Annotated in this window: 211 protein-coding genes, 4 tRNA genes, 2 pseudogenes and 1 riboswitch (1 of these 218 running past the window's edge); of the genes and pseudogenes, 93 read left to right on the top strand and 124 right to left on the bottom strand. The window is 66.6% G+C overall.

Annotation, left to right across the window (positions count from 1 at the left end):
• A complete protein-coding gene (dnaA, locus tag HBB12_RS00005) occupies positions 1-1503 on the top strand; it encodes a chromosomal replication initiator protein DnaA (RefSeq protein ID WP_236987460.1) in 1503 nt (500 codons plus the stop codon).
• Between the two features lie 177 nt (positions 1504-1680).
• Positions 1681-2802, top strand: a complete 1122-nt coding sequence (gene dnaN, locus HBB12_RS00010; RefSeq protein WP_236987461.1) for a DNA polymerase III subunit beta — start codon at positions 1681-1683, stop codon at positions 2800-2802.
• A gap of 282 nt (positions 2803-3084) precedes the next feature.
• On the opposite strand, the gene HBB12_RS00015 is transcribed toward dnaN, so the two are convergent.
• Positions 3085-3282, bottom strand: a complete 198-nt coding sequence (locus tag HBB12_RS00015; protein WP_236987462.1) for a hypothetical protein — start codon at positions 3280-3282, stop codon at positions 3085-3087.
• Positions 3283-3319: 37 nt separating this feature from the next.
• On the opposite strand from HBB12_RS00015, the gene recF reads away from it, so the two are divergent.
• The gene (recF, locus tag HBB12_RS00020; RefSeq protein WP_236987463.1) at positions 3320-4465 is read left to right on the top strand and encodes a DNA replication/repair protein RecF; all 1146 of its coding nucleotides are present in this window, start codon (positions 3320-3322) and stop codon (positions 4463-4465) included.
• Between the two features lie 30 nt (positions 4466-4495).
• On the opposite strand, the gene HBB12_RS00025 is transcribed toward recF, so the two are convergent.
• On the bottom strand, positions 4496-4753 hold the full coding sequence (locus HBB12_RS00025) for a transcription factor (protein WP_236987464.1): 258 nt from the start codon (positions 4751-4753) through the stop codon (positions 4496-4498).
• Positions 4754-4852: 99 nt separating this feature from the next.
• Between HBB12_RS00025 and recQ the strand changes: the two genes are divergently transcribed.
• Positions 4853-6700 (top strand): DNA helicase RecQ, encoded by a 1848-nt coding sequence (gene recQ, locus HBB12_RS00030; RefSeq protein ID WP_236987465.1) that lies wholly within the window; start codon positions 4853-4855, stop codon positions 6698-6700.
• 194 nt (positions 6701-6894) lie between these two features.
• Here recQ and HBB12_RS00035 read toward each other — a convergent pair whose 3' ends face one another.
• The 8 genes from HBB12_RS00035 to HBB12_RS00070 form a co-directional block, all read right to left on the bottom strand.
• A complete protein-coding gene (locus tag HBB12_RS00035) occupies positions 6895-7380 on the bottom strand; it encodes a VOC family protein (RefSeq protein ID WP_236987466.1) in 486 nt (161 codons plus the stop codon).
• Positions 7381-7641: 261 nt separating this feature from the next.
• Positions 7642-7944 carry a hypothetical protein gene (locus HBB12_RS00040; protein ID WP_236987467.1) on the bottom strand — a complete coding sequence of 101 codons (303 nt, stop codon included), beginning with the start codon at positions 7942-7944 and terminating at the stop codon, positions 7642-7644.
• Complete coding sequence (locus tag HBB12_RS00045) at positions 7941-8711, bottom strand: RlmE family RNA methyltransferase (protein WP_236987468.1); 771 nt, start codon at positions 8709-8711, stop codon at positions 7941-7943. Before HBB12_RS00045 ends, HBB12_RS00040 begins: the two co-directional genes overlap by 4 nt.
• A 127-nt stretch (positions 8712-8838) precedes the next feature.
• A complete protein-coding gene (locus tag HBB12_RS00050; protein WP_236987469.1) occupies positions 8839-9948 on the bottom strand; it encodes a Ppx/GppA phosphatase family protein in 1110 nt (369 codons plus the stop codon).
• A 151-nt stretch (positions 9949-10099) separates the two neighbouring features.
• On the bottom strand, positions 10100-10948 hold the full coding sequence (locus HBB12_RS00055; protein WP_236987470.1) for an ABC transporter ATP-binding protein: 849 nt from the start codon (positions 10946-10948) through the stop codon (positions 10100-10102).
• A gap of 4 nt (positions 10949-10952) precedes the next feature.
• A complete protein-coding gene (locus HBB12_RS00060; protein ID WP_442919333.1) occupies positions 10953-11735 on the bottom strand; it encodes an ABC transporter permease in 783 nt (260 codons plus the stop codon).
• Between the two features lie 49 nt (positions 11736-11784).
• The gene (locus tag HBB12_RS00065) at positions 11785-12765 is read right to left on the bottom strand and encodes an ABC transporter substrate-binding protein (RefSeq protein WP_236987472.1); all 981 of its coding nucleotides are present in this window, start codon (positions 12763-12765) and stop codon (positions 11785-11787) included.
• 146 nt (positions 12766-12911) lie between these two features.
• Positions 12912-13391 carry a response regulator gene (locus tag HBB12_RS00070; RefSeq protein ID WP_203157164.1) on the bottom strand — a complete coding sequence of 160 codons (480 nt, stop codon included), beginning with the start codon at positions 13389-13391 and terminating at the stop codon, positions 12912-12914.
• Positions 13392-13533: 142 nt separating this feature from the next.
• Here HBB12_RS00070 and HBB12_RS00075 point away from each other — a divergent pair, with 142 nt between their 5' ends.
• The gene (locus HBB12_RS00075; protein WP_236987473.1) at positions 13534-14244 is read left to right on the top strand and encodes an alanyl-tRNA editing protein; all 711 of its coding nucleotides are present in this window, start codon (positions 13534-13536) and stop codon (positions 14242-14244) included.
• 104 nt (positions 14245-14348) lie between these two features.
• Here the strand turns inward: HBB12_RS00075 and HBB12_RS00080 are convergent, their stop codons facing one another.
• The 5 genes from HBB12_RS00080 to HBB12_RS00100 form a co-directional block, all read right to left on the bottom strand.
• Positions 14349-15074: a transporter substrate-binding domain-containing protein gene (locus tag HBB12_RS00080; protein WP_236987474.1), complete on the bottom strand. Its 726-nt coding sequence runs from the start codon at positions 15072-15074 to the stop codon at positions 14349-14351.
• 301 nt (positions 15075-15375) lie between these two features.
• Complete coding sequence (locus HBB12_RS00085) at positions 15376-16875, bottom strand: CoA-acylating methylmalonate-semialdehyde dehydrogenase (protein WP_236987475.1); 1500 nt, start codon at positions 16873-16875, stop codon at positions 15376-15378.
• Positions 16876-16946: 71 nt separating this feature from the next.
• Positions 16947-17708: a 4-hydroxy-2-oxoheptanedioate aldolase gene (gene hpaI, locus HBB12_RS00090; RefSeq protein WP_236987476.1), complete on the bottom strand. Its 762-nt coding sequence runs from the start codon at positions 17706-17708 to the stop codon at positions 16947-16949.
• A gap of 9 nt (positions 17709-17717) precedes the next feature.
• Positions 17718-18500 carry a 2-oxo-hept-4-ene-1,7-dioate hydratase gene (gene hpaH / locus HBB12_RS00095; protein ID WP_236987477.1) on the bottom strand — a complete coding sequence of 261 codons (783 nt, stop codon included), beginning with the start codon at positions 18498-18500 and terminating at the stop codon, positions 17718-17720.
• Positions 18501-18520: 20 nt separating this feature from the next.
• Positions 18521-19414 (bottom strand): dioxygenase family protein, encoded by an 894-nt coding sequence (locus tag HBB12_RS00100; RefSeq protein WP_236987478.1) that lies wholly within the window; start codon positions 19412-19414, stop codon positions 18521-18523.
• Positions 19415-19863: 449 nt separating this feature from the next.
• Here HBB12_RS00100 and HBB12_RS00105 point away from each other — a divergent pair, with 449 nt between their 5' ends.
• From HBB12_RS00105 to aroQ, 5 genes are all read left to right on the top strand, one after another.
• Positions 19864-20556, top strand: a complete 693-nt coding sequence (locus tag HBB12_RS00105) for a GntR family transcriptional regulator (protein WP_236992611.1) — start codon at positions 19864-19866, stop codon at positions 20554-20556.
• Positions 20557-20591: 35 nt separating this feature from the next.
• A complete protein-coding gene (locus HBB12_RS00110) occupies positions 20592-21401 on the top strand; it encodes a sugar phosphate isomerase/epimerase family protein (RefSeq protein ID WP_236987479.1) in 810 nt (269 codons plus the stop codon).
• A gap of 144 nt (positions 21402-21545) precedes the next feature.
• On the top strand, positions 21546-22907 hold the full coding sequence (locus HBB12_RS00115) for an MFS transporter (protein WP_236987480.1): 1362 nt from the start codon (positions 21546-21548) through the stop codon (positions 22905-22907).
• Between the two features lie 155 nt (positions 22908-23062).
• The gene (locus HBB12_RS00120) at positions 23063-23896 is read left to right on the top strand and encodes a shikimate dehydrogenase family protein (RefSeq protein WP_236987481.1); all 834 of its coding nucleotides are present in this window, start codon (positions 23063-23065) and stop codon (positions 23894-23896) included.
• A gap of 21 nt (positions 23897-23917) precedes the next feature.
• Positions 23918-24364, top strand: a complete 447-nt coding sequence (gene aroQ, locus HBB12_RS00125) for a type II 3-dehydroquinate dehydratase (protein ID WP_236987482.1) — start codon at positions 23918-23920, stop codon at positions 24362-24364.
• A gap of 189 nt (positions 24365-24553) precedes the next feature.
• Here the strand turns inward: aroQ and HBB12_RS00130 are convergent, their stop codons facing one another.
• The 6 genes from HBB12_RS00130 to HBB12_RS00155 form a co-directional block, all read right to left on the bottom strand.
• Positions 24554-25423 (bottom strand): alpha/beta fold hydrolase, encoded by an 870-nt coding sequence (locus HBB12_RS00130; protein ID WP_236987483.1) that lies wholly within the window; start codon positions 25421-25423, stop codon positions 24554-24556.
• Between the two features lie 99 nt (positions 25424-25522).
• The gene (locus tag HBB12_RS00135; RefSeq protein ID WP_236987484.1) at positions 25523-26134 is read right to left on the bottom strand and encodes an ATP-dependent Clp protease proteolytic subunit; all 612 of its coding nucleotides are present in this window, start codon (positions 26132-26134) and stop codon (positions 25523-25525) included.
• Positions 26135-26194: 60 nt separating this feature from the next.
• Positions 26195-26551: an SRPBCC family protein gene (locus tag HBB12_RS00140; RefSeq protein WP_236987485.1), complete on the bottom strand. Its 357-nt coding sequence runs from the start codon at positions 26549-26551 to the stop codon at positions 26195-26197.
• On the bottom strand, positions 26548-26862 hold the full coding sequence (locus tag HBB12_RS00145; RefSeq protein ID WP_442919213.1) for an ArsR/SmtB family transcription factor: 315 nt from the start codon (positions 26860-26862) through the stop codon (positions 26548-26550). Before HBB12_RS00145 ends, HBB12_RS00140 begins: the two co-directional genes overlap by 4 nt.
• A gap of 638 nt (positions 26863-27500) precedes the next feature.
• Positions 27501-27575 (bottom strand) — tRNA-Gly (locus HBB12_RS00150).
• A 97-nt stretch (positions 27576-27672) separates the two neighbouring features.
• Positions 27673-31050: a YhdP family protein gene (locus tag HBB12_RS00155; protein ID WP_442919334.1), complete on the bottom strand. Its 3378-nt coding sequence runs from the start codon at positions 31048-31050 to the stop codon at positions 27673-27675.
• A 331-nt stretch (positions 31051-31381) separates the two neighbouring features.
• On the opposite strand from HBB12_RS00155, the gene bcp reads away from it, so the two are divergent.
• Together bcp and HBB12_RS34220 are read left to right on the top strand one after the other, a co-directional pair.
• On the top strand, positions 31382-31846 hold the full coding sequence (gene bcp / locus HBB12_RS00160; protein WP_236987486.1) for a thioredoxin-dependent thiol peroxidase: 465 nt from the start codon (positions 31382-31384) through the stop codon (positions 31844-31846).
• 378 nt (positions 31847-32224) lie between these two features.
• On the top strand, positions 32225-33517 hold the full coding sequence (locus HBB12_RS34220; protein ID WP_272913233.1) for a M23 family metallopeptidase: 1293 nt from the start codon (positions 32225-32227) through the stop codon (positions 33515-33517).
• Between the two features lie 254 nt (positions 33518-33771).
• On the opposite strand, the gene HBB12_RS00170 is transcribed toward HBB12_RS34220, so the two are convergent.
• From HBB12_RS00170 to HBB12_RS00185, 4 genes are all read right to left on the bottom strand, one after another.
• A complete protein-coding gene (locus tag HBB12_RS00170) occupies positions 33772-33981 on the bottom strand; it encodes a DUF2934 domain-containing protein (protein WP_236987487.1) in 210 nt (69 codons plus the stop codon).
• Positions 33982-34146: 165 nt separating this feature from the next.
• A complete protein-coding gene (gene pyrG / locus HBB12_RS00175) occupies positions 34147-35775 on the bottom strand; it encodes a CTP synthase (RefSeq protein ID WP_236987488.1) in 1629 nt (542 codons plus the stop codon).
• A 148-nt stretch (positions 35776-35923) separates the two neighbouring features.
• Positions 35924-36343 carry a preprotein translocase subunit SecG gene (gene secG / locus HBB12_RS00180; protein ID WP_236987489.1) on the bottom strand — a complete coding sequence of 140 codons (420 nt, stop codon included), beginning with the start codon at positions 36341-36343 and terminating at the stop codon, positions 35924-35926.
• 332 nt (positions 36344-36675) lie between these two features.
• A complete protein-coding gene (locus HBB12_RS00185) occupies positions 36676-38016 on the bottom strand; it encodes a dihydroorotase (RefSeq protein WP_236987490.1) in 1341 nt (446 codons plus the stop codon).
• A gap of 95 nt (positions 38017-38111) precedes the next feature.
• Here HBB12_RS00185 and ygfZ point away from each other — a divergent pair, with 95 nt between their 5' ends.
• Positions 38112-38945 (top strand): CAF17-like 4Fe-4S cluster assembly/insertion protein YgfZ, encoded by an 834-nt coding sequence (ygfZ, locus tag HBB12_RS00190; protein ID WP_236987491.1) that lies wholly within the window; start codon positions 38112-38114, stop codon positions 38943-38945.
• A 465-nt stretch (positions 38946-39410) separates the two neighbouring features.
• Positions 39411-40205 carry a hypothetical protein gene (locus HBB12_RS00195; protein ID WP_236987492.1) on the top strand — a complete coding sequence of 265 codons (795 nt, stop codon included), beginning with the start codon at positions 39411-39413 and terminating at the stop codon, positions 40203-40205.
• Between the two features lie 112 nt (positions 40206-40317).
• Here the strand turns inward: HBB12_RS00195 and HBB12_RS00200 are convergent, their stop codons facing one another.
• The 3 genes from HBB12_RS00200 to fumC form a co-directional block, all read right to left on the bottom strand.
• Positions 40318-40605, bottom strand: a complete 288-nt coding sequence (locus HBB12_RS00200) for a ribbon-helix-helix domain-containing protein (protein WP_236987493.1) — start codon at positions 40603-40605, stop codon at positions 40318-40320.
• Entirely contained in the window at positions 40602-40793 is a 192-nt protein-coding gene (locus HBB12_RS00205) for a DUF4169 family protein (RefSeq protein ID WP_203155617.1), read from the bottom strand. Before HBB12_RS00205 ends, HBB12_RS00200 begins: the two co-directional genes overlap by 4 nt.
• 183 nt (positions 40794-40976) lie before the next feature.
• On the bottom strand, positions 40977-42386 hold the full coding sequence (fumC, locus tag HBB12_RS00210) for a class II fumarate hydratase (RefSeq protein ID WP_236987494.1): 1410 nt from the start codon (positions 42384-42386) through the stop codon (positions 40977-40979).
• A gap of 103 nt (positions 42387-42489) precedes the next feature.
• Here fumC and HBB12_RS00215 point away from each other — a divergent pair, with 103 nt between their 5' ends.
• The 10 genes from HBB12_RS00215 (at position 42490) to HBB12_RS00265 (ending at position 51409) form a co-directional block, all read left to right on the top strand.
• Positions 42490-43881 (top strand): cytochrome P450, encoded by a 1392-nt coding sequence (locus tag HBB12_RS00215; RefSeq protein WP_236987495.1) that lies wholly within the window; start codon positions 42490-42492, stop codon positions 43879-43881.
• A 1525-nt stretch (positions 43882-45406) separates the two neighbouring features.
• Complete coding sequence (locus HBB12_RS00220; protein WP_236987496.1) at positions 45407-45646, top strand: hypothetical protein; 240 nt, start codon at positions 45407-45409, stop codon at positions 45644-45646.
• 5 nt (positions 45647-45651) lie between these two features.
• Complete coding sequence (locus HBB12_RS00225) at positions 45652-46020, top strand: MmcQ/YjbR family DNA-binding protein (protein ID WP_236992614.1); 369 nt, start codon at positions 45652-45654, stop codon at positions 46018-46020.
• A 760-nt stretch (positions 46021-46780) separates the two neighbouring features.
• A complete protein-coding gene (locus tag HBB12_RS00230; protein ID WP_236992615.1) occupies positions 46781-46990 on the top strand; it encodes a cold-shock protein in 210 nt (69 codons plus the stop codon).
• A 309-nt stretch (positions 46991-47299) separates the two neighbouring features.
• Complete coding sequence (locus HBB12_RS00235; RefSeq protein ID WP_236987497.1) at positions 47300-48013, top strand: AzlC family ABC transporter permease; 714 nt, start codon at positions 47300-47302, stop codon at positions 48011-48013.
• The gene (locus HBB12_RS00240; RefSeq protein ID WP_236987498.1) at positions 48010-48315 is read left to right on the top strand and encodes a branched-chain amino acid transport AzlD family protein; all 306 of its coding nucleotides are present in this window, start codon (positions 48010-48012) and stop codon (positions 48313-48315) included. The genes HBB12_RS00235 and HBB12_RS00240 overlap by 4 nt, the downstream gene beginning before the upstream one ends.
• Before the next feature lie 439 nt (positions 48316-48754).
• Complete coding sequence (locus HBB12_RS00245) at positions 48755-49714, top strand: hypothetical protein (protein ID WP_236987499.1); 960 nt, start codon at positions 48755-48757, stop codon at positions 49712-49714.
• A 199-nt stretch (positions 49715-49913) separates the two neighbouring features.
• Complete coding sequence (locus tag HBB12_RS00255) at positions 49914-50603, top strand: hypothetical protein (protein ID WP_236987500.1); 690 nt, start codon at positions 49914-49916, stop codon at positions 50601-50603.
• Positions 50604-50948: 345 nt separating this feature from the next.
• Positions 50949-51167: a hypothetical protein gene (locus HBB12_RS00260; RefSeq protein ID WP_236987501.1), complete on the top strand. Its 219-nt coding sequence runs from the start codon at positions 50949-50951 to the stop codon at positions 51165-51167.
• The gene (locus HBB12_RS00265) at positions 51164-51409 is read left to right on the top strand and encodes a hypothetical protein (protein WP_236987502.1); all 246 of its coding nucleotides are present in this window, start codon (positions 51164-51166) and stop codon (positions 51407-51409) included. Before HBB12_RS00260 ends, HBB12_RS00265 begins: the two co-directional genes overlap by 4 nt.
• 71 nt (positions 51410-51480) lie before the next feature.
• On the opposite strand, the gene HBB12_RS00270 is transcribed toward HBB12_RS00265, so the two are convergent.
• Positions 51481-52932, bottom strand: a complete 1452-nt coding sequence (locus HBB12_RS00270; protein ID WP_236987503.1) for an ATP-binding protein — start codon at positions 52930-52932, stop codon at positions 51481-51483.
• Positions 52933-53077: 145 nt separating this feature from the next.
• A pseudogene (locus HBB12_RS00275) lies at positions 53078-53581 on the bottom strand (DUF4113 domain-containing protein); the annotation flags it as partial.
• Between the two features lie 644 nt (positions 53582-54225).
• Between HBB12_RS00275 and HBB12_RS00280 the strand changes: the two are divergent.
• From HBB12_RS00280 to HBB12_RS00300, 5 genes are all read left to right on the top strand, one after another.
• On the top strand, positions 54226-54744 hold the full coding sequence (locus tag HBB12_RS00280; protein ID WP_236987504.1) for a hypothetical protein: 519 nt from the start codon (positions 54226-54228) through the stop codon (positions 54742-54744).
• Positions 54745-54921: 177 nt separating this feature from the next.
• Positions 54922-56061: a hypothetical protein gene (locus HBB12_RS00285; protein WP_236987505.1), complete on the top strand. Its 1140-nt coding sequence runs from the start codon at positions 54922-54924 to the stop codon at positions 56059-56061.
• A 1590-nt stretch (positions 56062-57651) separates the two neighbouring features.
• The gene (locus HBB12_RS00290) at positions 57652-57927 is read left to right on the top strand and encodes a hypothetical protein (RefSeq protein ID WP_236987506.1); all 276 of its coding nucleotides are present in this window, start codon (positions 57652-57654) and stop codon (positions 57925-57927) included.
• Positions 57924-58406: a hypothetical protein gene (locus HBB12_RS00295; protein WP_236987507.1), complete on the top strand. Its 483-nt coding sequence runs from the start codon at positions 57924-57926 to the stop codon at positions 58404-58406. Before HBB12_RS00290 ends, HBB12_RS00295 begins: the two co-directional genes overlap by 4 nt.
• Before the next feature lie 376 nt (positions 58407-58782).
• Positions 58783-59202, top strand: a complete 420-nt coding sequence (locus tag HBB12_RS00300; RefSeq protein WP_236987508.1) for a DUF5681 domain-containing protein — start codon at positions 58783-58785, stop codon at positions 59200-59202.
• A gap of 11 nt (positions 59203-59213) precedes the next feature.
• Here the strand turns inward: HBB12_RS00300 and HBB12_RS00305 are convergent, their stop codons facing one another.
• Positions 59214-59438 carry a hypothetical protein gene (locus tag HBB12_RS00305; RefSeq protein ID WP_236987509.1) on the bottom strand — a complete coding sequence of 75 codons (225 nt, stop codon included), beginning with the start codon at positions 59436-59438 and terminating at the stop codon, positions 59214-59216.
• On the opposite strand from HBB12_RS00305, the gene HBB12_RS00310 reads away from it, so the two are divergent.
• Together HBB12_RS00310 and HBB12_RS00315 are read left to right on the top strand one after the other, a co-directional pair.
• Positions 59425-59628 (top strand): hypothetical protein, encoded by a 204-nt coding sequence (locus HBB12_RS00310; RefSeq protein ID WP_236987510.1) that lies wholly within the window; start codon positions 59425-59427, stop codon positions 59626-59628. The two genes, HBB12_RS00305 and HBB12_RS00310, sit on opposite strands and share 14 nt — an antisense overlap.
• Positions 59625-59867: a hypothetical protein gene (locus HBB12_RS00315; RefSeq protein ID WP_236987511.1), complete on the top strand. Its 243-nt coding sequence runs from the start codon at positions 59625-59627 to the stop codon at positions 59865-59867. The genes HBB12_RS00310 and HBB12_RS00315 overlap by 4 nt, the downstream gene beginning before the upstream one ends.
• Here the strand turns inward: HBB12_RS00315 and HBB12_RS34225 are convergent.
• The 3 genes from HBB12_RS34225 to HBB12_RS00325 form a co-directional block, all read right to left on the bottom strand.
• Positions 59864-60046 carry a hypothetical protein gene (locus HBB12_RS34225; protein WP_272913234.1) on the bottom strand — a complete coding sequence of 61 codons (183 nt, stop codon included), beginning with the start codon at positions 60044-60046 and terminating at the stop codon, positions 59864-59866. The two genes, HBB12_RS00315 and HBB12_RS34225, sit on opposite strands and share 4 nt — an antisense overlap.
• A complete protein-coding gene (locus HBB12_RS00320) occupies positions 59982-60707 on the bottom strand; it encodes a hypothetical protein (RefSeq protein WP_236987512.1) in 726 nt (241 codons plus the stop codon). Before HBB12_RS00320 ends, HBB12_RS34225 begins: the two co-directional genes overlap by 65 nt.
• 584 nt (positions 60708-61291) lie before the next feature.
• Complete coding sequence (locus HBB12_RS00325) at positions 61292-62272, bottom strand: hypothetical protein (protein ID WP_236987513.1); 981 nt, start codon at positions 62270-62272, stop codon at positions 61292-61294.
• 557 nt (positions 62273-62829) lie between these two features.
• Here HBB12_RS00325 and HBB12_RS34230 point away from each other — a divergent pair.
• Positions 62830-62964: a hypothetical protein gene (locus HBB12_RS34230; RefSeq protein ID WP_272913235.1), complete on the top strand. Its 135-nt coding sequence runs from the start codon at positions 62830-62832 to the stop codon at positions 62962-62964.
• 331 nt (positions 62965-63295) lie between these two features.
• Positions 63296-63514 carry a hypothetical protein gene (locus HBB12_RS00330; protein ID WP_236987514.1) on the top strand — a complete coding sequence of 73 codons (219 nt, stop codon included), beginning with the start codon at positions 63296-63298 and terminating at the stop codon, positions 63512-63514.
• Between the two features lie 92 nt (positions 63515-63606).
• Here the strand turns inward: HBB12_RS00330 and HBB12_RS00335 are convergent, their stop codons facing one another.
• Both HBB12_RS00335 and HBB12_RS00340 read right to left on the bottom strand, forming a co-directional pair.
• Entirely contained in the window at positions 63607-64224 is a 618-nt protein-coding gene (locus HBB12_RS00335) for a tyrosine-type recombinase/integrase (RefSeq protein WP_336886920.1), read from the bottom strand.
• Between the two features lie 150 nt (positions 64225-64374).
• On the bottom strand, positions 64375-64905 hold the full coding sequence (locus HBB12_RS00340; protein ID WP_236987516.1) for a hypothetical protein: 531 nt from the start codon (positions 64903-64905) through the stop codon (positions 64375-64377).
• Between the two features lie 212 nt (positions 64906-65117).
• On the opposite strand from HBB12_RS00340, the gene HBB12_RS00345 reads away from it, so the two are divergent.
• A complete protein-coding gene (locus HBB12_RS00345) occupies positions 65118-65504 on the top strand; it encodes a hypothetical protein (RefSeq protein WP_236987517.1) in 387 nt (128 codons plus the stop codon).
• A gap of 81 nt (positions 65505-65585) precedes the next feature.
• Here HBB12_RS00345 and HBB12_RS00350 read toward each other — a convergent pair whose 3' ends face one another.
• The 4 genes from HBB12_RS00350 to HBB12_RS00365 form a co-directional block, all read right to left on the bottom strand.
• Entirely contained in the window at positions 65586-65939 is a 354-nt protein-coding gene (locus tag HBB12_RS00350) for a HigA family addiction module antitoxin (RefSeq protein WP_207184179.1), read from the bottom strand.
• An 11-nt stretch (positions 65940-65950) separates the two neighbouring features.
• Positions 65951-66232: a type II toxin-antitoxin system RelE/ParE family toxin gene (locus tag HBB12_RS00355; RefSeq protein WP_236992616.1), complete on the bottom strand. Its 282-nt coding sequence runs from the start codon at positions 66230-66232 to the stop codon at positions 65951-65953.
• Positions 66233-66540: 308 nt separating this feature from the next.
• On the bottom strand, positions 66541-66804 hold the full coding sequence (locus tag HBB12_RS00360) for a YARHG domain-containing protein (RefSeq protein WP_236992617.1): 264 nt from the start codon (positions 66802-66804) through the stop codon (positions 66541-66543).
• A gap of 50 nt (positions 66805-66854) precedes the next feature.
• On the bottom strand, positions 66855-67073 hold the full coding sequence (locus HBB12_RS00365) for a helix-turn-helix domain-containing protein (protein WP_236987518.1): 219 nt from the start codon (positions 67071-67073) through the stop codon (positions 66855-66857).
• Positions 67074-67200: 127 nt separating this feature from the next.
• On the opposite strand from HBB12_RS00365, the gene HBB12_RS00370 reads away from it, so the two are divergent.
• From HBB12_RS00370 to HBB12_RS00410, 9 genes are all read left to right on the top strand, one after another.
• On the top strand, positions 67201-67497 hold the full coding sequence (locus tag HBB12_RS00370; protein ID WP_236987519.1) for a hypothetical protein: 297 nt from the start codon (positions 67201-67203) through the stop codon (positions 67495-67497).
• Positions 67498-67567: 70 nt separating this feature from the next.
• Complete coding sequence (locus HBB12_RS00375; protein ID WP_236987520.1) at positions 67568-68368, top strand: hypothetical protein; 801 nt, start codon at positions 67568-67570, stop codon at positions 68366-68368.
• A gap of 11 nt (positions 68369-68379) precedes the next feature.
• Positions 68380-68661, top strand: a complete 282-nt coding sequence (locus HBB12_RS00380; protein WP_236987521.1) for a hypothetical protein — start codon at positions 68380-68382, stop codon at positions 68659-68661.
• A gap of 63 nt (positions 68662-68724) precedes the next feature.
• On the top strand, positions 68725-69951 hold the full coding sequence (locus HBB12_RS00385; RefSeq protein WP_236987522.1) for a hypothetical protein: 1227 nt from the start codon (positions 68725-68727) through the stop codon (positions 69949-69951).
• Between the two features lie 74 nt (positions 69952-70025).
• Positions 70026-70994 (top strand): hypothetical protein, encoded by a 969-nt coding sequence (locus tag HBB12_RS00390; protein WP_236987523.1) that lies wholly within the window; start codon positions 70026-70028, stop codon positions 70992-70994.
• A 3-nt stretch (positions 70995-70997) separates the two neighbouring features.
• The gene (locus tag HBB12_RS00395) at positions 70998-71279 is read left to right on the top strand and encodes a hypothetical protein (protein WP_236987524.1); all 282 of its coding nucleotides are present in this window, start codon (positions 70998-71000) and stop codon (positions 71277-71279) included.
• Positions 71276-71458 (top strand): hypothetical protein, encoded by a 183-nt coding sequence (locus tag HBB12_RS00400; RefSeq protein WP_236987525.1) that lies wholly within the window; start codon positions 71276-71278, stop codon positions 71456-71458. The genes HBB12_RS00395 and HBB12_RS00400 overlap by 4 nt, the downstream gene beginning before the upstream one ends.
• A 2-nt stretch (positions 71459-71460) precedes the next feature.
• Positions 71461-71763 carry a hypothetical protein gene (locus tag HBB12_RS00405; protein WP_236987526.1) on the top strand — a complete coding sequence of 101 codons (303 nt, stop codon included), beginning with the start codon at positions 71461-71463 and terminating at the stop codon, positions 71761-71763.
• Between the two features lie 2 nt (positions 71764-71765).
• Positions 71766-72020 (top strand): helix-turn-helix domain-containing protein, encoded by a 255-nt coding sequence (locus HBB12_RS00410; RefSeq protein WP_236987527.1) that lies wholly within the window; start codon positions 71766-71768, stop codon positions 72018-72020.
• Positions 72021-72115: 95 nt separating this feature from the next.
• Here HBB12_RS00410 and HBB12_RS00415 read toward each other — a convergent pair whose 3' ends face one another.
• From HBB12_RS00415 to HBB12_RS00425, 3 genes are all read right to left on the bottom strand, one after another.
• Positions 72116-72499, bottom strand: coding sequence for a hypothetical protein (locus tag HBB12_RS00415; RefSeq protein ID WP_236987528.1), 384 nt, complete (start codon positions 72497-72499; stop codon positions 72116-72118).
• Between the two features lie 104 nt (positions 72500-72603).
• On the bottom strand, positions 72604-76206 hold the full coding sequence (locus tag HBB12_RS00420; RefSeq protein WP_236987529.1) for a hypothetical protein: 3603 nt from the start codon (positions 76204-76206) through the stop codon (positions 72604-72606).
• A 35-nt stretch (positions 76207-76241) separates the two neighbouring features.
• Positions 76242-78419 carry a hypothetical protein gene (locus HBB12_RS00425; RefSeq protein WP_236987530.1) on the bottom strand — a complete coding sequence of 726 codons (2178 nt, stop codon included), beginning with the start codon at positions 78417-78419 and terminating at the stop codon, positions 76242-76244.
• Positions 78420-78523: 104 nt separating this feature from the next.
• Between HBB12_RS00425 and HBB12_RS00430 the strand changes: the two genes are divergently transcribed.
• Positions 78524-79315: a hypothetical protein gene (locus HBB12_RS00430; RefSeq protein ID WP_236987531.1), complete on the top strand. Its 792-nt coding sequence runs from the start codon at positions 78524-78526 to the stop codon at positions 79313-79315.
• Here HBB12_RS00430 and HBB12_RS00435 read toward each other — a convergent pair.
• The 6 genes from HBB12_RS00435 to HBB12_RS00460 all read right to left on the bottom strand — a co-directional run bounded on the left by HBB12_RS00435 (position 79312) and on the right by HBB12_RS00460 (position 82919).
• Positions 79312-79899, bottom strand: a complete 588-nt coding sequence (locus tag HBB12_RS00435; protein ID WP_236987532.1) for a GNAT family N-acetyltransferase — start codon at positions 79897-79899, stop codon at positions 79312-79314. The two genes, HBB12_RS00430 and HBB12_RS00435, sit on opposite strands and share 4 nt — an antisense overlap.
• Positions 79899-80069, bottom strand: coding sequence for a hypothetical protein (locus HBB12_RS00440; RefSeq protein WP_236987533.1), 171 nt, complete (start codon positions 80067-80069; stop codon positions 79899-79901). The genes HBB12_RS00435 and HBB12_RS00440 overlap by 1 nt, the downstream gene beginning before the upstream one ends.
• 96 nt (positions 80070-80165) lie before the next feature.
• The gene (locus tag HBB12_RS00445) at positions 80166-80435 is read right to left on the bottom strand and encodes a hypothetical protein (RefSeq protein ID WP_236987534.1); all 270 of its coding nucleotides are present in this window, start codon (positions 80433-80435) and stop codon (positions 80166-80168) included.
• Between the two features lie 9 nt (positions 80436-80444).
• The gene (locus HBB12_RS00450) at positions 80445-80693 is read right to left on the bottom strand and encodes a hypothetical protein (RefSeq protein WP_236987535.1); all 249 of its coding nucleotides are present in this window, start codon (positions 80691-80693) and stop codon (positions 80445-80447) included.
• Positions 80693-82192, bottom strand: a complete 1500-nt coding sequence (locus HBB12_RS00455; RefSeq protein ID WP_236987536.1) for a hypothetical protein — start codon at positions 82190-82192, stop codon at positions 80693-80695. The genes HBB12_RS00450 and HBB12_RS00455 overlap by 1 nt, the downstream gene beginning before the upstream one ends.
• 178 nt (positions 82193-82370) lie before the next feature.
• Complete coding sequence (locus HBB12_RS00460; RefSeq protein WP_236987537.1) at positions 82371-82919, bottom strand: hypothetical protein; 549 nt, start codon at positions 82917-82919, stop codon at positions 82371-82373.
• Positions 82920-83089: 170 nt separating this feature from the next.
• Here HBB12_RS00460 and HBB12_RS00465 point away from each other — a divergent pair, with 170 nt between their 5' ends.
• On the top strand, positions 83090-83311 hold the full coding sequence (locus HBB12_RS00465; RefSeq protein WP_236987538.1) for a hypothetical protein: 222 nt from the start codon (positions 83090-83092) through the stop codon (positions 83309-83311).
• 466 nt (positions 83312-83777) lie between these two features.
• On the opposite strand, the gene HBB12_RS00470 is transcribed toward HBB12_RS00465, so the two are convergent.
• The gene (locus HBB12_RS00470) at positions 83778-84242 is read right to left on the bottom strand and encodes a hypothetical protein (RefSeq protein ID WP_236987539.1); all 465 of its coding nucleotides are present in this window, start codon (positions 84240-84242) and stop codon (positions 83778-83780) included.
• Here HBB12_RS00470 and HBB12_RS00475 point away from each other — a divergent pair.
• The 4 genes from HBB12_RS00475 (at position 84129) to HBB12_RS34360 (ending at position 89848) form a co-directional block, all read left to right on the top strand.
• Complete coding sequence (locus tag HBB12_RS00475) at positions 84129-84731, top strand: DUF7146 domain-containing protein (protein WP_442919335.1); 603 nt, start codon at positions 84129-84131, stop codon at positions 84729-84731. The two genes, HBB12_RS00470 and HBB12_RS00475, sit on opposite strands and share 114 nt — an antisense overlap.
• Positions 84728-86287 carry a YfjI family protein gene (locus tag HBB12_RS00480; RefSeq protein ID WP_236987541.1) on the top strand — a complete coding sequence of 520 codons (1560 nt, stop codon included), beginning with the start codon at positions 84728-84730 and terminating at the stop codon, positions 86285-86287. Before HBB12_RS00475 ends, HBB12_RS00480 begins: the two co-directional genes overlap by 4 nt.
• Before the next feature lie 591 nt (positions 86288-86878).
• Positions 86879-88507: a recombinase family protein gene (locus HBB12_RS00485; RefSeq protein ID WP_236987542.1), complete on the top strand. Its 1629-nt coding sequence runs from the start codon at positions 86879-86881 to the stop codon at positions 88505-88507.
• 1071 nt (positions 88508-89578) lie between these two features.
• Positions 89579-89848 carry a phospholipase A2 family protein gene (locus HBB12_RS34360; RefSeq protein WP_336886962.1) on the top strand — a complete coding sequence of 90 codons (270 nt, stop codon included), beginning with the start codon at positions 89579-89581 and terminating at the stop codon, positions 89846-89848.
• A 184-nt stretch (positions 89849-90032) separates the two neighbouring features.
• Here HBB12_RS34360 and HBB12_RS00490 read toward each other — a convergent pair whose 3' ends face one another.
• Positions 90033-90683 carry a TetR/AcrR family transcriptional regulator gene (locus HBB12_RS00490; protein ID WP_272913237.1) on the bottom strand — a complete coding sequence of 217 codons (651 nt, stop codon included), beginning with the start codon at positions 90681-90683 and terminating at the stop codon, positions 90033-90035.
• Between the two features lie 186 nt (positions 90684-90869).
• On the opposite strand from HBB12_RS00490, the gene HBB12_RS00495 reads away from it, so the two are divergent.
• Genes HBB12_RS00495 through HBB12_RS00505 form a run of 3 tightly spaced genes read left to right on the top strand, consistent with a single transcriptional unit; the run spans position 90870 to position 95216 of the window.
• Positions 90870-92180 (top strand): HlyD family secretion protein, encoded by a 1311-nt coding sequence (locus HBB12_RS00495; protein ID WP_236987544.1) that lies wholly within the window; start codon positions 90870-90872, stop codon positions 92178-92180.
• Positions 92177-93724, top strand: coding sequence for a DHA2 family efflux MFS transporter permease subunit (locus HBB12_RS00500; protein WP_236987545.1), 1548 nt, complete (start codon positions 92177-92179; stop codon positions 93722-93724). The genes HBB12_RS00495 and HBB12_RS00500 overlap by 4 nt, the downstream gene beginning before the upstream one ends.
• 34 nt (positions 93725-93758) lie before the next feature.
• The gene (locus HBB12_RS00505; RefSeq protein WP_236992618.1) at positions 93759-95216 is read left to right on the top strand and encodes an efflux transporter outer membrane subunit; all 1458 of its coding nucleotides are present in this window, start codon (positions 93759-93761) and stop codon (positions 95214-95216) included.
• Between the two features lie 1200 nt (positions 95217-96416).
• Here HBB12_RS00505 and HBB12_RS34365 read toward each other — a convergent pair.
• Positions 96417-96692, bottom strand: coding sequence for a hypothetical protein (locus HBB12_RS34365; protein ID WP_336886921.1), 276 nt, complete (start codon positions 96690-96692; stop codon positions 96417-96419).
• A 1121-nt stretch (positions 96693-97813) separates the two neighbouring features.
• On the opposite strand from HBB12_RS34365, the gene HBB12_RS00515 reads away from it, so the two are divergent.
• Positions 97814-98548 carry a hypothetical protein gene (locus HBB12_RS00515; RefSeq protein ID WP_236987546.1) on the top strand — a complete coding sequence of 245 codons (735 nt, stop codon included), beginning with the start codon at positions 97814-97816 and terminating at the stop codon, positions 98546-98548.
• 410 nt (positions 98549-98958) lie between these two features.
• Here the strand turns inward: HBB12_RS00515 and HBB12_RS00520 are convergent, their stop codons facing one another.
• The 4 genes from HBB12_RS00520 to HBB12_RS00535 all read right to left on the bottom strand — a co-directional run bounded on the left by HBB12_RS00520 (position 98959) and on the right by HBB12_RS00535 (position 103928).
• Complete coding sequence (locus HBB12_RS00520; protein WP_236987547.1) at positions 98959-100248, bottom strand: flagellin N-terminal helical domain-containing protein; 1290 nt, start codon at positions 100246-100248, stop codon at positions 98959-98961.
• A 363-nt stretch (positions 100249-100611) separates the two neighbouring features.
• The gene (locus HBB12_RS00525) at positions 100612-101817 is read right to left on the bottom strand and encodes an HNH endonuclease (RefSeq protein WP_236987548.1); all 1206 of its coding nucleotides are present in this window, start codon (positions 101815-101817) and stop codon (positions 100612-100614) included.
• A 99-nt stretch (positions 101818-101916) separates the two neighbouring features.
• Entirely contained in the window at positions 101917-102909 is a 993-nt protein-coding gene (locus tag HBB12_RS00530) for a helix-turn-helix domain-containing protein (RefSeq protein WP_236987549.1), read from the bottom strand.
• 554 nt (positions 102910-103463) lie between these two features.
• On the bottom strand, positions 103464-103928 hold the full coding sequence (locus HBB12_RS00535) for a hypothetical protein (RefSeq protein ID WP_109971016.1): 465 nt from the start codon (positions 103926-103928) through the stop codon (positions 103464-103466).
• Positions 103929-104585: 657 nt separating this feature from the next.
• Between HBB12_RS00535 and HBB12_RS00540 the strand changes: the two genes are divergently transcribed.
• Positions 104586-105131, top strand: a complete 546-nt coding sequence (locus tag HBB12_RS00540; RefSeq protein WP_236987550.1) for an NUMOD3 domain-containing DNA-binding protein — start codon at positions 104586-104588, stop codon at positions 105129-105131.
• Between the two features lie 558 nt (positions 105132-105689).
• On the opposite strand, the gene HBB12_RS00545 is transcribed toward HBB12_RS00540, so the two are convergent.
• The 4 genes from HBB12_RS00545 to HBB12_RS00560 all read right to left on the bottom strand — a co-directional run bounded on the left by HBB12_RS00545 (position 105690) and on the right by HBB12_RS00560 (position 109397).
• Complete coding sequence (locus HBB12_RS00545) at positions 105690-106757, bottom strand: glycosyltransferase family protein (protein ID WP_236987551.1); 1068 nt, start codon at positions 106755-106757, stop codon at positions 105690-105692.
• A complete protein-coding gene (locus tag HBB12_RS00550; RefSeq protein WP_236987552.1) occupies positions 106754-107143 on the bottom strand; it encodes a hypothetical protein in 390 nt (129 codons plus the stop codon). Before HBB12_RS00550 ends, HBB12_RS00545 begins: the two co-directional genes overlap by 4 nt.
• A 2-nt stretch (positions 107144-107145) precedes the next feature.
• Positions 107146-107787, bottom strand: coding sequence for a hypothetical protein (locus HBB12_RS00555; protein WP_236987553.1), 642 nt, complete (start codon positions 107785-107787; stop codon positions 107146-107148).
• 74 nt (positions 107788-107861) lie between these two features.
• On the bottom strand, positions 107862-109397 hold the full coding sequence (locus tag HBB12_RS00560) for a hypothetical protein (RefSeq protein WP_236987554.1): 1536 nt from the start codon (positions 109395-109397) through the stop codon (positions 107862-107864).
• Between the two features lie 136 nt (positions 109398-109533).
• Between HBB12_RS00560 and HBB12_RS00565 the strand changes: the two genes are divergently transcribed.
• Entirely contained in the window at positions 109534-112104 is a 2571-nt protein-coding gene (locus tag HBB12_RS00565) for a hypothetical protein (RefSeq protein ID WP_236987555.1), read from the top strand.
• 56 nt (positions 112105-112160) lie between these two features.
• On the opposite strand, the gene HBB12_RS00570 is transcribed toward HBB12_RS00565, so the two are convergent.
• From HBB12_RS00570 to HBB12_RS00585, 4 genes are all read right to left on the bottom strand, one after another.
• Complete coding sequence (locus tag HBB12_RS00570) at positions 112161-113459, bottom strand: Y-family DNA polymerase (protein WP_236987556.1); 1299 nt, start codon at positions 113457-113459, stop codon at positions 112161-112163.
• Positions 113456-113920 (bottom strand): LexA family protein, encoded by a 465-nt coding sequence (locus HBB12_RS00575; protein WP_236987557.1) that lies wholly within the window; start codon positions 113918-113920, stop codon positions 113456-113458. Before HBB12_RS00575 ends, HBB12_RS00570 begins: the two co-directional genes overlap by 4 nt.
• Before the next feature lie 429 nt (positions 113921-114349).
• Positions 114350-115486, bottom strand: coding sequence for an SIR2 family protein (locus HBB12_RS00580; protein WP_236987558.1), 1137 nt, complete (start codon positions 115484-115486; stop codon positions 114350-114352).
• Positions 115487-116094: 608 nt separating this feature from the next.
• A complete protein-coding gene (locus tag HBB12_RS00585; RefSeq protein ID WP_236987559.1) occupies positions 116095-117543 on the bottom strand; it encodes an MFS transporter in 1449 nt (482 codons plus the stop codon).
• Between the two features lie 390 nt (positions 117544-117933).
• On the opposite strand from HBB12_RS00585, the gene HBB12_RS00590 reads away from it, so the two are divergent.
• The gene (locus HBB12_RS00590) at positions 117934-118824 is read left to right on the top strand and encodes a DMT family transporter (RefSeq protein ID WP_236987560.1); all 891 of its coding nucleotides are present in this window, start codon (positions 117934-117936) and stop codon (positions 118822-118824) included.
• A 223-nt stretch (positions 118825-119047) separates the two neighbouring features.
• Here the strand turns inward: HBB12_RS00590 and HBB12_RS00595 are convergent, their stop codons facing one another.
• The gene (locus tag HBB12_RS00595) at positions 119048-119428 is read right to left on the bottom strand and encodes a hypothetical protein (protein ID WP_236987561.1); all 381 of its coding nucleotides are present in this window, start codon (positions 119426-119428) and stop codon (positions 119048-119050) included.
• Between the two features lie 195 nt (positions 119429-119623).
• Positions 119624-119974: a DUF2958 domain-containing protein gene (locus HBB12_RS00600; protein ID WP_236987562.1), complete on the bottom strand. Its 351-nt coding sequence runs from the start codon at positions 119972-119974 to the stop codon at positions 119624-119626.
• 237 nt (positions 119975-120211) lie between these two features.
• Here HBB12_RS00600 and HBB12_RS00605 point away from each other — a divergent pair, with 237 nt between their 5' ends.
• From HBB12_RS00605 to HBB12_RS00620, 4 genes are all read left to right on the top strand, one after another.
• Entirely contained in the window at positions 120212-120769 is a 558-nt protein-coding gene (locus HBB12_RS00605; RefSeq protein WP_272913311.1) for a tyrosine-type recombinase/integrase, read from the top strand.
• Between the two features lie 262 nt (positions 120770-121031).
• Entirely contained in the window at positions 121032-122870 is a 1839-nt protein-coding gene (locus HBB12_RS00610) for an esterase/lipase family protein (RefSeq protein ID WP_236987563.1), read from the top strand.
• A gap of 35 nt (positions 122871-122905) precedes the next feature.
• Positions 122906-124027, top strand: a complete 1122-nt coding sequence (locus tag HBB12_RS00615) for a Fe(II)-2OG oxygenase family protein (RefSeq protein WP_236987564.1) — start codon at positions 122906-122908, stop codon at positions 124025-124027.
• Entirely contained in the window at positions 123990-124982 is a 993-nt protein-coding gene (locus tag HBB12_RS00620; protein WP_236987565.1) for a hypothetical protein, read from the top strand. Before HBB12_RS00615 ends, HBB12_RS00620 begins: the two co-directional genes overlap by 38 nt.
• On the opposite strand, the gene HBB12_RS00625 is transcribed toward HBB12_RS00620, so the two are convergent.
• The 10 genes from HBB12_RS00625 to rpsA all read right to left on the bottom strand — a co-directional run bounded on the left by HBB12_RS00625 (position 124979) and on the right by rpsA (position 135030).
• Positions 124979-126373, bottom strand: coding sequence for a hypothetical protein (locus HBB12_RS00625; protein ID WP_236987566.1), 1395 nt, complete (start codon positions 126371-126373; stop codon positions 124979-124981). The two genes, HBB12_RS00620 and HBB12_RS00625, sit on opposite strands and share 4 nt — an antisense overlap.
• A gap of 153 nt (positions 126374-126526) precedes the next feature.
• Positions 126527-127849 (bottom strand): tyrosine-type recombinase/integrase, encoded by a 1323-nt coding sequence (locus HBB12_RS00630; protein ID WP_236987567.1) that lies wholly within the window; start codon positions 127847-127849, stop codon positions 126527-126529.
• A gap of 202 nt (positions 127850-128051) precedes the next feature.
• A tRNA-Met gene (locus HBB12_RS00635) sits at positions 128052-128128 on the bottom strand.
• Positions 128129-128252: 124 nt separating this feature from the next.
• Positions 128253-129473 (bottom strand): tryptophan synthase subunit beta, encoded by a 1221-nt coding sequence (gene trpB / locus HBB12_RS00640; protein ID WP_236987568.1) that lies wholly within the window; start codon positions 129471-129473, stop codon positions 128253-128255.
• Positions 129474-129525: 52 nt separating this feature from the next.
• Entirely contained in the window at positions 129526-130254 is a 729-nt protein-coding gene (locus HBB12_RS00645) for a phosphoribosylanthranilate isomerase (protein WP_236987569.1), read from the bottom strand.
• 48 nt (positions 130255-130302) lie between these two features.
• Positions 130303-131241, bottom strand: coding sequence for a bifunctional Delta(1)-pyrroline-2-carboxylate/Delta(1)-piperideine-2-carboxylate reductase (gene lhpI / locus HBB12_RS00650; protein WP_236987570.1), 939 nt, complete (start codon positions 131239-131241; stop codon positions 130303-130305).
• A gap of 1 nt (position 131242) precedes the next feature.
• A complete protein-coding gene (locus tag HBB12_RS00655; RefSeq protein ID WP_236987571.1) occupies positions 131243-131596 on the bottom strand; it encodes a LapA family protein in 354 nt (117 codons plus the stop codon).
• Between the two features lie 128 nt (positions 131597-131724).
• Positions 131725-132051, bottom strand: coding sequence for an integration host factor subunit beta (gene ihfB, locus HBB12_RS00660; RefSeq protein ID WP_048433052.1), 327 nt, complete (start codon positions 132049-132051; stop codon positions 131725-131727).
• A gap of 59 nt (positions 132052-132110) precedes the next feature.
• Positions 132111-133067 carry a signal peptide peptidase SppA gene (gene sppA / locus HBB12_RS00665; protein WP_236987572.1) on the bottom strand — a complete coding sequence of 319 codons (957 nt, stop codon included), beginning with the start codon at positions 133065-133067 and terminating at the stop codon, positions 132111-132113.
• A gap of 250 nt (positions 133068-133317) precedes the next feature.
• Positions 133318-135030 (bottom strand): 30S ribosomal protein S1, encoded by a 1713-nt coding sequence (gene rpsA / locus HBB12_RS00670; protein ID WP_236987573.1) that lies wholly within the window; start codon positions 135028-135030, stop codon positions 133318-133320.
• 607 nt (positions 135031-135637) lie between these two features.
• Between rpsA and HBB12_RS00675 the strand changes: the two genes are divergently transcribed.
• From HBB12_RS00675 to HBB12_RS00695, 5 genes are all read left to right on the top strand, one after another.
• A complete protein-coding gene (locus HBB12_RS00675; protein ID WP_236987574.1) occupies positions 135638-136117 on the top strand; it encodes a (2Fe-2S)-binding protein in 480 nt (159 codons plus the stop codon).
• Entirely contained in the window at positions 136114-138459 is a 2346-nt protein-coding gene (locus HBB12_RS00680) for a xanthine dehydrogenase family protein molybdopterin-binding subunit (protein ID WP_236987575.1), read from the top strand. The genes HBB12_RS00675 and HBB12_RS00680 overlap by 4 nt, the downstream gene beginning before the upstream one ends.
• A gap of 579 nt (positions 138460-139038) precedes the next feature.
• A complete protein-coding gene (locus HBB12_RS00685; protein WP_236987576.1) occupies positions 139039-139443 on the top strand; it encodes a hypothetical protein in 405 nt (134 codons plus the stop codon).
• Between the two features lie 154 nt (positions 139444-139597).
• Complete coding sequence (locus HBB12_RS00690) at positions 139598-140686, top strand: alkene reductase (protein WP_236987577.1); 1089 nt, start codon at positions 139598-139600, stop codon at positions 140684-140686.
• Positions 140687-141030: 344 nt separating this feature from the next.
• Positions 141031-142383: a M6 family metalloprotease domain-containing protein gene (locus tag HBB12_RS00695; protein WP_236987578.1), complete on the top strand. Its 1353-nt coding sequence runs from the start codon at positions 141031-141033 to the stop codon at positions 142381-142383.
• A gap of 19 nt (positions 142384-142402) precedes the next feature.
• Here HBB12_RS00695 and HBB12_RS00700 read toward each other — a convergent pair whose 3' ends face one another.
• Positions 142403-142705, bottom strand: coding sequence for a hypothetical protein (locus HBB12_RS00700; RefSeq protein ID WP_236987579.1), 303 nt, complete (start codon positions 142703-142705; stop codon positions 142403-142405).
• A 267-nt stretch (positions 142706-142972) separates the two neighbouring features.
• Between HBB12_RS00700 and HBB12_RS00705 the strand changes: the two genes are divergently transcribed.
• Positions 142973-143221, top strand: coding sequence for a DUF4170 domain-containing protein (locus HBB12_RS00705; protein ID WP_236987580.1), 249 nt, complete (start codon positions 142973-142975; stop codon positions 143219-143221).
• Between the two features lie 263 nt (positions 143222-143484).
• Positions 143485-144429 carry a ribose-phosphate pyrophosphokinase gene (locus HBB12_RS00710; RefSeq protein WP_093568282.1) on the top strand — a complete coding sequence of 315 codons (945 nt, stop codon included), beginning with the start codon at positions 143485-143487 and terminating at the stop codon, positions 144427-144429.
• Here the strand turns inward: HBB12_RS00710 and HBB12_RS00715 are convergent.
• Complete coding sequence (locus tag HBB12_RS00715; RefSeq protein ID WP_236987581.1) at positions 144426-145667, bottom strand: IS110 family RNA-guided transposase; 1242 nt, start codon at positions 145665-145667, stop codon at positions 144426-144428. The two genes, HBB12_RS00710 and HBB12_RS00715, sit on opposite strands and share 4 nt — an antisense overlap.
• A 681-nt stretch (positions 145668-146348) precedes the next feature.
• On the opposite strand from HBB12_RS00715, the gene HBB12_RS00720 reads away from it, so the two are divergent.
• Positions 146349-147068, top strand: coding sequence for a DUF1013 domain-containing protein (locus HBB12_RS00720; protein ID WP_236987582.1), 720 nt, complete (start codon positions 146349-146351; stop codon positions 147066-147068).
• Between the two features lie 920 nt (positions 147069-147988).
• Here the strand turns inward: HBB12_RS00720 and cysG are convergent.
• The 9 genes from cysG to HBB12_RS00765 form a co-directional block, all read right to left on the bottom strand.
• Entirely contained in the window at positions 147989-149467 is a 1479-nt protein-coding gene (gene cysG / locus HBB12_RS00725) for a siroheme synthase CysG (protein ID WP_236987583.1), read from the bottom strand.
• A 54-nt stretch (positions 149468-149521) separates the two neighbouring features.
• Positions 149522-152203: a nitrate reductase gene (locus tag HBB12_RS00730; protein WP_236987584.1), complete on the bottom strand. Its 2682-nt coding sequence runs from the start codon at positions 152201-152203 to the stop codon at positions 149522-149524.
• Between the two features lie 285 nt (positions 152204-152488).
• Complete coding sequence (locus tag HBB12_RS00735; RefSeq protein WP_236987585.1) at positions 152489-154102, bottom strand: sulfite reductase subunit alpha; 1614 nt, start codon at positions 154100-154102, stop codon at positions 152489-152491.
• A 262-nt stretch (positions 154103-154364) separates the two neighbouring features.
• A complete protein-coding gene (locus tag HBB12_RS00740) occupies positions 154365-156152 on the bottom strand; it encodes a NirA family protein (RefSeq protein WP_236987586.1) in 1788 nt (595 codons plus the stop codon).
• An 11-nt stretch (positions 156153-156163) separates the two neighbouring features.
• A complete protein-coding gene (locus tag HBB12_RS00745; RefSeq protein WP_236987587.1) occupies positions 156164-157381 on the bottom strand; it encodes an NAD(P)/FAD-dependent oxidoreductase in 1218 nt (405 codons plus the stop codon).
• 4 nt (positions 157382-157385) lie between these two features.
• Positions 157386-158195 carry an ABC transporter ATP-binding protein gene (locus HBB12_RS00750; protein WP_236987588.1) on the bottom strand — a complete coding sequence of 270 codons (810 nt, stop codon included), beginning with the start codon at positions 158193-158195 and terminating at the stop codon, positions 157386-157388.
• 12 nt (positions 158196-158207) lie between these two features.
• Positions 158208-159068 carry a nitrate ABC transporter permease gene (gene ntrB, locus HBB12_RS00755; RefSeq protein ID WP_236987589.1) on the bottom strand — a complete coding sequence of 287 codons (861 nt, stop codon included), beginning with the start codon at positions 159066-159068 and terminating at the stop codon, positions 158208-158210.
• 1 nt (position 159069) lies between these two features.
• Complete coding sequence (locus tag HBB12_RS00760) at positions 159070-160356, bottom strand: CmpA/NrtA family ABC transporter substrate-binding protein (protein ID WP_236987590.1); 1287 nt, start codon at positions 160354-160356, stop codon at positions 159070-159072.
• A gap of 421 nt (positions 160357-160777) precedes the next feature.
• Positions 160778-161779, bottom strand: a complete 1002-nt coding sequence (locus tag HBB12_RS00765; protein WP_236987591.1) for a DMT family transporter — start codon at positions 161777-161779, stop codon at positions 160778-160780.
• 90 nt (positions 161780-161869) lie between these two features.
• Here HBB12_RS00765 and HBB12_RS00770 point away from each other — a divergent pair, with 90 nt between their 5' ends.
• Positions 161870-162484 carry a TetR family transcriptional regulator C-terminal domain-containing protein gene (locus HBB12_RS00770; protein ID WP_236987592.1) on the top strand — a complete coding sequence of 205 codons (615 nt, stop codon included), beginning with the start codon at positions 161870-161872 and terminating at the stop codon, positions 162482-162484.
• Between the two features lie 280 nt (positions 162485-162764).
• On the opposite strand, the gene HBB12_RS00775 is transcribed toward HBB12_RS00770, so the two are convergent.
• Entirely contained in the window at positions 162765-163766 is a 1002-nt protein-coding gene (locus HBB12_RS00775; RefSeq protein ID WP_236987593.1) for a CmpA/NrtA family ABC transporter substrate-binding protein, read from the bottom strand.
• A complete protein-coding gene (locus HBB12_RS00780) occupies positions 163763-164392 on the bottom strand; it encodes an ANTAR domain-containing response regulator (RefSeq protein ID WP_236987594.1) in 630 nt (209 codons plus the stop codon). Before HBB12_RS00780 ends, HBB12_RS00775 begins: the two co-directional genes overlap by 4 nt.
• 227 nt (positions 164393-164619) lie before the next feature.
• Here HBB12_RS00780 and HBB12_RS00785 point away from each other — a divergent pair, with 227 nt between their 5' ends.
• The 3 genes from HBB12_RS00785 (at position 164620) to tkt (ending at position 169404) form a co-directional block, all read left to right on the top strand.
• Positions 164620-165270: a hypothetical protein gene (locus HBB12_RS00785; protein ID WP_236987595.1), complete on the top strand. Its 651-nt coding sequence runs from the start codon at positions 164620-164622 to the stop codon at positions 165268-165270.
• A 97-nt stretch (positions 165271-165367) separates the two neighbouring features.
• Positions 165368-167281 carry a glycoside hydrolase family 15 protein gene (locus tag HBB12_RS00790; protein ID WP_236987596.1) on the top strand — a complete coding sequence of 638 codons (1914 nt, stop codon included), beginning with the start codon at positions 165368-165370 and terminating at the stop codon, positions 167279-167281.
• A 47-nt stretch (positions 167282-167328) separates the two neighbouring features.
• Complete coding sequence (gene tkt, locus HBB12_RS00795) at positions 167329-169404, top strand: transketolase (protein ID WP_236987597.1); 2076 nt, start codon at positions 167329-167331, stop codon at positions 169402-169404.
• 286 nt (positions 169405-169690) lie between these two features.
• On the opposite strand, the gene HBB12_RS00800 is transcribed toward tkt, so the two are convergent.
• Both HBB12_RS00800 and HBB12_RS00805 read right to left on the bottom strand, forming a co-directional pair.
• On the bottom strand, positions 169691-170113 hold the full coding sequence (locus HBB12_RS00800; protein ID WP_236987598.1) for a VOC family protein: 423 nt from the start codon (positions 170111-170113) through the stop codon (positions 169691-169693).
• A gap of 349 nt (positions 170114-170462) precedes the next feature.
• Positions 170463-172043: a methyl-accepting chemotaxis protein gene (locus HBB12_RS00805; RefSeq protein WP_236987599.1), complete on the bottom strand. Its 1581-nt coding sequence runs from the start codon at positions 172041-172043 to the stop codon at positions 170463-170465.
• A gap of 544 nt (positions 172044-172587) precedes the next feature.
• Between HBB12_RS00805 and HBB12_RS00810 the strand changes: the two genes are divergently transcribed.
• The gene (locus tag HBB12_RS00810; RefSeq protein ID WP_197093294.1) at positions 172588-172758 is read left to right on the top strand and encodes a hypothetical protein; all 171 of its coding nucleotides are present in this window, start codon (positions 172588-172590) and stop codon (positions 172756-172758) included.
• A gap of 10 nt (positions 172759-172768) precedes the next feature.
• Here the strand turns inward: HBB12_RS00810 and der are convergent, their stop codons facing one another.
• The 3 genes from der to HBB12_RS00825 form a co-directional block, all read right to left on the bottom strand.
• Positions 172769-174115, bottom strand: coding sequence for a ribosome biogenesis GTPase Der (gene der / locus HBB12_RS00815; protein WP_236987600.1), 1347 nt, complete (start codon positions 174113-174115; stop codon positions 172769-172771).
• Between the two features lie 101 nt (positions 174116-174216).
• Positions 174217-175008, bottom strand: coding sequence for a tetratricopeptide repeat protein (locus HBB12_RS00820; protein WP_236992621.1), 792 nt, complete (start codon positions 175006-175008; stop codon positions 174217-174219).
• 113 nt (positions 175009-175121) lie between these two features.
• Complete coding sequence (locus tag HBB12_RS00825; RefSeq protein ID WP_236987601.1) at positions 175122-175715, bottom strand: NnrU family protein; 594 nt, start codon at positions 175713-175715, stop codon at positions 175122-175124.
• A 100-nt stretch (positions 175716-175815) separates the two neighbouring features.
• On the opposite strand from HBB12_RS00825, the gene HBB12_RS00830 reads away from it, so the two are divergent.
• Together HBB12_RS00830 and HBB12_RS00835 are read left to right on the top strand one after the other, a co-directional pair.
• Positions 175816-176970, top strand: coding sequence for a hypothetical protein (locus tag HBB12_RS00830; protein WP_236987602.1), 1155 nt, complete (start codon positions 175816-175818; stop codon positions 176968-176970).
• 159 nt (positions 176971-177129) lie between these two features.
• Entirely contained in the window at positions 177130-177723 is a 594-nt protein-coding gene (locus HBB12_RS00835) for a COG3904 family protein (protein ID WP_236987603.1), read from the top strand.
• Between the two features lie 66 nt (positions 177724-177789).
• On the opposite strand, the gene HBB12_RS00840 is transcribed toward HBB12_RS00835, so the two are convergent.
• Positions 177790-178212: an EamA family transporter gene (locus tag HBB12_RS00840; RefSeq protein ID WP_236987604.1), complete on the bottom strand. Its 423-nt coding sequence runs from the start codon at positions 178210-178212 to the stop codon at positions 177790-177792.
• A gap of 170 nt (positions 178213-178382) precedes the next feature.
• On the opposite strand from HBB12_RS00840, the gene HBB12_RS00845 reads away from it, so the two are divergent.
• The 3 genes from HBB12_RS00845 to HBB12_RS34235 all read left to right on the top strand — a co-directional run bounded on the left by HBB12_RS00845 (position 178383) and on the right by HBB12_RS34235 (position 182308).
• Positions 178383-179564: a cupin domain-containing protein gene (locus HBB12_RS00845; protein ID WP_236987605.1), complete on the top strand. Its 1182-nt coding sequence runs from the start codon at positions 178383-178385 to the stop codon at positions 179562-179564.
• 390 nt (positions 179565-179954) lie between these two features.
• Positions 179955-180890 (top strand): LysR family transcriptional regulator, encoded by a 936-nt coding sequence (locus HBB12_RS00850; protein ID WP_236987606.1) that lies wholly within the window; start codon positions 179955-179957, stop codon positions 180888-180890.
• Positions 180891-180970: 80 nt separating this feature from the next.
• Positions 180971-182308, top strand: a complete 1338-nt coding sequence (locus tag HBB12_RS34235) for a globin-coupled sensor protein (protein WP_272913238.1) — start codon at positions 180971-180973, stop codon at positions 182306-182308.
• Between the two features lie 138 nt (positions 182309-182446).
• Here HBB12_RS34235 and HBB12_RS00865 read toward each other — a convergent pair whose 3' ends face one another.
• From HBB12_RS00865 to HBB12_RS00900, 8 genes are all read right to left on the bottom strand, one after another.
• Positions 182447-184450, bottom strand: coding sequence for a methyl-accepting chemotaxis protein (locus HBB12_RS00865; RefSeq protein ID WP_236987607.1), 2004 nt, complete (start codon positions 184448-184450; stop codon positions 182447-182449).
• A gap of 180 nt (positions 184451-184630) precedes the next feature.
• Positions 184631-185080 (bottom strand): Zn-ribbon domain-containing OB-fold protein, encoded by a 450-nt coding sequence (locus HBB12_RS00870; protein ID WP_236987608.1) that lies wholly within the window; start codon positions 185078-185080, stop codon positions 184631-184633.
• A 5-nt stretch (positions 185081-185085) separates the two neighbouring features.
• The gene (locus tag HBB12_RS00875; RefSeq protein WP_236987609.1) at positions 185086-186252 is read right to left on the bottom strand and encodes a thiolase family protein; all 1167 of its coding nucleotides are present in this window, start codon (positions 186250-186252) and stop codon (positions 185086-185088) included.
• Between the two features lie 2 nt (positions 186253-186254).
• A complete protein-coding gene (locus HBB12_RS00880; RefSeq protein WP_236987610.1) occupies positions 186255-187169 on the bottom strand; it encodes an SDR family oxidoreductase in 915 nt (304 codons plus the stop codon).
• Positions 187170-187687: 518 nt separating this feature from the next.
• The gene (locus HBB12_RS00885; protein ID WP_236987611.1) at positions 187688-188461 is read right to left on the bottom strand and encodes an enoyl-CoA hydratase-related protein; all 774 of its coding nucleotides are present in this window, start codon (positions 188459-188461) and stop codon (positions 187688-187690) included.
• Positions 188461-189984 carry an acetyl-CoA acetyltransferase gene (locus tag HBB12_RS00890; protein ID WP_236987612.1) on the bottom strand — a complete coding sequence of 508 codons (1524 nt, stop codon included), beginning with the start codon at positions 189982-189984 and terminating at the stop codon, positions 188461-188463. Before HBB12_RS00890 ends, HBB12_RS00885 begins: the two co-directional genes overlap by 1 nt.
• Before the next feature lie 325 nt (positions 189985-190309).
• A complete protein-coding gene (locus tag HBB12_RS00895; RefSeq protein WP_236987613.1) occupies positions 190310-192412 on the bottom strand; it encodes an acetate--CoA ligase family protein in 2103 nt (700 codons plus the stop codon).
• A complete protein-coding gene (locus HBB12_RS00900) occupies positions 192399-193637 on the bottom strand; it encodes an ABC transporter substrate-binding protein (protein ID WP_236987614.1) in 1239 nt (412 codons plus the stop codon). Before HBB12_RS00900 ends, HBB12_RS00895 begins: the two co-directional genes overlap by 14 nt.
• Before the next feature lie 120 nt (positions 193638-193757).
• Between HBB12_RS00900 and HBB12_RS00905 the strand changes: the two genes are divergently transcribed.
• Entirely contained in the window at positions 193758-194585 is an 828-nt protein-coding gene (locus tag HBB12_RS00905; RefSeq protein WP_236987615.1) for an IclR family transcriptional regulator, read from the top strand.
• A gap of 126 nt (positions 194586-194711) precedes the next feature.
• Here the strand turns inward: HBB12_RS00905 and HBB12_RS00910 are convergent, their stop codons facing one another.
• From HBB12_RS00910 to HBB12_RS00945, 8 genes are all read right to left on the bottom strand, one after another.
• The gene (locus HBB12_RS00910) at positions 194712-195596 is read right to left on the bottom strand and encodes a Kiwa anti-phage protein KwaB-like domain-containing protein (protein WP_236987616.1); all 885 of its coding nucleotides are present in this window, start codon (positions 195594-195596) and stop codon (positions 194712-194714) included.
• Positions 195593-196105, bottom strand: coding sequence for a KwaA family protein (locus HBB12_RS00915; RefSeq protein ID WP_236987617.1), 513 nt, complete (start codon positions 196103-196105; stop codon positions 195593-195595). The genes HBB12_RS00910 and HBB12_RS00915 overlap by 4 nt, the downstream gene beginning before the upstream one ends.
• A 140-nt stretch (positions 196106-196245) precedes the next feature.
• Positions 196246-196575, bottom strand: coding sequence for an L-rhamnose mutarotase (locus tag HBB12_RS00920; RefSeq protein ID WP_236987618.1), 330 nt, complete (start codon positions 196573-196575; stop codon positions 196246-196248).
• A 12-nt stretch (positions 196576-196587) separates the two neighbouring features.
• On the bottom strand, positions 196588-197409 hold the full coding sequence (locus HBB12_RS00925) for an amidohydrolase family protein (RefSeq protein WP_236987619.1): 822 nt from the start codon (positions 197407-197409) through the stop codon (positions 196588-196590).
• A 7-nt stretch (positions 197410-197416) separates the two neighbouring features.
• Positions 197417-198415 carry an aldo/keto reductase gene (locus HBB12_RS00930; RefSeq protein ID WP_236987620.1) on the bottom strand — a complete coding sequence of 333 codons (999 nt, stop codon included), beginning with the start codon at positions 198413-198415 and terminating at the stop codon, positions 197417-197419.
• A 260-nt stretch (positions 198416-198675) separates the two neighbouring features.
• Complete coding sequence (locus tag HBB12_RS00935; RefSeq protein ID WP_236987621.1) at positions 198676-199611, bottom strand: ABC transporter substrate-binding protein; 936 nt, start codon at positions 199609-199611, stop codon at positions 198676-198678.
• Positions 199612-199656: 45 nt separating this feature from the next.
• Positions 199657-200688 (bottom strand): ABC transporter permease, encoded by a 1032-nt coding sequence (locus HBB12_RS00940; RefSeq protein WP_236987622.1) that lies wholly within the window; start codon positions 200686-200688, stop codon positions 199657-199659.
• 3 nt (positions 200689-200691) lie between these two features.
• Positions 200692-202212, bottom strand: coding sequence for a sugar ABC transporter ATP-binding protein (locus HBB12_RS00945; protein ID WP_236992623.1), 1521 nt, complete (start codon positions 202210-202212; stop codon positions 200692-200694).
• 215 nt (positions 202213-202427) lie between these two features.
• On the opposite strand from HBB12_RS00945, the gene HBB12_RS00950 reads away from it, so the two are divergent.
• Positions 202428-203141, top strand: a complete 714-nt coding sequence (locus HBB12_RS00950) for a FadR/GntR family transcriptional regulator (RefSeq protein ID WP_236987623.1) — start codon at positions 202428-202430, stop codon at positions 203139-203141.
• Positions 203142-203365: 224 nt separating this feature from the next.
• Here HBB12_RS00950 and HBB12_RS00955 read toward each other — a convergent pair whose 3' ends face one another.
• Positions 203366-203599 carry a hypothetical protein gene (locus HBB12_RS00955; RefSeq protein ID WP_236987624.1) on the bottom strand — a complete coding sequence of 78 codons (234 nt, stop codon included), beginning with the start codon at positions 203597-203599 and terminating at the stop codon, positions 203366-203368.
• A gap of 214 nt (positions 203600-203813) precedes the next feature.
• Between HBB12_RS00955 and HBB12_RS00960 the strand changes: the two genes are divergently transcribed.
• Positions 203814-204749, top strand: coding sequence for an oxidoreductase (locus tag HBB12_RS00960; RefSeq protein WP_236987625.1), 936 nt, complete (start codon positions 203814-203816; stop codon positions 204747-204749).
• Positions 204750-204771: 22 nt separating this feature from the next.
• Here HBB12_RS00960 and HBB12_RS00965 read toward each other — a convergent pair whose 3' ends face one another.
• Positions 204772-205221, bottom strand: coding sequence for a phospholipase A2 family protein (locus tag HBB12_RS00965; RefSeq protein ID WP_236987626.1), 450 nt, complete (start codon positions 205219-205221; stop codon positions 204772-204774).
• A 195-nt stretch (positions 205222-205416) separates the two neighbouring features.
• On the opposite strand from HBB12_RS00965, the gene HBB12_RS00970 reads away from it, so the two are divergent.
• Entirely contained in the window at positions 205417-205620 is a 204-nt protein-coding gene (locus HBB12_RS00970; protein WP_236987627.1) for a hypothetical protein, read from the top strand.
• A 221-nt stretch (positions 205621-205841) separates the two neighbouring features.
• Positions 205842-207080, top strand: coding sequence for a DUF2254 domain-containing protein (locus HBB12_RS00975; protein ID WP_236987628.1), 1239 nt, complete (start codon positions 205842-205844; stop codon positions 207078-207080).
• Here HBB12_RS00975 and HBB12_RS00980 read toward each other — a convergent pair.
• Both HBB12_RS00980 and HBB12_RS00985 read right to left on the bottom strand, forming a co-directional pair.
• Complete coding sequence (locus tag HBB12_RS00980) at positions 207071-208924, bottom strand: ABC transporter ATP-binding protein (protein ID WP_236987629.1); 1854 nt, start codon at positions 208922-208924, stop codon at positions 207071-207073. The genes HBB12_RS00975 and HBB12_RS00980 overlap by 10 nt on opposite strands.
• Before the next feature lie 328 nt (positions 208925-209252).
• Positions 209253-211403 carry a TonB-dependent receptor family protein gene (locus tag HBB12_RS00985; protein ID WP_236987630.1) on the bottom strand — a complete coding sequence of 717 codons (2151 nt, stop codon included), beginning with the start codon at positions 211401-211403 and terminating at the stop codon, positions 209253-209255.
• 88 nt (positions 211404-211491) lie between these two features.
• Between HBB12_RS00985 and HBB12_RS00990 the strand changes: the two genes are divergently transcribed.
• Positions 211492-212573 (top strand): IS630 family transposase gene (locus tag HBB12_RS00990; protein WP_236987631.1). Its coding sequence is split into 2 segments (ribosomal slippage): positions 211492-211978 and positions 211978-212573, totalling 1083 coding nucleotides; the frame shifts between segments, so codons are not numbered across the junction.
• Between the two features lie 762 nt (positions 212574-213335).
• On the opposite strand, the gene HBB12_RS00995 is transcribed toward HBB12_RS00990, so the two are convergent.
• Positions 213336-213410 (bottom strand) — tRNA-Thr (locus tag HBB12_RS00995).
• Positions 213411-213497: 87 nt separating this feature from the next.
• A tRNA-Thr gene (locus tag HBB12_RS01000) sits at positions 213498-213572 on the bottom strand.
• Between the two features lie 220 nt (positions 213573-213792).
• Between HBB12_RS01000 and HBB12_RS01005 the strand changes: the two genes are divergently transcribed.
• From HBB12_RS01005 to HBB12_RS01020, 4 genes are read left to right on the top strand one after another with little or no spacing between them, the layout of a single operon-like run.
• A complete protein-coding gene (locus tag HBB12_RS01005; RefSeq protein ID WP_236987632.1) occupies positions 213793-214782 on the top strand; it encodes an ABC transporter ATP-binding protein in 990 nt (329 codons plus the stop codon).
• Positions 214783-214811: 29 nt separating this feature from the next.
• Positions 214812-216095 (top strand): ABC transporter substrate-binding protein, encoded by a 1284-nt coding sequence (locus tag HBB12_RS01010; RefSeq protein ID WP_236987633.1) that lies wholly within the window; start codon positions 214812-214814, stop codon positions 216093-216095.
• The gene (locus tag HBB12_RS01015; RefSeq protein ID WP_236987634.1) at positions 216092-217045 is read left to right on the top strand and encodes an ABC transporter permease; all 954 of its coding nucleotides are present in this window, start codon (positions 216092-216094) and stop codon (positions 217043-217045) included. The genes HBB12_RS01010 and HBB12_RS01015 overlap by 4 nt, the downstream gene beginning before the upstream one ends.
• Before the next feature lie 5 nt (positions 217046-217050).
• Complete coding sequence (locus tag HBB12_RS01020) at positions 217051-217947, top strand: ABC transporter permease (RefSeq protein ID WP_236987635.1); 897 nt, start codon at positions 217051-217053, stop codon at positions 217945-217947.
• Between the two features lie 5 nt (positions 217948-217952).
• Here the strand turns inward: HBB12_RS01020 and HBB12_RS01025 are convergent, their stop codons facing one another.
• The 4 genes and pseudogenes from HBB12_RS01025 to HBB12_RS01040 form a co-directional block, all read right to left on the bottom strand.
• Complete coding sequence (locus tag HBB12_RS01025; RefSeq protein ID WP_236987636.1) at positions 217953-218669, bottom strand: MgtC/SapB family protein; 717 nt, start codon at positions 218667-218669, stop codon at positions 217953-217955.
• 262 nt (positions 218670-218931) lie between these two features.
• Positions 218932-219411: pseudogene (locus HBB12_RS01030) on the bottom strand (NUDIX hydrolase); the annotation flags it as partial.
• Between the two features lie 344 nt (positions 219412-219755).
• Positions 219756-220217: a MarR family winged helix-turn-helix transcriptional regulator gene (locus HBB12_RS01035; protein WP_236987637.1), complete on the bottom strand. Its 462-nt coding sequence runs from the start codon at positions 220215-220217 to the stop codon at positions 219756-219758.
• Between the two features lie 203 nt (positions 220218-220420).
• The gene (locus HBB12_RS01040) at positions 220421-220786 is read right to left on the bottom strand and encodes a hypothetical protein (RefSeq protein ID WP_236992624.1); all 366 of its coding nucleotides are present in this window, start codon (positions 220784-220786) and stop codon (positions 220421-220423) included.
• Between the two features lie 222 nt (positions 220787-221008).
• Between HBB12_RS01040 and HBB12_RS01045 the strand changes: the two genes are divergently transcribed.
• The 3 genes from HBB12_RS01045 (at position 221009) to HBB12_RS01055 (ending at position 224221) form a co-directional block, all read left to right on the top strand.
• Complete coding sequence (locus HBB12_RS01045; protein ID WP_236987638.1) at positions 221009-221899, top strand: C40 family peptidase; 891 nt, start codon at positions 221009-221011, stop codon at positions 221897-221899.
• A 239-nt stretch (positions 221900-222138) separates the two neighbouring features.
• A complete protein-coding gene (locus HBB12_RS01050; protein ID WP_236987639.1) occupies positions 222139-222744 on the top strand; it encodes a ComEA family DNA-binding protein in 606 nt (201 codons plus the stop codon).
• A 220-nt stretch (positions 222745-222964) separates the two neighbouring features.
• Entirely contained in the window at positions 222965-224221 is a 1257-nt protein-coding gene (locus tag HBB12_RS01055; RefSeq protein WP_236987640.1) for a hypothetical protein, read from the top strand.
• A 52-nt stretch (positions 224222-224273) separates the two neighbouring features.
• On the opposite strand, the gene HBB12_RS01060 is transcribed toward HBB12_RS01055, so the two are convergent.
• From HBB12_RS01060 to HBB12_RS01070, 3 genes are all read right to left on the bottom strand, one after another.
• The gene (locus tag HBB12_RS01060) at positions 224274-225551 is read right to left on the bottom strand and encodes a D-amino acid dehydrogenase (RefSeq protein ID WP_236987641.1); all 1278 of its coding nucleotides are present in this window, start codon (positions 225549-225551) and stop codon (positions 224274-224276) included.
• Positions 225552-225684: 133 nt separating this feature from the next.
• A riboswitch (glycine riboswitch) is annotated at positions 225685-225789 on the bottom strand.
• Positions 225790-225896: 107 nt separating this feature from the next.
• Complete coding sequence (locus HBB12_RS01065; RefSeq protein ID WP_236987642.1) at positions 225897-226859, bottom strand: CobW family GTP-binding protein; 963 nt, start codon at positions 226857-226859, stop codon at positions 225897-225899.
• Between the two features lie 64 nt (positions 226860-226923).
• Complete coding sequence (locus HBB12_RS01070) at positions 226924-227727, bottom strand: creatininase family protein (protein WP_236987643.1); 804 nt, start codon at positions 227725-227727, stop codon at positions 226924-226926.
• 207 nt (positions 227728-227934) lie between these two features.
• Between HBB12_RS01070 and HBB12_RS01075 the strand changes: the two genes are divergently transcribed.
• Positions 227935-228510, top strand: a complete 576-nt coding sequence (locus tag HBB12_RS01075; RefSeq protein ID WP_236987644.1) for a MarR family winged helix-turn-helix transcriptional regulator — start codon at positions 227935-227937, stop codon at positions 228508-228510.
• A 204-nt stretch (positions 228511-228714) separates the two neighbouring features.
• Positions 228715-229475: the 5' portion of a PAS-domain containing protein gene (locus tag HBB12_RS01080; RefSeq protein WP_236987645.1), read on the top strand. Its footprint extends 2320 nt past the window's final position; 761 of the gene's 3081 nt are visible here — the first part of the coding sequence; its start codon is at positions 228715-228717; its stop codon lies off the right edge, out of view.

Genomic DNA, 229475 nt, shown 5'->3' on the forward strand with positions numbered 1-229475 from the left:
ATGCGTGTGGACGGCAGCTTGGCGGAAGGGGTCGGTTCCGGCCGCGGCGGCAACGGCGACGACGGCCGCGAGGTCGCAGCCGCCGAGATCGCGGGAGCCTGGCAACGGGTGAAGCGCCGCCTGCGGGCGGAACTCGGCGAGGACGTGTTCGCGAGCTGGTTCGCCCGGCTCGAATTGCAGGACGTCACCGGCGGCGTCGCCCGCCTCACCGTCCCGACCCGGTTCCTCAAGAGCTGGATCGAGTCGCACTACATCGACCGGGTGCTGGCCACCTTCCGCAGCGAGGCCGACGGCATCGAGAGCCTGGAGGTCGGGGTGCGCGGCGCGATGGCGCCGGCCCGTCCGGGCGCCGCCGCGCTGACGAAGCCCGCCCCGAGCCCGCGCCCGGCCGCGAGCCCGAGCCCGGTCGTCGAGATGCCCGAGCCCGAGCGCGCCGCCCGCGGTGCCGCCCCCGAGGGCGATCTCGGCGGCGCTCCGCTCGATGCGCGCCTGACCTTCGAGAGCTTCGTGGTCGGCCGCTCGAACGCGCTCGCGCACGCCGCCGCCGAGCGGGTCGCCCGCCACGACGGCGGTCCCGCGCTCTACAACCCGCTCTACTTCCATGCCGGCGTGGGTCTGGGCAAGACCCACCTCCTCCACGGCATCGGCCACGCGGTGAAGAATGCCGGCCGTCGGGTGATCTACCTCACCGCCGACCGCTTCATGTACGGCTTCGTCAATGCCCTGAAGACCCAGAGCGCGCTGGCCTTCAAGGAAAAGCTGCGGGCGATCGACGTCCTGATCCTCGACGACGTGCAGTTCATCCAGGGCCGCTCGATCCAGGCCGAGTTCGGCCACACCCTCAACGCCCTCATCGATGCAGGGCGCCAGGTGGTGGTGGCGGCCGACCGGCCGCCGACGGAACTGGAGGCCCTCGACGAGCGGGTCCGCTCGCGCCTGGCCGGCGGCCTGGTGGTCGAGATCGGCACCCTCGACGAGGCCCTGCGCGCCTCGATCCTGCAATCGCGCCTGGAGGCGGTGCGCGCCTCGCACCCGGCCTTCGAGGTCGGTCCCGCGGTCGCCGAATACGTCGCGAAGGCCATCACCGCGAACGGTCGCGACCTCGAAGGCGCGGTCAACCGGCTCTTGGCCCACGCGACGCTGACCGGCGCGCCCGTCACCCTCGACACCGCCGAGACGGCGATCCGCGACCTCGTGAAGAACCGCGAGCCGAAGCGGGTCAAGATCGAGGACATCCAGAAGCTGGTGGCGAGCCGCTACAACGTCTCGCGCTCCGACATCCTGTCCGAGCGCCGCACCGCCGCGGTGGTCAAGCCGCGCCAGATCGCGATGTACCTCTCGAAGGTGCTGACCCTGCGCTCCCTGCCGGAGATCGGCCGGCGCTTCGGCGGGCGCGACCACACCACGGTGCTCCACGCGGTGCGCAAGATCGAGAAGGCGATCGGCGAGGACACGGCGCTCTGCGACGAGGTCGAGCTGCTGAAGCGGATGCTTCAGGACTAACGCCTCGAAATCGATAACCCTCCTGGATGCGCGCGGGGGAGGCTCGTGGATGAGCCTCCCCCGCCGGCTTGCGTTCGGGGAGCGCCTTCGCCAAAGTTCCCGTCCCGTGCGTGCACGGGGCAACGAGTGCGGTTGCCGGCCTTGAACGGTCGGTCGTTCGAGACACGGATCACCCTGATGAAAGTCACCGTCGAGCGCGCGGCCCTTCTTCGGTCGCTCGGCCACGTGCACCGCGTCGTGGAGCGGCGCAACACGATCCCGATCCTGTCGAACGTGCTGCTGCGCTCGGGGCCGGACGGCCTCCAGCTGAAAGCCACCGACCTCGACATCGAGGTGACCGAGACGATCCCCGCCGACGTGGTCGATGGCGGCGCCATCACGGTGCCGGCCCACGTCATCTACGACATCGTCCGGAAGCTGCCCGACGGCGCCCAGGTCTCGCTCGAGACCAGCGGCGAGACCGGCCAGATGCTGATCCGCTCGGGCCGCTCGCGCTTCACCCTCGGCGCCCTGCCGGAGGCCGATTTCCCCGATCTCGCCGCCGGCGAGCTGCCGCACTCCTTCGAGCTGCCGGCCGCCGACCTCAAGCGCCTGATCGACAAGACCCAGTTCGCGATCTCGACCGAGGAGACGCGCTACTACCTCAACGGGATCTTCTTCCACACCATCGAGGCGGAAGGCTCGCTCAAGCTGCGCGCCGTCGCCACCGACGGCCACCGCCTCGCCCGCGTCCAGATGGAGGCGCCGGAGGGCAGCGGCGGCATGCCGGGCATCATCGTGCCGCGCAAGGCCGTGGCCGAGATCCAGAAGCTCGTCGAGGATGGCGGCGAGACCGTCGGCGTCGAGATCTCTTCCGCCAAGGTGCGGTTCAGCTTCTCGTCCGGCGTCACCCTGATCTCGAAGCTGATCGACGGCACCTTCCCGGACTACGCCCGCGTCATCCCGACCGGCAACGACAAGCGCCTGACGGTCGAGCGCGACCAGTTCGCCAAGGCGGTCGACCGCGTCTCGACCATCTCGTCCGAGCGCGGCCGCGCGGTGAAGCTCGCGATGACCGACGGGCGCCTGTCGCTGTCGGTCAACAACCCGGATTCGGGCTCGGCGACGGAGGAGCTGGACGTCGACTACGAGTCCGGTCCCCTCGATATCGGCTTCAACGCCCGCTACCTCCTCGACATCACCGCCCAGCTCGACGGCGATACCGCGCTCTTCCGCCTCGCCGATCCGGGCTCGCCGACGGTGATCCAGGACCGCGAGGGCGCGCCTGCGCTCTACGTGCTGATGCCGATGCGGGTGTGAGGGCGGGACTGCGCGCGGCGAGAGTCGCGCGCATCACCGGAAGTCTTCGGCCTGAGAATCGAAGACCACATTGACAACCCTCCGCGTCATCCCGGGGCTCGCCAAAGGCGAGAGCCCGGGATCCAGAGCCGCTGATGGCTCAGGAAGAAGCGGAAAGCATGCCGCTTCGCTCTTCTCCACCTGAGTTTCTGGATTCCGGGCTCCGCTTCGCGGCCCCGGAATGACGAGGAGAGTGAAATGACCGACCCAGGCCATCCGAAGTCGACTTCCGTAACGCCCGCGTCATCGCTCCCGGCCGGCCGCGATGGCGATGCCGCTCCGTCCGGCTTGGCCGGCAGTGACACCGGACACACCCAGCGCCTGCGCCGCCTCTGGCGCGAAGGCGTCGAGGGTGGCGGGTACCAACCGGCCGAAACCGTTTTCGCGGAACTCGGCGCCCGCTACGAGACGCCGCATCGCGGTGCGTAACACCCGCGACATCGCCGGCCCTCCCGACGACCTGTGATATGGCCCGGGGATGACCGAGCCCGATCCCTTGCGCGTCACCCGTCTGATCGCCCGCGACTTCCGCAACCACGCCGATCTCGACCTCGCGGTCGGTCGCCACTTCGTCGCGCTGGTGGGGGAGAACGGGGCCGGCAAGACCAACATCCTGGAGGCCCTGTCGCTGTTCGCCCCCGGACGGGGCCTGCGCCGGGCGGACTTTTCCGGGATGGCGCGGGAGGGCGGAGCCGGCGGCTTCGCGGTGTCGCTGACCCTCGAAGGCCCCAACGGCGACCACCGCATCGGCACCGCCTGGGAGCCGCCGCGCAGCCGCGACGAGCGCGGCGGCCGGCTGTGCCGCATCGACGGCGCCACCGCGCCCTCCCCCACGGCCTTCGCCGAGCAGGTGCGGGTGGTCTGGCTCACGCCCGATCTCGACGCGTTGTTCCGCGGGCCCGCCGGCGACCGGCGCCGCTTCCTCGACCGGCTGGTGCTGGCGGTCGATGCCGGCCACGGCGCCCGGGTCAGCGCGATGGAGCGGGCGCTCCGCTCGCGCAACCGCCTGCTGGAGGAGCGGCCCGACGATGGCCCTTGGCTCGACGCGATCGAACGCGAGGTGGCGGAACTCGCCGTCGCGGTGGCGCTCGCCCGCCGCGAGACGGTGGAACGCCTCGACAGCCTGATCCTGTCGACCCGCGACGAGGCCTCGCCCTTCCCCTGGGCCGGGGTGCGGCTCGAGGGCGACATCGACGACCTCGTGGCGGTCTGGCCGGCGGTCGATGCCGAGGACCGCTACCGTGCGACCTTGCGCCAGAACCGGTTTCGCGACCGCGCCGCCGGCCGGACGCTCGCCGGCCCCCAGGCCTCCGACCTCGTGGTCCGCCACGGCCCCAAGGACGTGCCCGCCGCCACCGCCTCGACCGGCGAGCAGAAGGCCTTGCTGATCGGCCTGGTGCTGGCCCATGCCCGCCTCGTCACCGGGATGAGCGGCCTCAGCCCCCTGGTGCTCCTCGACGAGGTCGCCGCCCATCTCGATCCCCGCCGCCGCGCCGGCCTGTTCGACGCGCTCGCAACCCTGCCGGGCCAGGTCTGGATGACCGGGGCCGATCCGGTGCTGTTCGGGGAGCTGGGCGGACGGGCGGATATGGTGCAGGTGGCGGAGGGGAGCGTGCGCGCCTGAACGGCCTCAGAGCGTCGCACAACTCCAAGCTCAATCGCCGCTCAACTCGTCGTAGAACGCCTTATCGGCCTTCAGGCCGGTGCGCGGAAACGACGCGATATAATCCTGGATCGGTTTGATGCGCGCCCAGAACTCGGCGAGCGACTGTTCGCGCCGTTGCGATTCATCCGCCGAGGCCATACCAAACTCCTCGGTCTTTTTCCCAGCTTCGACCTTGCCGGGTCCCGCCGTCGATGCCAGCGTCTGAACGGGCCGGTCCCTATCCTCATTGCGATGATCGTGCGTCATGGTGGCGTCCCGCATCGGCGATGAATACCTATCGTCGGCGAGGGGGCGTCTACAAGCCGCCCCGGTGCCGCCCGCCCGCAACGAGCCCGTAGAACCCCCATGACTGACCGCCTCGACGAGGCCCGCGCCGCCCTTCGCAAAACCTTCGGCTACGAGGATTTCCGTCCCGGCCAGGCCGAGGTGATCGGCGCCGTGCTCGATGGGCGCGACGTCTTCGCGGTGATGCCGACGGGCTCGGGCAAGTCGATGACCTACCAGCTGCCCGCCCTGGTGGAGGAGTCGCTGACCGTCGTCGTCTCGCCCCTGATCGCGCTGATGCACGACCAGGTGAAGCAGATGGAGGCCTTCGGCATCGCGGCCGGCACCCTCAACTCGACGGTGTCGGAATCGAGCGCCCGCGAGACCTGGCGCGGCATCCGTCAGGGCTCCTTGCGCCTGCTCTTCGTCTCGCCCGAGCGGCTGCTGATGGAGGGGTTGATCGAGGCGTTGCAGGGGGCCGGCGTCCGGCGGCTCGCCGTCGACGAGGCCCATTGCGTCTCGCAATGGGGCCACGACTTCCGGCCCGAATACCGCGACCTGGCGCGGGCCCGCGAGGCGCTCGGCGACGTGCAGACCGTGGCGCTGACCGCGACGGCGGACGCCGCGACCCGGGCCGACATCTCGGAGCGGCTGTTTCCCCGCGGCCGCAAGCCCGAGCTGTTCGTCCACTCCTTCGACCGGCCGAACATCCGCCTGACCTTCGCGCCGAAGGAGCACCCGACCCGCCAGCTCTCGCGGTTCCTGCGTCCGCGCAAGGCCGAGAGCGGCATCATCTATTGCTCGTCCCGCAAGCGCACCGAGCAGATCGCCGAGATCCTGCAGCAGGACGGCTTCAACGCGCTGGCCTACCATGCCGGCCTCGAACAGACCGTGCGGATGCGCAACCAGGACACCTTCCTCCAGGAGGACGGCGTCGTGGTGGTGGCGACCATCGCCTTCGGCATGGGCATCAACAAGCCGGACGTGCGCTATGTCTGCCACGCCGACATGCCCTCGACGATCGAGAGCTACTACCAGGAGATCGGCCGCGCCGGCCGCGACGGGCTGCCGGCCGACACCCTCACCCTCTACGGCCTCGACGACATGGCGCTCCGCCGCCGCCAGATCGACGAGAAGGAGGTGCCCGACGACCGCCGCCGCGTCGAGCGCCGCAAGCTCGAGGCGATGATCGCGCTCTGCGAGGGCGCGACCTGCCGGCGCCAGTCGCTGCTCGGCTATTTCGGCGAGGAGAGCCAGCCATGCGGCCGCTGCGACCTGTGCCGCGGCGGCGTCTCGCTGATCGACGGCACGGTGGCGGCGCAGAAGGTTCTTTCCGCGGTGGTCCGCACCGGCCAGCGCTTCGGCGCGGCCTATATCTGCGACCTCGTCCACGGCAAGGAGAGCGAGCAGATCCGCCGCAACGGCCACGTCCAGCTGAAAACCTTCGGGGTCGGCGCCGACAAGCCGGTGGCGGCCTGGCGGGCGATCCTGCGCCAGCTCTTCGCCGCGGGCGCGGTGGCGGAGAACGGCGACGGCTATGGCGGCCTGTCCCTCACCGACAAGGGCGAGGCGATCCTGTTCGGCCGCGAGCCGGTGCAGTTGCGCCCCGATCCCGAACCGAAGGCCCCGAAGGAGCGCCGCCGCGGCGCCACCGACCGCGACGACTCGCTGGGCCTGTCGGAGGCCGACGAGGCGCTGTTCCAGCACCTGCGGGGCCTGCGCGCGACGCTGGCCCGCCAGGAGGGCGTGGCCGCCTACATGATCTTCCCCGATCGCACCCTGATCGAGATGGCCCGCGCCAAGCCCGTCGACCTCTGGGCCCTGCGCTCGGTCCACGGGGTGGGCGAGCGCAAACGCGATGCCTATGGGCAGCCTTTCGTCGAGGCGGTGGCGGAGTTTCTGGCGGATGCGGCGAAGCGGGCGGGATGAGTGGGGCTTTCCGCGGAAAGTCGCTCACGCCGCGTTTCCGCATACTCGATCAATCCGACAGGGTTTGTCGGATATCCTCTACGGCGGAGGTCGATGCGCTTCGTGGTTGGCGGCTCCTCCTGTTGGCGAACACATGTTTGCCGTGCAGCCGAGCCTGACAACTGGAATAACCGCACGGAGTGGAAAGCAGACCCTCACCCGGCGGGATCGATGATCCTGGGCGGTGCTGGCGGCTGCATGAACTCGATCGTCGCGCCGTCAGGGCCAACGGCGTAGATCACCCGCGTTCCAGCCCGCGCACCGCTCACGATCGGCTGCGGCGTGCTTTGAGCCTTCCAGCCGTAGGCGGCGATCCGCACGAGGAGCGCGTCGATGTCATCGACCACGAGGGCCAGATGCGCGAAGCCTGGGTCGAACGGCTTGGCTGGTGCGCTTGGTCGGTCTGGACCCTGATACTCCAGGAGTTCGATCGTCTGATCTGCCAGCGAAACGATCGCTAGGCGCACTGTCGCCCCATGCGCTCCGGTGACCTTACCGAGGAACTCGCCCCCCATCTCGCCTGTCCGCACGAGGCGTGCGCCGAGCCCATCGATCCAGAACCGAAGTGCCTCGTCGAGGGAGCCGACCGCGAAGCCGACATGATCGGCGCGCTGCACATGGATGCTCGTGTGTTCCGACATGCGGGATTTTCTACCAGCAAAGGGGCCGCTCGTCTGCAATAGGTCGCCAGCACTCCCATGAAGCGCTCGTCAGCGTCAGGTAGTAGCCAACATGCCCGACTGGCCATCTTAGATGTCGGAAAACACCTGTTTTGCGTACGTCCGAGCATGAGTGGGAAATGGGCATACGGTACAATCCGCCGCTCACGTGACCGAGCCGACCGGAGCAGAATCGCAGGTTCTCGCCTCAACGAGAGAAAAACCGCATTCGCCTCACAGGCGTCAGGGCAGCCCGATCGCCATCGCTGGCCGCCCCTGCCGCGCCCGAAAATCCCGCAAGGTCGCGCCCAGGCGCTCCCGCAACGCCACCTCCGACAACGGACCCGTCACCACCAGGCTCGCCACCACCTCCGGATGTTTGAGCCGCTGCTTCGGCGTGCGGGCATGGTTGGCCACCCGCAACTGCCCCTCCGCCCCAGGCAAACCGAAGTAGAAACTCTCGCCCCGCGTCCCCTGCCCGATCTCCAGAAAGCCTTCCGCCAGGAGGAGCACCCGGGCGCAATCGATCGCCGCCGCCGGAGTCACGGCCGCCAGCCCGCCTCGTCCTCCTCGTCGCCGTCGTCGGTCTCGCGATACGGCCCGTCGGTCGCCTCGGCGCCGCGATAGCCGGTCGCCAGCACGTAGAGCTCGCTCGAATCGGCCCGGCTCGCCGCCGGCTTGACGTGGCGCACGCTCGAAAAATCCCGCTTCAGGTCGGTGAGCAGGCCGCCCTCGGTGCCGCCCTGCAAGACCTTGGCGAGGTAGGTGCCGCCCGGCGCCAGAATCTCGCGGGCAAACGCGAGCGCCGTCTCGGCGAGCCCCATGATGCGCAGGTGGTCGGTCTTCTTGTGGCCGGTGGCGTTGGCGGCCATGTCGGACATCACCACGTCGGCAGGTCCCCCCAGCATCTCGGTGAGCAGCCCCGGCGCGGTCGGATCGAGGAAGTCGAGGGTGACGAAATCGACGCCGGGCATCGGCTCGATCTCGAGAAGGTCGATGCCGACCACCCGGCCCCGCGGAATCGGCGCGCCCGGATGGCTGCCGACCTTGGCGGCGGCGATCTGCGACCAGCCGCCGGGCGCGGCTCCGAGATCGACCACCCGCTGGCCCGGCCGGAGCAGCCGGAACCGGTCGTCGATCTCCGAGAGCTTGAAGGCCGCCCGCGAGCGGTAGCCCTCGCGCCGAGCGCGGGCCACGTAGGGGTCGTTGAGCTGGCGTTCGAGCCAGATCTTGGAGGAGACCGTGCGCCCGCGCCCGGTCTTGACCCGCTGCTTCAGGTCGCCCCGGAGGCCGCCGCCGCGACGATCGCTCATATCCCGTGACCTTCGATGATCGAAAAAAATCGTTCAAGGTCAATGACGCCCCGGGCTTGCGGGCGCAAGCCCGCTTCTTGCAAGCCCTGCTTCTTGAAAGCAAGCCTGCGCAAGCCCGGAGCGGTCGTCAGCCCGGCCGCACGCCCCGGCGCCAGACGCCGTCCTCGCGCATCATGTTCATCAACAGGCCCTCGCGCAGGCCGCGATCGGCGATGCGCAGGCGCTCGGACGGGAAGGCGCGGCGGATCGCCTCCAGGATGGCGCAGCCGGCGAGCACCAGGTCGGCCCGGTCGCGGCCGATGCACGGGTTCTGCGCCCGGTCCGACAGCCGGGTCGAGAGCAGGCCGTCGATGGCGTCGGTGACCTCGCGGTCGCGCATCCACAGGCCGTCGATCCGCCGCCGGTCGTAGCGCGGCAGGCGCAGGTGGGTGGCGGCGAGCGTCGTCACCGTGCCGGAGGTGCCGAGCAGGTGGAAGTTCGGCGCATGCGCCGCGGCGCCAGCGATCAGCGCGAACTTGGTCAGGCGGTCGGCGACCTCCTCGACCATGCCCTCGAAGACCGGGCGGGTCACGTCGGCCCCGCCATAGCGCTCGGCCAGGGTGACCACGCCGACGGGGAGCGAATCCCAGGCGCGGATGCGCAAGGTCGGGTCGGCGCTGCGGGCGAGGGCGGCGGAGCCGTCGAGCCAGACGATCTCGGTCGAGCCGCCGCCGATATCGAAGATCACCACCGATTCGGCGTTCCGGTCGGCGAGCGCCGCGCAGCCGGTGACGGCGAGGTAGGCTTCCGTGCGCCGGTCCACCACTTCGAGGTCGAGGCCGACCTCGCGGTGGACGCGCTCGACGAAGGCCTGGCCGTTCACCGCGAGCCGGCAGGCCGCGGTGGCGATCGACTTCGACCGCACCACCCCGCGGGAGCGCATCTTGCCGAGGCACACCGCCAGCGCGTCGACGGTGCGGTCGATGGCGTCGTCGCTCAGGCGGTCGGTGCTGCCCAAGCCTTCGCCGAGGCGCACGATGCGCGAGAAGGCGTCGATCACCCGGAACCCGTAGGGCGCCGGCTCGGCGATCAGCAGCCGGCAATTGTTGGTGCCGAGATCGAGCGCCGCGTAGGCGCGCCGCTCGCTCCGGCGTGGGTCATGATCCTCCGCCACGCGTGGCGGAGGCGCGGTCGCGCGCGCTGTCTCGGCGTACTCCGCGGCGCGCGCCGGCACGGAGACGACCGTCTCATCCCTCATCGGCGATGCCGATATCCTTCATGGTCGCACCCTCGCGGGGCGACGAGCCCATCACATGACGGGAAGCTTACGTGGCTCCGGGCGGAACGCAAAGCCGCGATCGTGCCGCGCCACCCGCAGACTCACCGGGACGATCGGAAGCCTTCGACGATCAATCGACCGCCGTGCCCTTCAGCTCGGCCTGGGTGAAGCGCTGCTGCTCCTCCATCACCAGCCCGGCGAGCTCGCGCTTGAGCGCGTTGAACTCGGACGAGGCGGTGTCGCGCGGGCGGGGCAGCGGCACGATCAGGTCGCGCTTCATCCGGCCCGGGCGGTAGGTGAGCACGACGATGCGGTCGGCGAGGTAGATCGCCTCCTCGATCGAGTGGGTCACGAACACGATGGTCTTGCGGTACTCGGCCCAGATCCGCAGCAGCTCGTCCTGGAGGGTGCGCCGGGTCAGCGCGTCGAGGGCGCCGAAGGGCTCGTCCATCAGCATCACCGGCGGGTCGAGGGCCAGGATGCGGGCGATGGCGACGCGCTGGCGCATGCCGCCCGACAAATCCTTCGGAAAGCGCCCGAGGAAGTCGGACAGGCCGAGCTTCCGGGCGATGCCGGCGACGACCGTGTCGGCCTGCCCGCGCGCCACGCCCTTGATGTCGAGGCCGAAGCGGATGTTCTGCTCTACGCTCATCCAGGGAAACAGGGCATATTCCTGGAAGACCATGCCCCGTTCGGGCCCCGGATCGACCACCGGACGCCCGTTCATGCGGATCTCGCCCGCGGTGAGCGGCGAGAATCCCGCGATGGCGTTGAGCAGGGTGGACTTGCCGCAGCCCGAGGGGCCGAGCAGGCAGACGAACTGGCCGCTCGGGATCGCCGCGGTGACGTCCTCGAGGGCCACCACGGCGCCCTCGCCGGTGCCGAACACCTTCGAGGCGTGCGCGATCGTGATCTCGGCGGCCCCCGGGCCGGGCCGGGCGGCGGGCTCCGACGTGCGGAGCGTTGCGGTCGCGGTCATGGTGTCAGCGCTCCAGGCCGCGATGCCAGCGCAGCAGGTGGTCGTTGAGGCGCGACATCGCGCCGTCGATGACGAGGCCGAGGAGGCCGATCGTCAGCATGCCGCCGATGATCTTGTCCGACCACATGTATTCGCGCGCTTCCAGGATCCGGTAGCCGAGTCCGTCCGAGACCGCGATCATCTCGGCGACGATCACCACGATGAAGGCGGTGCCGATGCCGATGCGCATGCCGGCGAGCACGAAGGGACTCGCCGCCGGCAGGATCACCCGCCGGAACATCGTCCAGGAATTGGCGCCCAGGTTGCGCGCGGCGCGGATATAGATCGAATCGACCTGCCTCACCCCCGCCACCGTGTTGACGAGGACCGGGAAGAAGGTGCCGAGCGCGATCAGGAACAGGGCCGGCGGGTTGCCGAGGCCGAACCACACGATGGCGAGCGGGATATAGGCGATCGGCGGGATCGGCCGCAGGATCTGGAGCAGCGGATTGACGAGGCCGTAGAGACGGTCGCTCGTGCCCATCAGCAGGCCGACCGGCAGGGCGAGGCCGACACCGATGGCAAAGCCCGCGATCACCCGGCCCAGGCTCGCCACCGCGTCGTGCGGCAGCTCGCCGGAGACCAGCCAGGCGGCGTAGCTCTGGCTGGCGGGATCGTAGGGCAGGGCCGGGACGAGGCTGGAAAACCAGCGCGAGGCCACCGCGCTCGGCGGCGGCAGCACCACGGCGGAGAACAGGCCGGCCCGGCTGGCGATCTCCCAGAGGATCAGCAGCCCGACCGGCAGCAGGGCGCCGCGGAAGGCGGAGAGGCGGTTCACGAAAGGTCTCCGGACCGGCTCAGTTGGTCTTGGCGCCGAGTTCGGCCTTCGCCTTCTCGAGCAGGTCGAGCTTGACCCATTCGGCGTCGCCCTTGGGCGGGTTCACCATCTTGCCGAGGCCGTATTTGTGCATCAGGTCGGCCGTGACCTGCATGTGACCGGCCGGCATGTCGTAGGTGTAGTCCGCATTCTCCATCGAATCGCGGAAATCCTTGCTGCTGAGCTGGCCCTTGAAGACCGTGTCGCGGACGTATTTTTCTGCGAGGTCCGGCTTCTCGATGAAGGTCTTGGTCGCCTCGACGAACAGCTTGAGCACCCGGGCGGCGACCTCGGGCTTCTCGGTGTACATCTTCTCGGTCATGACCAGCGGGCGGTAGGGCACGCCGACCGGGGTGTCGTAGGGCTTGACGATCTCGTAGCCCCAGCCGTTCGAGATCGCCTGCGTCGATTGCGGCTCGCTCTGGCAGATCACGTCGACGTATTTCTGCGCCAGCGCCTGGTTCAGGTCGGCGTAATTGTTGAAGTAGACGAGCTGCACGTCCTTGCCCGGCCGCTCCGACCAGGTCAGGCCGTTCTTCTCCAGCTCGGCCAGCAGCATCAGGTCCTGGGTGCCGCCGCGCACCACCGCGACCTTCTTGCCCTTCACGTCGGCGAGGGTCTTGGCGCCGAGATCGGGCCGGCCGAGGATGCGCACGCCGCCATTGGCGAAGCCCGCCACCACCAGGAGCTTCACGCCGTTGCCGCGCGCCGCCACCGCGCCGTCGGCGCCCGAGGCCGCGATGTCGATCTGGTCGACCGCCATCGCCGGATAGATGTCGGCGCCCTTGGCGAACTGCTTCTCGTCGATCTTGAGGTTATATTTGCCGGCGATCTCCTTCATGTAGGAGATCGCGCCGTAATGGGCGAATTTCAGGTTGCCGAGACGGACGACGTCCTGGGCGGCGGCCGGGCCGGCGACGGCCGCCCAGACGGCGGCGATGGCGGCGAGGCGCGTGAGCATGGGTCTCTCCCTGTCCGTCCGGACGGCAGGGCGCCCGGTTTGGTGCCGGATACTGGACAAAGGTCGAGCCGGCCGAAAGCCGGATTACGGCGCCAGGGATAAGACTTTAGACTCGCGGATTAAATCGCCGCGCGTGCTCGACAGCGTCAGAGCATGCCCTTGACCACCGCCGCGGCGGGCAGCCGCGGCTGGGGTCGCAGCAGGCTCTTGACCTGCGAGAACGGCCGCGGCCGGTTGATCACCTCGTCGAGGCGCGACCACAGGGTCTTGGGCGAGAACGGCTTGGCGATGATCTCGTTGACCCCGAGATTGATCGCCCGGTCGACCACGTTGCGGCGCGGCTGGGCCAGCATCAGGATGATCGGCACGGTCGGGGCCGGCGAGGTCGCGGGCGTGCGGGCGAGGCGAATGAACTCCTCGCCGGACAGGATCGCCAGGTCCCAGTCGAGCACGACGAGATCGGGCTTGCTCTCGGCGAGCACGCCCAGCGCCTCCGCGCCGTCCGGCGCCTCGAGCAGGCGCTTGATGCCGACGCGCATCAGCATGTCGCGCACGATGCGGCGGATATACAGGCTCTCGTCGACCACGAGGGCCGACAGGTCCGGGAAGGTCGGGGTGGCGATCATCGCGGGCTCGGTCTCGACTGACCAGAGGTTAAGCACGATCAACCCTGCGGTTTCGCTAACCGAGATGGTTAACGTCAACTCTCCCTCGACGGCGACGCGGCGCCGGGGCAGTGTCGCGGTCCCGCAAGACCGGAGCGCACGCATGTCCACCGAACTCCTCTTCCGCGACGATGCGTATCTCCGCGAGGCGGAAGGCCGGATCGTGGCGGCGGACGAGGCCGGCCTCGTCCTCGACCGGACCGTGTTCTACGCGCAGGGCGGCGGCCAGCCCGGCGACCGCGGCCGGATGGTGCGGGAGGACGGCAGCGAGATCGCCGTTCTCGACACCGTCTACGGTCCCGACAAGCGCACGATCCTGCACCGCGTCGCGCCGGGCACCGCTCTGCCGGCCCCCGGTGAGCCTGTCCGCCTCGTCCTCGACTGGCCGTTGCGCCACGCCCGCATGCGGGTGCACACCGCCCTCCACCTGCTCTCGGTCGCCCTCCCCTACCCGGTCACCGGCGGCTCGATCGGCGACGGCGAGGGCCGGCTCGATTTCGACATCCCGGATGCCGGCCTCGACAAGGAGGCGGTGACGGCGCGCTTAACGGAGATGATCGCGCAGGATGCCGCCGTGACGACGCGCTGGATCAGCGACGAGGAGCTCCTGGCCAATCCCGGCCTCGTCAAGACGATGTCGGTGAAGCCGCCGATCGGCAGCGGCCGGGTGCGGCTGGTGGCGATCGAGGGCCTCGACCTCCAGCCCTGCGGCGGCACCCATGTGAGCCGCACGGGCGAGATCGGCAAAGCCACCGTCACGGCGATCGAGAAGAAGGGCAAGCAGAACCGGCGCGTGCGGCTGTCGCTGGCTTGAACCTGGGATCGATTCGACTGGCAGATCCGCTCTGTAGGAGAAGCGGACCTGCCAGTCGCGGTCATGCCGTCGGCTCGCCGGGCCTGGAGCGCTTCACGACCGCGCTACTTCGTGTCGACGCGGTCGCCGGCAGTCGACGCGACTTTGATCAGTCCCTTCGTCGTCGCGTGAGCGAGAAATGCGTCCAGCAGGTCCACTCCGAGCGCCGAGTGCCGCGGCACGGCGATCGCCTGTTCGATCGCCATGAACCGGCCCGGCAGGACACGGAGGTCGCCCCCTTCGGCCGCGAACGCCTCGACGGCCTGCCTCACGCCTGCCGCAACCTCGCACCCGCCCTCGCGGAGACGACGCAGAGCCTCGTTCGGCGTCGGCATCGCCACCAGCTCGGCCTGCCGGAGGGACCGGAGCAGATGGCCGTGATAGGCGGCCCCGGCCGCCGACGCGACCCGCACCCGCGGCCGGTCGACCTCGTCCCCACTTCGCAGTGAACTCGTCTCCCGAACGGCGAAGACGCCCTCGATTGTCATGTAGGAGCGGCTGTACGTCACGCGCTCGGCGCGGGCCGGATCGACGGCGATGAACGCGACGTCCCACCCCTCCTCGCCGAGGGACGCCATGAGCGATCCGGCCGACGGGAAGGTCACGAGGCGGACCGGCCGACCGAGCCACTCGCCGAGGGCGCGGCCGAGGTCGACGGCGATCCCGTGCGGTTCGCCGTCGTGCTCCCGGGTCCGCACGAGCGCCGTGTTGGCGAGGTTGATCGCGATGCGCAGGGGCCGGGATGCGGCCGGGTCGAGAGCCCGTGCGCCGTGGTGACCACACTCACTCATTCGTTGGTGTCTCCCCCTCATCGAGACCGCGCCTCGCGCTCAGGCGCAGCCCGGCCGCCCCCTGCCTCGGCCGTCCGTCGTCCCTTGGACCGGATGGCGGCCGCCGGGAGGGTCGGACATGCCGGGGCGATCGGGATGGCCTGGATTTTCCAGACGAGCCCCAGGAGCACGTCGCCCGATATCGGCGCCGAGGATGCTGCCGAAGCGGCCCATGCCGGGCATCCAGGTTGCGCGGGGCGTCCGGCCGGGAGGCGGCGAGTAAGAGCCCGGGCTGTCGCCGTCTCCCTCGCCGCCGCCGCCGTTACTTCATCGTCGGCATCACGAACTCGGCGCCGGCGCGGATGCCGGTGGGCCAGCGGGTCGTGATGGTCTTGAGCCGGGTGTAGAAGCGCACGCCCTCCGGTCCGTGCATGTGGTGGTCGCCGAACAGCGAGGCCTTCCAGCCGCCGAAGGAGTGGAACGCCATCGGCACCGGGATCGGCACGTTGATGCCGACCATCCCGACCTGGATCTGGTGGGCGAATTCCCGCGCCGCGTCGCCGTCCCGGGTGAAGATCGCCGTGCCGTTGCCGAATTCGTGCTCGTTGATCATCTGCGCGGCGGTCGCGTAGTCCGGCGCGCGGGCGACGGCCAGCACCGGCCCGAAGATCTCCTCCTTGTAGATCGTCATGTCGGGCGTGACCCGGTCGAACAGGGTGCCGCCGACGAAGTAGCCGTTCTCGTAGCCCTGGAGCGTCAGGCCGCGGCCGTCGACCACCAGATCGGCACCCTCGGCGACGCCGCGGTCGATGTAGCCCTTCACCTTGTCGCGGTGCTGCGCGGTGACCAGCGGGCCCATCTCGGCCTCCGGATCGGTGCCGGGCCCGACCTTCAGCGCCCGCACCTTCGGGATCAGCTTCTCCATCAGCCGGTCGGCGGTCTCCTCGCCGATCGGCACCGCCACCGAGATCGCCATGCAGCGCTCGCCGGCCGAGCCGTAGGCGGCGCCCATCAGGGCGTCGACCGCCTGGTCCAGGTCGGCGTCGGGCATCACCACCATGTGGTTCTTGGCCCCGCCGAGGCATTGCGCCCGCTTACCGGTGCGCGCCGCCGTCTCGTAGATGTACTTGGCGATCGGGGTCGAGCCGACGAAGGACACCGCCTGGATGTCGGGGTTGTACAGGAGGGCGTCGACCGCCTCCTTGTCGCCCTGGATCACCTGGAACACGCCGTTGGGCAGCCCCGCTTCCTTCAGCCACTCGGCCATGATCAGCGAGGCGGAGGGATCGCGCTCGGAGGGCTTGAGCACGAAGCAGTTGCCGCAGGCCAGCGCGACGGGGAACATCCACATCGGCACCATGGCGGGGAAGTTGAACGGCGTGATGCCGGCCACGACCCCGAGGGGCTGGCGCAGCGAATGGGAATCCACCCGCGTGCCGACATTCTCGGTGATCTCGCCCTTGAGGAGCTGCGGCGCGCCGGTGGCGAACTCGACCACCTCCATGCCGCGCTGGATCTCGCCCTTGGCGTCGGAGAGCACCTTGCCGTGCTCGGCGGTGATCACCGCGGCGAGCTCGTCGATGCGGTCCTCGAGGATGCGAAGGAACTTGTTGAGGATGCGGGCGCGGCGCAAAGGCGGGGTCGCGGCCCATTGCGGGAAGGCGCGCCGCGCGCTCGCCACGGCGGCATCGACCTCCTCGCGGCTGGCGAGGGCGACGCGGCCGCTCTCCTCGCCGGTCGCGGGGTTGAAGGCGGGCGCGGTGCGGCCGCTGCGGCCGGGCGTGCGGGCGCCGTCGACGAAGTGGGTGATCTCGGTCGGCATGGGTCGTCCTGTCTTGGTAAGGAAGAGGAGCGGGCGCGGCCCGCCTTGCAAAAAAGGGGCGAGGCGCGGGCTCAGCCCGCCTTGAACTGGCGCGCCAGGGCCTCGGTGCCGCGGGCGAGCACGCCGACGTCGATGGCGACCGCCGTGAAGGTGGTGCCGATCTCGATGCAGCGTTTCGCAAACGCCGTGTCGGGGGTCAGGATGCCGGCGGGCTTGCCCGAAGCCCGGATGCGGCGCACCGCGCCCTCCACGGCTGCGACCACCTCCGGGTGGCCGGGCTCGCCGACATGGCCGAGGCTCGCCGCCAGGTCCGCCGGCCCGACGAAGACGCCGTCGACGCCCTCGACCGCGCAGATCTCCTCCAGCCGGTCGAGCGCCTCTCCCGTCTCGACCTGCACCAGCAGGCAGATCTCCTCGGCGGCGCGCCTGGCGTAGCCCGGGACCCGCCCGAACCGCGTGGCGCGGGTGAGGCCGGACACGCCGCGCACGCCCTCAGGGGGATAGCGCGTCGCCGCGACCGCAGCCCGCGCCTCGTCGGCATCCTGCACGTAGGGGATCAGCAGGGTCTGGGCGCCGAGATCGAGGAAGCGCTTGATCAGCACCGCGTCGTTGGCGGCCGGCCGCACCACCGCAGAGACGTCGTAGGGCGCCACGGCCTGGAGCTGGGCCAGCACGGTGAGCGGATCGCCCGGCGAGTGCTCGGTGTCGAAGAGCAGCCAGTCGTAGCCCGATCCCGCCACGGCTTCCGCCGCGTAGGAGCCCGGCAGGCTGCACCACAGGCCGATCTGCTGGCGGCCCTCGCGCAAGGCGCGCTTGAAGCGGTTCTCGATCATCTTGAAGCCTCAGACGAAGGAGACGCCGATGGCGCCGATCGGGCCGTAATCGGCCTGGATCACGTCGCCCTTTTTGATGTCGACGGGACGGGTGAACGAGCCGCCGAGCACGATCTGCCCCTTCTTCAACCCGGAATCGACCGCCGCGAGCTTGTTGACGAGCCAGGCGACGCCCGCGGCCGGATGGCCCATGATGGCGGCCGAGACGCCGGATTCCTCGATGATGCCGTTCTGCGACAGGGTCGCGCCGATCCAGCGCACGTCGACGTCGAAGGGACGGATCGTGCGCCCGCCGACCACGATCGCCCCGAAGGCGGCGTTGTCCGCGATGGTGTCGACGATCGCCCGCGGCACCTCGGTGCGGTAATCGATGATCTCGAGGGCCGGGACCACGAACTCGGTCGCCCGCATCACGTCGTAGATCCGGCAGCCCGGGCCCGACAGGTCCTCGCCCATGATGAAGGCGAGCTCGACTTCGAGCCGCGGCTTGATGAACAGGTCGGTGCGGATTTGCGCCCCGTCGTTGAACAGGGCGTCGTCGAGGATGCGGCCGTAATCCGGCTCGGTCATCTTCGAGGCCATCTGCATGGCGCGCGAGGTCAGGCCGATCTTGTGGCCGGCGAGCCGGGCGCCGGCGGCGATCCGGGCCTCGGCCCAGAGATCCTGGACGCGGTAGGCATCCGCGATCTCCATGCCGGGAAAGGTCTTGGAGAGCTGTGGGCAGGGCACCCGCTCGCGCTCGGCCTTGAGGATGGCCTCGGCGGCCTTGCGGTGGTCGTCGTCGCTCAGCACGGCTTGTGTCCTCCAGAGTTTCACTTGATCGGCGGGCGCGGCAGCACGGCCTCGCCGGGCTCCATGACGTAGGTGTAGTCGAGGGCGTACCAGGGCGCCGTCGCATCGGCCGCCTCCGGATGCGGGCGATCGTGGCGCACGAAGTCGCCGACCAGCGCCTTGGTCACGCCGAACTGCACGTCGGAATCGATATGCGGGTCGTTGGCGTCGTAGACCTGCGAGATCAGCACCTTGAAGCCCGGCTTGAAGATCAGGGCATGCAGGTGGGCCGGGCGCATCGGGTGGCGGTCTTGCGCCGCCAGCAGCCGGCCGACGACCCCGTCGGTGGGGATCGGATAGCCGATCATCATCACCGAGCGGAACCAGAACCGGCCGTCGTCATCGGTGGTGAACTTGCCGCGCAGGTTCATCTCGGCCTGCTCGGGATCCTGGTTCTCGTAGAGGCCAACGGGCGAGGCGTGCCAGACATCGACCTCGGCGCCGGCGATCGGCCGTCCCTCGCCGTCGATCACCCGGGCATTGACGAAGAGCGGGTCGCCCGGCGTGTCGGAGCGCACGATGGTGCCGCCATTCTCGACCCGCGGCGCGTTGAGGCGCCAGAACGGCCCGAGCAGCGACTGCGAGGTCTCGGTGTTGCCGTGGTCGCCGTTGTTGAGGAGGCACACGAGGGAGGACACGCCGAGCGAGCCGGCCATCAGCACGAACTCGTTGTGGGTGTCGGAGGCGAGCGCGCCGATCTCGTTGAGGATCGCGGTGGCGTCGCGGAACTCGGCCTCTGTGAGGCGCACGTCGCGGACGAAGCCGTGCAGATGGGTGATGAGCGAGGTCATGATCTCGCGCAGGCGCGGATCGCGCGTCCGCGCCATGACCTCCAGAACGGCAGGCGTCACGTCCTGCTGACGCTCGATACGCATGGCTTCCGCCTCCCTGAATCTGCGCCCTGGTCCCATATCATCGATTATTCGTCAAGAAGCGATTGTGGAGATGCGGGATTCGGGCTCCCAAAGAGCACAGGATGCGACGCATCGGACCGCTCCCGTCGCCACCCGTGCTCGTGATGCGCCCGCCGTCCTGGGCACTCCCGGGCTGTCCCAGCCAAGGGTAAGCCCCCCTATTGAAAAAGGTTTTCTGACCGGCATCCACCGATCGGGAGAGGTCGGGCCTCCCTCCGGGGCCAAGTCGCATCCCGACCCGGTCCGGCGTCCGGCCGCAGGGACGGCGCTGCCGTGATTGACAGATAAAATCGTTTTTCCTATGAATCGTCGACGAAGCGCTAAATCACATGTCGGGGGAGAGCGTCTTGACCGAGGCCAGGAGCCGACGCGCTGCGGGTGACCGGGACGGCATTCAGTCTGCCCTGGCCATGCCGGGCCCCGCCCTGGTCGACGACGGCAAGAACACGATGGCGAGCCAGCTCGTCGATCGCTTACGCGAGGCGATCGTGTCCGGTCAGCTCGAGGCGGGCAGCAAGATCAACCTGGAGCGTGCCCGCGGCAGCTTCGGAGTCTCGCTCAGCCCGCTCCGGGAGGCGCTCGCCCGGCTGATCGCCGACGGCCTCGTGGTGTTCGAGGACAATCGCGGCTATCGCGTCGCGCCGGTCTCGCTCGCGAACCTCGAGGAGATCACGCGGCTGCGCGAGGAATTCGAGATCCTGGCCCTGCGCCAGGCGATCGCGATCGGCACCGTGGACTGGGAGGGCGACGTGATGCGCGCCCTCCACCGCATGAACCGGACCGAGCGCGATCCGGAGCAGCCCGACACGCTGGAGCGGTGGGAGGCGTATCACCGCGAGTTCCACCTCACGCTGATCGCCGGGTGCCGCATGCCGCTGCTGCTCAATTTCTGCAGCGTGCTCCTGAGCCTGAACGACCGCTACCGCCGCTCGTTCCTGCGCCGCACGCCCGGGGGCGACCGCAACGTCGCCCAGGAGCATAGCGAGATCGCGCAAGGCGCGGTCGCCCGCGACGCCGACTTCGCCTGTGCCGCCTTGCGCGAGCACATCCACCGGACGGGCACCAACCTGCAGCGGCATCTCGCCGACAGGCTCGCCCCGTAAGCGCCAGCGCCTTCCCGATCCTTCGAGCGACCCTCATGCATGCCTCCTCCGACTGGCCGCTCGGCCTGGCCCACTTCACCTGCATCGGGGTGCCGCCCGTCGACCTCGTCCGGCTTGCCGCCCGGACCGGCTGCGCCTCGGTGGGCCTGCGGCTCCATCCGGCCTTTCCGGGGGCTCCGTTCTACGAGCTGCCGCCCGGGAGCGACGCCTTCCGGGCGATGCGCCGGGCGCTCGCCGACGAGGGCCTTCGCGTCTACGACATCGAGTTCGTCGTCGTCGGGGAGGATTTCGTGCCGGCCTCGCTGTCCGGCATGCTCGAGGCCGCCGCGGGGCTCGGCGCCCGGCGCCTGAGCGTGTGCGGCGACGATGCCGACCGCCCGCGCCTCGTCGCGCGCTTTGCCGAACTCTGCGATCTCGCGGCCGGGTTCGGGATGGGAGTCGACCTCGAATGCATGGCCTGGCGCCGGGTCGCCAGCCTGCCCGACGCCGTCCGGGTGGTCGAGGCCGCCGGCCGGCCGAACGGCGGCGTCCTCGTCGACGCGCTCCACCTCGCCCGGACCGGCGGGTCGCCCGAGGACGTGCGCGCCGTGCCGCCTCACCTCATCCGCCACGCGCAGCTCTGCGACGCGCCGGCGCAGGCGCCGGACTCGACGGAGGCGATCATCCAGGAAGCCAGGGCGGGGCGCCTGCCCCCGGGCGAGGGGGCGCTGCCGCTGCAGGCGCTGGTCGCGGCCCTGCCGCCCACGACCGCCCTCTCGATCGAGGTGCCGGTCACCGGCACCACCACGCCCGAGGACCACGTGCGGACGAACCTGGCCGCGGCCCGGCGCGTGCTCGCCGGCTGAAACGCCGTACGGGCGCGGCTACGATCCGCACGGACCTGGCCGGCATCCGGGACGCCACGCCGGTCTCGAGAAAACACGAACGATGCGCCGGAGCCTGCCGATCCAGGCCGACGATCAGCGCGCCTTGACGAGGGAGGAACCACCATGACGATACAGGGCAATTCATTAAAAACTGCCGGGCACGAACCGTCCGGCGCGCACGAGCCGAAGAAGGCCGCGCTCGCGAGCTGGATCGGCAGCGCGGTCGAATACTACGACTTCTTCATCTACGGCACCGCCGCGGCTTTGATCTTCCCGAAGCTGTTCTTCGCGCCCGACAACCCGCAGGCGGCGGCGATCGCCTCGTTCGCGACCTTCGGCGTCGCCTACATCACCCGGCCCCTCGGCGCGGTGGCGCTCGGCCATATCGGCGACCGCTTCGGCCGCAAGAAGGTGCTGACCTTCACGCTGCTCCTGATGGGCTTCTCGACCTTCATGATCGGCTGCCTGCCGACCTACGGCCAGGCCGACATCCTGGCGCCGATCCTGCTCGTCATCGCGCGCCTGCTGCAAGGCGTCTCGGCCGCCGGCGAGCAGGCCGGCGCCAGCTCGATGACGCTGGAGCACGCGCCACCCCACCGCCGCGCCTTCTTCACCAGCTTCACCTTGAGCGGCACCCAGGCCGGCCTGATCCTGGCGACGCTCGCCTTCCTGCCGGTCTCGGCGATGCCCGAGGACCAGATGCTGTCCTGGGGCTGGCGCATCCCGTTCTTCCTCAGCGCCCTCGTCGTCGCGGTCGGCTTCTGGGTCCGCCGCACCCTGCCGGAGACCCCCGCCTTCGAGGAGGAGAAGCACCAGCACCAGGGCGAGCCCGCCCCCGTGCTGGCGCTGTTCCGCAACCAGTGGCCGGACGTGGTGCGGGTGATCTTCGCCGCGATCATCTCCGTGGTGAGCACGATCTTTGCGGTCTACACCTTGTCCTACGCGGTCAACGTGGTGAAGATCCCGCGGCCGACGATGCTGACGCTGCTGATCCTCGCCAACGTGATCGCGCTCGCGGCGATCCCGCTCTGGGCCATGCTGGCCGATCGGATCGGCCGCCGCCCGGTCTTCATCTTCGGGGCGATCGGCTGCGCCGTGCTGATCTATCCCTATCTGTGGGCGATCAGCCGGGCCGACATCACGCCGATCTACGTGCTGGGCCTCCTGCTCTCCGGCATCGTCTACAGCGCGGCGAACGGCATCTGGCCGTGCCTCTACGCCGAGATGTTCGAGACCCGCATCCGCCTGTCCGGCATGGCGATCAGCACGCAGATCGGCTTCGCCATCGGCGGCTTCGCGCCCAGCATCGCGGCGGCCCTCCAGGGCCAGGGCCAGGACGGCTGGGTTCCCGTCGCGATCTTCGTCATGATCACCTGCGCCATCGCGGCGGTCTCGATCACGACCGCGCGCGAGACCTATCGGACGCCGATGAACGAACTCGGCAAGCGGCGTGCAGCCGCCGCGGTCCGTGTCCGGACCGCGTAGCACCGGGAACAGGGAGCGGCCTCCCGGCCGCCCCGCAAACCACAAGGCAGACTTGCGTTGGCGGCCGACGCAAGTCTGCCCAAGCTCTTATTTTTCGCAGTTTTCTGTCGCAAGACCGGCGGCCGCTTTTGCGAAACCTGCTGAGAGGCAAGACCATGATCCGCGGTACCACGACCCTCATCGCCCATCTCGGCTACCCGACCGAGTCGTTCAAGGCGCCGATGATCTACAATCCGTGGTTCGAATCGCGCGGGATCGACGCCGTGGTGATGCCGATGGGCGTCAAGGCCGAGGATTATCCGGATGTGTTCCGGTCGCTGTTCCGGCTCACCAACATCCGCGGCGCCCTCGTCACCATGCCGCACAAGATCACCACGATCGGGCTGCTCGACGAGGTCAGCACCACCGCGACGATCGCCGGCTCGTGCAACGCGGTGCTGCGGCGCCCGGACGGGACGCTCGTCGGCGACATGTTCGACGGTGCCGGCTTCGTGCGCGGGGTCCAGCGCAAGGGCCGCGACCTCGCAGGCGCCCGGGTCCTGGTCGTCGGCAGCGGCGGGGTCGGCTCGGCCATCGCCGCCTCGCTGGCGGCGGCCGGCATCGCGGGGATCGGGGTCTGCGACCACGATCCGGCCGTCGCCGAGGCGCTCGCCGGACGCCTGCGCGCGCATTACACGGCGCTGGAGGTCGTCACCGGCAGCAACGACCCGGCCGGCTACGACGTCGTGGTCAATGCCACGCCGCTCGGCATGAGGGACGGCGATCCCCTGCCGATGGACGTCACCCGCATCGCGCCCGGCACGTTCGTGGGCGAGGTGGTGATGAAGCAGGAGCATACGCCGTTCCTGCGCGCCGCCCTGGAGAAGGGCTGCCCGATCCAGGTCGGGACCGACATGCTGTTCGAGCAGATCCCCGCCTACCTGGAATTCTTCGGCTTCGGCACGACGACCGCCGAGGAACTGCGGGCTGTCGCCCGCCTGTCGTACTGAGGATCCCGGAGGAGCCCCGTCATGAGCCGCCTCGTCACCGTGCTGAACGGCCCGAACCTGAACCTGCTCGGCAAGCGCCAGCCGCACATCTACGGCAGCGAGACGCTCGCCGACGTCGAGGCCTCGTGCCGGGCGCTCGCCGGCGAGCTCGACCTGGAGATCCGCTTCCACCAGTCGAACCGCGAATACGAGATCATCGACTGGATCCACGAGGCGCGCGAGACCGCCGGCGGGATCGTCATCAACCCGGCGGCCTTCACCCATACCTCGGTGGCGATCCTCGACGCGCTCAACACCGTCGAGGCGCCGGTGATCGAGGTGCACATCTCGAACGTGCACAAGCGCGAGGCCTTCCGCCATCACTCCTACGTCTCGCTGCGCGCCGACGGGGTGATCGCGGGGCTCGGCACGCAAGGATACTTGCTGGCGTTGCGCCGGGTCGCGCAGTTGATCGACACGAAGGCGTGACGCACCGACCCATCCGGACCCGACGGCATCGAGGGTCTTCGTCGCAGGACGGGGACCCTCTCGCGAGAGCATTGTCCGACGAAGGGGCTGCCGGTTCGTCGCAGACGATGCGGCACGATCGAATGCCCGGAGCAGCGCCGTCCACCCTCCGCGGCGCTTCGCATGCTCAAGCCGATCGCCTTTCGACGCTCAAGCAGGCGGCGCGTGCGGAGCGACGATGAAGTCGCGAATCGCACCGAACACCCGATCCGGGTCATCCCCATGAATGTCGTGGGCGCACTGGTCCAGACGCTCGAAGTGCAAGAGGTGAGCGGGAATGGCCGCGGCTGTCGCCTCGGCCAAAGGTATCGGCACGATGGGGTCGTGCTCACCCGCCATCAGCAGCACGGGGCAGCGCAACCTTTCGAGGTCATCGCGGAAGTCGAACCGTCCTTGCTCGTTCCGGGGCCCGTTGAAGTGCAGTGCCACCTCCGTTCGCATGATGATGCGCGAGAGGTTCGGGGGCGGTCGGTCACGACGGTGCCGGTAGAACGGCCTGCAGCGCTCGATGTAGCGGGCGCGTCCCTCCGGGGTTGGATTCATCCAGTAGCTTTCGGCCAACGCGCCGATGTCCGGGCCGCCGACACGCTCGAACGCGGCGAAGATCGTCGGGAAGTCAATCCTGGCGGCCGTGCTGAGCAGGATGAGCTTGCCCGGGTGGTCGGGGTAGCGGGTGGCATAGGCTTGCGCGACGAAGCCGCCGAACGAGAGACCGCAGACGATGGGCCGGACGATGCCGAGCGCGTCGCAGAGGCCCTTCACGTCGTCGGCCCACTGCGCCAGGTTCCAGGTCGCTGGATCGTCTCCCTCGCTGCGGCCGTTGCCGCGAAGATCGCAGAAGACCACCTGGGCGACATCGCTCAAGCCTGCGAATGCCTCCTTGAAGCCGACGTGATCCCAGCCCGGCCCGCCGTGCAGCATGAGGAGGGTCGGCTTCTCGCGCATGGTGTCGCCGTCAGGCACGAGGCCGAAATTGGCGACATCCACGAAGAGTCGCACTCCGTTCACGAAGATGAGCATCGTGACGATCCTCCACGTGGTCGGGTCCGCGCGCTGACGCGCTTGGGGTTTCGGTAACATGACGTTCGCCGCAGGCTCGGCCCTCGTGCGCCCTGCACCCTACGCGAGGCCGCCCGTTCGCGCGGGAGGGAGGATGCGGTCGACGAGGCCCCAGTCGAGCGCCTCCTCCGCCGTCATGAAGCGGTCGCGGTCCATGGCGCGCTCGAACTCCTCGTAGGACCGCCCGCAATGCTCGGCATAGAGCCGCGTCATGCGCTGCTTGGTTCGCAGCGTCTCCTGGGCGTGGATGAGAATGTCGGATGCCTGTCCCTTGTATCCCCCGAGCGGCTGGTGGACGAGGATGCTGGCATTGGGCAGTACGGCCCGCTCCCCGGGCTCGCCGGCCATGAGCAGGAACGAGCCCATCGAGTAGGCCATCCCCATGCACAGCGTATGCACCGGAGCGCGGATGTGGCGCATCGTGTCGTACATGGCAAAGCCGCTCGTGACGACGCCGCCCGGCGAATTGATGTAGAGGTGGATCGGCCGCGTCGGATTCTCCGCTTCCAGGAACAGGAGCTGGGCGCAGACCAGCGCCGAGACCGTGTCGTTCACCTCCCCGTTGAGGAAGACGATGCGCTCACGCAGGAGGCGGGAATAGATGTCGAAGGACCGTTCCCCGCGGCTGGACTGCTCGACGACCATAGGGACGAGTTGCATCGCGTCGCGCATCGGCGACCTCCGATCTTCCGGGATGGGACTTGGATGGGGTAAGCCTTGGTACGAGCCGCGTCAGGCGGCGCGCAGCACGGGGGCGTTGCCGTTCGCGGCGGTCGTCGTCAGCGGCGCGAACCGGGCATCCGTCAGGTCGTGAACGATGCGCAGGCAGGTGCCGCCCGTCCCGTTCGGGGCGATGCGGAACGTCACCGTGCTCTCAAGGTACGGCGGGGTGGCCTCGCGCATCCGGTAGCTGACCTCGCACCCTGGCGTGACGGCAATCGGTTCGGGCGCGGCCAGCGCCGCCCCGGGCAGCCAATGCTCCCGAAGCGCCGGGATGCTGAGCGCGCGCCACACCTTCGCGGGCGGTTCGCTCAGCTCGTAGGCCTGCTCGATGCCGGGGCCGGGCTCGTCGCACGCCGCGTCACTCATTGATCCATCTCCTTCAGCACAGCCTTGAGCGCGTCGATACGGGCGGGCCAGTAGGCGCGGTACTTCGCCAGCCACTGCGCGATGAGCGCCACCCCGGCCGGATCGACGTCGTAGTTCACGAAACGGCCCTGCCGCTCCTCGCGCACGAGCCCGGCGCCCCGCAGCACGGCGAGATGCTGGGACATCGCCGGCTGGCTGATCGCCATGCCCTGGCGGAGCGCGCTGGCGTTCATGCGCCCGCCCGCGAGCTTCTCGAAGATCGCGCGTCGGGTGGGGTCCGCCAGGGCCCGGAAGATGTCGTCCTCAACCATGGCAATAGATAAGCAGATGCTTATGTCATAAGCAAGCCCGGAGCGCCTGCCGCGAAACGCGGGACGTGGACGCCTCGTCCGCGGCACGGGCGCGTCGACGGGCGTGGCGGGTTCCGGAAGGGAACCGCCGATCCTTCGCGAGAGCGCCGGAACTCGACACAGGAAATCCGGCTACGGGATACAGGCCTCCGCCTCGACGAGGCGTTCGACCGGCCAACCGACCGTCCCGCGGGCCCAGCTGTCCCCCGACCGGCAATCAGGCAGCCGACGGGCGTTCGGATGCGCCGAGTTCGATGCAGGCGGCGTCCCACGGGCCGAACGGAGCCGGCATGTCAGCGTTGGCGCGTTCGATGGCGCATCCGCAGCATTCGACGGCGAGGCCGGCGACCTCGTCCTCCGTGGGGCGCGCGCCGCGCCGCGTCGGTGCGATGAAGGCGAGCCGTCAATGGGTGGGGGAGGCCAATCAGCCGAAGCAGGCCCGATGTCCCGATCACGTCCCTCGCGATCGGCGATGACGAAGGCCGCCTCTGCCCGCCATCCGGACAAGGGTCATGTGCTGGCGCCGGACGGACGAGGATTCTGGGTGGAACAGATCCGCTCGCGGATACCACCGACCCAAGCTAAGTTCTTGAAAACTATGGAGCGGGCGATCGGGATCGAACCGACGACATTCAGCTTGGGAAGCTGACGTTCTACCACTGAACTACGCCCGCGGTGGTCATCGTCATACGGGGTCGCCCGGGCGCTGTCCACCCCGAAATGCCGCGCCACGAGGCCTGCGCCGGCTTGCCCGGCAGTCGGTCTTCCGGGTCAGCGTTCCATGCGCTGGGACTGGGGAGCGTTGGCGTCGCCGCCGCCGGCGCCGAAGAGCTTGCGCAGGAAGCCCGGAGCGATCGCCGAGAGCGGGTTGACGCTGATGTTGGGGGCGCTCATCGCGCCGGCGACCCGGAAGTTGATGCCGAACAGGCCCTCGTTGTGGCCGCCACCCAGGAGCGGGCCGAAGATCGGCACCTGGGACACCACGTTGTTGAGGCCGTAGAGCGGCACGAAGGTGCCGGAGACGTCGGTGCGGTCCTTGGCCGTGTCGATCCAGCCGCCGAGGGTGAAGCCCATCGCAGGGCCGGAGATCGCGGCCTCCGCGAAGGCGATGCGGGTGCCGGTGCGCTGGAAGGCGGCGCGCAGGCGGTCGAAGCCGACGTCGTTGGCGTCGCTGCGCCGGTCCTCGGTCTCGCCCTGGGCCAGGATCCGGCCGAGCGCCGGCTCGTTGCGCAGGGCGAAGGAGCGGACCTGCACCAGGCCCGATTGCGGCCCGTCGTTCAAGCCCATCTGCAGCGACAGGAACCCGCCCTGCATACGCTTGTAGATGTCGAGGAAGCGGAGCGCCGCGCCGGCATCGCTGGTCTCGGCGTTGAGCACCGGCGGGCTGGACCGGTCGGGCTTGGCCACCTCCAGGCTCACCCCGGCCGAGCGCAGGCGGCCCTGGATCCGGGCCTGGCGCACGTCGTCGCCGCGCAACGACAGCTTCAGGCTGGCATTGGTCATCGCCTCCTCGTTGAAGCCGGTCAGGATCGCGAAGCTGAGATCGGCCTCGATGTCGCGGGCGGACGTGTCCTTGCCGCCTTTCTTCGGCGGCGCGGTCATCGCGCGCAGGAAGGGCCGGGCATCGGCGACGCCGCCCTTGGCGGTGATGCGGTAGCCGGTGCCGGTGCGCTCGACCTGGGCGCGGATGTCGTCGCCCGGAGAGAGCTTGAGGCTGGTGAGGTCGGCCCGCTCGAAGCCGCCCTCGGGATTGAGCGAGGCGCTGCCGCGCAGCTGCACCGGGCCGGAATCGAGCGCGATGTCGCGCAGCTCGCTGCCCTGGCCGGTCTCGGTGAGGGAGAGCGTCAGGCGCCCCGGCCGGCCGGCGGCCTTGGTCCAGCCCGGGAGGAGCCCGTCGATGCTCGCCTTGCCCAGGTCGGCCTCGACCCGGATCGGAGCCTTGCCCGGCCGGCCGAACGGCACGACGAAGCGGGCATTCACCGGGCCGGCGAGAAGGGGCGCGGTCGGCAGGCCTTTCCGGGCGCGGGCCGCGTCGTCGAGGGCCATGGTCACCAGGGCCTCGCCCGGCGCCCCGGCCTTCGGCTGGTGCAGGTCGACGGTGAGCGGGGCGCCGGCGAGCCGCCCGTCGCCCTTCAGGCTGAAGCCGTTGCGGTCGTAGGCGAGCGCGAAGCGGCCGTTCTCGAGCTTCTCCTTGCCGACCAGGCGCTCGGCCGCGATGTCGGTCAGCGTCCCGCTCATCACCACCGGCAGGTCGGCGATGTCGGGCACCGCCTCGAGGGAGAGCGGGAAGTCGATGCGCAGATCGGCCTGGCCGCGCAGGGTCGCCGGATCGAGTTCGGTGCCGGACAGCGAGCGGAAGAGCTTGGCTTGCATGAGCGAGGCCAGGGCGTCGGCGCCGCCGGTGAGGCGAAGCCCGATCTGCGCCGTCACGGCGTTCGGCACCGCGTCCTTGATGACGAAGGAACCGTCCTGGAGGGCGAGCGCCCGCCCGTCCGGCATCCGGATCTCGGCATTGGCGCCCCGGATGGTGGTGTTGCGCCCGGTGACGAGTCCCGAGACCCGGGCGCGGGAGAGCGGCGGCGCGTCGTTGGAGATGGTGAGCCCGCCCTCGCTCACGCCGAAGGCGATCCGCACCGCCTGGTCGGGCATCGGCTCGCCGCGGGTCGCCGCGGCGAACTCGGCCATGCTCATGTCGACCAGGATGTCGAGGCTGTCGAGGCGCCCGGCGCGCAGGTTGTCGACGAGGTAGGTGCGGATCGGCGGCGCGACGTTCTCGGGCCAGAGCCTCAAGGCCGCGCGCCCGTCGGTGCGGTCGGCGGTGATGCGCAAGGTCAGGCCGCCCTCGTCGGCCTTCGTGCCGAGGGTGCCGCTGAGGGTGCCGTGCACGGCATCGCCCGACAGGGTGAGGGCGTCGACCTGCACGCCGTCGTCGCGGCCGGAGAGGCGGGCCTCGACCTTGGCGATCTTGACGGGAGCGTCGCCGGGCGCCGCGCCGCGCAAGGTCGCGTCGGTTCCCGTGAAGCCGGCCGTCCAGCGCGGCCCGGCGCCGTCGGGGCCCGCCACCCACTCGCCGGCGAGGCGCACGCGGTTGCCGGCGCCGCGATAATCGAGGGCATCGACCTTGAGGGCGCGGCGGGTCTCGTCCCAGGTGGCGTCGACCGTCACCGCCTCGATCGTGACCGGGTTGAAGTCCTTCTCCTCGATCAGCAGGTTGCCCTCGCTGGTGGTCATCCGCATCGTCATGCCGTCGAGGCGCGCGCCGTGCATCGCCACCTGGGCACGGCCGGAGAGCTTCAGGTCGGTGGTGAGCGGCAGGCGCGACTGGCCGGAGAGCAGCAGCAGGTCGGAGACCGGCAGGTCGTCGAGGGTGAGCACGCCGTGGCGGCCCCCGTCGGGCGCCTCCTCGACGTCGCCGCCGAAGCGCCAGGGCCCGTGCGGCCCGACGATGCGCATCTCGAACACCCGGGCGGGGCGCGCCGCATCGCGGTTGAACAGCCCGTCGACCCGCGGGAAGACCACGCGCTCGGCGCCCGATTCGTCGAGGAGCGTCAGGCGGGCATTGGTCAGGCGGGCGCGATCGAGGCTGCCGATCACGCCGGAGGGATCGAGCACCAGGCTCAGGATCGACGCCACGGTGGCCGAGACCGGCGAGACGGTGCCGCGGGCGGCCACCACCGCCGGCGGCGTGTGGGGTTTGGCGTCGGACGGGTCGTTGGAGGCCGCGAAGGCGATCGAGCCGTCATGATGCAGGAGCGCCCGCAATTGCAGGTCGCGGAACTCGACCGAGCGGGCCTGGACCGACAGGCCGAACAGCGACCACAGGTCGATGGCGACGACGGCGAGCGGTGCCCGCACCACGAGGTCGCCCTCGGGGTTGCGGATGTCGAGGCCCGCCGTGCGCAGGGCCAGCGCCCCGTCCCGGTCGATCTCGATGGCGCTGTCGTGCAGGCTCACGCTCCAGCCCGGGCCGAGGCGCTCGGCGATGCCCGCCGCCACCCGGGGCTCGAGCCAGGCGAAGCTCACCGGGCCGCTCGCCAGGCGCAGGTAAGCCAGGCCGAGGCCGATTCCGAGCAGGATGACGGCCGCGAGCTTGAGCAGCAGGACGCCCCGGACGCAGGTCCGCAGCAGCGACCGGGGCGCCGCCTTGATCCGCGCGGCGCAGGGGACCGGGGCCGCGTGGTCCGGCTGCGGGACGGGGTCTGGTCCTGGTGTCGCTCGGCCTGTCGTCACGCGTGCGTCGCCACTCCGGGCGCTCGCTGTCCGAGCGCCGCCATTTGATGAGGCCTCAGGCCCCCGAGCGCGCGGGTCGCGCTCCGGGGGCCTGAGGCCGCCGCCGATGATTGCCCGCTCCGGTGACCGGAGGGTAACGTTCTGCCGCTTATCCGTCGGGCGGCGCGCCGGGCCGGCCCCTCGCCCCGCGGCTCAAGTCCTGCCCGCCTCCCCTAGAGGCACACCATCAATCGGCCGAAAGGAAGGCACGATGGCGCTGAACCCGGGCGATCCCGCCCCCGACTTCTCCCTGCCGGCGACCGGCGGCGAGACCCTGAGCCTCGCCGGCCTGAAAGGGCGCAAGGCCGTCCTGTATTTCTACCCCAAGGACGACACCAGCGGCTGCACCCTGGAGGCGCAGGCCTTCAACGGGCTGCGCGACGCCTTCGCGGAGGCCGAGACCGCGGTGATCGGCGTCTCGCCGGACCCGATGAAGAGCCACGACAAGTTCCGGGAGAAGTACGCCCTGGAATTCCCCCTCGCCTCGGACGAGACGAAGGCGATGCTCGAGGCCTACGGCGTCTGGGTCGAGAAGAGCATGTACGGCCGCAAGTATATGGGCGTCGAGCGCACGACGTTCCTGATCGACCGCGACGGCACGATCGCGAAGGTGTGGCAGAAGGTGAAGGTGCCGGGCCATGCCGACGCGGTCCTGGCGGCGGCGAAGGCGCTGTGAGGCGCGCGGGCCGGCGGCGTGCGATGAGTGAGCAGCGTGTACCCCCTCATTGACAATCAAAGCGCAATTCCCCTCTCCCGTGTGAGAGAGGGACCAGGCGCGAGGGTGACACGCTTCAGTGTAAAGCCTGAACTGTCGTGCTGGCAGCTCAACGCTTTTAGCTAGAATCAGAACCGCAGCACCCTCATCTCTACCCCTCTCCCACTCGGGAGAGGGAATTCCGCGACTTATTATTTATCGGACTTCGATTTTCCAGCGCCCGGAGGACCTTGCGCGAAGGCCGGCACGAGACTGCCGCGGGACCCCGGTTCGTCTTCGCCCTTGAAACATCCTTAACCTTAACCCGCGACGGTCCCGATCAGGTTACGGACCGTCCCGATGCTCCCCTCCCGCCTCTCGTCCCTCGTCGCCTCCCTCACGTCGCCGGCCGGCCGCCCGGATCGGGTCTGGGTGGTGCGGCGCCGGACCCTGGTGCTCGCCGCCCTTGCCTTCGGGGCGCTGTCCCTGTGGGCGAGCGCGGCGACGTGGTTCATCGTCTTCCGCGACGAGGCGCTGGCGCGGTTCATGGAACGCCAGGGCGCGATGCAATACGCCTACGAGGAGCGGGTCAGCGCCCTGCGGGCCCGGCTCGACCGGGTGGCGACACAGAAGCTCCTGGAGCAGGACGGGGTCGAGACGCGGCTCGCCGACCTCGCCGGCCGGCAGGTGGCGCTGGAGGGCCGGCAAGCGATGCTGATGGGGCTGGCCGAGCAGGCCGGCGGCCCGAGCGCGATGGGCGAGGACGGCATGGGAGGGTCGGCCGCGGGATTGGCCACGTCTTGGCCGGCCCGCGACGCCAGGACCGTGCCCTCGGCGATGTCTTACGCCCCGCTGCCCGCGCCTCCCCCGCTCCCTGCGCCGACGCCCGAGTCGCTCGGCCTGCGCACGGAGGCCGACAGTCTCGCGCCTGCCCTCTCGCCCGCCCCCTCCCCCGGGGTGAGCCTGCGGATGGCGACCCTGGAACACGCCCTCGACGGGCTGGAGGCGCGCCAGAGCCTGGCGGTCGGCCGCCTCGCCGCGAGTAGCCGCAGCGAGGCGGCCCGCCTGCGGATGATCGTGGCCGAGACCGGGCTCGATGCGCGGCGCTTCGCCGCGCCCCACGGCGGCGGCATCGGCGGCCCGCTGGTGCCGGCCGGCTCGGGCCCGTTCGAGACCGCCGTGCTCCAGGCCGAGCGCGACCTCGGCGAGCGCGACAGTTTGAGGAAGATCGTCGGCGCGATGCCGCTGCGGCGGCCGATGGCGACCGATCACGGACTGTCCAGCACTTTCGGCTACCGGTCGGACCCATTCACCCGCGGCCTCGCCCTCCATACCGGCATCGACCTGCGCAGCGAGTACGGCGCCCCGGCCCGGGCCACCGCCGCCGGCACGGTGACGCAGGCGGATTTTGCGGGCGGCTACGGCAACATGGTCGAGGTCGATCACGGCCACGGCCTCGTCACCCGCTACGCCCACCTCTCGGCGATCACGGTGGTGCCCGGTCAGAGCGTGGCGGCGGGGCAGATGGTCGGCCGGGTCGGCTCGACCGGCCGCTCCACCGGCACGCACCTGCATTACGAGACCCGGATCGACGGCGAGCCGGTCGACCCCCAGCGCTTCCTGCGGGCGGGCGCACGGCTGGCGTCGCGCTGATCTCGAAGTCCCTCGAGCGGGGATATCGATCGATCCGGCAGATACGTCGACATCTCTCCACGTCATCCCGGGGCTCGTCGAAGACGAGAACCCGGGATCCATAACCGCTGACGATTCAGGACAGGACGACCAGCGTTCCGCTTCATCCTGAACCCTCAGCGGTTATGGATCCCGGGTTCCGCTTTCGCGGCCCCGGGATGACATCGAGGGTTCCAATTCGGTCGGCCAACTCGAACAGGCTCTTCGCCAGAGCCTTAACCGCCCACCGTCTCGACCGGGGCATCGCCCGTCGCCGGGACGGGCGCGGCGTCCTCCCCGGCAGCGTCGCGCCGGCCCTCCAGCTCGGCCCGCAGCTCGCGCTCGGCGAGGAGCCAGAACTGGATCTCGTAGCCGTCCGGGCGGTGGTTGCGCTCCCAGATGTCGTAGGCGCGGGCCCGGATCGCCGCCAGGGGTATCTCACGCATCACCGATGACCTCCTCCCACGCCGGCCCGCCAGGTGCCGGGGGCCGGCTCAACGGGGCTCCTATACCGTGGGTCGGTATCGCTGTCGCGACGGAACGGCAGCGCCGGAGCAACCTTCGCGCTCCGGCGACAACCTATGTTGGTCCGGACGATCCCGGATCCGACGTCAGACCAGCCGGCTCTGCTCGATCGCCGCGGCGACGAAGCTCTGGAACAGCGGATGCGGCTCGAACGGACGCGACTTCAGCTCCGGATGGAACTGCACGCCGATGAACCAGGGATGGCCCACCACCTCGACGGTCTCGGGGAGCAAGCCATCCGGTGAGAGGCCGGCGAAGCGCATGCCCTTGGCCTCCAGCCGCTCGCGATAGGCCATGTTGACCTCGTAGCGGTGGCGGTGGCGCTCGGCGATGCGGGTGCCGCCGTAGATCTTGGCGATCTGCGAATCCGGCTCCAGGGCCGCGGTGTAGGAGCCGAGCCGCATCGTGCCGCCGAGGTCGCCCTCGGCGATGCGGCGCTCCAGTTCGTTGCCGCGCATCCACTCGGTGAGAAGACCCACCACCGGTTCCGGCGTCGGGCCGAACTCGGTCGAGTTGGCATCCGCGATGCCGGCGAGCGAGCGGGCCGCCTCGACCACCGCCATCTGCATGCCGAAGCAGATGCCGAAATACGGGATCTTGCGCTCGCGGGCGTAGCGGGCGGCGCGGATCTTCCCCTCGGCGCCACGCTGGCCGAAGCCGCCCGGCACCAGGATGCCGTTGAGGCCCTCCAGGAACGGCGCCGGGTCCTCGCGCTCGAACACCTCGGACTCGATCCACTCCAGGTTGACCTTGACCCGGTTGGCGATGCCGCCGTGGCTCAGCGCCTCGATCAGCGACTTGTAGGCGTCCTTGAGGCCCGTGTACTTGCCGACGATGGCGATCGAGACCTCGCCCTCCGGGCTCTTGATCCGGCCGACGATGTCGCGCCAGCGGTCGAGCTTCGGCTCGGGTCCGGTCTCGAGGCCGAAATGCGCCAGCACCTCGCGGTCCAGGCCCTCTTCCTTGTAGGAGAGCGGCACCTCGTAGATCGTGCCGACGTCCCGCGCCTCGATGACGGCCGATTCACGCACGTTGCAGAACTGGGCGAGCTTGCGGCGCTCCTCGCGGGGGATCGCGCGGTCGCAGCGGCAGAGCAGGATGTCGGGCTGGATGCCGATCGAGCGCAGTTCCGCCACCGAGTGCTGGGTCGGCTTGGTCTTCAATTCGCCGGCCGACGGGATGTAGGGCAGGAGCGTCAGGTGGACGTAGGCGCAGGTGCCGCGGGGCAGTTCCTGGCCGAGCTGGCGGATCGCCTCGAAGAACGGCAGGCCCTCGATGTCGCCGACGGTGCCGCCGATCTCGACCAGCACGAAGTCGTAGGCGTCGTTGCCGTCGAGGACGAATTCCTTGATGGCGTTGGTGACGTGCGGGATCACCTGGATGGTGGCGCCGAGATAGTCGCCCCGGCGCTCCTTGGTGATGATGTCGAGGTAGATCCGGCCGGTGGTGATGTTGTCGGCCCGCGTCGCCGGCACGCCGGTGAAGCGTTCGTAATGGCCGAGATCGAGGTCGGTCTCGGCGCCGTCGTCGGTGACGAAGACCTCGCCGTGCTGCGTCGGGCTCATCGTGCCCGGATCGACGTTGAGGTAGGGGTCCAGCTTGCGCAGGCGGACCTTGTAGCCGCGGGCCTGGAGCAGGGCCGCGAGGGCGGCGGAAGCGAGACCCTTGCCGAGCGAGGAGACCACGCCGCCGGTGATGAAAACATACCGCGTCATGGGACTTGCTCCATACACAGGCGTGGCCGGGTTGCCAAACGCCGCCAGCACAACAGGGTCATGTCCGGACGGCAAGGCCGACCGGACTCACAGGATTCTTTTGGGAGAGAGGGGCGGCGCGGATGCGCCGCCGGTCTTTCCGCGCAGATCAGCGCGACTGGGGTGCCGCGGGGGCGGCCGGCGCGGCGGGCGCCGCCGGAGTGGCCGGAGCGGAGCCTTGGGTCGCCGGCGCATCGCCCTGCTGCTGGCGCAGCTGATCGAGGACGTTGCCGGCCGGGGGCGCGCCGGTCTGCCCCGCCGGGGCCTTGGTGCCGGCGCCGTCGAAGATCGAGCGCGGGCCGGCGCCCCGGTGCGACATGATCGCCAGCACCATGCTGGTGGCGAAGAACAGGGCGGCCAGGATCGCGGTGGCGCGGGTGAGCGCGTTGGCCTGGCCGCGGCCGGTCATGAAACCCTGCGTGCCGCCCCCGCCGCCGAGGCCGAGGCCGCCCTCGGAGCGCTGCAGCAGCACCACGCCGATCAGGGCGAGGACGATGATCAGGTGGACGACGATCAGGACGGTCTGCATCGGGCTTCCGGGCCGGCCCTCGACGGGCCGCCAACGTGGCAACGGCCGGCACGCGGAACGCGCCCGGGCCTCCAATTCCGGGCGCTCCTATACGAGATATGCGCCGGAGCCAAGGGTGGAGGGTGGAATGGAGGGGAAGAAGACACAGTCTGGCGCCGCGGTATAATCCTCCCCCCTCTGCGGGGGAGGGTGCCCGGCGGAGCCGGGCGGGAGAGGGGACGCCGCTTCCGGATGAGGCGGAACCGCTCTGACGGGCGTCCTCTGAATCAGCGTCGCGCTGCCCCTCTCTCGGCCTGCTCCGCAGAGGGGGAGGGGGAGGGGGCCGTGGCGCCTCACCCCCGCGCCGGGAACCCTTCCTCGAACCGCACCGCCTCGCCCCGCGACGGCTCGGTGAGCGCGCCCTCCCACATCACCGCCTGGCCCCGCACCACCGTGCCGACCGGCCAGCCGGTGACCTCGCGGCCGTCATGGGGCGTCCAGCCGCATTTGGAGGCGATCCAGGCATTGGTGATGGTCTCGCGGCGCTTCAGGTCGACCACCGTCACGTCGGCATCGTAGCCCACCGCGAGCCGGCCTTTCCGGGCGATGCCGAAAGTGCGCTTCGGGCCGGCGCTGGTGAGATCGACGAAGCGTTGCAACGAGAGCCGGCCCGCGGCGACGTGGTCGAGCATCACCGGCACCAGGGTCTGCACGCCGGTCATGCCCGAGGGCGAATCCGGGTAGACCTTCCGCTTCTCCTCCAGGGTGTGGGGCGCATGGTCGGAGCCGAGCACGTCGGCCACACCCTGCGACAGGCCCCACCACAGCCCGTCGCGGTGGTCCGCCCCCCGCACCGGCGGGTTCATCTGGACGAGCGTGCCGAGACGGGCATAGGCCTCGTCCCCGTCGAGCGTCAGGTGATGGGGGGTCAGCTCGCAGGTGGCGACGTCCTTGTGCTGGCTGAGATACCGCATCTCCTCCTTGGTGGAGATGTGCAGGATGTGGATGCGCGCTCCCGTCTCGCGGGCGATGCGCACCAGGCGCTCGGTGGCCTTCAGCGCGGCCTCCGGCGAGCGCCAGACCGGGTGCGAGGACGGATCGCCCGGCACCCGCAGGCCCTTGCGATCGCGCAGCATCGCCTCGTCCTCGGCGTGGAAGGCCGAGCGGCGGCGGGTGCGCTTCAGGATCTCGGTGATGCCGGCATCGTCCTCGACGAGGAGCGAGCCGGTGGAGGAGCCGATGAACACCTTGATCCCGGCCGCCCCCGGCAGGCGCTCCAGCTCGGCGACATCCTTGGCGTTCTCGTGCGTGCCGCCGACCCAGAACGCGAAGTCGCAATGCATCCGGTGATGGGCGCGCTTCAGCTTGTCGTCGAGGGCGCCCGGATCGGTCGTCTGCGGCACGGTGTTGGGCATCTCGAACACCGTGGTCACGCCGCCCATCACGGCGGCGCGCGATCCCGTCTCCAGGTCCTCCTTGTGGTCGAGGCCCGGCTCGCGGAAATGCACCTGGCTGTCGATCACGCCGGGCAGGAGGTGCAGGCCGCGGCAATCGAGGGTGCGGCCGGCCGACGCCTGCGACAGGTCGCCGAGGGCGGCGACGCGCCCGGCCGTGACGCCGATATCGGCCAGACCCTCGCCGTCGTGGTTGACCACGGTGCCGCCGCGCAGGAGGAGGTCGAAGCTCTGGCTCATCGGTCGCATTCCTCGTTCACCCCTGGACCGCGATTGAGGGCCGGGCGCAGGCGGCTTATGTCAGCCCCGCCCGCGGTTCAAGCAAAGGACCCCCGATGCCGCTTGCTCTCCTGCCGGACCGCGCCGTCGTGGCGGTCACCGGCCCCGACGCGCCGAGCTTCCTCCAGGGTCTCCTGACCTGCAACGTCGAGACGCTGCCGGCGGGCGAAGCCCGGCTCGGCGCGCTCCTCAGCCCGCAGGGCAAGATCCTGTTCGATTTCCTGGTCTGCCGCGCACCCGACGGCTTCCACCTCGATGTCGCCCGCGAGAAGGCGCCCGATCTCCTCAAGCGCCTGACGCTCTACAAGTTGCGGGCGAACGTGACGGTCGAGGCGCTGCCGCTCGCCGTGGCGGCGGGATGGGGCATGGAGCCCCCCTCCCCGTCCTTACGCGACGGCCGCCTCGCCGACCTCGGCTGGCGCCTCCACGCAGCGGAGTTTCCGGCGGCCGATGCCGATGCCGCAGCCTATGCGACCCACCGCATCGGCCTCGGCGTGCCCGAGGGCGGGACCGATTTCCCCTTCGGCGACGCCTTCCCGCACGAGGCGCTGATGGACCAGCTCGGCGGGGTCGACTTCAAGAAGGGCTGCTATGTTGGCCAGGAGGTGGTGTCGCGCATGCAGCACCGCGGCACCGCCCGCACCCGCATCGTGCCGGTGGTCTATCGCGACGGGGAGGCCGGCCCGGCGGGCGAGCCGGTGACGGCCGGCGACCGGAGCCTCGGCCAGACCGGCGGCGGGGCCGGGTCGCGCGGGCTGGCGATGCTGCGGATCGACCGCCTCGGCGAGGCGCTGGCGGCGGGGGAGACGGTACGGGCCGGCGGGCGGGTGGTCGCGGTCGAGAAGCCGGGTTTTGCGACGTTTGCGTGGCCTGTACCTGTAGACGGGTAGCAGACATAATTTTTCCTGCAAATATAAAATTGTAGCGATCATCCCCTGGCAAAGCTGGGGGTTTTAGAAACGATCCGCTCACGGTGCTGCACCTGAGCAACATCCTATTTGATTCGATACATCTATACTAAAAATAAATCCAACTTTTGAATCTTGGCGGCTTGCAAATCCCTCATCATTTGAGAGAAAGCGTAAGCCGTGACGTCGATCCGTGCCTGCCGTTGCAAAGATCGCCGCTCACGGCATCGGATGCTGTCCACAAAAATACTTCATGACCCGTTAAATCGCTACTGACAACCCAGCAAATCTGATTTTTTCTATCATGATAATAAGTATTTCAATATCGATTTATCTGTATAGCAATAAACAAAGACCAAATTTCTCTTTTTAAAGAAATTATATTCATGAGATTTCTTGCATTATTGTGAACATTAGAAAGTAAACATGTAAGAACATTGACAAGCCATGGAAATGTTTTATAAACAATCACGCACATATGGTCCGGGCGATAAAGCATCTCGGAGGACTGCAGGTATGTTTTTCCGATTGGTCGCCCTACCGATCTTTGCTTCCACCTGCTACGCTTCAGTTTTAGGCGCCAAGGAGCTGAATACCTCTCAGATATCATTAATTCGAGAAACGGTTACAAATATTTGTAATACGGTTAGCGGTGCAAAGGGGCTAAAAACAGAAGCTCAGATTGCAGGTGATGTCAAAGCTCAGTTAGGAGGTTTGGCCGGAAAACTGGCAACCGCTGGATTGGAAGGCCAGACATCAATTCGCCGCGACGCTTTCGAAGGGTTGTCCCAAGAAGCAACGGCTGAGGCCCTGCAAGGAGATCGCCTTTGCAGAGAGCGATTATTTGTGATAATGTTTGACACTACCAACAGAGAAATAAACAACATACCACATAACATCGTGAACAAGCCGCAGCTCAACGAGCCGAGCGCGAGAGACTCGTTCGTTGGGGAGTGGGTTGGAACCGTGATATGCCAAAACGATAAAAATTTTTTGATAACCCTCGACATCAAGAAACAGAACGGGGACACAGCTTCTGGCACCGCGGATTGGCGCGGCCATCTTTCAGGAGGTGCGGGATTTAGGCTGGTGCCGGATCCAAGTCTCAAAGGAACGCCATCGTATATCTATATTCCGAACATACCAGATGTATATTCATATAAATTTACCAGAATCAACAAAGACAAACTCGTTGGCCAGTCGACAGGATCTGAAAAATGCGACATTATATTGGAGAGATAAATCGACAACTACAATTTCTTCAACGGCGTGAATTTGATTATCGCATCAAGTAAATCCACCGACTTGACCTCATACGTCATCGAGCGTCGAATTTAGTGCACGCTCGATGAAACTAATCTTTCATCCCAAGTTTCTTGTTCGCCTCCGCATGCTCGGGCCACACCGCCCTGAGCACGAACACCCTGATCGCCGAGGACAGATTCTGCTCGCCGCGCTCCGCATCGATCCGCCCGACCAGCGCCTGGACCGAGAGCCCCCGCGCCACGGCGAGTTGACGCAACGCCTCCCAGAACGCCGCCTCGAGCGACACGCTGGTGCGGTGGCCGGCGATGACGAGGGAGCGCTTGAGCAACCCGCCCTCGGGCAGGGCGCCCGACGGCGGATCGCCAGCGAGGCTCATGCCTCGCCGTCGGGGGTCTTCAGCCGGTGGCCCTCGTGCCGGGCGGTCTCCAGGCTCTTGCGGGCCTCCTCGCGGGTCTTCGCCGCCTTCGGGCGGCCGAAGACGACGCGGTTCTCCACCGCCTGGGCCTCCTTGGCGGCCCGCTCGCGGGCCTTGCGGACCTGCTTCAGGTTGATGATCTCGGCCATGACCCGATCCTCCGCGCCCCCGCCACCCTGAGAGCATTTTCCGACGAAGTGGAGACCGGTTCGTCGTAGAAAATGCGGCACAATCAAAAACCTAGAGAGCTTCGCGATGGCGCTGCCATCGCGAAGCTCTCTAGAAACGCCCCGCGCGGCGATAAGCTGCGCGGGGCGGGCGTCAGATTGCGGTTATTCGGCGCTCGGCGCCAGCATGTCCTCGGGCCGCACCACCGCGTCGAACTGCGCCTCGGTGACGTAGCCGAGGCGAAGCGCCTCCTGCTTCAGCGTGGTGCCGTTCTTGTGCGCGGTCTTGGCGATCTCGGCGGCCTTGTCGTAGCCGATCGAGGGCGCGAGCGCGGTGACGAGCATCAGCGAGCGGCTCATCAGGTCGGCGATGCGGTCGCGGTTCGGCTTGATGCCGACGACGCAATTGTCGGCAAAGCTCACCGCGGCGTCGGCCAAGAGCCGCACCGATTGCAGCACCGCGTTGGCGATCACCGGCTTGTAGACGTTCAGCTCCAGGTGGCCCTGGCTGCCGGCCATCGACACGGTGGTACCGTTGCCGACCACCTGGCAGCACACCATCGTCAGCGCCTCGGCCTGGGTCGGGTTGACCTTGCCGGGCATGATCGAGGAGCCGGGCTCGTTCTCGGGCAGCGAGATCTCGCCGAGACCCGAGCGCGGGCCGGAGCCCATCAGGCGGATGTCGTTGGCGATCTTGAACAGGCCGCTCGCCAGCGCGTTGAGCGCGCCCTGCGTGAAGACCAGGGCGTCGTGGGTCGCCAGCGCCTCGAACTTGTTGTCGGCCGAGGTGAAGGGCAGCCCGGTCAGCTCCGCCACCTTGGCGGCGAACTTTTCGGCGAAATCGGGATGCGCGTTGAGGCCGGTGCCGACCGCCGTGCCGCCCTGCGCCAGCGCCAGCACGCCGGGCAGCGTGGCGCCGACGCGGGCGCCGCCGAGCGCCACCTGGGCGGCGTAGCCGGAGAATTCCTGGCCGAGCGTGACCGGGGTCGCGTCCTGCAGGTGGGTGCGGCCGATCTTGACGATCTCGCCGAATTCCTTGGCCTTGGCGTCGAGGGCGGCGTGCAGGTGCTGGAGCGCCGGCATCAGCCGGTCGTTGATCTCGCGCGCCACCGCGATGTGCATCGCGGTCGGGAAGGTGTCGTTCGAGGACTGGCCGCGGTTGACGTGGTCGTTGGGGTGGACCGGCGACTTGCCGCCGCGCTGTCCGCCGAGGCGCTCGTTGGCGAGGCTGCCGATGACCTCGTTGGCGTTCATGTTCGACTGGGTGCCCGAGCCGGTCTGCCAGACCACCAGCGGGAACTCGTCGTCGTGCCGGCCCTCGACCACCTCGGCGGCCGAGGCCGCGATGGCCTGCGCGAGCTTCGGCTCCAGCACGCCGAGATCCTGGTTCACCAGGGCCGCGGCCTGCTTGACGAGGCCGAGCGCGTGGACGAGGGGTGCGGGCATCCGCTCGGTGCCGATGCGGAAATTCTGGATCGAGCGCTGGGTCTGGGCACCCCAGTAGCGGTGCGCCGGGACTTCGATCGGCCCGAACGTATCGGATTCCGTGCGGGTGGTTGTCTCGGTCGGCGACATCTTGGCCTCTTTGGCGGTGCGAAACGGCGCCTACTTAAGCCAAGAGTGGCGATTGCGCGATGCCCCGGCACGCCTCGAATCACGCCACCGTCAAGGAGTCCGGATGCCCTCCCCTGCGGCGGCCGTGGCCGCCCCCTTCCGTCCCGCCGTGCCCCGCCCGCGCACCGAGCCGATGGGGCTGTTCGCTTTTCTCCGTGCCGCCCGCGCCAACCCGCTGACCACCTGGTACGCGGAGCATTTCGAGCAGCCGATCGTCACCGGCGAGGGCGCGCTCGGCCGGGTCACGGTGGTGAGCGATCCGGCCGCGATCCGCCACGTGCTGGTCGACAACGCCGCCAATTACCGCAAGGACGACCTGCAGCGCCGGGTGCTGGCACCGGGCCTCGGCAACGGCCTCCTCACCGCCGAGGGCGACGAGTGGCGCCTCCAGCGGCGTACCCTCGCCCCCATCTTCTCGCCCCGCCACGTCGCCCGCTTCGAGGCGCCGATGGCGGAGGCCGCCAGCCGCCTCGCCCGCCGGATGAGGAAGCGGGACGGGCAGAGCGTCGATGCCGCGCTCGAGATGACCCGCGTCACCCTCGACGTGCTGGAACGCACCATCTTCACCCACGGCCTCTCCCGCGAGCCCGACGCGCTCGGGCGCGCCATCACCCGCTACTTCGAGGCGCTGGGGCCCATCGACCCCCTCGACGTGTTCGGCATGCCCGACTGGGTGCCGCGGATTGGCCGGCTCAAGGCGCGGCCGGCGCTCCGCTTCTTCGCCGAGGTGGTGGACGAGCTGATCGAGCGCCGCCGGGCCCTGGTCGCGTCGGGGGCAGAGGCTCCGCACGACCTCCTGACCCTGCTTCTGAAGGCGCAGGACCCGGAGACCGGCCGCGGCCTGTCCGACCTGGAGGTGCGGGCCAACATCGTCACCTTCATCGGCGCCGGCCACGAGACCACCGCCAACGCCTTGACCTGGACGCTCTACTGCCTGTCGCAGGACGGCGCGGCGCGGCAGAGCGTGGAGACCGAGATCGACGCCGCCTTCGCCGCAAACCCCGCTCCGGGCTCGGACACCCTGCCCCGCACCAGGGCGGCCCTGGACGAGGCGATGCGCCTGTTTCCGCCGGTGCCGTTCATGAGCCGGCAGGCGCTCGCCGCGGACCGGATCGGCCGGATCAAGATCCCGCGCGGCTCGCTGGTGACGGTCGCGCCCTACGTGCTGCACCGCCACCGCCGGCTCTGGGACGAGCCCGACGCCTTCATCCCCGAGCGCTTCCTGCCGGAGAACCGCGCGGCAATCGACCGCTTCGCCTACCTGCCCTTCGGGGCCGGCCCGCGCATCTGCATCGGCGCGAGCTTTTCCGTGATGGAGGCGACCCTGGTGCTCGCCCACCTGCTCCACGCGGTGCGCCTCGACCGGGCGCCGGAGGCCGGGCCGGTGGTGCCGCTGCACCGGGTGACGCTCCGACCGCGGGACGGCTTGCGGATGCGGGTGACGGCACGGGGGTGACCCGACGCCGGAGCCGCCTCTCTCTCCTGCCGCGCCTGGTCGGCTCCGCTCCAGGGCACCGGACCCGGCTGCGGTCCGTCGCCTGCGCCGGTGCTTTCGACGCCACCGGCCAACCCGAACGACGGCCGGGCAATCGATCGGCGATCAGATGAGATCCCGAGCCGGTCATCGGACCGGAGGCGCCCAAATCCCGCGGGCGGCGGTGTCGACGGGGCGCGGCAGCAGCCCCTCGGCGCGGCACGCGCCGGCGATCGTCTGCCGCGCGGAGAGCCCGTCCCGGGTGACGGGCTCGACCGGGTCGCTGCGATGGGCATTCGCCGCCGGGACGATCTCGGGATCGAGCTTTTAGAGCGCGGCGAGCCGTGAGGCGGCTTCGGCCGGGTTCGCCTTCACCCAGGCCCCGGCCTGCGCGAGCTTGCCGAACAGGAGGCCCAGCACCGGCCCGTTCGCCGCCACGTCGGTGTCGGCGGCGAGGTCGTAACGCTTGTGGAGCGACAGCCCGGCCCCGACTCCGCCCCGACGAGCGGCCCGAGACGCGCGAGCACGCGACCTTCGGGGAGGCGCTGCACCGCATCGTGTTCCACGGCGTGGCGCAGTGAGCCTGTTCGCCTGCCTCGCCCTCACCTCAACCCTGGTGCTGGCGCGCGGGGCGGGTGCGGTTCCGGGGTTGAGGCGGGCGGCACGGCGGCCGGGTGAGCGGGCGGGACGAGTGATGAAGCCGTAGGCTTCACACGCCTGAGCGAAGCCGCTTTCCGCATCGCGAAGCGATCAATCGGAAAGCGTATGAGGCATGACCGCAACCCCCGTCGAGCCTATGTCGATGAGGGGCGCGAAAACGAGCCCGCCCCTGTGACGGGTCGATGGCCGTCAGGTCCGCTGTGAACAGGGGACGGGGATGGGGGACGGAGGTCCGCCAATTCCTCATGAAACCGTTCGCATACCGGGAAGTTAACGCCCGCTGGAGCACTTCACGATCGCGCTGCAATCGCGACGCTCTCTGAGTCCTTGGTTTGCCGCATTTTCTACGACGAACCGGTCTCCACGTCGTCGGAAAATGCTCTCATTGCGGGCTGGAACCGATGTCGAACACCAACTCGAGCTTCACCGACGCCAACGCTCCTACCCGCAGCTTCGGCAGTGACCACGACCCGGTGCTCGACGGTGTCACTCGTGGCCTCGAGGCGCTATTTCCCCCGTGTATCAGTTCGTGAGCCGAGACGAGGACCCGGAGGCGGCGCAGAACGATCGCGAAGCGTGACGGGGTCCGATTCAGCCATCGGGCGTCGAGCGACATCGACATCGCCGATGTCGCCGCACTTGTTCCGGCCTGCATCCCGGCCGCAATCCTGGTACTCCGGCGGTGAACTCGACATCCTCGATCCTGGCGGCTCGCCATGAGGGCGCGCCGATGATCCGCTGTTCTGCGAACGTCGGACTTCTCGGCCGCCGCCGCCTCACTCCGAGATGGGACCGCCGACCCGGAGCAGCGTTGTCCAGCAAGGCGATCGGTAACGGAGCGACGGGAATGGCAAAGCTCTTCATCGCGCATGTCCGCGGACTGGTCGGCCAGCGTCCCCTCGTGACCGTGCGCGCCGCGGCGGAGGGCGAAGCGAGACTGTTCCTTGAGGCGGCATATCCGGACGATGAGGTGGTCGAGGTCGTTGAGGCCGGCGATTGGGTCAGTACGTCGGACACCGGCACGGAGGCCGGCGACGTGCGTGAGCATCCCGACACCGAGTGGCAGGCGTCGACGTCGGGCTTTTAGAGGGGGTGCCCTGTCTGCCGGAGGACGTTCGCGCGCTGGCCCTCATGCTGCCGGAGGCGATCGAGGGAGCGCACCAGGGCCATCCTGACTTCCGGGTCGGCGGCCGGATCTTCGCGACCCTCTGGACGGATGAGGATCGTGTCGTCGTGAAGCTGACACCCGAGCTGCAGGCGGAAATGGCAGAGGCTCGGCCCGCTGGGTTCGAGCCGGTGCCTGGTGCGTGGGGCTCCCGCGGCTGGACCAGCGTCGATCTGTCTGCAGTGGAGGAGGAGGTGCTGCGCGGCGCTCTCCTCGCGGCGTGGAAGACTGCTGCACCACCCGGCCTCGTGGCGCGGTTCGCCGCGCTTGCCGTCGACCCGGACGACGATCGGTGAAGGAGGAGCGAGGGCGCCCGATACGGCACCGCGCAATGCGGCTTGCACGCCGAGCATCGGCGCCGCCGCCGGTGACCTCTGTTGCAGTACAGGGCCATGGGCGGCCTGTATCCGTCACCTGAGCCTGACAAGCGTGTCAGCCACGGGCTAAACCTCCCGGATGTCACAGACACTTGTCCCGGGTCGTAGCTGCGGCCCTTGTACCGCATGCTGTCAGGTTCTTGAGGTGAAGGCTCTCGCCAAGCCGGCCGGCATCCTATGTGAGCACAGCACAGGTGCGTCCTGTGGTATTTACCGTGATCGCCCGCGGGCGTGCGCCAAATGGTACTGCCTCTGGCGTAAGATCGGGGCGCTCCCAGACGAGTTGAGGCCCGATCGATCGGGTGTACTACTCTCCCTCGAAACCGACCCCACCGCAGACGATCCGTTTCTTCGCACTCGTATCGTCTGCCGAGCGGTATACAGCGCCGATGATCTCGATCGGTGGGAGGCGATCGAAGCCGTCGCGATGTTCGCGCGCGAAGGCTCGCTACCGGTCTGGACGGCCGCCGGACAGAGGGAGTCCCTCACCTACCCGCACGAGGTGCATGCAGACCATCTTCGAAGCGCCATTCTGGGCGCGGAAGCGCCGGCGCTGCCAGACCCGGAGGCTGCAGCCTGGCGGCGGAAACTCGGCTTCGAGCTCGGGGATGCGAATTGCGCGGGAGACGGCGAGCCACCGGATCGGCTAAAGCGCATATCCATCCATGGAGGTACGCTTATGGCAACCGGTACGGTGAAGTGGTTCAACGGAACCAAGGGCTTCGGTTTCATCCAGCCCGACGACGGCGGACAGGATGTGTTCGTCCATATCTCTGCGGTGGAGAAGGCAGGCCTTCGCGACCTCGCGGACGGCCAGAAAATCTCTTACGAGGTGGTGGTCGACCAGCGGCGCGGCAAATCATCTGCAGAAAATCTGAAGATCGATTAAGATTTTTCTCGTGACGGCGGCGATCAGAGCCGCCGTCACCCACAAAAAACGCATAATCCAATTACCGTCTCCCACCCTGCGCCAGGCATCCCATCACCTTTTAATAATAGAACGAGATCTCTTATCCGCGAGCAGGGCGCTGCACGACACGTCGATAGGCGGCATTACGAGGCTGGAAGCGCTGGCTCAAGATTGCGCGATGATGGCCTACCTTGCCGAACGGGATGGCAATCAGGAGTTCGCCGCGACTCTGTCCACTCGCTGCGATAGCTGATACCGCGGGACGCTCTCATCGACGGGGTAACGCCTATGCGGCCTTCGGGCATGTCAGCCGGGACGAGTCGGAGCGAAGCTCTGGAGGGCGTCGTCGACATCGCGCCGGCTGCAATCGCTGCGGTGCCGATCGGATTGCTGTTCGGCGCTCTGGCCGCGAGCAAGGGCCTCTCGATCGCCGAGGTCGCCCTCATGTCCGCGCTGGTCTGTGCCGGTGGGGCGCAATTCGCGATCATCGAACTCTGGACGTACCCTCTCGCGATCGGGACGCTCGTGGCCTCGACCGCCCTCATCAATCTCCGCCACATCCTGATGGGAGCATCCCTCGCGCCCAAGACGGGTGCGTTCGGCCCCTGGCAGCGCCTGCTCACGTTCTACGCGCTCGTCGACGAGACCTGGGCTTTCGGCGAGCGGCGAGCGGCCGCCCGTTCCCTGACGCCGGCCTATTTCGGTGCCATGGGGGCGACGCTCTGGATCAACTGGGTGACCTGTTCGACGCTGGGCGCCGCCGCGGGGTCCTTGCTGGGTGACCCACGGTCCGTCGGCGCCGACTTCGCGTTCACGGCCCTCTTCATCGGCATCGTCGCGGCCCTTTGGCGGGGTCGCAGCACGGCGGTGCCGGTCATTGCCGCAGCGGTCGCCGGAGCATTGTGCTACCGGCTCGTCGGCTCGCCCTGGCACGTGATGGCCGGCGCCGCTGCCGGCATCGCAGGGGCGGCGCTCGCCTGGCGCCCGGACGAGGCCCGATGATCGTCGATCTCCCGACCCTTGTGACGATCGTCGCGATGGCCGTGGTGACGTATGCCACGCGCATCGGCGGATTGGCCCTCGGCGACCGGCTGCAGCTCGGTCCGCGCGCCAAGGCCGCCGTCGACGCGATCCCGCCCGCGGTGCTGGTTGCGGTGATCGCGCCCTCACTTCTCGCGACGGGCTGGCGCGAGACTGCAGCCAGCGCGATCACCATCATCGCCGCGACCCGGTTCCCTCTTATCGGGACTGTGGCGGTCGGCGTCGGGACGATCGTGCTGCTTCGGCACGTCGTCCCGGGCTGACCTCACGCGGCCAAATTTGCCAAGTCCGCGGCGCTCCAGAGCGTTTTTCTGGCGAAACGGATACCGGTTCTCCGCAAAAATACATCAAAACCAAATACTTATAGAATTTCGCGATGGCAATGCGATCGTGAAGTGCTCTAGAGCATTTTCCGACGAAGTGGATGCCGGTTCGGCGCCGAAAATGCGGCAAAATCAAAGACCTAGAGAGCTTTGCGATGGCAACGCGATCGTGAAGTGCTCTAGCAGAGCCAGAAATCGCCGTCCCGAAGCAACCGATCGGATTTGGGATGAGGCCGCGTGCAACTGATCCGAGCGATTTGGTCAACAGACGGTAAGGCATGGTCGCCAAAGCCCGGATGCGCGGCCCCAAAGGGTAAGAGTCCGTTTACTTCGAACCTTTCGCTTAGGCAGTATGACCTAACCCTAGGCGGCCGCCCTCATGCGCTTTCTTCTCGCACCGGTTCTGCTCGTCGCCGCGTGCTGCACCTCCCTCGCGGCCGCCCCCTCCCCGTTCCGCGCGTCCCTCGCGGCGGCCGGCGGCTGCGGCGCGCACCGCGCCCTTGCGGAAGAAAGGCTCGGCCGGCTCAGCGCCGCCACGGTGTCCGCCGTGCCGCAGGGCGAGGCCGACCTGTTCGGCAAGCCGGCCGGGCAATGGACCGAGGACGAGATCCGCGACGCCCTTTCCGCCTTCGCAGCCTGCGAGATCCGCTCCGAGCCGGCCGGCACCGGACGGAGCGAGCGCCTCGCCCGCGACCTACGCGGCCTCGACACGGCCCTGCGCCGGGCCATCGTCGTCGGGCACGCCCGCGCCCCCATCGAGGCGGGCGAGGAGCGGGCGCCGCACGGGTCCGGCCGCGGTCACACGATGCCCGGGGCCGCCAGGCTGCGGCAGGGCCCGGCCTTCACCCCCGCGCTGCGGAGCGGCATCCCGGCGGAAGGCCCGCGACCTGTCGCGGCACCCGCAGACACACCGCACGCAGAAGCGCCAAACGGGGTCGCCGTACAGTCGGCCTCTTCCGATGCATGGGACGACGCGCCGCCCGCCCAGGCTTGGCGCACGCAGCCGCCGGTCGCCGATCCGGCGCCGGGTGTGCCGGCCCGCCCGGCGCTGGCGCCGATCGCCGCATACCGGCCGCCGACCGAGCGGACGCAGTGCCCGGTCAGCCTCGTCGCCTTCGAGCTGCTCCAGGCCGAGATGCGTCTCTCCGAGGTCGAGAACCTGCTCGGCTGCCGGGGCACCATCGACGCCACGGCAACAATTCCAGGACTCGGCACCTTCGTGACGTATCTCTGGTCGGACCGCGGCAGCGGCGCCACCGTCACGCTCGTCTTCCAGAACAAGCGCCTGCGCTCGAAGGCGCAGCGCGGCCTCGGTGCGGAAGCCCGGCGCGCCGGCTGAGCAACCGGGCGGGAATTCATCCCCACCGGCGATCGACCGCATGATCCGCAATCTCCGTCCTGACGCGAACCCCGCGCTACCTGAACCATCATCTCGTCCGGGAGGGGGCGCTGTCGCTGCAAGGCCTCCTCCGCCAGCGCCTCAAGCCAGGTGCGCCACTCCTCCGCGGCGGTGAGCAGCCGCGCCACGTTCTGCGCCCGTGGCGTTCGAGATCCGCGCCCGTACCTCCTCGGCCGACAGCGTCCCACCGGGAGGCCTGCGCCTCCAGGAAGGCGACGATCTCTGGAGCTTCGCCTCGCGGAGCGCCCACCGTTCCTCGGTGAGCGCCATCATCACGTGCCCGCACCCTCATGCGACGCGCTCAAGGGCATCCGGGCCGATCGGCGGGGGCATCGAAGCGGGAGGCCCGCTCCGGATCGACAGCGGCGGGGATGGGGGCGCCCGGCTGCGCCCCGGTGCCGGCGATGGCCCGCGCGATGGTCGTCGTGTTGACCGGCACGAAGTGGTGGCGCCGTCCGGCTCGAGCGGTTCCATGTCCTCAAGCCCGAGGATCTGGTTCGGCGACAGCCCGCCGACCCCGAACAGCAACGGGTACAACCTGGACCGGATCACCGACATGCTGATTCGCAGCGTCGGCAATGAAGCGAAGCTGGATGCCCGGGCCAAGGAACTCGCGAAGGAGGAAAGGCGGCTGATGGCCGAGCTCGAAGCGCTGCCAGACGTGCCGCAGATGGTGGCGCGGCATCCCGCAGCTATCGCCTCTTACGAGGAGGCGCTGGGACGGCTGGACGAAGCGCCGGACGCCTGCACCAAGGCCGGCGATCCGGAGCTGGCGTCCGCTCTCCGCGACCTCGTGGACACGGTCACGGTTGGCGGGATCCTGAGGTGAAGGGCGGCATCGAGGTAGAAATCTCAGGACGCCTGACTGCACTGCTCGGGCCTAAAGCTTATCCGAACAAGGTCCGTGCAGTGGGGGGACCTGATGGTAGCGGAGGACCGCTACATCAAGCGACCCACTAAGGCGGAGCCGACGTTCCTGTTTCGTGCGAAGGCGGCTTGATCCGGGAACAGGCCTGATGCCGCAAGTCAGGCGGGGTTTGTGCACCTCCCTCCCCCCTCTAAGTCCCGCGGCCTCGCCAGCCTCTCCCCTGGCGTCGTCCTGTGCCGCGGCCTGCGCGAAGCGGAGTGGGCTGAGACGCACGAGCGCTGCCAGGAGTTCGTCGAGCGCTGGGGGATGCAGGCGCACGCGGCTGGGTGGGACACGCTGCGCCTTTTCGGGGTGTCTCCCGAATTCGGCGCGATCCGCGGTGACTGGAAGGGCCAGCTCATCCCGCTCATCGCCGACGTGACCGAGGTCAACGCCGAGTTCATCCGGATCGGTCCGTGGCGGGCGTTCTTGCTGCACCCGATCAAGCAGCAGGGCATGATCCCGATCTGGAGCTACGGGCGATGACCGGCGGCGAGGCCTTCCGAGCGAAACTCCTGACCGACGATGCGCTCGACGCGGCGATCGCCGCCTACCTCGCCGACCCGTCGGCGCCGGTGGTGCTCGAGATCGGGGACAGGCGCCTCGACGTCGCCGCGGCCGTCATGGCGCACCAGTGGTCGGCGGACGAGCTTGCGATCGAGGATGCGACACCGGCCCGGCGGCGGAATGCGGTGAGGACGGCGGTGCTGCTGGCAACTGTGGGGTGACAAGGCTTTCGGACTACAAATCAATGATCTCTCATCGCAGGTGCCCTTTTGGGCACCTGCGAGCGATCTAATTAGGTTTGTCCTGGGGTATTTGAATCAAGTTGATCTGTAATATTTCTGCCGACTGTGTAACAATAGACTGAACTCGGTATAATTCTGAGCTTAACTCCCTCAAGAACAATTTCATCGCTAATTGTTTTCGTAGTTAGAAAAGCACTTCTTACGTTTTTATGTTTTTTTAACATGAATTGAAGATGTTTATATTGATCATACGGCCTGCTATTATATCTATCAGACCATTTTACTTCACCGATCCAATCGGGCCGCTGGCTGTGCGATGACAACATCACTATATCAACTTCTCCTTCGTTTTTCCATCGAGCATATCGCAATTGTCGGAAGTTGATTGCATGTTGCCACTGAGAATATATGGCCGACTCGGCAAGATGGCATATTGCATCAGTGTCTTCTTCGTATACTGGCCCGAACAGGGCTGCTCGCATCGATGGATTGTTCAGGTATATCTTGAAATTTCTTTCTCTCTGTAGAGACTTGCAGTTTTCGTCAACGTGAGAAACTTTGATTATTAGAAATGCTTTTTCCAGATATTCAATGTACTTCTTGATTGTTGGCTTGGCCAATCCAGATCCTTGAGAAATATTTTCTAGATTTGCTTCGTGACCCGCATTATAAGCAAGGAATGAAAACAGCTTGTTAAGTTCTTGTATTTCTTCAATGCCATACAAGCTTGGGAGATCTTTCAAAAGAACTTTATCAATAATGTCGTTTCTAATAAACTGTTCGGGGTTGTTCCGTATAGCCGTGTTAATCACAGCCTCAGGATACCCTCCAAAATTCAAGTAATCTACAAACCTGGCATTTAATTTTTGAATATCGACAGGTGCAAAATAATGTAAAGCCACTCCCGGCAATCTCTCAGATCGCTCGCGGCGTTCGATTAATGCATCATCTTCGCCAAGAAAAACGAGAAACTCGTAAAAAGTCAGAGGGGGAAGCATAAATTCGGAGAACCTACCTGCCCCAGACTCTTGACTTTTCAGTCGTAATGCTGCGGCGGCAGACCCAGTGGCGACAAATTTTACATCCTTATAGCTATCAACAAGATCCTTGAGGTCTATTTCCCAGTCTTTCAGATATTGGATCTCATCAAATACGACAAGCTTTTGACCATTTTTTGCTGGCATCAACGACAAAAATTTTTCAAGCGAAATTCCTGAATATACTGGCGTATCAATACTGGCATACAAGACATTTGAAGGCTCTATTCCAGCAATCATTGCTTCATGCAATAGCTGTTTAATCATAAACGTCTTGCCGACCCGGCGGGGTCCAAGCAATATTGCGGCCCTTCGAACGGAAAAATTGAGAGCCAGCTGCTTGAACGGCTCGAAATACACCCGTCTTGGACTTGTGGCTTCTGGAATGGTCCAAACGCTGTTGACCCACCAGGGGTTATCGCGTTCGATCCTACGCTGGATGTCGATGTCGCTTATGGCTCGCATGTAACGCTCCGCTCGAGCCAATAGAGAAACGATCGTTTAGCTATTTGTCAATCATGGCTTAAGCCATTGATGCAGCTTGGTAATTTCCTGCAAAATAGTGAGCGTCCTTTCAGACGGCAGGCCTCAATGGCCCATTCTCCGATCGTTAAGCCGGCTGCGCAGCTACGACCGTCGGCACCTCGCTCAACCGTGTCGTGAACCGTGGCGAGCGCATCTCGAACTTGGTCGACCAGGTGCGCTTCTCCACCAACCCCGCCCGAGCCGGCACCACAGCACCACGCCCGAACCGGCTGTTGCAGGCGTCCATCGCCGCCATCAGCGCGCCGGACTTCTCCCGATCGAGGGCGCCGAACAACGGGCGAGGCGCGCCGTCGAGCGGCACGAGATCCTTCGTGACTAGCCCAGCCTTGCTGTAGCGCCAGGGCGTCGGCCCCTGTTCCTTCCAGGTCTTCGCCACACCGTGGAGCGCGGCCTGGATCAGGTGGCGGCTGTCGTTCGTCGCCTCGGGCAGGTGGACCACCGTCGAGACCGCGCGCATCGGGTCGCCCCGGTCGTGCTCGCTCGTGTGATAGAAGACGGTGACGGCCGAGACGGCGAGACCGTCGCGCCGCAGCTTCTCGCCGAGCCGTGTCGCGTGCGCCGCCACCGACCTCCTGGATGGTCTCGAGGATGGTCGCCTGGCGGTTCGTGGCACCGGCGTAGAACTGGGCCTCGCGCGAGGCGATCCAGTCGTCGGCCACCGAGTTCGCCCGGTCAAGGTCGAGCGACCCCTCCCAGCCGTCGGGGTCCTCCTCGAAGATCGGCGGGCCGTTGAGCGGGCGCGACTTCACCGCAGTTGCATACTGCATCAGAATGCGTTCGAGCAAATATCATGACGGAGCGGTATCATGGTACCACACAAAGTCGATCCATACTTGCTAATCTTTTTTCAATTGATGGCCGTTCCTAATGCGGCCCGGCAGGAAGGCAGTTCAATGAATCACAACCCCTAACTCCGATAGCCACAGTTGGTGCAAATGCCTGAAAACGTAACAGACGATATTCTTGAGAGATTTCTCAAATCGAAAGGCGCCACTAGAGATTGCGAAGCGTGCGGAGAAAACAAATGGATCGTTAGAGCTGACGACTCAGATGGCATATCCTTCTCGATGTCCTTACTTAAAACCGCGGATCATAAAGAATTGAACTTTGGGTTGGGAGTCTGCGGAGTTATATGCGGTAATTGCGCGAATATAAGAACTTTCTATAGGGGGTCGGTTCTGAGGTGGGGTCTTGAAAACAATCTTATAAAGCATGATGAAGGCGCAAAAAGCGAGAACGAAGATGAATGAGCCAGTTCAACAAATTCTATCAGCTGAAGTTGCCGATATTAAGAGATATAGGCGCCTAGAAGGAGGCAGAGGAATGGGCTCGTCATCAGGCGGCGGGGGAGGTTCGGATGATATAAGGGATCGCGTTGGCAATCTAGAGAGAGATTTCAATAAAATCATCGATCGTCTAGATGGTATAAAAAACTTGGTAGAAGGCGCCCGCTTAGATATCGATGGCAAACTCACAAAGATAGAGCTGAAGGCAAGTATTGTAGATACTAAGCTTGATGCCAAGGCTGGAAGTGCGGAACTCAATAAAATCGGCGGGGAGATCAATGCTAAAATGATCGGAATTGAAAGAGATTTGATTGGAAAAGCGTCGGCTTCAGACCTTAGTTTGGTTAAGGGCGGCATCGATAAGCTTCCAACGACAATTCAATTGCTAGGATTTATTGTCGCCGTATTTGTAGCCGCTGGCGTCGCCAAGCATTTTGGCTGGTAAGTCTCTTGTCTACGAGATCAAATATGGGAACTTTTCTCGTACATATTATATGTTTAAATGACCGCAATAAAACAAATTATTTTTTTGAGTTTTTGAGGGCAAAGATTAGAAGACAGTAAAGGCTAAGCGCCAACGCAATGCGATATACATCAACAGGACGCTAGATCAGGGGAAGTTATGAACGACAGTGAAAATCTAAAAGCTGCGATTGACAGGGCGGTGCGCCTCGCGCACGAATGGAGTGGGCAGCCAAAACCCAACGAGCCCATCGAGTCGTGGGATATCGACGCAATTGATGATGCCGTAAGAAAGATCAAGATACTTAGTAATATTGGTCAAGATCAAATAATTGAAACCGTAACGTATATATCTGAGGCGATCAAGCTTCCCGAAATTTCGTATCTTGATAGCACAAAAGAAGTTGTTGCTATGAAAGCGCGAGCAGGCGCGCTGTCTCAAGCTCTCTGGGAAGTTGGCAAAACTGCACATGAAACCGCTGCCGGAACATCTAACATACTGACAATCTCCCCTAAGGATAAAAAATTTGCCGACTTAGTCGAAGAATTATCAAATAGCATTACACAGGCGACGGATCGAATATTAGAATTAGAGAATATGATCAATGAAAATCCAGTTGAATCAAATGCTTTGCCTATGATCTCCGCAACAGCGGACGTTGGCTATCTAAAGCAGAAATTGCAATTGGCATCGGAGTTGATTAAGTCTTCTGTGAAGGTAAGCGTAAAATACATACAGGGAATTTTGTCATCGGCGAGAGACAATGCCGAAAATATATTGAGTTTGGTTGGTGGGTGGCTTACCAGTTTCGGCCTGAAAATCAAAAAGATAAGCTTGGGGATCGCGTCGGCAACGACAAAGGCGTTCAAATCAGGGGTTGCGCTTGCTAAGCGCCTTTTACTAGGCGCAGATGAAGTTCACAGTCCACCAGCCACCGATACGGTACGTCTAGAGCAGGGAGTTCCCTTCAGTTTTTCAATATCACAATCGGAATTACAAGAGGAGATGTTGACGAAGATTGTTGCGGAAATAATTCGTATAACGAAATCGAAAAACTTAGTAGGCATTTACATCGACAAATTCGAAATTCTGGGTTCGGAAAAAGACAATGGCACTGGAGTAATTTCTATGACGATTTATAAAGCCGATGAATATAGAGAGTGGGGTTCGCGTGGGGTGATATGCAGTGTCTCGTTGAAGAAGGAGCAATATATTGTATTTGAGCAATTGGAGTTTCAGACGAAAGTAAAGGCGAAAGTTGCGCTTTATATCGCCCAGGGTGACGTGGGAAAAACATAGTTGTCGATAATAGCTGTAGACCAAAAACGAAAGGACGAACAGCAGCATATTGAGCGGCGCCAGTGCAAAGCAGCCCTATCGCAGCGCGTGAACCGTGAACCGACTAAACCGAGGACACCAGTCGCCGAGACCGACGATGGCGCCTGCCACTCCGACCATCTCCGCAACCTCCGCCCGGTTCAACTGATCCGGGAGGAAGTCGACGAAGATCTCTGCGGACCAGTCCTGGAAGACCGGTCGTGTTCTCATGACCCGCGCTTGCCCGCCGCGCCTAGAGGCGGATCCGTAACGCGCTAGCGGGCGCCGCGTGCCAGGAACTCGCCTCCGATCCGAAATTCCGATAAGTCCATCGCGCACCTCGGCGTCCGAGCCGCCACGGTAGCACATGCGCCAGGGCGTCGACCGTTGAGCTGATCTTACCCTCCGCCGCCTGTCAGGCGCCACCCGCGCGCCGACCGCGGACCCCGCGAGTCGCCTGACGCTGGGCCAGACGCCCGCATCCACTCTAGTCCAGTGGCGATGTGAACGAGGCCGTTGGGCTCGACCGGCAGACCGCGCCGCAGCAATCCTCGCCGCCCGCCGGACTCGCTCACGCCCACGCGCCGGCAGAAGGCCTTCGGGCTCTCGTATCCCTCGGGTGGGCGCCCCCGGGGCGGGGCCCTGTTCCGCGCCCACCAGGACAGGGCGTCGTCGACGGGCACGGTCCCGTCCGGGTGGGAAGGCATACCTCGCTTCAGCGCGGCCCTCACGACGCCGACGGTCACGTGCAGTCTGGCTGCAAAGGCTGCCACTGCCTCTCCCTGGGGCAGCAGCTTCTGCGCCGGGACCGGTTCGGCGGCCCGAGTCCGCGCCGCCCTATCCTCGGCGAGCCAGGCGAGCCGCCGCCGGCCGATCCGGAAGACTGGTCCGGCGACACCCGCATGCTCCGTGACGCCCGGCAGGGTGCCGGCCGGCGGGGCAACCTCGAACCAAGCCGAGGGCTTCCGGGGTGGCGCTTCACGGCGCGGGCGGTCGGCGCCTGGCGCTCCTCCCGCGGCTGCGGCTCCTCGAGCAGCACGCTCCACCGCGCCACCTCGCGGCCGGTTAGCTCGGCGCGATCGTCGGGCAGCATCACCACCCGCCACAACCCAAAGCCTGCACCCCAGGAGCCCTACTCATGGTATCGATGGCGCTCGCTCGCATTGGCCCTCCGCGCTCTTCCCCGCATGTCCTGCTCGCTCTTGATGCTGTGAGAGAGCACTTTGCCGCATCCATTTTCCTGGATCGAACCCGGAAGGCTCTTTTCTAGTAGCCTGTGCCGATAGCGCCATTACCGCCATTAGGTGGCCGATTTCGGCTTTCCGAATGATCCTGCGGCTTTCGTGCTTTCCCCACCTCACGTGCCAATAGTGTCATTAGCGCCGATAGGTGGACGAAGAAGGCGGCATGCAGCCGTAGGCGCGGCACTCCAGCGCTTTGAAGACGAGGCACCAAGACCGCTCGCCACCATTGGTGATATGCTGATTGCTGGAAGCTAGCTCAGCCAGGAGATGCGGCGCACCGCGCTACGCTCCTCGAAACGGTCGCAGGCTGGAAGGTTTAGATCGTCCGATGACCTCCGCTGCGAGTTCCTGGGGGCCCTTTGATCCGCACCTCGACGAGGCCGAGCGCCGCGCTCGCCTGCGCTGTCTTCGTGGCCTTGCCCGCGTCCTGTCCGGCCCGCGCGCCGCTGACCTCTGCAACCACCTCGCCGCGGCCGAGCATGATGCAAGCGCCCTACCCCTCGCCCTTGCCGCCCTGGACCGCATGCCTTCCGTCGATCGCCGGCAGATCGTCGCGACCTACGGCGCCGTTCACCGCCCCGCTGCCGAAGGAGATGTCGAGTGAGTGCCGCCGCCGCCTTCGATAGCGACAGGTTTCGGAAGTGCATGGCCCTCGCCATCGGCGGGGCGACAGAAGGCGAGCGCAAAGCGGGGCGAGCTGCCGCCGCCCGTGTGGCCGTGGCCGCCGGCCTGTCGTTCGAGGAGGCGGAGCGCCGCGCAGGTCGGGGTTTCGATCCGGGCGGCTTCGAGGACGCCTTATCGGAAGCCGTGTCGCGCGGTGCGGCCGAAGCTGTCGCCGAGGCGATGCGGAAGGCCAGGGAAGCCGCAGCACATCAGGAGGCCCTTCGCGACGAGGAGCGCCGGGAGGCCGCCAGGGAGCGCCGCCGTCAGGCAAAGGCCGCAAAGCAAGCATGGGCCGCCGCCGAACACGAGATGGCCGAGTGGCCCGAGCGCGCCAAGGCTGAGCAAGCCGAGAGGGACCGCTTGTGGGCCGAACAGCGCGCGGCGCGACAGGCCGCCGAGACGATAGGAGCGAGCACATGACCGAACCCCGCACCGCCTATCACGCCGGATTGTGGGACGCTGTATTGGTCGCCGTCGGCGCGGCCGATGCGATCGAGGCTCGGCCCGATGCCTCCACCTTGCGCCAGCGGTCCGCTGCGGAGGCCCTGCGCGGCTTTGCCGACGGCATCCGCGCCAATCTCCTGCCTGAGCCCCGAAACCCTGTCCTTGAGGCCCTGAGGGCAATTCGCGCCGAGCCGGGCGAGGAAGGCGAGATCCGTGTCCCGAGTGCGCCGGCCGGCTGCACTGGACGAGAGACCCGGGCAACGGCCATGTATGGGGCCAGTGTGAGACTGACGATTGCCTCAGGTGGATGCAATGACCCCTGTATTCCACCTGCACATGCAGGAGACGAACCTTGGCTAAGGCAGGCACATTCCCGAAAGGGCAGAGTGGGAACCCTGCCGGCAAGGCCAAGGGCACCCGCAATCGTACGACCATGGCTATGCAGCAACTACTTGAGGGCGAGGCGGAGAAGATCACCCGCAAGGCGGTAGAGCTGGCCCTGCTCGGCGATACCGTCGCCATCCGCCTGTGCATGGAACGCCTGGTGCCAGTTCGGAAGGATCGGCATGTGCAATTCGACCTGCCGGACATCGAGAACGCGGGCGACATTCCGAAGGCAACCTCTGCCTTACTGAAGGCCGTTGCGTCGGGCGAGATCACGCCCGCCGAGGCCGCCGACATCGGCCGCGCCGTGGACGCTCACCTGAAGGCGATCGAGACGCACGAGCTGACCGAACGCCTCAACCGCCTGGACGGAGCCGACGATCAATGAGCCTCGCTGCCCTACACCGCCGCCTTGACCAGATCGAACGCCAGCGCGGCATGAGCGGCGCCATGGAGCAGATGAGCGACGCGCAGCTGTGGCGCATCATCCGCCGGGGCTACCCCGTCCTTGTCCAGGAGCACGGAAGCCTGCCCGCCGCCGTCAGGCACCTTCGAGCGACCGGCGATGCCGGCCTTGCCGACATTATCGAGGAAGACACCGGGGGCGCCGATGCTGTCCGCCATTAAACGCTGCATCGCACGGCTTGAGCAGCGCGACCGTGGCCGGCTTCGTGGCGTACATCGCTACAGCGACGAGGAGTTGGACGGGCTGATTGCCTGGCACCAAGACCTCGACCCGGGCCGGGCGGATCTCGACCAAGCCCGCGAGGAATGGGCCCTTGACCTCATGCGCAGAGAAGGGTTGATCCGATGAGCCTTGCAGACCTTCGCCGCCGTCTTGAGCGCGTCGAGGCTATCCACGTCGTCGAGGCGCCGCGGGCGATCCTTGCCGATCGGCCGATGAGCGACGAGGAGGGCGCCGCCGCCCTCCGGGACTGGCGCAAGTGGGCGGCCGATGGCCGGGCGAGCCTTCACCGGGGCATCCTGTACATCGCGGAACCGCGTTCGCCGACCGAGGCCGAGTGGGCGGCGGATCACCTCCAGCCGCACTAAGCGCCGCTCAGCGCCCCGAGCAGGTCGCGAGTGCTCAATTGCAGCCGCCGAACCTCCGCCCGCAGGGCCGCAGCCTCCTTGGTCCGTAGGCCATCCCGATACCGGCCGTTGGCCTCACCCTGCGGTGCGCCGCTTCCCTGGGCGCCGCCGTGCATTCGGCACCGGCGCTTCCCGCTCACTGCCGGCGACCGGCATTCGATCCCCTGCCTGGTCTTGGCACAGCATCGGGGCGCTAGGCGGAATGGCGTGGGTTGCCGGGCCAGTGAGTGCATGGGGTTGATGTTCCTTTTCGAGAGGCCCCCCGGGGTTCGGGGCGGTGACGCTGCCGACGATGGCTTGGCCGCCCTGGTAGACGTGGACGTGCTCGACCCGGACCGTCTGGGCTCCACTGCGCCGGAGCTTCGCCAAGGCCTCAAGCTGTGTCGTGTAGGTGCGCAGCATCTTCGTGGCGAGTGTCCCGGCCGCCTCCATCCGGGCGGGGCTGTCTGTGGTCGCAGCCTGCGACAGGCAACGCATGGCAAGGTGATGGGTCGCGGCCATCTGAACGGCAAGTTGGCCCTCTATCTCGTTCTCGGGCCGGACCGCATCGACACCGGCGAGCATCGCGTTGAGGGCGAGCTGCGGCGTCGGGTTGTCCTTGGCGATCATGACGGTGAGCTTGCTCAGCTGCGCCACCGCAAATTCGTCGGACCGGCTGCCCATCGCATCGGAAAGACGAACCAGCCAGCCCCGCGGATCATCGTGCGGTGATCCCAGGTCCGTCCCGCCTTCCGGTCCGACTTCGAGGGAGGCAGACACTGGAACGTGCCACGCAGTACCCCGGGCATCCGCCGCCAGCATTCGAGCGGTTTCCTCATCGGAGCACTTCGGCCTCGCCGGCCGCTTCCTCGACGCCTTAGCCGCCGCCGGTTGTTCCTGCTTAGGCATGGTCGGTGACCCGTTCTGGGTTGAAATACTTGATCTTCAATCAAGCCGCCGCACCCGCGACCCCGGCCCGCAATGAGCCTCCCGCTCTACCAACCCGCGCTTAGCCAGGAGGACGATAACCCTCGACGGATTGGCTGCCTCACCAGCCCTGCGGGTTGGCCTGACCGTGTTCGGCGATCGAGGAGCTTCCCACCGCAACCGCCACCGACGCACCCGCTCCCGCTCCCGCTCCCCAATCTGAGCTTCCCGCACGGCGATTCCACCAACGGCGAAGTGATGCCCGGCCGCGACAAGTTCCCGGAGATGGGCGATCTGCGCGCGGTTGGCACGGTCGAAATGCCGTTTCATCCTCTCGGCGCGACCGATCGGCAGCGGCCCCATGACGGCCAGAACCTCAGCCGGCGTGTGCCAGCGCGGCGCCCCGCCCTCGTCGAGGCGCACCAGGGCCGACAGGAACGCCCCTTGCCTGATCCCCAGCCCGCGGCTCACATCGGCTCCTAAGTGTAGGATTGCTCATCAAGATCTACTCCGGATTGCGCTTCGTCAGCAAGCCAGAAGCAGTCCTCAATGGGCTTGGTATAGCGAAGGGGCGCAGCGTTCTTGCGAACGCTCCTCGTAGCTTGGACAACAGCTTCATTTATTTCAACGCCCTGATGCGCCAGCATCGCTGCCTCACTGATAATCTCGTCACGCAAATCATCTGGATGATGCCGCGGAACAGCCAGAGTGACGGCTGCCAAGAGCGCATGCCCAGCCGCTCGTGGCGAAGCGGTCGCCAGCACAGACCCGCTTGGACGCACCGGTTCAGTTTGCTTTGTAAGGCGCTGTGTCCGTGGAGTCCGGCGGCGAGGTTTGGCACGAGCAGCGCGATTGTGGAATGCTGCAACACACGGTGATTTTTTATATCCTTCTGACGGCGGGCAAAATTTCTGAGGCCGCCCTCTCCAGATACGCGTGATTTTCCCGCAGAACTGACAACTTGGTTTTTCTTCCTCGTTATCGTCTTCATAAATTGTCTTGATTTCCTCACAAGATACAACGGCGTGCGCCGCAGATTTTGCCTCAGCCCGCGCTTTCCTTCTGATTTCACTATTACGCCGCTCGCGGAAGCGTTGCGCACAAGAATATGATGTTGAAGTTTTTATCCAAGAACAAAAACGTTGCGGTTTACCGTTCCAAATCCGTGTGGGCTTTCCACAAAACTCACAAGTCGGCGGCTCTGCGGGCTCGGGCACTGATCGCGTCTCAACCACAACAGGCGCCGGTTGGGCCGCTTGGTTTGCGTACCGCGGTACAGAGATTGCCTCAAAGCTCCACAGAGACCGCAGTCCAGCAGCGTCCGCGGCGTGCGCCTGCGCTATGGCGGCTTGGTAGGCTGCTTGTTGCTGTGCGACGGCAGCCCACCGTTCGGCTTGTGCCGCCTGCTCTTCTGCGGATCGGATCAACCAATCCGCTTCGGCGGGGTTGCGAGGCATCATCTTCAAGCGCCCTCTGATCTGATAGGGCGCAAGGATGCATAAATCAGTCAATACCGATCAATTATCCGAGATATGGACCCACATTAATTTTTGCGCGTCGCCTTGGTCTCAATTTGATTAATGCATCAAAATATTCACATAAGATCACTCTTATTCGAGCTTCAATTTTCATACGGACACCAATTGGCCTATCGCCCGGTCAAGCTAGCTAGCGGCTTCAGGCTCGTTCGCAACCGAGTTGGCTTAGGTCCAGGGTCGATCGACGTAGACAGACCGCCCTCCCCTGCCGATAGCCCCCTACCGGCCAATAGCGCCATTAGTGCCGGTAGGTGCGGATCTCGTCCTACCCGGACGCCTTGAAGCGCCTTCGCTCATACCGGCTCTCTGTGCCGATAGTGCCATTACCGCCTTTAGCTGTTGCCCTCACTCTAGGGAGTGAGGCCAATCGTCGAGGAGAGCACCTACCCATCGGCGGTAAACCGGCTCGCTCTTTCGCTCTGGCGGGAGTATCTTTAGCTCAGTTGCGTCCGTGCAGCCGCTTCTCAGAGGAGCGCTCCATGCCTGAGATCCGCATCGTCGGGACCGAGGACGGCACCTACACAGTCTACTGCGGCCAAGAGGTGATTGCCTCAGGGCTCACCCACGGCCAAGCCATGGCTCATTTGGTTCACGAGGGCGCGCGGCTGGGCTGAATGATCATCCCCTCTGAGATGACGAGATCCGCCTTTCACGGTGATGGCGGACCTTTGCCTGCTGCGGCGGTGTTCACCTCAGCAACCCACAGGATGCGAGTCGCCCAAGGTTTCATTCGGCACGAACGGCAACGGTTCGTCAAACTTAGGCTGGGTTGGCCTGCGCCGCGATGCGGGAAAGGTCGCCCCATGAGCATCCCGTCTGTCGTCCTCGAATGGTCCAAGGGCTTCGCCAGCCTCTCCCCGGGCGTGCCGCCCTGTCCTGGTCTGCGCCCTGACGAATGGGCCGAGACGGCACCGGCGCTGCGGCGAGTTCATCGAGCGCTGGGGGATGCAGGCGCACGCGGCCGGATGGGAAACGACGCATCTCTTCGGCGTGAGCCCGACCCTCGGCACGACCCGCGGCGGCTGGACCGGCCATCTGATCCCGCTCACCCGGGACGTGACCGAGGTTACCGACGAGTGGATCAGGATTGGGAACGGGTGGGCGTACAAGGCGCACCCGGTCAAGCAACAGGGAATGGTCCCGGTGTGGAAGTTCGAGCGATGACTACCACTTCCGCGTCAGGTTCGGAAACGCGCCCGAGGCGAGAAGAAAGGCGCCCAGGAAGGCCATAAATCCTGCGGGGACTGTCGCACGGATCAGAAAGCGTCCGGCTTCATACTCAAACAGGAGGATCCGGGCTGCGAAGTAGAGGAGACCGGCGCCGATCGCTGCACAGAGTAGGCGTCTCCAAACGGGCATTGTCGCTTCCCCGAACTCGTCTCGCGCGCATCGGCGCCAGACTTCCTACCTCTCAGCGTGGACCAAAGGAACCCGCTCCCCGAGTGCCCCTTGAAGGCGTTCGCCCGGCGGATGTAGCCGACGACCGTGCGCGTATCGCGGTGGCCGCTCTGATCCATAATGCGGGCGAGATCCGCCCCGCGCTCCGCTGCGGTCGTGATGTAGCCAGCCCGCAGCGAGTGCGCCCCAAACGTGGAGGCATCGAGCCCGGCCGCGGTCGCGTGCTTCTTGATGATGTCAGCGACGGCTTGGCAGGTCAGGCGGGGTGCCCCCCTCTCGGGTTCGGTGGAGGGGGCAGACCCTCCCCCATTGCGTGGGAGGGTCGAAACCTCCCCCCTCTGGGGATGGGGGGGTGCTCCGCACCCGCCCCGAGCGCGACACCGGCCGGAATACGGGTCCTTCCGTAATCCCCGCCGCATCGAGCCAGTCGCGCAGCAGGGCAACCGGCTTGATGAAGCGCCCATGCGAAATGGCATACTCGAACCCGGCACCCTCCTGATCGACCTTGGACCGGCCTGCTGAACGTGTCCTCCTGAAGTACCAGCCCCCGATCATGGAGCGGTGCGTGGGCAAGCGCGGGACGGAAGGCACCGAGGAGGAGTAGGGAGCGTGCAAGCTCGGCTGCCTCACAGCCGGCATAGATAGGGCACGTTCGCGAGCGGGGCGGAGCCGAACACGGCCTGCAGGGTCGCCAGGTTACGAGCGGACACGGCATCAATCACCATATCCGAATGCCTGAAAGTCCGGCCTTCGGTATCGAAGAAGGCGAGCCTGGCGGCGATGCGCTTGTCCGGCCGGTCCACGATGACGAAGCTGTTGAGCGACGTGTATGGCGAGTACGGTCCGGCGAGCCACCCGCTCACGATCGCTCGCCCGCCGGGAACGGCGGCCATGATGTCGTCTCCCAGCATCAGTGCGGCCCAGATCTGGGCATCGAACGCCTCGATCGATCGCTGGGATTGGGACACCACGGATACGAGCGGCATGTTATTGACCACCTGCGTCCACCAGTCCTGCGACAGGGCCGACATGTTCTGAGGCGGCGCGGCAATCCTCCTGATGACGGCAGCGCAGATAGACTCGGCCTGCGTCGGCGTCGTGGGCGAGGTGGTTACGGCGAAGACGCCGGCACGACTCTGCAGGAAGGGGTTTGTCATCGCTCTCACTCTCGGTGCGACCTCGCGGCGGGTAACACCCGCACCGCTTGTGGAAATGAGTGCAGGGGTCGTCCCAACGATTGATGAATGCAACTCCCGTCTCTGCTCCCGGGCCGCTACCGTGACGGCGAGGCGACGAGCGGTGAAGGGTCGGAGCGAGGCATTCGTGTTATGCGGAGGCCTCATGCAGCCGGGAGGTGCTCGACCGGCTAATGGTCGACACGATGAACGAGGGGCTGCGCCGGAACGGCAAGCCGCCCGTGATGAAGCGCCGACCACCAGGGAAAAGTAAGGTGGCGATGGACTGGACCGCTGCAGCCAACCGGGCCCGCCAGCACCTCGGGAAACGCAAGCGCACGTTCTCGGAGACGCAGTCCCTCGAGCTGATCGATTTCTTCGCCGAGCACGGGACGGTCACATCGGCTCAGATGCAGCAGCACGGGTCGGCCGACTTCGTCGGGACCATCCTCGGCCACGTTACGACGGCGGTTCATGGCGGGGGCCGCGTGCCGAAGGCGGGCGGCTGGTACCGGACGGAGGCCGCCGGCTCGATCTACGTCATCGATCCCGGGTTCGCCGAAGCCTGGAAGGCGGGGTAGCCCAGCGCCACGACCGCAGCGGGGGCGATAACGAAGGCGAGTAGCGCGTACTCGTTCACGAAATGGCTTTCCTAACGAACTTCACGCCGCCTCCGGCACAGGCTGGATCCCCTCCAACTCGGCACCGATCTCGGACAGCAGCGTCTCGCTCTCGAACCGGGTCTGGAGGTTGAGCCAGAACAGGTGCGAGGTGCGGAAATAGCGCCCCAGGCGCAAGGCGGTGTCGGTGCTGATGCCGATCTCCTCCTTCACGATCCGCTCTATGCGCGAGCGTGGCAGGTTGAGCGCCTTGGCGACCGCTCCGGCGGAGAGACCGAGCGGCACCATGAATTCTTCCCGTAGCACTTCGCCCGGGTGCAGCGGCGGCAGAACCGTGACGCCCTCGGTGTCGTCGAAGGACCGCCGTAGAGCGTCGAGCGTGATGATGTCCGACATGGGTAGCCCTCTCAGTGGTAGTCCGTGAACTCGACACGCTCCGGACCAGCATCGGTCCAGACGAAGCAAATCCGGAACTGCGCGTTGACCGCGATGGCGTGCTGTCCGGCCCGGTCCCATTCGAGCGGATGCAGCCGGTTCGAGGTCGGGATTTTCAGGTCGTCCAGCGAGGTCGCGCCGTCCAAGGCGATCAGCCGACGGCGAGCCGCCTTGAACAGGTCGGCCGGGAACCCCTTCGGGCACCGACCCCGGAACACGGCTTCCGTCATGCGGTCGTGAAAGCTCTGGATCATCACGCCCGCCGTGTTGCATCTAGTGCTACATGTATCACTTATTGCAACATCGTCGTCAAGGGCGGGGATGCCCCTCAGTGCTCATCCCGCGTCCCGTCCGCCCGGGGCCGGAAGGGCAGACGGTAGAGTCGGCACCCGCCTTCCAGGGCCTCAGGGTCCTGCTGGACAGGCGCGCGGACGATGGCGGGCACTCCCCCGGCAGCTATACCCGCCCCGCACCTCATGAACCTACCCGGGAAGACCTCCGCCAGCTTCTCGGTGGGCCAGTAGTGTTCGAGCGGCATTCCCCGGAAGGGGCGGAAGCGGCCCTACTGAGAGCATCCCATAGCTCGCTCCATCTTCTTGATGCTGGCAATCTCCGCCCGATCCCGAGCGGACAGAGGTACATCGGCCTGATCGTCGAACTTGCAGCCAGCGTTGCCGAAATTCTTGATGGCTGCGGCAGTCTTGAAGCAGTATCCTGCCTCCTTGTAGATCATGTTCCTTTGATACCAGAACTCGTCGCATGACTGCGCCATGCTGGGAACTGTGCCGAGCAAGAGGAGCACGGCTGAGATAGCTGTCGTTCTCATATCTACACCTAGTTCGTATGGATGGGGACTGATAAAAAGATTGAAGCGCTTCAATGCTCCTCGCGCGTGCCGTCCGCCCGATTGCGGAAGCGGATGCCGGCGCCGCCGCCGTTCTCGGGGATGAACTCAAGTCCAGCGGCTTGCATTACCCGCACGATGTCTGCCAGCGTCCTATCGTAAGGCTTGCGCTTTTCTGTCTCAAAGTCGGCAAGTGTCTGTCGAGAAACGCCGCTTTTCTCAGCCAAATCTTCGCGGCTCCAATTAAGCATGGCGCGTCCGGCCCGGCACTGCATCGGACTTAGCATTTTTCAGCCCAACCTCGTACTTTTCGTATTGCGCTATCGCCCAACCTCGTACTATATAAACGACATCAGCCGCGACGCCAAGGCCAAGCCGATGTCCGCCACCCGCTCCCTCTACTGGGCTACCGCGATGAAGGAGATCCAGGCCGATCGCGCCAAGCGCCCCGCCGGCCTCCTCGCCGCTCAGGGTCTCGTCGCCGCCACATCCGCCAAGCGCCGGCCGCTCGTCGTCGGTGGCGAATACGACCGCGCCGCCATCATGGCCGCTGCCAGCGCCGCCGCGAAGGTCCACCAGGGCCGCTTCGGCTGCACCTGGCAGGCCGCTCTCTCCGTCACCCTCAAGGCCACCTGGCAGCTCGCCAAGGCCGCCCGCGCCGCCAAGGCGCACTGATCCGCCCGGGGCGGCACCCCGGACCCTTCACCCACCACAACCCGCCGACTTCCAGCCCGGAGCCCCGCTCATGGTATCGATGACGCTCGCCCTCCTCACAGCCCTGCCCGCCCGCCGTGCCATCGTGGCCGGCGCCGCGGCCCTCCTCGCCGCCCCGGTGGCGAAGGCTGCCCCGGCTGCCGCCGCTGCGGTCCTCGCCCTGCCGGCGCCCGTGGCCGTCGCAGACCCGATCCTCTCGGCCATCCGCGCCCACCGCCGCGCCTGGGCCGCCTTCCAGATCTCCCCCGACGAAGAAGCCGAGGGCGCCGAACATGCCGAGTATGAGGCCGCCATGCGCCTCCTCGGCACCGCCTGCGCCACCCGGCCGGGTGCCCACGCCCTGATCGCTCACCTTCGCTGGTACGTGGAGGAGGAGGGCACCAACCTGCTGACGTGCGGTCTCGGCGGCTGCGACCTGGGCGACCTGATCCGCGCCCGCCTCGCCGAACTCGTCATGTTCGTCCCCGAGGCCTCGCCCCCGGCCGTGATTGCGCTCCCGGCGCCCCGTGGCCCGAGCCCGCTCCTCGCCGCGATTGAGGACCATCGCAGCGCCAACCTCGCCGTGTCGCAGGCCGTGCGCGACTACGTGAGGGCGGAGAAGGACAGCGCCCCGGACGAGCGCCTGATGCTCGCCATCGCCGATCGTGCCGGCGACGAGGAGGTTGCCGCCCTCAACGCCCTGCTGGCGCTCACTCCGGCCAATGCCGCCGAGGTGCAGACCCTCGCCGCCTACCTCGCCACGGTCGCGCAGGACTTCGACAAGCACGCCTTCGGGGCGTGGCTGTTCGAGCGCTTCGCCGTGATGCTCGCCAACGCATCGGCTCAAGCGTGAGGGCCGACACGATGTCCTCCGCTCCCCGCCGCACCGTGCCCGCCACCGCCCCGCAGGCGCCCGAGGGCCGCCGCTACTTCCCCGCGCCCATCTATGGGCGCCAAGCCCCCACGCTGCCGCCTGACGAGCCCGTGCCTGGCACCGTCGAGGAGTGGGAAGCCGTCACCGCCGTCCGGCCGGACACGCCCCACGTCCGCGCCCTGCGCTTCCTCAGCACGGCCGGCGATCTCCTGGCCGCCATCGTCCTGATCGGCGGAGGCATGGGGCTGATCGGCCTCGCCACGCACCTCTGAACTTGCGGTCGTGATCGGCCGCCATCTGGCTCCTTTGCTATCAAGCTCACAGGATCACTTGCCATGAAGCTCGCTATCAAGCTCCCCCGCCGCAACCCCGACGCTCCCCGCCCGTCCCTGCGGGATCGGCTCGCCACCCTGAAGGGATCGGCCGCGAAGGTGATGCGCCGCCCGCCCGCCGGCATCGTCCGGCCGAAACTCCCCGGCGCCGGCACGCCGTCAAAGGCCGTCGCCGCTGCGCTGGCCGCACACGAGATGGCCTATGGCTATGCCCTCTATACCGAGGCCTACGGGCTCCCGGATGCTGCCGAGCGGCGGCAGGCCGAGGAGGAGGCCTTCCGGGCGCTGCTCCACACGCCGCTGCACTCGGATGCCGATCGGACCGCCTACGCGGCGGCCGTCATCTCGCGCCAGATGAATTCCCTCGGCGACGCCAGCGCGACCGAGCGGGATCACCCGATGGCCGTGGCCTTCCGCAACATCAGCTATGGCGAGCATGCCCGGGAACCGGAGGCGATGCGGCATGTCGGCCGCCCGGCCGAGCGCCAGCCCGCCGCCGACCCGATCCTTGCGGCCATCGCGGCCAGCAGGGCGGCAAGCGCGGCGTTTGATGCCCTGGAGGACAGCACGCCGGGGACGGGGCTCACCCCGGAGCAGCACGAGCGTGAGGCCGCTCTTTGCGAGGCTGACATGAAAGCGCAGAAGGCCGTTTGGCAGACCGTGCCGACCACCCTGGCCGGGCGCCGTGCCCTCGTCGAGTTCGCCCGCTTCCGGGTCGCTCGGGTCACCCAACCCAACGGCGATGTGGACGACGCCGGCTATCTGCTCGGCAAGATCCTCGACGCCTTCGCGGCCATGGTCGACGCGGACCCGACCGAGGCGCCCACCCCCGCGGCGCAGGCCGCACCGGCTGTTGAGGATCGCGCCCGCCTGTCGGCCGAACAAATCGACCTGTCGCGCCTCGACGTGTTCCAGCTTTCATCCCTGTTCGAGGCCTTCCAGGTCGCGAAGTTCTCGTGGGAAGGCGTGGTGGCACGCCCCTATAGCTCCGAGAACGAGCCGGGCGAAGTCAAGCGCCTGACAGAGTTCGGTGAGGCGGCCGAGTTCGAGGAGCTGCGCGCAGTCTGGATCATTGACCGCATCGAGCGCGAGATTGCGGCCCGCACGCCCCAGGATAGCAGAGAGCGTGACGAAATCCTGATGGTCCGCACTCAGCAGGAATTCAGGTGCAACGCTCGTATCCACGATAACGCACTGTTGCTCGACATCGCTCGCGCCTGGATCGTCTAGGCCGCCCTCTCTTCCCTCCCCGCCATCATCTTTCCATCCGCCCCGGCCTCCCGGGGCAACCATGGAGCACGCCCGTGCCCTCTCTCAACCTGCGCAACGTCCTTCGCCGCAACCCGAACCGGCCGAGCCTCCGGGATCGTGCCGCCGCCCTGAAGATCGCGGCCGGGCTGGTGATCCGCCCGCCGAAGTCGGAAGTCGTCAGCACCACCGCCCCCGTGGAGGCCGGCGCCATCCTGGATCGCATCCTGATCTTCCGGGTTCAGGAGCTTGTCGCGATCGAGGCCAGCCAGGACTTGGTCCTGAAGGTCACCAGCTTCGCGGATGCCTACGACTCCCCGGATTGGGTCCGAATGGAGGGTGACCGCGAGAAGACCCTTGCGCAGGTCATCGCGACCCGGGCGCACACGATGGAGGGCGTGACGGCCAAGGCCTCCCTCCTCAACTTGGAGAGCGTCAAGAACTTCCAGAAGCCGTTCTACAGGCTGTCGCAATCGATCGCGGCTGATGTGGCCGCCCTCGGTGTCCTGCCGCGACCGGAGCAGACGGCATCGCAGACGGCGGGCCACGTCGACCCCCACGTTACCCTTCTGCCCACCCTGCGGCAGGCCTTCGCCTGGACCCGCGAGGCGCATCCGTTCGGTGACAGACCGTCGAACTCGCCTGAGTGCCGCGCGCATACCGCGGTGATGGAGCATTGCTGGGACCTGGCGCGGCGCATCGTGGACCTGCCGCCGCCCTCCACGCTCGCCGGGCTCGGCGCGCTGGCGCTGGCGCTGTCCGTCTATGCCGAGGAGATCATTGGCAGGCCGCTGGACGACGGCTTGGACGACCAGCGCTATCCCGAGGAGCGGCGCCTTGTGGCCGCAACCCGAGCGATGATGTCGGTTGCTGGCGTCGACCCGCTGCCCGGATGGGTCGGGTTCGAGGTGGGGCCGGATAGCGACGCGGGATGGGAGGCGGTGAAGGCGCAGGCGGGCAAGGGCTCGGCCCCGGCCTGGGCGCTCGCCGGCAAGTCCGGCCCCGACGACGCTTCGGAGGCCTGATCCGTGTCGAACGTGCTCACCTTCCAGCCGCGCCCTCGCCCGGCCGCCCCGCGCGACGCGCAGGCCGCCTTCCGCGAACAGATCGAGGTGGCGGCGCAAGCCGCCCTCGACACCGCCGACAAGCTGATCGCGATCCTCAACGAGATGGATGGCGATCCTGACCTTGAGGACGGCGGAGACGCCGAGCCGTCCCTTGGCGCCCCTGAGGGCCACGCCTCGCAGATCGTATGGCTGCGCGGCTCCGACGCCGACCACGAAATCACCACCCCGGAGCGCCGCCGATGAAGACCGCTGCCACCGCCCGCCTGTCTCTCGCTCTCGGCCAACCCCGCGGCGTCGCCTTCGGCCTGATGCGCCTCCGGGCCATCCGGCGCCAGGTGCTCGCCAAGGCGGGCCACGAAGCCGGCCGCGGCAATGTCGTCACCGCTGCCGTTCTCGTCGTCCTCTACCTGGCGGGCTGCTGACCATGCCGACCGTGATCCCCGCCACCGAGCCCCGGCTGTCGCCCCGCCAGATCGCCCGGTTCCTATGGCTGTGCATCCGGGTCCGCTACCTGTCGCGGCGGATGGAGCGCGCGAGTGTTCGTGTCGGCCGGCTCGGCGTCGATAAAGCCGGCGGCCGGCTCCTCTACTTCGCCGATCGCTGGCTCGCTTGCCACGCCGAGGCCGCCGAGCTGCTGCAGTGTGCCGAGCCGCCGGAGGTTGCGGAGGTGCGCAAGCTGTTCGAGACCCGCCCTGCTGCCCCGGTCGCCATGGCAGAGGAGATCTGAGCATGCCCCGACTTTCTGAGCGCAATGAAGCCAGCCGCCGTCCGCTCATCCGGGAGAAGCCCGCGCCTCTCGCATATAGGATCAACGACGCCGCGGCGGCCATCGGGATCGGCCGGACCAAGATCTACGAGCTAATCGCAGCAGGGAAGCTCAAGGCCGTGAAGCGGGACGGGGTGACCTTCATCAGAACCGTGGATCTGAACGCCTACCTGGACGGCGACGATCTGGGCGAGAAGGGTTCGACGCCTCAGGGTTGATGGCCGGGTAACCAATTCCCATCATCCTGCGACGGGCCTCGTTGCGTATCGGCCCCGCGCCCCGTCAGGCCACCCGGCCGGCGGGGCGCGCTGTTTCAGCTCGTGAAGGCGCCGGAGAGGATCAGGACCGCGATCCCGAACGCCGCCAGAATAGGGAAGGCACGCTGGCGGTTTGGCTTGCCGCGGCTCCCCCATGCCGCGCTGGAGAGAGCGATTAGGAACACCATTGCGAGGCAATTTGCCAGCATGGCTGCACCGAACAACTCAAAGTATGTATTTGGGACAGTGTGTCGAAAAAAATAGGCAAATAATCCATATATCGAAGGTGCGACGAATATAGATACCTGGGAATACCAAGGCGATTTGGCGCCAGCTCGCTCATATTGGTCGTATCGCCACATCCAGGCGAACAAGCCGACACTGACGATTGATGCCGCTGCGATCGGCATTGCCATTCCGATAGCGGTTGTCGCGGCCATGTGGGGATCGTCTCTCGCGGAAGGCCCAGACGCTTAACTCGGTGCTGTTCGACCTTCTCGCTAAGGTGGCGCTGCCTTGGCCGCAGCGCCAGCCCCGTAGATCTCTATTCGGCGAGCCCGTATTCCACCGCCAGCCCCGAGCCGGGCCCAATCTGGCGGAGATCGAGGACCGGGGCGGGTTGCAGCACCCGCGGAGCGCCGCCCTGGAACGAGGCCCGAGCCTTCGCAGCCCCGACGCCGCCGACAAGCGCCCGCTGTCCGACCTTGGCGCCATAGGTCGCGAGGCCGGCACCCGGACCCGCCACCTTGAACGCCACGGCCCCCGCGATCAGGTCGACCGCCTTCGCCACCGCGCCAGCTGCCTTCTCGGATCCAGACCGCATCGCGCCGTCAGGCCGGATCGTTGATTGCAGCGCTACCGCCAGCCGCCGGAAGTGTCCAAGTTCATCCTGGTTGAACAACTCCCGGGCCACGCCCGACCCGGGCCCCTCCGTGAACGACCGCAACCGATCCACGATCCGTCCGGCCGGTGCCGTGGGGTCGATCAGCCGTTGTACGGCAGCCTGACGCAGCATGGCCCATTCCGGACTGCTCTCGCCGAGGAAGCCCTTGGCAGCCTTCGCTTCGTTGACGGCCCCGACCCGCGCTCCGGGGACGCCGGAGCCGAACAGGCTGGCCGCGATGGCGTTCGGGTCGAACCCGGATCGTTCGAGGTTCGAGACCCAGGCCGGCACCTCCGCGCGGGTCCTCTCCGCCAAAGAGATCGCGCCCCGGAGCTTGCCGAGCGCGCCGCGTTGTTCCTCCGTCAAAAACCCGGAGGCCAGAGCGCGGCCCTCGCCCCGCAGGAGGTAATCCAGCCGCCCGGCGAGACCCTGGCTCTCCCCGCCGAGGTATCGCGCGATCAATGCTTGCTGGACCGCCTTCCATGTCTCGCTGTCGGCGCCGACGGCCCCGCGCACCCTCGCGAGGGTCTGCATCTGGCCCGAGGCGACCTTGCCCGTGGTCGTCCCGAATAGCGCCGTCACCATGTCGGACGGAGAGGCGTCACGGTCGACGATCTGCCGGAGCCGCTGGCCTGCCATGTCGCCAGGACCGCGCGGGCTGAATGCCTCCTTGTAGTCCCGGAACAGCCCCCGAGCCTTCCGCATCGCCTCTGCCGGCGCCGTGTTGCCGATCGGGAGCGCATCCGAGACAGCCGGGCCCGACGCCTCGCCCAGGCCCGGGAAGGGCACATCCGGGGCAGGTTCGCCGCGTGGTGCGGCAAACCCATCGGCAAGCCCGGCGCGCTCCCTGGCGGCCCGCTCATAGGCCGTGCCAGCGTCGTCCACCTCGCGGCGCAACACCATCTCGGCAGCATCGCGCAGGGTCGCGGGATCCAGGTCTCGTGCGCTCAGTCCCTCCGCTTCGAGCGCGATGGCCGTGCGCCGGGTCTCGCGATCGAGCCGGGCCGCATAGTCGGCCGCCTCGTCCGAGCCTCGAGTTGCGTTTCTGGCCGCCGCTGCCGCCTCATCTTGCGCGCGATAGAGCGGCTGGCCGCGCTGCTCCCGCTGGATCGCGTCGAGCACCTTGTCTTGCACGTCGCGGGCCGAGATGCCGCCGAGGGCATCCGGCGGGAAGAACCCCTCTTCGGTCAGCGCCACCCGGAGATCATTGGCCGATCGCCCGGAGCGGCGCGCCAGCGTGCCATAGCCCGGGACATAGTGCCGGTTGAGATCAGCCGCCCGCGCCTCGTCATCGAGCGCGATGCCGCCGGTTCGGGCGAGGTAGCGCGTCAGCGTCTCCGGGGCGCCTTGGCCTTGCTGCGCGGCGGCCACATCCATGAAGTTGCCCGGCCGAGGCACTGGCGGGGCGGAAGGCATGTCGAGGAAGCTGCCGGCGTTGCGCACGGGCTGCTGTCCGAACCGGCCGACCGCCATCAGGTCTTCCACCCGCTGGTCAAAGGCGTTCATCACAGCACCCATCGCCCGGCGGTCGGTCGGGTTCTGCGCGGTGCCGCCGTAGTACGACACCAGACGCTTGCGGATCTGCTCGACCTGGCGAAGGTCCGGCCCCTGATCCGGCCCGAGACCGAGGACAGCCGGAAGGCTGTCGAGATCGGAGAGAGCCCGCGCGGTCGCAGGCGTCAGGACCGGATCAATCGGCACTTCCGGCCCGAGCGAACGGCGCACCGCCGTGCCCACATCGGACAAGGCACCCGGGGCGAAGGTGCCCGGGATCGCAGCCACGTCGCCGTATGCCTGACGGTAGGCGCCGCGGGCCTGCTCTGCCGCCTCACGCACGCCAGCCACGGCCGATTGCGCCCCGGACAGCGCGTCGGTGCCAGCGGGGCCGGAAACGGCTCCTAGGGCTTCCTGTTCGGCTTGTCGGGCTGCCGCGATCCGCTGCGCCGTCTCATCACCGGCCAGTCTGGCGCGATCCGCCACCGCTTCGAACGCCGCTTGCGGATTGTCGATCCGCTCGCCACCGCGGGCCGCGACGCCCTGAAGGCGATCCCGAGCCGCCGCGACCTGCGCCGCCTGCTGTACCTCGAACTCGCTGGCGATGCCCTGCGCCCGCGCACCGCGGCTGCCAGCCAGGGCGCCGGCTTCCAGGGCCGAGGCCTGCGGATCCTGCGTCGCCTGTCCCCGGGACAGTGTGATCCCTTGCTCTGCCGCGATAGCCTCGCGCGCCACGGCTGGCGACACACCCTTGGCCTGAAACGCCTGCGCAAGCTGCGCCTGCGCGTCGGCTGGGATGGCAGCAGGATCAACGCCCGCCTCGCGCAACGCCGCCGCGGCCTCTGCCGTGAGGGATGGGGGAGCACCCGGGGCTGCCGGCCGGAATGCCTGAATGCCGCGCTCGGCCAATCGGAGCACGACCGGAGCGGCCTTCTCAATCACGGCACTACCAACCGCGCCGAGGCCAAGGCCTGCTATCCCCGCGACCCCCGCCCGGCCAGCATCCTTGCTGTCGAAGTATTCCCCCGCCGCGCCGTACAGGCCGCCTGTAAAAGCAGCCTGCCCCGCTCGCCTCGCGAGCGTCGAAGCCCCGCCCCACGCCGGCAGGACCACCGCGCCCGCCCCGATGCCGCCAACCGTGCCCGCAAGGGCGCTCTTGGGGTTCTGGCGAGCGAGGGCTTCATCCTGATCCCGGGCGAGCTGGTAATTCGAGCCGAACGACGCGCCGTTGCCGCCGAGCCATGTCGGAGCGCTGGCGATGGCTGCCGCAGCGTTGCGAGGCACGTTCAGCAAGGCCGCGTTGGCGAATTCCCGCAGGCCCGCTGCCGCGGCGTTGCCCGCCGAGGCAGGGCCAACAAGGCGCTCATCCGCTTGCAGCTGCAATCCTCCGTACAGCGCATCCGCGGCGGCTTGATCGTTGCCGATCGAGGGAGCATCGCCGCCGCCGAGCGCACGCGGGGCGGCACCCTGGCGGGCCATCGGCCCCGAACCGAACCGATCCCCGAACGATGCCTCAGGCGTCGGTGCCTTGGCAGCCGCTGAGCGCGCGGCCATCAACTGGCGCATCAGGTCGCCGTTCGAGAGGCCGGACAGGTCCATGGACGCCGGGGCGGTGTCAGGGCTCGTCGGGGCAGGCGTGGGCGAGTTGTTCGGTTGAACGCGGATCGGCAGGCCCTCGGGCGCCGCAGGCTCCTCTGCGAAGGGTGACGGCACCGGGACGGTGGAAGCGTCGCGCTTCGCAGCGCCACGGGCCGCGCCGAGCATCCGCATCAGGTCAGCGTCAGAGACGGACGAAAGACCACCACTCATTGAATGAGCCCCCGGCGACGCGCTTCGGCTTCGAGATCCTGGAGGGCGGGCGAGCCCTGTGACGGCGCGTTGCGCTGCGGAGCGCCCTGCGCCGCCGGGACGAGGGCGCCGCCCGAGCGCGACGCCGCCGGCCCGTTGCCGGGCTGGAAGTAAGTCCGGTCCCGCATCTCGGTCGCCTGCTGCTGCTTCATCTCAAGCCGCCGCTGCGCCAACGTGATCGCCCGATCGTAGATCTTCACCCGCAGAGCGTGGGGCAGATCCGACGAGCCCTGAATGTCCAACAGGATCTTGCGCTCACCCTCAGTCGGCGCGGCACCGAAGATGCTCTTTAGCTGCGCCAAGGCATTCGTCGTCACGAGGTTATCAAGCTCGCGCGTCGCCTGCCCCGCCTCGCTGCCGAGGTTAGACATGATCTTGCCGCGGTCGCTGGCAAACGGCCCCTGGTAGGCCTTCGCCGACAGGTCCTTCGCCTGTTGAAGGTTGCCGATGACAGTCTGAGCCGACGCAACCGCCTCGTCGGCTTCCAAGATCGCCTTCTTGTCCGACGCCGTATAGGGCTGCTGATCCTCCCGGGGCATCTTCCCCGTCAGCACGTAGCTCTGATAGGCCGGCGACCCGGGCGTGAGGCCGAGGCCTTGAGCCGCCTCCGAACGGGCGCTCACGTCATCGGCGATGTTCGAGCGGTTGCGCTCCGGCGCCGTGAACTTGGCGCTGTTCGTGGCTTCATCATAGACGGTCTGCCCGGGGCTCAGCAGTGTCGGGCCGCCGGGGCGCTTCAGTTCACGCTTGTAGTCGAGCAGAGAGCCGGTGAAGCCCTGCGCCCTCGCAATATTGTACTCCTTCACCTCCGCCGGCATGCTGGTCTCATCCAGCTTGTTCTTGAGGAGCATCTGCGCAATCTGGCGCTGGCCGTCCGGCAGGTTCGGCGAGGCTGCAGCCCGGATCAGGAAGCCGATGGCTTGGCTCGGCGGGGCAGCTGCGATGACTGCCGCCGGCACGTTGCCGATCTGGGCGGGCGCCTGAGCGCTGGCCTGCTGTGCGGGGGCTGATGCCGGCGCCCCTCCGCCTGCCGCAGGGGCCACCCCCGACACAGACGGCGGGAGGGTCATCACCGAGCCGGCGCCCATCGGCCGGGATCCCGGGCCACCCATCAAGGAGGCGGGAGGGATGTTGTAGCCCGTGGGTGAACTGCCAAAGGCCGGCATGTCCGCCTGAGGATCGACAGAGGCAACCATGGTCGGCCGGGCGGCAGGAGCACGGCGCAGGGTCATCCCGGCGCCCATGCTGTCGTCGGCGGCTGCCACCTGGGTCTGAGCCTGTTCCGGGGCGGGCGCGCCGCCAGCACCGCCGCCGATGCGCGCGAGATAAGCCTGAGTTGCGTTCAACCGTGCCGCGTTCTCCCCGCCTGGCCGATTGAAGCCGGCGAAGCGCCAGGCGTTCGCCATGATGCTGTTCGCTTCCTCGGCGCTGCGAGCGTTCTGCAAGGCCTGAGTGCGCGAGGGATCTTCGAGCAGCGTGAATTGAGCCTGAGCTACAACGGGGTCAGGGGCGCCGGCCGTCATCCGCCGCATGTTGGCGAGCCGATCGCCGCGCCACGACAGGATGCCGCCCGAGGTACCCGGCTGCCCGCTCTCGCTGGGGTCCGACCACGCCCCGTTGATGTTACTGCCCTTATAGCCGCTCTCACAGTTGGCATAGGCCGCCACCGCCGCGAGGCCGTATGGGTTGGTCAGGCCGCCCGCCTTGAGCGCGCCAACGAACTTCTTCTCATTCTCGCCGCCGCTGCCGGGCAGCGCCATGGCACCGCCGCCGCCCGCGAAGGAAGGCAGCTTGCCGGGGCCGGGAGCGCCCTGAGGGCTGCCAAGCGACCCGAGGGGACCAAGCTGGCCGCCATCGCCCCCGCCGCCGTAGAGCGCTCCGATGCCGTTCGCGAACGCTTGGCTTGCCTGCTGCGACAGGAGGTTCTGCCGGTGCGTCTCGCCGAGCTTGAGCAGCCCGAGGCCGGTTTGCGTGTCGCCGGCATCGAACGCCGTCGAGGCAGCGCCGCTATAGTCGCCCGCGCCGAGCTGCTGGCCGACACGGCTCGCGGCGGTGCGGAGGCGGTTTTCCTCGAGGCCCGTGCCGTAGGCATCCCCGAGCCCGGCGAAGCCGCGATAGTATTCGGCGAACGACATTCACGACCTCGCTTGAACAGGTTGCCGAAGCCGCCGGCCTTGCCAGCCGCGCCGAAGACGCTCGATGCCCCGCCGAGGAGCGCGCCCAAGAAGTTGTTGCTCGATTGCGTCTGGCCCTGCGCGAGCGTGTTGTTGTTCTGTACGAGCGCATTGGCCGCGTTCATCTGCAGCCCAGCGACACCCTGTCCAAACTGCGCCTGCTGCTGCGCGGCGGTGCCGTAAATTCCGGCTTGGTTCTGGCCGAAGGTCTGCCCGAGGCTCGCGAGTTGCGTGCCGAGGTTCTGGGAGGCGTTCGCCTGTGCAGCGATCCCCTGGCCCTGGCCCGCCAGGCCGGTGCCGTAGGACTGAGCGGCGTTGCCCAAGTTGCTGACGTACTGTTGGAAGCCTTGATCGGCGAGGCCGGTCGCGGTGCGCAGAATGTCCGCCGTGGCGTTGCCGCCCGCGAGACCGCCACGAGCCGCCGCCGAGCGCTGCACGGCGCCAAGCGCCTGATCCATCGCGTACTGGTAGCCGGGCGAGACCTGGAAGGCCGCAGCCGCCGCCTGCGATCCGGCTTGGCCGTTGGCGCCCGTGGCATCCAAGTACCGATCAAAGGCGTTCTGGCCGCCTTGGACCATATGCCCGTAGCTGTCGCCGAGCTTGCCCAAGTACGCCTGCGTCTGGCCGTACTGGTTCGTCAGGGCGCCACGGGCGGTACCATAGCCGTCCTGAAGGGCGGTGAGCGAGTTCTGGCCGGCGCCGGTCGTGTTGACGCCAAGATAGCCCTGCGCCATCGCAGAGCCGTTCGTCAGCGCATCGGCGCCAAGGTTCAGCCCGGATTGAATGGCGAACTGATTGTTGCGCGCAGCGCGCTCGTAAGCCCCGCCGGTGATCGCGTCGAGGAGCGACATGGTTAGTGCCTCGCAGTGCTGGAGGGCGGGGAGGTGTCTGCTGTCGGGATCGCCATCGGAGGGCGCGGCAGCCAGCGGCAGGAATGCCGCGTCATCGCCCAGACTGAGGCGTCTTCGCCGGGGCCGAAGTAATCGCGGCTCTGACCTTCATGGGTGAAGCCGGCGCGGCGGGCGTAATCGGCAAGCCACGCAGCTTCCTCGGGCACGCGCCCGACGATCCGGCGAGCGCCAACGACATTGAAGGCCCATTGGCAGGCCGCCCGCAGCACGGGCCGAGTGGTCACCCCGGGATCGCCGACGCACACGAAGTCGACCTCCTCGCCGCCGGGCGTCGGCGCGCTCAAGGCCACAATCAGGCCGGCGCCCCGATCGGGCTGCACGAACCTGATCCACGTCGGATTGTGGCCGAGCGCTCGGCCGGCGCCGTGCTGGATCCATTGCGAGACGACCGAGAGCGGGTCGCGGACTGTCTGTCCGACCCGGCCAGGACCCGAAACGAAGTCGTCGGCCGGGTTCAGCCGCTCGACAACGGCCTCGTGCGCGGTCGCGGCCTGATGCTCGATGATTTCGCGCAGCGTCGGATCAGACATCACGCGGCGCTCCGCATCGCGGCAGCCGGGCCGGCGGGCGCGGGGCCGTCGGGCTGATCGTTCGAGGCGCGGGCGCGGATGACCTGCAAGCCAGCGGTCAAGGCGGCCCGGGTTGCGGCCGAGAGCTTCACGCCCCGCGCCTGCGCCTCGTCGTCAAGGGCCGAGCGCATCGATGCGGGCACCCGAAGAACCAAAACATCTGGATAGGAATCAGACACAGGCACCTCCCAATAAATCATTTCACATAAGCCAAAACGGCGTAGCGCTTACTGCGCAATGCAAGAGTTTGCAGCTAGCCTGTCCTTTGCTGACTGCAATTCATCTTTAAGGCCGACAATCTCTCGATCTGCTAGAAAGAGGCGCGCTGTCATTTCCAGCTTCTCGTTGAGAGCGTTGTTTCGCTGATCGTGAAGCCCTTGCATGTAGAGACGCATAAAATCGCCCTTAGTCGCGTCCGCTTGAGCCGTTACCGGCCCGGGAGAGACAAAGAGAGAAAGCAGCACAACTGCGGGCAACCCAAAGATCCGCTTGCACATCGGCGGGCCTCACTTTCCTTCCGGGATAGGGTCGGCGGTTTTGGGCGTGGCGCGAGCCGCCTCTTGCAGGCGTGCCAGGTCGCGCCGAGCGACGAGCAGTTGCGCCGTCACTTGCACCTCGCGGTTTAGCGCTTGGTCCCGCTGGTCGCGCAAAGCCTGTAGAGCCGCTGTCATGAGTTCCGAAGATGGCTCCTCGGCTTGAACGGCCGAGGACGCTGCAACGAGGGCCGCGAGGAGGGCAAGGGCGGATCGCTTCATCACAGGCAGGCTCCTGCAGTGGCCTTGACGTAGACGTTGCCGCCGGTGTCGACGCAGAGCGTGCCCTTTGCCGTACCGGCAACAGCGGGCAGACTGGGCAGGCCGAGACCGCCAGTGACCACCGCGCCGCCGTTGACTTGGACAGGGCCGGCCCCCTTGCCCTGAAGGATCAGCGGAATGTCTGCCGCCGGTCCATCCGGCGAGATGAAACCTGCACCGCCTGCCCCCGCCGATGTGATGGCGATACTGTTGATGCCTCCCGGTGTGCCGATCAGGTTCAATACCTTACCGCCGTTCTGCTCGTAACGAAGCGTGCCGTTACCAGCGCAATACAAGCAGGCATCAAGACCATTCAGGCAAGTCTTCTGCCCTTGCCCGCTCGTCATGGCGTAGGGCATGGAGCCCTGGGTAGTGTTGAACCCCGTATAATGGGTGCCGGCGACGTTGATGCTCGTGATCGCCTGCGTGCCGTCGTAGAACGTATTATCACGGATCAGGTGGGCGCCCTGGTAGAGATGCCCGTTGACCATGTTATACGTCGTGCGGGTCAGCGTTACGCCGTTGGCCGTGCCATTGGCGGGATTGTTCAGTGTCGCCGTGCCGCTGGTCTTGTTGACCGCAGCGGTGTCGCCGTCGATTGCCGTCACGATTGTCAGGTCAGGAATACCCGGACCTGTGACCCGGTCGCCTACATGGAGCACCGTGGTTCCGCCGCCCGATATCGGAACGCCCGCGAACGTGATGCTGTTGCTTCCAGCCGCGACGGTCGCGGTGACCGTCGAGGGCGCGGGCGCCTCGCCCGACCACAATTCGCCGGCGGTGATCGGAAATCCTAAGAAAGTGCGGAAGACCGAGGCCGCGTTGCCGAGCCTTCCGCCGGGCTGATACGGCCCGTTGAAGTTCGTCATGTCGATTTCGGTATTGTAGTGCGACTGAGCCCCGGTATCCGCCAGGATGGTGAGCGCCGGATTGAACGCCCAGGTGTTGCCGCCGCCCGGCCGCACGATGGTGGGAACGTAGAGCGCAACCTTCTGGCCATGATTGGTCTGCGGCCCGGCGCCGGTCATGCTCTCGAAATTGATGACCATCGCTGACTCTTGCCGCATGTTGCCCTGCGTCGTCTTCGACTGGACAAGCTGCTGAGCAAGCTGGATATACTGCTGGTCGCCCGGGGGCGGGAGTGGATCGGTAAAAACTTCCGGCCCGATACCGACACTGGCCGCAAACGGGATGTTGATCTTCGTAGAGGATTTCGTCGCATAGCAGCTCTGCACGGGCGACGATGTGCCCGGCACATAGCCGGTCCACTTCGACGTGTCGCACGCACCGGCAGCAAGGATGCCGGTAAGGGAAGAGCCCCCAGCGTCATTCGCCACCACCGTGCCCGCATCGAGGCGGTTCAGGTCCAGACCGCCGTAGAGCTTGAACTTGGATGCATCCCAAGCGAGCGCAGGAGACACAAGACCGGCGGATACGGCAAAAGCCAGGAAAGCGCGCACACCAACACTCCCAGAGTGAAATCACCTGGGATTAAATCACAATCTGCGTATTTGTAATACAACTAGGTTCGTCGCTGTCGTTTCACCCGTTGCGCCTGTCTCATTCTATTTCAAAAAAACCGCACTTATGCACAATATGCCGCACCTCTGGCCGGGTCTGGGCGACGCGAGGTGCCGGCTATGCGTTGTCCTCATTCCGATAAAACATCCGCTTTAGCTCCTCGTCGGTCATGAACCGAGCGCCCTTGGGCATCTCCGGCTTGGGCTTCTTCGGCTGTTCAGGCAGGTACTTTGCATACTCAACCATCCTCAGGAATGCGGATGGTTGCTTATCTGATCTTTCAGCCCGCAACAGCTCAGGCAGAGCCGCTTCGAGCACTTTAAATAGCTGAGCCTTAAGCTCTGGCTCATTAAACCAACGCTTATTGCGTCCGTTCGATGCCTCTATACCATCAACTAAGAAGGCAATATCTTGCAAGAAGCTATAAGTTTCTGGCCCACCTAGACTATCAACGAATGGCAGTTCGCGTTCGCGCACAAGCGCCGTTGCGTGCTCAACAATATCATCTGCCACGAAACTTTCGGCCAGCCGGAATTCCATTTCTTGAGAGAGCGAGCGACCAGACTGCTTCGCGGCCTCCTCAAGCCGGTCACGAATGCCGGCAGTGGTCCGGGTCGATAGAGAGATCCGTTCGCCGGTCCCCTTTGGCAGCGTCCTCCGCTTCATCGGTTCACCTGTCTCACCCGTTGCGTCTGTTCCGCAGATAGCAACGCCGGCTCACCGCGACAAGGGCGTCGCCCTCCATTCGACATCATATATGATGACGTAGGTTGCCACGACAGCACGTGTGATATAGGTTGTATGGCATCGACCCCGCCAGACTCAGGAGTACGGACGTGCTGGCAAAGGACGTAGAACGCGAAGCCAAGCTGGGCCGCCAAATCAGCGTGTCGGATCTGGCAACAGCGACCGGCCGCTCCCGTGCGGCGATCTATCGAGCCGTTCGGACCGGTGAGTTGGGGTCAACCAAACTCGGCAGAACGCCGATGATCTTGCCCCACGAAGCCCTGCGGATGCTCGGCATCGAGCCTGAGCCCGAAATGGCTGCCGCCGCCTGAACTTCCGCCTGTTGGCGGGATGACCTGCCGGCTTCTGTAACCGCTCTGACGCGCAGAAAAAAAACCCCCGCAACGGGGGCTCCGCGGCAGGGGCTTTAAGGTGATAAATCCAGTGTCGGTATCTAATACACCAGCCCTCGAAGGGCAATCACATTCGCTCCGCGTGTACGATCAGGATCTCGCTGTCCGCAGGATCCGGGCTCGTGTCGCTGTGAGCGAGAGCGTTGCTCGTGCCATGGCCGCCGCTGCCTTCGCCGTGACGGAGGCGCGGGCATGAGCGCGCACGATTCCCTGTACGAGTACGTCGTCACCCGTGACGCCAAGCTCAATCACAGCGACGGCTCATGGTCGAGCATCATCCGGCCGCCTTATGGCTTCGGCTGGGAGATAGCCGATAGCTCTCGCGACCGGCACACAGTCTGGCGCCGCGTCCGTCGGGCCGGCCGCCTCTCTGTGCAGGAGGTGGCTAGTGCTCGGGGCTGACCTCCTCGATGTCGGCGTCATCGCTCAGGCGATGCGCGGTACCATCCTGAGCCGGGAGCGCGTCGTCGTTCCTGGCCCAGGCCACAGCCATCATGATCGCAGCCTCAGCATCTGGATAGACGCTCAAGACCCGGAGGGTTTCCGGGTTCACTCCTTCGCAGGTGATCCCTTCGAGGCGTGCCGCGATCACGTGCGGGACGCGGTGGGCTTGCCAGCGTGGCAAGGTCATGAGCGCGGGAATGTTGACCCGGCCGAGATCGCGCGCCGCCGCACTGCTCGCGAGGCAGCCAGGGCCGCAGCGGAAGCGGAAGCTCTTACAAAGCGCCAGCGCGCCTTGCGGATCTGGAATGCCGCCCACGACCCGCGCGGCACGGTTGTCCAGGTCTACTTGCACAATCGCGGCCTCGCGCTGACCGACGATCTGGCCGGCGAGGTGCTGCGCTTCCATCCGATCTGCCCCTGGGGTGATCGGACCGTGCCGGCCATGGTTGCGCTGTTCCGCGACGCGCACACCGACGAGCCGACTGGCATCCATAGGACAGCTTTAGCGCATGACGGTCGCAAGCGGTTCGAGGGCGCCGAGGCTCGGAAGATGTATGGCGGCGCGATCGGTGCCGCCATCAAGCTCGACGCCGATGCGGAGGTCACGCACGGCCTCGTCATCGGTGAAGGTATCGAGACCAGTATTGCCGCCAGGCAACTCGGGATCGGGCCTGTTTGGGCGCTCGGCAGTGTCGGCGCCATCAGCACCTTCCCGGTTCTGCCCGGCATCGAGTGTCTGACCATCCTCGGAGAGACCGACGCCAAGGGCGCCAACGCCGCCGCGATCCAGTCCTGCGGGCTGCGCTGGGTGGAAGCCGGGCGTGCGGTCGAAATCGTCCGTCCCCGCACCGGCGGCGACATGAACGACATCATCATGGGAGGCTCGCCGGCATGACGTTCAACGGAAAGCATCCGATCGAGGCTGACCCGGAGACCTACGAGCGCTCGGCGTTCGTGCCGGCATCCTACCGCGATCAAGAAGACCCCGACGCCTGGGGCGAAGCCGACATCTCTTACCTGGGCATGGGCCGCCGGCCTGCTCCAGCGTTTCCGCTGACCGTTCTCGGTCCGTGGGCCGACTGGGTGGAGATGAAGGCCCGCGGCGCCTGCGCTCCGCCCGACTATGTTGCGGTCGCATTGATGGCGTGTGCCGGTGCCGCCATCGCGAATGTGCGCTGGCCGCTGGCCGGCGCAACTTGGTCGGAACCACCCATCCTGTGGTGCGCCGAGGTCGGGGCGCCCTCGTCCAGCAAATCACCGTCCATGGATGCGGCCTTCGGCTTGGTGCGCCACGCCGAGGATCTGATGGCCGCCGACTTCGACGAGGTTCAGACCGACTTCGCTACGCGCAAGCAAGCGGCCGAGGCACGGAACGAAGCTTGGAAGGCCGATGTGAAGGCCGCGATCAAAGCTGGTGAGAACCCGCCGCCGCAGCCGAGGGATGCGGCCGAGCCTGCCGCACCAATCCGGCCGCGCATCCGGGTTGCCGACGTGACGGCCGAGAAGCTGGGCATGCTGGCGGCCGGCCTCCCCCGCGGCCTTCTCTTGGTCCGCGACGAACTCTCCGGCTTCATCGGCGGCCTCGACCGATACAGCACCGGCGGGTCGGATCGGGCCTTCGCCATCGAAATGTATGGCGGCCGCTCCTACGTGGTGGACCGGGTCAAGAACCCTGAGCCGGTCGTCATACGCCACCTCTCGGTCGGGGTGCTCGGCGGCATCCAGCCTGAACGGCTCTCTGCCATCATTGAGGGGCCGGACGATGGTCTGGCGGCCCGGCTGCTGTGGTGCTGGCCCGATGCGTCGCCGGATTTCCGGCTCGCGCGCGAACTGCACGATGATAGCCCGATGCAGGCGGCCTTCGCGCGGCTCACCGCTCTGGCGATGGATGCCGATCGGTTCGGTCACCCAGAGCCGAAGCTGCTGCGCCTGACGCGTGAGGCGGAGGACATCCTGGAGGCGTTCGCGCGGGAGATGGCGCGCCGGGCTCACGAGGCGACCGGGCTCTTTGCTGGAACACTCGGCAAGGCTCGCGGACACGCTCTCCGTATTGCGACCGTCATCGATCACCTCTGGTGGTGCGCCCGCCAGGAGGCCGAGCCGGAGGAGGTCGGCGCATCAGCGATGCGGTGTGCTGTGGAGCTGCTGCAGGGCTACTTCATCCCCATGAGCGAGCGCGTCTACGGCGATGCCTCTATTCCGACGGCGGAGCGCCAGGCGATCTATCTCGCGCGCCACCTGCGCAGGACAAACCGAGCGGAGTTCGTCGCCCGGGACCTGAGGCGGGAGATCGGCGGCCCGCTGCGCGAAGCCGACCAGATGAACAGCGCCTGCGAAGGCCTGGTGGAAGCCAACCTGATCCGCCCTCGGTTCACGAGAGCCGGCCCTACCAAGGGCAAGGCGGCGAAGCGCTATGAGGTCAACCCGGTCGTGTTCGCGAGGCTGTCATGACAGACGCGGAGGCGACTTGGTTCGGAAGGCGCGCTGTGCCGGTAGTGCCATTAGTGCCGGTAGCACTCTTTGCGACCGCTCTGACCGGACCTATTGGCGCCAATGGCACTAATGGCACGCGCTTCCGGTATAGCGAGCGCCGTAAACGGACGCTGGCCGCCGTGCATGATCACCGGCTGTGTCGCCCGGACAAGCCGGCTACCGGCACTAATGACGCTATCGGCACGGGTTTTGGATATAGAGTGGGCCGCATGTCGATCGCTGCCACCGTCCGAGATCGCAGCCTGCACCGATCCGGTGAAGCCCCTACCGGCACAAATGACACTATCGGCACGGGGAAGCAGGATAGAACCTCCTGCACGATGCCCCTCCTTCAGCCCTTGGCTTTCCCGGACGACAAGGCGGACGACGCTGCAAGGAGCGGGGAGCAGCGCACATGGTGATCCAGCTCGACACGCGTCGGGCTCGGAGCCTGGCCCCTCTTGATCCTGACCTCGTCCGGTTCGTCGAAGCCCTTGCGGACGCCGCAGCCCAGCGTGACCATCACGCAGCTCTGGCCGGCCGAAACCCAGCGATGAAGGCGAAGCGGTAATGAAGCGAGCGGCGATCTACGCGCGGTTCTCTACGGACCTCCAGAACGAGCGCTCTGTAGAGGATCAGGTCGCGATCTGCCGTGCCTACGCGCAACGAGAGGGCTTCGCAGTCGTCGCTACTTACTGCGATCGGGCGAAGTCCGGTGCTTCGATCCTCGGTCGCGACGGCTTGATCAGCCTCATGGCTCAAGCCAGGGAGCGCGCCTTCGATGCGGTGATCGTCGAGCACTCCGATCGTCTCGCCCGGTCCATGAGAGACACCGGCGATCTGTTCGACCGCTTCACCTTTCTCGGGATCGAACTCCGGTCCGTCCATAGCGGCGGCAAGCTGGATGCGACCATGGCAGGCCTCTTCGGCCTAGTCGGGCAGATGCAGCGTGAGGAGGGCGCCAAGAAGGTACGTCGGGGCATGGCCGGCGTCATCCGAAGCGGGCGGCACGCCGGAGGCCGAGCCTACGGCTACCGACCCGTGCCCGGGCAACGGGGTGAACTCGCTATCGACGAGGCCGAGGCGGCGATCGTCCGGCGCGTTCTCACGGAATACGCCAACGGCCGCCAGCCTCGCGACATCGCCTCGGACCTGAACCGGGAAGGCGTGCCCCCTCCCCGCGGCCGTCGCTGGAACGCCTCGACCATCAATGGCAACTCGGCACGGGGAACGGGGCTCGTCTTCAACGAGCTGTATGTGGGGCGGATCGTCTGGAACAAGGTCCAGATGCTCAAGAACCCCGATACGGGCCGGCGCGTCTCAAGGCCGAACCCGAAGGAGCTGTGGCAAGCCGTCGAGGCCCCTCGCCTCCGCATCGTGTCTGATGATGTGTGGAACCGTGTCCGGGCCGTGAAGGCGACTAGGACCAACGACTATCCGCAATTCGTACGGCGGCAGCCCTACCTGCTCTCGGGCCTCCTACGCTGTCACGCCTGCGGCTCCGGCCTCTCGGTTCATGATCGGGACCATACCGGCAAGACGCGGGTTCGGTGCTCGGCTGTGCGGGAAAGTGGATGCTGCGACAACCGCCGTATCGTCTACCTGCCCCTGATCGAGCAGGCCGTGGTGTCCGGCATGGAGGACGCGCTGCGTGACCGCCGGCTGATCCACATCTACGTGTCGCGCTACAACGAGGCTCGGCGGCGTCTGGCATCGGGCTGCGGCGGCGAACGGACCAAGCTCGAAGGCCGGCTGAAGGCCCTTGAGGCGGAGCACGCCCGGCTGATGAGTGGCTATCTGAAGGGCTTCGTTACCGAGGCCGACGCTGCGGCGCGCTTGCCGACGATCAAGTCAGAGCAGGCGACCCTGGAGATCGAGCTTGCCCAGCTGTTCGACACGCCCAACCTGCTCACGATCGAGGAGAACGTCGTCACCAGCTACCTGGCGCAGATCAAGGATCTCTCGGGGAGGTTGAGCGACCATGCAAGGACGACCGACGAGGCGAGCCGCCATCTCGTGCAGACGTTCCGAGGCCTTATCGAGACCGTCACGGTCCTGCCCGGCGCGCGTCGTCAAGGCATAGAGGTCGAGGTGAAAGGCCGCCTATCAGCTTTAGTTGCCCAAGGGCGGCCGCAAACCCTTAGTGGGGTTTTAGTGGTAGCGGAGGAGGGATTTGAACCCCCGACACAAGGATTATGATCTGAGCTGAAAGCCCCCTACCCTGCTGATCGGACAGAGCTTTTTTCCAGCTGCGCTAGGAGCGCGCTAGATCTCCTATATGAGCTACAAGGCCGCTGCTGGCATTCGAGCAGCCAGGCCGACGGGAGTGCTGTTTGCGAATTCCGTTAAACGGAAGCGCGGGTAATCGATAAGGGCGATTACCCCGAGCACTCCCCGGTCAATGTGGCCGGCTGGCGCCGCAAGCATACGTCGGAGTGACTGGTGCTAACCCACCCCTCCCAACCCGTTTCGGGCACTCAACCTCGGTGCCGACGGGAGCAATGGGAGCGCCGATGACGGCCAGCGGGGCATCAAGCAGCAGAGCGCGTTCGTCCACGACGATGCCGCCGGGCGTCAGGGAACTACCAGGCGGCAGTAGCGCGTATGAAGTTGCCAGACGATTGGCATTTGAGCGCTGGGGGAGGCGACGGACCTTCGGGTCGTTTGAGCGGGCGACCGCGATCAGTCCCGCCTCGATGCTGTAGGCGTCGTCGCGCAGGGCCTCGGGTCGTTAACGTTAGGAAACACAGCGGGGGCCATCGAGGCTGGAAGCCTGTGCCTAGACCGAACCGAGGCCGGCGATGCCGAAACCCTGGCTGGTTGCCATGAGATGAAGACGCATGGTTACGTCGATAATGTCCTACAGGTGCATGACAGGCCAGAGCCCCAGGGCGGTTACGCCAGATTAAAAGACAAAATAATTTGGAAACGTCATATTTTCAATTATCGTGGGAAATCAAGGTATCTTAAGGCGTGCCCCTCATTCACGAGTCCGTGAACCTCATTCTATCAGTCACATTCAAGCTAAAGCGTGCCGGCACGTGTCACTCCTTGTCGCATCGCTCCTACGGGCTGCCGCGGATCGCGGGAACGATATCGTTTACCAAATGTTGGAGCGTCGAATCTTGATGCCATGCCGATGCGGCTTCCAACCCGAGCGATCCCATGCGCTGCTTCTGTGTTGCTGCCCTGTTCATGCCCCTGATCGCTGTCTCCTTTGCAGCGTCCGCCCGAGCTCAAGATGTCCCGAGCCAAACAATGCGGACGAAGATGCTGATCCACGGCAACTATTGCGGGCCTGGGAACAACGGCCCGGGCATGAAGCCTGTGGACGCGCTCGACGCCGCTTGCATGCGTCACGATGCGTGCACGCCAGACTTCGGGCTACCGGCTTGCGGCTGCCATCGTCAACTCAAGCGGGACGCCAGCCTCATTGCTGCTAGCCCTCGCCAGCCCCAGGATATCCGGATACTGGCCAGTCTCATCGCGCAGGGAAGCGATTTGATGATGTGCCGCGATGGCCTTGCGCTAGGACATTAAACCGGATCGGACATAGACACTCGGCCAGATTTCTGTCCAATGCAGGCGGAGCGCGGGGGGCAATAACCCCCGCGGAGAGCGACAAGCTCGTTTGCATGACCCGGACAGGCCGGGCCGGTCGCAGCGGGGTAGCGCCCAAAGTCCGCTTGTGTGCGGCAATTGCTGTTCAAGCAGACGGCAAGCGTCAGGGGCGACAGTTCCTAAGGAAGAACTCGGTGGTGCGCTTTAGTGTCTCACGTTTGACATGGGTCAGTTCGGCCCGCTCCAGCCCCAGGACTGCGCGGTCCACTGGCGGGCGAATAGTTAGATTGAGAAAGCATTCTGCAGCGAAGCGCGTATCAGGGACAGTAATCTCACCAGACTCAACAGCTTGCTCGAGGCATCTCTCAATTATGGAGTGAAGCCGTGTCTGCCCGAAGTCGTTCATCAACAGAGCAAATTGCGGGAAGCGGAGCGCCTCGGCCGTAATAACTCGCTGGAACGCGATGACGTCCGGTGTCAGGGCGACCTTCAGCGACGCGAGTGCGATCCGGTGCAGGCACTCGCTTGCCGATCCAAAATAACCCGCCTCACGCTCGATGGCGGGTATACGCTCCTCGATGAAGCGAAGACAGACGGCCTCGAACAGATCGGCTTTTGAACTGAACCGGACGTAGAAGGTCTTTTTCGAGACTCCAGCGGCTGCAGAGATACCGTCGATGCTGGCAGCCTCGAACCCCTCGGCGAGGAAGATAGGCATCGCGGCATTGAGGATGCGCAGGGTCGCATCGCCCTCTGTCCCACGTGCTGGTCGCCCAAGGCGCCGACCGCGCGCCGGTGTCGTCTCATTTAGCATGATCTGCCGCTATTCGATGTCTGTGAAAACGTAGCAGGAGTTTTTTGGAAAGGAAGCGCTCCGCACGGCCGAGACCAATTTTACGTCTGCGATACCGATACCGTCGCCTCAAAGGCAGTTGCGCGCGACCAAACGCCGTTATAAGGAACGATTACGTTCTATTTTTGCTCTCAGAATGGCAGCGCGATGGCCCAAGGTGGACAGGACACGGGGTCGGTAACGGATGCCGAAGCCTACCGGCGCGAGGCGGACCCCCATGGATCGAACGAGGACCGCCGGGGCCCGAATCAGGATCGTGGTACGTCGGACGGCAACGGAGAAGTGGTGACGGACGGAGACGCCAAGGCGTCGTCGCCCCTGAAGAAGACATGGGTGAAGGTACTTCTCTCCTTAATCGTGATCGCGGCCCTCGTGGGGGGCGGCATCTGGGCATGGCGGTACTGGACCGTCGGGCGCTTCATTCAGGAAACCAACAACGCCTACATCAAGGCCGACCAGGTGACGATCTCGCCTCAGGTGTCTGGTTACGTCGCCTCGCTCCCGGTCTCCGCTAATCAAGTGGTTATAGCGGGCCAGATCCTGATGACTATCGACGATGGCGAGGCCCAGGCGAGACTCAGGGAGCAGCAGGCCCAGGTCGTCGTGCGCCAAGCCGACGTCGCCCGCGCGGAGACCGAACTCTCGCGACAGCAAGCGCAGATTGACCAAGCCAAGGCGCAGCTCTCCGCCTCGCAAGTCACTGCCAAGTTTTCTGCTGAGCAAGTGCGTCGCTACAAGCCCCTTGCAGCATCCGGTGCCGACACCGTGGAGAAGCTCGATCAGTATCGCAGCCAAGCCGAGCAGAACGACGCGCAGGTCGAGGTCAACAAGGCTCAGTTGCTATCGGCTAATAAACAAGTCGATACCCTGAAGGCCGCAGTTTTGCAGGCCAAGGCCGCCGTAGATCAGGCCCGCGCTGGGTTGCTTCGGGCTCAGATTGACATCGGCCACGCCACGATCAAAAGCCCTATAGCGGGTAGGATCGGCGACCTAACTGCTCGGGTCGGCCAGTACGTTCAGGCCAGCACGCGCTTGATGAGCGTCGTGCCAGTCGACGATCTTTACATTGACGCGAACTTTAAGGAGACCCAGGTCGGCCTGATGCGGATCGGTCAGCCGGTGACGATCTCGGTCGATGCCCTCTCTGGGAGGGATCTGCAGGGGCGCGTGGCTAGCTTCTCGCCGGGCACCGGCGCGCAGTTCGCGCTGATCCCGCCGGAGAACGCCACGGGCAACTTCACCAAGATCGTGCAGCGCGTCCCCGTGCGCATCCGGTTCAAGGCGGGTGCGGAGGCCCGCAAGGTTCTGGTCCCCGGCCTATCTGTCGTTGTCTCAGTCGATACGCGTGCCGCACGCGCGGAGGAGGAGGAAGACGATGAGCCGGCCGAGGAGCCCGTGGCGCAGGTGGGCCCGGGTGGACAGGTCGGCCGTTCGCGCTCGGCGGGCGCTAAGCCATGAGCGGACACCCTACCCCGCCGGCCAAGGCCGATGCCGCCGCCTGGCTCGCGGTTGCGGCCGGGACCATCGGCGCTCTGATGGCGACCCTCGACACCTCCATCGTCAACGCGGCCCTACCGACCATCCAGGGAGAGGTTGGCGCCAGCGGCTCTGAGGGAACCTGGATCTCAACGGCTTACCTTGTCGCAGAGATCATTATCATCCCACTGACGGGATGGCTCGAACGCGTATTCGGCCTGCGCAACTTCCTCGTCGCTTGCACGATCCTGTTCGTCGGGTTCTCAGTGCTGTGCGGCGTCGCAACAAATCTCGATATGATGATTATCGGTCGCGTCGGCCAGGGCGTAGCCGGCGGTGGCATGATCCCGACAGCGCTCACCATCGTCGCCACCCGTCTGCCGCCGGACAAGCAGCCCGTCGGCGTCGCCCTGTTCGGCATGACGGCGGTGCTCGGGCCGGTCGTCGGTCCCATCATTGGAGGCTGGCTCACCGAAAATGCGAGCTGGCACTATCTGTTCTTCATTAACGTCCCCATCGGCCTCGGCCTCCTCGTGCTTCTGTTTGTCGGCCTGCCACACCAGAAAGCCCATCCGGCGCAAGTACTCGAAGGCGACTGGTTTGGCATTATCGGCCTCGTCATCGGCCTCGGTTGCCTCACTGTGGTGCTAGAGGACGGGCAGCGTGAGCAGTGGTTCGCCTCAAACCTCATCATCTCGCTGAGCGTTGCTGCAACCTTCGGATTTATCCTGCTCGCCATCGGGCAGTTCACCGCGAAGGCACCCGTCATCGACATGAGCATCCTGCGCACGCGAGCGTTCGGCAGCGTGTTCTTGATGAGCTTCGCCGTTGGCGGCGGACTTTACGGCATCCTCTACCTGATCCCCCAGTTCCTCTCGCAGGTCCCACACTACAACGCTGAGCAGGCTGGCCATATCGTGCTGCTGTCAGGGGTCCCAACCCTTATGATGCTACCGTTCTTCCCCCTCCTTATCCGGGTGATCGACGTACGGTTCGCAGTAGCCCTCGGCCTGGTCTTCTACGGCTGGAGCTGCTTCCTCGATTCCGGCCTTACCACCGAGGATGCCGGCGGCCAGTTCGTGGTCTCACAGCTCCTGCGCGGGGTCGGACAGGGCTTCGCGCTGCTATTCCTCAACCAGGCCGCAACGAGTTCCGTCCCGCCCGAAAAGGCGAACGACGCCTCCGGCCTATTCAACGGAGCACGCAACCTCGGCGGCTCTTTCGGCCTAGCCCTGATCACCACACTGCAGGAGCGACGCAGCGACCTCCATACGGACCGCCTGCTCGAATCCGTGAGCGCCAATTCCGTTCTGGCGCAGGATCGCTTGAATGCGATGGGCGGTGCCGGCGGACCCGACGGCATGCGCCAAGCCCTCGCCGGCTTCAAGCAGGTCATCGACGCTCAGGCCCTGGTGATGACCTTCTCCGACTTGTTCTTCGTCTTCGGCGTGATCATGCTGGTCGTTATCCCGCTCGTCCTGTTCCTGCGTCCGCTGCCCAAGGGCGGCCCGGTCGCGATGCATTGAGCCCGCCATGATCCCGAATACCCTTCTGCGGGGCATGCTGCCCTTGACGGCGGTCCTCCTCGGCGGGTGCGTCGTTGGCCCGGACTACGGGGGCCCACCGATTACGGCGCCACGCGCCGAGGCGGGTGCGCCATTCATGCGCGGCGTCGCGGTTCGCAACGTCGTTGCCGTCGATCCGCCAGCCCGATGGTGGACAGCGTTGCGCGATCCGATTCTGAGCGATCTCGTCGAGGACGCCCTCGCCTCGAATACCAACGTGCAAATCGCGTCGGCACGGCTGCTCCAGTCCCGCGCCGTGCTCGGCCAGAGGACGGCCGCCCTTGCGCCCAGCATCTCGGCGAATACCTTCGCGCTGAACAACCAGCTGCCAGTTAGGGATTTCGTCGGGAGTGGCCTCGGCTCGGCCGGCGGTACGGTTCCCAAGTCGCTGAATATTGATCTCTACAACGCCACTTTCGACGCAACCTGGGAGATCGATATCTTCGGCGGCAAGCAGCGCGCCATCGAGCAGGCCGTCGCCCAGGGCGAGGCAGCAGAAGCGGCCGTGGCCGACGCGCAGGTGCAAGTCGCGGCCGAGGTGGCGCAGTCCTACGTAACACTCCGCGGAGCCCAGAGGCGCCTCGCATTGACCCAACGTGCGGCCACGCTCCAGCGCGAGGCGGTAAGCCTCAGCCAGCAGCGGCTGGCCGGTGGCGCGGCCTCGTCGCTAGACGTGGAACGTTTGCGCACCCAATTCGAGACAACCTCCGCCCAAGCGCCGGTCTTCCAGGCGCAGATCGACCAGTCTCTAAATCAGATCGCCGTGCTGGTCTCCCGTGAGCCGGGCGCCGTCGATGCCCTACTGAAACAGCCCCGTGCCGTGCCGATGCCACCGCGCGTGGTGGCCATCGGCGATCCTGGCGCCATGATCCGGAGGCGGCCGGACATCCGGCGGGCGGAGCGCCAACTCGCCGCCGCCAACGCCCAGATCGGTCAATCCGTGGCGCGCCTGTTCCCGCGCGTGAACCTCATCGGCAACGCCGGTTGGGTCTCCCCCAACATCGGCTCCATCGGCTCGTTGGCGGCTTCGACCTACAACCTTGGGCCGACGCTGTCTTGGAGCATCCTCGACTTCGGACGGACCCTTGCCCAAATCCGGCAATCCAAAGCGGGCGCTGACGAGGCGCTGGCCCAGTACGAGCAGACCGTGCTGCAGGCGATGCAGGACGCCGAAACCTCGCTATCACGCTACGGCAACCAGCGCACCACCGTCGCCCGTCTGGCCCGGGCCAGCGCCTCGGCCGGCAAGGCCTCTATGCTGACCGACCAGCGCAACACGGCCGGCACGATAAGCACCATCGACCTCCTCGACGTCGAGCGCCAGCGCCTGCAGGCCGAACAGAGCCTCGCCCAGGCTCAGGCCGATTACACCACCGCCTACATCGCGCTTCAGAAGAGCCTTGGCCTTGGTTGGGGACTCGGTCCAGAGCGCGTTGCTCTCGAAATACAGTGAGCGCCCTCCCTCATCACCGGATCGCGTGTCCGACGCCCCCAGGGCACGCGGTGCGACGGTCGGCCCGTGCGAAGATCTTTCCCCGCAAGGGCCGACCGTTCAGCTCCATCGTCCCATGAGCGAGCGCATACGTAAGATCTTGTAGGATCGCTCGTCATACCCCCAGGATCGGCTGTTTCGACGACACGGCTCAATACGGAGAGACGAAGGCTTTAGGATCCGTGAGGCGTAAACCTCAATGACCCGCAGGCGCTGATCTCCATCCACTGGCTTGTGTCGGACGTAGCCTTCCCAGAAATGGCGGGCATGACAGCACCTGGAACTGGCAGTTTTGACACGGTGCCGCGCGCCCGCGTGGCGCTAGTGCGCCCTTGCTATGAAGCCGACACACGATGCCCATGCAGATCGGTCGACAGGACTAGGCCATCATCAATTAGTTTACCTACGGAACAATCGGCCTGTGGTCGAATTAAAAGAAACGCATTAGTTCCCTTTCGACATGTTTCAACGGGCTGAGCACGATGAAGTCAAGTAACAACCACTCGAATGAAATTTATATTTTATATCAAAATACATATTATATTTATCCTATAATTATCAATCACAATGATTGTTTTATTTTATCGGACTAATATGTTTTTCTAATAGTGGCTATCACAATCTCTCAAGGCAGAATATGCAATGTCAAAGATCGATCAAACATCAAAAAAATCAAAATATTGTGAAGATAATCAGACTTTTTATCAGAAATATAACAAAGTACCAATATTTTTTATCATTTTACTGATATTTGCAAGTTTGACGATTGGTGTTGTAATGTGTGTCTTGGGGCATTATAAAATTTTTACTGTTTTGCTAGTTTTTAATCTGATTTTATCTATCTTTCTTAGTGTAAATAAGGCTTGGCCAAAATAAGTCATCGTTTAAATATATAAATAATGACTTAGGGAAAGCTGATTATTCTACACGAAGGGTGGCGAGTGGAATGCTAGTGAAGCTTTGGTATTTCCACCACGGATAGCTTGGCCCGTAGAGTCTGTCGGACGAACGTAGCCGGCCAAGCGTTTGGGGCGCTCACGACAACTTTCGAGATCGGCGCGCGACGTGCCCCGAATCATTGAGCGCTGATTGTCCGTCTCCACGGGGCCTTCCCCCACCGTGGGCTGAACCGGCGGGGGAAGGCCTCGTGCCGGAGCCGCTTCAATCCATGACCTTGAGGTCGTTCACGTTCACGTCGACATCCTGGGTGGTGAAGCTCGGTGCCCGGCCGTTCGACTGGGAGACGCCGCTGATGCGGTGGTCGCCGCTATCGTAGGTAGCCAGCTTGCCGTCGGTCTCGATGACGAGCCGCTGCTTATCGGGGAAGAACGCGTAGCGCATCCCGTTCTGGCCACCGCTGGTCGAGGGCTGGCCGAGTTCCTTCGGCCACCATGGCTCCGAGCCCTTCATCGGCTCCATCGGCTTCATGGGTTCCATGGGCTTCATGGGTTCCATGGGCTTCATGGGTTCCATGGGCTTCATCGGTTCCATTGCGCTCGGTCCTCTGGCGGGATGGCTGACGCCAACGCTACGCTCGAAGCGCCGAAAGGTTTCCCAAAAACTGGGACGACAAAGTCTGCCGACGAGTATGTCGTTCGAGGACGTTGAGATAAGCGCGGGGATCGCTGCGGAAGCGGGTGAGCTGGGTTCGGGCCTGCCTGCGGATGGTGAGGGACCCGCATGAGAGGAGCTGCTCGTTGCAAGCTTGAAGCTGTCGTGCTGGGCTCAGGATGCCCCAGGACCAGCGGGGCAGCGCGAGAGCATGCAAGGCAGCAGGACACCCTCGAACCCCCTGTATGCCCCCCTAACCGTCTCCGCGCAGGCTGCCCTCCCCTACCCTGGCCATCGGCAGGGCACGTCACACGTAAGGCGATGCATGGGCAGCGTTGATCTTCATCATCTTTGCCGTCCGATTGTTAACTACGCTCCAGGCGCATTCCGCCGAGTAATATATTGGAAAGCCGTGCTGTGCAGATATCAATTAGCAACACGGGGAACATGCTCGATGTCGAAATTTTTTGCCACCAACAAGATTTTTCAGTTTAGCGTGATGTGGTTGTTCGTTATCGCGTCCTTCGCCTACGCGGCGGGTGAGAGCGGGAAAGCCATGGCGTGGTCTCTCCTGTATGGCATCCCAGTTGGCTACATCGCGGCGGAGATATGGGTTGCATCCCTCCTCCAAAGGGAAATGAAGAAGTGGGTCTGGTTTCCGGCGATCCGTGGATACCTGCGCCGACAGGTTGCTTAATACAACAGCGTACCTATTCAATCGCTAAACAGAGCATTTCAAGGACGGCCCTTCTACTGCCACCGCGATTTTTACACCGCTGTTAGCCAGCTAGAGCAGCCGGGGTTGCGCGGTTGGATACATCATCAACGACGAGATGTAAATCTGGTGACAACAAGCTTCGTTTCGGTATCGTAAGGCTCAAACATCATTTGTCTACTGACGGCAAAGAAAGACGAGATCCATGCACTTAGTAATCGACGATACATATGGACCTAAAACCAACGGTCAGTCGCGCTACGTGACAGGGAACCGAAGGACTTGCGTCGCATTGCGTTTCAAAGATGACGAGGTCGAATATGTACGAAATCAGTTAAAAGAATGCCTTGCGCATGTTTCATCTATCATCGGAAAGCCCTTGACGGAGTTTCATTTCACCGAAATTTTCAATCGGCGTGGTCAGTGGGCACAGACTGAGGATGGATTAAATCTGAAGATATTCGGATTTTTTGCAGAACTGTATAGCATTAAGCGCTGGCCTGTAATGCTCCAGACGGTGGATGACAGGACTTTCGTAGGGCATAACGTTAGTAACTGGGCAGGAAAGATCGATGGACTTGATCTAACTGATCGTTATACTCAGAGCTTGGTACTGCTCTGCATGCGATTTCAGAGAGAATTGCCCGAATGCGAAGAGCCGCTCACGGTATTAGTGGATCAAGGCCTAAGAAAGCCAGGCGCCCCATTCGGGAAAACTCTGTTCCGAGAGTGGAAAGGCCAATTCCGAGGCGAGTACGTCGCCTCGACCGAACCTCTTATGCAGTTGACTGACTTTGTTGCCTATTGCATCAATCGATCTACTGTCCTTCAAATCAAATCAAATAGGAGCAAAACAGATTTATATTTTCTAAGGATGATCGAAATGATGAACTTAAACACAACAGATCTACAGTTTCACAAACTACCAGCGTCCTTTAATGCTCAAGATATCGATGAGCTTCATCGACTAGACCGTGTGGCGAAGGTGCTTGAACCAGCAAAAGACGAAGATGAGGAGTTAAATTGAGAAATATAAGTGATCAACGCATCCGGAAGGCGCTCAAGTTCACGCGCTAGGCCGTGCGTTCTTCTATTAGAAGCGTTTAGCTAACCTCAGTTAGCTATCTCCTGCTTCGCCTGAGAGGCCTGTCACCAGTAGAGATGCCTCTTCGGAGCTGAAGCTGTAATGCTGGGCTCAAGATGCCCCAGGACCGACAGGGGAACGCAGCAGCTGCCCAGCAGCAGGACGCCCCTCGAACGCGCTGTGCGATGCTCCTGCGCGTCGCGCTTACCGCCCGCGTTCTCCTCGACGGCTGGGGCAAAGGGGCAAAATCGCAGCCGCGGGACTGTCGCTGGTACACCCCAACCTCTCCCTGCGCCCGCAGCCTATGGCAGCAGCGAAGCCCCGGAAGGCTCCGCTGCTGCCGCCCACATCGATTAGCGTAGCAGCTGCAAGATGCCCTGGCTGGCCTGGCTTGCCAGCGACAGCGAGGACACGGCCAGGGACTGTCGGGTCGCCAAGGCCTGTGAGTTCGCCGCCTCCTCGTTCATGTCGGCGTTCGTGAGGTTGGCCGCACCCGTGGTGAGCACGTTGATCATCTCCTTCGTGAAGTTCTGCCGGTTCTGAACCGTGGACAGGTTGGACCCGAACGTGGAGGAGATGGATTTCAGGTTCGCCAGCGCATTGCTGAGCGCATCCGCGGCCTTGGTGAGGTCCGCGTTGTTCTGGATGCCGATGTCAGCACCCAGCTGAGCCGTCGCACTGTCCTTGAACTCGCCGATGCCCAGCGCGGACGCGGACAACGACGTGCCCTGGATATCCAGCTTGGATTTAGCCGCGCCGGTCTTCTCGTTGAACGCGATGCTCAACCCGTCGCCGGCGAGCAGGTTGGTGCCGTTGAAGCCGGCATCCCGGGCGGCCTGATCCAGCTGGGTCCGCAGCGCGTTGAACTGACCCACTAAGGCCGAGCGCTGCGCGGAGGTGCCGCCGGCCGCCGAAGGTGTTGCGCCGCCGGTGAGCTTGGCCGTCTCCGTTGCATCCACCGCGAAGGCTCCAGAAGTGGTCTTGCCCAGGCCTACCGAAAGGGTGTCCGATCCCGTGCCGGTGATCTGCAACTGCCCCTGCACGTCGATCGTGGCGGTGGCGATGCCCGACTTGTTGATGTTGCTGACGAGGTCGCTCACCGTGTCGGTGGAGCCGATGTCGAACTTGTAGGTGGTGAAGCCCGCGCTGAGCTGCATCTGGTTGGCGTTGCTCGTGTTGATGCCCACCACGCCGGGAGTGCTCGAGGTGGCCGCTGCGGCCGTGCCGGCGAGCGTCTTGCCCATCGATACGTCGTAGATGCTCTTGCCCGTAGCGGTGGCTTCACCGGCCGTGGCGAGCGCTCGGGTACCCTGCAACTTGGGCAGGTTGGAGGTGGCGTTGGACTGCGCCTGGGTCACCACCGACTGCATCTGCTTGACGACGGTGGTGACCGCATCGACGCCCTTCGCGGCGGCCTGGATCGTCTGGATGCCGTTGGAGACGCCGTCGAGGAGATCCGACAGCGAGGACGCACGATCGCTGAGGCCCACCGCCGTGAAGTAGTTGACGGGGTTGTCGAGGGCCGAGTTCACCTTCTTGCCCGTGGACAGCCTGCTCTGATTGGTGGCGGCCAGCGCAGCAGTGTCCTGCAAGGACAGCAGGTTCTGGCGAGTAGAAGCGGAGAGCGTGATGGACGACGACATGACATAATCTCTCTAAATCGCCTTGCGTGGATCGCGAAGACTTCGAGGATTATTGCTGGCAGTGCTCTGTTGGGCGGTTAATAATCTATTTTGGACTTATCAATGTTCAGACGAAGCGTACTGATCTACCGACGATGCGTACTTGATGGTTCGCCGGAGAATGTGGCCAGTGTGCGGCTCCTCTGTGAGCCGGCTGCAGGCCACATTCATTGCTTTCGACCCCAAACGGCAGGTAATCTGCACGATATCCCTGGGTTGATATGGGCATTTTAAATATTGCGAAATATTTTTCACAAGATTTTATGACACAAAACGATGCAATTGTATGCTATATAATTCGAAATTATCTCTTTAATAGTTAGATTATTCAGTGTTATCCTGAAAATAGTCAGACCTGTGAATGGCGAGGTAGCGTCTATTTTCTTCGTTGAGACCATTTATTTGGAGGCCATTGAGCCCGAGCTGCGCCCGAACCCCAGCGGATAGAACAGAAGAAGACAGTAGCCGGCCATCGTCGGCGAATGTTATAAGCCCGCGATCAAAAAGCGCATCGATATGCACTGCAAGTAATAGGCCATTATTTGTATCCAATCGCTCGGTAGGCGTACTGTCGCACCACGGTTTTATGTGAGAGGCGCGCAGAAGCTCTGGAAGGGGCAGGTTCGTCAAGGCACAGCGACGCGACCAGCGATCCATTAGATTATTTCGAAACCGAGCTTGTCCAAGCCGGGCAGCGCGAACACTCTCGGTTTCAGTTTTTGGATCTCCTGCCACAGCGGCTGGCAAGATTGCAGCACCAGGAGCAGCACCAGATGCGGGGCGTCGCAAAGCTGCGACAAAAGCTGCCAAAGCCTCTGGTGTTTCGAAGTCAAAATCTAATCCGTAAGGTCTTTCAGTCTCTCCAGTGTGGAAGCGTGCTGGAAAGCCGCGGAACGATTGGTTGTGAACATACTCACCAGCTGGCATGGGCCGCCTCACCCCAGGGATCGCCCGCAGTTCGTCCACGCGATCATAAAAAGAGGGGTCAATAACGAGTACTAGGCTCTCACTCTCCTGTTTTATATAAAATACCAAATCATCAATAGTCGCACGCTGTGATTTAATTTTTGCTTCCTCAACATTAAATCCAATATTTTTTAGTTCAATGCTTATCATTTCATTGGTCAGTATAGGGCGCAAATCTGCATCCAATGCCCAGCTTACCTGAACCGGTGTGGTTGAGGTAGCTGTTACTGCTCGCCCCAACCCCTCATAGCGGAAGGCTGCAGCTTCATTTTCACGAGTAAAAATGTGCACACGATAGCGACCACTCAGGAGCTTGCGTATTTGCGGTTGATTGAGAGTTGTTCCCTCTTTGGCCTCCCAAAATAACTGCTCGCCAGACCAATAATTGTGATAATCATGCCCGGTGCGGCCTGGTACTCCAACGCCGCAAAATACGAAAAACTCACCTCTGAATTCGCGATATCCTGTGTCCCAAGCGCCGCCTTGACCTGGATCACCCACGATCTTCCGAATGTCTGCGCGAGTGTATTCGCCTTGTAGAGTAAAAAGGAGCGGAGATTTCATCCTTGCTTCCTTGTCGTGATTTGCTGGCCCGATCTGGGAGCGCATCTTGCAATGGAATGGTACGGGCTGTTGTGAAATATCTATAATTTGCCGTGCGTGTCAAAGCTCGCGCAGCCATCCTAGGAGCGGCGCGTCAGCGGGCTGTGGTGCTCGTATCTCGGGTCCGGGCTGCACCTCGCTGGGGTTCACCCCGTACTTGCGCCGGAAGGCCCGGCTGAACACCAGATCATTGTGGAAGCCGCACTCGTGGGCGAGCCGCGCGATCTTGGGCCGCCGGCCCTCGCTGTGCCGCAGCCGTCGCATGGCCTCGGTCAGCCGGCGATCCCGGATATACGCGTAAACGCCACCATCGGGGGCAAACAGCTGGTACAGCGGCGTCCGCGAGAGCCCGAACTGGGCGCTCAGCATGGGCAGGTCCACCTGCGCCAGATGCTGCTCGATAAACTGCTGCACGGCGAACCGTAGCTGGGTTTCCCCAGCGGGGGCTGGCGCAGCGCTGCCGCTGACCTCCCAAGCCAATGCCCTGCACAGGTCCACCGTAGCTGGCACCAGATGGTGCGTGAGCCCGGGTGTGGCTGACACCGCGCATTCGTTGAAGTGGCGTAGGAAGTCCGACAGCAGCTGGGCCAATGGGTATGCGGAGCCGGCGAGAACGCCACCGTGCATACTGGCGAGCTCATCGGCGCGATCCCCGAGCGTGCGGCGCGGCAGGAACAGCGTTGCCCCCCGGCCCTGCTCCGTCTCCATGCGGATGGGCCTGGCTAGGTCGAGCACGAGGAGATCGCCGGGGGCGGCCTCGATGGGGCTGCCACCCACATCGACCCGGATGCTGCCGCTGACCGTCGTCCTCAGCACCAGATGATCCAGTCCCTGATCCCGTATGCGCTCCGAGCTTCGCTCCACCGATTGGGCTGGCACCTCATCCGCGGCAAGCACCATCTGGCCGAGGTGTTGGTAGCGCTGAAACGCCGTGATCGGTACTTCGGTCTCCGTGGGGACCGAAGCATCGAAGATGGGGGCGAGGCTGGTTATCCAGGCCCGCCGGCGGCGACCAGGTTCGGCGATGTGCTCAAAGCGGTGTTCGAGGATCACGGCGTGGCTGCCGTGGTGAGCTGCCGGCCGCAGCGGGTGCCTGGCGGCTCACGATGCACCTGGGAATGCCGGGGCCTCACGCGCACGCGCGAGAGCGCATCTCGGCATGTGGATGCCGAAATTTGGCCGATCTGGCTCATTTTTTAAAAGATCACTCTGTCTTGGCGGTGTCGCGAGGACGAGTGGAGTTTGCGTTGAGCGTGTTGCTGCGCCTGTTATCGAACGGAAGTCAGAAAATGCGTTTGCATATGCTGCGTACTAGAGTGCCTACGTTACGTACTTGAGCTGGCTGTACGTGTGGACCGTCGTAGATCGAGCCGGGTGAGGGTGCAGCTGATGCTGGCGGACCTGCGGATGCGGCCGGCTACCCACGACCAAAACCCGATTTCGCGCACTTGCTGTGCTGGGTGAGCGAGCGCAAACCTAAGCTCTTGTGGGATCGCTCTTTTTTTCTGCGGGATCGGCGGTTTTGACGACACTGCGCCACGCCGGGATCACCGCATCTCGGGGTGACGGCGCCGCACCCATGTACGTGCGCCGTCACCGAAACGGGGTCACGCCGCCTTCTTCTTGCGCCGCTCCGCCATCATGAGACCCCGGGCCACCGCCGCCTCCTTGATCTGGGCGTCCAGCTCCCCTGCCCTCACTGCGTTGATCAGGGCGTCGATGATCGCCGGCAGCTTGTCGAGGGTGCCGATGCCGATGGCGGCCTTGCCCGGCTGCAGCGGCATGGGCTTGCCGCCCACGCGGAGGATGAAGTGCGTGGTGCCGGCCTCGTCCTGGAACCAGCCGCGGCGCACACGCCGGTTGACCTCCATACGCACCCGCTGGCCCTGGGCATCCTTGCGCATGCCGAGGGTTTTGGGGGGCTGGTACACCCGGCCTTCGAGGGTGGCCGTCACCATCTCCTTCTGCTCGGCGAGCTGACCCAGCAGCTTCTCACGCGCCCGCGCGAGGGGGTCGTTGGCCGACACGGCGGGGGCGGCAGCGCTGAGCTTGAGGGTCTTGAGCACCGACATGTGTGTGTCCTTCGCTTGAGCACGACCACTTCTCATGTCCAGGACACTACTGCCGTTGTCCTGCTGTTCAACCTGAGATTAAATCGAGATGATCTAGGACGTCGCCCCATCCGTGATCGATCACAAAATGCACAAGAACGCACAAGGATACTGCCCGGCCAGGATATAGATTTTAAGTTGTTGATTTTGCGCTCTTATTTTTCGTTATTTCGGGCTCTTTGGTGTGACCGCGGTGCATGCTCGCCCGCGGCACCCTCTCCCAAAGCAATTACGACCCAAAATCAGATGGGTAGACTGGAAGTCCGCGAGTGGCGCTCTCCACGTAGCGGCAGCGAAGTGGCGCCACGAGCAGCCATCGCCAGATGGCTGCGAGAGCAGCAGGCGCGGAAAGCGCGTCCCGACGGAGCCGCGGCTGGCTGGCTTGAAGAGCCAGACACGACGCGGAACGTCAGGGACAACGCCTGATTGTGCTTCGTTGGATAGCGTCTTAAGGACGAGTAATCTCTCTATATAGAGAGATTGTTCTTTCTTATGTCGTTAGCCAATGATGCATTGTCAGTCGGATGAATATTATATGTTCTTACCTATGTGGCATAAATATCGACGGGCACGAGCCCACTGTCGTACAAAGGGATATGAGCAAAAAAGGAGATGCCCATGAAGAAGCAAATTGAAGACTGGCTGAATGTTGAGACGGAGACGCGAGATTGGCTGCGCGCCCAACTCGAGCGCTCGCAGAAATATCAAATCAGCCGAGGCGTGCGGTTCGATCTAAATTTTTCTGACTATGTGGATCTGTGGGGCCTCGCTAGGATTAAAAAGGTAACGAGCCTGCTCAAATCAGGAAAGCTTTTCAAGAGAATGCGCGATCCCGACAAAGGGTGGGTGCTTAGTTGGACGACAAAGGAGGCACGCGAAGCGAGAGAAATGAATTACGCGACCGCGCGCATTCTTCAGCGTAATACGAGCAGGCACCGCTTTTATCTCAAGGCCGGCGAAACGCATACTGACGAAGCAAAGCGCCGAATTGGAGATGCCAAACGAGGGAAGCCACTTTCAGATTTACACAAACAGAGGATTAGCGACGCTCGCACAGGCGTTCCTCAAAGCGACGACCATAAGAAAAGACGCATTGACGCCATTCGCGCTACTAAGCAGAGACAACGTGAAGAGCGTGCTAGGCTCCTAGATTGCGCAGCCTGAGGCTTTGATGACAGGCCTAAGTTTGGCTAATCGATACTGCAGACGAATTGCCGCAGTATCACTCATCCAATACGAACCAAGCAAAAAGAGGAGATAAAATGCCCCGCAAATATTTTAGCCGACCCACGCGCCCCGCTCGATCGCTGCCTTGCGATAGAAGCATGAACGTCGGTGAACATGTTGATCTTTGGATCGCCTGTGCGCGCGTATCTCCCGAACTGCGCCAGCGAACTGAAGACGATATGATCCAGCTCATACTCAAGATGAACCCCGGTTATCGGGATACGCCCTCACGGAAACGAAAATAGCACGAAGTCACGATTGGGTCGGTGCGGTATCATATAATTTGTACCTGCACAGACCCATTCATGGCTTGAAGAAATACAAATATTCAGCAGAACCTGTGTGCTAAGTCCGGCGCTCCACCGAACACGCGGGTGCTGTCAATATGGGTCGTCGCATGGTTTGTAGTTTGTGCTTCCGACCACGCGCAGCTTGCTCGCTATCCTATGGTACCCGTCAAACCTTCTGAGTGGACCGACGGCATCCGTCCCGATTTCACGAGGCGAGCACGCGATCGTACAGGTCCGCTCCTAAGAAGAAGCGCGAAAGCTGCTGCTCGCATGCTGTCAGGCTGTACCCACCGGTGACCACGCGATCCAGCACCGCCGAGAGGTGCGCCACCAATTCCGGCTTATGCCGCTGGTATGCCTCCCAGCTGGCAGTCCACTCCGCGGGGTACCGGAACCCCTGGGGGTACATCTCGCGGTAGCTGAGACGATCCGGCACCACCGGCGCCGCCCCCGCCAGTACCCCCTCATAGCAGCCGATGCCCAGGGTCTCCTGCAGGCTGCACGAGAACACCACCCGGCTCCGGGCGAGCAGGTCGTGGTAATCCCACTTGCTGAGAGCCGTCTCCTGGCACGCCACGAACTGCCAATCGGGGAACGATCCCGCCAGATCCTTGAAGATCTCTGGCTGCTTCTCGGGTGCCAGCCGGTGGGGGAACAGCACGATGTTCTCTTTGGGCTGCGCGAGGTGCGGCTGTAGCTCCGCCGCCAGGTACTCCATGGGCCACCCACACACGGCCACTCGCGGATCATCCGCCGCCGCGCCCACGCCCGCCCGAAACAGCTCGGCGTGAGCATGGGTCGCGAACACGCTGACACCGTAGGCCTCGAACAGCGCGCGTTCCATTGCCTTTGCCCACGTCACGTCCCGGGGCGCGATCCGACCGAGGAAGTCGTTGGGGTCATAATGACCCGCGTGGAACAGTCCGATGACGCGCACGGATATGCGGAGCAGCGCGCTCATGTACCGGATCTGATGCACGCCGGGATGCCATGCGTCGGTGATGAGGAACGTGTCGCCCGGCTGCACCTCCCCCCGCTGGAAACGCCGAGCTACTTCGGCGATCTGCGTACTCTTGAAGATGTTTGTGCCGGCGAAATCGAGGAAGGCGCCCGCCAGGGGTACCGGCGGGGGTATCTCGCCCTCAATCTGGATCACGCTCGCCGGCACGCCGCGTGCCGCCGCTGCCTGCGCCAGCTGCACGGGGAGATGGTGCAGCCACTGCCCCGTGTAGCGCTGCTCGTGGCCCTCGATGGGCAAAATCCAAATGGTCACTTGCGTTGCTCGCTGGCCGAGTACTGCGAGTAGCTACCGCATTCACCGTCCTCGCTTACCTCGATCCAAACATCGCGGCCGGGGTAGTTGGCAGCGATGTTTTCGTACAGCTCGTCACTAATTGTTTCACAGCTCTTTCCATCCAGCTGGAGTATGCTGCTTTGATATAGCCCCTCCAGCCATTCGAGAAACGTATGGAATTCTACTTCACGATCACCATGCCATACCTGTATCCACACGCGAAATTTGAACAAGTGGCGGTGGGTGGCGGAAAGGTACGCGCGGTCTCCAGATGCATCGGGCCAACGATGGAAGCCGGCGCGCTGGAACGTCACCCAGATCATTCGAAGCGGGGTAGCGGATGCGATTGTTGAAGCAGCGGTCATGTTCATTCAGCCGGGGCGAGAGAGTTACGCTTGTTGTGCAGATGCCAGAGAACCAGCCAGATCACGAATGTGGCCAGCATTTTTCCTGCGTAATGCGAGATATAATTGGGCCAGGTGAGTTCATTGAGCCCATACAGTATGAGGGCTCCGTCAAACAACGTTGCGACGGCGGACGACCATAAGATGCGATCTTTGAGATCCTCTTTTTTGAAGAAATGGAAGGCTATCTGGTCGATCCCCTCGCTTACGAGAAACGCCAGTGCACTATAGTAGGCCAGGTCTCGATCTACGCAGAAATATACGATGATGGTCGCTATGAGCATGAACGCTGCGACCCAATCGCCGATGAGCCTTTGCGTATAGTCACGCATTACAAATATCAGGCCCACCAGCAGCGTGCCGGGGATGAGCGGAAACGACACCGGCGGATTGCCGCTGAACGGTAGTTTTAAGGGGTATACAGGCAGATATTTCGCGAATGCATTTACCGCTACGCCGGATGCAATATACATCACGATGAGCGCGATCGTAAGATCGAGATGATCATTCCATCGAGGCTTGTAATCGCCTCTAAAAAATACAGCAAGCTCTCTTCGTCTAATCATATCGATAATTCCGCGGCTATTAGGCTTGCGACCGATCACGGGCGGCTTAAGGCAGGCTTACATTCGCAGCGGATCTGGCACCGCTGGGGCCGTGTCGTTCCGATTTGAGTGCTCTACAAAACGAGCGCGTCCAAGCGCTGTCGATTTTGTTCGATGAAATCATGCGCCTTGTAGGGCGAGACACTTGCTATCGGCGACGGGAACTCCGCCGTTGGATAGTCCACCTTCATCGGCGGCTGTTCGTTCAGCTCATCCATGAGGCCAAGCACGCGGTTGGGTGCAAAAATGATTTCGATAAGGCTGCGGATCACCAGGAGATCGACGGGGAAATTATTTCGTGTCTCGCCATCGTCGCTGAGCCAGTTGGCAGTCACTTGTTCAAGCGCCCGCGTCGCGGCGTCCACATTGTGCGCGCACATGAGCAGTGAAGTCTTACTATCTGGCTTGACGATGAAGTTGCGGGGATCTGGGTCCTGGCGATCAGGCCGCACCACTGCAACATCATTCACCGCGAGGTGCTGGCCAATGATGCTGATACCGGCATTAGGCGTAGCCCGGCCGTGCATGGCGGGATATGAGCCCTGCGCGTCTTTGATCAGTCTGTGTGTTTCAGCCTGTGCGCGGGCGTGACACCAATCGTTGATGGCGAACGTCAGCTCGCTGTGGTGCCGAAACTCGCTGAGTTCAGCGTCGGATGGGCGATCATATTTGATTGAGAGTGCCTTGTTGTCGGCCACGTAATAGGCGAGCAAGCTGTAGCGTTCGTTCGCTTCTTGGAATGGCGTAGCCGTATCAAAAGTGATCTGAAGGTCTGGATTGATGCTTGCTCGAATGCATCGCTGGATCGTTGTCAGCACACATGCGCTTGCAAGCGTGCCCGTTCCAAGAACATGAATGTGCTTGATGCGCGCAAGTGTGCCGTCGTCGCGCATATCGACGAGGCGGTGTAGCATCAGTCGGTAGCTGGTATTGCTGGTGCCAGCGAATGCAATGCCCTCGGCGGCATTGATGAGCGGTCGGTGGACACAATACCACTCGCGGCTTTCGGGCTCACTCGTGCCCTGTAGCACTACGAGAAATCCTCGCCCTGGCCGGCGACGGTTCAACATGATGTCCGTGTTTATGTAGGTCTGCCGAAGGCACCCGTTGAATGCCACGCTCAATCCATTGGCCCGGCTCATAGCCTCGAGGTTTTCGCCGTCCACATGGATGAGCCGATGAACGTGCGCGGCCATCTTGCCCGTGGCGATGCCCCCGGTCGGGAAGTCGAGGGCCATCACGTAGTCGCCGTGGTCCTCCTGCCAGCGGAGTGATTGCAGCACGGTGCGCGCGTAGCGCCAGGGTCCCAGCGTGCCCTGCTGGATCTGAAAACCTCCACTGTCCGCGACCACGAACGAGGTGTTGCGATCGCGCTCGGTGATGTTCGTGCGCGCCGTGCTGAGGCTGCCGCTCTCCTGCATTACTTGGCCGGCACTCGCGAGAGTTGCTGGGTAGTAAAACATTCCACCCGGCCGGAGGTAGTCCAGCATGGTGCCGGGCAGGCCTTCCGCCCGCCACGTCGCATCGTTGGCGCATTTGGCATACCCGTGGCTAATCGCCGGCAGGTAGCGAGCCACATTGGTTTGGTGGGTGAAAAGGCGATCCAACATGTAGACACATGTCGGTGAGCGCCGATTAACATTCGGCTAATGCCGCAGCGATACCCAGGGCCTCCAAAAAAATTTTAGAAATCTAAAAAGTTGCAGGCCCAGAATGAGCTCAAGCCATAACACCCAGCAGCCCTCCTTGAAAAAAGAGCTGGACGACATTGACAGCCGGCTCAGCGCCGCTCAACGTCACGCGGGCAAGGCTCGCAAGCACGAAGACGCCTTTTGGTCACGTGTGTATGCGGCACTTCATGACATTTACGAAGTATGGCAGCCCCTGATCAACAACGACGATCTTATCCGGGCTTACTGTGCTCGGCACCAGCTGCCTTGCAACAACACAAAGTTGAACAATCGATTTTATGCGCCGGTCCAGCTGTGCTTCAAAGATGCGCGAAGCGCCACAGCTGTCACGCAGTATGCCACCACGCTCCTTGAAGCAGATCGACTTGGGAAAGCACCAGTCGATCTAGTCGGATGGATCAAGAGTATCGGCAGTCCATCAGATGTTTATGATAGCATTAGGAATGCCAACAAGGGACGTGCCTCAGGAGCGGGGCATTTGCCTATCACAGCGCCGCAGCAAGCGCCAAGCAATACGGCTTCAATTAGCACAGGGACGCCTACTCCAAACGCAAATCTGCCAGCTACTACGCACGCGACCGCTGCCATTCCGCTGCTGCCGCAAACCATCATCTCTAACATCGTTCAGGGCTGGGCCACGATTAAGCGGCTCGTTGACGGAAAAGAGAAAAGAGGCAGCGGTGACGATAACCGGAAAATTCTCATTCGAAATATGTCTGTTGGGGGTGAGACGTTATTATGCTTGGAGAATATAGATACGGCCTACACGTTTACAACGGTACGAGTAACTTTGCCATTTGCATGGGCGGAGTTGGGGGATCGCTGGTACACGCTCTCGTTCCGTGAGGCTGACCGCTTGGCTTTCAACTTCCCGATGACATCCGGCTGGAATGCTACCATAGCCGTGGATCAATTGGAATTTTCTGCCTCTAACGGAGTTCGGGTTGTCGCCGAAGTCTTCAATGATATGGATACAGATTTCCAACATATGGCCTTGCCGGTCAGTTATGGTCCACATTTACAACTGACCGCACCGCGAGCGAAATCCTTTCTGGATTGGCACAATCTTATAAAGCGCAGCATCAAGCTCAAATCCCGTCAGCTGCGAAACGACATAAGACATCAGATCGAGCGTAACGAAGTAATCATACCAAATTTGCGGATGCAGAACCGCAGGGTCACGTATGGTGCACGGAAAATCATCTTCGCGCCATCGACAGACCGGCGTCTCGACCACCGCTCATACGAATATCAAATGCCCGACAAGGTCGCGATACCCCGGGCGCTTGATCTATCAAGCGATAGGTTAACCTATAAAATACCATTGGAAAGCAGCAACGGATACCAAAATGATAGAGACAAGCTAGTTACCGAATATCACATTGATGCACACCATTTTGCAACGTCCGTACTGCCCTTTGATAGCCGCGCGGACAACATGAAGTGCCGGCTGTTCGATGCGGTAGGGCCAGTTCCCATCGATCAAGATGTCCGGCTGCCAGTCCTGGAAATTGTAGGCCTGTGCAAGCTCCTCAAGGCACACGATGTGGGAGCGAAAGCGCAGTTCGTTAACACGGATGACCGGCAAGCCGCTTTGCTGGTTGAGTTTGCCACCCCTGATAGTCGGGTCCGCTACATGGTACCTACCGTCAAGTCGGCCTCCATGCTCCGCCGACACGCTTGCGAGCCATTGAGCAAGACCGCTACGGGCAGTGCGCCAAATTTCGTCGGGGCAGAAGCGCAGTTCTGTGCCTATATCATATCGTACCGCTCGCCTGATCCAGCTAAGTGGCAGCTAAGGAGCGCGAATTTCCTTGAGCAGCTGAATTGGTGGATGGAGAAAACCGACGTATCCATAGCGATTTTGCTTAGTGGGTGGAGCCAAAACGACATTGACAGCTTTAATGTCCAAGGCGCTGGTGTCTTCGACGAATTGAAGGCCCGATTTGGTGACGCTGCCATCCGCGAAGTTGAGGGACGACCGCTCATCACCAACCGTATCACTTGCTTGGAATGGTTGTACAGCAGCACGTACGATTGGGGCGTCATGATGGATGACGACGCCATTCTCGAAACAAAATATCATAAGAGCGCCGATATAACTTTTTTTGATGAGATGGCTGCAAATGAACCCACAGCCTACGTTGGTGTAGATATGTTCTTTCCCTACTGGGATGGAAAGGCCCCTCACCACCCAGCTGCTTTTTGGAATAAGCCTGGTCGTGATTATGACAGCAATCATATTTTCCACAAAAATCCAGATCTAAAAGGTAGCCTCTTTGTGCTGCGGAATTTCCGGAAGGAGGGCCGCCGCGAAGTCTTCCCCAACCCCACGTATGATATTCATGGAGAGGACACACTGCTCGCCACGGAGGCCATGTCGCTGGGCTATACGGTCATGATGTGTGCCAACATCGTGCTGCGCGAACTCGATGGGCCAAGCTATTTCGAGGAGGATCGCCTCAAAAATATGCGCGCCGCGCATATGAGAATTGCAGAGATGTACAAGCATCTCGGGTTGAGGATGAAGGACCCAGCGGATCCTGAGAACAAGTCGTTTGATAGGTCAGAATTTTACGATCGCTGTTGGGATCAGCCCAAGGAGCAAACTGTTCCGAAGCCCTGAGGCTGCAGAGGGGGCCGCCTTCGCAGCTCCCCCCGTTCCGTCGGAGCACGGCGCAATCACTGCACCGTCGCACTGGCCGTCGGCACCTCATTCAGTCGCGTGGTGAAGCGCGGTGAGCGCATCTCGAACTTGGTGGACCAGCTACGCTTTTCCACCAAACCCGCTCTCGCGGGCACCACTGCTCCGCGCCCGAACCGGCTGTTGCAGGCGTCCATTGCTGCCATCAGCGCACCGGACTTCTCCCGGTCATGTGCGTCGAACAGCGGGCGGGGAGCGTCGTCCAGCGGCACGAGGTCCGTGGTGACGAGCCCGGCCTTGCTGTAGCGCCAAGGCGATGGTCCCTGCTCCTTCCAGGTCCTCTCCACCCCCCGCAGCGCCGCCTGGATCAGGTGCCGGCTGTCGTTGGTCGCCTCGGGCATGTGAACGACCGTCGAGACGGACCGCATGGGGTCGCCGCGGTCGTGCTCGCTGGTGTGGTAGAAGACGGTGACCGCCGACACGGCGAGCCCATCCCGCCGCAGCTTCTCGCCGAGGCGCGTCGCGTGGGCGGCAACGGCCTGCTCCAGCACATCCCGCTGGGTGATCCGGGTGGAGAAGCTACGGGTCACCGCGCAGCCCTTGCGCCGGGCCGGCACGATCTCCAGAGGCAGGCACGACCGCCCTCGCAGCTCGTGGATGATGCGCTCCCCCACTACGGTGAGCGAGGCCCGCGCCGGCCGGGGATCGAGGTCGCGCAGGTCGGCCACCGTATCCACGCCCATCGCCGTGAGCCGGGCCAGAGAGGCACGCCCGATGCCCCATACCTCCCCTACCGAGATCCCCACCATCCACGCTGCGCGCTCCGCCTCGTCGGAGAGATCGCACACGCCGCCAAGCTCTGGGATCGATTTGGCGATGTGGTTGGCCAGCTTGGCGAGGGTCTTGGTAGGGCCGATACCCACGCAGGTTGGAAGCCCGGTCCATCGACGCACGGTGGAGCGGAGATCCCGAGCCAGCGCCACCCGGTCGCGTTCCCGCACATCGGAGAGGTCGAGAAAGCTCTCATCGATGGAGTACACCTCCACGTCCCGCGCGAACTGCCGGTACACCGTGTTGGCGCGGGCGCTCATGTCGCCATACAGGGCGTAGTTGCTGCTGAAGACGCGCACCCGCTGCCGCCGGCACAGGTCGCGGATTTTGAAGTAGGGTTCACCCATGCGGATGCCGAGGGCCTTAGCTTCGGCGGTGCGGGCGATGGCGCAGCCGTCGTTATTGGACAGCACGATCACCGGCACGCCGGAGAGCTTGGGGTCGAACACGCGCTCACAGGAGCAGTAAAAGCTGTTGCCGTCGATCAGCGCCAGGGCTCGGCTCATCGCACAACACCCGAGCGGGCCTTCACATGGTGCCAGCGCACCGAGAATAGCAGCACGCCCCAGAGCAGCCCCTCCTCCAGGTCCTCCAGGGCGAACTCCTGATCCATATCGGGATTGTCGAACGTGAGGCTGAGCCGGTTGCCCGTCATCAACAACCGTTTGATACTCATCTCGCCGTTCACCACAGCCACCACGACAGCGCCGGAGGTGGGTGACAGCGACCGATCCACCACGGCCAGATCCTCGTCGTGGATGCCGGCGCCCTTCATGCACCAGCCCCTCACGCGCCAGATGAACGTGGCAGGAGGATTGGGGACCAGCCAGCGCGGCAGTTCCAGCGCGCCCTCGATGAAATCCTCAGCGGGGCTCGGGAAGCCCGCGCACAGGGTCGTCCGCATGAACGGCACGCGGACGAGCCCGGTGCCATCTGCTGCCTCCTCGCCGACCCGGTAGAAACCCACTTGGCGCTCTCCGCTTCAGAACAAAAAGAGAACAAACAGGCCTGTGGTTCCCGGTCAAGGCCGAGCTTGGACCCGCGGTGAGCAGGGACGGCTCGATCAGGTGATTGTGAGAGGGCGATGGTCGCGATGGCGTCGATATGCGAGCTCCGCCGGATGCGGGCGAGCCCGAGCATGCCTCGGGCCTTGGAGAAGCTGCGCCCCATCCCATCGCGCGCACAGCATCATCAATCTGCGGATGACCTGTCAGGGCAGCTGACGCCGGGCGGCAATGTCGCGTGATCGGCGGTGGGGCGCGCTTCGCCTACACGGCCCGCCTGATCCCCACGTCGCAGGGCGGCATAGTCCCTGAGATGCGTTCTACCCACTTTTAGGGCGGACGCCAGACGCTCGTGTTTGTCCGCTGCAGGGCGAAGTGATAAGGTCTCGCCATCACTTCAGCACAAGATCATAATCGGAAAGCAGGCCAGTGCAATCTAACTCTCTTTCTAGGAAAATTGCATTATCGGATTGCGCTCCAGAGTTGGGCGGTAAACACATCGTTCTTAGATTATGCATCAAAACCTTTGCGTTTGGTTTTGAAATTCCCATCGCAGTAGCGAATATCTGCTTGTTGAAGACAATTTGGGAGGGTGGCGGTGTCAATATCTTGATATTTTGATCATGAAATCCGAACCCGAGAAACACGATGCTCTGCGCACCAGATATCGCCTCAAGAATTTCCGACCGCAAATTTCCATCTTGTATGTTCTCCGTGTAAGTTATTATTTCATTTGCTGCTTTGACTGAATTGTGTGGATAGTCGTCACTTCCTCCAAACTTTATAATATTCCTAGTACCTGCGGAGCCAGGCAAGAAGCCAACTTGTCCGTATGGATGCAGTATCTTTATATTTTTGACGACATTATTGGCATATTCATTGTCGCATAAAAAATATTGCCGAAGTGCATTTGTTAGAAAGAATTCCAGACATCTATCATAATTGAAGTTTATAAAAGTTATGTACTTGAATGCGTCTGCCATGTTTGAAGATGGCACGCCATGCGCCAAGGTAGAGAACAAACTACTGTACCATGTGCGTTTCGTTTGGGAAAAATCGACAAATTGCCTTCCGTTGAACTCATTATACAGTAAGCAATTTCTTTCTGCGTTAAGAATACATTCTGCGATTGCTATCTTGGCCACAGCGACCAGTTTTTTGTTTTGTTGATGAGTATTTACAAAGTCATCAATTGATTTAGCAAGATTGATCCCGAGACTAATATCACTAGAAATTTTATAGTATTTTTCGATTGCGTCCGGGTCTTCCATGTCATCGTTATTATGAGCATAGTATCGAAGCATATCAGAAAATTTCTGATCGCATGGCTCTGGCATGCCATAGGCGCCGTTCTTAACTGCCGTCAATTTTGATATATTTTCGGCTAGTTTCGTGCCTAGTGGCATGTTGATGTCAAAGCCTGAGCCCGCTCCAATCACAAAGACAATCTTTCTGTTTATCATTATAATCCCCCTAGCTGCACGGCGCCCAAGCCAGAACCATGATAGCGCAGTCTGCGAGATGGGCAATGCTGGCTATCTGATGACACATCTAGCGAGATCCGTGTCTGGACATCATCAGTAACAGTCCCCACCAACTAATTCGTGCGCGCTTTGTTGCCGGGCGTCGCTGCATCACTGCGCCGCGCCGACAGCGCACGTACGAAACCGCCGCCGCTTTGCTGGGCGCGGGGTGCTCGTGTAGTTAATGAAGGTGGAGCGTAAGACCTCCCGTAACGGCACCTTGCCGAGGGCTACTGTACAGATTATATTAAAAATAGCCCAAGAAAATGCATAGACGATGCCTTGCTGGAAACGCGCTTAAGCGCTCAGATTGCTGGAAACTGCAAGATAGGCTCATTTACAATTTTTAACGGCGGAACATATGAATTTGCTGGGTTGGCAAAGGCCTCTGATGACGTCTCTGGATCTTATAGGATTTTTGAAGATGGAAAAATTCTCGACTGATCAAGCGTCTCGGGTTATCCCATTGCGATAGAGACGTTTCGCGCGCTTTGCCCTAGTCAGGCAAGCAAAGAGTTTTAGATTTGTAAAATATCTGGCTCATTTGAGCAGCCATAAAATACCCACTCTCAGGCAAAGTCCGCCGAAAGAGGCTTTTCGTCCACGAGCAAACCCTACAGCCGCCGCACCGGCAGGGTCCAGGCCAGCACTGCATTGGCTATGGCGAAGAGCGCGATTGTCGAGAAGGCGGCTGAGAAGCCGCCTTGAATGTGTGTCATTGCTGAAGCGCGCGACGCCTCTGGCAAGCTCGCCAGGGCGACGGGACCGTGTCGAACGGCGTTGGCGAAGACATCAGCGATCGCGGTGTTCCGGCCCAACGTGACGAACAGCACGGCCATCGCGACGGTGACGCCGATGGCCGAGCCGACCGAGCGCGACAGTTGCACGGACGCAGACGCAGCCCCCAGCATAGCGGGTGGAGACTGGGACTGCATCGTGATCTGAGCCACCGGCATGGCCGAGCCCTGAAACACCGCCACGACCGCCAGCATCGCCGGCAGACCCCAGGGACCGAGCGCCGCCCCGACCGGGCCCATCCCGAACGCCACGAGCAGCAAGCCCAGCGCGGCTGCGGTCTGACCCACTGCGGGGAAGATGGCAACACGCCCAGTTCGTGACACCAGTCGCCCCGTGATCAACGACCCCACCCCGACCGTCGCAGTCAGAGGCAGCATCATCAGCCCGATCTCTCCGGCCGATGCGCCGTCCACCGCTCGCAGGTGGATCGGCAGGATCGTCGCTTCGCTCACCAGCAATGCACCGGAGCAGGCAGCCATGGCATTCGCTCGCCACATGGCCGGGCGACGCAGCAGGTCCAGCGGGAACAGCGGCTGTGCCGCTCGCCGCTCCTGCCGCCCCAGCAGCACGAGGCAGACCAGGGACACCCCGATCCCGAGCAGCGTCATAGGTTCGATGCGCTGCAGTTGCTCCAGCGCCAACAGGAGCGGCACCACCGACCCAGCAAAGAGGAAGAGACCCGGCCAGTCGAATTTCCCGCGCTCACCGCTGCCCTCGCGGCCAGGTAGCCGCACTAACAGCACCATCGCCAGTACGCCGAGCGGCAGGTTCACCAAGAACACCGAAGGCCACCCAAACGCCTGTGTCAGCGCCCCGCCTGCCACCGGCCCGAAGGTCGAAGAGGCCACGATCACCGCGGCCATGAACCCTTGGGCTCGACCGAGCTGATGGCGCGCGACGTTCTCGGCGAGCACCGCTTGGCTCAGCACCATCAGGCCGCCGCCACCGAAGCCCTGCAGAATGCGGGCGCCAACCAGCGTCAGAAGACTATGAGCCAAGGCGCACAGCACGGACGCCGTGACGAACAGCGCCAGGGCCAGCAGCAGCATGCGTCGCCGCCCGAGAGCATCCCCCAGTCGGCCGTAGACGGGGGCCGCCACGGTACTGGCCACCAAGTAGGATGCGACCACCCAGGAGACCCGCTCCACGTCGCCGAACTGGCTCGCCATCGCCGGCAGCGCCGCCGTGATGATGGTGCCGTCCACCACAGCTACGAATGTCGGGAGCAGGATGGGCGGAAACACTCGCCGGAGCGGCAAATTCATCGGTGCCATTCTCAGATCGGACCAGCTGCGACGGGGCTGGCGGTGGCGGTTGAGGAGAGCGGTACACGGATGTGGCAGGCGGAGATATGGCACCGCTGCTCGCCGCGGTTGCGCGCACATCAAGGCCCGACTGCGCGCGAGTAGCGGGAGCTGCCGATCATCGCGGTGGAGTGTGCGGCTTCTGCCGGGTATGGCAGCGAGCCGGCCCCCGAGATGCATCCCGGGGGTAACAAGTTCGGCGTGATGCGGACCGATAGGTCGCACCACCAGGGCGGATCGGTGGCTGAGCGCTGATCGTCCCCGCTGCTCCAAAAAGACGAAGGGTAGGAAACCGTGGCTGTGAGTGTGGGGCGTGCCGCCGTGCCCGTGGGCGCAGTCGGTGGCATCGTGATGATGCTGCTCGGCGTGCTGTTCTTCGCGTTGAACGACACCATGGGCAAATGGCTGCTCGGCTCCTACGCGGTGGGTCAGCTTATGCTCGTCCGCAGCATCTCGGGCCTGTGCGTGATGGCGCCCGCCATCCACCGGGTCGGGCTCAGTGGGTTCCGCGATGCACCGCGCCCGTGGTTGCAGCTGGTGAGAGCGGGCTTCTCGACGCTCGAAGCCTCGCTCTTCTTTTGGGGGGTCAGCACGCTGCCGCTGGCCGAGGTCATGACCTACTACATGGCCGGTCCGATCTACGTGACCGCCCTCTCGCCCCTGCTGCTGGGAGAGCATGTGGGCTGGCGTCGCTGGGCAGCCATCGGTGTGGGCTTCTGCGGGGTCGCCCTTGCCCTCCATCCCTCACCGGGATCGTTGTCCGTGGGAGCGGTATGCGCCCTCGCCGGCAGCTTCTTCTACGCGCTGTTCCTCATCACCACCCGCAAGCTCGCCGCTGTTCCCGGCACCGTTCTGATGACGAGCCAGCTCGTGTCCTCCCTGATTTTCGGGGCGGCTCTGGTGATGGCCTACGGGTGGACCTCCACCGGCCCCACGGACTTCGCGCTGATGCTGCTGCTGGGCGTAGGATCGCTGCTGGGCAATTTATGCGTGAACCAGTCGCTCCGGTTGGCACCTGCGACGACGGTCGTGCCGTACCAGTACACGTTGATCCTATGGGGGATGCTCTTCGGCTACGTGTTCTTCGGTGAGATGATTGGCCCGCTCACAATGGCTGGCGCCGGCATCATCGTTGCCAGTGGTCTCTTTATCTTCTTGCGGGAGCAGCAATTGGGGCGGAGATCGAAGATCCGTGGCGTGCCATCTGAGCCAGCGATCGCGAAGCTGCATGACCTCGACTGAGCATCGGCAGCACCGCCCGCTGGACGGCCTTCACGTGCAGGAGGTTGCGGAGATAGCCAGGAAACGAGGGTAGGTCCGTTGCAGCCAGCTGCCTTCGGGCCGCGCTTTAGCCTCCGTCCCTCCGCTTGCCTCGAGCGACCTCGGCCATCATCTCATCGCGCAAGGAGCGCTGCAGCGGAATTGCATTCTCTGCTGGCAGGGCCTTCTGCGAATGGCGTGCGGGTCATTCGTAGCCGGTTCGCCAATCGCTGTCTTTGCACCGAACCATGACACGGCCGTTCATGCGCATGCGGCCGTCGATCATGTCGAAAACGTAGGTTGTTCTACTTGTCTCGCCCTCAGCTTCGCAGATTGCTGGGATACTCGTGCCGTTCTCGGTCGTGCGTGCAGCGGACAGCTTGAATTTGCAAGTTGTCTCATTCCAGATAATTTGAGACCTTTCAATCCGGAAAATGGCGCCCTCGATTTTGAGCGGGTCTGCCTTGCATAACTTCGCCGATGGCGACCAAATACCGACGTAGTACGGTTTTCTATCGACTGAGTTTTGTGCGATAGCCGCTGACGAAATCAAACTTGCAGCAAGCGAGAGAATGAGAAAGCGCATGGATAACAACACCTTTCTGCATAAAGGACAGCCTGATCACTGCGGCGATAAATTCTGTATCAAGCGGTGCGCTTAATGCTCGGTGAACCGTCGGGACAGGAGTGCCCGCGGCATCCGACCGGCGGCGCTTAGCCTATTGCCGGAAACCGACAGTCGGGATCGTCCGCCTACCACCCCCTGCAGTCCTTCGCACGGTCACGCTGAGCGGGATTTACCCACGTCGACAATCCTCCCGGCTTCGCGTGCCGCACGCGCGTAGATGGAGATCGGATGCATGGGCCGGAACGACGTATCCCGCTCCAAGCCGATCGCGAGACCCGCGCTCACCTCCTCGATCTCGGCGAGGCTCACATAGCCGAGTTCGGGCTCGCCGAAGCCGAGGTCGCACAGCCCGAAAAGAGTGTCGCCGTCGGCCTCCATCGCGCAGATCAACCACGTGGCAGGCCCCGTGGGGTTGAACAGCTTGAGCACCGGGTGGTGATCACCGTCGCGATCCCGACCGTTGGCCAGCAGCAGTTCACGGGTAGCAGCATCGATCAGGCGCATGGGGGTTCCTCGCTCGTGGCGCGAGGAAGCCGTGCAGCCATCCGCTGTTGAGCGCGAGCTTGGAGAGCGGATCAGCTGCGCGGGCAAAACATCATAAAACACAGCTTCTATGACATTTGAGGCTAAGCTACTGGTCCCATTGAGCGCGTCTATGTGCTCGCCCTAGGGGGAGCCTGGAAATATCATACTTTGCAGCGAAACAGCTTGAAGTATGAGGTTTCGGTGAAGCAAGCGCGTGTGCCCACCGAGGCAGAGTTCAGGCGCCTCACAGCGGTGGTGAGCCAAGGGCGCTATGGCCCGCGCAACCGGATGGCTCTCATGCTGAGCTATCTGGCAGGGCTCCGGGTGGGTGAGATCGCATCGCTCCGCTGGGGCGATCTCCTCGAGGGAGAAGGCAAGGTGCGGGAGCAGCTGCGGCTCAGCGCGGCAGTCACAAAGGGCGGGCACGCCCGCGTGGTGTTCCTCAATGCCCGGCTGCGACGCGAGATCGAGCAGTTCCGGTCCTCCCTACCCTCCTCCCCTCTCCGCGAGCAGCCAGTGCTGGTCACTCAGAAGCGAGCGGCGTTCAGCGCTAATACCCTCTGTCAGCTCATGCGGGGCTGGTACGATCAGGCAGGCCTGGACGGCGGATCCAGCCATAGCGGTCGCCGGTGGTTCATCACCCGCCTTGCGCATGCAGGCATCTCGCCCAAGGCCATCATGATGCTCGCAGGGCACCGGCATCTGTCAACAACCCAACGCTATATCGACGTGAATGACAAGATGATGCGCGAGGCTGTCAATATCTTAAATTGATTTCATGGTTTTGAATTTTCTACGCTATTGTTATAATAACTTCTAGACTTATAATAATACGCTGCCAGCCTAAATTACTTACAGATGCTTAGTACGATTGTCTATCATTGCGCATATCTTACATTCGGAATATTTTATCTGATACTCTGGCATCGAGCGGGCTCAAATGAACATCAACATTCAAGCAGACATTGCAGATTTCATCTCATAATGATACCATTCAATTGAGGGCTCACCTGACGTCGAACCTGAAAGAAGTTTCATGAAGCCGCTAATATTATTTGTTCACGGATTGGGAGGTAGCGCTGAAACTTGGGGCTCATTTTATGAATATGTCACGAGCGATAAAGATCTTGCTAGTAAGGTTGAGATTGATTTTTACAATTATCCAACAAAATTAACTCGTTGGGTTCCATTTTTTTGGAAGTCGATGACACTACAGGATATAGCTAAGGGGCTAGATACGTATATTAGATTGAAACACGCCGAATGTACGAAAATTATATTAGTGTGCCATAGTCTGGGCGGATTAATTGGGAAAAGATATATTGTCGAAGGATTAAAAACAAAACAAAACAGGCATGTTAGAGAGATCATTTTTTTTGCAACCCCCCATCTTGGAGCCGAGATCGCGGCAGCGGCGCAAATAATATCGATAAACCATAAACACCTAATGCAACTTGGATGGAATTCTGATGCTATCGAATTTATTAACGAAGACTGGAAGTCGCAGAAATGTGAGGCAATAATCACCACAACGTATGTTGTTGGAGGTCAAGATGCGGTAGTGAGTAGACTAAGTTCGATGGGTTTATCGGGTGCTCAACCAGAGGTTTTACCAGATAAAAATCATAAAACGATCTCTAAACCTACGTCAATAACTGATCTAAATTATCTAATTGTCAAACGAGCCTGTCTTCGTTGCCTGAATAGTTGGGGAGATGATTTAGTATATTTCCGAGAAGCCATTCGCGATAGAAACGAAACTGCTGCTGAAGCCTTGGTTCTTAATAAAGGAAGAAGCTGGATTGAAACATCGGAAGTTGTTGCGGCTATTGACCTGCTTAATGATACACGGAGATCATTTTCTCAAAACTCATCGGTCGTTGTGTTTTCAGAATATCTGTCTAAAATTGCTCACCTGTTTATAGATAAAAGTGCACCGTCTGGAAGTTTCGATGATTTTTTTATGGAAAGGGCCAAGAAGCACGGAATGGAGAGTTTAGTTCTCGCAGAAAGAATGGAGTTTGCCCGAAAGAGGCACGAAATCGACGCGGCTATAAACATTTTTCATGAGTTACGGCAGAATTTGGAGGGTGATAAAAGTAAAACTAATCAGATTACTCAATATTCTCGCGGTGTAGCGCAATATCTTATTGGCAATTTGTATCGTGCTGGCGGGCGCTACCGCTTAGCTGATGAAATAATTTCTAAAGCCAAACAGTCGTTTCGTCCTGCCATATTAAATCACCGCATAGAACTAGCGCATTGCCAGTATGCATCCTCAGTATGTCGGTCTGTCCTCGGGATAAAGGAGAAGGACGATGTAAATTTGAGGAATAGCGGGCCAGAATTTCATCGTTTCTCTGATGCCCTCGAGCTTCTTGCTTCATCGCATCTCGCATGGGATTCAAGCAATCTCAGCAAAGCCATTGAATTAGTAGAATCTGCAGGACTGATATTTTATCAACTCGGCTTTAAAGAATACGGGAAACGCTCGGAGACACTTTCTTCACTTCTGAACTCGTGGCGTCGCCTCGAGATGACTGGGATATCATCTGATGCGCTGGGTGTATTAGGTGATGAACAGAAACGAGTGAATGCGATGCTAGGCAACAAAGAGGATATTTTAGAAATCAAGGGTTGGATTGCTACTGCACGACCGTCTCGAGTACTCGGCCTGCTACAGTTTGCATCTGCTTATAACCCAGACTGGACGCAAAATATCGGCCCTATCCGCCTTCCGCAAATTTTGTGCGGCGATACTGATACGCTTGCCTGGGAGTCTACTGAATGTGATACTCTTGCCGATGCAGACGCTTGGCTCCGCTCTAAGATGGAAGTGGCACCTAATGCAAGAGTACCTTTACTAGCAGACTAAGCGTGATTTTTTGTAAACAAGCTCAAGCGAGAAATATGATGCGGCTCGACGAACGTGAAAAGTCTTTCGTGGCTCAGAAGGAACTATTTATATCTCGAGTATTGGCCGAGATCGGAGTTTCGTCGCTGGAAGAAATTCCAGACCAAACGAAAATCGAAACCCGGGCACTTTTACCAGTAGTAATTCGAGATTATAAAAATCTCAGATCAGAAGAAGCTGAGCAGTTATCGCATGGCTATTGGGGGAATTACGGCGTAGCGCCTTTTCTGATTCTCAACCCGCCTTCGATGGGAACAACACCGCATCCGCTGCTGGAACTAGCAGAGCAGCTCAAATCCCATATTCCCCTTAAATACCCTGTTGAGCATCCTATGGAGGGACATCAAGAGGCCATTAAACGATTTGGATCTCCGGATGGAACGTTGAAGATATACAATCTGGACGGCAAAGATGGGTTAAATAGTTATAAAGAGATCGCGGAAACAACAGAAAACTTTGAATCCCATAATGACGGATTGGGTTACGCAGGAGCGGTTGAAGCTTTTTGTTTGTATGCCGATTCAGCCCCCCTTGCTGGTGGATATACTTACTTTCAGAATATCGTAAGGCTGTCGCTCGCATTGGCCAAATCTGACCCAGAAGCCTTCGAGGCTTTATTCCTACCTGACGCTATATCCGCCCTGCGACCGCGAGGAAAAGGCGCGATCAAAGTTGAGGCTCCAGTTCTGTTTTTGAATGAATTCGGTGCACCTCAGTGCTTTCTTAGGGTATCATCAGGCGAATACCTAATAACCTGGAGAGACAATTATGAGCCCTTAGTGCGAGCATCGGCGTTTATTAATTACCTTGCACGCCCGTTCGCACCTGCATCATCCTTCCTGAATTTAAACCGGCCTGGCAGTGGGTGCTTTGCGAGAAATGGATGGTTGGTTCATGGAAGAACATCTTTCATAAACGGAGATCAATCTAATGATTGCAGAGTGCTAGCTCGCAAATGGTTCATGACGAGCGAGCGGCATGCTAATTACAAGCACGTGCCAGGAATGCATATCTTGGCTGAGTTTGCCGAAATTTATCCTGAGCGATTTGGTCCAGAGATGGTGGTGGGCGATTGGAATTATGATCCGAAATCAGGCATTAATATCCGGCACGCTTGATATGCGTCGCGATCGCCCGTTGTTGGATAAGGCGCTCAATGGCTCTGCTTTTGGCGTTGATCCGGTGTCGTGTGTGGCGGCTGCACGAATACTCGTTGGAATCCGTGCAGCACACCAGAACTTTGAGCTAAGGCGCGATTATCAAACCGAGATATTATTTCGCCTTTCACTTGGTGCAATATGCCATCAGATCAACTGGGATTTTATTTCTAAGCATCTTGGTCTTGCATTTGATGAAGAGGGGATTTCTGCTGCATATCTAGCCAACGTCACAGCCCGTGATATTAGTCGTTGGTTCGGAACATATCATCGACCTGAACGCCTGCGGGCACAGGAACGAGCTTCGTTGTTGCGCGACCTCGGAACATCACTGCTGCGGATATGGAATGGCGATATAGCGAAAATGCTGGATGACACCGAATTTAATATACAAGGTTCAAGGGGGTTTTTGGCACAACTCGACAAATTTGAAGCATTCCGCGAAGATCCACTACGAAAAAAATCAAATGTCATTGTTCATGATTTAGTGCGAGACAAACTTGTCCCTTTCAAAGACGAGAACAGCATATCTCCCGCTATTGATTATCATATCATGAGAATGTATCTGCGCAATGGTCGTGTGTATCCACTCCATCACGAGACCATGTTGCTTCTTAAGGGTGATTCCACCCCGCGCCCGCGCTTGGTCAAGCTGCTGCGACAGGCAGTCAGTGAAGCATTGTCACTGACTGCGTTTTACGCTGGCATGTCAATACCACAGGTGAATGGCTTGGAATGGGAAATCGGGCGAGAAAAATGTGATAGAATTAGCCCGCAGTGTCAAATAGTCGGACAGCTTGATGAAGGTCAATTTATAAATAAAAGTATCTGTATCTATTCTGAATTCTGCCGAGCTTATTCGGATCCGAATTTTTTATCTTTACGTGAACCTGATCTGAAAAAGAGCTTTTACTAATTTTTGATTTCGAAATAGACAAGTGCCTCGCCCAATTTTTTATTTGGAGCGTACGAATTTTGAATGGGGCTCATGTATCCCATATGTGATTTTACGTATTCAGTACGGGCCACCTCTGATTCGCATCCGAGATGGCTGAGCATTTCACAGCATATGGTTGGAACGTCTATTGCAATATCCTTGTAATATGAATTTTGGATAACAATCAATCCCTTCCCATTGGCTTTTAAATTAGAAATAGTCGCCGCTAGTGCTTCCGCAAGGGATGAAAAATATTGTCTGTATGTATGGTAATAATACCGACGACTTGCATATGAGCTATGTGCTTCGATTTTTTTGAGAACTTCATTGCAGTAGCGACCCCAGACGCTTGGTGGCTCACCGTAGTTTTTTTCGTTTATTTTGGTTGTCCCAATCATCATTGATTTTAAGTCAGGAATCGAGAATTTAAGGAAGACATTCAGTACAGTGAGTTCAGGTATATGAGCTACAACATAATCCAGTCTGTTTAGGTAAGGAGGAGAGGTTAAACAAATATCATATTTCTCGTTTGAGATATAATCTCTCACATCTACATTGACAATATTTGGTTTTGTGGCGTATGAACAGGTCGATAAATCGTCCATGATTCTTTTTGCATAGTTTTTTGCCGTAGATTCGAGCGTAATTCCTTCTTCTGCTTTTTCAGACAGTGAGGGTCGGTACCATATTGGGTTGCTTCCTTTCTCAAGTTTTGTAACATCTCTTGCGGCAAGACACAGGCTCACGATGGTGACAATCTCGGAGTCATAATTTCCTAAGTTATCGTTTAATAGATTTCCCCAAATTTCATTTATGTTTTTATTTAAGCCCATTTTTCTCGCGACGCTTCGCAAATAACTCATGTCACTGCGCGATATCGCGCTCTGATCTGCCTCCTCGGTTGCAATCTTATTATCTCCTTCTAGATATGTATTCACTAGATTTGTGTCAAAGCAGACGGCAACCCGTGATCGCGCAAGTAGACATGAAAATGGACTAATATCTATTCCCAGCGAATGACAGCCTAGACCAGATGCTGCGATCAGAGATGTCCCTGAGCCTGAAAATGGGTCAATTATCTTCGATTGGGTGTTGCAACCTAAATACTCAATTGCAGCCTTTGCGAAAGGAAGCGAAAATGCCGTATAGGTGTATGCCCAGGAAAAAGACTGATCACGTCGGGATGGACGTTTCACTTTTGTAGTTGGCAAGTCGATCAGAGAACGACGCGCAGTCAGAATAAGCTCTTCTTGCTTCGGTGTTGTTGATCGATCATAAGCATTTAATTCGTTGCTGATCGACGCCGTTTTTTGAGTATCGCGAGCATCATCTAATTTGTTAGATGAATGCTTTATAGAATGCTCGTTCACGCGACCCTCTGAATCACTATTTATGGCATCATGCTGATCATTTATTAGGCGCTTAAATGGTTATTTTCCTCTTAAATTCCATGTGGCTTCGTAGGCAAAGGAGGCTGGTAATTCGATGTAGTTGACAAAATTGCGCGCTAATAAACAGATGCGTTATTGACGCTTCCACTCAGGCCGCAGACGATCAACCAAACGCTCAAGGCGCACCTGGCCGTAGTGCTTGTCAATCATGGCCAGCGATGTACGGCAGTTTCGGGCCACGTCGAGCACTTCGGAGCCGTTGGCCAGCTGCTCGCTGATGTAGAAGTGTCGGAGAGAGTACGGCGTGCGTTTGATGCCGCGGTGGTCCCGCTCCAAGCCGGCCGCCTTCAGCAGTTCGGTGAAGCCGTTGGCCACCGACGTGATCCGCTTGCCCGTGTCGCTCGCAAACACCGGATCGGCATCTACGGGCTCACGGCCCATGCTGCGCTCGAACAGCATCCACAGGGTATCAAACCACGGGATCGCAGCCTTCTGCGGGATCGCCTTGCCGCTCCTGCCCTTGCCTCGCACCTGCAGCCGGATGTCGCGCTGATCCACGGGCTTGCCCCGCCCGGCCCGATACCCCAGCACGTCGCCCCACGTGAGATTGTACATCTCAGTGGGCCTGAGCCCGGAGAATGCGCCGATCATCACGTAGGCGTGCAGCAGGGTGCGATCGCGCCGCGTATGATCGTCCAGCCGCTTGATGCGCCAGCGACGCTTGTCGCTGGCCTCCACCATGGCTCCGCTGCCATCCATGATGGGGTCCACCAGCCGGCCGAGGCTGATCTTCTGCAGGTGAGCGAACTCGTGTGGCTCAAAGCTGGGTCGCCGGTTGTCCGGCGTACGCCGGGCCTTGATGGTGACCTCCGGCGGCGTCTTCAGGTAGCCCTGCCGCGAGGCCCAGCGTAGCAGCTGCCTCAGCACCACCAGCTCGCCTCGCTGGCGGCTCAGAGAGGGCGCAGAGCGGCGTACGGGCCGGCGCAGGCGATGACCTCCCCTCTCGTACTCGATGTGCGTGATGAGCTTGCCAGGACCCTCGGTCCAGTAGGTGCGTCGCCACTCCGCATAGCGCTCCAGATCGGCCTCGCTGACGGCATCCACAGGCTTCTGGCCGAAATAGCCCACGAAGTACCGCCGGATCACTGCAGGCTCGCTCTTGCCCTGGTCCGCCCGCCGTTCGCCGCGCTCCACCTCACGCAGGATCTGCGCGATGTACTCCTCAGCCACGCCCTCGAACGTGTGGGCGCGGGCAGTGAGCCCCTGCTGCGCGCGATACGTCGCCTCGTACCAGATGGCCTCCGCCCGGCGCTGTGCCTCCCGGAGATCGTCGGTGTCGAGGGAGCGCTTGAGCTGCCCCTGCCCGCGGATGCTGAAGCGCATCTGCCACTTGGCGCTGCCCTTGCGCTGGAACAGCTGGAAGCGCTCGTCGGGGACGTTGCCAGGGGGTCTCAAGGGGCGGCCCTGTCTGGTTACTGCGGTGCAGATGACTGCGCTAGGAGTGCGCTAGAGTGCTTTCTGACCCCCCAGCAAACCGTTACGCGCGCAGGGCAATTTTTGGGGCTGCGCTAGCACTGCGCTAGGAAATATTGCCGTTCTGGCGCAAGGGCAAGGCAATGAAAAACCCCGCTAAGTGCTTAGCGGGGTTGAAAAACTTTGGTAGCGGAGGAGGGATTTGAACCCCCGACACAAGGATTATGATTCCTCTGCTCTGACCAACTGAGCTACTCCGCCGCGCGGTGGCCGGTGCGTGTCCGGCTCTGCGGTGGCGCGGATATAGGGGGAGGCGGGCGGGCCTGTCAAGGAACCGTCGCAGGCCTTTTTGCGCCGCGCCATTCGGGGCGCAGCGCGGCCGGGCTCAGAGGGCGTCGCCCAGGATCTCGGCGACCTGGGGGATGTCCTTGTCGCCGCGGCCGGAGAGGTTGACGACCATCAGGTGGTCGCGCGGCAGGCTGGGGGCGAGCTCCTTGACCTTGGCGAGCGCGTGGGCGGGCTCGAGGGCCGGGATGATGCCCTCCATCAGCGAGCAGAGCCGGAACGCCTCCAGGGTCTCCGTATCGGTCGCCGACAGGTAGGTGACGCGGCCCATCTCGTGCAGCCAGGCGTGCTCGGGACCGATGCCCGGATAGTCGAGGCCCGCCGAGATCGAGTGGGCGTCGGCGATCTGGCCGTCGCCGTCCATCAGCAGGTAGGTGCGGTTGCCGTGCAGCACCCCCGGCTTGCCGCCGGTGAGGGAGGCCGCGTGCAGGCCGCTCGATACGCCGTGCCCGGCCGCCTCGACGCCGTAGATCGCGACCTCGCGGTCGTCGAGGAAGGGATGGAACAGCCCCATGGCGTTCGAGCCGCCGCCGATGCAGGCGACGAGGGAGTCCGGCAGGCGGCCTTCCATCTCCAGCATCTGCGCCTTAGTCTCGATGCCGATGATCGACTGGAAGTCGCGCACCATCGCCGGGTAGGGATGCGGGCCCGCCACCGTGCCGATGCAGTAGAAGGTGTCGGCGACGTTGGTGACCCAGTCGCGCAGGGCCTCGTTCATCGCGTCCTTGAGGGTGCGGGTGCCGGATTCGACCGGCACCACCTCGGCGCCGAGCATCTTCATCCGGAAGACGTTCGGCTTCTGCCGCTCGACGTCGACGGCGCCCATGTAGACGACGCATTTGAGGCCGAACCGGGCGCAGAGCGTCGCGGTGGCGACGCCGTGCTGGCCCGCTCCCGTCTCGGCGATGATCCGCGGCTTGCCCATGCGCCGGGCGAGCAGGATCTGGCCCAGCACGTTGTTCACCTTGTGCGAGCCGGTGTGGTTCAGCTCCTCGCGCTTGAAGTAGATCTTCGCGCCGCCGAGGTGCTCGGACAGCCGCTCGGCATGGTAGAGCGGGCTCGGCCGGCCGACATAATGCGTGAGGTAGGAGGTCATCTCGGCCTGGAAGGCCGGATCGGCCTTGGCCGCCGCATAGGCCTCCTCCAGGGCGAGGATGTTCGGCATCAGGGTCTCGGCCACGAAGCGGCCGCCGAAGATGCCGAAGCGGCCGCGCTCGTCGGGGCCGGTGCGGAACGAGTTCGGATTCTGGGGAGCGGTCACGGCGGGAGCTCTGCCTCTGGAAGGATTCGCGAAAGAACTGTGTCGGCGGGGCTTACGCCCTTCGCGCCGCAGGGGCAATTTCCGGTGCGGTCGCACCCCCGACGGCACGCGCGGCGGCTTTCGCGGTGCCTGCGGCAGCCTTGGCTGCCGCCACGAAGGCGGCGATGCGGTCCGGATCCTTGTGGCCGGGGCGCGATTCGACACCCGACGAGACGTCGACCGCCTGGGCGGCGGTCACCGCGAGAGCTCCGGCGACGGTCTCGGGGGTGAGGCCGCCGGAGAGCATGAACGGCTGGTCGCGGCCGGCCCCGGCCAGCAGCGACCAGTCGAAGGCGTGGCCGTTGCCGCCGGGCAGGATCGCGTCAGGCGCGGGCTTGGCGTCGAAGAGCAGCCGGTCGGCGATCGCCGCGTAGCGGGCGGCGCGGGCAAGATCCTCGGCGGTGGCGATGCCGAGGGCCTTCATCACCGGGCGGCCGGTGCGGGCCTTCACCTGGGCGACCCGCTCCGGGCTCTCGGCGCCGTGGAGCTGCAGCCAGTCCGGATCGAGGGCCGCGATCACCGCCTCGATCAGGGCGTCGTCGGGATCGACCAGCAGCGCGACGCGCAAGGCCCGCCCCCGCGCCTGCCGCGACAGGGCGGCGCCGAGGGTGAGATCGACGTGGCGCGGGCTCTTTTGGAAATGGACGAGGCCGATCAGGTCGGCGCCGGCGGCGAGCGACGCGTCCAGGGTCTCAGGGGTGCTGAGGCCGCAGATCTTGACGAGGATGGGAGCGGTCGACATCCGCTCCCTATACGCCGATCCGCTTCCGCCCGCACGTGAAACGGGCGTTCAGGACGGCCGCGTCAGGCTCTCCCACACGCATGCGGCGGCGGCGAGGTCCTCGATCGCGGCGCCGACCGACTTGAACACCGTGATGGCCTCGGGGCTTTGCCGCCCCGGCGCCTCGCCGCGGCACAGGGCCGCGAGGTCGCCCGTCACGGCATCCGGCGCGAGCGCGCCGGACTGGATCGCCACCGCCACGTCGCCGCCCTTCTTCAAGGCGTCTTGCGTGTCGACGTAGACCGGCCCGCGCAGGAGGGCCGCGTCGTCGGCCTCGCGCATCGCCGGCGTGAAGGCGCCGACGAGGTCGAGATGGGTGCCGGGCCGCAGCCAGGCGCCGCGCACCAGCGGCTCGGTCGAGAGGGTGGCGCAGGACACCAGATCCGCCTGCCCCACCGCCGCCGCGAGGTCGGTGACCGGATAGGCCGGGATGCCCTCGGCGGCCAGGATCGCGGCGAGGCGCTGGGCGCCTTCCGGCCGGCGGTTCCAGATCGCGACATCGCGGATTGGCCGGATGGCGGCATGCGCCCGCACGAGCGCGGGGGCGAGCGCACCGGCCCCCACCATCACCATCCGGGCGGCGTCGGGCCGCGCGAGGTGGCGGGCGGCGAGCGCCGAGGCGGCGGCGGTGCGCCAGAGCGTCAGGCGGGCGCCGTCGAGGAGGGCAAGCGGCCGGCCGTCGCGTCCGTCGCAGAGCAGGACCCCGCCCTGGATCGTGTCGAGCCCCCGGGCCGGGTTGCCCGGGAACAGGGTCAGGATCTTGACCCCGACATAATCGGCCGTCCAGGCCGGCATCAGCAGCAGCGAGGCCCCGTCGGGCGCGGTCTCGATCGCGTGGTGGTGGCGCGTCGGCGCCGTCGCGCCGGCCCGGAAGGCGACGCTGAGGGCGTCGATCATCCGCAGCGGGGTCAGCGCCGCGTCGATCTCGGCCTCGCCGATCAGCCGCATCTCAGGCGCGGCTGATCGGGGCCGGCAGGGCGGTACGGCCGACCGTGGCGCTGCTCGGAGAGGCCTGGCGCAGGCGCTCGGCCTCGTGGCGCAGGCGGGCGAGCTCGCGGCCCTTGGCGCGGCGGTCGCGGCGGGTATCGCCCTGGCCGAGCCAGGAGCCGACGCCGCCGACCACGATGCCCAGGGCGACCGCGGCGAAGATCAGCGCGTAGAGCGGCATCGGCAGGCTGAAGGCCGGCGTGCCGTCGGTGAACGGATCGAAGGACAGCATCACCGGCTGGCGGTTGGCCACCGCCAGCAGCACGACCACGATCGCAATGGGCAGCAGGATCAGGCCTTTGAGGAAGCGGATCATCGGGAAACCCGGTCTTTCGTCGGTGATGCGGGAAGGGAGCGGGACCGCCGGACGGAGCCCCGGAGAAGAAAGTGTAACGCGCGGCAGCCGGGAGGCCAGTGCCGACCTCGCACGGGGCCGACCTTGCGTCAGCTCGCGGCGGCCTCGGCCCGGCTCGGCTCGTCGGCGCCGATCCCGGCGGCGTTCAGGCGCAGGCGCATCTCCTTGCCGGTCTTGAAGACCGGGATCGCCTTCTCGGCCACCGCCACGGCGGCACCCGTGCGCGGGTTGCGGCCGCGCCGCGCCTCCCGGCGCTTGACCGAAAAGGCGCCGAAGCCGCGCAGCTCGACCCGGTCGCCCCGGGCGAGCGCGTCCGCGATCGTGTCCAGGATGGCGTTGACGATGTTCTCGACGTCGCGCTGATACAGGTGCGGGTTCTGCTCGGCGATCTTGAGCACCAGCTCGGACTTGATCATGGGCGGTATGGTCTCGAGAAAGGCGGGGCCGGCGGGACGATGGCGCGGGAGGGGTCTTTTTAAGGGCGCCAGACCGCGAGCAGGCCGCCCTGCGTCAGGCTGGCCGTCTCGTCGCCGGCCTGCCGCAGCCGGGCGGCGAGGTCGTCGTAGCCGAGAAGGCCCGCGCCGGCGGCCGCGGCCGAGAACAGGCCGAAGCGGCTGTCGGAGCGCGGCTTCCAGTCCCGCACCGGCAGGTTCTTCGCCACGCCCTTCTCGCGCTCGAGCCAGGCGACGGCCTGGCGCTCGCTGCCGGTCTCGTCGATCAGGCCGAGGGGCACGCTCTGGCGGCCGCTGAACACGCGCCCGTCGGCCACCACCTTGATCTGGTCGGGATTCATCTTGCGGCGCTCGGCCACCAGGTCCTTGAACCAGCCATAGGTGTCGCCGACGATCGCCTGGAGCGCCGCGCGGGCCTCCGGCGGGGTCGGGTGGAAGCCGCTCGGCTCGGCCTTGAGCGGCGAGGACTTCACCTCGTCGACCTTGACCCCGACCTTGTCGAGGAGGCCCGACACCTCCGGGTACTGGAACAGCACGCCGATCGAGCCGACGAGGCTGGTCTCGCGGGCGACGATGTGGTCGGCGGCGATCGCCGTGATGTAGGCGCCCGACGCCGCGGTGCCGTCGACGAAGGCGACGATCGGCTTCTTCTCGGCCAGCGCGCGAAGATTGCGAAAGAGTTCTTCCGAGCCGGTGGTGGTACCGCCCGGCGAGTTGATCGAGACGACGACGCCCGAGACCGCGCTCGAATCACCGACGCGCTTCATCAGCTCGCGGGTCTTCTCGCTGCCGGCGATGAAGCCGTCGATGCTGATGCGGGCGATCTGCGGCGTGACGGCGGAGAGCCCCCTGCCCCCGGCCGCCCGCCAGCCGACGGCGCCGGCGGCGACGATCAGTGCCCCGACCCCGATCGCCCGCCACACCGACAGCTTCCGGCGTAAGGACCGCCGGTCGAGGAGAAGTTCGGCATCGATGGCCATGCGGCGCCCGTATCCTGGTCTGACCCTGGAAGGCCGCCCCGCCCGCAGGGTGTTCCCTGCAAGTCATTGGCGTGCCTCGCTCCCGGGCTGTTCTACCCCCGGCCGTCGCGCAGCGGCAAGACCGGTTTTGCGGGCATGCCCCTCCCCGATCGCGGTAAGCCGGACATGCGGACGCCCGCGCAGGGGGTGTCCCCGCGCGGGCGTCCGGTCTCGTTCGGGGTGTCCGGGCCTCGCGGCCCGGACGGATCCCTTACTTCTTGTCGGCCTGACGGGCCTTGAGGGCCGCGCCGAGGATGTCGCCGAGCGAGGCGCCCGAATCGGCGGAGCCGAACTGGGCGATCGCCTCCTTCTCCTCGGCCATCTCGAGGGCCTTGATCGAGAGCTGGACGCGGCGGGCCTTGCGGTCGAACTGCGTCACCCGCGCATCGAGCTTCTCGCCGGCGGCGAAGCGCTCGGGGCGCTGGTCGTTGCGCTCGCGGGCGAGGTCGGCCCGGCGGATGAAGGCCTGGAGGTCGGAATCGACGATCTTGACCTCGATGCCCGAATCCTTGACCTCGAGCACCTCGCAGGTGACGACCTGGTTCTTGCGGATGCCGTCACCGGCATCGGCGAAGGGGTCGCCGGCGAGCTGCTTGATGCCGAGCGAGATGCGCTCCTTCTCGACGTCGACGTCGAGAACCTGGGCGCGCACCACGTCGCCCTTCTTGAACTCGTCGATGACCTGCTCGCCCGGACGGTTCCAGTCGAGGTCCGAGAGGTGGACCATGCCGTCGACGTCGCCCTCGAGGCCGATGAACAGACCGAACTCGGTCTTGTTCTTGACCTCGCCCTCGACCTCGGTGCCGGCCGGGTGCTTCTCGGAGAAGGCCTCCCACGGGTTCTGCAGGGTCTGCTTGAGACCGAGCGAGATGCGGCGCTTGACCGGATCGACTTCGAGGATCTGGACCTCGACCTCCTGGGAGGTGGAGACGATCTTGCCCGGATGGACGTTCTTCTTGGTCCAGCTCATCTCCGAGACGTGGATCAGGCCCTCGATCCCCGGCTCCAGCTCCACGAAGGCGCCGTAGTCGGTGATGTTGGTCACGCGGCCCTTGAGCTTGGCGTCGACCGGGTAGCGGGCGGCGATGCCCTCCCACGGATCGGCGAGCAGCTGCTTGATGCCGAGCGAGATGCGGTGCGTCTCGTGGTTGATCTTGATGATCTTGACCTTGACGGTCTGGCCGATGTTGACCACCTCGGACGGGTGGTTGACGCGGCGCCACGCCATGTCGGTGACGTGCAGCAGACCGTCGATGCCGCCGAGGTCGACGAACGCACCGTACTCGGTGATGTTCTTGACCACGCCGTCGATGACCTGACCCTCTTCGAGGTTGGCCACCAGCTCGGAGCGCTGCTCGGCCCGGCTCTCCTCGAGCACGGTGCGGCGCGACACCACGATGTTGCCGCGGCGGCGATCCATCTTGAGGATCTGGAACGGCTGCGGCGTGCCCATCAGCGGGGTGACGTCGCGGACCGGACGGATGTCGACCTGCGAGCGCGGCAGGAACGCCACGGCGCCGTCGAGGTCGACGGTGTAGCCGCCCTTGACCTGGTTGAAGATCGTGCCGGAGACGCGCTCGTTGTTCTCGAACGCCTTCTCGAGCTTGACCCAGCTCTCCTCGCGGCGGGCCTTGTCGCGCGAGATGACGGCTTCACCGAGCGCGTTCTCGATGCGATCGACATAGACCTCGACCTCGTCGCCGACGGCGATCGGCTGGTCACGGCCGGGGCCCGTGAATTCCTTGAGGGCGACGCGGCCCTCGGTCTTCGCCCCGATATCGATGACGGCGACGTCCTTCTCGATCGCCACCACGCGGCCCTTGACCACGGAGCCTTCCGTGATCTCGTGCTCGCGGAACGACTCTTCCAGAAGGGCGGCGAAATCTTCGCGGCTCGACGAGGCGGCTTGCAAACCTGCGGACATCCATGCTCCTTTTCGTCCCGCCCTATCCGGGGGGACGGCGCCGGCGGCTCGTATCAACGGGCCGCTTCCGCCCGCCGGAGTTCCGGGGAGATCCCCGAAACCGCCGCTCCCCAAAACGTGAAGGGGCGCGGGCCGGCGCATGATCGACGGGCAGAAACGTGTACTCCGAAGGTCCCGGCCGGGGCGCGGTGCGGACGGGCGCGAGGCCCGGCACGCGGCATCCCGGCATGGGACGACCGGAGTTGCGGCCGATACACGAAAATCGAACTCCCGGCAAGGCGTTGCGGGGCGGGGCGCGGCAACCTGACGGTGAACTGGCGGCTTGCCGACACGCGCGGGTCCGGGTTACCCATCCCTAGCCTTAAATCATTCTCATGTTCGGGCGTGGTGCGGGGCTTTCGATGCTTCGGCCCGCGGGACGCGTCCCGGGGCGGAGCGTCCAAGATGCATGAACGCACGCCGCATGCACGGCGTGAGGGAGGAGTGCGGCGCCGTCCGGTCCGGGGGCCGGGGCGCCGAGACCGCAATCGACGAGAGGGAGGCGGCGTCGCGACCGGAATCGTGTCCGCGGGGCGCCGGAGAAGCCTCCCGAAGCCGGAGGGCGACGATGATCAATCTCAACGTGAACGGTGAGGAGCGCCGGTTCGACGGCGATCCCGAGATGCCGCTGCTCTGGTACCTGCGGGACGAGCTCGGCCTGACGGGTACCAAGTTCGGCTGCGGCGTCGCGGCCTGCGGCGCCTGCACCATCCATGTCGGCGGCACCGCGATGCGGGCCTGCCAGACTCCGGTCTCGGCCGCCGACGGCCAGCCGGTCGTGACGATCGAGGGCCTGTCGCCGGACGGCAACCACCCGGTCCAGGCCGCCTGGCGCGACCTCAACGTGGCGCAGTGCGGCTATTGCCAGACCGGTCAGATCATGCAGGCGGCGGCGCTCCTCAAGGAGACCCCGAAGCCGACCGACGCCGACATCGACAACCAGATGAGCGGCAACCTCTGCCGCTGCGGCACCTATCCGCGCATCCGCGCCGCCATCAAGCAGGCGGCGGGGCTGACCCCGAAGGCCGGCCAGGGAGATCGCCTGTGATTCACGACCTCTCCTCCCTCCTCAAGGCCGCCCCGGCCGACGAGCCGGACTCCCTCGTCGCCAAGGTCTCGCCCGGCCAGCTCAGCCGCCGCGGCCTCATCGCCGGGGCCGGCGCCCTGGTGCTCGCCCTGTCGCTCAAACCCCAGGGCGCGCTCGCCGCCGACCCGCCGAAATTCGGCGCCGACGGCATGCCGCATGGCTGGCGCGACGATCCGACCCTGTTCGTGGCGATCGCGCCGGACGGCACCGTGACGGTGACCTGCACCCGCTCGGAGATGGGCCAGGGCGTGCGCACCTCGGTCGCCTTCGTGGTCGCCGACGAGCTCGACGCCGACTGGGCCAAGGTCAAGGTCGCCCAGGCCCATGGCGACGAGGAGCGCTTCGGCAATCAGGACACCGACGGCTCGCGCTCGCTCCGGCACTTCTTCATGCCGCTGCGCCGCGCCGGCGCCGCCGCCCGCGCCATGCTGGTCGCGGCCGCCGCCAAGCAGTGGAACGTGCCGGCCTCCGAGGTCACGACGGAGAACCACGCCCTCGTCCACGCCAAGTCCGGCCGCCGGATCGGCTTCGGCGAGGTCGCCCAGGCGGCAGCCGGCATGCCGGTGCCCGACCGCGCGACGGTGACGCTCAAGGACTCGTCGGCCTTCCGCTACATCGGCAAGGGCCGCGTCGGCCTCATCGACAATGTCGGCATCACCACCGGCAAGGCGCAGTACGGCCTCGACACCCGCCTCGACGGGATGCTCTACGCCGTGGTCGCCCGCCCGCCGGTCTTCGGCGGCAAGGTCAAGAGCTTCGACGAAGCCGCCGCCCTGAAGGTGCCGGGCGTCGTCAAGGTCGTGACCATCGATCCGCCGGCCCCTCCCTACGAGTTCATGCCGACCGGCGGCGTGGCGGTCATCGCCCGCAACACCTGGGCGGCGATCAAGGGCCGCGAGGCCCTCAAACCCACCTTCGAGGACGGCCCGAACGCGAGTTACGATTCGGACGCCTATCGGGCCACCCTGGAACAGGCCGTGCGCAAGCCCGGCAAGGTGGTGCGCCAGGAGGGCGACGTCGACGCGGCAATGAAGAAGGCGGTGAAGCGCCTGGAGGCCGAGTACTACATCCCCCACCTCGTCCAGGCCCCGATGGAGCCGCCGGCCGCGACCGTCCGGATCGCCAAGGACGGCACGATCGAGGCGTGGGGCTGCGTGCAGTCGCCCCAGGCCGCCCGCGACCGCATCGCCAAGCGCCTCGGCGTCGACCCGAAGACGATCACCGTCAACGTGACGCTGCTCGGCGGCGGCTTCGGCCGCAAGTCGAAGCCCGACTACTTCGTCGAGGCGGCGCTCTGCTCGAAGGCGATGGACGGCGCCCCGGTCAAGATGACCTGGACCCGCGAGGACGACCTCCACAACGGCTACTACCACACCGTCTCGGTGGAGCGCCTGGAGGCCGGCCTCGACGACAAGGGCATGCCGATCGCCTGGCTGCACCGCAGCGCGGCCCCGACCATCGGCTCGACCTTCGTCGCCGGCGCCAACGAGCAGATCCCGATCGAGCTCGGGATGGGCCTCGTCAACGTGCCGTTCTCCATCCCCAACATGCGGATGGAGAACCCGCCGGCGGATGCCCATGTCCGGATCGGCTGGTTCCGCTCGGTGTCGAACATCCCGCGCGCCTTCGCGGTGCAGTCCTTCATCGACGAACTGGCCCAGATGGCCGGCCGCGACCCGAAGGACTACCTCCTCGACGTGATCGGCCCGGCCCGGATCATCGATCCGGTCAAGATCGGCGATGCCTGGAACTACGGCGAGGATCCCTCGCGCTATCCCTTCGATACCGGGCGCCTGCGCAACGTGATCGAGGCGGTGGCCAAGGGCGCCGGCTGGGGCCGCAAGGTGGACAAGGGCCGTGGCCTCGGCATCGCGGCGCATTACAGCTTCGTGACCTACACCGCCGCCGTCGCCGAGGTCGAGGTGTCGCCGAAGGGCGAGGTCACCGTCCAGCGGGTCGACATCGCCATCGACAGCGGCCAGCAGGTCAACCCGGAGCGGGTGCGCTCGCAGCTCGAGGGCGCGGTGGTGATGGGCATGGGCCTCGCGCTCACCGCCCAGATCACCTTCAAGAACGGCCGCGCCGTCCAGGACAACTACGACACCTACGAGCTGACCCGGATCAACGAGGCGCCCAAGATCATCAACGTGCACCTCGTGCAGGGCGGGTCCTGGGACAAGCCGCTCGGCGGCGTCGGCGAGCCCGGCGTGCCGCCGGTGGCGCCGGCCATCGCCAACGCGATCTTCGCGGCGACCGGCCGGCGCATCCGCCAGCTGCCGATGCGCGACAAGCTGAGCGCGTGAGCGAAGACCCCGCGGGGCAGCGCGCCCCGCGGGGTCTTGGTCTGACGCAAGACGTACGAAGCAATCTAATCTCGGTTTGAGCGCTTTCCCCTCAAAGGTAGCGCGCCTCTCCTCCCCCTTGTGGGGAGGAGCCGGAGGTGGGGGTGGTGCCAGATAAGGCTCAGCGGTGCCTTCTGCACCACCCCCACCCCTAGCCCCTCCCCACAACTTGCAGCGATACCGGGCAAGCCCGGGATCGCCGGGGGAGGGGAAAGCGCGCATATTTACAGAGGGTTAGCTCTCGAAGGAGAAGCGTGAATCCGCTAGCCCGAGTGGGAGAGGGGTAGGGGTGAGGGTGACACGCTTCCGAGTAACGCTCCGGATGTCACGCTGCCCGCGCGACGCTCAGTGCTTGATCTTGAAGCGTGTCACCCTCACCCCCAACCCCTCTCCCACCCGGGAGAGGGGAGTCGCGCCTGCTTTTTCCGGTCCGTCTCTCACTCTCGCCGGAACCCCCGCCCACGGGCCGGTGTTCGCGGAGCGGAGCCCTTCGCGCCAAGGTTCAATGATTGGCGCGATTCAACGACAGGGAGAGACGCCATGAAGCTCATCCTCGCCGCCGGCCTCATCGCCGGTCTCGCCGGTCCGGCGCTGGCCGGCGCCTGCGGCACCGAGATCGACGCCCTCGAACCGCGCCTCGACGCGAAGGGCCGCGAGACCATTGCGGCGTCGAGCGGCGGCAAGGAGGTGGCGTCGCGCCGCGAGGCCCAGGCCGAGGCGGCGACCGAGAAGGGCACCAGCCCCTCCGCTCTCCCCAAGGGCCCGGCCCCCGGCTCGGCCGAGACGCAGGCCACCGCCGACGTCGCCAAGGCGAGCGGCGGCGGCACCGGCGTGATGGAGGCCCGCGCCAGCCTCAACCGCGCCCGCGAGCTCGACAAGAAGGGCGACGAGGCCGGCTGCATGAAGGCGGTGTCCGACGCCAAGGAGCAGATGGACAAGTCGTGATCCCGGGTCGGGTTTAATCCCGACCGCGAGGTGAGGCAGCGCACATCGCGGGCCGGGCCGCCGGCCCCGCCCCTGGTCTGTTGCACTGCAGCGCCCACATCTCACCCGCATCGCCCGGCCCTTGAAGCCGGGCTCGATCCGGAGATTTCCGACAGTGCCTTCCCTGTTCGACCCGATCCAGCTCGGCGCCATCCAGGCTCCGAACCGCATCCTGATGGCCCCGCTGACCCGCGGCCGCGCCTCGCGGACCCACGTGCCGACCCCGATCATGGCGGAGTATTACCGCCAGCGCGCCGGGGCCGGCCTGATCATCAGCGAGGCGACCGGCATCTCGCAGGAAGGCACCGGCTGGCCCTTCGCCCCGGGCCTGTGGGCGCCTGAGCAGGTCGAGGCCTGGAAGCCGGTGGTCGCCGCGGTGCACGAGGCCGGCGGCCGCATCGTCGCGCAGCTCTGGCACATGGGCCGGGTGGTGCACCCGGACTTCCTCGGCGGGCAGGCCCCGGTCTCGGCCTCCGCCACCACGGCGCCCGACCAGGCCCACACCTACGAGGGCAAGAAGCCCTATGCCGAGGCACGGCCCTTGCGCGAGGACGAGATCCCGCGGCTCTTGGCGGATTACGCCAAGGCCGCCCGCAACGCGGTCGAGGCCGGCTTCGACGGGGTGCAGATCCACGCCGCGAACGGCTACCTGATCGACCAGTTCCTGCGCTCGGGCACCAACCTGCGCCAGGACCGCTACGGCGGCTCGGTCGAGAACCGCATCCGGCTCCTCGCCGAGGTCGCCCGCACCGTCGCCGACACGATCGGAGCCGACCGCACCGGCGTGCGCCTGTCGCCGAACGAGCCGATCCAGGGCGTCGACGATCCCGAGCCCGAGACCCTGTTCCCGGCCGCCGCCGCCGCGCTCTCGCAGATCGGCGTCGCCTTCCTGGAACTGCGCGAGCCCGGCCCGAACGGCACCTTCGGCAAGGCCGCCCGCCCGGCCGTGGCGCCCGCCATCAAGGCCGCCTTCCGCGGTCCCCTGGTGCTGAACTCCGACTACGACGGCCCGAAGGGCCAGGCCGCCCTCGACGAGGGCCGCGCCGACGCGATCGCCTTCGGCCGCACCTTCATCGCCAATCCGGACCTGCCGGAGCGGATCGCCAAGGGCGCAGCCCTCAACAAGGACAATTACAAGACCTGGTACAGCCAGGGTCCGGAGGGCTACATCGACTATCCGGCGCTCGAACAGGGTGCCCGATAGTCCGAATTGTCGCAGAGCAATCACGCAAACGGGTCGCCCGGACCGCCGTCCGGGCGACCCTCTCCGCACGAGGGGGCCATAACTCGATCGCGATCGATTTGCCTACAACGTAAGTGACGGAAGAGGACGTCGTTCCAACTCTTTTGTTAGATCATGAAATAGTTCGAATCGCTCCAGAACAAAATATTTACATTTGGTTACCGTCACGGCTAAGCTCCGCGCCCGTTCCGCCGGAACGAGGATGCGCGGAGCTCGACATGATGCGTCTGTCCTGCGGTTGCAGGCCCTCTGAGGCAGGATCGTGCTACGAGGCGGGGCCGACGTCGTGCAGCGCGCGGCCGGACGTGCTCGACAGCATCAGGGCTCAGGTCGCGGCCGGTCGGGTTCTCTCGACGGGGGATGCCAGGCTGGCGACCCGGGCCGGGTGGCTCGGCAACAGGGCGGCCGCCCTCAGCGGCTTCAACGACGGCGTCGTCTACCCGCCGCCCGCCGAACAGGCGGCGCCGGCCGCGTTCGACGATCGGTCCGCCGAGCGTCTCCCCCGCCTGATCAAGCGCGACGGGATCACCCACCTCCATTGCCTGGTTCTGCTCGTCGACTTTTCCGACCTTCCGGGGAAAAGGTCGAAGGCCGAGTACGAGCGGCTTCTGTTCGATCCGGGCAATCCCGGTTCTCTACACAACTTTTATCGGGAGATGTCGTACGGGCGACTGCACATCACCGGGGAGGTGATCGACTGGCAGCGCGCGGCCCATCCCTCCGGCTATTACGCCGACGGCCAGAGTGGAACCGGCACCGGCTTCCCGCGGAACACGCCGGGTCTCCTCGACGAAACCTTGCAGCGCTACTGCACGGCCAACAGCCTGGAGCCGTTCGATCGCAACGGGGACGGCTTTCTCGACGGGCTGGTCCTCATCCATGCCGGCGGCGGCGCCGAGGCGGAACCGGATCCCGCGTTGCGCAAGGCGCGCATCTGGTCGCACAAGTGGACGCTGCCCCATCCCGTCACCCACGGCAAGGTGAGCGCCTACGCCTACTTCACCGCCCCGGAGGATGGCCGGCTCGGGGTGTTCGCCCACGAGTTCGGGCACTTCCTCGGGCTGCCGGACCTCTACGACACGAGCTATCGCGGCGCCGGCATCGGCGACCTGTGCCTGATGAGCGGCGGCTCCTGGGCCGGCGGCGGCCATCGCCCGGCCCGCATGTCGGCGTGGTGCCTGGTGGAACTGGGATGGGTCACGCCCGTGACGGTCACCGTCTCGTCGCGCGTCTCGCTCACGACGCTGGAACGCGATGCGACGGCGAGCATCCGCATCGACGGTCCTCCCGGCTCCCTCGAATACTTCCTGCTCGAGAACCGCCAGCGGGTCGGCCGTGACGACGCGCTGTTCGGTTCGGGCCTCGCGATCTGGCATATCGACGACAGTCAGGCCGACAACGCCAATCCGCGGATCTACCGGGTCGCGCTGATCCAGGCCGACGGTCTGCGCGATCTCCAGGCCGGTCGCAAACCAGCCGATCCGGCCGACCTGTTCCCGGGCACGGGCGGGGTCCGCGCGGTCGACGATCGCGGTGCCGCTCACCCGCATCTGCGCTGGAACGACGGGACCGCCAGCGGCCTCGCCCTCTCCGACATCACGGAACGGGACGGCCTGATCGTGGCGACCCTCACGATCGCTCCGGTCGCCACCGCTTGACGCGGGGGCCCGGCGGACGTCAAGGGCGCCGGGCCTTAACATCCTGAAGGACCTTGGCATCCTGGAGCACGACGCGCTCGCCTCCCGGACCGCCGAGGACGGACGCGGTCACCGTATAGGACTGGCCCGGCTTGACCGCTCCCAGATCCGCCGTGAACATCGTCACGGTGCTTCCTGCCGCGGCGCGGACGAAATCCGAGTAGCCGTCGGCCGGCTTGCTTGTCTCGACCGCGAACTCGACGGTGCCGCCCCAGCCGTCCGGTGCGGGGTCGACGCGCTGCGCCCGGCCTTCGATCACGGTCTTGTTCGGCATGACCTGCATGGGAACCTTCCGGAGGTTGCCTCAACGGACGATCCTAGCACGATTTCACGCAACGAGCCCCGTCCCGCGGAACCCGCAGCACTGTGGCGCGTCTCTATCCACTGGGACTTCGCGCAGCGGGAAGCCGGGCGCCCCTCTTGCGATGCACCATGATCCGGCTTGACGCGCGGCCCGGCGTTTGCGACCCCGCTCGCGCCTGCCCGGCGGGCGGGCGCCGTCCGTCGGACCGGACGGGCGGCATCATGGCGGCACGCGGAGACGACGCGCATGAGCAACCCGGGCAACACCCCTGCGACCTCCCAGGAGCCGAAGCAGCTCCTCCACCTGGTGTTCGGGGGCGAGCTGACCGACCTCGACAGCGTGACCTTCCGCGACCTCTCGAAGCTCGACGTGGTCGGCATCTTCCCCGACTATGCCAGCGCCGCCATGGCCTGGAAGGCGAAGGCGCAGCAGACCGTCGACAGCGCCCAGACCCGCTACTTCATCGTGCATCTCCACAAGCTCCTGCAGCCCTGAGGCGCATCCTCGCGGAGAGGCATGCAGTCACCGCGCATCCGAAAGCCGGTGACTTGCGCATTCCGGCGCACATGAAAGCATTGTGACGGTATCCCGGCACTGATAAGAGCCTCGCCCGTCACACACGAGAGCATCGTCGCGCGAGGGGCCCGCATTCGCGCGAATCTCGATGCGATCCTCCCCTCGCCCCGGCGCGCGCGGTCTCGACGAGAGCACCGTGCGGCAGCGCCGGGGCTCTTGGCGCGGGCCACGATGGAAGCACGATGAAATCCTCGATCAAGATCGTCGCCGGCAATGCGAGCCGCCCGCTGGCCGAGGCGATCGCGGCCTATCTCGAGAAGCCGCTGGCGGTCTGCTCGGTGCGCCGGTTCGCCGACATGGAGATCTTCGTCGAGCTCCAGGAGAACGTGCGCGGCGAGGACGTGTACATCGTCCAGTCGACCTCGTTCCCGGCCAACGATCACCTGATGGAACTGCTCATCATGATCGACGCCGCGCGGCGCTCCTCGGCGCGGCGGATCACCGCCGTGCTGCCCTATTTCGGCTATGCCCGCCAGGACCGGCGCACCTCGGGCCGCACCCCGATCTCGGCCAAGCTCGTGGCCAACCTCATCACCGAGGCCGGTGCCGACCGGGTGATGACCCTCGACCTGCATGCCGGCCAGATCCAGGGCTTCTTCGACATCCCGACCGACAACCTGTTCGCCGCCCCCGTGATGGTGCGCGACATCAAGGAGCGGATGGACCCGGCCGACATGATGGTGGTGTCGCCCGATGTCGGCGGCGTGGTCCGCGCCCGCGCGCTCGCCAAGCGCATCGACGCGCCGCTCGCCATCGTCGACAAGCGCCGCGACCGGCCCGGCGAATCGGAGGTGATGAACATCATCGGCGAGGTCGAGGGCCGCTCCTGCATCCTCGTCGACGACATCGTCGATTCCGGCGGCACGCTCGTCAACGCCGCCGAGGCCCTGCTCGCCAAGGGCGCCAAGGACGTCTCGGCCTACATCACCCACGGCGTGCTCTCGGGGGGCGCGGTGTCGCGCATCGCCTCCTCGAAACTCAAGGAGCTGGTGATCACCGATTCGATCCAGCCGACCGCCGCGGTCAAGCTCGCCCGCAACATCCGGGTCGTCACCATCGCGCCGCTGCTCGGCGAGGCGATCGGGCGCACCGCCGAAGAGTCGAGCGTCTCGAGCCTGTTCGTCTAAATAGAAACTGGCTCTACGGGTTTGATTTCGCACGCAAATCCAAGGCGCTCGATCTGCCGCACGAGCGCCTTGGCGCGGATGGTCGGGGCCGCCTTGCGGCCGTGATCAGGCCCGGGATCGACGTAAGCCGTGCCGGCCTTGAGCATGTGATAGATCGCGGTCAACATCGAAGCGGCGACCGCGCAGATCGCCTTCTTGGGGCCGCGCCGGCCGCGCAAGCGCTGGAACTGCGCCCTGATGTAGCTCGCCTTCTTGCGCACTCCGGCCCAGGCGGCCTGCACCAAGGCCGTCTTGAGCCAGGGCGCGCCCTTGCGCAGCCGCGTCGAGCGCCGCTTGCCCGCGCTCTCGTCGTTTCTCGGGCACAGCCCGGCCCAGGAGATCAGATGGCCGGCGGTCGGGAAGCGGCTCATGTCGGGGCCGATCTCGGAGAGGATCACCTGCGCGGTGAGGTCACTGATGCCCGGGATCGTCACCAGCAGCTTCACCGCTTCCCGGAAAGGGCCGAGGTCGCGCTCCACCTGCGCGTCGATCTCCGCGATCGCTCGCCCCAACCCGTCGTACTGGCGTAGATGCACACCGAGCAGGAAACGGTGGTGATCCCCGATCCGGCCCGTGAGCGCGGCCCGGATCGCCTCGGGCGCCGCCTTCACCCGCGGGCTGACCAGCGCCTGCAGCCCAGCCGGATCGCGCTCGCCCTTGACCAGCGCGTCGAGCACGGCGCGACCGGACTGGCCCATGATGTCGGTGAGCACCGAGGCGAGCTTGAGGTTGGCCTCCTCGAGGGTCTTCTGGATGCGCTGGACGTGGCTGGCCTGCTCGCGGACCAGTTGCTTGCGGGTGCGCAGCAGGTCGCGCATCGCCTGGGTCTGAGCCTCGGGCACGAAGCTGGCGCGGATCAGGCCGTGGGCGAGCAGGTCGGAGAGCCAAACCGCGTCGGCGACGTCGGTCTTGCGGCCGGGCACGTTCTTGACATGGGCGGCATTGGCCAGGATCAGGGTGCGGCTGTCGGCGTCGAGGACCTGCCAGACCGGGCGCCAGTAGATGCCGGTCGCCTCCATGGCGACATGGGTGCAGGCGTGCTCGTCGAGCCAGGCGGAGAGGTCGAGCAGAGCGGTCGTGGTGGTGGCAAACGTCCGCACCTCACGCTGAACCTCGCTGCTCTCGGCCAGACGGATGGCTGCGACGACGGTGTCCTTGTGAACATCGAGGGCGGCGCAGCGGGGGTAGAGGACCTCCATCACGATCTCCTTGCCGTCAGGCCGCCGGCGCAGGCTCCCGTGAGATCAAATCTAAATGACGCGCTCCGGGGCTGGCCCGAGGACCGGCCCGTGACGCAAGCGAGGGGACTGAAGAGGAGCCCGGATCCAACTGATACGCGGGGTCTGGCACACCAAAGACGAACCGATCTCTCCGCCGACGGCAAGTCCACTCTGCCATATGTTTCATCCGCAAGGGACCGCGAAGCCGGTGACGAACTGATACGAAATCCGGAAGATCACTTCCGGATTTCGTATCATCAGCCCGCGCGGCGCCTGAGCGGAGCCGCTTTCCGCATCGCGAAGCGATCAATCGGAAAGCGTATGACAAGCCCCTCGCCCGCCGCCCGGCCGGCGGCGGGCCGCCCCTTTCGAAGGGACGACACCCGACCCGCAGAGTCTTTCGACCGACCGCTTGGTCGCCCACTCGGCGGCCCTTTAGCCTGCGAAAGCGGTTTGCGCCGGGCCTGAGACGCGCCTATATATCGGGCGATTCCCTCACAGCGTGAGACAGGCCGTCCTGACCATCCCGGGACGCCGGCGGGGCCTCCCGGCTCCGCCCCGGGCGCCCTGTCGCCGGCGAGGGGCCCGTGTTTGTATTATGGCCGCTTCCCGGACGGGCGGCCGTCGCGCTCCCGAGGGAGCGCCCCGAGGAGGTGTGGTATGTCCCAGGGACCGTTGATGCCGAAGGCGACGGCCGTCTGGCTCGTCGAGAACACGTCGCTGTCCTTCGATCAGATCGCCGATTTCTGCAAGCTCCACCCCCTCGAGGTGAAGGGTATCGCCGACGGCGAGGTGGCGGCCGGCATCAAGGGCCTCGACCCGGTCTCGACCGGCCAGCTCACCCGCGAGGAGATCGAGCGGGCGCAGGTCAACCCGAACCACCGCATGAAGGTGGCGGTCTCGAAGGTGAAGCTGCCCGAGGTGAAGCGCACCAAGGGCCCGCGCTACACCCCGCTGTCGCGCCGCCAGGACCGGCCGAACGCCATCCTGTGGCTGCTGCGCAACCACCCGGAGCTGAAGGACGCGCAGGTGATGCGCCTCGTCGGCACCACCAAGTCGACGATCCAGCAGATCCGTGAGCGTACCCACTGGAATTCCGGCTCGCTGCAGCCGATGGACCCGGTGACCCTCGGCCTGTGCTCGCAGATCGACCTCGATTTCGAGGTCCAGCGCGCTGCCAAGGATCGTCCGCTGGTGGAATCCGCCGAGGGCGGCGCCACCCTGATGCCGCCCGAACTCTCGGTCCTGCCCGAGCCCGAGGATCACGACGCCGATCGCCGGCCCGGCCGCGGCGACGAGCGCCTCGATGCGGATTCGGTCTTCGCCCGCCTCAAGCCGATGCGGAAGGGCGGCGAGGACGAGGACGACGACGAGTATTGAGATCGGGGGAGCGGCCGTTCCGCGAGACGGGACGGCCGGTGCCCTCATGTGGATCGGGGCGGTGCGTGATCGCTGAGGCGATCGGGCAGCGCCCTTTTTTGTCCCGGTGCCGTTGTCCGCTGCCGGCGTCGCGCTCAAAGCCTGCTTGATCGATCCAACCGCTCGATCCCACCCGCGACCTCATCCTGAGGTGTTAGTCGATCGAAGATCGACTGACCTCGAAGGAGGGCTCCAGTGATCAATATGGTTCCTGGAGCCCTCCTTCGAGGCCCGGCCACCTTCGCCCCGCACCTCAGAGCTTTTTGAACAGTTTTTTCCGCTAAAATATTGATACAAGTTTCATTATTCTACCATCTCATACGATTTCCGATTGATCGCTTCGCGATGCGGAAAGCGGCTTCGCTCAGGCGTGTGAAGCCTACGGCTTCACCGCGCGGGCTGATGATACGCAATCCGGAAGCGATCTTCCGGATTGCGTATCACTCATCCTGAAAGCCTGTTTGAGTGGGCCGCTCCGATCCAAACTCTCCACGTCATCCTGGGGCTCGTCGAAGATGAGAACCCGGACCCGAAGGGGCGCGTAGCGCAATCCATACCCGCTGACGATGCAGGACCAGGCGGAGCGAGGTCCGACTTCTTCTGGAATCTCAGCGGATATGGATCCCGGGTTCCGCTACGCGGCCCCAGGGTGACATCGAGGGTTTCAATTCGGCCGGCTCAAACAGGCTCTGAGGTGCTGGCGATCGAAGATCGCTAAGCCTCGAAGGAAGCCTCCATATGCCTCTGCGATCCCTGGAGCCCTCCTTCGAGGTCAGTCGATCTTCGATCGACTGACACCTCAGGATGAGGTCGTGGGTTGGATAAAAAACTCGCCGCGATGCCCTACCCGCAAGTCAAACAGGCGATCGAGACTTTCCGCCTCAGAGACTGGCCCGCTCCGCCGCCTGCAACACCGCCGCCGGGATCGCGGAGACGTGCTCCGCCTGGGCTCCCCGTCCGAGCGCATTCCCGACCATCACGATCGCCGGCCCCTCCAGCCCAGCCGCCTCGACCCGGTCGGCGAGGTCGTGGGCCTGCCCCTGCACCACCGCCTGGTCGGGCCGGGTGGCGTTGAACACCACCAGAGCCGGGGTCGCGGGCGGCAGGCCCTCGGCGACCGCCTTCGCCAGCAGGGTGCGCATCGTGCGCTTGGGCATGTAGATCACCGTCGTGACGGTGGGATCGGCGAGGGCGGCCCAGTTGAGGTCGTCGGGCAGGGCGCCGCGGCGGTCGTGGCCGGTGACGTATTGCAGGCGGCGTGCCGCGTCGCGGTGGGTGAGCGAGATGCCGAGCGACGCCGCCGCGCCCTGCGCCGCCGTGACGCCGGGCACCACGGTCACCGGGATGCCGGCCTCACGGCAGGCATCGATCTCCTCGCCGGCCCGGCCGAAGACCAGGGGGTCGCCGGACTTGAGCCGCACCACGCGCTTGCCGCTTCCCGCCAGCGACACCATCAGGGCGTTGATGTCGTCCTGGCGGCAGGAGGGGCCGTGGCCGGTCTTGCCGACCAGCATCGTGCGGGCCTCGCGCCGGGCGTAATCCAGGATCTCCGGCGCGACGAGGTCGTCGTACAGGATCACGTCGGCGCTGCGTAGCGCCCGCAGGGCTTTGAGGGTGAGGAGTTCGGCGTCCCCCGGGCCGGCCCCGACCAGGACCACGCTGCCGCCGGTCGGGGCGGCATCGTTCTCGGCGATGAGCCCGTCGAGATCGGCCCGGACCGGCGCCCGGTCCGGATGGGCGAAGGCGAGGTCGGTGAAGCGCTCCCAGAACGCCCGGCGCTCGCCGAACACATGGTAGCGGGCGCTCACCTCGGCGCGCCAGTCGCGGGCGGCGGCCACCCAGGCCTTGAAGCCCGAAGGCAGCATCGCCTCGATCCGGGCCCGCACGGTCTGGCCGAAGACCGGGACTGCGCCCTCCGTGGAGATGCCGACGACGAGGGGCGAGCGGTTGACGATGGCGCCGAACGACACGTCGCAGAGATGCGGCCGGTCGATGGCGTTGACGATGGCGCCCGCGGCGCGGGCGGCGCCGACGAAGCATGCGCATTCGCCCTCGTCCTCGAAGGCCGCGATGGCGAAGGCGGCGCCTTCGAGATCGGCCGGCGACCAGTCGCGCTCATGCAGCACCACCGTGCCGGCGACGGCCTCGGCAGGTGCGCCGCGCATCTCCTCGGTCGGTTCGGGGGCGAACACGTCGACATGGGCGCCGGCGGCGGCGAGCAGCTTCACCTTCCAAGCCGCACCCCCATTGGCCCCGGCCAGCACCGCGCGCTTGCCCGTGAGCGTCACGAAGACCGGGAGAACGGCCAGGGGCTCGAGGCCCGGGGAGCGGGTCTCTCGGGGGGCACGGGGCGTACGCATGGGACGATGAGTGTCTGACACGAGTCTCGGGAAATCCTGCGGCATCAGATGCGCCTATGCGGAAGCGGACGCAAGTTCCGCCGCCAGCAGCTTGCGGATCTCAGGGATGCACGAGCCGCAATTGGTGCCGGCCTTGCACGCGGCCCCCACCGCCTCGACCCCGTGCGCCCCGCCCTTGATCGCGCCCCGGATCGTGTCGAGCCCGACCGTGTGGCAGGCGCAGACCAGCGGGCCGGTGCCGGCACTCTCCGCTCTCCCCGAGATCAGGGCCCGGCGGGCCGAGGGCTCCAGCAGTTCCTGGGTGCGGAAGAACGCCTTGGCGGCGTCCCAGGTCGGGCGCTCGGCGGCCGGGGCCAGGGCCAGCACGCCGAGCAATCGCCCGTCCCGGAAGGCGGCGGCGCGGTAGCGGCCGCGGGCCGGGTCGGCATACTCGCTGAGGGCCGCCCCGGGAAAGGTCTCGCGCATCAGCGCGGCGGCCTCGGGCGCACCGTCCTGGGCGGCGAAGATCAGGCCGGTCCCGCCCTCCAGGCTCGTCCGCGCCCACCACCAGCCGAACGGCGCGGCCACCGTGTCGCGGGTGATGAGGTAGCCGCGGGAGCGGTAGGGTTCGGGGGCGATCGAGGCCGGGGTCGCCTTGAGTTCCGGCTGGCCCGAGACCGGATCGACCGCGCCTTGCGCGAGCGCACCGACGCGGCCGTCCGAGGTGTTGGCCTCGCTCCAGTGCATCGGGGCGAACAGCATTCCGGCTTGCGCGCCCGGCGTCACCATGACTTCGAGCACCGCCGCGCCATGGGCGGTGCGGACGCGGGCGAGGTCGCCGTCGGTGAGGCCCGCAGTCTCGGCATCGTCGGGGTGGATCTCGACGAAGGGAACGGCGCGGTGGGCCGAGAGGCGCGGGCTCTTCCCCGTGCGGGTCAGGGTGTGCCAGTGGTCGCGCACCCGGCCGGTATTGAGGCGCAAGGGGAGCGCGTCGCTGGTGGCCTGCGCCAGCGCCGGCTTCTGCACCGCGACGAAACGGGCCTTGCGGTCGCGGGTGAAGAAACCGCCATTGGCGAAGAAGCGGGTCTGCGGCGCCTTGGCCTTGCGGGTGAGCGGCCACTGCACGGGTGCTGCCGCGTCATAGGCGGCGTCGGTGATGTCGGCGAGGCCGCCGAGATCGAAGTCGCGGGTGCCGCGATTCTCGAACTCCGACAGGGCGGCATGCTCGCGGAACACCGCCGCCGCGTTGCCCCAGGCGAAGGCCTTGGCGTGGCCGAGGCGCTGGCCCACCTGCGCCATGATCCACCAATCGGCCCGCGCCTCGCCGGGCGCCGCCAGGAAGGCGCGCTGGCGCGAGATGCGGCGCTCGGAATTGGTCACCGTGCCATCCTTCTCGCCCCAGGCCAGCGCCGGCAGCAGGATCGCGTTGCGGGCCCGCACCGTGTCGGTGTTCGCCACCACCTCCGAGACCACGTAGGTGTCGAGCTTCGCGAGCGCCGCCCGCACCCGGTCGGCCCGGGGCATCGAGACGGCCGGGTTGGTGCCCATCACCCAGAGCGCCTTGATCTTGCCGCGCTCGATCGCCTCGAAGAGCTGCACCGCCTTCAGCCCCTCGCCGGTGATGATGTTCGGCGCGTTCCAGAACCGGCGCACCAGATCCACCTCCTCGGGGGTGAAATGCATGTGGGCGGCCAGCATGTTGGCGAGCCCGCCGACCTCGCGCCCGCCCATCGCGTTGGGCTGGCCCGTGAGCGAGAACGGCCCCATGCCGGGCCGGCCGATGCGGCCGGTGGCGAGGTGGCAGTTGATGATCGCGTTGGCCTTATCGGTCCCTTGCGCCGACTGGTTCACCCCCTGCGAGGTCGCGGTGACGACCCGCGGCGTGGTGCGAAACAGCGTGAAGAAGGTCTCGACCTCGGCCTCTCTCAGGCCGGTGGCGGCGGCGGTCGCGGCCACCGTCGGGGCGATCTGCCGGGCGCGCTCGAGCGCCGGCTCGAAGCCGGCGGTGTGCTCGGCGATGTAGCGCGGGTCGAGGGCGCCATTGTCCGCGAGATGGACCAGGAGGCCGGAGAACAGGGCGGTGTCGGTGCCGGGCTTGAGCCCAAGGAAAAGGTCGGCCTCCTCGCCGGTCTGGGTCTGGCGCGGATCGATGACGACGATCTTCGTCCCGCGCTTCTCCCGCGCGTCGAGCATGCGGCGGAACAGGATCGGGTGGCACCAGGCGGTGTTCGAGCCAACGAGCACCAGGAGATCGGCCTCGTCCAGATCCTCGTAGCAGCCGGGCACCGTGTCGGAGCCGAAGGCCCGGCGATGCGCCGCCACCGAGGACGACATGCAGAGCCGCGAATTGGTGTCGACGTGGGGCGTGCCGATGAAGCCCTTCGCCAGCTTGTTGGCGACGTAGTAATCCTCGGTGAGCAGCTGGCCCGAGAGGTAGAACGCAACCGAATCCGGCCCGTGCGCCGCGATGGTGCGCTTGAATCCGTCCGCCACCGCATCGAGCGCCGCGTCCCAGGTCGCCCGCCGCCCGGCGATCTCGGGGTGGAGCACCCGGTCGTCGAGGGAGAGGGTTTCGCCGAGCGCCGAGCCCTTCGAGCACAGCCGGCCGAAATTCGCCGGATGCTGCGGATCGCCCGCGACGCTCGCGCCCCCCTCCCCGTCCGGCCGAGCGAGCACGCCGCAGCCGACGCCGCAATACGGGCAGGTGGTCCGGACGGGGGCGGCCTCGGGAGTGAGGGCCGGCACGTGCAGGTTCATCGCAGGAGCCTTTCGCCGGGCGTGGGGTGAGGGCCGGTGGAGTTGGGGCAAGCAAGGGGTGGGCCGACGGCATCAGTGCTCGACGGACCTGACACCCTCCGCGTCATTCCGGGGCCGCGAAAGCGGAGCCCGGAATCCAGACGCTCAGGTCTTTGACGGCAAGGCGGATCGCGTTCCGCTCTGTCCTGAACGATCCGCGGCTCTGGATCCCGGGCTCCGCTTCGCGGCCCCGGGATGACGCGGAGGGTGGCAAAGACGTCGAGGGAGCCGGACTCTCTGCCGCCCTCAATACACGTCAGCCTGGTACCGGTTCGCCTTCTTCAGCGCCGCGAGATACGCCACCGCCTCGTCCGGGTTCTTGCCGCCATGGCTCGCCGCAACGTCGATGATCGCTCGCTCGACGTCCTTGGCCATGCGCTTGGCATCGCCGCAGACGTAGAAGTGGGCGCCCTCCTCCAGCCAGCGCCACAATTCGCGGCCGTTCTCGCGCATCCGGTCCTGGACGTAGGTCTTCTCGGCCCCGTCGCGCGACCAGGCGAGCGACAGGCGGGTCAGCACGCCCTGATCCTTCAGGCCGTTCAGCTCGTCGCGATAGAAGAAGTCCGAGGCCTGGCGCTGATGGCCGTAGAACAGCCAGTTCTTGCCCGGCGCCGCAGTGGCGGCGCGCTCGCGCAGGAAGGCGCGGAACGGCGCGATGCCGGTGCCCGGACCGACCATGATGACCGGGGTCTCGGGCGTCGAAGGCAGGCCGAAGCCGTGCGCCTTCTGGAGGTAGACCTTCACCGTGGCGGTCTCGGCCAGGCGCTCGCCGAGATGGGTCGAGGCGACGCCCAGGCGCAGGCGCGAGCGGTGGCTGTAGCGCACCGCGTCGACGGTGAGCGAGACCCGGCCCGGATCGGCCTTGGGCGAGGACGAGATCGAGTAGAGCCGCGGCTGCAACTCGTCGAGGGCTTCGAGGAAGACCTCGGCGTCGGGCCGGGCGCCCGGGAACTTGTGCAGCGCGCCGAGCACGTCGAGATAGGCGGCGTCGCCATCCGGATCCTCGCCGGCGCTCAGCGCCTGGGCCTTCTTGCGCTGTGCGCCGGAGGTGAGGAGCGACAGGAGCTGGAACAGGCCGTCGGGGGCACCGCCGAGGGAATAGTTGGTGAGCAGATGGTCGCGCAGGGTCTTCTCGCCGAGCTTGGTGGCGATGATCCGCTCCGGCCGGGCGCCGAGCTCGGCGATGACCGCATCCGCCAGGGCCGGGGCATTGGCGGGGAAGAGGCCGAGGGAATCGCCGACGACGTAGTCGATGCCGGTGCCGGCCAAATCGATCTCGACGTGCCAGGTCTCCTTCTCGCCGCCCGGCGCGTTGAGGCGGCGGCGTGACAGGAACACCGCCTCGGCCGGGTTCTCGCGGCACAGGCCGTAGGGGCCGACCGGGGCGTCTGCCTTCGGGGCGTCGTCGGAGGCCGCGGCGGCGGCACCGGCCGGCGCCGCGGTGCCGAACTCCGCCTCCAGCTTCTTCAGCATCCGGAGCGTGTCCTTGCCGCCCGGCTGGCAGAGGTTCAGGCGCTCCTCCTTCTTGAGGAAGAGGGCGTTGGCATAGTCGGCGCAGTTGTAGCCGCACTGGCCGCAATCCTGCTGGGCCATGGCGGCCATCAGCTTCTGCGGCTCGGAGCGGTCCTTGGCGAGCGCCATGCGGTCGTCGAGCCCCATCGACGGGTCGTGCCAAGGGGCGTCGTCGTTGTCGGCCAAAGCCGGCCCGCCGGGCGCCGCGCCGGCCGGAAGCGCCGTCGCGCCCTCGACCGCCGGCCCGAGCAGGGCGGCGAAGTAGCCCGACAGCCAGGCGCGCTGGTCGGCGTTGAAGGGAGCGGATTCGGGGATCAGGACGAGCGGGGGAGCGACGTGCTGGGTCATCGGGGGTTACCGGAGAAGAGTGGCAGTCGACATCGGTCGGTAAAGCGCTGGCTTCTCCTCTCCCCGCGGGCGGGGAGAGGGCCGCGACGACCTTGTCGTCGGCGCGGCGAGGCGTCAGCCGAGGGTGAGGGGGTGCTTCCGGAGGAGCCACATTCGGCACGTCCCCCTCACCCTCGCGGCGAACCTGCGGTTCGCAGCTCGCTGCATCCCCTGAACGGGGACGCAGCCCTCTCCCCGCCCGCGGGGAGAGGAGAAAGGTGCCTTACTCGGCCGCCTCCAGCAGCCGGGCGTCGGCGAGGCCCTTTAGGGCCTCGGGCCCGCGGCGGGCGGTGTAGGCCTGGAAGCTCTCCTGCGGGCCGGTGCGGTTGGCGAGGTAGTCGGTGAGCAGGGCCTCGACCCGGCTGGGGCAGTCCTCGGCCTTCACGGCCTTCCAGATCTCGGTGCCGATCTTGGCCGCCTCGCCGAACCCGCCGCCGACCACGATGTCGTAGCCCTCGACGGTGTCGCCCTCCTCGCTCACCGTCACCTTGGCGCCGATGAGGCCGATATCGCCGATGTAATGCTGGGCGCAGGAATGATGGCAGCCGGTGAGGTGGACGTTGACCGGCACGTCGAGACCCGGCACCGCGGCCTCGACGTGGTCGGCGATGAGGAGCGCGTGGCCCTTGGTGTCGGCGGCGGCGAACTTGCAGCCGCGGTTGCCCGTGCAGGCGACGAGGCCGGCGCGGATGCTCGACGCCTTGGTGGAGAGCCCGAGGGCCGCCACGCGGGCTTCGACCTCCGCCACCTTGTCGTCGGGCACGCCGGAAAAGAGAAAATTCTGCCACACGGTCAGGCGGATCTGGCCGTCGCCGTAGTCGTGCGCGATCGTGGCGAGCGCCCGCATCTGGTCGGTGGTCATCTTGCCGACCGGCAGCACCACGCCGATCCAATTGAGGCCCGGCTGGACCTGGGCGTGCACCCCGACATGGGCGTAGCGGTCGAAGCCGCCGCGGGGCTTCACATGGGCGGGATCGACCCGCTCCAGCTTGCGGCCGAGCTTCTCCTCGACGGCGGCGAGGTACTTGTCATAGCCCCAGGCGTCGAGGACGTATTTCATCCGCGCCTTGTTGCGGTTGGTGCGGTCGCCGTTCTCGATGAAGACCCGCAGGATCGCATCGGCGACGGCGTTGCACTCGCGGGGCCTCAGGACTACGCCGGTGTCGCGGGCGATGTCGCGGTGGCCGGTGATGCCGCCGAGGACGAGCCGCATCCAGATGCCCGGCTCGACCGCGGCGCCCTCCAGAACCTCGATCGCCTGGAAGCCGATATCGTTGGTCTCCTCCAGCACCGGCAGCACGCCGCCGCCGTCGAAGGCGACGTTGAACTTGCGCGGCAGGCCGAAGAGCGAGCGGTCGTTGAGGATGTGGTTGTGCCAGGATTTCGCCAGGGGGCGCGTGTCGAGGAGTTCCTGGGCGTCGATGCCCGCCGTCGGCGAGCCGGTGACGTTGCGGATGTTGTCGGCGCCCGCGCCCCGGGCGGTGAGGCCGAGATCGATCAGCCCGTCGAGGAAGGGCTGGCCGTGCTCGGGGCTGATCTCCCGCACCTGGAGGTTCGCCCGCGTCGTGACGTGGCTGTAGCCGCCGCCATGGGCGTCGGCGAGATCGGCGATGCCGGCGAATTGCCAGTGATGCAGGATGCCGTTCGGGATCCGCAGGCGGCACATGTAGGAGTTCTGGGCCGGCGCGACCCAGAACAACCCGTGATAGCGCCAGCGAAAATTGTCCTCGGGCTTCGGGGCCTTGCCGGTCTCGGCCTCGGCGATCAGCCGGTTGTGGCCGTCGAAGGGGTTCTCGGCCCGCTTCCACTTCTCCTGGTCGGCGAGCTTGCCGCCGTTCTTCACGATGCGGTCCTGCGCCTTGATGTGGATCGCGTCCGGCCCGGTCGGCTCGGCGGCGGGCGCAGGCGCAGTTCCGCCGCCGGCGAGGCCGCCGGTCATGCGGAGGGCGGCGATGCCGTGGGAGAAGCCTTCGAGGTAGCGCTTCTGCTCGGCGTCGAAGTCGTCGGCCATTGCGGGCTCCTTCACGCTGCGAGGGGTTGGGGAGTGGGGCGCCCGAACATCAGGTCGTCCCGGTCGTCGGACGTGATGGTGTCGCCGGTGCGGATCAGGGTCTTGCACCAGCCCTGCTCGGCGACGTCGCCGACGAAGACCGCGCCGATCAGCTGGTCGCCGTCGATCACGAGCTTGCGGTAGAGGCCGGCGGCCGGATCGCTCCAGGTCACGGCTTGCGCGCCCTCGGGCACGTCGACCGCACCGGCGGAGAAGACCGGCAGGCCCGACACCTTGAGGCTGGTCGCGAGCGAGGTGCCGGCGTAAGCCGCCTCGATCCCGCAGAGATGGCGGGCCAGCACCTCGGCCTGCTCGTAGGCCGGCTCGACGAGGCCGTAGGTCTGGCCCCTATGCTCGGCGCATTCGCCGAGCGCGTAGATGCCCGGGACCGAGGTCGCCATCGCGTCGTCGACCCGGATGCCGCGGCCGACCGCGAGGCCGGCGCTGGCGGCGAGCGCCGTCGAGGGGCGCACGCCGACCGACATCACCACGAGATCGGCCGGCAGCACCGTGCCGTCGGACAGGATCAGGCGCTCGACCCGGCCGTCGCCCTCGACCGACGCGGTGTCGGCCTTGAGCAGCACCCGGACGCCGCGGGCCTCCATCGCCTCGCGCACCAGGCTGGCGGCGGCGTGATCGAGCTGGCGCTCCATCAGCCGGTCCATGACGTGGAGGAGCGTGGTGTCGACCCCGAGCCGCGCCAGCCCCACCGCCGCCTCGAGCCCCAGCAGCCCGCCGCCGATCACGATGGCCCGGGCTCCCGCCACCGCCGCCCGGCGGATCGCCGCCACGTCGGCGAGGTCCCGGAAGGTGATGACGCCCGGAAGATCCATCCCGGGCTTCGGCAGCCGGATCGGCACCGAGCCGACCGCCAGGACCAGCTTGTCGTAGGGCAGCACCAGCCCCTCGCCGACCTGCACCACCCGCTCGGCGGTGTCGATCGCGGTCGCCGGCGCGCCGGTGACGAGGGTGATGCCGTGCTCGGCGTACCAGTCGAGCCCGCGGAAGGTGCAGGCCGCCTCGTCGACCTCGCCGCCGAGCAGCGACGACAGGAGCACCCGGTTATAGGCCGCCACCGGCTCGGCGCCGATGCAGGTGACGGCGTAGCGGCCGGGGGCGGCATCGAGCAGGCGCTCCAGGAAGCGGAGCGAGGCCATGCCATTGCCGATGACGACGAGGCGCTCGGACATGGGATCAGGCCGCGATCGCGGGTTTGGCGTGGCGGGCGTAGAGGAATTCCAGCACCTCGGCCCGGGCATGGGTGTAGGTCGGGTCCTCGACGAGCTCCAGGCGCTTGCGCGGCCGGGAGAGCGGCACGGACAGGATCTCACCGATCGTCGCCGAGGGTCCGTTCGTCATCATGACGATCCGGTCGGAGAGCAGAACCGCCTCGTCGACGTCGTGGGTGATCATGATGACGGTGTTCTTCAACCGAAGGTGGATCTCCATCAGCTGGTCCTGGAGATGCGCCCGGGTCAGGGCGTCGAGCGCGCCGAAGGGCTCGTCCATCAGCAGAACCTTCGGCTCCATGGCGAGCGCCCGGGCGATGCCGACGCGCTGCTTCATGCCGCCGGAGATCTCGTGCGGGCGCTTCTCGGCGGCGTGGGTCATGTTGACGAGCGCGAGGTTGTGCTCGATCCAGTCGCGCCGCTCCGCCCGGTTCTTCTTCGATTTCAGTACCTTGTCGACGGCGAGCGCCACGTTCTCGCGCACCGTCAGCCAGGGCAGGAGCGAGTGGTTCTGGAACACCACCGCCCGCTCGGGGCCGGGGCTGTTCACCTCCTTGCCGTCGAGGAGGACGCCGCCGGTGGAGGCCTTCAGAAGACCCGCCACGATGTTGAGCACGGTCGACTTGCCGCAACCGGAATGGCCGATCAGCGAGACGAACTCGCCCTTGTCGATCTTCAGGTTCACGTCGCGCAGCACTTCCGTGGTGCGCCCCGACCGGGTGAAGCTGATGCCGATCTGCTCGAGGCTGAGATGGGTCGAAGTGAGAGTGGTCATGGGGGGCCTCCCTCAGGCCGTGGCGGTGCCGCGGGTGACGAGGTGGCCGAGGCCGGCGACGAGGCGGTCGAGCACGAAGCCGATCATCCCGACATAGAGCAGGGCCACGATGATCTCGCTGATATGCGAGGAGTTCCAGGCGTCCCAGATGAAGAAGCCGATGCCGACGCCGCCGATCAGCATCTCGGCGGCCACGATGGCGAGCCAGGACAGGCCGACGCCGATGCGAAGACCGGTGAAGATATACGGCGCCGCCGAGGGCAGCATCACCTTGGCAAAGAACTCGAAGGCGTTGAGGCGGAGCACCGCGGCGACGTTGCGGTAATCCTGCGGGATGTTGCGGATACCGACCGCGGTGTTGATGATGATCGGCCAGATCGACGTGATGAAGATCACGAAGATCGCCGAGGGCTGGCCGTCCCGGAAGGCGGCGAGGGAGAGCGGCAGCCAGGCGAGCGGCGGGATGGTGCGCAAGACCTGGAAGATCGGGTCCAGCCCGCGCATCGCCCATTCGGACTGGCCGACGAGCGTACCCAGCAGCACGCCGGCCACCACCGCCAGGGTGAAGCCGAGCGCCACGCGCTGGAGGCTGGCGGTGATGTGCCAGAACAATCCCTTGTCGGTACCGCCATTGTCGTAGAACGGGTGGACGATGATGTCCCAGGCATCGGTCACGACGCGCGAGGGCGGCGGCAGGCCGGCGCCGGGGCGCCCGCACAGAACTTCCCAGATGAGCAGGAAGACCGCCAGCACGACGAGGGGCGGCACGATCCGCAGCGCCAGGCCTTTCAGGGCGGCGCGGGTGACCAGAGGGGCTTTCGCCCCCTCGGCCTTGGCGGCGCCGAGGCGCCCGAGGCTCAATCCGAGTGCCATGTCACGCCACCTTCTTGATGCCGAGGCTGTTGAGGTAGGCGGCAGGATCCGCCGGATCGAAGACCTTACCGTCGAAGAAGGTCTCCTGGCCGCGCGAGGTCGAGGCCGGCGCCGTGACGCCCATGCCCTTGGCCACCTCGCGCCAGATGTCCTCGCGGTTGACCTTGTCGATCAGCGCCTTGGTGTCGGTCTGGGGATCGAACTTGCCCCAGCGGATGTCCTCGGTGAGGAACCAGAGGTCGTGCGACTTGTACGGATACGAGGCGTTGTCGGCCCAGTACTTCATGATGTGCGGGCTGTTCGACACCTTGCGGCCGTCGCCGTAATCGAACTCGCCCTTCATCCGCTTGACGACGTCGCTCGCCGGGACGTTGATCCACTGGCGCTTGGCGACGATGCCGGCGAGCTCGTCACGGTTCTCCGGCTTGTCGCACCATTGTTGCGCCTCCATCACGGCGGCGAGCAGGGCTTTCGCGGCATTCGGGTGCTTGTCGACCCAGGACGCGCGCATGCCGAGCGCCTTTTCCGGGTGGTCCTTCCACAATTCGCCGGTGGTCAGCGCGGTGTAGCCGATGCCCTGCGTGATCAGCTGCTCGTTCCACGGCTCGCAGACGCAGAAGCAATCCATCGTGCCGACCTTCATGTTCGCGACCATCTGGGCCGGCGGCACGACGATGGTCTCGATGTCCTTGTCGGGGTCGATGCCGCCGGCGGCGAGCCAGTAGCGGATCCAGAGGTCGTGGGTGCCGCCCGGGAAGGTCATCGCGGCCTTCACCGACTTGCCGGACGCCTTCTTGCGCTCGAGCGCCGCCTTGAAGGGCTTGGTATCGAGGGCGACCTTGTCGCCCATATGCTCCTTGGCGACCGAGATGCACTGGCCGGCGAGGTTGAGCCGGGCCAGGATGTACATCGGGACGGGGACGTTGTTCTGTGTCACCCGGCCGGCGCTGATCAGGTAGGGCATCGGGGTCAGGATGTGGGCCCCGTCGATGCCGTTGCCCTCGGATCCGAGCACCAGGTTGTCGCGGGTGGTGCCCCAGGAGGCCTGCTTCAGGACCTCGACGTCCGGCATCCCATGCTTGGCGAAGATGCCCTTCTCCTTGGCGACGAAGAGGGGAGCGGCGTCGGTGAGCGCGATGAAGCCGAGCTTGGCGCCCTTCACCTCGGGTCCGGCTCCCTGCGCGAAGGCGCCGCCGGGCAGGGCCACGCGGGAGGCCGCCGCCAGCGACAGGGCGCCGGCCGCCCCCTTGAGGAGGCCGCGACGCGTGGTGTGCTCAACGCTGCTCATCGATCACTCACCCTCAAAGCCCTGCGCCGCGTTGGGCGCGCGATCCGGTCCCGAACGCAAAAACCGCTGCCCAAGGTCTTCCGCCGGCCGCGCGGTTGCGGGCCCACAGGGGAACTCGGGTCAGCGGCTCTGCTGACGGTCGGTGCCCGTCGACGCTGACGGACGGGACAGGATGAGCAGGTTCCGTGCCAACTGCCTCGCGGGCCAATCAAGTGCTTGAAACTGGTATCGTTCGCAGCTTGGCCGGGCAGGCGGCGGCATCAGCTCGGCCGGCGAGTGCGATGCACAAATGATAGGCTGGACGGGCGGGGAAATGGGCAGCCGTGCCGTGACCGGAAACGTTGCTCCCCCTGGATCGATCTCCGATCGGTCGGCCTGGGCGAGGGTTGCCCTGCGATCCTTGCAGCCACCGATGGTTCCTTCACGATCGGGATGCCGCCTCTCGACATGGCTCGTGAGGACTTGGCTCGTGAGGACTTGGCTCCCGAGAACCTGGCTCCCGAGAACCTGGCTCCCGAGAAGGCCGCGCCGACGCGACCGCGTCGCCCGAACGCGGCTTCGCCTGTCCGGGTGGCCCTCCCGTCGCGCCCCGTCCGAGCTGCGGCGTCAGGTACCAGACCACGGCGGCCAGAACGATCGCGCCTCCCAGCAGCGCGCCGGGGCCGGGATCTTCGGATACGACGATCCAGACCCAGAGCGGGCCGAGCACGACGTCGAGAAGTCCGATCAGCGCCGCTTCCGTGGAGGGGATATGACGGCTGCCCATCAGGAACAGGAGGAAGGACAAGGCCGTCGTCAGGATGCCCAGGGCGGCGAGAAGGGCCAGGGCGGTCGTGCCCGGCACGGCACCCGAGGACAGGGGCAGGGCCACGAGCACGCACAGAAGCGCGGCGACGGCATTGACCCGGACGAGGTCGACCCGCTCGAAGCGGCGCGCCACGATCAGCAGCCCGGCAAAGGCGACGGTCATCAGGACGGCGAACCCGTTCCCTGCCGCGTCGTCGAGACGCGCCGACCGACCGGCGACCATCAGGACCCCGATCAGGGACGCCGCACTCGCGATCAGCATCCGCCGCGATGCGCGTTCGCCCAGCAGCCACCAAGCCAGCCCTGCGGCGGCGAAGGGGAGCGTCGCGTAGACGACCAGGACGTTGGCCACGCTCGTCAGGGTGAGCGACGCAGCGTAGGCGGCCATCGTGACGGCGGCCAGCACCGACGCGCCGAAACCGCTCCACCCGAACCTCATGCCCCGGGCGGGACGGAGGATCGCGATCGCCAGGAGGGCGAGGCCGGCGAACGCGGAGCGCCACAGGATCAGGTCCCAGACCGGCAGATCGATCAGGCGCACGAACAGCCCGGCGAGGCTCCAGAGGAATGCAGCGGCCGTCACGAGGACGAGCCCGTCTCGGCGTCGATGATCCATGCCCGCATCTCCCCTGACGCGCCGTCGCTTGAGACGACCGGTCTACTCATAACGTTGACGTTCTGAGACGACCAGTCTAATTTTTACGCCATGGCACGACGAGACACGCGCGAGATCCTCATCGCGGAAGGCCTCAAGGCCTTCCTGGCCCGCGGCTACGAGGGGATCGGCATCCAGCCCATCCTGTCCGGCGCGGGCGTTCCGAAAGGGTCCTTCTACAACTTCTTCCCGAGCAAGGAGGCCTACGCGCTGGAGATCGTCGACGCCTATGCGGCACGATACGAGGCTTTCCGGCTCGCCTGCTTCGCGGCGGACGGCTCACCGCTGCAGCGGATGCGGGGCTACTTCGAGGCTCTGGAGGCCGAGATGGAGGGGGCCGGCGAGACGGCAGGATGCCTCTACGGCGTGCTGGCGCAGACTAGCGCGCCGCACAGCGAGGCGCTTCGCTCACGGCTCAAGGCGGCCTTCGCGAACTGGCGGTCCCATCTGGCGGACCTCCTCGACACGGCGAAGGCCGCCGGCGAGTTGGCGCCCGCGACCGATACCGTCGCGCTCGCCGACGCCATCATCGACGCTTACGAGGGCGCCGCCGTGCGGATGCGCGCGGAGGGAAACACGGCTCCGATGCGACGCTTCCGCGAACGAACGATGGAAGCGCTCCTGTCCGCTCATGCGGCCTGTGATACGCGCGAGCCTGCCCCGTGACTCCTTCGGCCAGAAGATCGCAGCCGGCTCCATGGCCGGCGGGCCCATGGATGTGGTCCTGGGAGCCTGTTTGATCCGCGCGACAGTCTTCAAGCTCACTGCGTCGTTCCGGGGCCGCGCAACGGAGCCTGGAATCCAGATACGCCGGAGTTTCCGGACAATGCGGACGGCGTCGCGCTTCGTTCTTACAACTCAGCGGTTCCGGGTTCCGGGTTCCGCAGCGCGGCCCCGGAATGACCAGGAGGGTGTCAATTCCGTTGGATTGCACCAAACACGGTTCTCACGCCGGCGCCAGCAGGTCCGGCCTGTACAGACCCACCGCCTCCGCCGGCACCGCCCCGCCCTCGATCTGCCCCGCCGCCGCCATCTCGTCGATCATCCAGCCGAGGGCGCGAGGATCGGGGGTGAGTTCCGGCTCGCCGAGCACGAGATAGTCCGAGGCCTCGACCATCGGCCCGCCCGGCGCGAGGCGCAACGCCCCGGCCAGGCCCCGCACGATCAGCGCCGGATCGATCCCGAGATGGCGCGGGGCGCCGAGCAGGCCGGCCAAAGCCTCGCGGTTGTCCGGATCGCCGCACCAGCGGGCGCTGCGCTTCAGGGCGCGCAGGAGCGGGGCGGCACGGTCCTCCATCTCGGCGGGAAGCGCCAGGACCTTCTCCGGGCAGCCCGGCGCGATCGCGCTGCCCAGGGCCGCGATGCGGCCGACCCCGGCCTCGACGGCGACGCTGCTCCAGGGGGCGCCGACGCAGAAGCCGTCGATCGCGCCGCCTTGCAACGCCGCGACGGTGCGGGGCGGCGGGACCACGACGAGGCGGACCGAAGCGAGCGAGCTGCCGCCGAGCGCCAGCAGGCGCCGCCACTGATAGGTGTGGCTGGAATAGGGATGGACGGTGCCGAGCGTCAGCGGGCGCCCCTCGGCGGCGCGGGCCTCGGCCACCCGGGCGAGCGAGCGCGCCACATCCGCCACGGCGTCGGATTCGGCATCGAGTGCCTGCCAGAGCGGCAGCGACAGGGTCACGGCGTTGCCGTTGCGGGCGAGCGCCGCCGGCGCGATCAGGCGCGCCTGCGGCCCGCTCAAGCCTAAATGGCAGGCGAGCGCCAGCGGCGCCAGCATGTGGGCGCCGTCGAGGAGGCCGAGCGCCAGGCGGTCGCGTAAGGTCGCCCAGGAGGGTTCCGCCACCAGGTCGACGGCGAGCCCCTCCTCGTCGGTGAAGCCGCGCTCCACCGCGGCGATCAGCACCGCGGCGTCGGTGAGCGGAACGTAGCCGAGCTGCAGCCTCATCCGAGCAGGTCCGCGGCGGTGACGATCGCGCGGGCGATGTCGACGATCTTGCGCTTCTCGTTCATGGCCTTGCGCCGGAGCTGCTTGTAGGCCTCGTCCTCGGTCAGCCCCTTGGCGCTCATCAGGATGCCCTTGGCGCGCTCGATCAGCTTGCGGTCGGCCAGCTCGCCCTTCGCCTCGCTGAGCTCCCGCTGCAGCCGCGCGAAGGCGTTGAAGCGCAGGATCGCGATCTCGATGATGGGCTTGATCCGCTCGGCCCGCAGACCGTCGACGATATAGGCCGAGATGCCGGCATCGACCGCCGCCTGCATCATCGGCGTGTCGGTGCGGTCGACGAACATCGCCACCGGCCGCTCGACCAGGCGCGAGACCCCGAACATCTGCTCCAATACGTCGCGGCTCGGGCTCTCGAGGTGGATCACCACCACGTCCGGCGAGACGGCGGAGAGCCGGTCGAGGAGGTCGGCGGTGTCGGGGATGACCACGACCCGGGCGCCCTCGACGGCGCGCAGGCCCTCTTCCAGGATCGCGGCCCGGGCGCGGCTCGGGTCGACGACGGCGATGGTGAGGCTCTCGCCCGGCGAGGCGGCGGAGGAGGCCGGAGACGGTGTTGCGCGGTCGGGCATGGCGGCGTCGGATCACGCAAATGTTGGGCCTTCGCGGGCGGCGGTGCCGCCCGGCCCGGTTGCCCTTACCCCAGGGAGAGCGCAGGCGGGAGGGCCCGATTGTGGGGAGTATCGGCGCCACGCCCCCGCCCGGCATTCCGCCCCTCGACACGAAACCGCAAAGAAACGGCCCCGCTTCGGCCCGAAAGCCGCGCTTCACTCCGGCATCGATCGGCGGGGAGGTTCGGATGCGGCAGAACGGGCGGATGCGCAAGCCGGCGGAGGCGAGCGCGATCGGAAGCCTGCCCGGCGCATCGCGGGGCTACCTGCCGCTCCTGCCCACCGCCTGCATCGCGATCTGCCTCGCGGCCGGCTCGCTGTACTGGCGCGAGGCGCCGCCGCGGGCGCCCGAGGGCCACGTCGCCGCGATGCAGCCGCTGCCGCCGGGAAGCGACCTCTTCCGCATCGGCACGGAGGGGGACGGACGCGCGCGCGCGCCCTACCCGCTCGAGTTCGAGCAGCAATTCCCGCTGATCGCCGGCCTGCCGGCCGAGGTCGCCGCGCCGGTGCTGCCGACCCCCGAGACCAAGCCCGACGGCAAGGCCCCGCGCCGCACGGCCGCGCATCGCTCCAAGGTGATGCCGGCGCTGGCGGTGCCGGCGCTCGCAGACTTGCGCCCGCCGCCCCGGCCCGACGACCTCAAGCCCCGCAAGGCCAATGCGGCAAATCCGGAGCCGGCGACCCGCACGGCGAGCAGCGGGGCGGAGCCGGAGCGCTCGGCGCCTTGGCTGCCCTTCGCGCCGACCGGCCGGATGGTGACGCAGACCATGGTGGCGCTCGGCGACGGCGTGACCAACGCGGGCGCCGCGATGATCGACCTCATCGACAGCCGACGCTGAGCCCGGATCGGCGAGGGCTCCGGTCGAGCAAGGCCGGGTTGGCCGAAGGGAAGGCCGCTCTAGCTAACGGCGTCACGGCTTTCGTTCGGGACGCATCATGGCGTTGCTCATCGAGGATTACGCGCTCGTCGGCGACGGGCGTAGCGCGGCGCTGATCGGGCGCGACGGCAGCGTGGACTGGCTGTGCTGGCCGCGCTTCGACGCGTCGGCCTGTTTCGCGGCCCTGCTCGGCACCCGCGCGGATCACGGCCACTGGCGCATCGCGCCCGCCGCCGAGGCGACGACCACCCGTTGCTACCGCGAGAACACGCTGGTGCTCGAGACCACCCACGAGACCGCCGAGGGCGCGGTGCGGGTGGTCGACTTCATGCCGGTCGAGGACGGCACGCATCTCGTGCGCCTCGTCGAGGGCGTGCGCGGCCGGGTGGCGATGCGCATGGACCTGGTGGTGCGCTTCGATTACGGCTCCGCCGTCCCCTGGGTGTCGCGCAGCGAGAACGACGACCTGCGGGCCATCGCTGGGCCGAACAAGCTGGTGCTGCGCACCCGTGCCCCCCTCAAGGGCGTCGGCCAGACCACGGTGTCGGACTTCACCGTCGAGGCCGGGCAGAGCGTGGCCTTCGTGCTGAGCTACGGCCTCTCGCACGAGGAGGATCCGCCGCCGATCGAGCCGCGCCGGATGCTCGCCGGCACCACCGCCTGGTGGCGCTCCTGGTGCCAGCGCTGCCGCGGCGGCACGCCCTGGGACGCGGTGCTGACCCGCTCGCTCCTGACGCTCAAGGCGCTGATCTACCGGCCGACCGGCGGCATCGTGGCCGCCCCCACCACCTCGCTCCCCGAGCAGATCGGCGGCGTGCGCAACTGGGATTACCGGTTCTGCTGGCTGCGCGATTCCACCTTCACGCTGCTGGCCCTGATGGATGCGGGCTATATCGACGAGGCCCGGGCCTGGCGCGACTGGCTCACCCGCGCGGTGGCCGGCAGCCCGGCCCAGGCCCACATCCTCTACGGCATCGCCGGCGAGCGCCTGCTGCCCGAGATCGAGCTCGACTGGCTGCCCGGCTACGAGGGGTCGCGGCCGGTGCGGGTCGGCAACGCGGCGGCCCAGCAATTCCAGCTCGACGTCTACGGCGAGTTGTTCGACGCCCTGTTCCAGGCCCATCAGCGCGGCATGCTGGCCGATGAATCCGGCGTCCGGGTCGGCCGTGCGCTCCTCGATCACCTGGAGCGGGTCTGGCGCGAGCCCGACGAGGGCATCTGGGAGGTGCGCGGCGGGCGCAAGCACTTCGTCCACTCGAAGGTGATGGCCTGGGTCGCCTTCGACCGGGCGATCCGGTTCTACGAGGACCAGGTCTCCCAGGCCCGCCCCGACGACGAGCCGACGGCGGGCGATTCCGAGGCGGTCGCGCGCTGGCGCGGCGTGCGCGACGAGATCCACCGCGAGGTCTGCGAGAAGGGCTTCGACCGGGACCTCAACAGCTTCGTGCAGTATTACGGCGCGAAGGATCTCGACGCGAGCCTGTTGCTCATCGCCCATATGGGCTTCCTGCCCCAGGACGACCCGCGCGTCGTCGGCACCGTCGAGGCGATCGGCCGCGACCTGATGCACGAGGGCTTCATCCTGCGCTACGACACCAGCGGCCAGACCACCGACGGCGGTTCTACCGACGGCTTGCCCGCCGGCGAGGGCGCGTTCCTGCCGTGCAGCTTCTGGTACGCCGACAACCTGATCGGGCTCGGCCGCTGCGACGAGGCTCGCGCCCTGATCGAGCGCCTGCTCGCGCTCTGCAACGATGTCGGGCTGCTCGCCGAGGAGTACGACCCGGTGCGCAAGCGCCAGGTCGGCAATTTTCCGCAGGCGTTCAGCCATGTCGCGCTCGTCAACACGCTTCTGAACTTCAGTCGGGCGACCGGACCCGCTAAGGAGCGCGGCGGAGACCCGGACGCGGCGGGCCATCCGGGCGAGCGGCCCGTGATGCACCCGCAGGCGGCCGAAAGCCCTGCGACGTAGAACCATCGCGGAGCACCGCCCCTTTTCTCGACCGACGAGGCCCTGACATGAGCGCAGCCGACACCAAGCCGAAGGCCGGCACCAGCGAGATCGACCAGCGCAGCATCGACACGATCCGCACGCTGACGATCGATGCCGTGCAGAAGGCCAATTCGGGCCATGCCGGCGCGCCGATGGGCCTGGCTCCCGTCGCCTTCACCCTGTGGAACCACTATCTCCGCTACGACCCGGCGAACCCGCACTGGCCGAACCGCGACCGCTTCGTGCTCTCGGTCGGCCACGCATCGATGCTGCTCTACAGCCTCCTCCACCTCGCCGAGGTGGCGGAGAAGGACGGGGCCAACGCCCCGGCGGTGAGCCTGGAGGACCTCAAGAAGTTCCGCCAGCTCGACAGCCGCACCCCGGGCCATCCGGAATACCACTTCACCACCGGCGTCGAGGTCACCACCGGGCCGCTCGGCCAGGGCGTGGCGAACTCGGTCGGCATGGCGATGGGCGGCCGCTTCCTCGGCGAGCGCCTGGCCTACGGCGACCGGCCGCTCTTCGACTACAACGTCTATGCGATGTGCAGCGACGGCGACCTGATGGAGGGCGTCTCGGCCGAGGCCGCCTCGATCGCCGGGCACCTGCGCCTGTCGAACCTGTGCTGGATCTACGACAACAACACCATCACCATCGAGGGCCATACCGACCTCGCCTTCAGCGAGGAGGTCGCCGCCCGCTTCCTGGCCTATGGCTGGCAGGTGCTGCGCGTCGCCGACGCCAACGACACCGTGGCGGTGTCGCACGCCCTTGAGACCTTCCTGCAATCGGGCGACCGCCCGACGCTCATCATCGTCAACTCGGTGATCGGCTACGGCGCGCCGACGAAGCAGGGCACCCCGAAGGCGCACTCGGACGCGCTCGGCCCCGACGAGGTCAAGGGCGCCAAGCGCGCCTATGGCTGGCCGGAGGATGCGCAGTTCCTCGTGCCGGACGGCGTCTACGACAACTTCCGCCAAGGCATCGGCGCCCGCGGCAAGGCCCTGCGCGAGGAGTGGCTGGCGCTGGTCGAGGAGGTAAAGGCCGGGGATGCGGGCCTCGCCAAGGACCTCGCCACCTATCTCGCCGGCGGCCTGCCGGAGGATTGGGATGCCGACATCCCGGTCTTCCCCGCCGACGCCAAGGGGCTGGCCACCCGCGAATCGTCGGGCAAGGTGCTCAACGCCATCGCCAACCGGGTGCCGTGGCTGCTCGGCGGCTCTGCCGACCTCGCGCCCTCGAACAAGACCAAGCTCGAGAGCCCGGAGGCCGGCACCCTCGGGCCGTTCACGCCCGGCGGCCGCAACATCCATTTCGGCGTGCGCGAGCACGCGATGGGCTCGATCGTCAACGGCCTCGGGCTCGTGGGCCTGCGCGCCTACGGGGCGACCTTCCTGGTCTTCTCCGACTACATGCGCCCGCCGATCCGGCTCGCCGCCCTGATGGAGCTGCCGGTCTTCCACGTCTTCACCCACGATTCGATCGGGGTGGGCGAGGACGGGCCGACCCACCAGCCGGTCGAGCACCTGCTGGCGCTCCGCGCGATCCCCGGCCTCGTCACCTTCCGGCCGGCCGACGCCAACGAGGTGGCGGAGGCCTATCGCGTCATCATGCAGCTCAAGCACCAGCCGGCGGTGCTGGCGCTGAGCCGCCAGCCGCTGCCGACCGTCGACCGCGACAAGTACGCCCCGGCCTCGGGCACTGCCAAGGGCGCCTACGTGCTCGCCGGGGCCGACGAGGCGAAGCCCGACGTGATCCTGATCGGCACCGGCTCCGAGGTGCAGCTCTGCCTCGGTGCCTACGAGACCCTCAAGGCCGAGGGCGTGAAGGCCCGGGTGGTGTCGATGCCGTCCTGGGACCTGTTCGAGCAGCAGGACGAGGCCTACCGCAACAGCGTGCTGCCGCCCGAGGTGACGGCCCGCGTCGCGGTCGAGCAGGGCTCGGTGATCGGCTGGGACCGCTACACCGGCAGCGCCGGCACGATCCTGGGCATGCACACCTTCGGCTCCTCGGCGCCGATCAAGGATCTGCAGACCAAGTTTGGCTTCACGCCGGAGAAGGTGCTGGAGGCGGCGCGCGCCCAGCTGAAGAAGAAGGGCTGAGACACTTGTGAAGCCCGCCGGCGGTGTCCGGCGGGCTTCACACCATTCATGGTCATCCCGGAGCCGCGACGGAGCCCCGGATCCATAGCCGCCGACGATGCCGGATGAAGCGGGAGGCACCTCTCCTTCGATCGGGGCTTTGGGCCGAAAATCCAGTCAGCTCGATCGTGCGAAAGACCACTGAGGGTGGGGAGTGGACCCTACCCATCTGCCCAAGAGCGGACGTTTCGCGTCCGACCCAAGTCGGACGCTCGGGCCGCACTCGGCGCTGCTCGAAAGCGGCTACTCAGACGCCAAAGGTCACTAGTCCGCGCTCATCGATCACCCATGCTGGGTTCCAAGCTATCTCCCAGGCATGGCCATCAGGATCGCTCAGATATCCGCGGAACCCACTATGTGGCGGCTCATCAGCTTCTCGCAGCAGCTTTCCACCCGCCGCAATGAGCCGTTGAATAGTGGGCTCAACTTCGCTTTGGTTCTCGACGTTATGAGCAAGGGCGAAGGCGCTCGGGGTTGGTCCGCTCACCCGCCGCATGTCGCCATCCAGCCCGGGATTTAGCCACGTTCCGAGCACGAACCCGTTCATCTGGTAAAAGATGATCTCCTCGTTCTCGAAGATCGGCGCCCAACCGAAACCTCCGACATAGAAATCGCGGGATCGGTTGAGTGACGACACGCCGAGCGTGATCACCGAAATCTGCTGCTGCATAGCCAAGCCCTCTCGTTTGCTTGAGCAATAGCGCTCAGAGCATTTAAGGTCTTGGGCCGTCGACAGGGCGACGGAAGGACCCGCTTGCGCGGGGGCCGGGCCAACCGCACCGACCTAACCTGTTTCAGACGAGGCATCGTGCTTGATGCAGCGTCGCCCTGCAACTGCTGAACGTCGGCTCGCACATAGAGTGAGCCGAAAGCCGACAGGCAGGAAACCACCCAACGCAGTCGTTGACCCCTGCCGCGTCAACGGCCTGGAAGCGGACCTTCCCGGGGGCCGCAACGGGTCGAAAGCAGCCCCCCGCACAGCCAAGCTGTTTCGGTTTCGATCCTCCGGTAACGCCGGCTCACGCCGCCTTCACCGCCGCCAGGAACCCGCCGACCTCGCGGGTCAGGCCGTCGGAGTGGCGCGCGAGGACGAGCGCGGCGTCGAGGACCTGGCCAGCGGTCTCGCCGGTTTCGCCGGCCTCCCGGCGCAGCGCGCCCAGGGTCTCGGTGACGTGGCCGGTCCCTTCGGCCGCCTCGCCGACGCTGCGGGCGATCTCCCGGGTGGCCGCGCCCTGCTCCTCCATCGCGACGGCGACGGACGCCGCGGAGGCCGACATCTCGCCGATCACCCGGCCGATGCGCTGGATGTCGGCGACGGCCGCCCGGGTCGCGGCCTGGATCGCCTCGATGGTGGCGTTGAGCGCCAGGAGGTTCGTCTGGCCGGCGATGCCGGCGATGACCGCGACCACCCGGTCGATGCGCTCGGCGGCCTGCGCCAGCGCACCCACCGTGGCGTCGGTGCGGCGGGCATCCTCCACCGCCTGCCCGGCCATGCGCGAGGTCCGGGCGACCTGCTGCACGATCTCCTGGATCGCGGCCGTCATCTGCCCGCTCGCCGCCGCGACGGCCTGGACGTGGCCGGAGGTCCGCTGCGCCACGCCGGCCGCCGCGTCGGTGCGCCCGGCCCCGGCCTCGGCTCCCGCCGCCATCGCCCGGGCGGCGGCCTCCATGGTGTCGGCGGCCCCGGCGAGGTCGCGGGAGAGGTCCCCGACCTTGGCCTCGAAATCCTGCGCGAGGCCGTCGACCAGGGCGGCGCGCCGGGCGGCCGCCGCGTTGCGCTCGCTCTCCCGCTCGGTCAGGCGCCGCATCTCGCCGGCGGAATCCTTGAAGACCTGAAGCGCCCGGGCGAGCGCGCCGATCTCGTCCCGCCGCCCCGTGCCCTCCACCGCGACCGCGAGGTCGCCCGCCGCCAGCGCGTTCATCGCCCGCGCCATCCGGGCGAGCGGCCGGGCGATGCCCAGGACCGCGATGGCCGCGAGGGCCGAGAAGGCGAGGACGAGGCCGAGCCCGGCCAGCAGCGTCAGGCGCGTCTTGGTCGCGGCGGCGGCAGCCTCCGCCGCGTCCCGGGCCGCCGCCAGCGCGGCGAGCGTGCGCTGCACCCGCGCATCGATGGCGGCGGTCGCCTTGGCGCGCCGCCCGGCATCCTCCTGGGTCGAGAGCGCGAAGGCGACGTCGGTCATGCCCTGCTGGGCGTTCGCCACCACCTTGGCCGAGAAGGCGAGGTAGTCGGCGATGCCGGCGCGGGCCGCCTCGTCCTGCCGGCGCTCGTCGTCCCCCTCGGCGAGGGCGACGAGCCGCTCGGCCTCCGCGCCGGCCAGCGCCTCCGCCGCCCCGTGCTGCTTGGCGAGGGCCTGGCGCACCGCGTCGTCGCCCTCGATGATGACGCTCTTCTGGGCGATCGCCGCTTCCTCGACGGCATTCGCCACCCGCAGGGCCGCCACCGCCCGGCTGGTGCGGATGTCGACGATCTCGCGCGTGGTCCGCCCCATGGCGTCGAGCCCGTCCCGGGCGAGCCCGACCAGCCCGAGGGCCACGATGAGGACCAGCCCCGCCGGCAGGGCCAGCTTGGCGATGAGCTTGAGATCGTTGAAGGCGCGCATGGGCGATCTCCGGCATGGGGAGGCCCGGGCCCGCACGGCCGCACCGTCCCATCGGACAATGATGACGCCAGGTAGTCGTTGCCACGTTAAGAAAATGTTACAATATCACATCGCCTCGATGCGGATCACGACGATCGATTACAGACCGATGCTTTGCCTGTTTGTCGGACCACACGGCACATGCACGATAATTCTACTTTGATAGAGAACGCGCCAGCGGCGGATTGCAGGGTCGATGGATGGGTCGCCGGCCGGTCGGGGCACCGTTGCAGCCGACCGGAAGCGGCGCGACCGTTCGCGAAACGGAATCGACGTGAACCTTTTCCTCGTCCCGGGACGGCCTCGTGCCGGCGGAATGAAGCTGAACCCTGCGCGCGCTCCGGCACGCATGTCGAGCCGGTACGGTCACGCCCCCTGGTTCCAGCCGGCAAAGCTCTCTGAGGCCTGCGAAAGTCGGCCTGCCGCGTGGTCATTGGCGGTCGCCAAGGCGGATGGAACGCGGTAGATCTGTCCGCAACCAGTCAGAAACGGGGGTATTCAGGCGATGAGCGAATCCACCGACCGGTTCAAGCGCGCGCCCAAGCGCAAGGCCGCGCAGGCGCGCACCCTCACGGTGTCGCCGGAGGCCAAGGCGGCCTACGAGAAGCTGATCCGCGAGAAGGAGGAGCGCGAGGCCTACGCCCGCAACCTCCCCGCCGACCAGAGACCGCGCTGACCCGCGCGCCCTACTCGCTCTTGTCGAACGGGTTCTTCGAGGTCCGGAGCGACAGGCGGATCGGCACGCCCGGCAGCTCGAAGGCCTCGCGCAGGCTGTTGACGAGGTAGCGGGTGTAGGATTTCGGCAGCGCGTCGAGCTGGTTGCCGAACAAGGCGAAGTGCGGCGGGCGCGACTTCACCTGGGTGGCGTAGCGGATCTTGACCCGCCGGCCGGACACGGCCGGGGGCGGATTGGCCTGCGTCGCCTCGCTCAGCCACTGGTTGATCTTGGCGGTCGAGATCCGGCGGTTCCACACCTCGGCGGTGGAGGTGACCGCGTGCATCAGCCGGTCGATGCCCTCGCCGGCCAGCCCCGAGAGCGGCACCACCGGGGCACCGCGCACCTGCGGCAGCAGGCGGGTCGCCTTCTCCTTGAGGTCCTTCAGGAGGCCCGGCTGGTCGGCGACGAGGTCCCACTTGTTGAGACCCATCACGAGGGCGCGCCCCTCCGACTCGACGAGATCGACGATGGTCAGGTCCTGCTTCTCGAACGGGATCGTGGCGTCGAGGAGCACCACCACGACCTCGGCGAAGCGCACGGCGCGCAACCCGTCCGAGACCGCGAGCTTCTCCAGCTTGTCGTCGATCCGGGCGCGGCGGCGCATGCCGGCGGTGTCGTGCAGCTTGATCCGCCGGCCGCGCCACTCCCAGTCGAGCGAGATCGAATCGCGGGTGATGCCGGCCTCGGGGCCGACGAGCAGCCGGTCCTCGCCGAGCATCCGGTTGATCAGCGTCGACTTGCCGGCATTCGGGCGGCCGACGATCGCGACCTTAAGCGGCTTGCCCTCGCCCCCTTCCTCGTCATCGTCGTCGTCCTGCTCCGGCAGCACGGCTTCCAGCGCGTCGAGGAGGTCGCCCATGCCCTCGCCGTGCTCGGCCGAGAGCGGGACGGGATCACCGAGGCCGAGCGCGAAGGCCTCGTAGGCGCCGGCCATGCCGGCCCCGCCCTCGGCCTTGTTGGCGAGCAGGATGACGGGCTTGTCGGCCCGGCGGACCAGTTCGGCGAAGGGCTGGTCGGCCGGCAGCAGGCCGGCGCGGGCATCGATCACGAACAGGACCGCGTCGGCCTCGGCGATGGCGGCCTCGGTCTGGGCGCGCATCCGGCCGGCGAGCGAATCGGCCTCGGCCTCCTCGAGCCCCGCGGTGTCGAGGATGCGGAAGCGCAGGTGGCCGAGGCGCACCTCGCCCTCGCGCCGGTCGCGGGTCACGCCCGGCCGGTCGTCGACGAGGGCGAGCTTGCGGCCCACCAGACGGTTGAACAGCGTCGACTTGCCGACGTTGGGACGCCCGACGATCGCGACGATGGGCATCGACATGGAGGTCTTCCTAAAAAATAGCAGCGGGCGGGCACGCCGCGAGGCGCGCCGCCCTGTCGAGATGATGATGCGGGACGCAAACGCCCCGCGCTATGGGGTTTTTAGCGCGTCGCCGCGGGTGCAGGGGCCTCTTGGGCGGGGGCCTCTTGGGCAGGTGCCTCTTGGGCGGGAGCGGGCGCGTCGGTGACGACCGGCGGCGGGGGCGCCGCCGGGGCCGGGGCTGCCGCCGCGGTCACCTGCACGGGACCGCCGGCCACCAGGCCGACATAGATCTCGAGCCGCTGGCGCAGGCCCGCCGGGGTCTCGCGGTCGGCGGCGATCTGGTCGAACCAGCGGCCGGCCCCCTCGAAGTCGCCCTTCTTGAGCGCCACGAGGCCCAGCGTCTCGCGGGCGGTGTGGCGGAAGGCGTTCGCCGGCGCGGCGAGGCTCTGGAGCGTGTTGAGCGCGGTCGCATCGTCCTTGTCGACGAGGAGCAGCGCCCCGCGCAGGCGGGCGAGGTCGCGCAGGGACTGGCCGACGGAGGTGTCGTCGGCGATCGCCGCATAGGCCTTGGCGCCGGCCGCCGGATCGGCCTTGCCGGCCTCGGCCGCGGCGCGCAGGCGCGCCAGCAGGCGGTAACCGAACGGCGCCTCGGCGGCGACGCCCGCGAAGGCCTTCTCGGCATCCTCCGGCGTCCCGTCCTTGGCGCGGCGAAGCGCCTCCTCGAAGCGCTGGCTCGCGGCCTCCGCCTGCTGTCCTTGCGCGTGCTGCCAGTAGCGCCAGCCGCCGACGCCCAGCACCACCAGCACCGCGAGACCGATGAACACGCCGCTGTAGCGCGACCAGATCTGGGTCAGGCGGTCGCGCCGGTACTCGTCGTTGACCTCGCGGATGAACTCGTTCTCGCTCATGATCTTCTATGGCTCGCCGCCACCTGAGGAACCGGTGGGCTCTTCGCCGCGACCGTGCGACAGGGCCGGTCGCGTAGCACAGTCCCGGCGGGAAGTCAGGCCCGGTCGGGAATTGCTCAGGCCTGGCCCGGCCACACCGCGACGCCGATGAGCCAGGGGTGCAGCACCCGCGCAAAGACGAACCAGGCGGCAATGCCGATCACCACCGCGAGCGCGTCGTTGCGCCAGCCCGCCTGCGCGACGACGGGACCGCCATGCGGCTTCACCTCGTCGCGACGCTTGGCGCTGATCCGCGCCATCACCGCCCAGGCCAGGATCGTCCCGAACAGGATCATCGAGCCGAGATCGCCGTTGGCGAGAAGATGCGCGGTGGCCCAGATCTTCACGCCGAGCAGCATCGGGTGCTTCGCCTTCGTCTTGATCCGCCCCGGCAGGTAGGCGGCGACGAAGCTGATGAAGGCGAAGAGCACCAGCAGCAGGGCGAGGTGCCGGGTCCAGACCGGGGGCGACCACACCTCGATCATGCCGTGCGCCCGGTACTGGCCGTAGCCGTAGCCCAGCAGCACGAGGCCGGCGAGCGCCAGGACCGAGTAGCCGATCTTGTAGGGGCCCTCCCCCACCCGGGCGATCAGGGCGGCGCGGGGGCTGCGCGCCATCGTGAAGGCGTGGGTGCCGAGGAACAGCACGAGGCCGGCGATCAGGAGGAGCATCGGGGGAAAACCCTCACGAGAACGGCCGGACTCGGCGAAGACCGAAAGCAAGCCTCAAGCACTCTTGGGCAGGCTCGAAAGCGAAGTCCAGGGTCGCCGCATGCTCCTCCGCCTCCTCCTCGCGTGTCTCTGCGTCGCGGCCACGCTGGGGCCGGCCGCCGCCGAGCCTCCCCTCTCGGCCCTGACCCTGGTCGGTCCGCCCCGCCTCGTCTTCACGCCCAAGCGCGATGCCTGCGACGGGCACGACGTGCCGGACGCCCCCGCCCGGGCGTTCCGCGAGGCCGAGGGCGGGATCGTGCTGTTCGGGATGCATTATCGCAATCGCGCCTTGCGCGGCCGCGACTTCGACTCCTTGAAGCTCGATTGCACGGTGGTGCTCGATTCCGCCTTCAAGCCCGAGCCCGAGGCCTTCGACGACCGCAGCTGGATCACCGCCACCTGGACCGAGGACGGCAGGCGGGTCGAGGCGCTGCTGCACGAGGAATACCACGCCGACGAGCACAAACGCTGCCGCACCACGGGGACCTTGGCCTGCTGGTACAACGCGGTGCTCGCCGCCCGCTCGAGCGATGGCGGGCACAGCTTCAGCCGCACCACGCCGCCGACGGTGGTGGCGGCGGCCCCCTTCCGCCAGGAGGTCGAGCAGGGCCGCCACCGCGGCTTCTTCAACCCGTCGAACATCTTTTCCGACGGCCGCCTCCGCTACTTCTATGCGTCCACCACCGGCTGGACCGGCCAGCCCTTCGGCGTCTGCCTGTTCCGCAGCGACGACGTGACCGATCCCGCCCGCTGGCGTGCCTTCGACGGCAAGGCGTTCACCGCCCGCTTCCCCAACCCCTACCTGAAGGGCGCGACGGCGACCGGTCCCTGCGTCCCGGTGGCACCGTTCCCGGCCCCGGTCGGCTCGGTGAGCCGCCACCGCGGCACCGGCGCCTGGATCGCCGTGTTCCAGGCCGCCGCCGGCGGCGTCTTCCCCCGCTCCGGGATCTACTGGAGCACGTCGCGCGATCTCCTCGCCTGGGACGCGCCGCGCCTGCTGATCGCCGGATCCACCCTCTACGACGATCCGTGCACGTCCGGCGGCGAGCTCGTCAGCTACCCCTCGCTGATCGATCCCGCCGCCCCCGGCCGCAACTTCGACACGGTGGGTGACACGGCGACGCTGTTCTACGTCACGCTCAAGACCAAGGGCTGCGAGGTCACCTCGGAGCGCGACCTCGTGCGGCGGCCGGTCTCGATCAAGGTCTGGCCTTGAGCGGATACGGACAAGAGACGAGACAGATAAATAAAGACACAGTCAAAACGTCGACAAGCTCTGACAATATATGGGCAAGTCGAACAGACTACGAGACCACTGGCCCTCCGCCTCACGCTGCGTCATGATGCCGGCGGGGAAGCGCTCGGAGGAACGGCGATGCGGTGGCGGATCCTGGCATGCGTGGCGGCCGTCTCGATCGCGGGCGTCGGCCCGTCCCGGGCGATGAGCCTCTCGGAGAGCGGCGATCAGGCCACCCTCGCCGGTGCGATCGTGCCCGGCGACGGCGAGGCCTTCGCCCGCTTCCTCGCCGGGCCGCACGCCCGTCCGCTGCGGGTCGTCTACCTCAACAGCGGCGGCGGCAAGGTGCTGGAGGGCATCGCCATCGGCCGGGCGATCCGCCGCGCCGGCCTCGTCACGGCGGTGGATGCGCAGGCGGCGCGGTGCGACAGCGCCTGCACGCTGATCTTCGCCGGGGGCGTGCGGCGCCACTACATCCACGGCGAGGACGTGTACGAGGGGATGTCGGGCCGCTCCGGCCTCGGCTTCCACACGGCGCACCGTCCGGGCAACCGGATCGAGGCGAACACGCTCAACCAGCGCGGCACCGACAACATGCGCCGGTTCTACGGCGAGATGGGCCAGCCCGGCGCCGCGACGCTGGTCGACAAGGCCGCGTTCGACAGCCTCTACCGCCCGTCGGGCAGCACCGCCCTGACCCTCGGGATCGCCACGAGCCTGCAGGCGCCGTGATCGGCTTCTTCGACGGGATCGTCAGGAGAGCGTGGCGAGCCTCGGGCCGATGACGGGCGCGACGGCTCACCCCCGCCAGGTGAGCAGGTAGGCGCCAACCACCACCAGCCCGACCCCGAGCCAGTTCACCCCCGACAGCCGCTCGCCGAGCAGCGTCGCGCCCAACACGGCCACCAGCACGATCGACAGCTTGTTGAGGGTCGCGACCTGCGCCGCCCCGCCGACCTTGAGGGCGCGGAAGTAGCAGGCCCAGGAGCCGGCGGTGGCGAGCCCCGACAGGCCGAGCAGGCCGAGGTTGCGCCCGGTGAGCGCCCGCAGGGCCTGCCACTGGCCGGTGGCGAGGCAGAGTGTCCCGAGCGCCAGCAGGATCACCACCGAGCGCAGGAAGGCGGCGGCGTCCGATTCCGCCCCGGCGCTGCCGGCCCGGGCCAGCACGGCCGTGATGGCGGTGAACACGGCCGAGACCAGCGCCCAGATCTGCCAGGACATCCCGCGACCCCTCTTTCCCGCTTTTGCCCATCTCGGGCGGCATCATGAATGGCCGGCATGCGCGGATGCCGACAATGCGTTTCACTGGCGCACCGCCCTGCTCCAGCTTGCCGCGCCAAGGCCCGACGGAGCCCGACGGCCCGAGGCCGGCACGCATGGGGGAACGCATCATGGACCAGACGCGGCGGCTGTTTCTGGGGAGCGCGGCGCTCGGCGCCGGCATGGTGGCGACGGGCGCGAAGGCCCTCGAGCACGACCACGGCAACCCGGGCGACGGCGGCTACGGCCGGCAGTCGGTGTCGCTGCCGCCGGGCGCCAAGGTCGCCTACCACGATCCGCAGGATGTCGGGGCGATGCCCGAGTTCCGCTTCTCGCTCGACGGCAACCGCCCGAAGGTGACCTCCGGCGGCTGGGCCAAGGAAGCGACCGTCCACCAGTTCCCCATCAGCAAGGGGATCGCGGGCGTGCACATGTTCCTCGAGCCCGGCGCCTCGCGCGAATTGCACTGGCACGCCATCGCGGCCGAATGGGCCTACGTCATCGACGGCCGCTGCCAGACCGTGGTGCTCGATCCGAGCGGCGCCAGCGAGATCAACAACTACGAGCCCGGCGACCTCTGGTACTTCCCGAAGGGCCACGGCCACTCGATCCAGACCATCGGCGACAAGCCCTGCCACTTCATCCTGTCCTTCGACAACGGCGCCTTCTCGGAGCACGGCACCTTCTCGATCACCGACTGGATCGACGTGACCCCGAAGGACATGCTGGCCCTCGATTTCGGTCTGCCGGCGAACGCCTTCGACGCCTTCCCGAAGGGCGAGGCCTATATCCAGGCCGGCCCGGTGGTCCCGGTGTCGGACGCCCTCGACGCGCCCTGGCCGAAGGAATCGACCCACAAGTTCCGCCTGCTCAAGGACCCGCGGGCGGTCCGCGAGTTCGAGGGCGGCACCTTCCGCCTCGCCACGGTCGACGAGTGGCCGATCCAGAAGACGATGTCGGGCGGCGTGATGACGATCCGGCCGGGGCAGATGCGCAAGCTGCACTGGAACGTCAACGCCAACGAGTGGCACTATTACCTGAAGGGCAAGGGCCAGGTGGCCCTGTTCGGCTCGGGCGGGCGCGGCAAGGTGGCCGAGTTCAAGCCCGGCGACGTCGCCTACATCCCGATGGGCTTCGGCCACGCGATCAAGAACACCGGCGACGAGGACCTGGAGATCGTCCAGACCTGGGACAACGGCAAGTTCGAGGAGATCGACCTCGACACCTGGATCAAGTCGAGCCCGCGCTACCTCCTGTCGAACAACTTTTCGGGGGTGCCGGGCGAGACGCTGACGAAGATGAAGCAGGGGTAAGGCGGAGCCCATCGCGACGCGCGCGAAATCTCCCCCTCTGCGCAAGGCCGTCCGGGGAAAGACATGGCGCGGGTTACTCTCCTCTCCCCGCGGGCGGGGAGAGGGCCGTGTCCCCGTCCAGGGGACGCGGCAAGCGGAGGCGAAAGCCGAAGCGAGGGTGAGGGGGTGTTTCAGGATGTGCCTCCTCCGGCATCACCCCTCACCCTCGCCCTGTGGGCTCGCTGCGCTTCCTGAACGGAAGCACAGCCTTCTCCCCGCCCGCGGGGAGAGGGGAAACCCGCGACCCTCGTTTCCCCGGACAGCCCGCCGCAGAGGGGGGGAGGGTTCGCGATGCACAGCCTCCCCCCACCGCCTATCCCCCGCCGCGCCGCTCCGCTACAACCCGCGCCCGTGAACTGGGACGCGTTCGACTTCAAGCTCCTCATCGTGTTCGACGCGATCATGCGCGAGCGCCACGTGACGCGCGCGGGCGAGCGGCTGGGCCTGAGCCAGTCGGCGGTGAGCCACGCGCTGCAGCGGCTGCGCCGGGCGCTCGGCGACGAATTGTTCGTGCGCGGGCCCGAGGGCATGAGCCCGACGCCCCGGGCCCTCGACCTGGCCGAGCCGGTGCGCCGGGCGCTGGCCGAGATCGAGGGCGCCCTGCACCAGGACCGGTTCGACCCGGCCACCTCGACCGCGCGGTTTCGCCTGGTGCTCAACAATACCGCCGCCGTGGTGCTGGCCGCGCCGATCGCCGAATGGATCGGAAGCCGGGCCCCTCGTTTGAGCCTGCACATGAGCCCGAGCGGCACCGTGCGGGTCGACGACCTCTTGGATCGCGGCGATGTGGATCTTGCGATCGTCGGGACCGGGCGGGTCGAGGGCGAGCGCTTCGGCACCGCCACGCTGATCCGGGACGGGTTCGCGGTCGTCGCCCGGCGCGGGCATCCAGGCCTCGCCGCGCCCCTCACCTACGAGCGCCTCGCCGACCTGTCGCACCTCGTCGTCTCCTCCACCGGCGACGATGTCGGCTTCCTCGACGGCATCCTGGCGAGACGGGGCCTGCCGCCGCGCCGGGTCGCGATGGCGGCCCCGTTCCTGTCGGCGGCGCCGATCCTCGCCCGCTCCGACCTGGTGGCGGTGATGGCGGAGCGGATCGCCCGTACCCTGGCGACGGTACATCCGGTCGCCTGCGAGCCGCTGCCGGTGGATCCGGACCTGCCGGTCACCCGCTCGGCCCTGGTCTGGGCCCGGCGGGTCGAGCGCCATCCCGACCATGCTTGGCTGCGCCGGCAGATCGCCGATTGCGCCCGCAGCCTCGGGGACGGCCCGGTTCCCGGTCCCTAGTCGTCGAATGGATCGCCGGTAACCGAAAATTATCGCGGTCGCTCGCATCAGTTGTAGACCTGAATAGGTGCAACCGAGCCATGGATCAGACCGTCGTCTCCGCCGCGCAAGCCCGGCGCTTCGCCACCTTCGGCCTGACGGACGACGATCTCGTCCGCCTGCGCGGCCTCGAAGGCTTCGCGCGGGAGCGCCTGCCGGGGCTGCTGGCCGACTGGAACGCCCGCTTCGCGGACTGGCCGGAGATCCAGGAGACCTTGCGCGATCCGGAGGTGCACGCGGCCCGGGTCGCCCATTGGGTGCGGGTGGTGAGCGGCGATTTCGGCCCGGACTTCACCGCCTCGGCCGAGCGCCTGGCCTCGGTCTTCTACGCCCGGCGGGTGCCGGCCTACGCGGTCGCGATCTGCCACGCCACGGTGACGGCGGGGCTCGCCGAGGCGCTCGGCCTCGCCGGGCCGCGGCGCCTGCTCGGAGGCAAGGCCGAGGCGGCGCTCCAGGGTGCGCTCACCCGGGCGGCCTGGCTCGACCTCGAAGTGCTGCTCGAGACCTATGCGCAAGCCGAGCAGGCGACCCGGCGCCGCACCACCGCCGCCCTGGCCCAGGCCTTCGAGGAGCGCGTGCTCGCGGCGATCGGCGCGGTCGCCGACCGGGCCCGGGCCCTCGACGGTACCGTCGGGGCGCTGTCGCGCAACGCCTCGCGCTCGTCGCAGGCGGCGACCTCCGTCGCGGCGGCGGTGACCCAGGCCTCGGCCGGGACCGAGCAGGTGGCGCGCTCCGCCGAGCAGCTGCGCGCGGCGATCGCGGAGATCGCCGGCGAGGTCGGCCGCTCCCACAATGTGGCGGCGGATGCGGTGGCGCAATCCGACGCGGTGGCGGCGCAGGTCGCGTCGCTCGCCGGGGCGGTGGCGCAGATCGGCGAGGTGGTGACGCTGATCACCGGCATCGCCGACCAGACCAACCTGCTGGCGCTCAACGCCACCATCGAGGCGTCCCGCGCCGGTGCGGCCGGCCGCGGCTTCGCGGTGGTCGCCGCGGAGGTGAAGGCCCTGGCCCAGCAGACCGCCCGCGCCACCGGGACGATCACCGGGCAGATCGACACCGTGCGGGCGGCGGCGGACGGCTCGGTCGAGGCCATCGCCCGCATCCGCCGGACGATCGGCCAGGTCAGCGAAAGCAGCGCGATGATCAGCGCCGCGGTCGAGGAGCAGAGCGCCGCCACCGCCGAGATCGCCCGCAGCACCCGCGACGTCAGCGTCGGCACCGACGAGGTCGCCCGCCTGATCGACCGCGTGCGCGAGGATGCCGGCGGCACCGCCGAGGCCGCCGCCCAGGTCACCGACACCACCCGCGACCTCGGCCGGCAGGCGGAGGCGATGAGCGCGGCAATCGGGGCGTTCCTGGGCGAAATCCGGGCGGCGTGAGGAGGAGCCCCGGCACCGGTCGGTCGTCCCGGGGACCGAGGGGAGAAAACCAAAGGCCCCGCCGCGCGATCCGCGGCGGGGCCTTTGTTCGTCGAAGGACCGGCGGAACCCGAGACGATCCCGCCGGGATGGTGTGCGTCAGGCCGCCTGGATGTCGCGCAGGAAGCCGTCGACCTCCTGCTTGACGGTGAGCGACTGGGTGGCGAGCTCGGCCGCCGCCATCAGCACCTGGGAGGCGGCGCTGCCGGTCTCACCGGCCGAGCCGAGGACGCCGGCCATCGCGGCGGTGACGTCCTGTGTGCCCCGGGCGGCCTGCGAGGCGTTGCGCGAGATCTCGGTCGTCGCGGCGGTCTGCTCCGTCACCGTCGCGGCGATCATGCCGCTGATCTCGTTGATGGTCGCGATGGTCTGGCCGATCTGCCCGATGGCGCCGGCCGCCTGGCCGGTGGCGGCCTGGATCGCCGTGATCTGACCGCCGATCTCCACGGTCGCCCGGGAGGTCTGGGCGGCGAGCTCCTTCACCTCCGCCGCGACCACCGCGAAGCCGCGGCCCGCCGCGCCGGCCCGCGCCGCCTCGATCGTGGCGTTGAGCGCGAGCAGGTTGGTCTGGTCGGCGATGGCGGTGATCGTCGCGACGGCGGCGCCGATCTGCGTGGCGGCGGCGCTGAGGCTCGTCATGGCGGCGTCGGTCGCCGCGGCCTCGCGGGTGGCGTTGCCGGCGACCTCGTTCGAGCGCAGCACCTGCCGCTCGATCTCCTGGAGCGAGGACACCATCTCCTCGGCCGCCGCCGCGACCATCTGGACGCTGGCGGAGGTCTGCTCGGCGGTGCCGCTCGAGGCCTGCGCCTGGGCGCTGGTGGTGTCGGCGACGCTCGTCATGGTGCGGGCCGTGGCGTCGAGCTCGGTCGCGGCCGAGGTGACGATCTCGAGCGAGCCCGCGACCCGGTGCTGGAAGCCCCGCACCAGCTGGTCGACCCGGTCGGCGCGGCGCTGGCGGGCGGATTGCTCGTCGCGCTGCTGCGCCTCCAGTTCGATCCGGGCGAGGGCGTTCTGGCGGAAGACCTCGACGGCTTGCGCCATCTCGCCCATCTCGTCGCGGGAGTCGCGGGAGGGCACGGCGAGGTCGGTCTCTCCTTGCGCCAGCCGCTTCATCGCCGCGGTCATCCCGCCGATCGGCCCGACGATGCTGCGGGCGATCAGGACGGCGAGGCCGGCGCCGAGGGAGAGGGCGAAGGCGATCAGGGCGAACTGGATCACCTTCGTCCGCGCCGTCATCGCTTCCGTTGCGGCGGCGATCTCGCGGACCACGGTCTCCACCTTAGCCCGAACGGTCTTGGTGGCCTCGTCGATGGCGGTGAGGTGCGGCCTGATGCCGGTATCGTAGATCTGCCGGCTCTCGCCCGACGCCGTGCCGTAGGCCTGGAAGGCGGCGACGTAGGCGGCGAGCGCCTGCTCGGTCGCGCGCATCGGCTGGGCGAAGGAGCCGGCGGAATCGAGCCCGCGCAGGAGCTTGAGGGCGGCGTCCGCCTTGCCGGCATTGGTCGCGAAGGTCGCCGGGCCGTTCGGGTCCTGCGTCGCCAGGAAGCGCCAGTTGGCGACCCGGACCAGCAGCATGGCGCTCTCGGTCGCGGCGGCCTGGAGCACCTGCGCGTCGCTGGCGCGGGCCCGCATCTCGGCCACGAGGGCGTTGGTCGCGCGGGTCAGCTCGTCGCCGCCCTTGAACAGCTTGTCCTTGGCCTCCGCCATGCCGCGTCCCGCCGCCGCCAGGCGCTGAAGGTCGGGCTTCAGATCGCGGGCCTGGTCGCGGATCTCCGCGTAGAGCTTGCGGCGGTCCTCGGCGATCGACCGCTTGGCCATCATGTCGCCCGATTCCTCGATCGACCGGCGCTCCTCCTCGATCCCGGCGATCAGCTCGGGCCGCGGCAGGATCCGGTACTGCTCCGCCTGGCCCGACATCGACTTCGTCGACACGATCACGGACAGCGCGGAGCGGGACAGATCGTCGAGCAGCGCCCGCTTCTCGTATTGCTCGACGAGACCGGCCTGCTGGTAGATCGAGAAGCCGCCCAGGCCGGCAGCGATCATCACCAACGACCCGAAGCCGACGTAGAGGCGGGTGCGGACGGTCAACCTGCGCAACATGCCGAGAATCCAGTAAGACGTTGTTTACTCACTATGGATCGGCGCCATTAATGATCAGTTACAAACTGACCCTGTGGTAGAAAGATGCCGCAGCGTGCACCCAGGCTGCGTTCATGTCGGGCCGCGCGCATGGAGGGTCCGGTGCCGGGCCCGTCACCGGACGTCGAAGACCCGCGCGCGTCACGCCGCCGGGGCCGGCTCCGGCGGATCGCCCGCCCCGGCCGGCCGGAAGCACGGCACCGGCGTCCCGTCGCGCGACGACGCGAAGACCAGCTGCACCGGCAGGCTGATCGCCAGGGCTTGCGGATCGCAATCGACCAGGCTCGTCAGCATCGTCGGGCCTTCCGCCAGGGTGACGTAGGCGACCGTGCGGGGCGGGTCCTCGCGGGCGAGCACGGTGTAGCTGTAGATCGTGCCCTCGCCCGAGGCCTCCTCCCAGGCGGTCTCACCGAAGCAGAACGGGCAGAGCGCGCGCGGATACCAATGCGCCTTGCCGCAGGCGGCGCAGCGGCGCAGCAGGAACCGGCCCTCGCGGGCCGCCGCCACGAAGGGCGCGGAATCGGGGCTTGCCGGCGGGTCGGGCCAGTCGCCGTCGCGCAGCGGGATGCGGGTCGAGGACGTTTCGGTCATCTGTCTCACTCCCTCCCGAGGATCAGGGTCGCGGCGCCGTGGCGGCTGCCGAGCAGGCCGCCGATCCCGGTCGCGACGGCCAGCTCGCAGTTCCTCACCTGCACCGCCGGATGGGCCTCGCCGCGCAGCTGGCGCACCGCCTCGATCACCTTGGTGATGCCGCCCCGGTTGGCCGGGTGGTTGTTGCACAGGCCGCCGCCATCGGTGTTGAACGGCAATCGTCCGGTGCCGGAGATCAGGTTGCCGTCGGCGACGAAGCGGCCGCCCTGCCCCTTCTCGCAGAAGCCGAGATCCTCGAGCTGCATCAGCACCGTGATGGTGAAGCTGTCGTAGATCGAGGCGTAATCGATGTCGGCCGGGCTCACCCCGGCCTCCGCGAAGGCGGCCGGACCCGAGATCCGCGCCGCCGACCAGGTCAGGTCGACCTCGCCGCCGAGCTGGCCCTTGTGGGCCTCGCCCGCCCCCATCACGCGCACCAGCGGGTGCTTCAGGCTGCGGGCGATCTCGGGCCGCGCCACCACCAGCGCCCCGCCGCCGTCGCTGACGACGCAGCAATCGAGCCGGTGCAGCGGATCGGCGACCATCGGCGAGGCCACGACATCCGCGACGCTCACCACGTCGCGCAGCATCGCGTGCGGATTGTGCTGCGCATGGTGCGAGGCCGCGACCTTGATCCAGGCGAGCTGCTCGGACGTCGTGCCGAACTCGTGCATATGGCGGCGCGCACAGAGCGCGTAGAGGTTGACCGTGGTCGGGCCGAACGGCGTCTCCCACGGGCTGTCCGGGGCGTCGGCGATGACGGGGCGGGCCGCGGTGCCGGAATGGCCGGCGCTGCGCGGCCGGCCGGCCAGCGTGATCAGCGCGACATTGCACTTCCCCATCGCGATGGCCTCAGCCGCATGCGCCACATGGGCGATGTAGGAGGCGCCGCCGATATCGGTGCTGTCGAGGTGGCGCAAGGACAGGTTCATGTAGTCGGCCATTGCCAGCGGCCCGAGGCCCGGCGCGTCGCCGGCGCAGAAATAGCCGTCGACGTCGTCCTTGGTCAGCCCGGCATCGGCGAGCGCGCCGGCGGCGGATTCGGCGTGGAGCTGGGCCACCGACTTGTCCGGGGCCTTGCGGGTCGGGTGCTCGTAGGCCCCGACGATGTGGGCGCGTCCGTTGATCGTCATGGTCACACCGGGTCCCAGGAGAACACGTCGGGGCTGCGGTCGAGGGGGGCGAGGTGGCCCGACAGCGCCGGCATCCCGTGCTCGGCGATGGTCTCCGGCGTCCAGCCCTCGGAGCGGTGCACGCCGCGCACCGGGCGGGGGTGGTTGAAGACGAACAGCTCGTTGTGGCGGGCGGCGAAGATCTGGCCGGTGATGGTGCTGGCCTGGTCCGAGGCGAGGAAGACCGCGAGCGGCGCGTTCTTCTCCGGCCCCATCGCCTGGAGCTTGGCGACGCGGGCCTTCTGCTCCGGGGTCTCGGCCGGGATCGAGCTCGTCATCCGGCTCCAGGCGAAGGGGGCGATGCAGTTCGAGCGCACGCCGAACCGGCCCATGTCGAGGGCGATCGACTTCGACAGGGCGGCGACGCCGAGCTTGGCGGCGGAATAATTCGCCTGGCCGATGTTGCCGATCAGGCCCGAGGTCGAGGTCATGTGGACATAGGCGCCCGCCCCCTGCTTGCGGAAGGTCTCGGCGGCGGCGCGGGAGACGAAGAAGCTGCCGTTGAGGTGGACGTTGATGACGGAGAGCCATTCCTCCGGCGTCATCTTGTGGAAGATCTGGTCGCGCAGGATGCCGGCATTGTTGACCACGATGTCGAGGCGGCCGAAGGCATCCAGCGCGGTCGCCACCATGCGTTGCGCCGCCGCCCATTCGGCGACGCTGCCGGTATCGACCACCGCCTGGCCGCCGCGCTGCTCGATGATGGCGCGGGTCTGCTCGCCCGGCGTCGCCGAGGTCTCGCCGAGGCCGCTCAACGAGGCGCCGACGTCGTTGACCACCACCCGGGCGCCGGCGAGCGCCATGGCGAGCGCGATCTCCCGCCCGATGCCGCCCCCCGCTCCGGTGACGAGGGCGACCTTTCCGTCCAGTAGGCCCATGGGGTTCCTCCTTCGATGGTCTGTTTGGCTGGTCTGAGAGCTTGTTTGACTATGATGTGAATGCTGCAGAGGACTTTTTCTTCCAGCCCACAACCTCATCCTGAGGTGTTAGCCGATCGAAGATCGGCTGACCTCGAAGGAGGGCTCCAGGGATCGCGCAGGCTTCTGGAGGCCTCCTTCGAGGTCAGTCCATCGTTGATGGACTGACACCTCAGGATGAGGTCGAGAATGGGAAGAACTTACCCTTCAAGTCAAACAGGCTCTGACAGTTTTTCACAAACACGACCTCATCCTGAGCGCTCGTTCGATTTGCCCGACACTCTCGATACCCTCCGCGTCATTCCGGGGCCGCGAAAGCGGAGCCCGGAATCCAGAACCGCCGATCGTTCAGAACAAGGCGGATCGCGTTCCGCTTGATCCTTTCATACCTGCGGCTCTGGATTCCGGGCTCCGCTGCGCGGCCCCGGAATGACGCCGTGGATTTGAGATCTATGGCGATCAATCGAACAGGCTCCCCATCACCGTCCCGTCCAGCGCGGCGGGCGCTTCTCGATGAAGGCGCGGGGCCCTTCGCGAAAATCCTCCGAGGCCTGGACCCGGGCCCGGGCCGCGGCGCTCGCCGCCCGCAAGGCCGCCTCGTCGGCCGCCGTGGCCAGGCGCGCCACCGCCAGGCTCTCGCGCACGGCGAGCGGGGCGTTGCCGGCGATCACCGTCGCGAGCGCCACGGCCGCGTCCCGGGCCGATCCCCGCGGCGCCAGCCGGCCGACGAGGCCGAGCGCGTGGGCGCGGGCGGCGTCGAGGGGCGCGCCGGTCAGGATCATCTCGAGCGCGACCGCCCGGGGCAGCGCCCGCGGCAGCCGGTAGAGCCCGCCCGCCGCGGCGACGAGGCCGCGGGTCACCTCCGGTAGGCCGAAGCTGGCCCCCTCCCCCGCCACGATCAGATCGCAGGCGAGCGCGATCTCGCAACCACCGGCCAAAGCCGGGCCCTCCACGGCGGCGATCCAGGGCTTGGCCCGCACGGCGTGGACGAAGCCGGCGAACCCGCCCCCTTCGGTCCAGAGATCGTCGGCGCGGCCAGCCGCGACCGCCTTCAGGTCGGCCCCGGCGCAGAAGACCGGGCCCTCGCCGGCCAGGACCACGGCGCGGATCGCGTCGTCGGCCTCCGTCGCCGCCACGGCGTCGCCGAGGGCGCGGGCGAGCGCCGGGTCGACGGCGTTGCGCGCCTGCGGGCGGTTCAACGTCAGGAGAGCGACGTGATCGCCGATGCGGTCGAGGCGGAGGGGATCCGGCATCAGGCGGCCTCCCACTCGAGGAGCCCGTCGCGGGCCGTCCGCAAGGTGCCGTCGAGGCCGACGGGAGAGCGGTCGAGATCGGTCAGCGCCGCCAGGGTGGCGCGGTCGGCGGCCGGCACCCGGGCGAGCAGGCGGGTCTCGCCCTGGCGCAGGACCACGACGCCGCGCTCCGGCGCGCCCTCGCGGTCGAACAGCACCGTATGGGTCTCGACGACGGCGCGGCCCGCGGCGTCCTCCACCACCGGCGGCACCGGCCCGCGGCGGCTCTCCGCCGCGTCCTGGACCGAGACCGGCGCGTCGTCGAGCCCGTCGAACCCGCCGCCCAGCACCAGGGCGTGGTGCTTGGTGACGAACTCGCCCTGGCCGTAGAGCAGACCGGCACGGCCGGGCGCCTCGCGCAGAAGCCGCACCATCGCGCAGGCGGCATGCGCCATGTAGCCGTTGAGCGGCGCGCCGAAGAAGGTCAGCCCGCCCGCCACCGTCGGCACGGCCTCGTCGGGCAGGAGGAGGCGGCGGCGCGCCATCTTGGGCACGCAGGGAAAGCAGCTGTAGAGTTCGATCGCCGCCAGATCCGAGGCTGCGACCCCGGCCCGGCGGAGCGCCGCCGCCAGCACCGCATCCTGCGCCGGGGCGTGGTCGAAGCGGTCGCGCGACAGCCAGTCCCGTGGCTCGTTCGCGGCGGCGCCGGGGCCGATCGGGACCAGGCGATGCTCGGGGAGGCCGGCGGCGCGGGCAAGGCCCAAGCTCGTCACGATCACGGCGGCGGCCTGGTTCACCACGGGGTTGGCCACCATCAGCTTGGTGTAGGGCCAGGCGATCGGCCGGTTGGCGGGCGTCGGCGTGGCGATCTCGTCGGGGGTGAAGGACCGACGCAGCCATCCATGCGGATTGTCGGCCGCGACCCGGGAGAAGGCCGCCCCGAGTGCCGCCGATTCGTCGCGGCCCTGGCGCGGGGTCTGGCCCCAGGCGGCCTGGAGCGCGGTCTCGTAGAGGGGATAGACGGCGACCGGCTGCGACAGGCCGTGGCGCAGGGCCTGGGGGTGGAGGTAGTCGCGCGCCCGCGGGTTGGTCCAGGCCGGATCAGGCGCGGTCCAGGGCGGGGTCGCGTCGCGGTCGGGCGTCAGGCCGGCGCGGCGCGCCGCCGCAGCGCTGTGCTCCGCCTCGCCGCTGCACAGGGCCGCCACCGCGGCCTCGCCGCGCGCGATCCGCCGCGCCGCCTCGTGCAGGAAGCGGACCGGCGTCTCGCCGCCGACCGGGCCGTAGGCGAGCCGGGCCGGGCGATGGCCGATCAGGGCCGCGACACGGGCCGGCAGGTCGGCATAGGGCCACGACACCGCGTTGACGACGTCGAGGGAGCCGATCCGCGAGAGCCAGCCGCCGCCGGCATCCGCGTCGGCGCGGGCCAGGGCCTCGGCCATCAGGGCGGCGGGCTCGGGGCCGATCGGTCCACGGCCGGGGGTGTCGGGCCGATCCGTGACCTCGCCGATGCCGACGATGACGGGGATGCGGGCGGGGTCGGTCATCTCGCCGGCCTCATGCATCGGGAGATGCGCCGGCCCGAACCCTCCCCCCTCTGCGGGCTTGCAGATCCACACAACGCCCCTGATATCCAACCCTTTGTAAAATCAGGCGCTTTCCCCTCCCCCTTGTGGGGAGGGGTTAAGGGGTGGGGGTGGTGCCGCGTAGAGCGCGCGGCTTCTCCGGCACCACCCCCACCCCTAACCCCTCCCCACAAGGGGGAGGGGAGGCGCGTTACCTTCAAAGGCGGAAGCACGCGGACCGAAATGCGTGAATGCGATAGCCTCTGCGGGGGAGGGTTCACGCGCGAGACCTCCAATCCCATTCTCATCACCCCGCCTCCCCCACCTCGATCACGGCATCCGCCGCGAACGCCCCCTCGGGCAGGGCGAAGACCGGGTTGAGGTCGATGGAGGCCAGCCGCGGCCCCGCCGCCACGGCGAAGACCGAGAGCCGCGACAGCATCCGGGCGAGCGCGGCGATATCGCAGGGCGGCCGACCGCGGGCGCCGGTGAGGAGCGGCGCGGCCTTGATCGAGCGGATCATCGCCTCGGCCACGTCCTCGCCGAACGGGCAGCGCCGGAACACCACGTCGCGCATCACCTCGACGAAGACCCCGCCGAGGCCGACCATCGCCACCGGGCCGAAGACCGGATCGCGCTGGATGCCCATGATGCACTCGACCGCCCCCCTGACCTGGCACGCCACCAGCACGCCGTCGATCCGGGCCGACGGCGCGTGGCGGGCGGCGCGTTCGATCAGGATAGCGTAGCCGCGCCGGACCGCCTCGGCATCGGCCACGTCGAGGAGCACGCCGCCGATCTCGGTCTTGTGCAGGATGTCCGGCGATAGGATCTTCATCACCACCGGAAAGCCGAAGGATTCGGCCGCCGCGACCGCCGCCGCCGCGTCGGCGCACGCCGCCTCCGGCACCGTCGCGATGCCGGCGGCCGAGAGCAGGCGTTTGGCCTCGGCCTCGCTCGGGTTCTCGTCCGGCAGCCGGACGGGCGCGCCTGCCGGCGGCGGCACCGGCTCGATCTCCGAAAAACTCGCGCCGAGGCGGCCCATCGCGTCGAGGGCGACGACGGCGCGGGCCGGATCCTCGTAGAGCAGGTAGCCGTCGGCCTCGTAGTCCCGGTTGCGCTCCTCCGAGGCGAGGACCGAGAGGGCGTAGAGCCGGTCCGGATGGCGCGCCTTGACGGCGTTGAGCTGGGCGCGGATCGCCGGCGCCATGCTGGGAGCGCCGCCGATCTGGGTGAAGAAGGCCAGGATCGAGGCATAACCGCCCTCGGCGATCATCGCCTCGGTGAAGCGGCCGATCAGCGACAGGTCGTTGAAGGCCTGCGCGGTGCAATCGACCGGGTTGCGCGGCGCGGCGATCGGCAGGATCGCCTTCAGGCGGGCCTGCGCGTCCTCCGGCATCGCCGGCATCGGCAGGCCGACGGCCTCGGCGGCATCCGAGATCAGCACCCCGGCGCCGCCCGAGATGGTGATGACGCCCAAGCTGTTCGGCACCGGGTAGATCCGCCGCGTCGCCGCATAGGCGATGTCGATCAGCTCTTCCGTCGAGCGGGCCCGGATCACGCCGTGCTCGGCGAGCACCGCGGAGAACACCGCGTCGTTGCCGGCGATCGAGGCGGTGTGCGACCGCGCCGCCGCGCTGCCGATCGCGCTGCGGCCGACCTTCATCATCACCACGGGCTTCTTCGCCCGCCGCGCCTCGGCAAGCGCGCCGGCGAAGGCCGGCCCGTCCTGCACGCCCTCGGCATAGGCCATGATGACGTCGATGCCGTCGTCCTGCGCCATCCAGCCGATCGCGTCGGCGACCGACAGGTCGGCCTCGTTGCCGGTGGTGACCAGCATCGCGGTGCCGATATGGCGGTTGCGGCAGGCGGTGAAGAGGTGGGTGCCGTAGGCGCCCGACTGGCTGGCGATGCCGATCCGCCCCGGCAGCGGCAGGCCGCCTTCGAGCGAGGCGGAGAAGATCGGGTAGAAGCCGGTCGCCGCGTTGAACAGGCCGAGGCAGTTCGGCCCCAGCAGCCGCATCCCGTGACGCCGCGCCGCCGCGACGAGGGCTCCTTGCGCCTCCGCCCCCGCCTCGCCGATCTCGGCGTAGCCCGCCGTGAACAGGATGGCGAAGCGCGTGCCCCGCGCGCCCAGTTCCTCGACTGCCTGGAGCGCCGCCGCGCCGGGCACCGCGATCACCGCCACGTCGGGCGCCTGGGGCAGGGCGGCGACGGAGGGGAAGCAGGGAAGGCCCTGCACCTCGGCCCGGTTCGGGTTCACCGGCAGGATCGCGCCCTGGAAGCCGGCGCGCAGCATGTAGGCGATCGGCCGGCCGCCGATGCGGGTCGGGTCGGCGGAGGCGCCGACGATCGCGACGGCGCCGGGCCGGACCAGGGCGGCGAGGTCGGCGGCGTCAGTTCTTGACATAGGGGCACCCGCCTTCGCTGAGCGGCCGGAACGCCTCGTCGCCCGGGACCGTGGTGACGAGCTCGTAGAGGTCCCACTTGCCCGTCGACTGGGACGGCTTCTTGAAGCGCATCAGGTACATGTCGTGGACCATGCGGCCGTCGGCCCGGACCTTGCCGCCTTGCGCGAAGAAGTCGTTGACCGGCGTCTCGCGCATCTTCGCCATCACGGCGGCCGCATCGGTGGTGCCGGCGGCCTGCACCGCCTTCAGGTAATGGGTGAGGGCCGAGGTCACGCCGGCCTGGTAGGCGGTCGGCATCGCCTTGCGCAGGGCAAAGAAGCGCTTGGCATAGGCCCGGGTCTCCGGCGTGCGGTCCCAGTAGAAGCTGTCGGTGAACAGCGCGCCTTGCACCACCTCGAGGCCGAGGGAAGCGACGTCGGTCAGGGTCACCTGCAACGCCGCGATGGTCTTGTTCGACTGGGTCAGGCCGAATTCATGCGCCTGCTTGACCGCGTTGGCGAAGTCGCTGCCCGCATTGGCGAGCGCGATCACCTTGGCGGGCGAGCTTTGCGCCTGGAGCAGGAAGGACGAGAAGTCGGGATTGTTGAACGGGTGGCGGACCTTGCCGAGGACCTGCCCGCCCGCGGCCTCGACCGCCCGGGCCGCGTCGCGCTCCAGCGCGTGGCCGAAGGCGTAATCGGCGGTGAGGAAGTACCAGGATTTTTCACCCCGGCCGACCAGCGTCTTCGCCGTGGCGTTCGACGAGGCGTAGGTGTCGTAGGTCCATTGCACGCTGGTCGGCGAGCACGACTTGCCGGTGAGGTCCGACGAGCCGGCGCCCGAGATCAGGAAGATCTTGCCCCGCTCCCGCGTCACCGCCTGGACCGCCAGCGCGACCGCGGAATTCACCCCCTCCGCCACCACGTCGACGCCCTTCGTGTCGATCCAGTTGCGCACGATGGTCGAGGCGATGTCGGGCTTGTTCTGGTGATCGGCCGAGATGATCTCGATCCGCTTGCCGAGCACCGTCGGGCCGAAATCCTCGACCGCGAGCCGCGCGGCGGCGACCGAGCCCTCGCCGTTGCCCTCGCTGTACTGCCCGCTCATATCGGTGATGATGCCGATCCGCAGCACGTCGCCGTCGGCGCGGGCCGCGGCCGGCGCGAGGAAAGCGGTCGCGGCGCAGAGCGCCCGCAGCATCGCCACGGCGCAACGCGCCACCGGAGCCCGTCGGGTCCGTGCCATCCTGGTCCTCCCATGATGTCCGGCCCTTGTCCCGGGCCGCGCGCGGATCGGCGTTTTCATTCCATCCGCTGAACGCTATTCTGTACCGTAAACGATCGAGGCGGCAAGGGGGGCGGCGGGATGGAGGAGGCGGGCGAGCGGACGGCGGTGATGGAGGTCGGCCGCGAGGTCGGGGCGGTGACGCAGGCCGCGGCGATCCTGCGGGCGATCGCGGGCTCGCGGGAGGCGCTGGGGGTCACGGCGATCGCCCGCGCGGCGGGGGTCAGCCCCTCGACCACGCTGAACATCCTGCGCACCCTGGTGCACGAGGGCTTCGTCGCGCTCGTGCCGGAGACCAAGACCTACCGCCTCGGCCTCGGCCTCCTGGAGGTGGCGCGCCCGCTCCTCAACCGCTCGGACGTGGAGCTGCTGCAACCGGGCCTGCAACAGGTCGCGACGGAGTTCGAGGCGACGACGACCGTCTGGCAGGTGGCGCCCGACGACAAGGCGCTGCTCCTCGGGCGGATCGTCCCGGCGAGCGGCATCCACATCGAGTTCCGCCTCGCGACCCGCATCCCGGCCTATGCCGGCGCGATCGGCCGCGCCGTGGCGGCGGCGGGCCAGAGCGCCGGGGCGCTGCCGCGCGCCACCCTGCGGGCCCGGTTCGGGGCGATCCGCTGGCACGTGCCGGTGCCGTTCGACACCTTCCTGGAGGAGGTCGCGGCCGCCGCCGAGCGGGGCTATGCCGTCGATATCGGCCAGCTCATCCGCGGCGTGACCACGGCCGCCGCCGCCTTATGCGACCATAACCGGCGCCCGCGCCTCGTGGTGGCGGCGCACCTGTTCCAGGGGCAGTTGACGGAAGAGCGGCTGGAGGCCCTGGGGCTGGCGCTACGCGGGCTCGCCGCGGCGGCGCAGCCGGGGATGTTCGGGGTGGTGGAGGGGGTGGGGGTGAGGCGGCGGCGGTGAACTATACTATCGCGGGCCATATAGTCGCTTAACTCAGGTTCCCGAACGCCGTTGCCGATACCATAATGCGTTCACCGCCCGCCGATGTCACATCATATTATGATTGCAAAAAAACAGAGCAGATAATCACGACGCCGCAACTTTTGAATTCGTCATCATGCTTTTATTCGACAAGATAGATTTATAATAATCTTCATCCAAAAATCGAAGAACTTTTTTCAATTCTGCCTTTTTGCTTGGAAGGATTATTTTCTCAACACCGTCAATGGCTTTTATATTAATGTTAATATGAAAATACTCAGCGGCGGCTTTTATAGTAGCAGGGGTCATTGCCTCAAAAATTCCACTCTGCTGTATTAACGCGACCTTTCTCCTCACCCAGCTATCTGCATTAACGATGAACGTATCAATGTCGTCTACATGAAGTTTATCGATTTTAGCAAAATCTTGTATATCTGAATTTGTTGCCTCAATATAATACTGTGTTAGATCAAATATCTGTCGTACGTTATGAAAGCTAAAAAATCGAATTTCGCTGTTTTTCATTATTGCAGATAATCTATAATCTATAGTAACTCCGACACCATCGACCTTCTTATATACGTTAGAGGAATGAAATATTGATAACCCCTCTGGAGAAATTATCTTTCTGCGATTAAAATTTTGTATTAGAATAATCTGCTCGCCGCGATCATTTTTATATCCACTAAATAGAGCTTTTATATTTTCAAAATTTTCTGTTTTCGGGGCAATCTCTGGTATCGACAGTGGATTTTCTATCGCATAATGCAGATCGTCAATATCATCATATCCTCTAATTACGAGACATTCACCTTTTTCAGGTTTATATCTTCCATCAAAATCATGCTCGTCCTGCGCGTACGCAAGGAAGCTTTTTTCTTGCTCAAGCATAAAGTCTGTTAATGCATCTTGGACATCCTGAGATAAATTAAATCTCTGCACTCTCTTCGATGCGTCATCTGTTAAGGCGAACAAACTGAGTTTTATCATGTCACCTCTACCAACATTGAATTAGATATTTTTTTGACCTGTTTTATATTTTTTGGGTCAAGAAGCTCACGGCGAGCCAAGAGAGTGTACACGACGCCTGTAGCGGATTCAACCTTGTAGAACTTATAGCCGAGGATCCGCAACATCGGATGAGGCAATATCGAACTCACAAGCCACAACAGGGCTGCAAATACTAAAATTATTAATACTACCGTAGTAAATGTTATATTTGATGCAACACCAAGAAATGGTATGATATAAGTCCCAAAAACGCCAAGCATCAATGCGTCGTTTGCTTCTATCTTTTTAGCAGAAAAATTTATAGTTTCAGAATGCTTTTCCGCAGATCTGATAATAATTGCGCCAAGCGAAAAACCAGCAGCTCCAGATAAAATATAAAACGAATCTTCAACAGCGAATCCTTGAGACCATATACGAGATAAGCCAATGCTCATCAGAGAGGGAGAAAAAGTCGAAAGAAAAAGAAGCGTCTTGAGCCAATTTCGCATTACATACCCCTTGCACGCTCACCAAGCTACGGCGCTGACTACGTGCCAGAGTCGCCAAGGAACAAAATAGGAACATTTCTCCTGCATTGCAAGCGTTGCCGTGGTTAAGTGTTTCTGGCAAGTATCAAAAAAACGGCCGCTCAATCGTGGTGGAACACCTCTTCCATCATCGCCCACCACTCGCCCTCTTTCCGGCTCTCGAACGGGCGCTGGCACGGGATGGTCAGGGTCCACCATTCCTGGTTCTTCGCGTCGGCCGCCATCCTGGCCATGTCGGCTGCGAAGTCGGTGCCGTGGTATTCCCAGGTGCCGAACAGCAGGTTCTCCGGCTCGCGCAGGAAGATCGTGTAGTTGCGGATGTTGCAGCGGCTGATCAGGTCCAGCACCTCCGGCCACACCGCCTCGTGCAGGCGCTTGTAGGTCGCGATCTGGTCCGGGTTCACGCCGATGACCATGCCCATGCGTTGCATCTCAGCCGCTCCTCATGCGTGATCGAGTCGATAGACCGACACAGCGTTGCCGCCGAACACCGCGTCGTGATGGGCGGGCGGCACCAGGGCCCGGCAGTGCCGGAGCCAGCCCTCGTAAGAGCCTGCGAGGTCGAGCACCGGCCAGTCGCTGCCCCAGAGAACCCGGGCGGGCCCGAACAGGTCCAGAATTGCCTCGGCATAGGGGCGCACGGCCTCCGCCCCGCCCTCCCCCGCCTCGGTCAGGAGGCCGGAGAGCTTGCACCAGACGTTCGGCCGGGCGGCGAGCGCGGCCATCGCCTCGCGCCACCCGGGCGTGCCGCCCGCCGCGATCTCCGGCTTCGCGCCGTGATCGACGACGATGCGTAAGTTCGGGTGGCGTATGGCGAAGGTCAGCAGGGCGTCGAGCTGGCGCGGCCGCACCAGGGCGTCGAAGGCGAGGCCGTGCGCCACCATCGCGTCGGCGGCCGGCGCGAGGACAGGGTCGGCGATCCAGGCATCGTCCGGATGGTCCTGGAGCATCGGGCGCAAACCCTTCAGGTGCGGGTCGCGGGCGAGCCGGGCGATGGTGGCCGGCGCGTCCGGCGCCTTCAGGTCGGTCCAGCCGACGACGCCGCGGATGACGGGCGCGCGGGCGGCGAGCGCCAGCATCGCGTCCGTCTCGGCCTCGTCCTCGAGGGTCTGGACCAGCACGGTGCCGTCGATGCCGCCCGCAGTGAGCAGCGGCGCCAGGTCGTCGAGGGTGAAGTCGCGGTGGATCGCCGCGAGGTCCGGCGGCGGCCAGTAGCCGGCCCGGTCGGCGATGCGCCAGAGATGGTGATGGGCGTCGATCGGCATGGGAGACTCAGATCGGGGCGGCGTCGTGGATCAGGCCGCGGGCCTTCAGCCGGGCCCAGAACCCTTCGGGGATCGGGTCCGCGAACCAGGCGGCGTTGGCCTCGACCTGCGCGGCGTTGCGGGCTCCGGTCACGACGGTGACGGCGGCCGGGTGCAGCAGCGGGAATTGCAGCGCCGCCGCCTCCAGCCGCACGCCCTCCTCGGCGCAGGCCGCCCGCAGGGCTTCCGTCCGGGCCACGAGGGCGGGCGGCGCCTCGGCGTAGTTGTAGGTGGTCTGCCCGGCGAGCAGCCCGGAATTGAACGCGCCGGCCACCGCGATCCCGATGCCGCGGCGGGCGCATTCGTCCATCAGCCCCAGGCTGTCCTGCTCCAGCAGCGTGTAGCGGCCGGCCAGCATGCAGAGGTCGAGATCGGCCACCCGGATGGCCTCGGCGACGATCTCCCACTCGTTGACGCCGAGCCCGATCGCCCGCACGGCGCCCTCCTCGCGCAGCCGCGTCAGGGCCCGGAATCCGCCGCCCGCGGTCAGCTGCTCCCAGGTCTCGGCGTGGCGCTCGCCATGGGTGACGCGGCCGATATCGTGGACGTAGAGGATGTCGGGGTCGAGGATGCCGAGGCGTTGTTGACTCGCCTCGAAGGAGCGCAGCACGCCGTCATGGCTGTAGTCGAAGGTCGGGCGGAAGGGCAGCGGCTCGGCATAGCCCTCCTCCATCGGGCCGACGCTCGGGTCGGGCACCATCACGCGGCCGACCTTGGTGCTGACGACGTAGGCGTCCCGCGGCTCCTCGGTGAGGAGCGTGCCGAGGCGGCGCTCCGCGCGGGTGAAGCCGTAGAACGGCGCGGTGTCGTAGGTGCGTACGCCCCGGTCCCAGGCCGCCCGGAACGCGCCGGCGGCCTCGTCGAGGCGCGTCGCCTGGAACAGGCCGCCCATCTGCGCGCCGCCGAGCCCGAGGGCGGTGAGGGTCAGGCCGGTGCGGGCGTGGCGGCGGGGGGTGGCGGGGTGCATGGGGGCCTCGGAAAGGAAGGGCGCCGACATTTCAAAATCAGGAGCGGGTTTCCCCTCTCCCCGCGGGCGGGGAGAGGGTGAGGGGGTCTCGACGAGTGAGACTCCTACGGAAGCACCCCCTCACCCTCGCCATTTGGGCTTGCCGCGCCCTCTGAACGAGGGCTCGGCCCTCTCCCCGCCTGCGGGGAGAGGAGATACCCGCGCCTTTTATCCTGCCAAATCATCACACGACAGGGATGATTTTGTGATTTTAATATATATCAATACAGCACGTTCTTCGCTTCCTCCGTCCCGATATTCTCCTTCGTCACCAGCACCACGCCGGTGTCGATGAATTTTTCCACCTTCTGCTTGGCGAGCACCTTGGCGACGGTGGCCACCCCCAATTCCCCCATCCGGAACGAGCCCTGGACGACGATCGCCGCCAGCGTGCCGTCCTTGACGAAGTCCTGGAGGTCCTGGTTGCCGTCGAAGCCGACGGCCGCGACCTTGTCGGCCCGGCCGGCCTGCTTGAGGGCCCGGCCCATGCCGATGGCGGTGGGCTCGTTGGCGCCGAAGAGGCCCTTGAGGTCGGGATGGGCGGCGAGCACGTCGGCGGTCTGGTTCAGCGCCGTCGCCATCTGGGATTGCGAGTAGTACGGCCCGATAATCTGCAGCTTCGAATGCGCCTTCACGTAATCGGTGAAGCCGCCGACGCGGCCGACCTCCGAGCCGGTGCCGGCGACGTAGGACATCACCGCGATTCTGCCCTCGGGACCGGTCCGCTCGATGAGTGCCCGGGCGGCGAGTTCCCCGGCCTTGCGGTTGTCGGTGGCGAGGAACGACTGGTAATAGGCCTCCGCCCCCTTCGCGAGGCCGGAATCGAGGATCACCACCGGGATCCGCGCCTCCCAGGCCTTCTTGACCGCCGGCACCAGGGCGTCGGGATCGGAGGGCGCCAGCACGATGCCGGCGACGCGGCGGTTGACCGCGTTCTCCACCATGTTGACCTGGTCGGCGATGGCCGATTCGGCGGCCGGGCCCTGGAAGGTCAGGGTGTGGCCCTGCACGCCCTTCATGGCGGTCTCGGCGCCCTTCTGGACGTTCTGCCAGAAGGTCGAGTTCACCGTCTTGACGATCACGGCGATCTCGCCGGCCCGCGCCGGGACGGCGGCAAGCAGGCTGGAGACGAGCAGGGCGGCGGCGAATGCTTTCATGGGGTCCCCTCCAAGGTCGGCGCCGGGTTCTCCCGGTCGCGATTGTCAGCGGCGGTTGCGGAGCTGGTCGATCCAGACGGTGAGCAGGATGACGAGGCCGATGATGATCTGCTGGGTGAAGGCCGAGACCCCGTTCATGTTGAGGCCGTTGCGCAGGATGCCGATCACGAAGGCGCCGATCACCGTGCCGGAGATCGTGCCGACCCCGCCGGCGAGCGAGGTGCCGCCGATGACCGCGCTGGCGATGGCGTCGAGTTCGTACATCACGCCCTCGTTCGGCTGGGCGGTGACGAGGCGGGACATCAGCACGCAGCCGGTGAGCCCGGCGAGCAGCCCCGAGAGCACGTAGGTCAGGGTGACGACCCGGTCGACGGCGACGCCCGACAGCCGCGCCGCCTCGGCATTCGAGCCGACCGCGTAGACATGGCGGCCGAGGACCGAGCGCCGCAGCAGAAACGCCACCACGAGGGCGAGGCCGGCCATCAGCAGCACCGGATAGGGGATGCCCGGAAACACCACGTCGGGGAATCCGTCGTCGCCGACCCGCACGATGCGCAGGAGCGCGCCGTTGCCGAGTTCGCCAAAACTCTCGCCGAGGCCCGAGACCGCCCGCGCCCCGGTGATCTGGAGCGCGAGGCCGCGGGCGATCAGCATCATGCCCAGCGTCGCGATGAAGGGCGGCAGCTTGAGCCGCGTGACCACGAGCCCGTTGACGAGGCCGCAGACCCCGCCGACGCTGATCCCGACCAGCATGGCGAGCGGCACCGGGAGACCCACCTCCTTGACGCAGAGCGCCGCGACGACGCCGGACAGCGCCAGGACCGAGCCGACCGACAGGTCGATGCCGCCCGCGATGATGACGACGGTGGCGCCGAGCCCCAGGAGTGCGATCGAGGTGACCTGGAGGCCGATGCTCATCCCGTTGCCGAGCGACAGGAAGGCGTTGCTGGTGAGCGAGAACGCCGCCACCAGGGCGACGAGGCTCCCGAGTGCCGCGAATTTCTGGATCAGGTCCTTCTGCCGGTCGGACAGGCGCCCGCGGGCAGGCGCGACGGGAGGATTCAGGCTCGCCGACATGGTTTAAGGCTCCGTCCCGCCGAGGCCCGAGGCGTAATGCATGATCTCCTCCTGGTCGGTGCGGGCGGTGTCGAGGATGCGCACGAGGCGGCCGCGGTGGAACACCGCGACGCGGTCGGTCAGCCCCAAGATCTCGGGCAGCTCGGAACTGATCAGCACCACGCCGATGCCGCGGGCGGCGAGCCCATCCATGATCGTGTAGATCGCGAGCTTCGCGCCGACATCGATGCCGCGGGTCGGCTCGTCGAACAGCATCACCCTGGCGTCGCGAAACAGCCACTTGCCGATGATGATCTTCTGCTGGTTGCCGCCCGACAGGAGCCGCACCGGCTGGTGCAGGGACGGCGTCTTGATGCCGAGCCGGTCGATATACTCCCGCGCGGCCGCCGCGTGGCGATCCGCATCGATCAGCCCGAGCCGGTTCGCCACCGCGCCGAGGTTGGCGAGCGTCAGGTTGGCGTCGACCGGCATCTTGACCGCCAGGCCTTGCGCCTTGCGGTCCTCCGACAGGTAGGCGATGCCGGCCGCGATCGCGTCGCGGGGATTGCGGATCGCGAGCGGCCGGCCCTCCAGGGCGATCGTGCCGGCATCGAGCGGATCGGACCCGAACAGGGCGCGGGCGACCTCGGTCCGGCCGGCGCCCATCAACCCGGCAAAGCCGAGGATCTCTCCGCGGCGCAGGGTGAAGCTCACGTCCCGGAAGAATCCGGCCCGGGTGAGCCCGGCGGCCTCCAGGATCACGTGAGCGGTCGGGACGGAGGTCCGCTCCGGGAATTTCTCGTCGAGGGCGCGGCCGACCATCCGGGCGACGATCTGATCGATGGTGGTGGCGGCGAGGTCGTCGGTCGAGACGTGGCGCCCGTCGCGCAGGACCGTCACCCGGTCGACGATCTCGCGCATCTCGTCGAGGCGGTGCGAGATGTAGACGATGCCGACGCCCGCCGCCCTCAGGTCGCGGATGACGGCAAACAGCCGGCGCGCCTCCTGCTCGGTCAGGGACGACGTCGGCTCGTCCATGATGAGCAATTCGGCGTCGAGCGACAGGGCCTTGGCGATCTCGACGAGCTGGCACTGCGCCACCGAGAGGTCGCGCACCAGCGCGTCGGGATCGATGGCAGCCGCAAGGCGGTCGAGGCAGGCCCGGGCGCCGGCCCGCAGGGCGCGCCGGTCGACCAGGAACCCGCGCGTCGGCTCGCGGCCGAGGAAGATGTTTTCGGCCACCGTGAGGTGGGCCACCAGGTTCAGTTCCTGATGAATCATCGCGATGCCGGCGGCCTCGGCCTCCAGCGGCGAGGAGAAACGGCGCTCGACGCCCTTGTAGAGGAGGCGGCCGGCGCTCGGGGCGTGGACGCCGCTGATGATCTTCATCAGCGTCGACTTGCCGGCGCCGTTCTCGCCGCAGACGGCATGGACCTCGCCGCGGCGCAGGTCGAAATCGACGCCCGACAGCGCCCGCACGCCCGGGAATTCCTTGACGATGCCGGACAGCGACAGGAGCAAGCGCTCCGGCGCCCGGCCGGGCACGGTCGCGAAGCCGTCCGACGCGGCCGCGTCATCTGCGCCGTCGAGCACGGCAGCAGCCCTCCCCAGGGCGATTCGTTTCGTTCTGCCTGCAATCGTTATCAGGTTCGGAAAATTGGTAAAGCCACTTTCATGACGCTGCGACAGCGTCTTGCTACGGTCTACGCCAGCAAGCAGAATGGCCGGGCATATTGGTCAGGCCAGTTCGGAGGCAGGCGATGAGCGCGGGCAGCCCTGTCGAAGGCCGGCTCTACCAGCAGGTGGCCGACCGGATCCGGGCGCTGATCGAGGCCGGCAGCCTCCGGGCCGGCGACCGCCTGCCGGCCGAGCGCGAATTGGCCCAGCAGCTCGGCGTCTCGCGCCCCTCGCTGCGCGAGGCGCTGATCGCGCTGGAGATCGACGGCACGGTCGAGATCCGGATGGGGTCGGGCATCTACGTGCAGGCGGCCAAGGACGCGGGCAAGGACGCGGGCAAGGGCGCGGGCCGCACGGCGCCGGCCGGCGACAGTCCGGAGGAACTGATGCAGGCCCGGGCCGCGCTCGAAGGTGCGGTCGCGGCCCTCGCCGCCGCCCGGATCACGCCGGAGGCCCTGCACTCCTTACGCCGGACGCTCGACCGGATGGGCGCCGACATCGCGGAAGGCCGCGCGCCGCTCGACAGCGACCGGCTGTTTCACCTGACCCTCGCCGAGGCGACCGGCAACAGCGTGCTGGCCCGCCTCGTCGCGGGCCTGTTCGACACCCGCCACAGCCCGATCGCCGCCCGGCTGCGCAGCCGCTTCGATTCTCCCGCCACCTGGGCCCTGGCGCTGGCCGAGCACGAGGCGGTGCTGGCGGCCCTCGAGGCCCGCGATCCGCTCCGGGCGCAGGCGGCGATGCATGCGCATCTGGAGCAATCGACCCGGCGCTGGCTGGAGGGGGAGCCGCGGTGAGGGCCCATTCTCTCAGCGGACCTGGATTGGCAGGTTCTACACGGTAAACGACACAGCCGATCGAGCGGTACGATAGCGACGGCTGCTCCTTCCCCGGCCTGGCACGAGTGCTACGCACTCGCCGCAGGCCACCCTCGCCCGCAGAGGGGGGAGGGTTCATGCTCTCGACCGTCGCTCTCGCACCCGCGCAGCGTCCCGTGTCGTGCACATGGGCAGCCCAAGCCTCACTCCACCGGCGGCTCCCGCAGATATCCGGCCTCCCGCAACGCCGTCTCGACGGCATCGCACAAAGCTTCCTCGGGACCGTCGTTGACCGCCTGAGGTGGCGTGAGCGGCGCCATCGGCGGGAACTGCGCGAATTCCTCCGGCAGGGCGGCCAGGACCGCCTCGTCCGGCGCCGCGTCGTGGTCCTCGGGCAGCCTGTGCGGACGCAAGGTGGAGATCAGCCGGCCGATCATGCAGGGTCCCTCACGTCCTCCGGTTTACCGACAATCATTATGCAAGCCAAGCGTGCGATGCCAGTCAAGGCAAGGACGCTGGAAGCGGCCACGCAAGGCATGCACGCAAGGAACGTGCGCGGCACCGGTTTCGATCCACGCCCGCCCCCTGCCCTCTTCACCTCGGGGGTCGCGCTCCCATCTCGGAACTCTCCCGAGAGCGAAGGAGCGCCGGATGCCCTGGACCGCAGCCTTGATCCCGCCCCAGGCCGGGCGCCGGGCGCTCGTCACCGGCGCGACGAGCGGCATCGGTTACGAGGCGGCCCTGGCGCTCGCCGGGGCCGGGGCCGAGATCGTGATCGCCGCCCGGGACTCAGGCAAAGCCGAGGCGGTGGCGGAGGCGATCCGCCGGGCGCATCCGGCGGCGGTCGTGGAATGCCGCCCGCTGGATACCGCACGCCTCGCCTCGGTGCGGGCCTTCGCGTCGGCCTGGCGGGCGGAGGGGCGGCCGGTCGACATCCTGCTCCTGAATGCCGGCATCGCCGCTTTGCCCCGGCGCGAGGAGACCGAGGACGGGTTCGAGCGCCAGCTCGCCACCAACTATCTCGGCCATTTCGCCCTGACCGGGCTGCTCTGGCCGAGCCTGCGGCAGGAACCCGGCACTGATGGGGCCGGCACCCGGGTCGTCGCCGTGGCGAGCATCGCCCATCGCTCAGGCCACATCGCCTTCGACGACCTGCAGGTGCGCCGCGCCTACGGGCCGCAGAGCGCCTATCGGCAGACCAAGCTCGCGATGCTGATCTTCGCTCTCGAGCTCGACCGGCGCCTGCGCGCGGCGGGCTCCCCGATCCGCGCGATCGCGGCCCATCCGGGAATCGCGGCGACCGCCATCGCCCGGCGCGGCGACCGGGCGGGGTGGCTCGCCGAACGCATCGGCGCCGGCCTGCTCGGGCTGATCGGCCAGTCGGCGGCGCGCGGCGCCCTGCCCCTGCTCTACGCCGCGACGGCACCGGAGGCGGAAGGCGGGCAGTATTACGGCCCGGACGGGCTATGGGAGATCCGTGGCGACCCGGGACCGGCGAAGATCGAGCCCCATGCCGCCGATCCCGCGGCGGCGGCGCGGCTCTGGGCCCTGTCCGAGGCGCTGACGGACGTGACGTACCCGGTGTGAGCCCCCTCTCCGACGGCGACCGCTACTCGTCGTCGTCCTCGCCGATCGACGGCGCGACGGAACCGGTGGCGGGCACGTCGATGGACGGAACCTCGATGGAGGGCGTTTCGATGGAAGGAACCCGGATATGCGGGGCCGCCGCCATCTGCGACCGGGCGGGCATCATGCCGGCCGCGAAGGCGACGAAGCCCGCCGCGTCGCGCAGGTCCCGGGGCTGGCGCGGATCGCGGGAGATCAGCGTCGCCTCGCGCTGCAGGCGGGCGTTGCAGGCCGCCGAGGCCAGGCCGCCGCGGGGCGTGCAGGCATCGTGCCGGGCGCAGGCCGCGTCGAGGGCGTCGATCGGCGGCAGGGGTGCGTTGTTGCCCGGGCCGCAGTAATTGCCGTGGATGAGGAGCGCCGGCGGACGGCCGGATTGTGCGAGAGCGGGCACGGCGAAGCCGCAGGCGAGGACGAGCGGAATGGCGAAGCGCATCGGTCTGATCCCTTCGTTGCCCCCGGCCAACGGTACTGCGAAAGCCCAGTTCCGTCTTGCGTCGAACCGTCCCGCTTGACCCCGGACCGGCAAGGAACGTGATCCGGCACCATCGGCGATGTTTCCGTGTTGATCCGCGACAACTTGAACGCGCGAAGGCTTGCCGGCCGCCGCTGCATGCCAAATGTAGGACCGATGATCGCATCCGAATCCGATACGTCCGGGTCCCGCGAGCCGCAGGGCGGCAGCCCGACCCTCGACGCGGCGAGCCGGGAGCGGCTCGGCCGCTACCTCCAGGCCCTGTACGAACCCGTCCTCGACGAAGGGCTCGACCCGCGCCTCGCCGAGTTGCTCCACCAGCTCGACCGCGACCGGGCCGAGCGGGAAGGCGAGTCCTGAACGCTCAGGCCGGACCATGCAGGGCGGCCCTGCCGCTTGCTCCGTCGAGGGCGGCCCTGCCGCTCGGGTAGGGCCGCCCTAAGCAGATTTCGCAAAAGTGGCGGCCGGTTTTGCGACAAAAATCTGCGATAATTCAACAACCTAAGCGGACGAAGCGTTGGCTTGCCAACGCAAGTCTGCTTAGAATCCCCTGCCTTGGGTTCCTGGGCGGGCGAGGGCGGATGGGTCGCTGGGCATGGATGGGGCGGCAGGTCGTCCGGCAGATCTGGTTCCGGGCGGCGCTGATCAGCCTGTTCGGCGTCGGCCTCGCCCTCGTCGCCGCCTTCGTCGGGCCGTACCTGCCGGCGAACGTGCATGGCCGGCTCGGGCAGGACGCGGTCGGGACGATCCTCCAGATCATGGCGTCGAGCATGCTGGCGGTGACGACCTTCTCGCTCACCGCGATGGTCAGCGCCTACGGCTCGGCGACCCAGCTCGCGACGCCGCGGGCGACGCAGCTCCTGATCGGCGACCCGACCTCGCAGAACGCCCTGTCGACCTTCCTGGGCGCCTTCGTGTTCTCGGTCGTCGGCATCATCGGGCTGCAATCGAGCGTCTACGGCGATAGCGGGCGCGTCGTCCTGTTCTCCGGCACGGTGCTGGTCGTCGCGGTGGTGGTGGTCACGCTCCTGCGCTGGATCGGCCACATCACGGGCTTCGGCCGGATGGGCGACGTGATCGACCGCGTCGAGGACGCCGCCGCCGAGGCGATGCAGGCGTTTTCCGTCGATCCGCGCCTCGGCGGCCGGCCGGCGGTCCCGGTGCCGGCGGGCGCGACCCCGGTCTTGCCCGAGGCGACGGGCTACGTCACCCATATCGACGTCGCCTCCCTCGGGTCGATCGCCCGGCAACGCGACCTCGTGATCCACGTCGCGGCCCTGCCGGGCACGCTGGTCCACCCGACGCGGCCGCTGCTGCATGTCGAGGGCGATCCGGGCGAGGATCGCGAGACCCTGGAGACAACCCTGGCGAACGCCTTCGCGATCGAGCGCCACCGGCGCTTCGACCAGGATCCGCGCCTCGGCCTGATCGCGCTCTCGGAGATCGCCAGCCGGGCGCTGTCGCCGGCCACCAACGATCCCGGCACTGCCATCGAGGTGCTGAACGCCCTGCTGCGGGTGCTGCTGCACCTGCCGCCCGACGAGCCGGAGGGGGAGGCCCTGGCGGAGCGGCCGCCGGTCCACGTGCCGCGCCCGACGCTCGACGACATGCTCACCGACGCCTTCCGGCCGTTGATCCGCGAGGGAACGGCGGAGATCGAGGTGACGATCCGGCTGGCCAAGACGCTTCACGCCCTGCGCGCCGCACGGCCCTACGCGGCGCCCTCCGTCGCGCGCGTGATCGCGCGACTGGACCGGGCCGCCCGCGGCACGATCGCCGATGCCGGCGACCTCGCCGACTATGAGGCGGCTCACCGGTAGCCGGCGGCCTGGAGCTCGAACAGCTCGGCGTAGCGCCCGCCCCGCGCCACCAGCGCGGCGTGCGTCCCCTCCTCCAGCACCCGGCCTCCGGCCAGGACCACGATCCGGTCGGCCCGGCGCACGGTGGAGAAGCGGTGCGAGATGAGGAGCGCCGTGCGCCCCGCCGCGAGATCGGCGAAGCGGCGAAACACCTCGGCCTCGGCCCCGGCATCGAGGGCCGCCGTCGGCTCGTCGAGGACGAGCACGGCCGCGTCGCGCCGGTAGGCCCGGGCGATCGCCACCTTCTGCCACTCGCCGCCGGACAGCTCGACCCCGTCCTCGAAGCGCCGGCCGAGGCGCTGGTCATACGTGCCGGGCAGCCGCTCGATCACCGCATCGGCCAGCGCCCGCCGGGCCGCGAGCGCGATCCCGTCCCGGTCCGCCCGCGCCTCGATGCGGCCGACCGCGATGTTGTCGCCGGCCGTGAAGTCGAACCGCATGAAGTCCTGGAAGATCACGCCGATCCGGGCGCGCAAGGAATCGATGTCGTACTCGGCGAGGTCGCGGCCATCGAGCAGGATGCGCCCCTCCGTGGGCGCGTAGAGGCGGGCGAGCAGCTTGACGATCGTGGTCTTGCCGGCGCCGTTCTCGCCCACCAGCGCCACCACCTCGCCGGCCCCGATGGCGAGCGACAGGTGGCGCAAAGCCCACCGGCTCTCGCCCGGATAGCGGTAGCCGACATCCTCGAACACGAAGCCCTCGCGCAGGCGCTCGGGGATCGGCAGGGTCCCGGAGCGGATGGTCGGCGCGATGGTGAAGAACGAGAACAGGTCGTCGAGATACTGCGCCTGGCCGAGCAGCTGCGAGGCGCCGAGCAGCAGCCCCTCGACGAGGCCGCGCAGGCGCAAAAAGGCGCCGCCCAGGAAGGTGAGGTCGCCGACGGTGAGCGTGCCGGAGAGTGCCTCCCCGGCGATGACGAGGTAGGCGGCGTAATAGGCGAGCGTGCCGAGCGTCGCGAAGGCGCCGCCGGCGAGCGCCCGGTGCCGGGCGAGTTCCCGGTTCTCGGCGAGCAGCCGGGAGGCGAGTTCGCGGAACCGCTCGGCGAGGTGGGCGGCGAGGCCGAACAGCTTCACCTCCTTGGCGCTGTGCGCGTCGGCGCCGAGATAGCGCAGGTAATCGGTCTCGCGCCGGTCCGGGCTGCGGCGGAAGGCGAGGCGGTAGCCGCGGGCGTTGAAGTGCAACTCGTTGAGGAAGGCCGGGATCAGGGCGAGCACCAGGAGCAGCACCAGCCCCGGCAGCATCGTGCCGACCGCCACCGCGAGCGTCATCGCGGTGACGAGATCCTGGAGCTGGCCGAGCAGCTGGCCGATCAGGTTCGAGCGCCAGGCGACCTGGCGCCGGGCGCGCTCCAGCTGGTCCTGCACCGCGCTGTCCTCGAACTGCTCGAGGTCGAGGGCGGCGGCGTGCGCCATCAGGCGCAAGGTCGTGGCGTTGCCGACTTTCTCCGCCAGCACCCCGTCGACGTAGGACGTGGCTCGCCCGAGCAGGTCCGAGACCACCGCGAGCCCGAGCTCGATTCCGACGAGGAGCCCGACATGATGGAGCCGCGGATCGGTCAGCCAGCCGCCCGAGGGCGGCGGCCCGGCCCGGCCCGCCACCACGGCATCGACCACGAGCTTGGCCACATAGAGCATCAGGGCCGGCAGCCCGGCGCGCAGGAGGCGCAAGGTCAGGCTGGCGAGGGTGAGACGCGGATCGGTCGCGACGGCGAGGCGGAACAGGGCGGGGAGATGGCGCAACGGCCCGAGCCGGGCGGCGGCGGCACGGCGCCAGGCGGAGAAGCGGCTGTCGGCGGGGATGTCCATGGGGCGGATATAGGGGGGTGGCAGCGTGCGACCGCGCCGTTGTGGCAGGATCCCGCAGCACGCGGGCCCCGGCCCCTGCGCCCTTGGGGGCGGGTGATCGGAGCCGACCATCTTGCGCGCCGATCGGCTGCGCGGTGGCTGGCGATGTCCTGCCCGGCCACGTTGCCGATCAGGCAAGACCCTGGAATCCGAACCTCGCCAGCCCGACCCTGCGAGGGGCTGCCGAGGATGGAGGGCGGATTCTCGGGATGGGTCGGCGAGCCCGCGGGCGGGCGCCTGCCGGCGGGTCAGCCGACAGGCAAGGCGAGAACGAGCCCGAGGCACAGGCTCAGAATGCCGCCCGCACTCCGGCAAACACGCTGCGACCATTGCCGGGGTAGAATGCCGCGAGCGCCGCCGCCCCGCCTGCCGTTGCCGCGGCATTGGTCACCACGGAGATGTCCGAGATGTAGCGCTCGTCCGTCAGATTGCGGGCATCGACGAAGACCGAGACACCGTTCTTGAAGTCGATCCCGGTCTGGATGTTGAACACGGCGTAGCCCGGGACCCGCAGCGTGTTGGCGTGGTCGGCGAACGCCCCGCGCGGCACCCAGTCGACCGAGGGCGAAAGGTAGAACCCGCTCGGGTGCACGTAGCTGACCACCGTGCGCAGGATGTCGGCCGGGATGCCGGCGATCCGGTTGTTGCCGAACACCGGATCATGGACGAAGCGGAAGTCGTTATGCGTCCAGATCTGCGTGACGCTCAGCGTGTCCCCTACCCCCGTCAGGTCACGGGCGACATCGAGCGACACGGCTGCCTCGACGCCCTGATGCACGGTCCGCGGCGCGTTGAAGGTGGCGGCCGGGATGCCGAGCCCGGGGTTGGTCGAGAAGTTGATCAACTCGTCCCGCACGGTCGACCGGAACAGCGTGACGTCCCAGGTCAGCCGATCGATGCGGCCGCGGGTCCCTGCCTCGTAGGTCCAGGCGCGCTGCGCCTGCAGCGGCACGAAGGTAGTCCTCAGGGTGTTCTGCTGCGCCAGGTCCGAGAAGTCCGGCACGTCGCGCGAGCGGGTGACGTCGCCGAAGACCTGGATGTCCGGCAACGGCTGCCAGAGCAGGCCGATCTTGGGGTTGACGCCGTCATAGGTGACGGTGCCGAACTGGACCGCTGGGCTCGCCGGCAGGCCGCCCTTGTTGCTGTAGGTGCGGTTCGACGAGAACGCCTTGGCGCCGGTCATCAGCGCGACCTCGGGCAGGAACCAGAAGCGGTTCTCGCCGTAGGCCTCGTAGTTGGACGCGCTCTGGAGGGCATTCAGGGTCTGCGCGCCCCGCTGGCCGGCGACGTTGACGAATTGCAGGGCGGCGTTCTGGCCCGCGAAGGCGCGCAGGCCCAGGACCGTGTCGTTGCGATAGCCGCCGATGTCGAACGTGCCGGTCCAGCGGGGGGAGATGCCGTAGGTCCAGCCGTCCTGGTCGATGGCCTGGAAGATCGGGTGGTAGAGGCTCTTGTGAATGGCCCAGGTGTCGATGTCGAGCTTGCCGACGTCGAGCAGGAACGAGGTCCGGTTGGCGACCCGCTCGGTCGCGACCTGCCGGGACTGGTTGCCGCCGAGCGCCGTCGGGTTCGCCGCGCGCGGATTGTCGAGGGCGTTGAACAGCGTCAGGGTGCCCGGCAGCTTCTGGTCGGTGAGGTAGGCGCCGATGTAGAACCGGGTTTCGACGCCCGGCGCGAGCCGGTAGCCGATATTGGCGTTGAAATTCCGGGTGCGCTGCGTCTCGTGGATGCGGTAGCCGTCCGAATTCGTGATCGTGCCGTTGATCATGATGTCGGCGGGTCCGGAGACCCGTGAGACCTGGAAGTTCTCGCGGATGGTGTTGAAGCTGCCGCCGTCGATGCGCAGGATGTTGGGCGCGAAGGCCGTGTAGGCGGTCGGCGTGACGAAGTTGACGGCACCGCCGAGCGTCGTCGCCCCGAAGGTGAGGGCATTCCCGCCCTTGTAGACCTCAACCGAGCGCAGGGCGAGCGGATCGATCTGGTAGAAATCGCCGCTGCCATCGGCGAGGTTGAGCGGAATGCCATCCTGCAGCAGCTCGATCCCGCGCAGGTGGAAGCCGCGGGCAATGCCCGACCCCCGGACGGACAAGCGCAGTTCCTGGCCGTAGCGCTCCTGCACGTAGACGCCGGGCGTGTCCTTGAGGACGTCGCGCAGCGTGTTGGCGTAGCGGTTCTGGAAGTCGCCGGCATCGATGAACGCCACGGAGCCGACGGTTGCGTTCACGGCGGCCCGTTGCCGGGCCACGCTCGGCACCGTCACGGACCCGGCGGTCTCGCCGGGACTCGTGCCTGCGCCCGAACCCGGCGGCGCGGCGCCCGCGACCGTGATCTCGTCGAGGGGGATCGTGCCCGAACCGGCCGTCTGCGCGAAGACCGAGGTGGTGGCGAGCAGGGTGAGAAGCAGGGCGGCAGGACGCGCGACCCGCGGCACATGGGACATGACTGATACCAACGGCCGGTGAGGCTGACTCGGCGTGTTGCGCGCGGGTTCCAGTTCTGATTCGGTTCACGGATCAGGAGAGCGTGCCATGACCGGGATCGCCATCACCCGCACGGATCTGAGCGCTGAGGCGTTGCGCGCAGCATCGTCCAAGGCGCCGAGCATTCCGGCGGCGCGTCGCATGCTGGCGCTCGCGCTGGTGCTGGAGGGTGCCGATCGCACCACGGCGGCCCGCTCCTGCGGCATGGACCGCCAGACCCTGCGCGATTGGGTCCACCGCTACAACGCCGAGGGGCTTGAAGGTCTGAGCGACCGCAAGGCGCCAGGCCGGGCCGCCAAGCTGACGACCGACCAGAAGCAGCAGTTGGCCGCGCTGGTCGAGGCGGGGCCGGACGTCGACACCGATGGCGTGGTGCGCTGGCGCCGGGTCGACCTTCAGGCGCGGATCAAGGATCTGTTCGGGGTCGAGATGCACGAGCGCACCGTTGGCAAGCACCTGGCGGAGCTTGGCTTCGTGCGGCTTTCGGTGCGCCCGCAGCATCCCAAGGCCGACGAGGAGATCCAGGAAGCATTTAAAAAAACTTCGCCGCGCGCGTGGCAGAGGTCCTGCCCGAACCCGTCCGCGCCAAGCCGCTCGAGATCTGGTTTCAGGACGAGGCGCGCGTCGGCCAGCAGGGCACGCTGACGCGGGTCTGGGCGCGCAAGGGCACGCGCCCGCGGGCGCCCCGCGACCAACGCTACAAGTGGGCGTACGTGTTCGGCGCGGCCTGCCCGGCGCGCGCGACCAGCGCGGCCTTGGTGCTGCCGACGGTCAACACCGCGATGATGTCGCTGCACTTGGCCGAGATCAGCAAGCAGGTGGCCGAGGGCGCACACGCGATCCTGGTGCTGGACGGGGCCGGCTATCACGGCACCGCCAAGACACGCCGACCGCGTGGCCTGGCGGTGCCGGACAACATCACGCTGTTGCATCTGCCGGCGTCCTCGCCGGAGCTGAACCCGATGGAACTGGTCTGGCAATACGTGCGCCAGAACAAGCTCGCCAATCGGGTGTTCCGTGACTACAGGCAGATCGTCGAGGCTTGCTGCGACGCCTGGAACTTCTTCGCCAACAACCCGGACCTCGTGACCTCAATCACAGCGCGCGACTGGGCGAAGGTCAAAGTTTAGGGCCGTTGGTATGACATCCATCATCTGAGTGATCCGAGAGACGATCGTTCAGACGATGGGGGGTGCTCTCGCGCTGGCCCGGACCCCAGGCGGTGCGCGGGGATGGGCAACGACCTCCGGGCGCCACGAGACGCCGACCGTCCTGCGGACGGGCCAGGCGATGGTTGTCGAGGCCAGGACGGGAGCCGTCAGGGCATCCGGGCCATGCGCCGCCGTACAGCATGCCAGATGGTGATGAGCGGGAGGGGTCTTGGCCGGATCGTCGGATGCCGAACCTGCATCCGGAGCACACAGGATGTGCGGGAGACCCGGGTGGACCGTGACCAGAGCGCCGGAGAGGATCGCCTGCCAGGCAAGCGCATACAGTGCGGCGAAGGCGATCACCGCACGGAGGGCCATCCCGCTTGTCCACTCCCTCTGCATGGACCCGAGTACGGCGACGCTTCCGAGCCGGTCAAGCCGGACGATCGGGCCACTCACTGTTTTTACGCCGGTGTGTCGCGGACAAGGGCGGGGTCAACGGCGTGTCGGGCGTGAGACAGGATGAAGGTCTGGACGAGGGCGCGGGCGGGTCCCCAAACGGTCAAGCCGACCGGATCTTGATTCCATGCCACCGATCTTGGCCACCGATCTTGGCCACCGATCTTGCAGCATTGTCAGTGAAGAGCCGGAATTCTCCCCGTCGGACGAGGCTCTCGATGCACGAAGCGGTTCGAAAGGGTCGATCGGACTGCCGGCTCAGGCCTCGGGTCGTCGGGAGAATGGTGCCGCTGGGGAGGATTGAACTCCCGACCTCGTCATTACCAATGACGCGCTCTACCACTGAGCTACAACGGCGCGCCGGTGCCGCGCTGCCCTCCCGGTCGGGATCGGACAGCCTTCAGACACACCGAGCGAAATCTTGAAGACTTCCACTGTGGTGGATGGTGCCGCTGGGGAGGATTGAACTCCCGACCTCGTCATTACCAATGACGCGCTCTACCACTGAGCTACAACGGCCCGTCGGCGCTGCCCGTCCCGCCCGTGACCGGGTGGTGCGTGGTGCGCCGAAGACGAGCGGGGGGATAGCGGATCGCCCGGCGCATTGCAACAGGCGCGCGGGCAGGAATCGGAATCAGGAATCGCGGCCCCGGCCGGCCGTGTCGCCCGGGCCGGGCCGGCCCCCTGGCCCGCCGCTTGCTTTGCCCTCTCGCAACGGGAGCCGCCGAGGGGAGAGCGCGTGGACATCGAACTCGTCAGCCTGACCAAGCGCTACGGCGACACCGTCGCGGTCGATGGGATCAACCTGAAGATCCGCTCGGGCTCGTATTGCTGCCTGCTCGGGCCGTCCGGCTGCGGCAAGACCACGACGCTCCGGATGATCGCCGGGCACGAGACCGTCTCGTCGGGCGACGTGGTGATCGGCCCGAAGGCGGTCGGGGACCTGCCGCCGGCGCAGCGCGGCACCGCGATGATGTTCCAGAGCTACGCGCTGTTTCCCCACCTCACCTGCCGCGACAACGTCGCCTTCGGGCTCAAGATGCGGGGCGTCGCGAAGGAGGAGCGCCGCAAGCGCGCCGAGGCGATGCTGGCGCTGGTGCAGATGGACAAGCTCGCCGACCGCCTGCCGGCGCAGCTCTCGGGCGGCCAGCAGCAGCGGGTTGCCCTCGCCCGCGCCCTCGTCACCGGCCCGAAGGTGCTGCTCCTCGACGAGCCGCTCTCGGCCCTCGATCCGTTCCTGCGGGTGCGGATGCGGACCGAGTTGAAGCGGCTGCAAAGCGAACTCGGCATCACCTTCGTGCACGTCACCCACAGCCAGGAGGAGGCGATGGCGCTGTCCGACCTCGTGGTGGTGATGAATGGCGGCCGCATCGAGCAGGCGGCCGCTCCCCGCACGGTGTTCGAGCGCCCGGCCACCGCCTTCGTCGCCCGCTTCATCGGCGGCCACAACGTCATCGCGCTTCCCGACCGGCGCATCGCCGTGCGGGCCGACCGGATGCGGCTCGGCTCCGAGGCCGGACCCGAGGGGCTCAGCGCCCGGGTCGTCGCGGTCGAGTACCAGGGCAGCACCGTGCATGTGAGCCTCGAGGCGCCGGACCTCGCGGCAGACGCCGGCTCAGCCCTGACGGCGATCCTGAGCGATCACGCCTACGCCGATCATCCCCTCGCCCTCGGAGACACGGTGCGGGTGGGCTGGCCGGCGGGCGAGGCCCACCGCCTCGACGCCTGACGAGGACTTCGAAAAGGGAGACTTTCGCCATGACCGACACCAAGACACCCCGCCTGTCGCGCCGCACGCTGCTGCAAGGGGCCGGCGCCGCGGCCGGCCTCGCCGCCGGCTCCGGCGTCATCACGGGTTTTCCGGCGATCATCGCCGCCGAGCCGGTGACGCTTCGCTACCTCGGCACCGCCGTGAACCAGAGCGGCGACATCGCCCGCAAGGTGAAGGAGGATCTCGGTATCACGATCGAGTACATCCCGGTCGTGACCGACGAGGTGTCGAAGCGCGTCGTCACCCAGCCGAACTCGTTCGACATCGTCGATTCCGAGTATTTCAGCCTCAAGAAGCTGATGCCGTCGGGCAACCTCGTCGGCATGGATGCGCGCCGGATCAAGAACGCCGACAAGATCACCCCGGTCTTCACCAAGGGCGAGGTCGGGGGCAAAAAGATCGGCGACCAGGGCACGGCGCCCAAGAAGGTTTTTTACCTCGAAGGCCAGAACTCGACCAAGTTCGCCGCCTCGCCGACCGAGTGGATCACCCTGATCCCGACCACCTACAACGCCGACACGCTGGGCATCCGGCCCGACCTGATCAAGCGCCCGATCACCTCGTGGAAGGAACTCCTGAACCCCGAATTCAAGGGCAAGGCCTCGATCCTCAACATCCCGTCGATCGGCATCATGGATGCCGCGATGGTGGTGGAGGCCACCGGCGACTACACCTATCCCGACAAGGGCAACATGACGAAGGCGGAGATCGACCGCACCATGAAGGTGCTGATCGAGGCCAAGCGCGCCGGCCAGTTCCGCGCCTTCTGGCAGGACTTCAACGAATCCGTGAACCTGATGGCGTCGGGCGAGACGGTGATCCAGTCGATGTGGTCGCCCGCCGTCACCAAGGTGCGCTCGCAGGGCGTCGCCTGCACCTACCAGCCGCTGAAGGAAGGCTACCGCGCCTGGGCCACCGGCTTCGGCCTGCCCAAGACCCTGAGCGGCAAGAAGCTCGATGCTGCCTATGATTTCATCAACTGGTTCCTGTCCGGCTGGGCCGGTGCCTATTTGAATCGCCAGGGCTACTATTCGGCGGTGCTGGAAACGGCAAAAGCCAACATGGAGCCCTACGAATGGGCATTCTGGATGGAGGGCAAGCCGGCCGAGAAGGACATCAAGGCCCCGGACGGCACCATCATGGAGAAGGCCGGCGCGGTGCGTGACGGCGGCTCGTTCGAGCAGCGGATGGGCGCCGTCGCCTGCTGGAACTCGGTGATGGACGAGAACACCTACATGGTGCGCAAGTGGAACGAGTTCATCGCCGCATGAGCACGGCGACGGCTCCCGCTCACCCTCTCCCGGAGGCGGCGCCCGCCGCCTCCACCCCCACGGGCCTCGCCGCGGCGACGCGGCGCCAGCGTCGGCTCGCCTACTGGCAGGCGATGCCGCTCGGGCTGGTCTTCCTCGTGTTCTTCCTGGTGCCGCTGGCGCTGACCCTGATCGTCAGCTTCTGGGAGTACAACGAGTACGAGATCATCCCGGCCTTCACGTTCCAGAACTACAAGGACGTGTTCGAGGGCTGCCTGTCGGGGGGCGATCTCTGCACCACCTTCCGGACCTACCTGTCGACGCTGAAGTTCTGCCTGCTCGGCTGGGCCGCGACCCTGTCGATCGGCTTCACGGTGGCCTACTTCGTCGCCTTCCACGTCCGCTCGACGGCGATGCAGACGGTGCTGTTTCTCATCTGCACCATCCCGTTCTGGACCTCGAACGTGATCCGGATGATCGCCTGGGTGCCGCTGCTCGGGCGCAACGGCCTCGTCAACGACACGCTGATGGGTCTCGGGTTGATCCGCACCCCGATCGAGGGGCTGCTCTATTCCGACTTCTCGGTGGTGCTGGCCTTCATCCACCTCGATACGGTGTTCATGATCGTGCCGATCTTCAACTCGATGATGCGGATCGACCGCTCGCTGATCGAGGCCGCCACGGATGCCGGCGCCACGCCCTGGCAGACCCTGTGGAACGTCATCGTGCCGCTCTGCAAGCCGGGCATCGCCATCGGGTCGATCTTCGTGCTGACCCTCATCATGGGCGACTTCGTGACCGTGGGCGTCATGGGCGGCCAGCAGATCGCCTCGGTCGGCAAGGTGATCCAGGTGCAGATGGCCTATCTGCAATTCCCCGCAGCCGCCGCCAACGCGGTGGTGCTGCTCGGCGCCGTGATGGTGCTGATCGCCGCGCTCACCCGCCTGATCGACCTGCGCCGGGAGCTTTGAGAGACATGCGCCGCGACGGGCCCCGCCCCTTCTCGTTCTACGTGCTCGCCGCCTTCTTCGGGCTGTTCGTGCTCTTCCTCTACGGGCCGACCCTGACGATCCTGGCGCTCAGCTTCCAGGGCCCGCAGGGCGGCCTCACCTTCCCGATGAACGGGGTCTCGACCTTCTGGTTCTCGCGCCTCTGGGCCGGGCTCGGGGTGGTCGACATCTGGGCGGCGTTCCGGCGCTCGCTGGCGCTCGGCCTCGTGGTGATGGCGCTCACCGTCACCATCGCGTTCTTCGCGGGGTTGGCCTTCCGCAAGGGCTTCTTCGGCCAGACGCCGCTGTTCTACGTCGCGGTGGCGAGCCTGATCGTGCCCTCGATCGTGGTCTCGCTCGGCATCGGCCTCGAATTCCGGCTGATCGACGAGGGCATCAAGGCGCTCGCCGCCTGGACCGGCTGGGGCTTCCTCCAGGACCACGGCACGGTGATGGGGCTGTTCACCTCCGCGCTCGGCGCCCACCTGACCTGGACCCTGCCCTTCGGCCTCCTCATCATGTTCGCGGTGTTCAACCGCTTCAACCCGGCCTACGAGGAGGCGGCGCGCGACCTCGGCGCCACCGGTCCGCAAAGCTTGCGCCACGTCGTGGTGCCGATCATCCTGCCGTCCCTCGTCGGCGTCGCGCTGTTCGGCTTCACCCTGTCCTGGGACGAGCTCGCCCGCACCAGCCAGGCGATCGGCGGGCGCAACACCCTGCCGCTGGAGCTGCAGGGCCTCACCACCACGGTGACGACGCCGGAGATCTACGCGCTGGGCACCGTGACGACGGGCGTCTCGCTCCTCGTCATCGGGCTCGCCTTCGGCAGCTTCCTGGCGATCCAGCGCCGCCGCGCCAGGCGGGTGACGCTGCCGGGGACCTGACCCCCTCAATCCGTCGTGCGGACCGTCCAGGTCGCCCGGCGGATGCCCTCGGCGGCCCCTAAGCGCGCGATCACCGCCTCGATCTCCTCCGGCTCGATCGCGGTGCTGACCAGGGTGGCGACCACCTCGACGTCGTCCTCGCCGCGCTCCTCGACATCGACCTCGCTGACGGGATAGTGCGCCGCCTCCAGGCGCTCGACCAGGAGGTCGCGCACCTCCGAGAGGCGACCGGTATCCGTGGTCGCGCGGACCTCGTAGGTCGCCTCCGAATCGCGCTCGTCGATCGGAATGCGGTTGATGGCGTTGACGAGCGGCCGCAGCAGGGTGTTGCCGGCGAGCACCGCCGCGGTGACCAGCGCCGCTTCCGCCGCGAGATCGACCCCCGACAGGGCCCCGACCGCGGCCGAGCACCACAGCGTCGCGGCGGTGTTGAGGCCGCGGACGTTCATCCCCTCCTTCATGATCACGCCGGCGCCGAGGAAGCCGACGCCCGAGACCACGTAGGCGACGATGCGGATCGCCCCGTCGGCGTGCCCGATGCGCATGCCGAGATCGGTGAAGGCCGCCGCGCCCACCGCGACCAGCACGTTGGTGCGCAGGCCCGCGGTGCGCTGCCGGTACTGGCGCTCCGCCCCGATCATGGTGCCGAGCACGAAGGCGCAGACGAGGCTCAAGACCGAGTTGAGGAATTCGCCGGCCTGGAAGGCCTGGATGATCGCCATCGCGTCCGTGCCGCTGGTGAGGGAGGTGCGCGCTGAGCGCCCGCACCGGAACCCCGAGCCTATAGCGGGGCCGTGTGACGGCCGGATAGCGGAGCGGTCAGGGCGCGGCCTTCGGGTCCGAAGCCTTGCCCGCGGCCTTCGCCTTGGAGACGGGAGACTTGGAGGCCGCAGGCTTGGAATCCGAATTCTTCGAATCCGGACTCTTGGGGTCCGGACTTTTGGAATCCGGGATCTTGCCTGCCGCCGCCTTCACCTTGGCTTTGCGGGCCTTCGCGCCCTCGGCACCGGCCGCGCGGATCAGGGCGGCGAGCCCGGCCTCGGTCACCGCCTCGGCCGCCTCCTGCACGGTGAACCAGCGGCACTCGCGCTCGTGCTGCTCGGGCCAGGTCTTGAGCTGCTTGCGCACCTCCAGGCGGAAGACCTGGACCTGGCACAGCACCGTGTCGCGGCTCTTCAGGCGCTTGTTGTAGAAATAGCTGCCGAGCGCCCGCCGGCCGACCCGGCCGATCAGGCCCGCCTCCTCGTAGGCCTCGCGGGCGGCGGCCTCGTAGTTCTTCAGGCCCTTCATCGGCCAGCCCTTCGGCACCACCCAGCGCCGGGTCTCGCGGGAGGTGATGAGCATGACCTGCAAGGCACCGCCGGGCCCGGGCCGGACCGGCAGCACGGCGACCTGCCGGCGCGGCTCGCCGTTGCGCTCCGCAAAGCCGGTCAGGAAACCCGCCAGGGACCTCAGGCTCTTCATGATCCGGCGCGATCCGCGGCGGAACGGCACCCCGGGCGACAAGGACGGCTCGGGTGACGCCTTGCGCGAAGGCCTGGGCAGGTCACGGGTCTCACGTCGCGGCGCACTCGCTGGTCCGGTCTCGGGGCCAAGAACCCGAGGACTCAGTGGGAGAGTTCCCTCGCGCAGGACTCTCTTGCGAGACATCGCCTTGCTTCGGGACAGATCCGTCGAGGACGCATTCCGCGGCCCGGATTTCCTCGCGGCGGACGGCGCACCTCTCCCGTCCCTTTAAGCGGGGTCGGCCGTGGCACTCAAGAAGGAATTGTTAACCGGCAAAACAATCGCTGCGCCGGTGGCCGGCGTCAGGCGTCGCCGCCGAGGGTGGCGATGAGGGCGTCGAGTCGCTGGCGCAGATCGGCGATCTCGCCCTCGGACATCTTCAGGGTCTCGACCACGGAACGGCGCACCGCCACCGCCTCCTCCTGCAGGGCCTGGCCCTCCTCGGTCAGGCTGATCTCGACCTCGCGCTCGTCGGCCTGCCGCCGGGTGCGGCGCACGTAACCGGCCGCCTCGAGGCGCTTGAGCACCGGGGTCAGCGTGCCTGAATCGAGGCGCAGGCGCCGGCCGATATCCGAGACCGTCAGCCCGTCGCTCTCCCACAGCACGATCAGCACGAGGTATTGCGGATAGGTGAGGCCCAGCCGCTCGAGGAGCGGCCGGTAGCACTTCGTCATCCGGTGGGAGGCGGCGTAGAGCGCGTAGCAGAGCTGATTGTCGAGCCGCAACGCTTCCACGCCTGACAGGACAGGCTCGAGAGAGTTCATGTGCACACCATTCCAACGGCACCCGGGCGCCGCCCTCGCCGCAGGATCCTCATCTCGCCAGCGTAACACGCCGGACGGACCACCGAAATCCACACCAATGGGTTCGATGGTGAACAATCATCTCTCGAATGGGGCTCCGTCCGCAACAGCATAAGATGGGCGACCGTATCGCGGCCGCCCGAATCTCACCGCCGGCCCGGATCCTACCGCCGGCCATCGAGCGGCGGACGGGTGCGGCGCTCGACCACCAGGGGCCGGCCGGCCCGGCGCTCGACGATCACCGTGCGCGGGCCGCGCAGGCCGCCGCCGGTGCTGATGATCCGCTCCGGCGCGCGCTCCGTCTTCTTGGCCGCCTGGGCCTGGGCCGCCTGGAGCACGTGCGGGCGCACCTCCTCGGGGGGCAGGCCGATCAGGCCCGCGGCGATCTCGACCTGCTGCTCGACGTCGTCGGCGAGGTCCTGCGCCGCGGCCACCGCCTCGGAGATGGTGGGGGGCTCCTTGCGCACCCGGATCGGCGGCAGGTTGCGGGGCTTGTCGGTCGGCTTCTTCACGGGGCGGCTCATCATCATGCGGCTGAGCATAGCGCAGGCGTCGCGATTGTTGCAGTGCAACACGCGCATGTCCAACCCTGCGCCGCTCGAATGGTTGCGCCGGTCTCACGGTTAGCCCGCGCTGGCCGCAGGAGAATCCGACCCGCCCGCAAGGCCTCGACGGGATATCGGGCATAAGGTCGCACCCGTGTGGGAGGCCGGCTTGCCCGGGCCGGACCGGCCTGAGACACTGGAATCACCATGACCGATCTTCCCCGCCTCGACCCGCGCCTGACTCCGGCCCGGCCCGATCTCGCCGACGAGCGTCTGCGCGGGCGGGTCGAGGCGGCGGCTTACGTGCCCGGCCTTCCGCACCGGATCACTGTCCCCGTCGCGCCCCTGCGGCGCGCGCCAGACCCGGCCGCCGGCCTCGACAGCGAGGCTTTGTTCGGCGAGGCCGCGACGGTCTACGACATCCGCGACGGCTGGGCCTTTGCGCAACTCGCCGCCGACGGCTATGTCGGCTACCTCCCGGCCGAGGCTTTGGGGCCGGTCGATCCGGCTCCGACCCACCGGGTCTCGGCCCTGCGCACCTTCCTCTACCCCGCCGCCGACCTGAAGCGCCCGGTCCTCGGCGCGCTCGGCCTCGGCGCGCAGGTCGCGGTGGCGGCCCGGGAGGGCGCCTATGCGCGCCTCTCCGATGATCGCTTCGTCTGGGCCGGACACCTCGCGCCCCTCGACGCGGCCGAGCCGGACGTCGCCGCGACGGCCCTGCGCTTCCTCGGTACGCCCTATCTCTGGGGCGGGCGCAGCAGCCTCGGCCTCGACTGCTCCGGGCTGGTGCAGACGGCGCTCGCCGCAGCCGGTCTCCCGGCCCCCCGCGACAGCGACCAGCAGGAGGCCGCCCTCGGCGAGGCGGTAGCGATCGGGCCCGATCTCGCCGGCCTGCGGCGGGGCGACCTCGTGTTCTGGCGCGGCCATGTCGGGATGATGCTGGACGAGACCCGCCTGATCCACGCCAACGGCCACCACATGGCGGTGGCGATCGAGCCCCTGGCCGAGGCGGAAGCGCGCATCCGCGCCGGCCGGACCGGGCCGGGCACGGGCGACGGGGCGATCCGCGCGGTCAAGCGCCTGACACAGGCCGCCTGACGATGCTCCCCGGAGAACGACATTCTCCTTCACGGGTCCCGGCGATCCTTCGGCCCAATCCTTCGGCCCCGGTAACCTTCGGGCAATCCCACCCGGCGGGACGGAGAATCCCCGCGCGAATCCGTGGACATCTGGCGGAATCTTGACGGTGCGCGATTGTGGCCGCCTCGCGCCGGCCATAACCCGTTGTAGAATGACGCAGACGCTCCCGTCTCGAGCCCTGAGGACACCCGCCCCCGATGCTGACCGGTTCGGCCATCACCCGCGCCCTCGTCATCGTCGTGCTGGCGGCCGGCCTCGCCGGGCTGTGGCAGTTCTTCATGCCGCGCGCGGCCGGCCCGCACCTCTCCGAGCCGCCCAAGGTGTCGGAGTCGCCCAAGGTATCGGAGTCGCCCAAGCGCGCCGAGGCGAGCCGGAGCGCTCCGCCCCCGCCCGCACCGACGAGCGAGGCCGGCGATCCGGTGCGCTCGGTCTATCCCGGCCCGCGCCCGGCCGACCCGCCGGCGCAGCGCCCGCCGGTCGTGGCGGAGGCGCCCGCCCCGGCGCCGGTCCCCGCTCCGGCTCCGATCCCGGCTCCTGCGCCCTCCCCTCCCCCGGTCTTCACCCCGGCCGCCCCGTCCGCACCGCTGCCGCAGGCCGACACGACCGCCGACGCGACGCCCTCGACCGGCACGGTCGACCTCAACACCGCCAGCGTGGCGGAACTGAACGGATTGGGCGGCGGCATGATCGGCAAGGCGATCATCGCCAGGCGGCCCTACGCATCGCCGGGCGAGCTCCTGTCGAAGCGGGTGCTGAGCCGGGCGACGTATGAGAAGATCAAGGATCAGGTGACGGTGCGGTAGGACAGCCGATCGTCGATCCGGCCGGCCCGACGCCTGATTGAGTTGGCCGACACGATCGAACGAGCGAGCACGCAGGTAAAGAGCCGACTCCCTCCTGCTCCAGTATCGAGCCGAACATGTCGCTGCGTCGGGAACGGGCGGACAGCCAAAGCACGCTGGAAAGTGCCGCCGATCATCGATATCGAGGAACGCTCATCTGGACGAGCGGCTCGCAGTGACGATGGATACCCACGAGCAGCGCCTGGAGGCGATGCATCCCCTGCTGGAGGATGGCGCCGAGGCTCCGGGACGGAGCATACCGAGCACGAGCATCCCTGGGGCTGACCAGTGGGTCGGAGAGTTCCACTGGCGAACGCGGCGCGGTCCGGCCTTCGTGCTCTGGTCGTTCGGTAGGCCCGATGGTGCGCTCAACGCGCGATATCCGGACGGCTCCAGGGGCATGATCGTCAATACGCTGGACCACGGGCCGAGGCGGCGCGCGTCGGGGCCGCGACGATGGACCTACGGGACGATGGACATCGAGGAGAACGACGTCGCTTTCCACGACGGCGTTCAGCCCGTTTACGCGCCGCCCGCACCGGATCCGTTCGACCTGGAAGCCGTGCTGGCGCGCGATCCCGGCTTCCTGGCGGCCCTGGCGGACGATCGCTTCGCGCAGGCGATCTACGCCGTCTTCCAGAATCGGACCTTCATCGAAACCCGCAGCGGCCGGACGTGGATGTGCGGCGACCGGCAGGCCGCTCACCTGGTCGCAAACCTTCGCGGACTGGGGGAGAGCTACCACGACTATTTCCTGACCGAGTTCGAAGGCACGTGGCCGGACGATGAGGCAGCCCGCGTGACGTCGCTCCAGGGCATGATGTCCCTTCTTGGAGGCTCGCTTCCCATCCCCGACATCAAACCCGCGGCGAGACCGGTCCTGAACCCCGACGGATCGCGCGAGGCGATCCGCGACGAGGCGCATGCAGGAGTGGCCGATTCGGATTGGCGCGGGCAAGCCGAGCAGCAATGGCAGGCCGCGAAGGACATGCGAGACAGTTTCGCTTCCAGCGCGCGCGCCGCCCTCGCCGAGATCGAGCGGCAACCGAACCGTGACGTGTACGAAGTCCTGCGCGGCCATCTCGCACGCCTCGGCTGGCGCACGGAGAACGACGAGGACCGCGACCGGGCGAGAGCGGCGGCGCGGGAAGACGGCCTGGAGGTGTTGCAGGCCGTCAAGCAGCGGGAGGGCCGCCCGGCAGGCGAATGCCCGAGCTGGGCTCAGCCCATCCTCGATCGCCGAGAGCGTCAAACCGCCGGGAATGGCTTTCGTCTGGTCGCGACGGCGGTCCTCGCCGGGCTCGGCGAGGACGAGCGCGAGGTCGAGCTGGGCAGGGTCCAGCGCCGGCTCGATGACCTGGCGATCACCGGCCGTCTCGACGAGGAGGAGTATGCCGATTTATCGGGCCGCCTGTCGAGCAGCGCCCTCGATCGATGACGAGACATCGATCGTCGGCCCCCGATGTGCTCGGCATCGAGGGCCGACCCGATCACGCCGCCAGCGGCGCCGGGATCTCGGTCTCGCGCTCGGTCACGAGATCCGCGGCGATGCGGCCGGAGCCCGCCGCCATGGTCCAGCCGAGCGTGCCGTGGCCGGTATTGAGCACGAGGCCGCGGATCGGGGTGCGGCCGAGATAGGGCACGTTCGAGGGCGTGGTCGGGCGCAGGCCGCTCCAGGCGGTGGCGGCAGAGAAATTTCCGGCATTCGGGAAGGTGCGCCGGGCATTCTCCAGGATCGCCGCGACCCGGGCGGCGTCGAGATGGCGGGTATAGCCCGAGAGTTCGGCCGTGCCGGCGACGCGCAGGTGGCTGCCGAGGTTGGAATAGACCAGCTTGTACTCGTCGTCGGTCAGGCTGACCTGCGGCGCGCCGTTATGCCCCTCGATCGGGATCGAGACCGAGTAGCCCTTGGCCGGGTAGATCGCGAGGTTCACGCCGTAGCGGCGCAGGAACGGCGCCGACCAGGAGCCGAGCGACACGACGACGTTCGGGGCGGAGAGCCGCTGGTGCCCGCCCTCGACCATCACCTCGACGCCGGTGATCCGGTCTCCCGAGGGGGAGAGCAGCAGCCGGGTCGCCTCGGAGCCGTACAGGAAGGTCGCGCCCATCGCGGCGGTGCGGGCGGCGAGCGCCTGGGTGAAGGCGCGGGCGTCGCCGCTCTCGTCCTCCGCCGTGTAGGTGGCGCCGACGACGTCCCGGATGCTGTCGGCGAAGGCGGGCTCGATCGCCAGCACCTCGTCGCGCGAGACCACCCGGCGCTCGCAGCCGTGCCGGCGCATCAGCTCGGCGACGGGCTTGGCGGCCTCGAACTCCTTCAGGTCGCGGTAGAAATGCAGGATGCCCAGCGTCTTCTCCGAGTAGGCCAGGCTCTCGGTGGCGCGGATCTCCTGCAGCTTGGCCCGGCTATAGGCGCCGAGGCGCACGATCTCGACGGTGTTGCGGCGCGCCCGCTCGGGGGTGCAGTTGCGCAGGAAGCCGGCGATCCACGACCATTGGTGCCGGTCGAGGCGGGGGGTGAAGAGCAGCGGCGCCTTCGCGTCGAACAGCCACTTCATCACCTTGAGCGGCGCGCCCGGATTGGCCCAGGGCTCGGCGTGGCTCACCGAGATCTGGCCGCCATTGGCGTAGCTGGTCTCGAGCCCCGCGCCACCCTGGCGGTCGACCACGCAGACCGACAGGCCCGCTCGTGCCGCCCAATAGGCGGTGGCGGTGCCGACGACGCCGGCGCCGAGCACGATGAGATCGAAGGAGGTCTGTTGTCCCGACACGCGTTCCATCCTTCCCGCCTCGTCGAGGCAGGTCACGGGTTTGGAACTCTGTTCGGGTGGCCTGAGAGATTCGCCGGGTTCGCGACCCGGCTTGCTCCATCGGCGGGCGTCGTGGCGCCCTCTCCAGAGTGCCCTCTCGATCGCGGTCCTTTCACCTGAGAGCTTCGGCGCGCAGCACGGCTGGCACGCCTTTCCCCTTCGGTGCCGGCTCGAAGCCGGTCTCTCCCGCGACCATCAACGGACGGCCAAGCCTGTAGCACGGCCGTCCGGATCGCAAAAGGGCCCAGTCGCAAAAGCGCAAGAATCGGTCGCTGCCGCTCAAGAGGGCGGACCGATCCCGCCGCCTCAGGCGCGGCAGGCCTCGAACCCCTTGCGGATCTGCTCCGGGTCGAGGTGGCGGCCGATGAAGACGACGCGGGATTCCCGTGGGTCGCCCGGCTTCCACTCGTCCTGGAGGTCGCCGTCCAGGATCATGTGGACGCCCTGGAACACGAAGCGGCGCGGCTCGTCGGGGAAGCTGACGATGCCCTTGCAGCGCAGGATGTCCGGTCCCTGGACCTGGGTCAGGTCGGAGATCCACGGCATGAACTTGTTGGGATCGACCGCGCCCGGGAGCCGGGCCGAGATCGACTGGATCTCGTCGGAATGGTGGTGGTGGTGGCCCTCCTCCAGGAATTCCGGCTCGATCTCGATGATGCGGGCGAGGTCGAAGGCGCTGCGGCCGAGCACCCGGTCGAGCGGCACGGCGCAGTGCTGCGTGCGGTGGATCTCGGCGGACGGGTTGAGGGCACGGATCTGGCGCTCGACGGCATCGAGGCCGGCCTCGTCGACGAGGTCCGACTTGTTGAGCAGGATCACGTCGGCGAAGGCGACCTGATTCTTGGCCTCGGGGGCGTCCTTCAGGCGCTCGGACAGCCACTTGGCGTCCACCACCGTCACCACGGCGTCGAGGGTGGCGGCCTCGCCGACATCCTGGTCGACGAAGAAGGTCTGGGCCACCGGCGCCGGGTCGGCGAGGCCAGTCGTCTCGACGATGATGGCGTCGAACTTGCCCTTGCGCTTCATCAGCCCGTCCATGATGCGGATCAGGTCGCCGCGCACGGTGCAGCAGATGCAGCCGTTGTTCATCTCGAACACTTCCTCGTCGGCGCCGACGACGAGGTCGTTGTCGATGCCGATCTCGCCGAACTCGTTGACGATCACGGCGTAGCGCTTGCCGTGCGGCTCGGTGAGGATGCGGTTGAGGAGCGTGGTCTTGCCGGCGCCGAGATAGCCGGTGAGCACCGTGACGGGGATCTTGTCGGACATGCGGGGCCGTCTGTTCGCGAAGGAGTGGGGCGCCGGGGGGCGCCGCGACGGGTGATATAGTGTGTCACTCCGTCCGGCGCGAGGCCGCATCCGGCAGGCTGAAACGGGCGACGTCGCGCAGCAGCTCGACGAAGGCGCGGGCGCCGTGATCGAGGAGGGCGCGGCCGGCCTCCGCGGTGCCCAGGCCGGCATCCCCGATGGCGCCGTCCGGGTTGAGGTCCTGGGCGTGCCAGGCGAAGGCGGCCGGGCGGCCGGCGCGCAGGTGAGTGTAGGCCCGCTCGATCTCCCGCGTCGCCGGCACGAAATCGCGGATCGCGGCGCGCCGCACCAGGTCGGGCCGGAGCGCCAGCATCAGGGCGGTCTCGATCCCGCCGCCATGGATGCCGTGGCGCACCTCGTCGTCGGGAAACAGCCCCGGCGGGGTGCCGAAGCGGCTCCAGGCGGTGGTGACCGCCACCATCCCGTGCCGGCCGCGCAACCCCAAGGCCACGAGGTCCATGAGCGCGCTGTTGCCGCCATGCGACGACACGATGACGAGCCGGCGGCAGCCCGCCCGCGCGACCCCGTCGCCGATCTCGCCCCAGGCCCGGAGCGCCGTCTCGGAGCCAAGCGTCAGGGTGCCGGGAAAATCCGTGTGCTCGGGCGACAGGCCGACGCTCTGGACCGGCAGCACCCGCACGTCGAGGCCGTCGGGGACGAGCTCCGCGACCCGCGCCAGGTAGCCCTCGGCGATGACGACGTCGGTCGAGAGCGGCAGGTGCGGCCCGTGCTGCTCCACGGCTGCGACCGGCAGCACAGCCACGGTGGCGCTTAAACCGCCGTCGCGGCACTCTTCGGTGGTCAGGTCGCCCCAGGGCCGGGCCGGCATCGCGTCGCTCCTCCGATCGGAGCCCGCATCATAAGCCGCGGACGGATCGGCCGAAACCGGCGAGCGTTATGCGGATCGTCCGTCATCCAGGCGTCACAGGCGGGCTGGCATGTGCGCCCTTGGGGCGCCACGGGGCGCTCGACCCGCTGCGCTTGCGCTCATGGCGCCTGCGCGGCAGGATTGTCTCGAGAACAAGGGCGACACGCCATGGCAGCGAGCGAGCAGGCTTTGGCCGTGGACGTGCCGCGCCGGGCGGCCAAGCGCCTCCGGCCTCCGGGCGCCAAGAGCGTCGGCTGGGCCCTGATGCAGGCGGCGCGCCTCCATCGCGGCCGCATCGGCGACCGCCTGGCGGAACTCGACCTCTTCGCCGGTCAGGAGCAGGTGGTGCAGGCCCTGGCCGCCGCCGGCACCATGACCATGGGCGACCTCGCCGCCACCCTGCGGGTGCGCCCGCCCACCGCCTCGAAGACCATCACGCGGCTCGCCGCCATGGGGGTGGTCGAGCGCCGGACCGAGGCCGGGGACGGCCGCATCGTCCGGGTGCGCCTGACCGAGGCGGGCCTCGCCAAGGCCGCGGCGATCGAAGGCCTGTGGGACGAGGTCGAGGCCGAGATGCTGGGCGGCTTCGACAACAAGGAGCGCCGGCGCCTGCGCAAGCTCCTGCGCCGCGCCACCCGCAACCTCGCCGAGGCCGCCGGCCTCGAGGCGCACGAATCCGACGCCGAGGCGGAGGACGATCTCGACGGCGGGCTCGACGGCGATTCCGGCCGGGACATGGACTGACAAGATATGAACTAACAAATGGACCGGACGGGCAAGCCCGTCCCGGTCCGCCGGATGGACGACGTCGAACGCGCGACGGCCTATCTCGAAAGATCAGGCGCCGTATAACGGTTATTGCCTTACCAAAGGCACCACCCTTCCGTCTTCTGCTGTCCGGACGACCAGCTTGCGGCGGGCGCAAGGTCGTTGGGCCGGTACAGACGAGTGTCCGAACACATCGACGACAGCGGAATCGAGGCGGGATCGCCGGTCATCCGCGCGCGCCCGCTCCGGACCCATATCGCGGCCCTCGCCGTCGCCCTGCTGGTGCCGGCGCTCGTCATCATCGGGTTGATCGCTCAGCGCTGGGTCCAGGCCGAGCAGGCGCGGATGGAGGAGCGGACCGCGACGCTCAACGCGCATGCGGTGGAGCAGATCGACCGCTTCCTCAGCGGCCAGATCGCGATGCTGCAGGCGCTCGCCACCTCGCCGGCCCTGGAGACCGGGGATTTCGCCCGGTTCGACCGCCAGGCGCGGGAACTGGTGCGGCTGCAGGGCCTCAACATCGTGCTGCGCGACCTCGACGGGCAGCAGCGGGTGAACACCCGGCTGCCCCGGGGCGCCGTCCTGCCCCGCTCCGTCCTCGCCCATGACCGGATCGTGATGGCGACCGGCGCGCCGGTCGTCTCGGACCTGTTTCCCGGCACCGCCACCGGACGGCCGATCGTGGCCGTCACGGTGCCGGTCCGGCGCTACGGGGCCGTGACCCATCTCCTGCACGCCACCCTGCCGGCTGCCCTGTTCGGCGAGGTCCTGCGGGCCGCCGGCGTCGCCGCCCCCTATTCCGGCTCGGTCACCGACCGGCAGGGCGTCATCATCGGCCGCTCCGTCGACACCGAGGCCGCGGCCGGCCAGCCCCTGCCGGGCTTCCGGTCGATCGCCGGGTCGTCGGGGCAATGGCGGGGCCGCAACCTGAGCGGCATCCC

It is taken from the genome of Methylobacterium sp. SyP6R (assembly GCF_019216885.1).
Taxonomy (GTDB): domain Bacteria; phylum Pseudomonadota; class Alphaproteobacteria; order Rhizobiales; family Beijerinckiaceae; genus Methylobacterium.

Coding starts and splice junctions, on each gene's coding strand:
- dnaA (WP_236987460.1), top strand. CDS start 1: ATGCGTGTGGACGGCAGCTTGGCGGAAGGGGTCGGTTCCGGCCGCGGC.
- dnaN (WP_236987461.1), top strand. CDS start 1,681: ATGAAAGTCACCGTCGAGCGCGCGGCCCTTCTTCGGTCGCTCGGCCAC.
- HBB12_RS00015 (WP_236987462.1), bottom strand. CDS start 3,282: ATGTCGCGGGTGTTACGCACCGCGATGCGGCGTCTCGTAGCGGGCGCC.
- recF (WP_236987463.1), top strand. CDS start 3,320: ATGACCGAGCCCGATCCCTTGCGCGTCACCCGTCTGATCGCCCGCGAC.
- HBB12_RS00025 (WP_236987464.1), bottom strand. CDS start 4,753: ATGACGCACGATCATCGCAATGAGGATAGGGACCGGCCCGTTCAGACG.
- recQ (WP_236987465.1), top strand. CDS start 4,853: ATGACTGACCGCCTCGACGAGGCCCGCGCCGCCCTTCGCAAAACCTTC.
- HBB12_RS00035 (WP_236987466.1), bottom strand. CDS start 7,380: ATGTCGGAACACACGAGCATCCATGTGCAGCGCGCCGATCATGTCGGC.
- HBB12_RS00045 (WP_236987468.1), bottom strand. CDS start 8,711: ATGAGCGATCGTCGCGGCGGCGGCCTCCGGGGCGACCTGAAGCAGCGG.
- HBB12_RS00050 (WP_236987469.1), bottom strand. CDS start 9,948: ATGAGGGATGAGACGGTCGTCTCCGTGCCGGCGCGCGCCGCGGAGTAC.
- HBB12_RS00055 (WP_236987470.1), bottom strand. CDS start 10,948: ATGACCGCGACCGCAACGCTCCGCACGTCGGAGCCCGCCGCCCGGCCC.
- HBB12_RS00065 (WP_236987472.1), bottom strand. CDS start 12,765: ATGCTCACGCGCCTCGCCGCCATCGCCGCCGTCTGGGCGGCCGTCGCC.
- HBB12_RS00070 (WP_203157164.1), bottom strand. CDS start 13,391: ATGATCGCCACCCCGACCTTCCCGGACCTGTCGGCCCTCGTGGTCGAC.
- HBB12_RS00075 (WP_236987473.1), top strand. CDS start 13,534: ATGTCCACCGAACTCCTCTTCCGCGACGATGCGTATCTCCGCGAGGCG.
- HBB12_RS00080 (WP_236987474.1), bottom strand. CDS start 15,074: ATGAGTGAGTGTGGTCACCACGGCGCACGGGCTCTCGACCCGGCCGCA.
- HBB12_RS00085 (WP_236987475.1), bottom strand. CDS start 16,875: ATGCCGACCGAGATCACCCACTTCGTCGACGGCGCCCGCACGCCCGGC.
- hpaI (WP_236987476.1), bottom strand. CDS start 17,708: ATGATCGAGAACCGCTTCAAGCGCGCCTTGCGCGAGGGCCGCCAGCAG.
- HBB12_RS00100 (WP_236987478.1), bottom strand. CDS start 19,414: ATGCGTATCGAGCGTCAGCAGGACGTGACGCCTGCCGTTCTGGAGGTC.
- HBB12_RS00105 (WP_236992611.1), top strand. CDS start 19,864: ATGCCGGGCCCCGCCCTGGTCGACGACGGCAAGAACACGATGGCGAGC.
- HBB12_RS00110 (WP_236987479.1), top strand. CDS start 20,592: ATGCATGCCTCCTCCGACTGGCCGCTCGGCCTGGCCCACTTCACCTGC.
- HBB12_RS00115 (WP_236987480.1), top strand. CDS start 21,546: ATGACGATACAGGGCAATTCATTAAAAACTGCCGGGCACGAACCGTCC.
- HBB12_RS00120 (WP_236987481.1), top strand. CDS start 23,063: ATGATCCGCGGTACCACGACCCTCATCGCCCATCTCGGCTACCCGACC.
- aroQ (WP_236987482.1), top strand. CDS start 23,918: ATGAGCCGCCTCGTCACCGTGCTGAACGGCCCGAACCTGAACCTGCTC.
- HBB12_RS00130 (WP_236987483.1), bottom strand. CDS start 25,423: ATGCTCATCTTCGTGAACGGAGTGCGACTCTTCGTGGATGTCGCCAAT.
- HBB12_RS00135 (WP_236987484.1), bottom strand. CDS start 26,134: ATGCGCGACGCGATGCAACTCGTCCCTATGGTCGTCGAGCAGTCCAGC.
- HBB12_RS00140 (WP_236987485.1), bottom strand. CDS start 26,551: ATGAGTGACGCGGCGTGCGACGAGCCCGGCCCCGGCATCGAGCAGGCC.
- HBB12_RS00145 (WP_442919213.1), bottom strand. CDS start 26,862: ATGGTTGAGGACGACATCTTCCGGGCCCTGGCGGACCCCACCCGACGC.
- bcp (WP_236987486.1), top strand. CDS start 31,382: ATGGCGCTGAACCCGGGCGATCCCGCCCCCGACTTCTCCCTGCCGGCG.
- HBB12_RS34220 (WP_272913233.1), top strand. CDS start 32,225: ATGCTCCCCTCCCGCCTCTCGTCCCTCGTCGCCTCCCTCACGTCGCCG.
- HBB12_RS00170 (WP_236987487.1), bottom strand. CDS start 33,981: ATGCGTGAGATACCCCTGGCGGCGATCCGGGCCCGCGCCTACGACATC.
- pyrG (WP_236987488.1), bottom strand. CDS start 35,775: ATGACGCGGTATGTTTTCATCACCGGCGGCGTGGTCTCCTCGCTCGGC.
- secG (WP_236987489.1), bottom strand. CDS start 36,343: ATGCAGACCGTCCTGATCGTCGTCCACCTGATCATCGTCCTCGCCCTG.
- HBB12_RS00185 (WP_236987490.1), bottom strand. CDS start 38,016: ATGAGCCAGAGCTTCGACCTCCTCCTGCGCGGCGGCACCGTGGTCAAC.
- ygfZ (WP_236987491.1), top strand. CDS start 38,112: ATGCCGCTTGCTCTCCTGCCGGACCGCGCCGTCGTGGCGGTCACCGGC.
- HBB12_RS00195 (WP_236987492.1), top strand. CDS start 39,411: ATGGAAATGTTTTATAAACAATCACGCACATATGGTCCGGGCGATAAA.
- HBB12_RS00200 (WP_236987493.1), bottom strand. CDS start 40,605: ATGAGCCTCGCTGGCGATCCGCCGTCGGGCGCCCTGCCCGAGGGCGGG.
- HBB12_RS00205 (WP_203155617.1), bottom strand. CDS start 40,793: ATGGCCGAGATCATCAACCTGAAGCAGGTCCGCAAGGCCCGCGAGCGG.
- fumC (WP_236987494.1), bottom strand. CDS start 42,386: ATGTCGCCGACCGAGACAACCACCCGCACGGAATCCGATACGTTCGGG.
- HBB12_RS00215 (WP_236987495.1), top strand. CDS start 42,490: ATGCCCTCCCCTGCGGCGGCCGTGGCCGCCCCCTTCCGTCCCGCCGTG.
- HBB12_RS00220 (WP_236987496.1), top strand. CDS start 45,407: ATGGCAAAGCTCTTCATCGCGCATGTCCGCGGACTGGTCGGCCAGCGT.
- HBB12_RS00230 (WP_236992615.1), top strand. CDS start 46,781: ATGGCAACCGGTACGGTGAAGTGGTTCAACGGAACCAAGGGCTTCGGT.
- HBB12_RS00235 (WP_236987497.1), top strand. CDS start 47,300: ATGCGGCCTTCGGGCATGTCAGCCGGGACGAGTCGGAGCGAAGCTCTG.
- HBB12_RS00240 (WP_236987498.1), top strand. CDS start 48,010: ATGATCGTCGATCTCCCGACCCTTGTGACGATCGTCGCGATGGCCGTG.
- HBB12_RS00245 (WP_236987499.1), top strand. CDS start 48,755: ATGCGCTTTCTTCTCGCACCGGTTCTGCTCGTCGCCGCGTGCTGCACC.
- HBB12_RS00260 (WP_236987501.1), top strand. CDS start 50,949: ATGCAGGCGCACGCGGCTGGGTGGGACACGCTGCGCCTTTTCGGGGTG.
- HBB12_RS00265 (WP_236987502.1), top strand. CDS start 51,164: ATGACCGGCGGCGAGGCCTTCCGAGCGAAACTCCTGACCGACGATGCG.
- HBB12_RS00270 (WP_236987503.1), bottom strand. CDS start 52,932: ATGCGAGCCATAAGCGACATCGACATCCAGCGTAGGATCGAACGCGAT.
- HBB12_RS00280 (WP_236987504.1), top strand. CDS start 54,226: ATGATGAAGGCGCAAAAAGCGAGAACGAAGATGAATGAGCCAGTTCAA.
- HBB12_RS00285 (WP_236987505.1), top strand. CDS start 54,922: ATGAACGACAGTGAAAATCTAAAAGCTGCGATTGACAGGGCGGTGCGC.
- HBB12_RS00290 (WP_236987506.1), top strand. CDS start 57,652: ATGACCTCCGCTGCGAGTTCCTGGGGGCCCTTTGATCCGCACCTCGAC.
- HBB12_RS00310 (WP_236987510.1), top strand. CDS start 59,425: ATGCTGTCCGCCATTAAACGCTGCATCGCACGGCTTGAGCAGCGCGAC.
- HBB12_RS00305 (WP_236987509.1), bottom strand. CDS start 59,438: ATGGCGGACAGCATCGGCGCCCCCGGTGTCTTCCTCGATAATGTCGGC.
- HBB12_RS00315 (WP_236987511.1), top strand. CDS start 59,625: ATGAGCCTTGCAGACCTTCGCCGCCGTCTTGAGCGCGTCGAGGCTATC.
- HBB12_RS00320 (WP_236987512.1), bottom strand. CDS start 60,707: ATGCTGGCGGCGGATGCCCGGGGTACTGCGTGGCACGTTCCAGTGTCT.
- HBB12_RS00325 (WP_236987513.1), bottom strand. CDS start 62,272: ATGATGCCTCGCAACCCCGCCGAAGCGGATTGGTTGATCCGATCCGCA.
- HBB12_RS34230 (WP_272913235.1), top strand. CDS start 62,830: ATGCCTGAGATCCGCATCGTCGGGACCGAGGACGGCACCTACACAGTC.
- HBB12_RS00330 (WP_236987514.1), top strand. CDS start 63,296: ATGCAGGCGCACGCGGCCGGATGGGAAACGACGCATCTCTTCGGCGTG.
- HBB12_RS00335 (WP_336886920.1), bottom strand. CDS start 64,224: ATGCCATTTCGCATGGGCGCTTCATCAAGCCGGTTGCCCTGCTGCGCG.
- HBB12_RS00340 (WP_236987516.1), bottom strand. CDS start 64,905: ATGACAAACCCCTTCCTGCAGAGTCGTGCCGGCGTCTTCGCCGTAACC.
- HBB12_RS00345 (WP_236987517.1), top strand. CDS start 65,118: ATGGTCGACACGATGAACGAGGGGCTGCGCCGGAACGGCAAGCCGCCC.
- HBB12_RS00350 (WP_207184179.1), bottom strand. CDS start 65,939: ATGTCGGACATCATCACGCTCGACGCTCTACGGCGGTCCTTCGACGAC.
- HBB12_RS00355 (WP_236992616.1), bottom strand. CDS start 66,232: ATGATCCAGAGCTTTCACGACCGCATGACGGAAGCCGTGTTCCGGGGT.
- HBB12_RS00360 (WP_236992617.1), bottom strand. CDS start 66,804: ATGAGAACGACAGCTATCTCAGCCGTGCTCCTCTTGCTCGGCACAGTT.
- HBB12_RS00365 (WP_236987518.1), bottom strand. CDS start 67,073: ATGCTTAATTGGAGCCGCGAAGATTTGGCTGAGAAAAGCGGCGTTTCT.
- HBB12_RS00370 (WP_236987519.1), top strand. CDS start 67,201: ATGTCCGCCACCCGCTCCCTCTACTGGGCTACCGCGATGAAGGAGATC.
- HBB12_RS00375 (WP_236987520.1), top strand. CDS start 67,568: ATGGTATCGATGACGCTCGCCCTCCTCACAGCCCTGCCCGCCCGCCGT.
- HBB12_RS00380 (WP_236987521.1), top strand. CDS start 68,380: ATGTCCTCCGCTCCCCGCCGCACCGTGCCCGCCACCGCCCCGCAGGCG.
- HBB12_RS00385 (WP_236987522.1), top strand. CDS start 68,725: ATGAAGCTCGCTATCAAGCTCCCCCGCCGCAACCCCGACGCTCCCCGC.
- HBB12_RS00400 (WP_236987525.1), top strand. CDS start 71,276: ATGAAGACCGCTGCCACCGCCCGCCTGTCTCTCGCTCTCGGCCAACCC.
- HBB12_RS00405 (WP_236987526.1), top strand. CDS start 71,461: ATGCCGACCGTGATCCCCGCCACCGAGCCCCGGCTGTCGCCCCGCCAG.
- HBB12_RS00410 (WP_236987527.1), top strand. CDS start 71,766: ATGCCCCGACTTTCTGAGCGCAATGAAGCCAGCCGCCGTCCGCTCATC.
- HBB12_RS00415 (WP_236987528.1), bottom strand. CDS start 72,499: ATGGCCGCGACAACCGCTATCGGAATGGCAATGCCGATCGCAGCGGCA.
- HBB12_RS00420 (WP_236987529.1), bottom strand. CDS start 76,206: ATGCGGATGCTCGGCGCGGCCCGTGGCGCTGCGAAGCGCGACGCTTCC.
- HBB12_RS00425 (WP_236987530.1), bottom strand. CDS start 78,419: ATGTCGTTCGCCGAATACTATCGCGGCTTCGCCGGGCTCGGGGATGCC.
- HBB12_RS00435 (WP_236987532.1), bottom strand. CDS start 79,899: ATGTCTGATCCGACGCTGCGCGAAATCATCGAGCATCAGGCCGCGACC.
- HBB12_RS00440 (WP_236987533.1), bottom strand. CDS start 80,069: ATGCGCTCGGCCCTTGACGACGAGGCGCAGGCGCGGGGCGTGAAGCTC.
- HBB12_RS00445 (WP_236987534.1), bottom strand. CDS start 80,435: ATGTGCAAGCGGATCTTTGGGTTGCCCGCAGTTGTGCTGCTTTCTCTC.
- HBB12_RS00450 (WP_236987535.1), bottom strand. CDS start 80,693: ATGAAGCGATCCGCCCTTGCCCTCCTCGCGGCCCTCGTTGCAGCGTCC.
- HBB12_RS00460 (WP_236987537.1), bottom strand. CDS start 82,919: ATGAAGCGGAGGACGCTGCCAAAGGGGACCGGCGAACGGATCTCTCTA.
- HBB12_RS00470 (WP_236987539.1), bottom strand. CDS start 84,242: ATGGAAGCGCAGCACCTCGCCGGCCAGATCGTCGGTCAGCGCGAGGCC.
- HBB12_RS00480 (WP_236987541.1), top strand. CDS start 84,728: ATGACGTTCAACGGAAAGCATCCGATCGAGGCTGACCCGGAGACCTAC.
- HBB12_RS00485 (WP_236987542.1), top strand. CDS start 86,879: ATGAAGCGAGCGGCGATCTACGCGCGGTTCTCTACGGACCTCCAGAAC.
- HBB12_RS34360 (WP_336886962.1), top strand. CDS start 89,579: ATGCTGATCCACGGCAACTATTGCGGGCCTGGGAACAACGGCCCGGGC.
- HBB12_RS00490 (WP_272913237.1), bottom strand. CDS start 90,683: ATGCTAAATGAGACGACACCGGCGCGCGGTCGGCGCCTTGGGCGACCA.
- HBB12_RS00495 (WP_236987544.1), top strand. CDS start 90,870: ATGGCCCAAGGTGGACAGGACACGGGGTCGGTAACGGATGCCGAAGCC.
- HBB12_RS00500 (WP_236987545.1), top strand. CDS start 92,177: ATGAGCGGACACCCTACCCCGCCGGCCAAGGCCGATGCCGCCGCCTGG.
- HBB12_RS00505 (WP_236992618.1), top strand. CDS start 93,759: ATGCTGCCCTTGACGGCGGTCCTCCTCGGCGGGTGCGTCGTTGGCCCG.
- HBB12_RS34365 (WP_336886921.1), bottom strand. CDS start 96,692: ATGGAACCCATGAAGCCGATGGAGCCGATGAAGGGCTCGGAGCCATGG.
- HBB12_RS00520 (WP_236987547.1), bottom strand. CDS start 100,248: ATGTCGTCGTCCATCACGCTCTCCGCTTCTACTCGCCAGAACCTGCTG.
- HBB12_RS00525 (WP_236987548.1), bottom strand. CDS start 101,817: ATGAAATCTCCGCTCCTTTTTACTCTACAAGGCGAATACACTCGCGCA.
- HBB12_RS00535 (WP_109971016.1), bottom strand. CDS start 103,928: ATGTCGGTGCTCAAGACCCTCAAGCTCAGCGCTGCCGCCCCCGCCGTG.
- HBB12_RS00540 (WP_236987550.1), top strand. CDS start 104,586: ATGAAGAAGCAAATTGAAGACTGGCTGAATGTTGAGACGGAGACGCGA.
- HBB12_RS00550 (WP_236987552.1), bottom strand. CDS start 107,143: ATGACCGCTGCTTCAACAATCGCATCCGCTACCCCGCTTCGAATGATC.
- HBB12_RS00560 (WP_236987554.1), bottom strand. CDS start 109,397: ATGTTGGATCGCCTTTTCACCCACCAAACCAATGTGGCTCGCTACCTG.
- HBB12_RS00570 (WP_236987556.1), bottom strand. CDS start 113,459: ATGAGCCGAGCCCTGGCGCTGATCGACGGCAACAGCTTTTACTGCTCC.
- HBB12_RS00585 (WP_236987559.1), bottom strand. CDS start 117,543: ATGAATTTGCCGCTCCGGCGAGTGTTTCCGCCCATCCTGCTCCCGACA.
- HBB12_RS00590 (WP_236987560.1), top strand. CDS start 117,934: ATGATGCTGCTCGGCGTGCTGTTCTTCGCGTTGAACGACACCATGGGC.
- HBB12_RS00595 (WP_236987561.1), bottom strand. CDS start 119,428: ATGCGCTTTCTCATTCTCTCGCTTGCTGCAAGTTTGATTTCGTCAGCG.
- HBB12_RS00600 (WP_236987562.1), bottom strand. CDS start 119,974: ATGCGCCTGATCGATGCTGCTACCCGTGAACTGCTGCTGGCCAACGGT.
- HBB12_RS00610 (WP_236987563.1), top strand. CDS start 121,032: ATGAAGCCGCTAATATTATTTGTTCACGGATTGGGAGGTAGCGCTGAA.
- HBB12_RS00615 (WP_236987564.1), top strand. CDS start 122,906: ATGATGCGGCTCGACGAACGTGAAAAGTCTTTCGTGGCTCAGAAGGAA.
- HBB12_RS00620 (WP_236987565.1), top strand. CDS start 123,990: ATGATCCGAAATCAGGCATTAATATCCGGCACGCTTGATATGCGTCGC.
- HBB12_RS00645 (WP_236987569.1), bottom strand. CDS start 130,254: ATGTCGACCGCTCCCATCCTCGTCAAGATCTGCGGCCTCAGCACCCCT.
- lhpI (WP_236987570.1), bottom strand. CDS start 131,241: ATGCGGCTGATCGGCGAGGCCGAGATCGACGCGGCGCTGACCCCGCTG.
- HBB12_RS00655 (WP_236987571.1), bottom strand. CDS start 131,596: ATGATCCGCTTCCTCAAAGGCCTGATCCTGCTGCCCATTGCGATCGTG.
- ihfB (WP_048433052.1), bottom strand. CDS start 132,051: ATGATCAAGTCCGAGCTGGTGCTCAAGATCGCCGAGCAGAACCCGCAC.
- sppA (WP_236987572.1), bottom strand. CDS start 133,067: ATGGCCATCGATGCCGAACTTCTCCTCGACCGGCGGTCCTTACGCCGG.
- rpsA (WP_236987573.1), bottom strand. CDS start 135,030: ATGTCCGCAGGTTTGCAAGCCGCCTCGTCGAGCCGCGAAGATTTCGCC.
- HBB12_RS00675 (WP_236987574.1), top strand. CDS start 135,638: ATGATCAATCTCAACGTGAACGGTGAGGAGCGCCGGTTCGACGGCGAT.
- HBB12_RS00685 (WP_236987576.1), top strand. CDS start 139,039: ATGAAGCTCATCCTCGCCGCCGGCCTCATCGCCGGTCTCGCCGGTCCG.
- HBB12_RS00700 (WP_236987579.1), bottom strand. CDS start 142,705: ATGCAGGTCATGCCGAACAAGACCGTGATCGAAGGCCGGGCGCAGCGC.
- HBB12_RS00705 (WP_236987580.1), top strand. CDS start 142,973: ATGAGCAACCCGGGCAACACCCCTGCGACCTCCCAGGAGCCGAAGCAG.
- HBB12_RS00710 (WP_093568282.1), top strand. CDS start 143,485: ATGAAATCCTCGATCAAGATCGTCGCCGGCAATGCGAGCCGCCCGCTG.
- HBB12_RS00715 (WP_236987581.1), bottom strand. CDS start 145,667: ATGGAGGTCCTCTACCCCCGCTGCGCCGCCCTCGATGTTCACAAGGAC.
- HBB12_RS00720 (WP_236987582.1), top strand. CDS start 146,349: ATGTCCCAGGGACCGTTGATGCCGAAGGCGACGGCCGTCTGGCTCGTC.
- cysG (WP_236987583.1), bottom strand. CDS start 149,467: ATGCGTACGCCCCGTGCCCCCCGAGAGACCCGCTCCCCGGGCCTCGAG.
- HBB12_RS00730 (WP_236987584.1), bottom strand. CDS start 152,203: ATGAACCTGCACGTGCCGGCCCTCACTCCCGAGGCCGCCCCCGTCCGG.
- HBB12_RS00735 (WP_236987585.1), bottom strand. CDS start 154,102: ATGACCCAGCACGTCGCTCCCCCGCTCGTCCTGATCCCCGAATCCGCT.
- HBB12_RS00740 (WP_236987586.1), bottom strand. CDS start 156,152: ATGGCCGACGACTTCGACGCCGAGCAGAAGCGCTACCTCGAAGGCTTC.
- HBB12_RS00745 (WP_236987587.1), bottom strand. CDS start 157,381: ATGTCCGAGCGCCTCGTCGTCATCGGCAATGGCATGGCCTCGCTCCGC.
- HBB12_RS00750 (WP_236987588.1), bottom strand. CDS start 158,195: ATGACCACTCTCACTTCGACCCATCTCAGCCTCGAGCAGATCGGCATC.
- ntrB (WP_236987589.1), bottom strand. CDS start 159,068: ATGGCACTCGGATTGAGCCTCGGGCGCCTCGGCGCCGCCAAGGCCGAG.
- HBB12_RS00760 (WP_236987590.1), bottom strand. CDS start 160,356: ATGAGCAGCGTTGAGCACACCACGCGTCGCGGCCTCCTCAAGGGGGCG.
- HBB12_RS00765 (WP_236987591.1), bottom strand. CDS start 161,779: ATGGATCATCGACGCCGAGACGGGCTCGTCCTCGTGACGGCCGCTGCA.
- HBB12_RS00770 (WP_236987592.1), top strand. CDS start 161,870: ATGGCACGACGAGACACGCGCGAGATCCTCATCGCGGAAGGCCTCAAG.
- HBB12_RS00775 (WP_236987593.1), bottom strand. CDS start 163,766: ATGAGGCTGCAGCTCGGCTACGTTCCGCTCACCGACGCCGCGGTGCTG.
- HBB12_RS00780 (WP_236987594.1), bottom strand. CDS start 164,392: ATGCCCGACCGCGCAACACCGTCTCCGGCCTCCTCCGCCGCCTCGCCG.
- HBB12_RS00785 (WP_236987595.1), top strand. CDS start 164,620: ATGCGGCAGAACGGGCGGATGCGCAAGCCGGCGGAGGCGAGCGCGATC.
- HBB12_RS00790 (WP_236987596.1), top strand. CDS start 165,368: ATGGCGTTGCTCATCGAGGATTACGCGCTCGTCGGCGACGGGCGTAGC.
- tkt (WP_236987597.1), top strand. CDS start 167,329: ATGAGCGCAGCCGACACCAAGCCGAAGGCCGGCACCAGCGAGATCGAC.
- HBB12_RS00800 (WP_236987598.1), bottom strand. CDS start 170,113: ATGCAGCAGCAGATTTCGGTGATCACGCTCGGCGTGTCGTCACTCAAC.
- HBB12_RS00805 (WP_236987599.1), bottom strand. CDS start 172,043: ATGCGCGCCTTCAACGATCTCAAGCTCATCGCCAAGCTGGCCCTGCCG.
- HBB12_RS00810 (WP_197093294.1), top strand. CDS start 172,588: ATGAGCGAATCCACCGACCGGTTCAAGCGCGCGCCCAAGCGCAAGGCC.
- der (WP_236987600.1), bottom strand. CDS start 174,115: ATGTCGATGCCCATCGTCGCGATCGTCGGGCGTCCCAACGTCGGCAAG.
- HBB12_RS00825 (WP_236987601.1), bottom strand. CDS start 175,715: ATGCTCCTCCTGATCGCCGGCCTCGTGCTGTTCCTCGGCACCCACGCC.
- HBB12_RS00830 (WP_236987602.1), top strand. CDS start 175,816: ATGCTCCTCCGCCTCCTCCTCGCGTGTCTCTGCGTCGCGGCCACGCTG.
- HBB12_RS00835 (WP_236987603.1), top strand. CDS start 177,130: ATGCGGTGGCGGATCCTGGCATGCGTGGCGGCCGTCTCGATCGCGGGC.
- HBB12_RS00840 (WP_236987604.1), bottom strand. CDS start 178,212: ATGTCCTGGCAGATCTGGGCGCTGGTCTCGGCCGTGTTCACCGCCATC.
- HBB12_RS00845 (WP_236987605.1), top strand. CDS start 178,383: ATGGACCAGACGCGGCGGCTGTTTCTGGGGAGCGCGGCGCTCGGCGCC.
- HBB12_RS34235 (WP_272913238.1), top strand. CDS start 180,971: ATGGATCAGACCGTCGTCTCCGCCGCGCAAGCCCGGCGCTTCGCCACC.
- HBB12_RS00865 (WP_236987607.1), bottom strand. CDS start 184,450: ATGTTGCGCAGGTTGACCGTCCGCACCCGCCTCTACGTCGGCTTCGGG.
- HBB12_RS00870 (WP_236987608.1), bottom strand. CDS start 185,080: ATGACCGAAACGTCCTCGACCCGCATCCCGCTGCGCGACGGCGACTGG.
- HBB12_RS00875 (WP_236987609.1), bottom strand. CDS start 186,252: ATGACGATCAACGGACGCGCCCACATCGTCGGGGCCTACGAGCACCCG.
- HBB12_RS00880 (WP_236987610.1), bottom strand. CDS start 187,169: ATGGGCCTACTGGACGGAAAGGTCGCCCTCGTCACCGGAGCGGGGGGC.
- HBB12_RS00885 (WP_236987611.1), bottom strand. CDS start 188,461: ATGCCGGATCCCCTCCGCCTCGACCGCATCGGCGATCACGTCGCTCTC.
- HBB12_RS00890 (WP_236987612.1), bottom strand. CDS start 189,984: ATGACCGACCCCGCCCGCATCCCCGTCATCGTCGGCATCGGCGAGGTC.
- HBB12_RS00895 (WP_236987613.1), bottom strand. CDS start 192,412: ATGTCAAGAACTGACGCCGCCGACCTCGCCGCCCTGGTCCGGCCCGGC.
- HBB12_RS00900 (WP_236987614.1), bottom strand. CDS start 193,637: ATGGCACGGACCCGACGGGCTCCGGTGGCGCGTTGCGCCGTGGCGATG.
- HBB12_RS00905 (WP_236987615.1), top strand. CDS start 193,758: ATGGAGGAGGCGGGCGAGCGGACGGCGGTGATGGAGGTCGGCCGCGAG.
- HBB12_RS00910 (WP_236987616.1), bottom strand. CDS start 195,596: ATGATAAAACTCAGTTTGTTCGCCTTAACAGATGACGCATCGAAGAGA.
- HBB12_RS00915 (WP_236987617.1), bottom strand. CDS start 196,105: ATGCGAAATTGGCTCAAGACGCTTCTTTTTCTTTCGACTTTTTCTCCC.
- HBB12_RS00920 (WP_236987618.1), bottom strand. CDS start 196,575: ATGCAACGCATGGGCATGGTCATCGGCGTGAACCCGGACCAGATCGCG.
- HBB12_RS00925 (WP_236987619.1), bottom strand. CDS start 197,409: ATGCCGATCGACGCCCATCACCATCTCTGGCGCATCGCCGACCGGGCC.
- HBB12_RS00930 (WP_236987620.1), bottom strand. CDS start 198,415: ATGCACCCCGCCACCCCCCGCCGCCACGCCCGCACCGGCCTGACCCTC.
- HBB12_RS00935 (WP_236987621.1), bottom strand. CDS start 199,611: ATGAAAGCATTCGCCGCCGCCCTGCTCGTCTCCAGCCTGCTTGCCGCC.
- HBB12_RS00940 (WP_236987622.1), bottom strand. CDS start 200,688: ATGTCGGCGAGCCTGAATCCTCCCGTCGCGCCTGCCCGCGGGCGCCTG.
- HBB12_RS00950 (WP_236987623.1), top strand. CDS start 202,428: ATGAGCGCGGGCAGCCCTGTCGAAGGCCGGCTCTACCAGCAGGTGGCC.
- HBB12_RS00955 (WP_236987624.1), bottom strand. CDS start 203,599: ATGATCGGCCGGCTGATCTCCACCTTGCGTCCGCACAGGCTGCCCGAG.
- HBB12_RS00960 (WP_236987625.1), top strand. CDS start 203,814: ATGCCCTGGACCGCAGCCTTGATCCCGCCCCAGGCCGGGCGCCGGGCG.
- HBB12_RS00965 (WP_236987626.1), bottom strand. CDS start 205,221: ATGCGCTTCGCCATTCCGCTCGTCCTCGCCTGCGGCTTCGCCGTGCCC.
- HBB12_RS00970 (WP_236987627.1), top strand. CDS start 205,417: ATGATCGCATCCGAATCCGATACGTCCGGGTCCCGCGAGCCGCAGGGC.
- HBB12_RS00975 (WP_236987628.1), top strand. CDS start 205,842: ATGGGTCGCTGGGCATGGATGGGGCGGCAGGTCGTCCGGCAGATCTGG.
- HBB12_RS00980 (WP_236987629.1), bottom strand. CDS start 208,924: ATGGACATCCCCGCCGACAGCCGCTTCTCCGCCTGGCGCCGTGCCGCC.
- HBB12_RS00985 (WP_236987630.1), bottom strand. CDS start 211,403: ATGTCCCATGTGCCGCGGGTCGCGCGTCCTGCCGCCCTGCTTCTCACC.
- HBB12_RS01010 (WP_236987633.1), top strand. CDS start 214,812: ATGACCGACACCAAGACACCCCGCCTGTCGCGCCGCACGCTGCTGCAA.
- HBB12_RS01015 (WP_236987634.1), top strand. CDS start 216,092: ATGAGCACGGCGACGGCTCCCGCTCACCCTCTCCCGGAGGCGGCGCCC.
- HBB12_RS01020 (WP_236987635.1), top strand. CDS start 217,051: ATGCGCCGCGACGGGCCCCGCCCCTTCTCGTTCTACGTGCTCGCCGCC.
- HBB12_RS01025 (WP_236987636.1), bottom strand. CDS start 218,669: ATGGCGATCATCCAGGCCTTCCAGGCCGGCGAATTCCTCAACTCGGTC.
- HBB12_RS01035 (WP_236987637.1), bottom strand. CDS start 220,217: ATGAACTCTCTCGAGCCTGTCCTGTCAGGCGTGGAAGCGTTGCGGCTC.
- HBB12_RS01040 (WP_236992624.1), bottom strand. CDS start 220,786: ATGATGATGAGCCGCCCCGTGAAGAAGCCGACCGACAAGCCCCGCAAC.
- HBB12_RS01045 (WP_236987638.1), top strand. CDS start 221,009: ATGACCGATCTTCCCCGCCTCGACCCGCGCCTGACTCCGGCCCGGCCC.
- HBB12_RS01050 (WP_236987639.1), top strand. CDS start 222,139: ATGCTGACCGGTTCGGCCATCACCCGCGCCCTCGTCATCGTCGTGCTG.
- HBB12_RS01055 (WP_236987640.1), top strand. CDS start 222,965: ATGGATACCCACGAGCAGCGCCTGGAGGCGATGCATCCCCTGCTGGAG.
- HBB12_RS01065 (WP_236987642.1), bottom strand. CDS start 226,859: ATGTCCGACAAGATCCCCGTCACGGTGCTCACCGGCTATCTCGGCGCC.
- HBB12_RS01070 (WP_236987643.1), bottom strand. CDS start 227,727: ATGCCGGCCCGGCCCTGGGGCGACCTGACCACCGAAGAGTGCCGCGAC.
- HBB12_RS01075 (WP_236987644.1), top strand. CDS start 227,935: ATGGCAGCGAGCGAGCAGGCTTTGGCCGTGGACGTGCCGCGCCGGGCG.